Genomic DNA, 230686 nt, shown 5'->3' on the forward strand with positions numbered 1-230686 from the left:
GCTTTTCGCCACACGATGTGGACTATCTCCTCGAGCGCAGCACAGCCGGGGAGAGCGCGGACCGATGGGCCAGGATCGTCAGACACCCTCCAACTGGCCGATATTCCGTTCACTCGCCGCGTTCCGGCCAGCCGACCTGCCGGGTGACCTGATCGCCGGCCTGACGCTGGCCGCGATCGCGATTCCCGAGCAGATGGCGACCTCGCGGCTTGGCGGCTTCTCGCCGCAAATCGGCTTCTTCGCCTTCATCGCAGGCTCGCTCGGCTTTGCGATGTTCGGCGCCAACCGCTTCTTGTCCTGCGGCGCCGATTCCACCATCACGCCGATCTTCGCCGGCGGTCTGGCCCTGATGGCAACCGCAGGCTCGCCCGACTATCAGGCCTTCGCGATGGCACTGGCGCTGCTGGTCGGCGTGCTCATGATCGCCGGCAGCCTGTTCAAGCTCGGCTGGATCGCCAACCTGCTGTCGACGCCGGTGACGGTCGGCTTCCTCGCCGGCATCTCCGTCCACATCCTGGTCTCGCAACTGCCCGGCGTGCTCGGCCTGCACACACCAGACGGACCGACGCTCTACAAGCTCGGCGTTCTCGCCGACGAACTCGGCCAGACCAATCCGTACACGCTGGTGATCGGCCTCGGCGTGCTGGCACTGGTCGCGGGATCCGAAGCGATCAGCGCGCGCATTCCGGGCGCGCTGATCGGTCTCGTCGCGGCCACCGTCGCCGTGATCGCCGGCCATCTCGAAAGCAAGGGCGTCAGCGTGGTCGGCACCGTGCCCGGAACGCTGCCGACACCGTCGTTTCCCGACGTGGCTCCGGAGCGCTGGGTGAAATTGCTGTCACTGGCGCTGCTGATCGCTGTTGTCGTCATGGTGCAGACGGCCGCGACCACCCGCTCATTCCTCTCCGACCCGGACAAGCCGGCCGATGTCGACCGCGACTTCCTCGGCGCCGGCGTCGGCAGCCTGCTGTCCGGGCTGTTCGGCGCCTTTCCGGTCAATGCCAGCCCGCCCCGCACCGGCATCGTGTCGGAGACCGGCGGACGCACCCAGCTTGCCGGGCTGCTCGCCGCGGCGATCGTGCTGACACTGCTGGCGTTCGGCGCGACGCTGCTGCAACACGTGCCGGATGCCGCGCTCGGCGGCGTGTTGCTGTTCGTCGCATTGCGCATCATCCGCGTCAGGCAGATCGTCACCATCTTCCGGCAGTCGTTCTACGAATTCCTGCTGGTGGTGGCGACGTCAGCCGCGATCATCGTGCTGCCGATCGAGCAAGGCGTCGCCGTCGGCATCGCGCTGTCGCTGCTGCACGGCATCTGGACCACGACGCGCGGCCGGCTGGTCGAGTTCGTTCACGTCCCCGGCACCACCATCTGGTGGCCGGCGGGCCGGCAAGTCGGCAGCGAGCGCCGGCCCGGAATTATCGTCGTCGGCCAGCAGGCGCCGCTGTCGTTCCTCAACGCCGCGAACTTCCACAGCGACGTGATCAAGATGATCGGAGCCTCGACCCCGAAGCCGCGGCTGCTGGTGATCGAGGCCAGCGGCATCGTCGAGATCGACTTCACTGCCGCCCAGGCGTTGCACGATTTATTCGGCGAATGCCACGACGACGGCGTGACGGTGGCGATCGCGCGGCTCGAATCGACCCGCGCCCAGGACGCATTCGAGCGCTTCAACCTCTACGACGTCCTGCCGAGAGACCATGTCTTCCACAGCGTCGACGAGGCCCTGCGCACGCTCGGCGGACAGAGCTGAGCGCGATGAGGTCACGGTGAACCGGCAGCCACACAGAGTCTGCACTCCCTCTCCCGCTTGCGGGGGAGGGTTGGGGTGGAGGTGCCTCCACTCGAGACTCTTTGTGAGAAGAGAGCCCCCACCCGGATCGCATCTATCGATGCGATCCGACCTCCCCCGCAAGCGGGAGAGGTGCAGCAGTCGAACTGATAGATCGACCTGAGCTGACGTCATCCGGGCCATTGCCGGCGCAGGCCCTGTGGCCGGATGGAACCGAAAATCTTAGGCGGCAGGAACGATCTTTCCGGGGTTGAAGATGTTCTGCGGATCGAGTGCGCGCTTCAGCGCGCGCATCGCGTCGAGCGCTTCGGGGCCGAGCTCGGCCTTGAGGTATTTCTGCTTGCCCTGCCCGATGCCGTGCTCGCCGGTGCAGGTACCGCCCATCGATTGGGCGCGCTCGACCAGGCGATGCATGAACTCCTCGCCGCGCGCCATCTCGTCCTTGTCGTTGACGTCGCAGATCAGCGAGCAGTGGAAATTGCCGTCGCCGACGTGACCGACGATCGGCGACAACAGATTGAGCCGCTTCAGATCGTCTTCGGTCTCGGTGACGCAGTCGGCGAGCCGCGAGATCGGTACGCAGACGTCGGTTGCGACCACGCCGATGCCATCGCCGGTTCGCAGCGCCTTCACCGACCAATAGGCGTCGTGCCGGGCCTGCCACAGCCGGGTGCGGTCCTCCGGCTTGGTGGTCCAGGAGAAGTCGCCGCCGCCGCATTCGGCGGCGATGTCGCGGAAATTCTTCGATTGCTCGGCGACCTCGACCTCGCTGCCGTGGAATTCCAACAGCAGCAGCGGCGTCTCGGGCAACGACAGCTTCGAATAGCTGTTGCAGGCCTTCACCTGCTCGGCGTTGAGCAGCTCGATCCGCGCGACCGGGATGCCGGTCTGGATCGCGAGGATGGTCGCCTGGCAGGCACCGCGCACCGTTTCGAACGAGCAGGCGGCCGCCGCAATCGTCTCGGGAATGCCGCGCAAGCGGATGGTGAGTTCGGAGATGATGCCGAGCGTGCCTTCCGCGCCGACGAACAGATGCGTCAGGTCGTAGCCGGCCGACGACTTCTTCGCCCGCGTGCCGGTGGTGATGATCTCGCCGTCGCCGCGCACCACCTTCAGCGCCAGCACGTTCTCGCGCATCGTGCCGTAGCGCACCGCATTGGTGCCCGAGGCGCGGGTCGAGGTCATGCCGCCGAGCGAGGCGTCGGCGCCGGGATCGATCGGGAAGAACAGGCCCTGGTCGCGCAGATGCTCGTTCAGCGCCTTCCGCGTAACGCCCGGCTGGATCACGCAATCGAGGTCCTCGGCATGGACCTCCAGCACCTTGTTCATGTCGCGCAGATCGATGCAGATGCCACCGGCCGGCGCGTTGACCTGGCCTTCGAGCGAGGTTCCGGTGCCGAACGCGATCACCGGCACGCGGTGCTGCGCGCAGATCCGCACCACGTCCTGGATGTCGGAAGTTTCCTGCGCCATCACCACACCATCCGGCGGCTGGGTCGGCAGCCACGTGGTGGTATGCGCGTGCTGCTCGCGCACCGCCTGCGACGTCACGAGCCGGTTGCCGAACCGCGCCGCCAGCGCGTCGATCGCGCTCTTGAGAGCCTGCGGCTCAGGTCGCATCACATTGCTCGAAATCGTTGTCGCCACGTCAAAATTCCTCCCGGCTTTGGCCGACCGTGGCAAAGCTTGTATAAGGGGTCAAGAGAGCATGATCCGAAAAATTGGCCGCCGATCGCGCGCCGAAACCATGCTCGCAAAACGATGCTCGAATGGGTCGAACAGACGAGGATGGATAATGACTTCAGTGACGGCCGCCAAGGGGATCTTGAAGAGGACCTCGCTTCCGCCCGCCCCGTTCCTGTCCTCGGTGATGCAGATCGAGCCGCAATGGATCGATTACAACGGCCATCTCAACATGGCCTATTACAATGTGATGTTCGACCGCGCGATCGACGAAATGTGGCTGCAGATCGGAATCGGCCCGGCCTACATGAAGGAGCGGCACTGCTCGACCTTCACCGCCGAATGCCATGTGCGTTATTTGCGGGAAATCCATCTCGGCGATCCCGTGCAGGTTTCGGTCTACCTGCTCGGCGCCGACGAGAAGCGGCTGCACACATTCGAGGAGCTGCGCCACGCCAGCGAAGGCTGGATCTCCGCGACGTCGGAGAACCTCACGCTGCACATCGACATGCAGGCGCGCAAGGTGGCGCCGTTTCCGCCCGATATCCGCGCCCGCGCGCAATCGATCGTCGACAGCTATGCGGGCGTGCCGCGTCCCGAAGGCATCGGCCGCAACGTGGCGATGCCTTCGCAGACTTAAGCGTCGAGCCGCGCTAGACCTTTGTGCGGCCGCGCACCAGACCGACCACAGCCGAGATCAGGAACAGGACGACGGCGATGAAGAAGATCGTCTTGGCGATATCGATGGATACGCCGGCGATACCGCCAAAGCCCAGAATACCTGCGATCAGGGCGATGACCAGGAAGGTGACGACCCAACTCAGCATGACCAAAACCTCTGCTTCATTTCGTTTGGCCGCGCAGGTTTGCGCCGGCACATAACCTGAAGAAACAATCCGGCGGCGATGGGCCGGTTCCTGCCACCGAAATCGCGAAATTTTCGCCGATTTCTGGAACCAAACGGACGAAAAACTGTCAGCGGAGTCGTTCCGGCGCCATCAGATAAAACCTGTCAAAACGGCCGATGAAGCCCTATATGGGGCTTAATCCCTGCTAAGAAGGCTCCCTTTCACCGTCCCGCGGTGCCATCGTGGGCCGAGACGATTCGCCTATGACCGAGCCGAGCAAACAGCCCCATCACGGCGTTCCCGAGCACCAGCCCGCGGCTGGCGGCATCGCCGCGCGTGCGCGGGCGGCCGCAGGCGGTCCGCAATATCTTTCCGGCCTCAATCCGGAGCAGCGCGAGGCGGTCGAGACGCTCGACGGCCCGGTGCTGGTGCTCGCCGGCGCCGGCACCGGCAAGACGCGGGTGCTGACCACGCGCATCGCGCATATCCTGAGCCAGGGCCGCGCGCGGCCCTACGAGATCCTGTCGGTGACCTTCACCAACAAGGCGGCGCGCGAGATGAAGGTACGGCTCGGCCAGATGCTGGGCCAGGCGGTCGAGGGCATGCCGTGGCTCGGCACCTTCCACTCGATCGGCGGCCGCATCCTGCGCGCCCATGCCGAGCTGGTGCAGCTCAAATCAAATTTCACGGTGCTCGACGTCGACGACCAGGTGCGACTGTTGAAGCAACTCTTGCAGGCCGAGAACATCGACGACAAGCGCTGGCCGGCGCGGATGCTGGCCGGCCTGATCGACAGTTGGAAGAATCGCGGGCTCACGCCGTCCCAGGTGCCGGCGGCCGAAGCCGCCTCATTCGGCAACGGCAAGGGCGGCAAGATCTACGCCACCTATCAGGAGCGGCTGAAGATCCTCAACGCCGCCGATTTCGGCGACCTGCTGCTGGAGAACATCCGGCTGTTCCGCGAGAACCCGGATGTGCTGCGGCAGTATCAGAACCGCTTCAAATTCATCCTGGTCGACGAATATCAAGACACCAATGTCGCGCAGTATCTGTGGCTGCGACTGCTGTCGCAGGCGCCGACGCGGCCGGGTCGCGCTCTCTCCGACGTCATTCCGGGGCGCCTCGACCCTCCCGTCATTCCGGGGCATGCCGAAGGCATGAACCCGGAATCTCGAGGTGAGGAGGACTCGGCTCCAGATTCCGGGTCTGCACTTTCAGCGCATCCCGCAATAACGGAGAATGCGGCAACGGCGCCACCCAAGAACATCTGCTGCGTCGGCGACGACGACCAGTCGATCTACGGCTGGCGCGGCGCCGAGGTCGACAACATCCTGCGCTTCGAGCACGATTTTCCCGGCGCCAAGGTGATCCGGCTGGAGCGCAACTACCGCTCCACCGGTCACATCCTCGCCGCGGCCTCGCATCTGATCGCGCACAATGAGGGCCGGCTCGGCAAGACGCTGCGCACCGAGGACGTCGACGGCGAGAAGGTCACCGTTACCGGCTCCTGGGATTCGGAAGAAGAAGCGCGCGCGATCGGCGAGGAGATCGAGGAGCTGCAGCGCGCGGGCGAGAACCTCAACGACGTCGCCATCCTGGTGCGCGCCTCGTTCCAGATGCGCGAGTTCGAAGACCGCTTCGTCACGCTCGGCCTGCCCTATCGCGTGATCGGCGGCCCGCGCTTCTACGAGCGCGCCGAGATCCGCGATGCGCTGGCCTATTTGCGCACCATCAATTCGCCGGCCGACGATCTCGCTTTCGAGCGCATCGTCAACGTGCCGAAGCGCGGGCTCGGCGATGCCACCGTGCAGATGCTGCACGATCACGCCCGCAAGCGCCGCATTCCGCTGTTCGAGGCGGCGCGCGCCGTAGTCGAGACCGACGAGCTGAAGCCGAAGGCGCGCGGATCGTTGCGCGATCTCGTCGCGCAATTCGACCGCTGGCGCGCCCAGTCCGAGGTGACGACGCATACCGAGCTCGCCGAGATCGTGCTCGACGAGAGCGGCTATACCGAGATGTGGCAGAAGGACCGCTCGGCGGATGCCGCGGGCCGGCTGGAGAACCTGAAGGAACTGGTCCGCTCGATGGAGGAGTTCGAGAACCTGCAAGGCTTTCTCGAGCACATCTCGCTGGTGATGGACCGCGACGGCGATGCCGGCGATGAGGCGGTGTCGCTGATGACGCTCCATTCCGCCAAGGGTCTCGAATTCGACAACGTGTTCCTGCCGGGCTGGGAGGAAGGCCTGTTCCCGAGCCAGCGCACACTCGACGAGCAGGGCCGCGCCGGGCTCGAGGAAGAGCGCCGCCTCGCTCATGTCGGACTGACCCGCGCCCGCCGCCGCGCGAAAATCTATTTCGCCACCAACCGCCGCATCCACGGCACCTGGTCGACCACGATCCCCTCGCGCTTCCTCGACGAGTTGCCGGCGCACAATGTCGAGATCACCGAATCCAAGGGCGGCTCCGGCTGGGGCGGCACCGGCGGCTATGGCGCCTCGCGCTTCGACAATCTCGAATCATTCGGCTCGAGCTACGCGACCCCGGGCTGGCAGCGCGCCCAGGCGAATCGCAACCGCGGCGGCGGAGGATTCGAGGAGCGGCAGTCGGCATTCTCAGGCTCCCGCAGCGATGCTTCGTCCGGCGGCTTCGGCCGCAACAAGCGCGGCCCGATGGTGATCGAAGGCGAGCTGGTGGCGAAATCGACCGGCACGGTGTCGGAATTCTCGCTGGACGACCGCGTGTTTCACCAGAAGTTCGGCTACGGCCATGTGGTGAAGATCGACGGCAACAAGCTGACCATCGCCTTCGAGAAGGCCGGCGAGAAGAAGGTGGTCGACAGCTTTGTGGAGCGGGTGTGACCCGACGGCCTCCTTTCTTTCGTAGCCCTTGACCATCGCTGAATTCACGGGTTGAGATGGCCCCATGGTCCGGGCCGGGTTTTTCTTTTTTGTCATCGCGCTGACGGCGCCGTCGCTGGCGGCAGCAGAAACGCTGAGCTTTGGCGATGCGGCAGCGCAGCTCGCCAAGGCCTGCGGCGCGGACATCACCGCCAATTGCCGCGGCGTCAACCTCGATTCCAACCGCCTCAAGGAATGCCTGTCACGCAATCGGGACGCGATCTCGGCCGATTGCAAGGCAACCTATTTCTCGACCTTCGACGCCATCCAGAAGCGGATTGCTGCGCGCATCACCGTCGCCGGCGCCTGCCGGCACGAGATCGTCAAGGTGTGCGGCGGCTCGACCAAAGAGACCAGCAAGTCGGTGCCTTGCCTCGTCGCGGCCAAGAATCTTACCCGGAATTGCGCGCAAGCCATCAACGACGCGGGGTATCAGTGATGCGCGCGTTGATGCGAGACCTGCGTGACATCGCGATGCTCGGTGCGCTGGTGCTGCTGACGATGCCGTCCGCGCCTGCGGCTGCGCAAACGGCAGCGGCTACACGCGACGACATCGTCGCCAAGCTCGACCATGTCGATCACGCCGCCGATATCGACGTGCCCGCGCTGCGCCAGCAGGTGCTCGAGCGGTCGCGCTCGCGGTCGAAGAACGAGCCGCCGCCGCAAAAGCGGCCGCCGATCGCGCCCGAGCTGACCGGCCTGCCGGCCTTCAATGCCGACATCCAGTTCGACGTCGATACGCCGATCGTGCTGCCGGGGTCGTACCAGACCGTCGGGCGCATCGCCGATGCGCTGGTGCGCGCCTCGCTGCAGCCCTACACCTTCCTGATCGTCGGCCACATCGAATCGACCGGCCGGCGCGAGAGCAACGCGATCCTCAGCCAGCGCCGGGCCGACGCGATCCGCGACATCCTCGTCAACACCTTCAAGATCTCGGCCAAGCGCCTGCAATCGGTCGGGCTCGGCGAGGAGCAACTGCTCGATCCCACGCATCCGAACGCGCCGGTCAACAACCAGATCCAGATCGTGACCCTCTCCAAGGTCGCCGAGCAAGCCGAGCCGCCGCCCGCGCATCCGGCGCCGGCCGCTGCCGCCAAGAAGCCGGCGAAGAGACGCTAGGAAAGGTCAGAAGGGTTTCCCTCACTTAACGCGAGGCGGCTTGAACCCAAAACGCTCGGACACTTGGTTCAGGGAAGACGTCGTCATGTTGACCAGCAGCCGCGACATCATCTGACGGTTGGAGCGGGAGGGATGGAGCCTCGTTCGCGTTGTCGGCTTGCACCACGTCTTCAAGAACCCGGCCTCCAGGCAAATACTGGTCGTCCCGCACCCAAAGAAGGGAAAAGGCCTGGTGCGTGCCATTAGTAAAGGGGCGGGCTGGAAACCCATGGTCGCGTTGATCGAATTGCCTGCCCCGGGCCCACGCCGCAGAATAAATTTTCTGCCCGATCGGGTGATTGCAGAACGGATTGGGCGTTCCTATCTGCCGATAACCCTCATCCCGCCCCGTTCCCCGGGCGCCGCTTTGCGCGCCCCTCCCTCACGCCATCGCCTGTCCATGCCGCCGATCATCTCCGTCTCCAACCTTTCGAAAACCTACGGCTCCGGCTTCAAGGCGTTGAGCAACATCAATCTCGACATCGCCAAGGGCGAGATCTTCGCGCTGCTCGGGCCGAACGGCGCCGGCAAGACCACGCTGATCAGCATCATCTGCGGCATCGCGAACCCGAGCCAGGGCAAGATCTCGGTCGGCGGCCACGACATCATCAGCGACTATCGCGCGGCGCGGTCGATGATCGGGCTGGTTCCGCAGGAGCTGCACACCGACGCCTTCGAGACGGTGTGGGCCACGGTCAGCTTCAGCCGCGGCCTGTTCGGCAAGCCGAAGAACCCCGCCCATATCGAAAAGGTGCTGAAGGACCTGTCGCTGTGGGACAAGAAGGACAGCAAGATCGTCACGCTGTCCGGCGGCATGAAGCGCCGCGTGATGATCGCCAAGGCGCTGTCGCACGAGCCGCAGGTCCTGTTCCTCGACGAGCCGACGGCCGGCGTCGACGTCGAACTGCGCAAGGGCATGTGGGAGGTGGTGCGCGCGTTGCAGGCCTCCGGCGTCACCATCATCCTGACCACGCACTACATCGAGGAAGCCGAGGAGATGGCCGACCGCGTCGGCGTCATCAACAAGGGCGAGATCATCCTGATCGAGAACAAGACGACGCTGATGGAGAAGCTCGGCAAGAAGCATCTCACGCTGCAACTACAGAACAAGCTCGATATGATTCCGCCTGACCTCGCCGCCTACAATCTCGAACTGTCCGGCGACGGCCGCGCCGTGACCTACGACTACGACACCAAGGCCGATCGCAGCGGCATCACCAGCCTGCTCAACGATCTCCGCAATGCGGGAATCCGAATCTCGGACCTCGATACCAAGCAGAGCTCCCTGGAAGATATCTTCGTCAGCCTCGTGAGGGCGCCATGAATTTCCGCGCCATCCGGGCCATCTATCTGTTCGAAATGGCGCGCACCTGGCGCACGCTGCTGCAAAGCATCGTCTCTCCCGTGGTGTCGACCTCGCTCTATTTCGTGGTGTTCGGCGCCGCGATCGGCTCGCGCATCACCCAGGTCGAGGGCGTGAGCTACGGCACTTTCATCGTGCCCGGGCTCGTGATGCTGTCGGTCTTGACGCAGAGCATCTCCAACGCCTCGTTCGGCATCTACTTCCCAAAATTCGTCGGCACCATCTACGAGATCCTGTCGGCGCCGATCTCCTATTTCGAGATCGTGATCGGCTATGTCGGCGCCGCCGCCACCAAATCGATCATCCTCGGCCTGATCATCCTGGCCACCGCCGGCCTGTTCGTGCCGCTGCACATCGCTCATCCGGTCTGGATGCTGACCTTCCTGGTGCTGACAGCCGTCACCTTCAGCCTGTTCGGCTTCATCATCGGCATCTGGGCCGACGGCTTCGAGAAGCTGCAGATGATCCCGATGCTGGTGGTGACGCCGCTGACCTTCCTCGGCGGCAGCTTCTATTCGGTGAACATGCTGCCGGCGGGTTGGCGCACCGTCACGCTGTTCAATCCCGTAGTCTACCTGATCTCGGGCTTCCGCTGGAGCTTCTCCGAGATCGCCGATGTCAGCGTGCCGCTGAGCCTCGGCATGACCGTAGGCTTCCTGGTCGTCTGCATGGCGATCGTGGCGTGGATCTTCAGGACCGGCTACCGGCTCAAGAACTGACGCCGTTCACGTAACCCCGATGGAGCGAAGCGCAATCGGGGAGCTTCGTGACTTGAGTGGCGAGAACGGCCCCGGATTTCGCTTGCGCTCCATCCGGACTGCGCTCCTCGTCACGCCGCGGAATGGCGGCGACCGCCTCAATAGCAATAGAAGTGGCCGTGGCGATAATAGCCGCGGCAGCGATGGCCGCGCCGCCAGCCGCGATCGGGAATGCCGAACACGCCCTTGACCGCACCCACAGCGCCGCCGACGCCGGCGCCGACCGCTCCGCCGACCACGCCGCCCACCGGCCCGGCCACCCGGTTACCTTCATAGGCGCCCTGCTGGGCTCCGCGGACGATGCCCTGAGCATGGCCGGCATGGGGGATTGCCAGCAGCGACAGGGCGAGGGCTGCGGCCGCAAACAGGAGCCGCGCGAATGGGCCGGCTGGGACGGCGGCCGCGCTCTTAACCTTGCTGTTGTTCATCTCGATTCCTTAAAACACGACGCGAATGCGTCGCTTGGCGGGATTGTGAAATGCGCTTGCGGCCAAATGGTTGCGCATTGACGGCCAATTAGAGCCGATGTCGCGGCTTGCTCGCGAAAAAGTCAGGACGCCGTGACCGACAAATCGCTCCATCGGCCTTGCTTGCGCCGCGGCCCCGATTAACGATGCCATGCGGGCCACTGGAACCAAAAGCGGATTCCGTGCATATTGGTTGCCGGGGACGGACAGCCACGGCGCTGCGATCAGGCCTGGAGGCCAAAGATAAGATGCGTTCCTTCCTCGTTGCATTCGCGACAGCAATGCTTTTCACCGCCGGCGCCGCGCAGGCCAAGGTCGATATCACCATCGACAAGGACAATCAGCAGATGACCGTCGCGGTCGACGGCGTCACGCGGTATCACTGGCCGGTCTCCACCGGCATTCCCTCCCGTGAAACGCCGAACGGCACCTTCCGCGCCTTCCGCATGGAGGAGGACCACTTTTCCAAGGAATTCGACGACGCGCCGATGCCGCACTCGATCTTCTTCACCAAGATCGGGCATGCGATCCACGGCACCGACTCGGTCAGCCGCCTCGGCACACCGGCGTCGCACGGCTGCGTGCGGCTGTCGCGCACCAACGCCTCCACGCTCTACGCGCTGGTCGAGAAGGAAGGCGTGCTCAACACCACGGTGACCTTGACCGGCTCGGCCCAGGTCGCTCTGGCGCGCAACCCGCGTGGGCGCAACGGCACCGCGGTCGCCCGCCGCGCACCGCAGGACCAGGACTATGATCAGCAATACGGCGCCGCGGGCGAGCCGGTCGTCCTGACGCCGCAGCCGCGCGAATATCCGGCGGCGCGGGCCGACGATGGCTATATCTATCCTGCCGACGGCAGCTCGACCGACCGCCGCTATCCGGCGCCGCCGTCAAGCCGCCGCGTCTACAACGCGCAGGGCTATGGTCAGTATTATGGCAACCAGGGCTACGCACCGGCACCGCAGGGTTATTACCAGCCGCGGCCGTCCTATCAGCAGCAGCGCGGGTTCTTCACCTATCAGGACTGACTTGACCGAGCGCGCGTTCGTCTGAACGCGCACTCGCTGCGTTCTCAATGTTGCAGTCGGTGTCGACCAAACCCCTTTTTCCGTTGCCCGTTCGCCGAACATGATCACCGCTCTTGCATCCGGATTTCACCTGCTTGTGACCCGCGCAGGACGTCGTCGCGTGCCCGCGCGGTGGCCCGTCGTATGCTCGTCATCTCGCTGTAAAGGTTGCCCTTGATATTCCGCGGCCACAGCGCCCGCTCGGCCCCCGGATGCCCTTCGCACGAAGTGCCCGATCATGCCCGAATCAGAGCGCGTCAGGTTCCGCGATCTCAGGGGTTGAAATGAAACGGGGCATCATTGTCTTTTGCCTGTGCGTCGTGGTGATCGCCGCCTACTCCACGACCCACGCGTGGGCGATCCGCCACACGATGATGACATTCCACGACATTCTGCGCGATGACCGCACTGTCTCCGTCGAGATCGCAGTCCGTCGCGACCGTGAGATGCAGTCCCTGGCCGAGATGATCGATCTGCCGGTCGCGATCCTGAGCCATGGCAACACCGTCAAGAACACCGAATACTCGTTCCTCACGAATGTTTTCGCCGCCCGCGGCTACCTCGTGGTCAGTGTCCAGCACGACCTCGATACGGACGCACCGATGGTGACCAAGGTCGGCGAGGAATATGTCGGCCGCCGCATGCAATATAATCGCGGCATCTCCAACATCATGTATGCGATCGACGAGATCAGGAAGCTCTACCCGCACGCGGACTATCGCCACCTGACGCTGATCGGCCACTCCAATGGCGGCGACATCTCGATGTTCTTCGCCAAGCAACATCCCGACATGGTCCGGAAAGTGGTCACGCTGGACAATCTGCGCGTGCCCTTTGTCACCAATGGCAAGATCAAGATCCTGTCGTTCCGCTCGAAGGATCCGCACTTCAAGTCGGACCCGGGCGTCGTTCCTGACGACGCGACGTGCAAGAGACTCGGGATCAAGGTGGTCAGAACCGAGTTCCAGCACAACGACCTCAGCGATCGAGGCCCCGACAGCGTCAAATCCTCGATCCAGGCGTCGGTGGAGCAATTCCTCGACGAGGACGACGGCGCGCCGACAATGCCGCTGCTCGCCGCGTCGACGCCCGCCTCGGCGAACGCAACGCCGACGGAGAGGAAATAGCTGTCGAGGTGGCCGTGAAGCCGTCGCGCTCCACGCCCGGCGGCGCCTAGGCGTGCGCGCTGCGATAAGCTACGGCGACGAGCCAGATTGCGGAAAGCAGGAAGTAGAACGCGCCGAAGCCTGCATAAGGAGCAATGTCCAGAATGGTTGGCGCAACGGTGCCAATGGATCGGCTGACCATATAGCCGCCGGCGAGGGCCGACTGCGCACCGCTCAGGATCATCGCCCATTGCGCGCCATAGTGACGCCAACGCCTGACGCCGGTGGATAATTGCAGCACACCCGACAGGATGGCCCAAACTCCGAATACGGCCAGGACGGCATATGTGCTGTGGCTGATCACCGCGATCACGGCGAGCGCCGTCACCGTGCTGACCACGACATTCAATGCCTGCGATGGGTTGGCTTTCAGACCGCCGTTGACCCCGGCGTCAGCCAGATTGGCAATGGCGTCCCATGCCGGGTAGACCACGAGCAGAAGCCCGACAAGGCCGGATTGCTGGCTGAACAGAACGGCAGCGGCAACCCAGGCGATCGAGAAGATGGCGCGCGCAAGATAGTAGGATCGTAGCCAGGCCGATTGGGACCAAGATTGACTTTGCATTGGGGGTGCTCCTTGCCCTTTGTCTACCTATCAGTAGGTAGGCAAGCTGTTCCGAGTCAACCGATTGTTCGGTCACGACTTCGTTTGAACCGGGAGCGCTGCAATGACTTGACAACTTACCTACTGGAAGGTAGGCGCGCCGACATGAGCTCGATGACTTTCACCTCAGAAAAAATTCTCGATGTCGCCCAGTCTCTGATCGTCGCGGGAGGCTACAACGCGTTCAGCTATGCCGATATTTCGGATGCGATCGGGATCAGGAAGGCGAGCATCCACCATCACTTTCCGACCAAGGCCAAGCTGGTCTCGGCGCTGGTGGATCGCTACAGGCAGCAGGCCGAGCTGGGCCTGAAGTCTCTCCAGGAGCAGTTCTCAAGCCCCGCCGATCAACTGCAGTCCTACATCAACTTCTGGCAGACGTGCATTCGCGATTCCTCGCTGCCGTTCTGCGTCTGCGCGATGCTTGCCGGCGAGATGCCGATGCTGCCGGAAGAAGTCTCATCACGCGTCCGGGCCCATTTCCATGGTCTTGCAAGATGGCTTACCGCAGTGCTGCGGGCTGGCGCAGAGCAGCACCTATTCCAGTTGGACAAGCGCCCGGAAGACGAAGCTCAAATGCTGATGGCATCGGTTCATGGAGCAATGCTCTCTGCGCGGGCCTTCAACGATCCCGGCGTGTTCGTCGCGATCGTCAACTCCCAGATGGCAAAGCTGCTGACACCGGATCGCTAAAGCGTCGGCGGCATAAAATCAGGCTACTGCTCGCCGTCGCGCAAGCGGCGATAGACCGCGCCCAGCACGTTCGAATAGTCGTCGGTCCAGATCCGCTGGTTTTCGTTGGCAGGGGTCGCGGTCCAGACGCTTGACGTGGCGAGCCTGCCGACGTCGGCCTCATCGCGCGCCGAGACCACCACCGAGGTCGCGAAGATATACTCGTTGTCGCGCCCCGAATCCTCGCTGTAGACCCAACTCGTCATGTCATTGGCATCGGCGATGCCGACCACGACGCTGGCCAGCTCGAGATGCCGGTTGGAGACATGCATCACCACCGCGCCGTGCGGCGCGAGCTTCGCCTTGTAGATCGCCATCGCCTGCTTGGTCGCAAGATGGATCGGGATCGCATCCGACGAATAGGCGTCGACGATGATGAGATCGTAGAGAGCGTCGGGCTCCCTCGTGAAGGTCAGCCGCGCATCGCCGATCACCGGTTTCAGGTCCGGCTCGCAGCTCTGGATATAGGTGAAATACTTGGGGTCGCGGGCGGTGTCGACCATGCTCTGGTCGATCTCGAAGAACTTCCAGTCTTCCCCGGGCACCGATGCACAGGTCAACGTGCCTGAGCCCAGCCCGATCACCGCCACCTTCAGCGGCGCACCTTTGCGCTCGCGCATCGCCGTGATCGCCTGCCCGATCCCGCCATCCCTGTGATAGTAGCTGATCGGCTCCGGCCGCCCTGTAACCGGCGTGCCGTTGTCGTTCTTGAATTTCTGGGCGCCGTGGATCGTCGTGCCGTGCATCAGCACGTGATATTGTCCGTCCGGCGTCACCACGATCTTGTGCACCCCGAAGAAGCTGCGCACCGTGTCGACGCGGCCATCGTCGGACGGATAGGCACGCAACAACACCAGCGCGACCGCCACAGTGGCAAAGACCTTCCATCGGTCGGCATTCAGCGCGAAGACCAGCAGCGCGGAAAACACCCCGAGTCCGCCGATCATCCAGACCCGCCGGCCATCCAGCCAATTGAACACCTCGCCGGACCAATAGGACGGCGCAATCAGCGCGACTGCTACGACCGCGAGGAATGGCCAGTACCAGGCGCTCCAGCGCGGCAGCCGCTCGGCGCCGGAGGGACGGCACAGCGCCGCCAGCGCCAGCAGGATCGGATATTCGGCGACCCATGAGAAGGTGAACGGCGCGATCAACCCCGCAAACAGGCCGCCAATCATGCCGCCGAACGACAGCGCCACGTAGAAGCCGGTGAGATATTTCGCCGCAGGGCGCGTGCGCGCAAGCTCGCCATGACAGGCCATCGCGATGACGAAGAAGCAGAGCTGATGGCCGCCGAGCGTCAGCAGCAGATTCTGCTCGCCGCCAAACGCCAGCAGGACGACCACGCCTGCGATCGCCAGCGGCTGGGCCAGCAGCATCCATTTGTGCGGCAGCAACGGGCGCGACTGAAACACCAGCACCCAGGTCAGAAGATACAGCGACAGCGGCAGCACCCAGAGCAAGGGCGCGGCGGCGACGTCGGTCGAGATATGCGCGGTGACCGCGATCAGCAGGCCCGACGGCACGGCGGCCAGGAAGATCCAGCGCGCGCGCAGCAGCCAGGACGGCGCCGGTGCCGCGGCATCGCCAACCTGCACGTCGCGTATCGCGGCCTTGGCCGGCGCGAACAGCAGCAGCGCGCCGCAGCCCGCGATCAGCACGATTAGGAGGCCGTAGCCGCCGGTCCAGATGAGGTTCTGGGCGCGCAAGGTGAACATCGGCTCCAGCAGCACGGGATACGACAGCAGCGCCAGGAAGCTCCCAATGTTCGAGGATGCGTAAAGGAAATACGGATCGGGACCGTTGGGATGGCCGGTGCGCACGAACCAGGCCTGCAGCAGCGGATTGTTGGCGGCGAGCGCAAAGAATGGCAGGCCGATCGAGACCGCGAAGAGGCCGAGCAGCCAGAACGCATAGCCCGAATTCGGTGGTTCTCCCCAGCCGCTGCGGATCGCGAGCGGCAGCGTCAGCAACGCGACCACCAGCAGCGCCAGATGCACCACCACGGGAAGGACGCGGTTGCTGAGCTTCATCAGCAGATGCGCATAGGCATAGCCGCCGAGCAGCAGCGACTGGAAGAACACCATCGCCACCGACCACACCGCCGGCGAGCCGCCGAGCCGCGGCAGCACCATCTTCGTGAACAGCGGCTGCACCGAGAACAGCAGCAGGGCGCTGACGAAGATCGCGGCGGTGTAGACAACCAGCACCAGCCGGTTTCGCGAGGCTGACGGCTCAGACGTCATGAAAGCTCCGGCATGAACCCGGCGGGCGCCGGAGGCGAACGGTCCGGCGAGGCCGCACCGGACAGCTTGACCTGAGCATATGGCAGCATCACGGGCAAGAAACGCCGATAACGCGGACTTGACGAAGTGTCGCAACGGCGCGACAGCACGCGTTCGGCTTGTGCCTGATCACTCCTTCTTGAAGCGGACATGAACGAAACGGACGTCGTCATCATCGGTGCGGGGCACAACGGCCTCACCTGCGCAGCCTATCTCGCGATGGCAGGCTTGCGGGTCAAGGTCGTCGAGCGCCGCAAGGTGGTCGGCGGTGCCGCAGTCACCGAGGAATTCGCACCGGGCTTTCGCAATTCGGTCGCCTCCTACACGGTGAGCCTGCTCAATCCGAAAATCATCGCTGACCTGAAACTGGCGGATCACGGCTTGAGGATCGTCGAGCGCCGCGCTCAGAATTTCCTGCCCGCACCCGACGGCAGCTATCTGTTGACCGGCGAAGGCCGCACCAGGGAGTCGGTTGCAAGGTTGAGCGAGCGCGACGCCGTCGAGATCGACGCGTTCTCGCGGGAACTCGAAGCGATCGCCGACGTGTTGCGCCACTTCGTGCTGCGCGCACCGCCGAACGTCGTCGAGGGATTTGGTGTTGGCGCGATGCGCGAGGCCTTCAATGCGCTTCGTTCCGCCAACGACCTGCGGCAGCTCTCACTCGAACAGCAGCGCAACCTGCTCGACCTGTTCACGCGCTCGGCCGGCGAGATGCTCGACGAACGCTTCGAGAGCGACCTGGTCAAGGCGCTGTTCGGCTTCGACGCCATCGTCGGCAACTACGCGAGCCCCTACGCGGCGGGCTCGGCCTATGTGATGCTGCACCATGCCTTCGGTGAAGTAAACGGCAAGAAGGGCGTCTGGGGCCACGCGATCGGCGGCATGGGCGCGATCACGCAAGCGATGGCGCGTGCGGCACGCGGCCACGGCGCCGAGATCGAGACCGACGCCAGCGTGCGCGAAGTGATCGTCGAGAAGGACCGCGCCTGCGGCGTCGTTCTCGACAATGGCGCAACCATCCGCGCCAAATATGTCGCCTCGAACGTCAATCCGAAGCTGCTCTATACACACCTTGTGCCGGCAAGCGCGCTGACGCATGAATTCGCGACCCGCATCTCGCGATGGCGGAACGGCTCCGGCACATTCAGAATGAACGTCGCGCTCGATGCCCTGCCCTCGTTCACGGCGCTGCCCGGCTTCGGCGATCACCTGACCGCAGGCATCATCATCGCCCCCAGCCTCGGCTACATGGATCGCGCCTGGCGCGATGCCTGCGACTTCGGCTGGAGCCGCGCGCCCGTGGTCGAGCTCTTGATCCCCTCGACCCTCGACGACACGCTGAGCCCGCCGGGCCGGCATGTCGCGAGCCTGTTCTGCCAGCATGTCGCGCCGCAATTGCCTGACGGCAAATCCTGGGACGACCATCGCGAGAAGGTCGCCGATCTCATGATCGCAACGGTCGATCAATACGCCCCCGGCTTCGCGGGCAGCGTGGTGGGGCGCCAGATCCTGTCGCCGCTCGACCTGGAGCGCCAGTTCGGCCTGCTTGGCGGCGACATCTTCCACGGCGCTTTGACGCTGAACCAGTTGTTCTCGGCGCGGCCGATGCTCGGCCATGCCGACTACCGCGGGCCGCTCAGGGGGCTCTACCATTGCGGCTCGGGCGCCCATCCCGGCGGGGGTGTTACCGGTGCCCCCGGGCACAACGCGGCACGGGCCATCTTGGCGGACCATCGGAGGCTGTTTTCGTGAACGCGACAGCGCTCCCGGCTACACCGCCGAGATGTGGAGACAACGGTGGATGACCAGTGGAGAACCGGTGGATCAGCTCTGTACTGCGCTGGGTGCCCTGCGGGGACAACTCGTCAACACCGCTGTGGACAGGCTGTGCAGCGCCAGGCCCGCAAGCCCGGCGTAACGTCGTGTATACCCTGTTGATAGATTCGAGTTCGATCTGTGGAGATCCGGTGGACGTTCGGAGCTGGGTGCGACGGAATCCCGCCCGCCCGGTCGCAAAAAAGCACCGGGCGACATTGTCACCCGGTGCGCTGAGAACGCCGTCGCGTCGCCAAATTATTTCAAGGATGTGCTGATCGTGCTGAAGGTCCCGCTCAGCGCCGTGCCGACGCCGTTCACAGCAGCAATGATGGCGATCGCGATGCCGGTCGCGATCAGGCCGTATTCGATGGCCGTGGCGCCGGATTCATTCTGCAAGAATTTAACGATAATTGCGTTCATGGTAGCCCTGCCCTTTGGTCTATCCGGAACAAGGGACTTGTTCCTGTCTACCTACTACTACGGCAAAACCTAAAGTTGATTGAACGCGCAACGCGTAGAATCTCGCGGCAATCGAATCAAAGTTGAAATCTCAGCACGAACCGCGCTACCGGCATTCGATGACCCCCTCCACGCACCGCGCCAGTGTCACCCTCCCCGACGAAGCGACCGCAAAGCGCGTCGTGGACACGCTCTCCGAGGTATTCTTCGAGGATCAGGCTGCTTTCGCGGCATTCGAGCGGCCTGACGGCCGCTGGGATGTCACGGTCCACTTCGCCGACCCGCCGGACGAGGCGCTGTTGCGCGAGTTGGTCGGGCACGCCGTGCGACAGGATGTCGCGGAGGCCATGACGTTCGACACCGTGGAGGCAAAAGACTGGGTGAGGGCGAGCCTTGAGGATCTCGTCCCGGTCCCGGCCGGCCGCTTCGTCGTCCACGGCCAGCACGACCGGACAAGGGTACCACCAAACAAGCTCGGCATCGAGATCGAGGCCGCGCTTGCCTTCGGCACCGGTCACCACGGCACCACGCGCGGCTGCCTGCTACTGCTCGACCACGTGCTGAAAGCCGGTCAGCCGCGCCGCGTGCTCGATCTCGGCACCGGAACCGGCGTGCTGGCGATCGCCGCCGCCAAGGCTCGGCATGGCCGGGTGCTGGCGAGCGATATCGATGCGCCATCGGTGCGGGTGGCCGAGGAGAACGCCCGGCTCAACGGAGCGGGACACCTGGTGGACGTGATCCAGGCCACCGGCTTCGCGGCACCGCGGTTCGCCGAGGACGGGCCGTTCGATCTCGTGCTCGCCAACATCCTCGCCAATCCGCTGCGGCAACTGGCCGGCCCAATGGCGCGGCACCTCGCTTCGTCGGCGCAGGTCATTCTCTCCGGCCTGTTGACTCACCAGGCGCCGGCCGTCATCGCCGCTTACCGCGCACGCGGGCTGGTGCCGCTGCGACATCTCAAGATCGAGGGCTGGAGCAGCCTGCTGCTGCGCGCCGTGCAATGACCATGTCCGGCAGGCAGTGCGGCGATTGCACGCTCTGCTGCAAGGTGATGGCGATCGAGGAACTGGCCAAGCCCGTCAACACATGGTGCGCGCATTGCAAGCCAGGGCATGGATGTCTGATCTATCTGAACCGGCCGGCGGAGTGCCGGTCGTTCGCCTGCGTCTGGCTGGTCAATGAGCTGCTGGGCGACCACTGGAAGCCGAACCAATCCAAGCTCGTCCTGACGACATCGGACGACGGCCTCGAAGTCCGCTGCGATCCCGGCTTCCCGGACGCCTGGCGCAAGGAGCCGTACCATAGCGAGCTACGGGAATGGGCCATCTCCGGCGAAGCGCTCGACATGACCGTGGTCGTGGTCGTCGGTCAGCGGATGACGCTGGTGACACCGGAGCACGAGTTCGATCTCGGCATCGTCGGCCCGGATGAACGGATCGTGCGGGAACTCGAAGGCACCAAGGTCGTCAACGCGACGGTAGCGAAGGCGTCAGACCTCGAACAGTAGCGGCTGATTATTCGGAGGGCTCGCGATCGGGGCGAGCGAGCGTCACCGTCTGGTCCTGCGGCGGCGTGCGCCTGATGCGCGCCTCGACGAGGCGGTCCAAAATCTGGACGATGACGCCACGTTGCTTCTGCTCCACGGGTGCAACCGGGCCGTTGTGAGCCGGCGGTGTGATCTTCTCAAACGTGAACGCAGGCATGGTGCATCTCCTCGCCGTCGAGTTGAGACACTCCTGGACACTCCCGGAATTTTTTGACGAACGACTTGCCCGGGAAGCCGTTCCGTCTTTTCTAATGGCTATGCCACGATTCAAGCATAAGTTATGCCAAATTGTGGACATGCTGGGCGCATTGCGGAGCGACCCAGCCGAACTTAGAGCATGATCAGCCGAGGTGGAAAGCGTTTTTTCCGAAGGACCATGCTTCATCCAATGAGAGTGCGAGGGCGATGTTCGAAGCTCATTTCCAGACGTTCGAAGAACCCGAAGGCGGCGTGGCGCTGACCGCCCGGCTGAGCGCGTTTCGCGAGGAGCTGGCGCGGCGCAAGCTGACCGGCTTCGTGATTCCCCGCGCCGACCAGCAGCAGAATGAATATGTCGCCCCATCCGAGGAGCGGCTGGCCTGGCTGACGGGCTTCACCGGATCGGCCGGGCTTGCGATCGCGCTGGCCAAGCAGGCAGCGTTGTTCGTCGATGGCCGCTACACCCTGCAGGCCGGCAAGCAGGTCGACCGCAAGGCCTGGGACATCGAGCCGCTGGTCGATCCGCCTCCGGAGCACTGGGTCACGCGGCATCTGTCCGCCGGCGATCGTCTCGGATTCGACCCGTGGCTGCATACATCGGCGGCAACCGAACGGCTCGCGGCCGCCTGCGCCAAGGCCGGCGCGGAACTCGTCGCGGTCGACAGCAATCCCGTTGATTCGATCTGGCACGAGCGGCCGGCGCCGCCGCTCGGCCCTGTCAGCATCCACGGCCCGCAATTCTCGGGCGAGATCGAGGCCGAGAAGCTCAAGCGCATCCGGCTCGAGATCACCAAGCTCGGCGTCGATGCGCTGGTGCTCTCCGACAGCCATGCGGTGGCCTGGACCTTCAACATCCGTGGCGCCGACGTCTCGCATACGCCGCTGCCGCTGTCCTACGCCGTGGTGCCGAAGGAAGGCCGGCCGCTGGTGTTCATCGATCAGCGCAAGCTGTCGAACTCGACGCGCGACCATCTCGAGCAATCCGCCGGCGTCGAGGAGCCGGCCGCGCTGACGCCGAAGCTCACCGAGCTCGCCAAGCGCGGCGCCTCGATCGCGCTCGACAGCGCGACCGCGGCGGACGCCTTGAGCCGCTTGATCGCAAGCGCCGGCGGCAAGCCGGTGCGCGGCAGCGATCCGGTCAGCATGTTGAAAGCGGTCAAGAACATGACCGAGATCGAGGGCACCCGCACCGCGCACCAGCGCGACGCGGTGGCGCTGACGCGCTTCCTTGCCTGGATCGATCGCGAGGCTCCCTCGGGCGGGCTTACCGAGATCGACGCCGTCGAGGCGCTCGAGACGTTCCGCCGCCAGACCGCGGCGTTGAAGGACGTCTCCTTCCCGACCATCGCCGGCACCGGGCCGAACGGCGCCATCGTGCACTACCGGGTCACGCGCAAGAGCAACCGCCGGATCGAGCCCGGCGACCTGCTGCTGATCGATTCTGGCGCGCAATATGAGGACGGCACCACCGACGTCACTCGCACCATCGCGATCGGCCAGCCGACCGACGAGATGCGCGACCGTTTCACCCGCGTGCTGCGGGGCCACATCGCGATCGCCCGCGCGATCTTCCCCGACGGCACCACCGGTGCGCAGCTCGACACGCTGGCGCGGCAATATCTGTGGCAGGCCGGCGTCGATTTCGAGCACGGCACCGGCCACGGCGTCGGCAGCTATCTCAGCGTGCACGAAGGGCCGGCGCGAATCTCCAAGCTCGGCACCACGCCGCTGAAGCGCGGCATGATCCTGTCCAACGAGCCCGGCTACTACAAGACCGATGCCTATGGCATCCGGATCGAGAACCTCGAGCTCGTGATCGGCACCGACATCACGGGCGCGGAGAAGCCGGTCAACGCGTTCGAGACGCTGACGCTGGCGCCGATCGACCGCCGCCTGATCGAGGTCGGCATGCTGAGCGAAGGCGAATTGGCGTGGCTGAACGACTACCACGCCCGCGTCGTCAGCGTGGTGCGCCCGCATCTCGACGACAACACAACGAAACTGTGGCTGGATGAGGCGACGGCAGCGCTCAAGTAACAGCGCGAGCATCTCTCCCCACACTCAGTGTCATCCCCCGCGAAAGCGGGGGAGCCAGTACGCCGCAGCCCATCGGATTAGAACTGATGTCTTTGGAATACTGGGCCCCCCGCTTTCGCGGAGGACGACAACGATGCCTGTTGCGCGAGGCGAAACACCTTCGACTGGCGCCTCCCGGAATCGGCATGGGCGTATGCCGAAACACACGTATTCCGCGCGCACGAGAACGCTACAGTCGATTCACAATGCTGGATCGGACCTGAATGCACGGCGTGATGGGCAAGCCGCCCGACGCGGCCACGGACAACAACATCGCGACATCGAAGGTTATGCTGCTGATGCTCGTCGTCATGACGGGCGTGGCGCCGATCTCGCTCTACATGCTGGTTCCGGCACTGCCGGTGCTGGCGACCACCTTTGGCCGCGATATCTCCGTCGCGCAGATGACGGTGTCGCTCTACATGGTCGGCATCGCCCTCTCGCAGCTCATCATGGGACCGCTGTCCGACAAGTTCGGCCGGCGGCCGGTGCTGCTCGCCGGCCTCGGCCTGATGGTGGCGGCAGGTATCGGCTCGGTGTTCGCGGAAACCCTGCCGCAACTGATCGCCGCGCGCTTCTTGCAGGCGCTCGGCGGCGCCAGCGGCATGGTGATCAGCCGCGCCATCATCCGCGACCTCTATCCACGCGAGCGCGTCGGCGCGATGATCAGCCTGGTGGTCGCGGCGCTGATGATCGCGCAGATGGTGAGCCCGCTGACCGGCGGCCTGCTGGAGACCGCGTTCGGCTGGCGCGCGATCCTCTATCTGATCACGGCTGCGTCGCTTGCGATCACGATCTTCATTGCGCTGGCCTTGCCGGAGACCCGGCGCGATCGCGCCGAGAGCTCTAGCTTCCGCGGCGATCTCGGCAAGCTGATGCAGAGCCGCGCCTTCGTCGGCTACATGCTGTGCCAGGTGCTGGCCTCGCAGATCATCTTCGCCTTCGCGGGTGGCGGTCCCTACATCGTGGTGATGCAGATGGGCCGCACCAGCGCCGAATATGGCGCGTGGTTTGCGACCACAGGATTCGCCTATCTGGTCGGCAACCTCCTGTGCGTGCGCTTTGCACCGCGACATTCGCTGGAGAAGCTGATCTGGTTCGGCCTCGCGTTGCAGGTCGGCGGCAGCCTCTTGAACCTGGTCTGGAGTTTCACCGGCGTGAACCAGGCCCCGCTCTGGCTGTTCGGCACCCAGATGATCGTGATGGTCGCCAACGCCTTCGTGATGGCCAATTCCGCCGCCGGCGCGATCAGCATCCGCCCCGAAGCCGCCGGCACCGCCTCGGGCGCGATGGGCTTCCTGCAACAGGGAATCGGCGCCCTGATCTCGCAATTCGGCGCCTATCTCGGTGGCCACACCACCACCACGCTGCCGCTGACAGCGGCGATCTCAGCGATCTCGCTCGCCTGCGCGTGCACGATGATCTTCGTCGTGCCGCGGCGGAATATGGTGGTCAGCGAGGCGCTGATCGAGCAGGCGGAAGAGGAAGAAAGCGGGATGATGTGAGTCACTTGCTCGTGCCGCACCCACACTTCGTCATCCCCGCGCAGGCGGGGATCCAGTACGCCGCGGCTTTTCCGTATCTCGCTGACGTCCCTGGGATACTGGGTCACCCGCCTTCGCGGGTGACGACTATGGAGAATGCGGCGCCGGCCGCCCCTCACTCTCCGATCAGCTTCAGCCACTCGTCTTCGGTGAGCACCTTGACGCCGTGCTTCTGTGCTTCCGCTAGCTTCGAGCCGGCACCGGGGCCAGCGACGAGATAGTCGGTCTTCTTCGACACCGAGCCGGCGGCCTTGGCCCCCAACCGTTCGGCCGTCGCCTTGGCCTCGTCGCGCGTCATCTTCTCGAGCGAGCCGGTGAACACCACCGTCTTGCCGGCGATCGCCGAGTTGCTCTTTGGCCTCTCGGCATCGACGATCTCGTCCAATTCACCGGTCAGCCGTTCGACGATGCCGCGATTGTGGCTCTCGCCGAAATAGTCGGTGATGCTCTTGATCACAGTGTCGCCGATCTGGTCGAGCGCATCCATGTCGGCGATCGCCTCCTCGTCGCCCTTGGCGATCTTGAGGCAGGCCTCATGGAAGGCGTCCCACGAGCCGTAGCCGCGAGCTAGCGCCAGCGCGGTGGTCTCGCCGACATGACGCATGCCGAGCGCGTAAATGAAGCGCTCGAGCGAGATCCTGCGGCGGTTGTCGATCGCGGCAAACAAATTGCGCACTGACGTTTCGCCGTAGCCCTCGATCTGCTCCAGCTTCAGCTTGGCGTTGCGCTTGGGCAGCGTGAAGATATCGGCGGGCTCCTTTACCCAGCCCGCGTCGAAGAAATACTGGAGCTGCTTCTCGCCGAGGCCGTCGATGTCGAAGGCGCGGCGGGACACGAACAGCTTGAGGTGCTCGATCTTCTGGTAGGGACAGGCGAACTCGCCGGTGCAGCGGGCGCGTGAGCCCTCCTCGCCGGCCGCTGTCTCCTCGCGCACCACGTCGGTGTGCAACGGACACGGGCACGTCTTCGGGAAGTGGAATTCCCTGGCGTTCTTCGGCCGCTTGTCGAGCACGACGTCGACGACCTGCGGGATCACGTCGCCGGCACGCTGCACCACGACGGTGTCGCCGATCCTGATGTCGCGGCCCTCGCGCAATACCTCGCCCTTGTTGCCGATGCCCTTGATGTAGTCCTCGTTGTGCAGCGTGACGTTCTGCACGATCACGCCGCCGACGCCGACCGGCTCGAGCTTGCCGACCGGTGTGAACGAGCCGGTTCGGCCGACCTGAATCTCGATGTCACGCAGCACCGTCATGGCGCGCTCGGCAGGAAATTTATGCGCAATCGCCCAGCGCGGCGTGCGCGAGACGAAACCGAGCCGCTCCTGCCAGTCGATGCGATCGACCTTGTAGACGACACCGTCGATATCGTAATCGAGCTCGGCGCGCTGCTCCTCGATCGTACGATGGAACGCGATCAGTTGCTCGACCGAGTGGCACAACTTGGCGAGCGGATTGGTCTTGAAGCCGCATCGCTCGAACCAGTGGATCATGCCGGTCTGCGTGGTCTCGGGCATCGCGCTCATCTGGCCCCAGGCATAGGCGAAGAAGCCGAGCGGGCGCGAGGCGGTGATGCCAGGATCCTTCTGCCGCAGCGAGCCCGCCGCCGAATTGCGCGGGTTGGCGAAGATGGTGTCGCCGGCAGCCTTCTGCCGCTCGTTCAGCGCCAGGAACGCATGCTTGGTCATATAGACCTCGCCGCGCACCTCGCAGATGTCGGGCACGTTACGGCCCTTGAGCTTCTGCGGCACGTCCTCGAGGGTGCGGATATTAGCGGTGACGTCCTCGCCCTCCGCGCCGTTGCCGCGCGTCGCGGCGGTGACGAGTTCACCGCCCTCGTAGCGCAGCGACATCGAAAGCCCGTCGATCTTCGGCTCGGCCGAGAAATCGATCTTGTCGTCCGGCAGCTTCAGGAACCGTGCGATGCGCCCGACGAAGTCGAGCACATCCTGCTCGGCAAACGCATTGTCGAGCGACAGCATCGGCAATGAATGGCGGACTTTCCTGAAACGCCCGGATGGCGCCGCGCCGACCTTCTGTGACGGCGATTCCGCGGTGACGAATTCGGGAAAGCGCTTTTCGATCGCGTTGTAGCGCTGCCGCAGCGCGTCGTACTCGGCATCGGTGATGCTCGGCGCATCCTCCTGGTAGTAGCGCTTGTCGTGGCCCTCGAGCTCGAGCGCGAGGCGCGTCAGCTCGACCTTGGCCTGGGCCTTGGTGAGCTTGTCGATGTCGGGGAGTGTTTTCTCTTTTGCTGCTTTGGCCATGCAACGGTCGCGCTATCGTTGTCTGCCACACCGGGCGGTCCGTCAGGACGACCCCGGAATGGGACAGTGTGACATTAACTCGCCGCCCTGAGCAGCCGTTCCGCAGCCGCCCTCGCCTCCGCCGTGATCTCGGCGCCGGCCAGCATGCGCGCGATCTCCTCGCGGCGATGGTCGGCGGCGAGCGCGTTGACGCGGGTGGCGACGCGCTTGCCCCTGTCGAGCGCGTCCTTGGAGATCAGGAGGTGCTGGCTGGCGCGGGCCGCGACCTGCGGCGCGTGCGTCACCGCCATCACCTGCACCTTGCCGGCGAGACGGGACAGCCGCGAGCCGATCGCGTCTGCCACCGCGCCGCCCACACCGGTATCGATTTCGTCGAACACCAGTGTCGGCGCCGAACCGCGGTCCGCGAGCACGACCTTGAGCGCGAGCAGGAAGCGCGACAGCTCGCCGCCGGAGGCGACCTTCATCATCGGGCCCGGTTTGGTGCCCGGATTGGTCTGGACCCAGAACTCGACACGGTCGATGCCCTGCGGGCCCGGCGCGGCGGCGTTGGTCTCGACCTGGGTCATGAATTTCGCGCGCTCCAGCTTGAGCGGCGCGAGCTCGGCATTGACGGCCTTGTTGAGCTTCTCGGCCGCCTTGGTGCGCGAGGCCGACAGTTTTGCTGCAGCCACAGCGTAGCGCTTGTCGGCTTCGCCGGCGGCCGCCTCCAGCTTCTTGAGCTGGTCGGCACCGGCATCGATCAGCGCAACGTCGTTGGCGTATTGAGTGGCCAGCGCGGCCAGCAAATCGACCGGCGTCGAGTATTTGCGCGACGCCGCGCGCAGCGCGAACAACCGCTCCTCGATGCGCTCGAGCTCAGCCGGGTCGAAATCCGTTGCGGCCAGCGCGGCGCTCAGATGCTGGTCAGCCTCTTCCAGCGCGTTGATCGCAACGTCGATCGCCTTTACCGCGGGCTCGATCAGGTCGGGCGCATTGGCGGCGCGCCGCTCCAGCCGCCGGACTGCCGCCGACAGGGCCGGCACCGGCGAATGCGAGCCGCCGATCGCCTCCTGCGCCTCACGCAAATCGGTCGCGATCTTCTCGCCTTGCATCATGGTGGTGCGGCGGCTGGCGAGCTCGGTCTCCTCGCCCTCCTTCGGCGCCAACGTCTTCAGCTCCTGTGAAGCATGACGCAGATAGTCGGCCTCGCGCGCGGCGCGCTCCATGCCGGCGCGATGATCCTCAAGCGCTGCAGTGGCGGTGCGCCGGGCATCCCACAGCGCTTCCAGCGCGGTGACCTCCTTCTCGAGCCCGGCGAAGGCGTCGAGCAACTGCCGATGGGTCGAGGCGTCGACCAGAGCGCGCTCGTCGTGCTGGCCATGGATCTCGACCAGGACAGCACCGACCGCCTTCAGGGTCTGCACGCTGATCGCCTGGTCATTGATGAAGGCGCGGGTGCGGCCGTCAGCGAGCTGCACACGCCGCAGGATCATCTCGCCGGTGTCGTCGAGGCCGTTCTCGGCCAGGATCCTGGCCGCCGGATGCCCCTTCGGGACATCAAACATGGCGGTGACCTGCCCTTGCTCCGCGCCGTGACGCACGAGCGTGGCATCGCCACGGCCGCCAAGCGCCAGCGCAAACGCATCGAGCAGGATGGATTTACCCGCGCCGGTTTCGCCGGTCAGCACCGCGAGGCCACGGGAGAATTCGATATCGAGCCGTTCGATCAGGACGATGTCACGGATCGACAGACGCGCCAGCATGCGAGGACAATTCCTAGCCGAGACCTATCTTCTTGAAGGTCCGGCTGATCCAGGACCCCTGATTCTCGCTCGGCTCGAGACCGCCGGACTTTACTAGATTGTAGGCGTCCTTGTACCAGCGGCTGTCCGGAAAATTGTGGCCGAGCACGGCGGCGGCGGTCTGTGCCTCGCCGGCGATGCCGATCGCCATATAGGCCTCGGTGAGTCGGTACAGCGCCTCTTCGACATGGCGGGTGGTCTGGTACTGTGTCACCACCGTCTTGAAGCGGTTGATCGCGGCGGTGAAGTCGCGCTTCTCCATGTAGTAGCGGCCGACCGCCATTTCCTTGCCGGCGAGCTGGTCGCGCGCAGCCTGAAGCTTGGTCTTCGCCGAGGTCGCGTATTCCGAGGTCGGGTACTTGCGCACCACCTCTTCGAGCGCCGCGATCGCCTTCTCGGTGCGGCCCTGGTCGCGGGAGATGTCCGGAATCTGATCATAATGCGACGCTGCGATCAGGTACTGCGCGTATGCCGCGTCCGGGCTGCCGGGATGCAGCGTAACATAGCGGGTCGCAGACCCGATACAGCTATCGTAGTCGCCGGCCTGGTAGTAGGAATAGGCCGACATCAAGAGCGACTTGCGCGCCCACTCCGAGTAGGGATGCTGCCGGTCGACTTCCTCGAACTTCTTCGAGGCGGCCTTCAGATCCTTCTTCTCGTTCATCATGTACAAGCCCTCGTTGTAGAGCTTGTCCGCGGGCTCATCGACGAAAGTGTCGTCCTTGGCCATGAACTTGTCCCACAGCGCGCCGGTGCCGCAGCCGCTGAGCGGCAATGACAGCACGACCAGGCCCGCCGCGAACCGCAGCGCGCGGGCGGCCCGCTTCAGGCCGGAGACGTCAGAGGAGTTGGGTTCGAGCCTCATACGCATTGCCGACATGAAATATAAAACCTGACGCCTTTGATTGCGGTTAACGGCGAAGCCAACTTGATCCATGGACCGCGATCATGGACGCAATACACACCCCGTACCATTGGCGCCGTGTCGTGCTGCCGCTGGCGTGTTTAGCCAAAAACTGGCCCTCGACCAACCGAATACGCAGCCATTCCGCCCGGATTAAGGCGACCAGGCTCGCCTACGACCCGCTGTGGAGACTACGGAAATTGCGAATGAACGATGCGGCCGCGGCAATCAGGACACGTCCGGACCGTAAGCCGGGGCGATCAAGCTGCCCACCGTGCCTGCACCGGCCTCGACGTGGCTGCGGGAGGGCCGCCGAGCAGTCTCCGCCTCGACCACCCGCCAGGCGCTGCGGTCGGCGAGAAGCGCCTTGAGCACCGCGTGGTTGAGCTTGTGACCACCACGCTTCGAACGATAGATGCCGAGCAGCGGCAAGCCGGCCAGCGCGAGATCGCCGATCACGTCAAGAACCTTGTGACGGACGCACTCGTCACCGTAACGCAGTCCCTCGGGGTTCAGCAGACGGGTTTCGTCGAACACCACCGTATTCTCGAAGGACGCGCCGAGCGCGAAACCTGCGCTCCAGAGCCGGGCCGTGTCGCCGACGCAGCCGAAGGTGCGGGCGCGCGAGATGTCGCGGCGGAAGCTTTCCGGCGAGAGATCGAACGAGAAGCTCTGGCGGCCGATCACCGGGTTGGTGAAATCGATCTCGACCTCGGCCCGGAACCCGCCAGCGAACGGACGCAGCTCGCCAACTGATTCGCCGATCTTGATCTGCACCGGCTTCAAAACCTGGATGAAGCGGCGGACGGCGGGCTGTGTGACGACGCCGGCCTGCTCGATCGCCGCAACGAAAGCCGCAGCACTGCCATCCATGATCGGTACTTCGGGACCGTCGACCTCGACGGTGGCGTTGTCGACGCCCATGCCGCGCAGCGCGGCAAGCACATGTTCGGCGGTGGAAACCAGCGGCCCTTCGCGGTCGCCCAGCACCGTCGCAAACTCGGTCGCGATCACGGCGTCGGCGTCGGCCTGAATTTCGCGGTCGGAACCTTCAAGTCCGGTGCGGATGAAAATGAAACCCGCATCAACCGGCGCAGGCCCCAAAGTGAGATTGACAGGTTGTCCGGAATGAACGCCGACGCCAGTCACGGTGGCTTGCGACCGAAGCGTCGTTTGGCGGCTGAATTTCATTCGATAATGCCCACTACCCGACTTCACTCAATTCAAGTGGCCAACTTTCCCCAAGGCCGACTCGCTTGAGCTCCCCAAGTCACGGCAGACCATAGTCACAGCCCCAAACCGCGCCAACTCACGCTTCTTTACCGATTGTTACCCCATCTCCGCCGCATTCACGCCCAAGGTTAACCAAATTGCGGCAGCGCACAGAGCCCTTCGGGACGGCGCATCTGATCACCGAAAGGATAATTAATCATTTAATTTCAGTTGTTTGGTGATCTAGCCGTGAGCGGGTGTCGGTCTTAAGACGAAGGCCCCGGCGGTTCCCGCCGGGGCCTTTCTGGTCGCCGATGTTGTAACAAACTTCAGTTTGCCTGCCGGCGCAGGAAGGCCGGGATATCAAGATGGTCGTCGCCCTGTGGCGCCGGGGCAACAGGTGCCGGCCGCCCATGAGCGTCCAACCCCTGCGGCGCGGGCCGCTTCGCATATTCCGATACCGGCGATTCGTTTGAGGCGATCTGCTGCGCGACACTGCGGGCCGGCCGGCGCTCGGGCAGCGGCGGCATCGATGGCATCGCCGGACCGGAGGAACGCGCCGCGATCGGCGGCTCGGTCTCTTCGTCGCGACGGCCGAGGCCGACATTGGCGAGGCGCTGCAGCAGCGACAGTCGGGTCTTCTGCGGATGTTCCTCCTCGCCGTCGCCGCGGGCCTGGCGGATTTCCGCCTGCGCCGGCATCGGAAGGTCCTCGAACTTCGGCATCCGCGGGGCGCGGACCGGGGAGCGCTCGGCCGCCTGCGGGATGAAGGTCTCGGGCGGCATCGGCTCGTGCTGCTCGGCCTTGGTGACGTCGTGATCCGGGAACAGCGACGGCTTCTGCGCGATCGGGCGCACGGTGACGTCACCATAGGACGCCGGCTGCATCGGCGCCTGAGCGGCCGGCGAATTGTCCGGAGCAACCGCGGCGGCGATTGCCGCCAGCGCGGCGCGCTCGACATTGCCGCCCGGGCGCTGCTGGGGCGCAGGCTGCGGCGCGGCGATCGGAGCAACCGTCACGCCGGACGGCGGATCCAGCTTCTGCGCACGCTCGGCGAGGCGCTGATTGTCGGCGCGCAGGCGCGCGGTCAGATCGGCCAGCCGGCTTTCCGGCGAACCGTTGGACTGCTGCGCGGCCGGCGCCTGGGCGCGGGCGATCGCGGCCTGCTCGATGCCGGTCGCGACCACGGAAACGCGGATGATGCCGTCGAGCGACTCGTCGAAGGTGGCGCCGACGATGATGTTGGCGTCGGGATCGACCTCCTCGCGGATGCGGGTGGCAGCCTCGTCGACTTCGAACAGGGTCAGATCCTTGCCGCCGGTGATCGAGATCAGGAGGCCGCGGGCGCCCTTCATCGAGCTGTCATCAATCAGCGGGTTGGCGATGGCGGCTTCGGCGGCGGTCAGCGCGCGCTTCTCGCCGGTGGCCTCGCCGGTGCCCATCATTGCCTTGCCCATCTCGCGCATGACGGCGCGGACGTCGGCGAAGTCGAGGTTGATTAAACCTTCCTTGACCATGAGGTCGGTGATGCAGGCAACGCCCGAATAGAGCACCTGGTCGGCCATCGCGAAGGCGTCGGCGAAGGTGGTCTTCTCGTTGGCGACCCGGAACAGGTTCTGGTTCGGGATGATCAGGAGGGTGTCGACCACCTTGTGCAGCTCGGCAATGCCGTGCTCGGCGGTGCGCATGCGACGCTGGCCCTCGAAGTGGAACGGCTTGGTCACCACGCCGACGGTGAGGATGCCCATCTCGCGCGCGGCCTTGGCGATCACCGGTGCGGCGCCGGTGCCGGTGCCGCCGCCCATGCCGGCGGTGACGAACACCATGTTGGCGCCGGTGAGATGATCGCGCAGCTCGTCGATGACCTCCTGCGCGGCGGCAGCGCCGACATCGGGCTGCGAGCCGGCGCCGAGGCCCTGGGTGACCTGGGTGCCCATCTGGATGATGCGCTGCGCCTTCGACATAGTCAGCGCTTGCGCGTCGGTGTTGGCGACGACGAAGTCGACGCCCTGCAACCCGGCGGTGATCATGTTGTTGACGGCGTTACCGCCCGCGCCACCGACGCCGAAGACAGTGATCCGCGGTTTCAGCTCGCTGATGTCAGGGGGGGTCAGATTGAGTGCCATGGTTGCCTCTCTCAATTACGCGCGCGTGGGTTCGCCCCGGCCGGCGGCCGCGGGAGTTGGTGAAAATGCCTTAAGCCGAGATGCGGTCATCAGAAGCCCTCGCGAAGCCATCGTCCGACCTTTCCGAAGTAGCCGTAGCCGTCAGTCCCTGTCTTGAGCTGCCGCGTGCGCCGCGGTTCGACATGTTCAAGATGAGCGTATTGCGGATAGACCAGCAGGCCCGAGGGCACCGAGAACGAGGCACCCTTCGCCTCGCTGGGCAGCCGGCCGAAGCCGAGCGGGCGACCGATGCGGACCTGGCGGTTGAGAATGCGGGTGGCGAGTTCGACGGTGCCTGTCAGTTGAGATGCGCCGCCGCTCAGGACGATGCCCGCCCGCGGCTCGGCTGCAAAGGGAGAATCCGCGAGCCGGTCACGGACCATCTCAAAAATCTCCTCGGCGCGATGCCGGACTATGTTCGCGATCGTGGCGCGGGAGACAATTTGCGGAGTCTCCCGATCATCGCCTGCGGTCGGCACGGACATCAGCTCGCGCGAATCCGAGCCGCCCGTCAGCACCGTGCCGTATAAAGTCTTGATTCGCTCGGCATCCGCAATGCACGCTCCGATGCCGCGTGCAAGATCCATCGTGATGTGTTGCCCACCGAGCGCAAATCCAGATGCGTGCACGAAGCGTCCGCCGGAATAGGTCGCGATCGTCGTCGATCCCGCGCCCATCTCGACGACGGCGGCGCCGAGGTCGAACTCGTCGTCGGTCAAAACCGACAGGCCCGCGACATAGGGGCTCGCCGCCATGGCTTCGACATTGAGATGACACCGTTCGACCACGAGCATCAAGTTCTTAGCGACCGTTGCGTCCGAGGTGACGACATTCATGTCGACGCCGAACTGTCGCGCCACCATGCCGCGCGGATCGCGGATGCCTTTGACGCCGTCGAGCGCGTAGCCGACCGGCAGCGCATGCAGCACGGTGCGGCCCGCGGCGGTGGCGTGACGCATGCCGGCCGAGGTGACGCGGCTGATATCGTCCGAGGTGACCGAGCCGCCGCGGATATCGGCAGCCGCCTCAACCAGTTGGCCATGCAGTCGGCCGCCGGACACCGACAGCAGAACCGACTCGACCCGGACCTTGGCCATGCGTTCGGCGAGCGCCACGGCATGGCGCACCGCCTTCTCGCATTCGGCCAGATCGACCACCGCGCCGGCCTTGACGCCGCGCGACTGGATCTGGCTGTAGCCGATCAATTCCACCGCGTGGCTGCGGCCACGCAGCGCCTCGCTCGGCGGCGAAGGCTTCAGCCGCGCGATCATGCAGGCGATCTTGCTGGAGCCGACGTCGAGCGAAGCCACCAGCGCGGTGCGCTTCTGCATCGGACGGGTCTTCGGGGTCAGGTTGCGATCGAGGCCGGTCATGCGGAGTCACCGGCCTTCTTCTTGGACTTCTTGTCCTTGAACAGCTCTTCACGCGCCTTGGCGGCATCGTCGGACAATTGCACGACCAGGCGATCCGGCAGGCGCATGTCGACGGCGACGATGTCGCGCGAGAACAGCTTCTCGTCCTTGTCGAGCTTGGAGAGCGCGGCGAGCGCATTGCCGACGTCGTTCTCGGGCAGGCGGATATCGAGGCCATCCTTGAGCCGCAGATTCCACCGCCGCTCGCCGACATAGATCGCAGCCTTGGTCACCGAGCGGACCTGCGGATAACGGTCGAGCAGCGCGAGGAAGTCGTGGGCGTGGCTGTCGGCGCCCTTGCCCACCACCAGCGGCAGCTTGAGGAAGCGGCGCGTCACATAGGGCTCGAGCACCGCGCCATCAGAGGCAATGACGGCGAGCCTGCCGTTCTCCTGCCACAAGGCGAAGGCCGAGCGCTCGACGATGTCGATCTGCAGCCGGCCCGGATAGAGCTTCAGGATCGTGGCGTCGGCGATCCAGGGATTGGCCTTCAACCTGTCGCGGACGGTTTCGGCGTCGAGGAACAGCAGCGAGGAGTGGCCGTTGATGCCGCCGATCGCAAGGACCTCGTCCTGGGTAAGCTGCTTGCGGCCGTTGATGCCGACCGTGGTGATGCGGAAGCCGGCGGCATTGGCGAGCGCGTTGCGGGTGTCGTCCATGATTGCGACGAACTCGTCGACATGGCCGCCTTTGACGATGCCGAATCCGGCGCTGCCGAACAGGATCGCGAGCGTGGCGACCAGGCCGACACGGCGCGGCAGGTAGCGCTCGATGGTCTGGATGAAACGGTTCGGCGGCTCGCGATCGATCACCGGCTGCCGCGCCGGACGCTTGCGCTTGCGGCGGGCGAGATAGGCCCCGGCATGCTCGCGCAGCAGCACCGCCGCTCCAATAGCGGCTGCCCTCAGGTCAGCTTGAGGCCCCAGCGATCGCACCGATCGAGCGAGGCGTCCTGCACCATCCATTGCACGAGCTCGTCACATGTTGTGCCCGCAAACCGTGCGGGTCCCGGCACAGGTGACGTCTCGGCGGTACCGGCGGGATAGAGTGACCCCCTGTTCCCTGGTTGCGTTCCTGGAAGCGGTATTCCGCGACAGCTCACGCCCCGGCAGCCAAGCGCTACATGCGCCGCCAGCGTTAACCTTCGGGCTTCCTGGTAAACAAACGGTAAATACCGACAGCCTGATGCGTGTTTTGACCAACGCTGTGAGTACTTTGCCGCGAATTCGTTAGCATTTTAGCAACAGGCCGGGTTCCATGCCGGCTCTCCGGCCCGGGTTCCCCCTCGCCCGCCTACTTCCGCGCGTGGCGCCGGGCGAGCTCGATCTGGTCGTGCAGGAAGTCGGCAAAGCCGATGCCGTGCGCCTTCAGTGCCTTCGGGTACAGCGAGGCCGCGGTGAGGCCGGGCAGCGTGTTGGTCTCGAGATAGACGGGCCCATTGGCCGACACGATGAAATCGCTGCGCGAATAGCCGGAGCAGGACAGCGCGCGATGCGCCTTCAGCGCGTGATCCATGATCGCGGCGCTGACCTCGGGAGCGAAGCGCCCGGGGCAAATCTCCTGCGTCGACTTCAGCAGATATTTCGCTGTGTAGTCGAATCCACCCTCCGCCGGCACAATCTCGATCGGCGGCAGCGCGAACACCGCACCATCGAACTGCTCGAGCACGCCGCACGTCGCCTCGACGCCCGACACGAACGGCTCGATCAGATAGTCCTCAGCCTTCGCGGCACTGCGCACCGCGACAAGGTCCTGCTTCGCGTTGACGAAGATCAGCCCGTAGCTCGATCCGTCCTTCGCGGGCTTTGCGATCAGCCTGCCGTAGTCGGCGAAAGCCTGATCGATCTGTTCCAGCGCAACACCCTGCGGCGCGTTCAATCCGGCGATCGCCGCGAAGCGCTTGGCCGACGGCTTGTCGAAGGCAAGATGCGACGAGGCCGAACCGGAGCCGGTGAAGGCGATGCCGCGCATCTCGCACATCGCCTGCAACTCGCCATTCTCGGCGCGGCCGCCATGCAGGCCGAGCACCAGCACGCGCGCTTCCGCCGCAGCCTTGTCGAGCGCCTCTGCGAGGCTGATGCCGCGATCCTCCGGCTTGAAGTCGACCTCGAACGGCCGCGTGTGATTGAGCAGCTTCTCGGAGGTGACGATATGCACGGTGTCATCGACATCCCAGAACCACAGATCGGCGTCGGGCAGCGCGCGATGCAAAGCCTGCGCGCTCGCCACCGAGACCAGGCGTTCCTTGTTGGTGCCGCCGAAGAGAATGGTCGCTTGCATCAGCTCTTCCCGATTCCGATCCGCTTGATTTCCCAATGCAGCTCGATCCCGCTGCTCGCCTTCACGCGCTCACGCACCGTCTCGCCCAGGGTCTCGATGTCGTGCCCGGTGGCGTTGCCGGTGTTGATCAGGAAATTGCAGTGCATCTCCGACACCTGCGCGCCGCCAACCCTGAGGCCGCGGCAGCCGGCGGCATCGATCAGCTTCCAGGCACTGTTGCCGGGTGGATTCTTGAAGGTCGAGCCGCCGGTCTTTTCCCGGATCGGCTGCGCGGTCTCGCGATGGGTCTGCACCTCATTCATGCGTGCGCGGATCGCATCTAGATCCGCGATCGTCCCGCGGAACCGCGCCGCGGTGAAGATCACGGACGGATCGACGCCGCTGTTGCGATAGACGAACTTCATGTCGGCGTTGCTGAACGTATGCTTCGTGCCATCACGGCCGATGCCGGTCGCCTCCACCAGCACGTCCTTGGTCTCGCCGCCATTGGCACCGGCATTCATCCGCAGCGCGCCGCCGATGGTGCCGGGAATGCCAAAGAAGAATTCCATGCCGCCGATACCTGCAGCAGCCGCGGTCTCCGCGACGCGCTTGTCGAGCGCCGCAGCGCCAGCGGTGACGATGTCGCCCGATGCGCTGGTCTCGGCAAAAGCGCGCGGCGCAAGGCGGATCACTACGCCCGGCATGCCGCCGTCGCGCACGATCAAATTGGAGCCGACGCCGATGACATAGACCGGCAACTCCTCCGGCAGGTTCTTCAGGAAGTAAGCGAGGTCATCCTCGTCCGCCGGCGTGAACAGCATCTGCGCCGGCCCACCGACGCGAAACCAGGTCAACTCGGCGAGCGACTGGTTGGCGAGCAGCCGCCCGCGCAGAAGCGGCATCGCGGCTTTCAGATCGGGCGTGATGTCGGGGTGGATCATGCTGCGCCAAGCAACTCGCGAAGTGGATTGAGATGGCATCGCGCTGCGTTGTCCGTCAGCGCCCGGGGCTTACCCCTCTCCCCGACCCTCCCCCGCAAGGGGGGAGGGAGCCTGACGAAATTGCTCACCTCACGTGGCATCACGACTGGGGTCTGAATTTTTGAGAGAGTCAGGAAGGCACCGGCGGCCGGGTTCCCTCCCCCCTTGCGGGGGAGGGTTAGGGAGAGGGGTGAGCCACACGGGCGATGCTGATCGTGGGCGACGAACATACTCACCCCAGCGCTTTCAGTTGGTCGGGCAGCGCGTAGGCCCATTGCGTGATGTTGCCGGCGCCGAGGCAGACGACGAGGTCGCCCGGCTTGGCAAGACCGTGGACGATCTTCGCAAGTTCGCCGGCGTCAGGCAGCGCCATCACGTTGCGATGGCCGTGGGCACGCAGGCCGGCGGCGAAATGGTCGCGGTCGATGCCCGGGATCGGCGCCTCGCCGGCCGGATAGACGTCGGCGACCACGACCGTATCGGCATCGTTGAAGCAGGTGCAGAACTCCTCGAATAGCGACTGCAGGCGGGTGAAGCGATGCGGCTGCACCACCGCGATGATCTTGCCCTGATAGGACTCGCGCGCAGCCTTGAGCACGGCCGCGATCTCGACGGGATGATGACCGTAATCGTCGATGACGGTGATGCCATTCCACTCGCCGGTCTTGGTGAAGCGGCGCTTGACGCCGCCGAAGCCGGCCATGGCCTTGCGGATGACGTCGTCGGACACGCCGAGCTGATGCGCAACCGCGATCGCCGCCGTGGCATTCGAGGCATTGTGGCGACCCGGCATCGGCAACACGATGTCGGTAATCTCGTGGATTGTGCCGGTTTTGCGATCCTGGATCACGACCTTGAATTTCGATCCGCCCGCGATCGGCGTCAGGTCCATCAGCCGGGCATCGGCCTGCGGGTTGTGGCCATAGGTGATGATGCGACGATCCTCGATCTTGCCGACCAGGCTCTGCACCACGGGATGATCGATACACATCACGGCGAAGCCGTAGAACGGCACGTTCTCGACGAAATTGCGGAACGCGTCCTGGATCGCCTCGAAGGTCTTGAAGTGATCGAGATGCTCGGGGTCGATATTGGTGACGATCACCACGTCGGACGGCAGCTTGAGGAAGGTGCCGTCGCTCTCGTCGGCCTCGACCACCATCCAATCCCCTGCCCCGAGTCGCGCGTTGGAGCCATAGGCGTTGATGATGCCGCCATTGATCACGGTCGGATCGAGCCCGCCGGCGTCGAGCAACGTCGCCACCATCGTGGTGGTCGTCGTCTTGCCATGGGTGCCGGCGATGGCGACGCAGCTCTTCAGCCGCATCAGCTCCGCCAGCATCTCGGCGCGGCGCACCACGGGAATGCGCTGCGCGCGCGCCGCTATCAGCTCCGGATTGTCGCGCTTGATCGCGGTCGAGACAACAACGACGTCGGCGCCGTCGACATTGTCGGCCTTGTGGCCGACCGAGACCTTCGCGCCTTTCTTGCGCAGGCGATCGAGGTTGTAATTGTCCGCGGCGTCCGAGCCCTGCACGGTGTAGCCGAGATTGAGCAACACCTCGGCGATGCCGCTCATGCCGATGCCGCCGATCCCGACGAAGTGAATGGGTCCGATCTCACGCGGCAGTCTCATGGCAGGTCTCGCGGTTGCTCCATCAGGCCCGGGCTTGCCCAGGCTCTGATTCCCTTATGAAAGACGCGGATGGCCGGGACAAGCGTTGAGGCGCCGAAAAATCATCGCGGAACGCCTAAATCCCGGCCACTTTCATCACCAGATCGGCGAGCCGTTCCGCCGCGTCGAGCCGGCCGGCGCCGCGCGCGGCTTGCGCCATCGCGGTCAATTTCGCGGGCTCAGCGGCGAAGGCCGTGATGTCGGCCGCGAGCCGCTCGGGCGTGAACTCGGGCTGTGCGATCCGGATCGCGCCGCCGGCCTGCGCCAGCACGCCGGCATTGGCGAACTGGTCCTGATCGATCGCGCCCGGCAGCGGCACCAGGATCGACGGTCGGCCGATCGCAGCGAGCTCGGCGACGGTGCCGGCGCCGGCGCGCGAGATCACCAATTGGCTCGAAGCCAGCCGCGCCGGCAGATCGGAGAAGAACGGCGCCAGTTCGGCATTGATCTTGAGCCGGTCGTAGACCGCGCGCACCCGCGTCATGTCCTCTTCGCGCACCTGCTGGGTCACGACGAGCCGGCTCCATAGCGCGGAGTCGAGCGTCTCGATGGCTGACGGCACGATATCGCTCATCACCCGCGCGCCCTGGCTGCCGCCGACGACGAGCAGGCGCAGCGGCGCGTTCGGCTCGGGCGAGGCATACTTCACCGCCGCGGCAGCAAGGATCGCGGGACGCATCGGCGTGCCGACGGTGGTCGCCTTGCTGGCGAGCGCGGGATCGCGATCGAGCACGCCGGGCAGCGAGGTCGCGATCGCGTTGACGCGACTGGACAGGAAGCGGTTGGCGCGGCCGAGCACCGCATTGGCGTCATGGATGATGCCGGGCACGCCGAGCAGGCGCGCGGCCATCAGCGGCGGCAAGGTGGGATAGCCGCCGAAGCCGACGACCGCGGCGGGTTTCAGCCGTCGCACCACATTGGTCGCGACCAGCGTGCCATAGGCGAGCGTGAGCGCGGTCCGCGCCAGCGAGATCGGATTGCGGCCGCGCACCGTGGCGCTCGGCACCAAGTCGATGCTGTCGCGGGCGAACAGGCCGCCATAGCGCAGCGCGCGGCCGTCGGTCGCCAGGCGAACGCGCAGGCCGCGCCGCATCAGTTCCACGGCGAGCGCTTCGGCCGGGAACAGATGGCCGCCGGTGCCGCCGGCCGCCAGCAGAATCAAGGGCGCATTGTCCATGGCTTCCAGATAGCCGAGGCTATCCTCGCAGTCACCTAAGCGTAGGCGCGCATCGCGCTGGCGCCTTCCATCGATTCGATCTCGGTGCGCGGCCGTTGCCGCGTCAGCGCCAGCATCATGCCGACGCCGTAGGCCAGCGACACGAACGAGGAACCGCCATAGGAAATGAACGGCAGTGTCATGCCCTTGGCCGGGATCAATTGCAGATTGACCGCCATGTTGATCGCCGCCTGCACGCCGAACATGATGGCGAGGCCCGACGCCGCAAAGCGCGAGAACATGTCCTCGGTCGCATAGGCGCGCGTCAGCGTGCGGATCACCACGAAGCCGAACAGCGCAACCAGCATCAGGCAAAGGATGATGCCGAACTCCTCGGCGGCGACCGCGAACACGAAGTCGGTGTGGCTGTCCGGCAGGCTGCGCTTGGCGATGCCCTCGCCCGGCCCGAGACCGAACCAGCCGCCATTCCAGAACGCTTCCATCGCGGTATCGACCTGGAAGGTGTCGCCGGAAGCAGGGTTCATGAAGCGCTTGATGCGGCCCGCGACGTGCGGCACCAGGAGATAGGCGCCGAACAGGCCCGCGCCGGCCGCGCCGGCCAGCCCGAAGACCCAGATCATCCGCATGCCCGCGATGAAGAACAGCGCGCCCCACACCATCAGGATCAGCATGGTCTGGCCGAAGTCGGGCTCCATCACCAATAGCGCGACCAGCATCAACAGCAGCACCAGCGCCATCGAGGTCGCCGGCATCTCCGGCCGCTTGGTCGATTCCGCAAACAGCCAGGCGGCAACGATCACGAAGGCGGGCTTGGCGCATTCGGAGGCCTGGATGTTGACGCCGAGCAGCGTGATCCAGCGCCGCGAGCCCTTGACCTCGGGCCCGACCAGAAGCGTCACCACGATCAACGCGATCGAGACCGCGAACACGATCAGCGCGGTGCGCCGGATCTGCCGCGGCGTCATGAATGACACCCCGATCAGCACGATCAGCGACGGCACCAGGAACATCACGTGGCGATTGAAGAAATGGAAGGGATCGAGCCCGATCCGCGTCGCCACAGGCGGGCTCGCCGCGAGCGACAGGATCACGCCGGCCAGCATCAACGCGGCGACCGCCGCAAGCAGCAGCTTGTCGACGGTCCACCACCAGTCCGAGAACGGGGTGCGTTGGTCACGGGCGAGCATCGGTGTCCCCAGATGGCGGAGGTAACGTCCATTCGTGGCGCAGCTTGGTTTCCAAGGGGTTAACGGGATGGATCACTTTTGAGGGATGGTGACGCGGACCGGATTGCGCCGAGTTGACGAACGTCCCTGTTGTGCGCGGCTCTCCCCATTTGTTGTCCCGGCCTGGTGCGCGATTGCGCACCAGGCCGGGACAACGCTGGGGATGGCTCTCGCGCGATGTCTCCGGCCGTCATAGCGAGGAGCCAACGGGTCGAGCGAACGCGCGCCCAATGACAGGCTCCGCGACGCAACCCGTCTCTCCGCCGTCATCCCCCGCGCATGCGGGGGATCCAGTACGCTGCGGCCTCTCGGATTAATCACTGCTGCCTCTGGAATACTGGATCGCCCGCCTTCGCGGGCGATGACAGTCATTGAGATATGGCTTTGCGTTCTCGCGACATGATCTGTCCGAGGTTTGCTTCTTCGTTCCGCTCTCTCCTTGAAGAGAGGGCGCAGGGAAAGCCGGGTGCCGATCGCACCCATGGGCCCGGTGCAATAAAAGTAGCACCGGGGGTAGGACCACAGGTGTAACCGGAGCAAGCCCGGCTTTCCCTGCGCGATGGGTTACGGCTTATACGTGCTCGCCCCGGCGAGACTGGGCTTGGTTGTCACCGCCGTTGCAAGACGCAATTGCATCTTGCAACAGGACACCTGCCACTAGGGCGTCAGGCCTGCACGACTTCGCCGTCCGCCTCATGCGCACTCGTCAGTTGCGCAAGCGGCGTCCACCGCATCTCGACCCAGCACTCGTGACGATCGCGAAGCGCCCCTCAGGCGGGTGAGACGGGTGATTCATACACTGAGTTGTCATTCCGATAAACCGAAATATTTTTGCTGCGGGGGCTTGACGGGTCTTGCTGAGTTGCCCGTCGTGTCGAATTGTCGCAGCGCGCGGCCGCGGAGATGAGTGACGATCTGGGTCGCACGGGCTTGCCGATCCGCCATGCGGGAAGCTTCGGCTTTGATTTCGCCGCGACGGAGTGGTTCCACAACTCCGCGACGGATCGATATAGCGTCCGTGTCGCCGTCCCCGATCTGCCCACCGCGCTCTGGGACGATGTCGCTCGAGCGATCGCCCGATGGTGGTGCACGCACGAGCGAACCGTAGCAGCATGACCGTGCGCGCTCGTCGGGCGATAATCCGCCCCACGGTGACCGGTCACACCACTGGCTTCACGCCCGGCAGTGCCTGGACGAGGTCGCGGAACGCGGCGCCGCGGATCTCGAAATTGCGGTACTGGTCGAACGAGGCACAGGCCGGCGACAACAGCACCACGGCCTCCGTGAGCCTCGAGGCCTCCGCATCGCGCGCGGCGCTGGCGACCGCGACATCGAGCGTGCCGGACATCTCGTGCGGCACGCGCTCGCCCAGCGTGCCGGAAAACTCCGACGCGGCCTCGCCGATCAGATAGGCCTTGCGGATGCGTGGGAAATAGCCCGACAGGCTGGTGATGCCGCCAGCCTTCGGCTTGCCGCCGGCGATCCAGAAGATGTCGGCAAAGGACGACAGCGCATGCGCGGCCGCGTCCGCGTTGGTGCCCTTGGAATCGTTGACGAACAGCACGTGGCCGCGGCGGCCGACCTGCTCCATGCGGTGCGCCAGGCCGGGAAAGCTGCGCAGCCCGTTCTGCAGCACGTCGGCGGAGATGCCCATCGCGAGCGCGCAGGCCGCGGCGCACGCCGCATTCTGCGCATTGTGCAGGCCGCGCAGCGAGCCGATGCCGCCGAGCCGCGCCACCTCGCTGCGCGCCGCACTCGACGCACGCACGATGGTCTCGTGCTCGACATAGATGCCGTCGGGCAGCGGATTGCGCACGGAGATGCGCACCACGCGCCTGCCTGCGCGATCGAGCCGGTCGGCGATGTCGCGGCACCAGCCGTCATCGACGCCGACGATCGACGTGCCGCCGGGCTGCACGCCGGCCACCAGCCGTTCCTTCACCGCTGCGTAGTGCGCCAGCGTGCCGTGGCGGTCGATGTGATCCTCACTGACATTGAGCAAGATTCCGACCGAGGGATCGAGCGAGGGCGTAAGATCGATCTGGTACGACGACATCTCGATCACATGGACGCGGCCCATCCGCGGCGGCTCCAGCGACAGGATCGCGGTGCCGATGTTGCCGCCCATCTGAGTGTCGTAGCCGGCAACTTTGGTCAAATGCGCGATCAGCGCTGTGGTGGTCGACTTGCCGTTGGTGCCGGTGATGGCGACGAACGGCGCATTCGGTGCATGACGCCGCCGCTCGCGGCAGAACAATTCGATGTCGCCGATCACCTCGACGCCGACCTCGCGCGCCTTCAGCACGCTCCAGTGCGGCGCCGGATGGGTGAGCGGCGCGCCGGGCGTGAGGATCAGCGCGGCGAAATTCGCCCAGGATGTCGCGCGCAAATCGGCGGTGACGAACCCGGCCTGCGCCGCCTTCGCGACATTATCGGCATTGTCGTCGGCCGCGATCACCTCGGCGCCGCCGGCCTTCAGCGCGTGGCAACTCGCAAGCCCGGAGCCGCCTAGGCCGAACACCGCGACCGTCTTGCCGGCGAAGGAGGTGACGGGGATCATGATTCACCTTGTCGTTCCGGGGCGATGCGCCAGCATCGAACCACAATGCGCACTTGCGCATTGTGGAATCTCGAGGTTCCGGATTGCCGCTGCGCGGCCTCCGAAACGCCGGTTGTGGGGACACGCGATCATCACCGCAGCTTGAGCGTGGAGAGGCCGGCGAGCGCCAGCATTACCGAGATGATCCAGAAGCGGATCACGATCTGCGGCTCGGTCCAGCCTTTCTGCTCGAAATGATGGTGCAGCGGCGCCATCCGGAACACGCGCTTGCCGGTCAGCTTGAAGGACGCGACCTGCACGATCACGGAGACCGCCTCCAGCACGAACAGACCGCCAATCACTGCGAGCACGATCTCGTGCTTCACCGCGACCGCGGTGGCCCCGAGCATGCCGCCGAGCGCCAGCGAGCCGGTATCGCCCATGAAGATCGAGGCCGGCGGCGCGTTGAACCAGAGGAAGCCGAGGCCGGCCCCCAGCACTGCACCGCACAGCACTGCGAGCTCGCCGGTGCCGGCGACATAATTGATCTGCAGATAATCCGAGAACACGGCGTTGCCGGTCAGATAGGAGATCATGCCGAAGCTCGCCGCCGCGATCATGACCGGCACGATGGCGAGGCCATCGAGGCCGTCGGTGAGGTTCACCGCGTTGCCGGCGCCGACCATCACGAAGGCGCCGAAGATCACAAAGAACCAGCCGAAATTGATCACGAGATCCTTGAAGAAGGGAATCACCAGCGAGGTCGAGGACACGTCGCGCCCGAGCCGAACCAGCGCATAGCAGGCGGCAAGCCCGATCACCGCCTCGATCAGCAGCCGCAGCCTGCCGGCAAAGCCGCTGTGTGACTGCTTTGTGACCTTCAGATAGTCATCATAGAAGCCGACGAAGCCGAAGCCGAGCGTCACCGCCAGCACGATCCAGACATAGGGGTTGAGCGGATTGGCCCACAGCACCGTCGACACCACGAGCCCGGACAGGATCATCAGCCCGCCCATGGTGGGCGTGCCCTTCTTGGAGATCAGATGCGACTGCGGGCCGTCGGTGCGGATCGGCTGCCCCTTGCCCTGCCGCAGCCTCAGATGGTCGATAATCCAGGGCCCGAACAGGAACACGAACAATGCTCCGGTCACGATCGCGCCTCCGGTGCGGAACGTGATGTAGCGGAACACGTTCAGGGCGCTGCGAAACGGCGCGAAGCCCGGAACGGTATTGGACAGATCGATCAACCAGTAGAACATTCAGACGTCCTATAAAGCCTCTTCGTGCGCGGCTTTGTCGGGAAAGCGCTTCTCCAGCGCGCTGACGATGACTTTCATCTTCGACCCCAGCGATCCCTTCACCATGATCGCGTCACCGGCGCGGACCGCGGCAACCGCCTGCGTTTCGAGCGCCGCCGAGCTCTCGGCATAACCTCCCCGCTTGCCGGTGGAAAGGGCATCCCACAAATTCCGCATCAACGGACCACAACAATATACGAGGTCGATCCGGTTGGCCGTGACCGCCTCGATCAGGCCGCGGTGCAGCTCGGCCGCCGTCGGCCCGAGTTCGAGCATGTCGCCGAGAACCGCGATGCGCCGCCCGTGCGGCCCGATCTGGGCTTGGCCGAGCACGTTGAGCGCGGCCGCCATCGAGGCCGGGTTGGCGTTGTAGCTCTCGTCGATCAGCGTCGCCTGGCCATGGCCGACCTCCAGCGCACGGCGGACGCCGCGTCCCGAAGGCGCCTCGAGCTGCGCCAGCGACAGCGCCGCGCGGGCGATGTCCGCGCCGAGCAGCGACGCGCCGGCGAGCACCGCAAGCGAATTCATGACCATGTGCCGGCCGGGCATGCCGATCTTGTAGGTGATGTCATGATCGAGAATGTCGGCATGCACCGCCGAGCAGGTCGCATGCAGCGAGACATCGATCAGCCGGGCGTCGGATCGCTTGTCGGTCCCGAACGACACGATGCGCGAAAGGCCGGCCTTCTTGGCCAGCCGCTGCAGCCGCGCGAATTGCGAATTGTCGCGGTTGAGCACGACCGCGCCGCCGGGTTCGACGCCGAGGAAGATCTCGGCCTTGGCATCGGCGATCGCCTCGATCCCGGCGAAGAATTCCAGATGCACCGGTTCCACCGTGGTGATGACGGCGACGTGCGGACGCACCATCTTGACCAGCGGCGTGATCTCGCCAGCATGGTTCATGCCGATCTCGAACACCGCGAAGCGCACGCCCGCCGGGCAGCGCGCCAGCGACAGCGGCACGCCCCAGTGATTGTTGAACGAGGCGGTGGAAGCATGGGTCTCGCCCTGCGCCGACAGCACCCGACGCAGCGCCTCCTTGGTCGAGGTCTTTCCAACCGAGCCCGTGACCGCGATGATCTCTGCGTTGAGCCGGGCGCGCGAGGCATGCGCGAGCTCGACGAGACCGGCGAGGACGTCGTCGACCACCAGCAGCGGCGCGCCGACGGGAAACTTGTCGCGCTGCGCGGCCTCGACCACGGCAAGGCCTGCGCCGGCCTTCAGCGCTGCCTCGACGAAGCTGTGGCCGTCATGCACGTCGCCCTTGATCGCGAAATAGGCTTCGCCCGGGGTTATCGTGCGGCTGTCGATCGACAGCCCGGTGACGCCTTCCGGCAACGCGCCTTGCGTCGCGGCGCGCATCGCCCCGACCATCGCATCCGACGTCCACAACAATGTGCTCATGCGTTCCTCGTTGCGAGTGCGGCGGCAACCGCCTCATGATCGCTGAACGGTAACGTTCTGTCGCCGATGATCTGCCCGATCTCGTGGCCCTTGCCTGCGATCAACAGCGCATCCCCCGGTTCCAGATTCGCGATCCCGGCGCGGATCGCCTCGGCGCGGTCGCCGATCTCGCGCGCGCCCTTCGCGGTCGCGAGGATCGCAGCGCGGATCGCTTCCGGCCGCTCGCCGCGGGGGTTATCGTCAGTGACGATGACATGATCGGCGTTCCGGGCCGCGATCTCGCCCATGATCGGCCGCTTGCCGGCGTCGCGATCGCCACCGGCGCCGAAGATCACGACGAGCTTGCGCTTCGCATAGGGCCTAAGCGCCTGTAGCGCCTTGGCGAGCGCATCGGGCTTATGGGCGTAGTCGACGAAGATCGGCGCGCCATTGCGCTCGCCGACGAGTTCCAGCCTGCCTTTCGCGCCCTCGAGATATTCGAGGTGGCCGAACACATCGTCCGCGGCACCTCCGGTGCCGATCACAAGGCCCGCCGCAACCAGCGCGTTCTCGATCTGGAACTCGCCGACCAACGGCAGGCGGATCGTATGCCCCCGGCCGCGATGCTCGATGACGAGCTTCTGCGCAAAGCCATCGATCGCTGAATCGACCACACGAATGCCCTCGCCCGCATCGGCCTTGCGCCCGATCGCGATGATGCGAAGCCTGCGGGCGCGCGCCGCATCGATCACCTGCGCCGAGCAATCGTGATCCGCCGAGATCACCGCCGCACCGCCGTCGCTGACAAGGTTGCGGAACAGGCGCAGCTTGGCGTTGAGGTAATGCGCGACGTCGGGATGATAGTCCATGTGGTCGCGCGAAAGATTGGTGAAGCCGCCGGCGGCGATGCCCACACCGTCGAGGCGATATTGATCGAGGCCGTGCGAGGAGGCCTCGAATGCCAGATGAGTCACGCCATCGGACGCGATCTCGTCGAGCTGGCGGTGCAGCGCGATCGGATCGGGCGTGGTCAGCGAGCCGTACACAGTGCGCTTGTCCGACACCAGCCCGATGGTGCCGATGCTCGCCGAGACATGGCCGAGCCGCTGCCAGATCTGGCGCGTGAAGGCCGCAACCGAGGTTTTGCCGCTGGTGCCGGTCACCGCCGCGATCGTCGCGGGCTGTCGCGGATAGAATTTGGCCGCGGCCAGCGCCAGCGCGCGGCGAGCATTTGGTGTGACCACGAACGGCACGGGCAGCGCGGCTTGCGGCGGATGGTCGCCCGCGACCGCGACCGCGCCGGCTGCGATCGCCGCGTCAATGAATCGTGCACCGTCGGTCTTGACGCCGGCCAGCGCGAAGAACAGATCGCCCGGCTTCACGGCCCGGCTGTCGACCGCAAGTCCGCCAACCACGACAGCATCGGCACGCGGGTCGATGGTGGCGTCAGCGCTGAAGAGGTCGCGAAGTCTCATGGTGTTCCAGTTGGCTGGCGCAACGGGCGCCGCTGTTTGAGCATGATCCGACTGGAGAAACCGCGATGCATTCCTTCCGGATCATGCTGTCTGGTACGCCTTACTGGGTTGTTCTGGATGCCGCAAGAATAAGGCGGTCGGACGGCGGCAGGTCGAACCGCGGTTCTATGCCCAAAATCGGCGCAATTCGGGCGATCACGTTGCCGCCGGTGGGCACCGCGTTCCAGCCCGAGGTGATGAACCCGTAGGTTTCCTTCAGCGGTTGCGGCTCGTCGAGCATGATCAGGAGCTGATATTTCGGATTGTCGGCGGGCATGATCGCGGTGAAGGCGTTCAGCACGCGCTTCTTGGCATAGCGGCCGTTGATGACCTTTTCGGCCGTGCCGGTCTTGCCGCCGATATAGTAGCCCTTGACGTCGGCCTTCTTCGCGGTGCCGACCTCGGCGTTCAGCCGCATCAGATAGCGCATCTTGTCCGAGGTCTCGGGCTTGATGACACGCTTGGCGAGCGCCATCGCCTCCTGCTCGCTCCTCTTCAGGAAGGTCGGCGGGATCAGATAGCCGCCGTTGACCAGCGCGTCGATGCCCATCACCGCCTGCAGCGGCGCCACCGCGATGCCGTGACCGAACGAGATGGTGATGGTGTTGAGATCGCCCCAGTGCTTCGGCACGATCGGGGACGCGCTTTCCGGCAATTCGGTGCGCAGGCGCTCGAGCTGCCCCATCTTGCGCAGGAACGCCTTGTGCGCATCGACGCCCATCGCCATCGCAATGCGGCCCGCGCCGATATTGGACGAATAGTAGAACACCTCCTTCATGTTGATCATGCGCCCGAGGTTATGATCGTCATGAATGGTGAACTTGCCGTAGTGCAGCGGGGCGCGCGCGTCCCACATCGAGTTGAGATCGAACTTTCCGGAATCCAGCGCCATCGCCAGCGTGAACGCCTTGAAGGTCGAGCCCATCTCGTAGACACCGGTGGTGAGGCGGTTGATGCGATCGGGATCGTGCGCCTCCTTCGGGTTGTTCGGATCGAAGTCGGGCAGCGACACCATCGCCACGATCTCGCCGGTGCGCACGTTCGACACCAGGCCCGAGGCGGCCTTGGCCTTGAACTTCTCCTTGGCCTTGATCAGCTCGTCGCGCAGCGCGTGCTCGACACGCAGGTCGATCGACAGCTCCACGGGCTTCTGCAACCGGTCGGTGGCGAAGCCTGCGCGATGCAGATCGGCCAGACCGTTGTTGTCCAGCCACTTCTCCATGCCGGCGATGCCCTGGTTGTCAATGTTGACGAGGCCGATCAGGTGGGCGACCTCGTTGCCGGTCGGATAGACCCGCTTGTTCTCGCGCAGGAAGCCGATGCCGGGGATGCCGACACGATGAATGTCCTGCTGTTGCTTCGGCGTGATCTCGCGCTTCAGCCACACGAAGCCCTTGCGTGACGACAGGCGCTCGCGCACCTCGGCGGTGTCGAGGTCGGGCAAGGTCGCGGTCAGAAGCTCGATCGCCTCGTCCTTGTCGATGATGCGGCGCGGCTCCCCGAACAGGCTCGGAGTCTTGACGTCGGTTGCGAGGATCGCACCGTTGCGGTCGATGATGTCGGGCCGCGCGGTCGCGATCGCATCCTGCGAGGCGCCGCGCCGCGCGCCATGGCTGTCGGCCTCGATCGCGAACAGCACCAGGCGGCCGGCGAGCACGCAATAGACCGCGGCGAAGGCAAGGATCGCGAAGCCGACGCGGGCGCGTGCCTTGGCGGTGCGGTCGACATTGCGCCCGTACAGCAAGTTACGGATCAGCCGCTGGCGCCAAGGCTCAGCGGGCCTCTCGGCCGGTTTGTTGGCGGACGCCGGATCGGTGATGGCTGATCCAGTCATTGCTGATCTCCTGGAGCCTGCTCGGGCCCGGCCGCCGGCGCCGCCGGGTCCACCGGCTGGTCGGCCGCGGGCTGGTCAGCGGCGGGTCCCGAGATCGATCCCGTCGTGCTGTCGGGTTCGGCCGCCGCCTCGATCGTGTCGATCATGGCGCCGATCGGGTCGCGCCCGCCCGGCCGGGTGAAGTTCGGCGGCCGCTCAGGAAGATTCTTCAGGGAATCGTACTGGTTGGCGTTGATCGGCTTCAGCGGCAGATGCCGCTCGACAAGGCCCTGCAGCCGCAGCGGCGCATCGAGCTTGGCCCATTCGGCGCGCAGCACCGCGATTGCGTCGCGCTGCTTGCGGATCTCGGCGTTGAGCTGCAGCACCCGCTCGACGCGGGCGGTCGATTCCATCTTGATGCGGTAGACGTAGGACGCCGCGAAGATCAGCATGCCGATGACGAGGAAGTGGAGGATGCGCATGGTCAGCCTCCGCGCATCACATCGGCGAGCCGCGGCCAGGACGGCAAGTCGTCGGCCCGGTGCGCCGGCGCCGCGGTTCGCTCGGCCGCGCGCAGCTTCGCGGACCGTGCGCGCGGATTGGCCGCAACCTCGGCGTCATCGGGCCCGACCGGACGCTTGGTCAGGATCTTGAAGCTCGGCGGTGATTGCGCGACTTCGGGCATATGCCGCGATCCGGCGCTGACCTTGCCGCGATCGGCCAGGAAATTCTTTACGATGCGGTCTTCCAGCGAATGGAAGGAGACCACGACCAGTCGGCCGCCGGGCTTCAGCACGCACTCGGCCGCCGCGAGTGCCTGATGCAGCTCGTCGAGCTCTTCATTGACGAAGATGCGCAGCGCCTGGAATGTTCGGGTCGCGGGGTGGATCTCGTTCGGCTTGGCGCGGACGACCTTGGCGACGATGGCGGCGAGCGCCTCGGTCGTCACGATCGGCGCCTCCTTGCGCGCGGCGACGATGGCGCGCGCGACACCACGGGAATGACGCTCCTCGCCGAAGATGTAGATGATGTCGGCGAGCTCGCGCTCGGAGGCCTTCGCCACCACGTCGGCGGCGGTCGGGCCGCTGTGGCCCATCCGCATGTCGAGCGGGCCGCTGCCGCGAAACGAGAAACCGCGCTCGGCCTGATCGAGTTGCATCGAGGAGACGCCGACATCCATCACGACGCCGTCGACCGCATCCAGTCCCTGCGCGGCGCAGACCTCGGCAAGATGGGAGAAGCGATCCTCGACCAGCGTCAGCCGGCCGCCGGAGCGATCGACCAGATCGAAGCCGCCCAGGATCGCGGTGCGGTCGCGGTCGATGCCGATCACCCGCGTGTCGGCAACATCGAGAATCGCGCGGCTGTAGCCGCCGGCGCCGAAGGTGGCATCGACATAGATGCCGCCAGCGCGCGGCGCGAGATAATCGACCGCCTCGCGGCCGAGCACGGAAATGTGACGGGAGGCATGGGCGCTCATGCGCGGCCCCCAGGCGGGGCTGCGGCGATGATTGGGAATATGGATGCGCGCCGACTCATTGCGCCTCGAATCCTCGCGCCTTGGCAGGCCATTCCGATCAAAGAGCCGGTGCAAGATGCGCGCATCGGTTCCCATTGTCGGCCGCAAATCCTGATGTCCGACCGGAACTCGCTGGGCTTCCATGGGATTTCGCGCAAAAGCGGACCTTGGCCGTCCCCAAAGACCGGTTCGGCTCTTCACCTCTCAGTAACGGCATTTAGCGTTAAGAAACGGTTGATGATGCGTTAGCGGACAAGCCAGCCTTTTATCCGCTTTCGACGGATGCCCTCGACAAACATCCCTGGCAAAATCCCTCCATGGAACCGGCTGGACGATTGCGCCGGCCCGCAGGGTAAAGGAATAGTAAACGCCTGTTGCTTTATACATATGTCAAATGTCGTTCTCCTGCCGGGTTTGAGTGATTCGATGGCTTCTGGTTCGTCCACGTCTGCAAACGCTGATTCGAAGCGTCAACGGGCCCTTCCCGTTCCGAAGGCTGTTGCCGATCTGACGACGTTCACGCCCGATTCCTCGATCGCGTCCGACGTGATTCCGTCGATGAACTTTGGCGAGCGCGCCAACAACCGTCAGCCCGACATGATCGTGTTGCACTACACCGGCATGCCCGACGTCGAGGGCGCGATCACGCAGCTCTGCACGCCCGGCACCGAGGTCTCGGCGCACTACATCGTGCTCGAGGACGGCCGCATCGTGCAATGCGTGCCGGAGAGCAAGCGCGCCTGGCACGCCGGCGTGTCGTTCTGGGCCGGCGAGGACGACATCAATTCCTGTTCGATCGGTGTCGAGATCGTCAACCGCGGCCATGATTGGGGCTATCCGGACTTTCCGTTGCGCCAGATCGCGGCGGTGATCGCGCTGTGCCGCGGCATCATGCTGCGCCGCAAGGTGCCGTCGCATCGCGTGCTCGGCCACTCTGATGTCGCGCCGGCACGCAAGAAGGATCCCGGCGAGAAATTCCCGTGGCACTCGCTGGCCAATTCCGGCGTCGGCCACTGGGTTCAGCCGGCGCCGATCGTGCGCGGCGACGCGCTGATGCTGGGTGCGATCAGCGACGACGTCGCCAAGATGCAGGCGGCGTTCGCGCGCTATGGCTACAACATCCCGACCCACGGCAAATATGACGGCGCGACCATGGAAGCGGTCACCGCCTTCCAGCGCCACTTCCGCCCCGAACGCATCGACGGCACTGCCGATCGGTCGACCATGGCGACGCTGCATGCGCTGCTCGCGAGCCTGCCGGAGGACGCAACGGCGGCGACAGACGCGAGATAGCCAATCCACGTCGCCCAATCATTTTCAGGCTGGATGAGCGTCCGCGAACGGGAACTTTTCAGCACCGCGCCGATTTTTTGTTGGGGCGGTATGAGTGGAGACTCGTTCATGATCAAAGCACTTATCGCAGGCGCTGTCGCCATCGGCCTCGTCGGCGCTCCAGCAGCCGCAGGCGCCATGACAACACAGCACAAGACCCAGAAAACCCATCACATGAAGAAGATGACACCGGGCACCACGACCGGCATGTCGAGTGGAACATCGACACAAAGGTCGGGTGGAACGGCGAACCAAAAAATGAACAGTGGTGAAAAGAATAAGCAGCAAGGCTACTGAGCCCACCGAACGTCGCACGGCACTCGTTGATTGTTGATGCATGGAGATGAGGTGACGTCACCTCATCTCCGCGATGCGCCGTGCATAAAGCCGACGCAGCGGTTCCAGTTGTGTCGCGGCAGTTGCCACGAGATAGGCCGCGCGCGCATCCTCGTTTCGGCCGAGGCGGCGCAAGAGGTCGGCGCGCACCGCGGGAAGCAACTCGTACCCTTTCAGGCCGCCGCGCGCCTCAAGCGCATCGATCAGGTCAAGCGCACGCGCCGGACCGTCGACCATCGACACCGCGGCGGCGTGGTTGAGTTCGATCACCGGCGACGGACTGATCCGCAACAGCACCTGATAGAGGCCTGCGATCTGCGGCCAGTCGGTGTCCTTGTAGTTGGGCGCCCGTGCATGCAGTGCGGCGATGGCGGCCTGTACCGCATAGGACTTCGGCCGGCCCGGCAGCCGCAGCGCCTGCTCGACCAGCATCAAGCCTTCGGCGATTTGCTTGAAGTCCCACAGCGCGCGATCCTGATCCTCGAGCAGCACGATATCGCCGCCCGCGGTCTGGCGGCTGGCGCGGCGCGCATCGTGCAGCAGCACGAGCGCGAGCAATCCCTTGATCTCGCCACGGGCCGGCATCAGCGCGTCGAGCAACCGCGCCAGCCGGATCGCCTCCCGCGCGAGGTCCGGCCGCATCAGGTCCTCGCCTGCGGTAGCGGCATAGCCTTCGGTGAAGACGAGATAGATCACCGCGAGCACGCCGTTGAGCCGCGGCTCGAGCGCCTCGCGCTCTGGCACCTCGTAAGGAATGCCGGCGAGCCTGATCTTCTGCTTGGCGCGCAACAATCGCTGCGCCATCGCGTCTTCACTGACAAGGAACGCACGCGCGACCTGCGCCGTGGTCAACCCGCACACCGTGCGCAGCGTCAGCGCGACCTGGACCTCCTCGGCGAAGGCCGGATGGCAGCAGGTGAAGATCAGTCGCAGCATGTCGTCGTCGAGCGTGGCATCGGTCGGCTCGGCCGACGGCTCCGCATCGGTCTGCAGTTGATGCGTCAGTTCCTGCTGCTTGCCGCGAAACGTGGCCGCGCGGCGCACGCGGTCGATCGCCTTGTTGCGGCCGACGTTGACGAGCCAGGCGCGCGGATTGGACGGCAGCTCGTCGATCGGCCAACGCTCGAGCGCCACCGCGAAGGCATCCTGCAGGGAGTCCTCGGCAAGATCGAAATCGCCGACGAGGCGGATCAGCGTGGCCAGCGCCCGCCCCGCCTCGTCGCGAAAGATTTTTTCGATCTGACCTGGAGTCATTTGATCCAACATCGTCATTCCGGGGCGCATCAAAGATGCCAACTCGGAATGACAGTGCGCCATCAATTATCGTAGATCATCACCGGCCTGACCTCGATCGAGCCGGTCTTGGCGCCGGGAATCCGCGCGGCAAGGCCGAGCGCGGTGTCGAGATCCTTGGCGTCGACCAGATAGTAGCCGGCGAGTTGCTCGCGGGTTTCCGCGAACGGACCATCGGTGGTCAGGATCTTGCCGTCGCGAACCCGCACCGTGGTCGCGGTGGTCGTGGGCTGCAGGCCGTCGCCAGCCTTGAAATGACCGCTCTGGATGATGGACTGGGTGTAGGCGGCGTACTCCGCCGAGACTTTCTTGCGCTCGTCCGGGTTCGTGTGTTCCAAGTCCGCTTCGTTCCGATAGATCAACAGCAGGTACTGCATCTGAAATCTCCTCTTGTTCGGCTGGATCGCCGACATCCAGTCGAACGGGCGACGCGCGGGACGACATCGTAGCGGAGAAATTTTTAGTGCGGCGCGGAAACGTAACTGGCCGCAGCACCGGCGGGCAATTCAGACCGGCTTCATGGGTTGGCTTTGGCTTGCTCGGCCTGCGCCAGCCGCCGTCTCAGCTCCTTGAGCTCCTCGAAACGTTTGGTCACGTCGCGCATGACGGCTGCCGCGCCGGCGACCTGCTGCCCGGCGTCATGCAGCATCACGATGGTGAACTCGACCGAGATCCGCCGGCCATCCTTGGTCAGAGCCGGCACCGAAAGCAGGTCGCCGTGCCCGTAACGGCTGGTTCCCGTCTCCATGACGTGGCGATAGCCGGCCCAATGGCGGGCGCGCAGGCTTTCGGGAATAATAAGATCGAGCGATTGACCGACCGCCTCTGCGGCCGAGAAGCCGAAGATTCTGACCGCGCCCGGATTCCAGAAGGTGATGCGGCCTTCGCGATCGATCGCAACGACCGCGTCGGACGCACCGCCGAGCACAGCTTCCCCCACGGCAGTCGCAATATTCATCACTCATCTCCCGATTCCGATCTGATCTGGACCCGGAAACGGGAGCTGACAAGCGCGAATGACACGATGCAGCCGCATCCGGTCAGGTTCCCGTGTTATCGCCTGTCCGCAGCGCTGAAATCGCAGAAGCGACTGGATTAACCGTCGCAACCGCTTGACGCGGCGCATCAAAACCCCCATGCCATGGAGCGTCAGTCGGCCGGACGGCCGCTCCCGCAAGTGCCGAAAGGCCGCGGGAGAGGAAAGTCCGGGCTCCATCGACATGCGGTGCCGGATAACGTCCGGCGGGGGCGACCCCAGGGAAAGTGCCACAGAGAACGAACCGCTCCCTCCTCGGAGGAAGTAAGGGTGAAAAGGTGCGGTAAGAGCGCACCGCGTTGCCGGCAACGGCGACGGCATGGCAAACCCCACCGGGAGCAAGACCGAATAGGGACAGCAACGCGGTCAGTTCGCGACATCGCGATAACACCGCAGGGCGATGTCAGGCCCGCTGTTCGGGTAGGTTGCTCGAGGCATGGTGCAAACCTTGTCCCAGAGGAATGGCCGTCACGTACCATTCGCAAGACTGGTGCCCTACAGAACCCGGCTTACAGGCCGGCTGATACTCTGCAAATGAGGGGCTCGGCGCAATACGCCGGGCCCCTCGCCATTTTCAGCGGTGGTTAGATTTGTGCGCCTGCCCGGTGCAGGGTTTGCCGCTTATCATCAGCCACTCCAGACATCCCGCATACCTAGAGCATTTTCGGTTCTGATTGAATCAGAACCGAAACTCTTGTTTTGACGCGTTTTCTTCACGCGAACCGGTATCCACTTCGCTCGAAAACGCTCCAGCCGCTGATGCTTGCCGTTCGTAGGGAAACTTGGCGGCTCCGTGCTAACCTTCCGATGTCATGGGACCCCATTTCGGGAGGATCACCGATGGACCTGCGCAAGATCATCGAGGCTGCGCGCGAAATCAGCGACCAGACCGGCGTCGTCACGTCCGATCAGCTCAACAACCTGTGCCCAAAACAGCTCTCGCTTGAAGAGGTTCAGGCTCTTCTCAAGGCGCTGAGAGAAGAAGGGATTCAACTCGCGGACAAGGAAGACTGACGAACAGGCTCCGGACCTGACGAGGATCGCCTCCAGCGCGCCACGGCTTCAGAACGACCCGAATGCCGTTCCCATTGCGATCACCCCGGCAAGGGCGATCACGGAACTCACGATGCCGACCATGACAATGTCGACATAACTGTCGCGGTGCGTGAGGCCGCAGATCGCGAGCAGGCTGACGACCGCACCGTTGTGAGGCAGAATGTCGAGCGTCCCCGAGCCGATCACCGCGACGCGATGCAGAAGGCCGGGATCGATACCCGCCTGCGCGGCAAGCTCCATGTAGGTTCCGCCCAACGCATCGAGCGCGATGGTCAAACCGCCGGAGGCCGACCCTGTCAGCGCCGCCAGCAGATTCGTCGCGACGGCAAGCGACACCAGCGGGCCACCTTCGATCTGCAGCACCCAGTCCCGAACCATTTCGAAGGCAGGAAGCGAGGCGATCACAGCGCCAAACCCGACCAGGCTCGCGACACTGAGGGCCGGCAGCGCCGATGCGTTGGCGCCGGCATCCATGGTCTGCCGCAACGCCGGCAGTCGCGTCCAATTGCAGAGGATGACCGCCACGATCGCCGCCGCCAACGCGACGATGACCGACCAGACACCGGCAACGGCAGTGAGCGACGTGCCTCCCCAGCGCTGCTCCGCCAGGAATGAGACATCAAGCCGGGGCAGCACGACGAGCGACATCACCAGGTTGACGGCGACGACCACGACCAAAGGAAGCATGGCGTTGAGGGTGGGGACCTTGGCATCGCTGTGGTGTCCGTGGCGCAACTCCGCCGGGTCGAATTCGCGCGCCGTCGTCGCCCGCTCGCGCACCAGCTCGTCGTCGGCGGCATCCTCGAGTGCAGATGACGGCTCCTTCCCGTAGCCCTCCCCTGCGCGACGCGCCAAGTTCTCCGCGCGCAGCAGCCACCACAGCCCCACGCCCAGCATGATGATCGACGCGATAACGCCGAGGCCTGGCGCAGCGAACGGTGTCGTGCCGAAGAAGGGCATCGGGATCGCATTCTGGATCGACGGCGTGCCCGGCAGCGCCGACATCGTGAATGTCGAGGTGCCGAGAATGACGGCCGCCGGCACAAGGCGGCGCGGGATGTCAGCCGCGCGAAACAGCGACTGGGCCATCGGGACGATGACGAAGAACGCCACGAACAGACTGACACCGCCATAGGTGACCAGGGCGCCCGCCAGCACAACCGCGAGCATGACCCGGCGCTCGCCCACGCTGCCGGTGATGAAGCTTGCGACCGCCGCAACGGCGCCGCTGTCGTCCATCAGCTTGCCGAACAACGCGCCGAGCAGGAAAATCGGAAAGAACTGCGCGAGAAACCCCGCCGCGCTGCCCATAAAGGTCTGGGTCCAGTTGGCGAGCAGCGGCTCGCCGCCGAACGCCGCGGCCACCAACGCGCAGAGCGGAGCCAGCAGCAGGACGCTCCAGCCGCGGAAGGCTAGACAGACCAGCAGCCCGAGCCCGACGAGGATGCCGAGAAGACCCATGGTCTCAGCACTCCGCCAGCAGGATATCCAGATCGGCCGTCGAGCGCTCGCCGAGATCGCCGCCGTGCCGGTCGAGGAACTCACCGGCCGCGCGCCGTCCTTCCTGGTGCAGCTTGGTCACGAAGGCCCATTCCGCATTGAGCTTGGACGACGAGCCGAACGTCGCAAGCATGTCGCTCTTGACGCGGTGTGTCCGCATCTGCGCCCAGCGCGCGCCCTCCCCGGTGCCGGGATCAGCGACCTGCCGCAGCAGCGCGATCATGCGCAGCTCCTTGGCCAGCGGCGAGTTGAACGAGATCTCGTTCAGACGGTTGAGAATGTCCGCAGCCGTGCGCGGCTCTTCCGACCGCTCGGTCGGGTTGATCTGCACCACCACGGTGTCGTGCGCGTCGGTCTCACGAACCAACGGCGTGATCGTCGGGTTGCCCGCGTAACCGCCATCCCAATAGGGTTCGCCCTCGATCTCGATCGCGCGGAACATGGTCGGCAGACAGGCCGACGCGAGCAGCACGTCCGCGGTGATCTCCGCGTTACGAAAGATTCGTCCACGGCCGGTCCGGACACGGGTGGCGGTCACGAACAGCTTGATCGGCGCGCGAGCGAGCCGTTCGAAATCGATGCTCTCGGCCAGAATCGTGCGCAGCGGATTGAAGCCGAGCGGATTGAGGTCGTAAGGCGAGAGCACCCGCGACATCAAATCGGTGAAGAGATAGGCCGGAGAGCTGTCGAGCGACCATCGCCCCAGGAAGCGATCGAGCGGCGAGCGTTGCAGAGGGCTGAATGCGGCGGCGCGCGAGACGTTTCGCCAGTATTTCTCAAGCGCCTCGCGAGCGCCGGTCGCACCGCCGGCGGTCCAGCCGTCCACCAGCACCACGGCATTCATCGCCCCGGCCGATGTTCCGGAGATTCCCGCAATCTGAAACCACGGCTCCTCAAGCAGCCGGTCGAGCACGCCCCATGTGAATGCGCCGTGCGATCCTCCGCCCTGCAGCGCCAGGTCTACGAGCACGGGGCTTCGGTTCATACGACCACATTCACCGGCTGACCACGCGAGATGCCGATTATGTCGCAGTTCGGTTGAACATGCGAGGCCAAGTTGTGGTCATTCGGGGTTTCGCTCAGAGGGCACACCCGTCGGCATCGGTCTTTGCCGACAGGTCAACGTTTCCGAAAATGCGACATGTGACGTGTGATGCGCGCCGACCGGCTCCTACGCCGGCCGCGCCGCGATCTCCATCAACAGCGTCATCAGTGCCTCGGGCGCCGTGACGTTCGGCGAGTGGCTGGCGTCGATCTCGAAATAGCGCCATCCGGCTTCGCCCTTCGTGCGCTTCGCAAACTGGCCGAACGTGTCGGCCGGCGTGGCGCGGGTGGCGTAGATGTAGCTGCGCGGCAGTGCCGGCTCGCCGTGCTGCAACTTGAGCCTTTGCTCGAAGCATTTGAGCGGCATGTCGATGCGGCGCGCGGTCAGCCATTCGACGTCGGCGGGCGAGGTATCCGGCGGCGTCGGCATCGGCGGGATGCGCCAGCCGTCGCCGTTGCGCGCCGCCTCCCGCATCTTCTCGATCGCGACCTCGTTGAGGTCGAACAGCGATTGTCCGTCGCGCGGCACGAAGGCATCGAGATAGATCAGTTGCGCAACGCGCTCACGCGCGCGATCGGCGACGCCGGTCGCGACCATACCGCCATAGGAGTGGCCGAGCAGCACGATGTCGCGGAGGTCCTCATATTTGATGACCGCAAGCACGTCCTGGATGTGGGCTTCGAGGTCGATCGACGGATTGGCGAGATGCGCCCGCTCGCCGAGGCCGGTGTAGCTCGGCGTGATGAGCCGATGCCCGGCGGCCTGCATCAAGGGATGCATCTTCTTCCATGCCCACCCCGCCGACCAGGCGCCGTGACAGACCAGAAAGGTTTTGGATGAACTCGTTATCATGGGCCCCGCTTCCAGTTTCGATTATCGTTGAAGAGCTGCGATTTCGAATAGTAGCTGCTGCTTCCCTCGTGTAAACGTCGCCGCAAAGCACGGCCGTCATTCCGGGGTGCATCGAAGATGCGACCCTCAGATGCGCGGTGGCGCACCGGGAGATTCAGGGTTCGATGCTTCGCATCGCCCCGGAATGACGATAGAAAGGCAATGATGACCGCGGCGAGCTACGCGATCCTGTTCTCCGGCGCGCTGGCCGGGGGTTTCGTATCCGGCCTCGCCGGCTTCGGCACCGCGCTGATGGCGCTCGGCATCTGGCTCTACGTTCTGCCGCCGACGCTGGCGGTGCCGCTGGTGCTGATCTGCTCGGTGATCGCACAGGTCTCGACGCTGCCCTCGATCTGGAAGACGATCGATTTCCGCCTGATCTGGCCTTTCATCATCGGCGGACTCGCCGGCGTGCCAATCGGCATCCTGCTGATCGCGCATGCCGACCCGATCGTGTTCAAGCGAACCATCGGCGTGTTCCTCGTGGTGTTTCCGGTGGTGCTTTATTTTCAGAAGACGCCGATGGCGATCCGCTTCGGCGGCAAATGGGCCGACACGGCGATCGGCTTTGCCGGCGGCATCCTCGGCGGTCTCGCCGGCCTGTCGGGCCCGCTTCCGATCCTGTGGGCGAGCCTTCGCGGCTGGGGCAAGGCGGAGCGGCGCGGCGTCTTCCAGACGTTCAATTTCACGATCCTTGCGACCGCGCTGTGCGTGCAGATCGCAAGCGGCCTGGTCAGGGGCGAGATCGTCTGGCTGGTGCTGTGCGCCTTTCCCGGCACGCTGCTCGGCGCCTGGCTCGGCGCGCGCGTCTATCACGCGATGACCGATCGCAACTTTTCCGACATCGTGCTGGGCCTGCTCGTGCTCTCCGGCATCGGATTGCTGTGGAGCGGATTTGCGGCGCGATAGCGCGCGTGGCAGTTGAGGGTGCGCGGCTGGCGGGACTTTCACCCACGAGCCGCGCCACTCCTCACTCCGCTGCGTCGATCCGGCCGAACTCCGTGACCTGGCGCTCGAACAGGCCGCGATAGATGCCGCCCGGTCGCGCAGTCAGCGTCTTGTGCGTGCCCTGCTCGACGATCTCGCCGCGATCGAACACCAGGATCCGGTCCATGCTGCGCACCGTCGACAGCCGGTGCGCGATCACGATCGAGGTCCGGCCCTTCATCAGCCGCTCCATTGCCTCCTGGATCAGCGCCTCCGATTCCGAATCGAGGCTCGAGGTCGCCTCGTCCAGGATCAGCACCGGTGCATCCGCCAGGAAGGCACGCGCCAGCGCCACGCGCTGCCGCTCGCCGCCCGACAGCTTGACGCCGCGCTCGCCCACCAGCGTGCCGTAGCCTTTCGGCAGCCGCATGATGAAGTCGTGCGCATTGGCCAGCCGCGCCGCCTGCTCGATCGCCGCCATGCCGGCGCCGGGCCGGCCATAGGCGATGTTCTCCGCCAGCGTACGGTGGAACAGGATCGGCTCCTGCTGCACGATCGCGATTTGGCTGCGCAGCGACTGCTGCGTCGCTTGCGCGATGTCCTGACCGTCGATCAGGATCCGGCCGCCGGAGACATCGTAGAGCCGCTGCACCAGCTTGACGAAGGTGGTCTTGCCGGAGCCCGAGCGTCCGACCAGGCCGACGCGTTCGCCGGCGCGGATGTCGACCGACAGCCCGTCATAGAGCGGCCGGCGATGCCCGCCATAAAGGAACGTGACGTCGTCGAACACGATGCGGCCACCCTGGATGTCGATCGCTCGCGCATCGGCCGCGTCGACAATGCCGAGCGGCTCGCCATGGATCTGCACCAGCTCCTCCATGTCGTTCACCGAACGCTGCAGGTTGTTGATGTGCATGCCGACATCCCGCAAGTAGGCGTGGATGATGTAGTAGCTGGTCAGCACATAGGTGACGTCGCCCGGTGTGGCGTGGCCCGCCGCCCACAACAGGATCGCTCCGCCGATCACCGATGCGCGGAAGCACAACAGCACCACGAGCTGCGCCGTTGACGTATGGTTGTAGCGAAACCAGGTCCGCCGCACCCGTCTGCGCCAGCGGCTGATGACGCCGGCGAGACGCAGATTCTCGCGCGTCTCGGCGCCGAACGATTTCACCACCGCGTTGCAGGTCAAGGCATCCGCCAGCGTGCCGCCGACCTTGGTGTCCCACGCGTTGGAGACGCGCGCGGCGGGCGCGACATAGCTGACCTGGAACGCCATCGTCATCGCGACATAAATCACAGAGCCGACCGCGATCACCGCGCCGAGCTGTGGCCAGTGCATGCCGAGCAGGATCATCGAGCCGACCAGCACCACCAGCGACGGCAACAGCGCCATCAGGATGGTGTCGTTCAACAGATCGAGCGCCCACATGCCGCGCGTGATCTTGCGCACGGTGGAGCCGGCGAACGAGTTGGCATGCCAATCGGTCGAGAAGCGCTGCACGCGCATGAAGGCCTGTTGCCCGACGTCGGACATCGTCTTCAGCGTGAACGGCACGATCCCCTGGATGCCCACGAGCCGCAGCATCACCGACAGCGCGCCGAGAGCGACGATCGCACCGAACGCGATCATCGCAGCATGGCGCGCGGCCGGATCGGAGGCGCCCGCGGTCAGCGCATCGACCAGATGGCCGGAATAGACCGGCATGAACAGGTCGGCCGCGGTCGCGCCGAGGAATCCCGCCGTGACGACGGAGGCGCGCCATGGCTGTTCCAGCCAGTGGCGGAAGACGAACGGAAGCACGATCCGGATCGCGGCCGGTCGTTTGGTCTTTTCATTGATCATGGCACATTCCGGCCACGCTTTTGCCGCGCCGGCCGGCTCCATCTGGCGCGACGCGCGCACGGAATCGAAACGCGAGCGTCGCTGATAACAATCGGTAACGTATTGGGATGTTTAGGCGATCGGGGATCAGGCCGATCAGAGCTGGGAGCTAACGCGCAAGCGCATCCAGCATCGTCGAACGCGGGCGCGCGATCTGCGAAATAAACGACTTCATGCGCATCTCCCCGGTTCGAGTAAGGAAGAGCTGCTTATAAATGCATCACGCATGATTTGCAAGATGACAAGAGCGTGAGTGCGTCAATGTGTCGGCGATGCGCTCGCTTCGCCCGCAGACGCCGCGCGTCAATGCGCGTCGGTGCCGCCCGCGGCCATCGACGGCGGCTTGTTCACGAGCAGCACCAGCAGGCTGAGGCCGACATAGAACAGCGACAGCATGAAGAAGGCGTCGCCATAGCCCATCACCGCGGCCTGGCGATGCACGATCTGCGAGAGCTGCTTCATCGCCATCAGCGCCGCATCGCCCGCGCCTTGCATCCGCTGGCTCAGCATGTTCAGCGTCTCGACCGCGGTGGCGTTGCCCCAAGTCACGCGGTCGTGCAGCCGCGAGATGTGCAAATCGGTGCGGTCGTTGAGCACCTCGTTGATGATGGCGAGCCCGACCGCGCCGCCGAGATTGCGCATCAGGTTGAACAGGCCGGAGGCGTTCTTGACGCGGTCCGGCGGCAGCGTGGCGAGCGCGATGTTGTTGGTCGGCACCATCGCGCACATCATGCCGATGCCGCGCAGGATCTGCGGCAGCAACAGCTCGTAGAAATCGTAGTCGCGCGTGATCCAGGTCATCTGCCAGGAGCCGAGCGCGAAGGTGACAAGGCCGAAGGCGATGATGTAGCGCAGGTCGACCTTCTGCATCAGCCGCCCGACCACCGGCGCCATGAAGAACATCGTCACGCCGGAGACGAACATGGTCTCGCCGATCATCAGCGCGCTGTAGCCGCGGATCTCGGCGAGATAGCGCGGATAGACGTAAGTGAGGCCATAGAGCCCGATGCCGATGCAGAACTGCAGCACGCAGCCGACCGCGAAGTTGCGGTTGGCAAAGGCGTAGAGGTCGACGATCGGCTCCTCGGCGGTCAAGACCCGCCAGAAGAAGGCGATTGCCGAGACGAAGCAGACCGCGGCGCAGACCGCCACCGAGGTGTCCTGCAGCCACTCATATTGCGGACCTTCCTCCAGCACATATTCGAGCGAGCCGAGGAAGCCGCCCATGAAGATCAGGCCCCACCAGTCGAAGCGGTCGAGCAGCGCGAAGTTCGGCTGGTCGAAATCGATCAGCGCCAGCACGCCGATGGTGATGACGATGCCTGGCACGATGTTGATGAAGAACAGCCAGTGCCACGACATCAGGTCGGTGATGTAGCCGCCGACCGTCGGCCCGACCGTCGGTGCCAGCGTCGCGACAAGGCCGATGATCGGCGCCACGATGTAGAACTTGGTGCGCGGGAAGATCGTGTAAGCGGAGGCGAATACGGTCGGGATCATGCCGGCGCCGAGGAAGCCCTGCAGCGCGCGCCACAGGATCATCTGCTCGATCGAGGAGGCGAAGCCGCACAGCAGACTCGCGACGGTGAAGCCGAACGCCGAGATCGCGAACAACAGCCGCGTGCCGAGCGCGCGCGACAGGAAGCCGGATAGCGGGATCGCGATCACCTCCGCGATCAGATAGGCGGTCTGCACCCACGACACTTCGGTCGAAGACGCCGACAGACCGGCCTGGATCTCGGTCAGCGAGGCCGAAACGACCTGGATGTCCAGGATCGACATGAACATCCCGAACACCATGATGATGAACGCAAACAGCCGCTTCGGCTGGATGCGATCGGCCGCCGGCGCTGCGGCCGTCATCGATGGAGAAGCAGTGGTCGCGTTGGCCATTGGTCAGCTCACGCCCCAGCAAGCCACGAACGCAGTCCACCTCTCCCGCTTGCGGGGGAGGTCGTATCGCATCGCAGATGCGATACGGGCGGGGGCTCTCTCCGCACTATGACTGTTCCGACTCGCGGCGACACCCCCACCCCAGCCCTCCCCCGCAAGCGGGAGAGGGAGTGCGGCTGCTCGGGGCGAAAGCGAATCTGACGTCATTGCAGTGGAGCCTCACTGCGGATGGATCATCGTCGGCGAGTCGAGGTCGGCATCAGCAGCGCCGTCATGGGTGTCGACGGTGGTGTAGACCGACATGCCGGCCCGCAGCAGGCCCTGCCGGGCGACGCTGTTCGGCACGCGGATGCGGACCGGCAGGCGCTGCACGATCTTGGTGAAATTGCCGGTAGCGTTGTCGGGCGGCAGCAACGTGAACACTGAGCCTGCCGCCGGCGAGATGCTGTCGACGATGCCGGTGAACTTGCGGAAGCCGTAGGCGTCCACCTTGATCGTGACCCGCTGGCCGGGACGGATGCGCTTGAGCTGTGTCTCTTTATAATTGGCGTCGATGAAGACGCCGTCGAGCGGCACCACATTGCCGAGCCGCTGGCCGACCGTGATGTAGTCGCCGGTATTGACGAGGCGATTGGAGAAGGTGCCGTCGACCGGCGCCCGCACTGACGTGAAGTCGAGATCGCGCTCGGCCTTGGCGAGCTGGGTCTGCAATTCAGCGAGTTGGGCGCGCGCTTCCGCCTGCTGCGCCTTGGTCACCTCGACGTTATCCTTGGCCGCATCATAGGCCGCCTGCGCCGATCGCACCGCAGCCGCACCCTGGTCGCGGCCGGCTTCGGAGACTTCGAAGGTGGCGCGCGAAGCAAAGCCCTTGTTGCTCAGCGCCTGCTGACGATCGAAATCGAGGTCGGCACGTTTCAACCCGGCTTGCGCCGACACGAGCTGCGCCTCGGCCTGCTCGACCGCGCTCACCGCGGACGCGACCTGGCGGCCGATGCGCTCAATCGTCGCCTGCTGGGTCGCAATCTTTGTCCGCGCGGCATCGACCGCGATCCGGTAGTCGCCATCGTCGATCCGGAAGATCACATCGCCGGCCCGCACCCGCGCATTGTCGCCGGGCAGGATCGCGGCGATATGGCCGGCAACGCGCGCGCCGAGCATGGTGTTGTTGGCGCGGACATAGGCGTCGTCGGTCGAGACGTAGAAGCGTCCAACCATCAAATGGTAGGTCGCGTAGCCCGCAGCCGCGAGCGCGAGCGCGCCGACCACGCCGAACATCACGAATTTGCGCTTGCCGGGCTTCGCCGGTGCGCTGGCTGCGGGCGGCGCGGCCGGCTGCTCCGGAGCAGATGCGGGCGGCGCCTCGGCCGGGCGGCGCCTGGCTTCATCTGCCACGTGCGACCGAGACTGCTCGCCGGGATTGGCGGCGACCTCGCGCGTATCCGGCGCCTCGTTCCCCTCCGGCTCGGCGCGAACGATGCGCGCGGCCTGATCTCTCGCTGCGGCCATAATTGGCCTCCCCACAAAAAAATCCCGATGCCCGCGGCGCCCGCAATTCAGCCCCGCACCGGTCATCGCGCGTCAAAAGGTACCATTGACCGAACGGTTCGGTCAATCTATCTTCCGAGAGGTGAAATTATAATGCTTCGAATCCTGCCCTGCGTTTTTGGGTTGAGTTCTCTCCGAAGAAGCCAAACCAATGGTTGCATCGTCCCCAAAGTCCCTCCATGTCGTCAGCGAGGAGGACTCATCGAAGCGCCGCCAGATCCTGGACGGCGCCCGCAAGGTCTTCATGGATCTCGGGTTTGACGGCGCCAGCATGGGTGAGATCGCCCGCGCCGCCGGAGTCTCCAAGGGCACGCTCTACGTCTATTTTCCCGACAAGGCCGGGCTGTTTGCGGCGATCGTCGAGGAGGAGAAACTCGAGCAGGGCAAGACCGTCTTCAATTTCGATCCCGCACGCAGCGTCGACGTCACCCTCCCCGAATTCGGCCGCGCCTATGTCGGGGTGCTGTGCCGGCCCGGCGGCGGCTCGGCGATCCGCACGGTGATGGCGATCGCCGAGCGGATGCCTGAGCTCGGCAGCCGGTTCTACACCCATGTGATCGCCCACACGGTCGACCGCTTCGCCGCCTATCTCGAGGCCCGCGCCGCGCTCGGCGAGCTTGCGATCGACAATTATCAACTCGCGGCCTGGCAGTTCATGCAGATGTGCCAGGCGACGCTGTTCCAGGCGTTCATCTTCCAGGCCAAGCCCTCCCCCTCGCCCGAGCAGATCGCGACCGTGGTCGACAGCGCCACGCGCGTGTTCTTTGCCGCGTATCGGCGGAAGCCGGGGTAACGGATCGCTCTCCAGGAAGCCGGGTCGCACAAGTCCCTCCGACAACAGTGAAGCCGTTGCGCGGGAATGCTGGAGTTGGTCGCATTGTGCCTCACTGTCGCAGTTGCACCACAAGCATCGTCGCCTAACTCCGCCGTCATACCCCGCGCATGCGGGTATCCAGTACGCTGCGCCCTCTCGTATCAATCACGACTGCCCCTGGAATACTGGATCGCCCGCCTTCGCGGGCGATGACAGTGCTGAAAGATATGACCGCGCGCTCTCGCGACGTGAAGCGAGCCTTGTATCTTCTTGCTTCAAGACGCATCCGGATCGGAATGACGCGGCGAGCCTGGCGCGCTACGCTGGGTCGACCGACACTAGGTGATCATTCGCGATGAACGACCTCACCATCAGACAGATGCGGCCCGACGAGATTGCGCTCGCGGTGGACTGGGCCGCGGCCGAGGGTTGGAATCCCGGCCTTTCCGATGCCGCGTGCTTTGCCGCCGAAGACCCGGAGGGATTTTTCATCGGCGAGCTCGACGGGCGCCCAGCCGCGGTGATCTCCTGCGTCAATTACGGCGCGCAGTTTGCTTTTCTCGGCTTCTACATCGTGCGTCCCGACTTGCGCGGCAGGGGTTACGGCCTGAAGATTTGGAACGCGGCGATCGCGCACGCGCGTCGGCGCGTGATCGGGCTCGATGGCGTGGTGGCGCAGCAGGCGAATTACCGGAAGTCCGGCTTTGAACTCGCTTACGCCAATGTGCGCTACGGCGGTGTGGTGACCGCACCGCATGCGCCGAACGACATCATCGCGCTGACCGATGTGCCGGCCGCGACGATCGAGGCCGACGATGCCACGGTGTTTCCGGCGCCGCGCCCGGCCTTCCTGCACGCCTGGATCAACACGCCCGGGCATGTCGGGCGCGCGCTGCTGCGCGACGGCAAACTCACCGGCTGGGGCGTGATCCGTCCGTGCCGGACTGGTCACAAGATCGGTCCGCTCGTCGCCGATGACCGCGCGAGCGCCGAAGCCGTCCTGTCGGCATTGCTGGCGAGCGATAGCCGCGGCGACATCTTCCTCGACGTTCCCGCCGTCAACCGCGACGCCGTCGCATTGGCGCAAGGCCTCGGGCTTTCACCCGTGTTCGAGACCGCGCGGATGTACACCGGCGCGATCCCGACATTGCAGATGCATCGCGCGTTCGGCGTCACGACGTTCGAGCTCGGCTAGCGCACAAGTCCAAACGCCGCGAAACTGCCGGCCTACTCCGCCGCCGCGTTGACCGCGGGCGGCGCAACGTTGTCCTGTCCGATCTCCTCGGGCAGCCCGGCGAAGCGGCGCAGCGCCTGGGCCATCTTCACGCGGCCGCTGACGCCGGTGATGATGACGTCGACCATCGTGAACGAGGAGTGGAATTGGCCGTGCGCCTTGAGCTGCTCGACCGGCACGCCGGCCTTTGCCATCGCTTCGGCATAGGCGATGCCCTCGTCGCGCAACGGATCGAACTCGCAGGTCACGACGAAAGCCGGCGGCAGGCCTTCGAGCTTGCCGCGCAGCGGCGCGACGCGCGGATCGGTGCGATCGGCCGGAGAGCAGTACAAATCCCAGAACCAGTACATCAACCCGCGGGTCAGGAAGTAGCCGGTCGCATTCTCGACATAGGACGGGCGGTCGAAGGTGGAGTCGGTGACCGGGCAGATCAGCAGTTGGCCCGCAATCTCCGGCCCGCCGCGATCGCGCGCGAGCTGGCAGGTGACGGCCGCGATGTTGCCGCCGGCGCTCCAGCCGGCAACCAGCACCGGGCCGGCCCTGCCGCCGAGCTCGGCCGTGTGCGCGGCAATCCAGCGCGTCGCGGCATAGCCGTCCTCCGCCGCCGCCGGGAAGCGATGCTCGGGCGCGTGGCGATAGCCGACGCTGACGACGACCATGCCGGTGCGCCGGCACAAGTCGCGGCAGAACGGATCGTCCGATTGCTCGTCGCCGAGCACCCAGCCGCCGCCGTGGAAATAGACCACGATCGAATGCGGCCCCGGCGTCGCCGGACGGTACAGCTTGTACGGCAGCGGCCCCTCGGCGCCCTGCAACATGCCGGTGCCGACCTCGCCGACCGGCCGTCCGGCGGGACGACCCTTGTTGAACTCATTGAGGAAGAAGCGCGCACCCGCCGCACCCATCGTCTCGATCGGCGGCAGGTTCATCTCGCCGAGCAGGTTCAGCACCAGCCGGACATCGGGCTGCAGCCGCACCACCTCGCCGTCATTGCATTGCGCAGCAACGCCTGGGCCGGTGAGCTTGAAACCGAGCATGCCGCGGCTGACGACCTCGTTGCAGATGCTGCGGTAGGGGCCGACGCCGCCGGTATAGGGCATCACGCCCAGCGGCTTGCCGGGCACGTTGGCGCCCGTGTACCAAGTGTTGGCAAGCCGATGCAGCGTCAGCATCGCGCAGTCGGCCATGTGGCGCTGCCAGCCTGATTGCGCCGCCTCGGTCGCCTCCATCGTGGTGAAGCCGGCATCGCGCAGTTGCGCCAGTCGATCGACCACCCAGTCGACATGCTGCTCGATCGACACCGCCATGTTCGACAGCACCGACGGGCTGCCGGGGCCGGTGATCATGAAGAGATTGGGGAAGCCCGCGACCGTCAGTCCGAGATAGGTCTGCGGCCCGTGCGCCCAGACCGCGGACAGCGACTTGCCGCCGCGCCCCGAGATCGGATGCACCGCCATGATCGCGCCGGTCATCGCGTCGAAGCCGGTGGCGAACACGATGACGTCGACATCGAAGCTGCGCTTGTCGGTGGTGATGCCGTCGGCCGTGATCGCCTTGATCGGCTCCTGCCGCAAATTCACCAGCGTCACGTTCGGGCGGTTGTAGGTCGCGTAGTAGTTGGTATCGAGGCAGGGACGCTTGGCGCCGAACGGATGGTCGTGCGGGGTCAGCGCCGCGGCCGTCTCCGGATCCTTGACGACATTGCGGATCTTCTCGCGGATCAGATCGGCGACCAGCGTATTGCCGTCGACATCGACGCCCTGGTCGGCCCAGAGCTGCGTGAGGATGTGGACGAGGTCGCCCGCCGCCCACGCCTTCTCGAAGCGCTCGCGGCGTTCGGCGTCGCTCAATTGCCAGCTCACCACGGTCTGCTGCGGATAGGGCACGCCGGCCATCGACAGGCGCGCCTGCTCGCGATAGGCGGCGCGATCAGTCTCGAAATAGCTCTTGCGATCCTCGGGCGATGGACCATTGCCCGCGGGCAGCGCAAAGTTCGGCGTGCGCTGAAACACCGTGAGCTCCGCCGCCTGCTCTGCGATCAGCGGGATCGACTGGATGCCCGACGATCCCGTACCGATGACGGCGACGCGCTTGCCCTTGAGATCGACGCCCTGATGCGGCCAGCGGCCGGTGAAATAGATCTCGCCCTTGAAATCCTTGACGCCGTCGATCTCCGGAGGCTTCGGCGACGACAGGCAGCCGGTCGCCATGATGTAGTAGCGGCACGAGACTGGCGCGCCGTTGTCGGTCGCAAGCTGCCAGCGCTCGCTCGCGTCATCCCATGTCGCCTGCGTGACCTTGATGCCGAAGCGGATGTCGCGGCGGAGATCGTAGCGGTCGGCAACGAAGCCGAGATAGCGCAGGATTTCCGGCTGCGTCGCGTATTTCTCCGACCAGGTCCACGCGGTGTCGAGATCGGGATCGAAGGTGTAGCTGTAGTCGATGGTCTGGATGTCGCAACGCGCGCCAGGATAGCGGTTCCAGTACCAGGTGCCGCCGACGTCGCCGCCCTCTTCCAGTGCAACCACCGAGAAGCCCGCCTTGCGCAGCCGATGCAACAGATAAAGACCGGCGAAGCCGGCACCGACGACCGCGACGTCCACTTGCTGCGACGTTGCGCTGCTGCTCGATTGCGAAGCACGTGCCGCGACTGCTGCATCTGGCATGCCATTCCTCCCGTGCGTTATGTTTGCCGGAAGGCTAGACCCCCGCTTTCAGTTTGTCATCACGACAAATGCAATCGCAGGTCACCACAGTTGTGGCGCGTCCGGTTTGGAACGCGCCCCGCAGCGTGTAGACGCAAGTGGTGAGCAGGCAGGCTGCAGCAAGGCTACGAGGACGACGGCGCAAATGCGCGACCTTGACGAAGGCACACGGAAAGAGTCGGGCCGTCGCCCTTCGAGACGGCCGCGTTGCGGCCTCCTCAGGGTGACGGTGACAGAGTCGAGCACGTTTCTTTTATTTGATTGCGTTTGAAGCACTGCTGTCAGTTCCGTCACACAGAGGAGCGCGCAGCGCGTCTCGAAGGGCGACGGCCCGCCTGCAACCGCGATGCATCCTTCGAGACACGCGCAAGGGAGCGCGCTCCTCCACCGACAACGACGAGCCATTGCGCGGGGATGACGGGTGTGCCAGTTGTACCCTACACCGACCGCATCAATCCGCCGTCGACGCGGATGTTCTGACCGGTGATGTAGCCCGCGCCTTCGGAGACAAGGAAGGAAATCGTCGCCGCAATCTCTTCCGCTCTGCCGTAGCGCTTCATCGGCACGCTCTGGCGGCGCTCGTCGGTTGCCGGCAGGCTGTCGATCCAGCCCGGCAGCACGTTGTTCATGCGCACATTGTCGGCGGCATAACTGTCCGTGAACAGCTTGGTGAAGGCGGCGAGCCCGGCGCGAAACACCGCCGAGGTCGGAAACATCGCACTCGGCTCGAATGCCCAGGCAGTGGAGATGTTGACGATCGCGCCCGACTTCTGCGCCTGCATGACCGGCGCGACGAGCCGCGTCGGACGGATCACGTTCATCAGATAGACGTCGAGGCCGGTGTGCCATTGCTCGTCGGTCAATTCCAGCACCGGCGCGCGCGGACCGTGGCCGGCGCTGTTGACCAGCGCGTCGATGCGGCCCCAGCGCGACATCACGCCGTCGACGGCGCGCTTCAGATCGTCGTTCGAGCGGTTCGAGCCGGTGAATCCGAGCCCGCCAAGCTCGTTCGCCAGCGCCTCGCCCTTGCCCGACGACGACAGGATCGCGACGCGGAAGCCATCGGCCGCCAGCCGCCGCGCGGCCGCCGCTCCCATGCCGCTGCCGCCCGCGGTGACGAGCGCGACTTTCCCTGCTGCCATGATGGATCTCCGTGATGATAAGCTGACGCAGCCCTTATCACATCAACGTGGCGCGCCATCGGCATTGCCGCGATCAGGCCTGTGGCGCCGTCTTGAGCAGCTTTGCAAGCGCCTCGACCAGTTGATCCGGTGAGAACGGCTTCTGCAGCAGGATGCTGTCTGGGACGCCCCTCGTCGGCCACTCGTCGCCTGAGCCGCCCGTGATGTAGATCACTGGAAAGGAGGGATCGATCTCGCGCGCGCCGCGCGCCACGCGCCAGCCGTCGAGCCGGCCGAGCAGCCGGATGTCGGTGACGAGCGCGCTGTATTTGGTGCGGAAGGCTTTGAGGAGCGTCAGCGCCTCCTCGCCGGAGCCCGCGATCGCCGGCTCGTAGCCGCCATCCCTCAGCGCATCCTCGACCAGCGACTGCAGATCGCGATCGTCTTCAATGACCAGAATAATCGGCGCGTCTTGCAAAGGTGTCCCCCAGAATCAGCCGGGCGTGCCCGACTCGGCGAGGATATGCAGTAGAAAGATGGCTACCGTTTGCACGGCAACGGGCAAAAACATGAGCGCCTGATGCGCTACTCGTCGACGAGGTCGTCTTCTTCGTTGCTCCCGGACCTGCTCCGGAAGGCTGCGGGCTTTCTGCCCGCGATCGATCCTGTGACATAAGGATCGCGCGCTGCATAGGGGCTACGGCCGCCGGCGCGTGCAGCAACCTCTTCGCCCGACCGGGCAGCCGGCTCGCAGATGACGCGACGGCTGGCGCGACGCATCAGGTCCACATGGATGTGGTCATAGTGATACACATTGGAGCCCGGCGCCAGCACGGTGGTGAACTGCTGGCAGGCGGCGGCCTGCACGTCGCGCAGGAAGCCCTGCTCCTCCGGCAGCCCCCTCCAGCCGTCCTTGACCGTGATGCGGCGGCCGTCGGCGAGCGTGAAGGCGGCAATATCGAGAGCGTTGCCAAAGGCATGCTCGGAAATATGGGCATGCGGATTGCCGTTCATGCCGCGGCAAGAATAGGCAGAAATCTGCTTGATCTCGACCACGCGCGCGCCAAACCAGCGCTGCGCCGCGGGCTGCACGGACTCGTTGAGCCAGCGCTCGAGCACCGAGACAATCGGGCATGCAAGCGTCGCCGCAGGCTTCACCGTGACCGGTCCAACCGCCGCGACCGGATTGCCACGCGAGGGACCGAGCCGAGGCAACGCTCCTGCGCCGGGCTGCTGGCCATACGGCGCCGGCGAGTAAGGTGCGGCCGCGCTGTCGCGCTGCGGATTGGCCGGCAGGCCCGGATAATAAGGCTTGTCGGCTCTCGCTTCGGGCGTCCCATCGGGCGGCAGATTGATCTCGTCCTGTTGCGGCGCGACGCCGGGCGCAGTCAGCGAGATCGGACCGTTCGGCTGAGCACCATAGTTCGGCTGGCCCACGGCCCGGTCGGAATAAGGGGCCTGCGCGCGCGGCGGGCTCGGCGGCGGCTGATTGATCGGCCAGCGCGGCTGGTTGCCGATCGGCGCCGGCGGCCGCAGATCGTCGTCGGCAAATCCGTAGGCGGAGCTGCCCTCCCCGAGCGCGGCGACCTTGAGCGGAAACTCGGCGCCGCAGACGCCCGGACCGGAGATCGGATCGATGCGGACGAGATCGGGACTTTCCTTGACCGCGCCGGACTTCAGACATGCGGCCTCCGCCTCGGCCCGCCACGGCTCGCGCTCGGCAGTCTGAAACAGACCGCGCCCACAACCAGCCAGCGAAACGAGGACAAGGGAGCCGACGAGATACAAACGAACTCCACGCGTCATGCGCGCAGGTTCGACGAATTTATTTAAAGACTCTTCAACGCGTTGATTTCATGTGTTCTTAACCATGCATTGGAACCCGCCGGCACTCGTTCGGCCGCGCAACAGAACTCCCCTTCCTTCCCGAAGATCAGCACCTTGCCGGGATGGACAGGAGAGCTGACTTTCATGGCAAGGAACCGATCGCCGGCTTTGGCGTTAGTGCGGGCCGTTGTGAACCGAGGGGAGCGTCCCGATGGACTCCGCGAGTCCTCTGCTGAGCACGCTGAGCATGATCGCCGCCTACGTCGCGCTGGCGTTCGTCTGCGCCATCGTCCTTGGCGTGTTCTGAACCCCCGGCCCGAGATTTCCCGACCCTGGATGTTTTCGCCTGGTGGCCGTCGCTGCCGGCGCTTCGCGTCAGCGATCCAGCCCGAACGGTTTCATCCGGATCAACCGTGACGCTATAGTCGCCCTGCGATCGATTTGATCGAATTCGCGAAAGGGCGGCTGCAATGGCGTTGACGGCTCTTGATCTAGGCCTTCGCGGTGCGGTGGTCGGGCTGTTCCTGGTGGTCTGCGCGGTGCTCTTGCTCCGCTACACGACGGTGCATCGCGCCGCGAGCCTCGGTGCCGCCATGGGCGTGGCCGGTGCGGCCTACGCGATCTCGACCGCGCCATTCTTTCCGACCTGGTCATTCGGCTGGAGTTCGCCCTTCGTCGCACTCGGCATGAGCTCTCCCGTCATCCTCTGGCTGTGGGCGCGGATGATTTTCGACGAGCGTTTTGCGTTGCGCGCCTGGCATGCGGCGATCTGGGTGCTGATGGCCGGGCTCGGCGTCGTGACCTATAACGGCTGGACCCTGTGGCCCGCCGTTGCAGCAAATTGCGGACGCCTGCTGGCGGCAGCATCGATCGCCTTCGCGCTGCTGGCGCTCGCCCAGACCGCGAGGGGTTGGCCGAAGGCCTTCACGACGGTGCGCGGCCGGCTGCTGGTCGCGCTGCTGATCGGCATCAGCACTCAGATATCGCTCAGCGCCGGCGCGGGGCTTGCCGGAATTCCGACCCGGTCGATCAGCCTGGCCGTCGCGTGCGGCCTTGGCGCGTCCGCGCTGCTATCGATCTGGATGATGCTGTTCGATCCTCCTGACGCGGAGCCGGCCGTTGCCGGCGCGGCTGTTGCGGGTGGCGAATCTCGCCGGACACCCGAGCCGCTCGTGCGCGCCGGCCCGTCCGCATTGGAGCGCGCCTCGCTCAACCGCCTCGAACACCTGATGACGGTGGAGCGGAGTTACCGGCAGGAGGGCCTGACCATCGGCCTGTTGGCAGCAAGGCTCGGGATGCCGGAATACCGGCTGCGAACCCTCATCAATGACGGGCTAGGCCACCGCAACTTCAACGCCTTCCTCAATCGCTACCGCCTCAACGAAGCCAAGGCGGCGCTGGCCGATCCCGGCCAGGCGGACGTACCGGTGCTGACGATCGCGCTGGATGCCGGCTTCCAGTCGCTCGCGCCGTTCAACCGCGCCTTCAAGGCCGACACCGGACTGACTCCGACCGAATTCCGCCGACGCGCGATTGCCGGGCAGAACGCTGCCGGCGAAGCGGAAATCGCTGTTCGAACTGAGTAATCGCTCCTCGATTTCAGAAATCGATAGGCCAGCGGCCGCCGGGTTTGGGCAATGTATCCCGGCCGCGCCGCCCGAGACGTCAAATGGCTATCGACCCGATCCACCAATTCAAGATCGAACCGCTCTTCACGATCGGTCACATCGGCAATCACGTCATCGCCTTTACCAACTCGTCGCTCTACATGTTCCTGACGGTGGCGCTGATCGCGGCCCTGATGATCGGGGGCGTGGCAGGGCAACGGCTGGTCCCCGGGCGATTGCAGTCGGTCGCCGAACTCTCCTACGAGTTCGTCGCTCGCATGATCCGCGACAATGCGGGCGCGGAGGGCATGACGTTTTTCCCGTTGGTCTTTTCGCTGTTCTTGTTCATCTGCGTTTCGAACCTCGTCGGCATCGTCCCCTATACGTTCACGATTTCAAGCCACGTCATCGTCACGGCAGCACTCGCGCTTTTGGTTTGGTCCACGGTGTTGATCTATGGCCTGTACAGGAACGGCCTGAAATTCTTCATGATATTCGTGCCGTCGGGTATTCCGGTCTATATCTTGCCGGTGGTCGTATTGATTGAAGTCCTTTCGTTCTTCTTTGTGAAGCCGGTCTCACACAGTCTCCGCCTGTTCGCCAACATGATCGCCGGTCACATCGCGTTGAAGGTGTTCGCCGGCTTTGTCGCGATGCTCGGCGTCTCGCTCGGCGCCCTCGGGTGGATCGGCGGTGTGCTCCCGTTAGCGCTCACTGTCGCGCTCACCGCCCTCGAACTGCTCGTCGCATTCCTGCAAGCCTATGTCTTCGCGATGCTCGCCTGCATCTATCTCAGAGATGCTATCCATCCGGGCCATTGACGGATTGAAATCGTTCGATCGTAAGCACAGGTCCAAAAACAATGAAGCATTTTCTCACTGCGGCCAAGCTGCTGCTGCTCGATCTCGCGTCGACCGTGGTCTTTCTCATCATCTTTCTGCTGACGCACAACACCGCGCTTTCGGTCGGCCTCGGCATCGCGTTCGGCGTCATGCAGATCGGGATCCAGCTCGTGCGTCGCAAGCCGATCGACACCATGGAGTGGTTGAGCCTGTTCCTGGTGGTCGCCGCCGGCACCGCGACGCTGCTCAGCGGTGATCCGCGCTTCGTGCTGTTCAAGCCGAGCGTGATCTACGCCATCGTCGGCATCGTGATGCTCAAGCCCGGCTGGCTGAACCGCTATCTGCCTGAGATCGCAAAAACCGTCGTGCCCGACGTGGCCGCGAAGGTTGGCCTCGCCTGGGCCGGCCTGATGTTCGTCTCCGCTGCCGTGAACGCGTTCGTCGCGCTCATCTGCAGCGTGGCGACATGGGCGATGGTGATGCCGATCTACGGCATCGTCAGCAAGGTCGTGGTTTTCCTTGGCGGATATGCCGCCCTGCGCATCATCACCAGGCGTCGCATCCGCGCCCTGCCGGCCGCCGAGCGTGACGCCCTGCTCGGCCTCGACGGGACGGCCGCGACAGCATCGCCCTGACGGCGCGCGATCCGTGCGAACGAATCGCGGATGCGGCGCCTGATCGCCGCCACGACAACAAGGCGCCGCCGTTCATTCGGCATTCAGCCGGACGCGGCTCAATTGCCGGTCCGTCCAAGTGCTTCCCGGGAATCGATGGTGATGCGGCGCAGAGTCTGTTTCGCGCTCCTGCTGGGCGCTGGCCTGATGCTGGGCTGGCATGGGCGCGCCGTCGCCGCACCGGAGCTGGTGCAACTCGCGCAAGCGCAACCCGCACCGGCGCCCGCCCCTGCCGCCACTCCTGGTGCAGCTCCGGCAACGCCCGCACCAGCAACGCCAACGCCTGCCGCCACACCACAGGCCGCGGCGCCCGAGCCGATCGGCAACGTCGCAACTATGACCGGCACCGCCACCGTCAAGCGCAACAACACCACGACGCCGCTGCAGATCCGCGACGACATCTTCGCCAATGACGAGGTCGCGACATCGGCGACCTCGTCGCTTGGCATCACCTTCACCGACGGCACCACCTTCAATCTGCGCGCCAACGCCAAGATCACGATCGACAACTACGTCTACGAGGACGGCGGCCAGCAGAACAACGCGCTGTTCAACGTTGCCAAGGGAACGGCGGCGTTCGTCGCGGCGGCGGTCGCCAGGACCGGCAACATGAGGATCTCGACGCCGACGGCGACGCTCGGCATTCGCGGCACAACGGGCCTCGTGGAGGTGCCGGAAGGCGCCAATGCGACCGGCAACAATGTCGGCATCAAGCTCTATCCCGACGCCGACGGGCATGTCGGACGGATCGAGGTCAGCGACCGCAGCGGCGCCTCGCTCGGCGTGCTGACGCGCGGCGCGAGCGGATTTGCCATCCGGCCGGGCACCGGCGGCGCGCGCTTCGCAGCAGTGCCGTTGACGATCTCGCCGCAGCAGATGGCGCGCGACCAGGGCTTCGTGCGCCAGGTCCACACCGCGCAGACCCTCGGCCGCCAGGTTGTCACCGAGCAGCGCGACTTCCGCCGCGCCAATCCAGACTTCCGTCGCACCAATCCGACCGCGCCCTATCCGAACCGTGGCCAGCCGGTGCAGCCGTCCCCGCAGCGACAGAACGGATTGCCGGGCCAGAACCGCAATGCGCCGCAGCAGCCGGGTCAGCAGAATCGTCAGCCCGGTCAGCCGAACCGCCCCGGCCAGCCGCAGCAACCGGGAGCGCCCGGCCGGCAGGGCTCGCAGCAGCCGGGCACGCAACAGCAGCAGGGCGCCGCGCAGCACAGCCTGCCCGGCCAACCCGGCGGCGCGGCACTGCCACGCGCGCCGGGCGTGCAGACCCCGGCCGGACAGCAACCCGCGGGACAGCAGCCGAGCCGCGAGGGCGGCGTGCGCCAGCCCGGCGGACAGCAGGCGCCCGGAGGTCAGGGCGGTCCGCAACCGGGTCGCACACAGCAGCCGCCGGGCGGCGTGCGCGAGCCGAGGCAGCCGGGCATTCCACGGCAAGGCGCGGTGCAGCCTGTCCCACCGATGCAGGGCCAGCCCCGACAACCGGGCACGCAGCAGGCCGCACCGGGCGCCCGCCTGCCCGGCATGCAACGGCCGATACAGCCCCGTCCCGGCTTCCAGCAACGGCGACCGCCGGCGCCGAGGGCCACCAAGCCGCCGCCGAGACCGAGGCGACAGAACTAAGCGGCGCGGTGCAGCCAGTCACGCACGCGCTGGATCAGGTTCTTGCGCAGGGCGGTCGCAGGCTCGCCAGCGGACGGCGCGATCTCGATTGCCTCGCGAGCATCCGGCGTCGCGTCTGGTGTCGCCACGGCCGGCGCATCGGGTTCGCTTCGCATCGCAGCCTGTAACGCAATCGGCCCGACATTTTCCAGGAACGCACGCTCATAGCCGCGCGACAAACGCGCGAGCGCCTGCTCGAGCGGTAGCCAGTCCACCTCCCTGACATCGCTCATCAGCGCGCGCACCGGCTTGCCGCAGGCCTCCATGCGCCAGTAATGCACGACCTTGGAGCGGCCTCCCGACTCATAGACCAGCGTGCCGAGGAATTCGTGCACCTCGACGGCGTGGCCGGTTTCCTCCAGCACCTCGCGCTCGGCAGCAACGCGCGGCGTCTCGCCGTCATCGAGCTTGCCCTTCGGCAACACCCATTCATTGCGCTTGCGCAGGCGCACGACGGCAAAGCGCGGCGGCGCCTCCCGCCGCAACACAATGCCCCCCGCCGCCAGAACAGGCGCCCGCGCCATCTCGTGCCTAAGGTGTTTGCGATTTACGATCGTCGTACGACGATCGCATCCATCATAGAGACGCGCGATGGAAAAAGCGAGATCACGTCACAGGCTTCCGCAGCAGCGGCTCGCCGCATTTGATCCGTGTTCCTTCCGCAACGTTGTCGCAGAACTCGAAATTGTCCGGCGCAAGCACGATGATGGTCGAGCCGTGCTCGAACCAGCCGAGCTCGTCGCCCTTCTTCACATGCGCGTCGCAGGGGAAATCGACCGGGCCCTTCGTCTGCGCATTCAGCGTGAGGTCGAGGAAGTGCAGGCGCAGGCTTGCCACCAGAATGGCGGCGACCGGAACCAGCGTCAGCGCCTCGCCGGTCGAGAGCCGCGCGCGCAGCACCGCGCGCTCGTTCTTGCAGAACAACCGCTCGATCCGCTTCAGCGCGATCGGATTGACGTTCCAGACGTCGCCATGGATGAACGTGACCTTGTCGACGGTGAGGTCATAGGGCGCATGGAAGCGGTGATACATGCTCGACGTCAGCCGCAACGTGACGAAGCGGCCGTTCTCGTGCTGCTCGACCAGCGCGGGATCGCCGAGCAGATCGAGCAGCGAATAAGGCGCGCCCTTGACCTGGAACAGCTCGGTGTCCTCGATCCGCCCATGCGCGCCGATGATGGCATCGGAAGGGCTCGCGATGATGGCGGGATCGGCGGCGACCGGACGCAGGCCCGGCTTGAGCTCGCGGGTGAAGCAGTCGTGCAGGCTCCTGAACTCGGTCTTTTTCGCCTCCGACAGGTCGAGGTCGGAGAACAGCTTCCAGCAGGCGATCGAGGCGTCGCGCACCAGCGGGTTCTCGATCTTGGAGAACCAGCCCATGAAGCGGGTCAGCGCGGCCCGCGGAATCCGGTTTGTGAGCAGGAAATTGAGGTCCTCCTGCTGGGTGAATGCCGAGATCAACCCCTTCACTGTCATGAATCTGTTAGGTGCTGACGCTAGCGCTTCTCGCATGGAAACATCCCTTCCGATTCTCTCGCTGTCCGCCGCCGCGCTTGCCGGCGCCGCCGCAGCGTTCCCCAAAATTCAAGCCCGCATCGCGCTGTCGCGCGCCAAGCACCGCTCGCTGACCGGACATTCCAAGATGTCCAAGCTGGTCGCGCGCATGGTCCCCAAATACGAATTCGACATCGACGGGTTCTTCCGCTCTGACGGCGCGCCGTCCGAGGTGGCGACGCAGCGCCAGGACGGCTTCTTCCGCCTCGCCGGCCTCTACCAGGACCGCTACCCCAAGGGCCGCGCGCTCACCGCCGAGGTGTCGGACCGCATCTCCGACCTGCAATTCACCGAAGCCTACCGCGTGCCGTTCCAGTACAGCCGCCTGGTGCGCGAGCACCTGAGCACCTCGGCGTTCATGCAGCAGTCGTCCGGCGTCACCGTCACCGACCTCGACGGCAATGTGCTCTACGACCTGACCGGCTCCTACGGCGTCAACATCTTCGGCAACGATTTCTACAAGGAATGCATCGCGGAAGGCGAGAAGCGTGCCCACGTGCTGGGACCAGTGCTCGGCCCCTACCACCCTGTTATTGCCGACAACGTCAAGCGCTTGTGCGAGATCTCCGGGCTCGACGAGGTCTCGTTCCACATGTCCGGCACCGAAGCCGTGATGCAGGCGGTGCGGCTCGCGCGCTATCACACCCGGCGGACGCACCTCGTTCGCTTCGCCGGCAGCTATCACGGCTGGTGGGGCGACGTGCAGCCCGGCGTCGGCAACCCGGTGTCCCCGCACGAGACCTTCACGCTCGCCGAGATGTCGGAGAAGACGCTGCACGTGCTGCGAACCCGCAAGGACATCGCCTGCGTGCTGGTCAATCCGCTGCAGGCGCTGCATCCGAATTCCAACGCGCCCGGCGATTCCGCGCTGGTCGACTCCTCGCGCTCCTCCCGGTACGACCGCGCCGCCTACACCGCGTGGCTGAAGCAGCTCCGCGAGGTCTGCACCGAGCGTGGCATCGTGTTGATCTTCGACGAGGTGTTCGTCGGCTTCCGTCTCGCCGCCGGCGGCGCCCAGGAGTATTTCGGCGTCAGGGCCGACATGGTGACTTACGGCAAGAGCCTTGCCGGCGGACTTCCGATCGGCGTGGTCTGCGGCCGCAAGGACCTGATGCGGCGCTTTCGCGACGACCGTCCGGCCGACATCTGCTTTGCCCGCGGCACCTTCAACTCGCATCCCTATGTGATGACGGCGATGGACGAGTTCCTGAGCCGGCTCGCCAGCCCGAACTTCCGCTCGATCTATAACGGGCTCGAGGAGACCTGGAACGGCCGGGCCGAGGCGCTGAACGATCGGCTCAAAGCGCAAGGCTTGCCGGCTCGCGTCGGCAACATCTCGTCGATCTGGACGGTCTATTACACCGAGCCGTCTCGCTATAACTGGATGCTGCAATACTATCTGCGCGCCGAGGGGCTGGCGCTGAGCTGGGTCGGCACCGGCCGGCTGATCTTCACGTTGAACTATAGCGATGCCGACTTCGCCGAGGTCGCCGACCGCTTCGTCGCCGCCGCCGAGAAGATGCAGCGCGACGGCTGGTGGTGGCACAAGGCCGGCCTCACCAACAAGACCATCAAGCGGCAGATCCTGAAGGAGATGGCTGCCGCGAGGTTCGGGCGCTGAGGCCTTAGCGATTCTGACAGATCTCCAGCCTTCCTTCGCCTCTCCCGCTGGCGGGGCAGGCCGGATCGCATCGCCAGATGCGATCCGGGAGGGGGCTCTCTCCGCACGAAGATTTCGACTCGCGGCGACACCCCCGCCCCAGCCCTTCCCCGCAAGCGGGAGAGGCACCGCAGTGCGGTCGTGGCTAGCAATTCGGCTTGATCGCTTCACAAGAGCCCTAAGACGTAGATGCCCGGGACGGAACCCGGGCATGACGCAGATCGGGGAGATTCTTGCACCAACGATCAGGCGTGCTTCTCTTCGAGCTCGCCGACCAGATGCAGACCCGGATCGATCAGCTCGCCCTTCATCAGGAACAGCGGCGCCTTGTGATAGAGCTTCAGATCGTTGAAGGGGTCGGTAATGATCTTGGTCATCCAGACAAGGCCGGTCTCGACGTCGCGGATGAAGAACAGGTGGATGGTGCGGAACAAGAGGCCGCCGATGCCGACCACCAGCCAGATCTTGGCGACCTGACGCGCGAAGTCGGTCATCGTCACCCACGGCTTGAACAGGCCGAACAGCGTCGGATCGACGTACAGCACCATCGGCGAAGCCGCCCAGATCGCCATCAGGACCACCTTGCGCTGCAAATTGTAGCCGACCTTGATGTCTTCCTTGTGCTCGTGGGTCGCCTGGTTGACGTGGTCGTAACCCTTCGGCTCGAAGAAGAAATGACCGGCCTGGCGCGAGGTCATCGACACCAGCCAGCCGACCAGCGCCGACACGACCGGATCGAAGAACAGCATTACATAGGCGAACAGGAAGCTCAGCGCGCTGACGAAGTGCAGGCTCTGGTTAATCCGGCTGTGATGATAGTAGCGGTGGTCATCCCAGCGCTGGGTACGCAGCTCTTGCAGGAAATTCTTGATCATTGGTTCCCCCAACATCTTTCGGGACATGGCTTACTGAGATTCGATGTAGCGCGTGTGACATCATCATAATGACATATGACAATGCGGAGCGACGCCTTGACGCAACGGCTGTGGCCTCGTCGGGAGGCGCCGCCGCGAGCTGGACGCCTCGACAGATCAGAAAGCCTTAGGCGGCCTTGGCCACCTCGGCCTTGCGGAAGCGGACCAGCGAGAAGTGACCGAGCGGCGGGATCAGACGGCGCTCGGCGAGCTCGATGCCGCGGGCGCCAGACAGCCACTTGGTGTAGCGCGACCAGGCGAACTCGGCGGTGCGGAAGCCGAGCGGACGCACCACCGGCTGCAGCGTCTGCTCGATGAAGCGGCGCATGCCGGCATCGGCGCTGACACGGGTCAGGATGATCAATTCGCCGCCCGGGCGCACCACGCGCGCGAACTCGTCGAGTGCGGCTTCCGGATTCGGCACCGCCGACAGCACGTATTGCGCCATCACCACGTCAAACGAGTTGTCCGGGAATTCGAGCTTCTCGGCGTCCATCACGGCCAGCCCCTCGACATTCTTCAGGCCATATTCGGCGACGCGCTTTCTGGCCTTGTCCAGCATCGCTTCCGAGATGTCGGTGCCGAAGATGCGCACATTCTGACCATAGAGCGGCAGCGAGATGCCGGTGCCGACGCCGACCTCGAGCACGCGGCCACCGATCTTGTTGGTGGCCTGGATCGCGGCCTGCCGGCCCTTGCTGAACACGCCGCCGAACACGAGGTCGTAGATCGGCGCCCAGCGGTCATAGGCCTGCTCGACCGTCTCGCGGTCGAAGTCCAGGGTGCGGTTGGCGTCCAGCTTGATGATATCAGCCATGGATAGTCTCTCGTCTCTCGTTCGATTGAGCTGTTAGTTCGGAACCGCGGTCCGGCCGGCGACGCGGCGGGCGGGCCGCGGCGCGCGGCTCGGCTGCAACGTCGCCAGATTGCCGATGAACTGACGCGCACTGTTGTCCCAGGAGCGCTCCAGCGCGAAGTTGCGACAGGTCTCGCGCGACATGGTCAACGCCCGCAGGCAGGCAGCGCGCAAATCGTTATCGATCGCTCCGATCGGATGATCGGCGATGACATCCTTCGGGCCGGTGACCGGGAACGCCGCCACCGGCGTGCCACAGGCCAGCGCCTCGAGCTGCACGACGCCGAACGTGTCGGTGAGGCTCGGAAACACGAACACATCGGCAGCGGCGAGATGCGAGGTCAGGTCCTGGCCCTTCTTCTCGCCGAGGAAAACCGCATTCGGATATTTCTGTTCCAGCGCCGCCTTCTGCGGCCCATCGCCCACCACGACCTTGGTGCCGGGCAGGTCGAGCGACAGGAAGGCGTCGAGATTCTTCTCCACCGCGACGCGGCCCATGGTCATGAAGATCGGCCGCGGCAGCTCGAGCCTGGCCGGCTGGTCCGGATTGAACAGCTTGGTGTCGACGCCGCGGGTCCAGAAGCCGAGCTTGCGGAAGCCGCGCTCGGTGAGTTCCTGCCGCAACGAGTCGGTTGCGACCATTGTCATCGAGGCCGCGGCGTGGAAGTGGCGCAACACCGCGTAACCGACGCTGTCGGGGATTCCGGTTCGCACCGACACATATTCCGGGAAGCGCGTGGTGTATGATGTCGTGAAGGCAAGCTTGTTGCGCCGGCAATAGCCGCGCACGGCCCAGCCGATCGGCCCTTCGGTCGCGATGTGGATCGCCTCGGGCGCGGCCTCCTCGATCCGGCGCGCGATCTCGCGCCGGTTTGGCAGCGCCACGCGCAGACCGGGATAGGTCGGGACGCCGATCGACCGAAACCCGTCGGGGGTCAGGAAGGTGATCTCGGCGCCGAGCCCGGCGGCGCTGCGCGCCAGCGAGGTCAGCGTCCGGACGACGCCGTTGACTTGCGGATGCCAGGCATCGGTCGCCACGAGTATGCGCATAGCAGGAGATCCAGATCGTTAACTTGATTCTGCTCGCACGACGTTCTGACATTGATGTTTCAAACGTATGACGTCATCGAAATGTAAGGTTCTTTTTCAACCGCATAGCGCCGGTTTCGTGTAACGTGACAGTAAGATGTCAGAGCAGAGTGGAAGTCTCGGTGCGGCGCGCCGCAGGGTCAGGCGAAGAAACTCGTCGCTGCTGATCCTCGCGGCCGGCATCTTCGTATTCGCGCTTGCGGCCGGCGCGCTCTATTACGGTTTGCGTCCGGTAACGTTGCGGATCGCGGTCGGGCCGCCCGGCAGCGACGACGTCAAACTGATCCAGGCCTTCGCGCAGACCTTCGCACAAGACGGCAGCGCGGTGCGGCTGAAGCTGGTCGCGACCCAGGGCGGTTCCGACAGCATCGCCCAGTTCGGCGCGAACAAGGTCGACCTCGCGGTCGCGCGCGGCGACCTCAACCTGCCGACGGCCGCGGAGTCGGTTGCGATCCTGCGCAAGAACGTCGTGGTGCTGTGGGCACCGTCAGGCACGAAGGGCGGCAAGCGGTCGGCGAAGATCAAGAGCATCGATGAACTCGCAGGCCACAAGGTCGGCGTGATCGGCAGCACGCAGGCCAACGTCACACTGCTGCGCGTGATCCTGACCGAATCCGGAGTCAACCCGGACAAGGTCGCGATCAGCCAGTATCCGATCCCCCGGATTTCCGAGCTCGCGCACGACGCTTCGCTCGACGCCTACATGGCCGTGGGCCCGCTCGACAGCAAGGTGACGGCCGATGCCATCGGTGCAACCGCAACCGCGCGCGGCGAACCGATTTTCCTGCCGATCGACGTCTCGGAGGCAATCGCACAGAAGCATCCGCTCTACGAGTCCGAGGAGATCGCAGGCAGCATCTTCTCGTCATCACCGGCGCGGCCCGCGGACAAGGTCGAGACGGTTGCGGTCAATCACCTGATCGTCGCGCAGCATGCGTTACATGAGGCCACCGTCGGCGCGCTGGTGCGCCAGCTCTTCACGCTGCGCTTCCAGGTCGCCCGCGACGCGCCGGCCGCGGCCAAGATCGAGAAGCCCGACACCGACAAGGATGCCGCGCTGCCGGCGCATCTCGGCGCCGCCGCCTACATCGACGGCACCGAGCGTACCTTCCTCGAGAAGTATTCGGACTACATCTGGGGCGCGATTTTGCTGCTGTCCGGCATCGGGTCGGCCGGCGCCTGGCTGCGCCACTACGTCAGGCGCGATGAGCGCGAGGAATACATCATTCATCGCGACAACCTGCTCGAGCTGATCGCGAAGGTCCGCGGCGCCGAGACCGCGGAAGAACTCGCGACGATGCAGGCCACTGCCGATGCCCTGCTGCGCGAAGCGCTCGACTGTTACGACGACGGTGCGATCGAGGAAGGCGACCTGTCGGTGATCGGGCTGACGCTCGAACAATTCCACCACGCCGTCGCCGACCGCCGCGCCGCGATCGGCGGCGACAAGCCGGGCGTGCCGCGGCTGCGGGCGTAGTCAGATCGCATCGAGAAGCTTGCGCCGCCGTCAGGATGCCGCAGATCGCTTGGCCGCGATGCCGCTCGCGGCAATGCCAAGCGGCGCCATGCCCTGGAGCGGCTCGACCGCATCGTCCGGCTCGAGCCGCTTGCGCGCGACGAAGGAGAAGCGGCTGCGCAGCTTCAGGATCGGCTTCTCGATCCAGTGCCATGAGAACGCCGCGAACATCGTGATCAGCAGCAGCGCGACGGCGAACTGAATGATCAATGGCGCGTGCGGCAGCCACACCTTCACCACCTGCTGCATCGGAAATCCATACAGATAGATCCCGTAGGAATAATCGCCCTTGGAGAACAGCGGCAGGCGCGGCAGTTTCGACACGCCAAGAAACGCTGTGATGTAGACCAGCGCCGGACAAACCAGGGCATTGAGCACGGGCTGGGTCATCCAGTCTGCCGACCCGAGCAGCGCAACCACCGCGCAGAGCGCGCAGCAGGCGGCCAGAATGCGGCCGTCATGGGGAATACGGTTGCGATAGAGATAGATCGCGATGCCAAGAATGAAGGCGACCGGCAGTTTCGCGCCACGTCCGAGGAAGGGCGCCGTGCTGAAGATCTTGTCGTGCAGCGAGCCGGCGACGCCGGCAGGCAGCTCCGAGGGCTGCGCCGTATGCCCGGTGACCTGGAGCGCAAGGCCGATCCCCACCAGCACGACAGCACCGAGGACGATGGCCGACGGCTTGCGCAACAGTCCGAACACGATGAACACCGTCATCAGCGCGTAGCAGCCATATTCGAACGGCACGGTCCAGAGCGAGCTGTTGACCTCCGGCGCGGGATTGCCGGCGAACACGCCCGGCAGGACGTAGTTCACGAGGCCGACGATGTTGGTGAAGTATTTGTAGGTGCCGGCGCTGCCAAAATAGTCCGACAGCGGCAGCGCGGTGAAGATCGGTCCGAGGATCAACGCCGACAGCACGATCTCGACCGCGAGCGCGGGAACGATCCGCATTCCGCGGTTGACCAGAAACTCCTTCAGGCTGAGCCGCAGGCCGCTCGCTGCGATCAGAAATCCGCTCAACGCGAAGAACATCACGAGAATGGCGTATTGCGGAAACCAGACGATCCACATCTGCTCGGGCGCGCTGCCGCCCGTGGCGACATAGGGCGTATGGGCCGCGACCACCGAGATCGCCAGCGTGATACGCAGGAAATCGAATCCGGGACCGAAGCCTTTTTGCTGATCCAGCATGCTGCCGATCGAGAGGCCCTGCATCATTTCGTCTCCGTCCTCAAACCACGCGTTGGGACAGCAAGGGCCGTGCCAAGGACATTTGTCCTGAGCTGGTACACCTCCCGGTAACCTTGGTTTAGCCGCGCGACGAAACACGCGCGAAACATTGCCTAACGCGACGAAACCATTTTGGCGATTTCGTGCAAACGTCCTGAAACGCCTCACCTGTACTGATTTGCACCAACGACGCGCCGCAATGGCGCGCAAGGCGCAAACAACAGGGGTCGACAATGTTCAATTCGATGAAGCTGAACTCGCGTCTCGCTGCCGCCGCGCTTGGTGCGCTGGCGATTGGCACCGTTGCCTTCTCCGCTCCCGCAGCAGCCGCTCCGCTGCCGCTCTTCCCGTTCATCCTGCTGCCGCCGACCCAGGCCGTGCCGCCGCCGGTGCAGTCGGAACCGCAGGTGCAGGATGAAGGCCGGACCGCCGAGCTGCCGCCACGGTTGCGCCGCCAGATCGTCGACTATCCGACCCGGGAAGCGGCCGGCACCATCATCATCGATACCCCGCACACCTACCTTTACTATGTGCTCGGCGGCGGCCGCGCGATCCGCTATGGCATCGGCGTCGGCCGCGACGGCTTCACCTGGTCGGGCACCCAGACCATCACCAAGAAGGCGGAGTGGCCGGACTGGACCCCGCCGCCGGAAATGATCGCCCGCCAACCTTACCTGCCGCGCCACATGGCCGGCGGCCCCGGCAACCCGCTCGGCGCCCGCGCGATGTATCTCGGCGGCACCGTCTACCGGATCCATGGAACCAACGCGCCGGAGACCATCGGCACCCACGTCTCCTCCGGCTGTCTGCGCCTCACCAACGCTGATGTCATCGACCTCTATTCGCGGGTCAGCGTCGGCACCAAGGTGATCGTGCTGCCGATGACCGACCGCCGCGCCGATCTCGGAACAGCCGTGCGCTGAACCGGATAGCATGGACATCGTAACGGCCCCGGCGTCGCGCCGGGGCCGTTGTCATGTTGGGGGCCGTTAACCGCTTCGCCGCCGCCAGTTAACCTGTTCGCCGCATTGATGGCAGGCGACGCGTTCCGCCCCCGAGAGAGCTTGATCCGGCCACACTGGCGCCCTGCTCGGCAGGCCTGTACAACCGGCGTCACTTTCATTTCATCCGGGGGGATGATGCGTCTGCCGATGCATCCAAGGACAATATTGCTCGGGATCGCGGTGCTGGCGGTCTCGTTCGTGGTCAGCCTCAAGGCGATGGACTGGCTCGCGCCCCGAGCCACGGTGCCGAAGCCGCCGCTTGCGCAATTGCCACCGCTGCCACCGGCGTCACGCTCGTCGACGGTCGCGGCCAAGGTTACCGTCGCGCTGTCGGCGATCCGCGACGCCGCCGAGCGCGGCGCCCCGAAGACGTTTGCCGGCAAGGTCAACAATCCCGCCACCCAAATCCTGGAGAACGCCGATATCGGCTGGACCGCCTCGCGCGGACCGATCGCGGTCACCGGCGCCCAGGACGTGCTGACGCTGGCGACCCCGATCGATGGAGCGCTCAAGGTCACCGGCTCCTTGTCGGCCAAGGCAAGCGGCGCGGTCGGCAACGCGCTCGGCAGCCTGCTCGGCGCCAATGTCGCCAAGCAGATCGGCGCGGTGAACATCAAGCAGATCAACGCCAACGCCGACATCAAGGGCAACGTCACCCTCACCTCGCGCCCGAAGCTCGGCGCATCCTGGCGGATCGAGCCCAACCTGCAGGCGCAGGTCAATCTCGACGACTCCAGCCTGTCGGCGGCGGGTGTCCGCGTCAGCGTGCCGGCCCAGGTCAAGCCGGTGATCGACAAGACTGTCGCCGATCAGATCGCCGCGGTGGAAGCGAAGCTGCACAACGATCCGACCTTCGAGAACAATGCCCGCGCCCAGTGGGCCAAGGCCTGCCGCTCGATCCCGCTGCAGGGCACCGGCGGGACCTCGTCGATGCCACCGATGTGGCTCGAGCTGCGGCCGACCAGCGTGATCGCGGCCCAGCCGAAGGTCGATGCGTCGTCGATCAGCATCACTATGGGGATCCGGGCCGAGACCCGCATCACGGAAACCCAGACCACCCCGAATTGTCCCTTCCCCGAAAAGCTCTCCATCGTGCCACCGATGTCGAGCCAGGTCTCGATCGACCTGCCGGTCGATCTGTCGTTCACCACGCTGACCCAGCTTGTCGAGGAGCAGCTCAAGAACAAGACCTTTCCGGAGGACGGCTCCGGCCCGGTCGACGTCACCGTCAAGCATGCGAGCGTCGCTGCCTCCGGCGATCGCCTGCTGATCTCGCTGTTGGTGCACGCCAAGGAAAAGACGAGCTACTTCGGCCTCGGCGCCGAGGCCAACGTGTATATCTGGGGCCGGCCCCGTCTCGACGAACAGGCACAGACGTTGCGGCTGACGGATGTCGAGCTGGCGGTTGAATCCGAGGCGGCCTTCGGCCTGCTCGGCGCGGCCGCGCGCGCGGTGGTCCCGCATCTGCAACAGGCGCTCGCCGATCGGATGGTCGTCGACCTCAAGCCGTTCGCGAGCAACGCGCAACGGAAGATCGCCGCCGCCGTCGCCGACCTGCAGAAGAACGAGGAAGGTATTCGCGTCGACGCCGACATCACCAGCATCCGCCTGGCCGGCATCGATTTCGATTCGAAGACGCTCCGGGTGGTGGTCGAAACCGAAGGCACCATCAACGCCGCCGTGAGCGCGCTGCCGGCGCTGTAGGCCGCGGACGCGAACCACCATCCGATACCGGCATGCTCAAAAATCAAAAGTCGTCTTTGCGGCAGCTTGCCGCACCGGATAGAAGGGCCCCGCGAAACCAGTCTCACCAAGAAGTCAGGGAGAAAAACACGATGAAATCGCTCATGGCCGCAGCGGCGGCCAGCCTCGCACTTGCTGCCTCCGTCACCGCAGCCAACGCCCAGATCTCCGACGACGTCGTCAAGATCGGCGTGCTGACCGATATGTCGAGCCTCTACGCGGACGCTACCGGCAAGGGCTCGGTCGCCGCAGTCGAGATGGCGGTGGCCGATTACGGCGGCAAGGTGAAGGGCAAGCCGGTCGAGGTGATCGCGGCCGACCACCAGAACAAGCCGGACGTCGGCGTCAATATCGCGCGCAACTGGTACGACAACGACAAGGTCGATGCGATCCTCGACGTGCCGACCTCCTCGGTCGCGCTGCCGATCTCGGCGCTGACGCGCGATAAGAACAGGATCAACATCAACTCCGGCGGCGGCTCCTCCGACATCACCGGCCCGGCCTGCTCGCCCAACACGGTGCACTGGACCTACGACACCTACGCGCTGTCGAACGTCGCCGGCAAGGCGATGGTCAAGCGCGGCGAAGATACCTGGTTCTTCGTCACCGCCGACTACGCGTTCGGCCAGGCGCTGGAGCGTGACGCCGCCAACGTCGTCAAGGAGAGCGGCGGCAAGGTTCTCGGTGACGTGCGCCATCCGCTGAACTCGTCGGACTTCTCGTCCTTCCTGCTGCAGGCGCAGGCCTCCAAGGCCAAGGTCGTGGCGCTGGCGAATGCCGGCGGCGACACCACCAACGCGCTGAAGCAGGCCTCCGAGTTCGGCCTGACCCAGGGCGGGCAGAAGATGATCGCGCTGCTGCAGGAAATCACCGACACGCATTCGCTCGGCATCAAGGCGACCCAGGGCCTGATCGTCACCGACGCCTTCTATTGGGACATGAACGACGAGACCCGCGCCTTCTCGAAGCGCTTCTACGACAAGGTCGGTCACATGCCGACCATGATCCAGGCCGGGCTTTATTCGGCCACCATGCATTACCTGAAGGCGATCGAGGCCATCGGCACTGACGAGGCGCCGAAGGTGATGGCGCAGATGCGCGCCACGCCGATCAACGACTTCTTCGCCAAGAACGGCAAGATCCGGATCGACGGCCGCATGGTGCACGATATGTACCTGTTCGAGGTCAAGAAGCCCGAGGAATCCAAGGGCGAATGGGATCTCTATAAGCTGATCGCCACGGTGCCCGGCGACGAGGCGTTCCGCCCGCTCGACAAGGGCGGCTGCCCGCTGGTGAAGTAGCAACGAGCTTCGGACGTTCGTTGCTATTCGGCTTGAGCGCGGTTGGGCCTTGAGACCGAGCTCCGAGGATGTGGATCTCGATCCACGTCCTCTCCACTCTGAGGTCGGTTTGAAAGGCAACAAAGCGCGGCGAGGACTAACGCGTGATGAGATTAGGCTGACCTAGAGCGGCGGCGGTGCTTCACCTCTCCCTTGGGAGAGGTGGACAGAAGCCGCAGCGAGTCGATTCAACCTGAACTCATCTCGCTTTAGCGGCCGCGATGATGCGAGCCACGACGCGGCAGATGGATGATGCCGATACCGCTCTCCCGTGCCTGAAGCGCCTGCAGAACTTCCGGCGGCTCCAGGACCAGTTTCGCCGCGGGCGTCGGAGCGCCGTCGTTGAGCACGTCGCGATACGGATACTGTGCCTGAAATGCAGCCGGTTCGGAAATCGCTGGTTGAGCCGACACCGCCGTTGCCGTGACGGCTGCCAGCATCGTGGCCAGCGCGACGGTCTTGAACATCGTCCGGCCGACGCGGGACATTCTCGAGGTCATGGTCGCGCGCTCCCTGCGCTTCGCATCACACGCAATCGATCCGTTCGCGCGCCAGATGCATGCGCGGCAAGATCGGGCTCGGGAATCCTGATTAAATCTGCCGTGATATATTCGGGCGCACGGGCTCAATTGTTCGTGCGGCGTGCACAACCCGGCTGTCGAGCGAACAGCAAAACGCGCCCGGCGGCGCCGGGCGCGTCTTGCAATTCAGATGACGCGATCGCGCGTTACTCGGTCGAGTACTTGAACTCAGGCATCGCCTTCAGCTCGTCCTTGGACGCGTTGAAGACCGCGTGATCCGGATACCAGGGGTTCGGCTTCGACGTGGACGACGGCGCCGCGCCCGTCGTGGTGTTCGTCGACATCTTGTTGGTGCTGCCGGTGTTCGACGCACTGCCGCCGGCATTGGCGATCGGCTCGGTGACGAATTTCACCTTGTCGAGCGGCACCGCGACCAGATGCTCGCCGACGCCAAGGAAACCGCCGACGCCGATCACCACCGCCTTGATGGCACCACCCTTGTCCATCAACAGGTCGTTGATCGAGCCGACGCTTTCGTTGCTGTCGTTATAGACGCGGAGACCAACGACTTTGGACGCGCGCCAATCGCCCTGATACGAGGTCGACGATGTGCTCGCCGCAGGAGCCATGCCTGCCTTGTCGCTCTTCTCCGTCGGTGTTTGCGCGAAAGCAAGGCTCGCAAGCAACACGGTCCCGGCTACGCCGGCGACGATTGATCTGACTAGCATTGATGGGTTCTCCTCAATTCGCAGAATCGATCCGAGAAAAACCCGTCACATCAGCGAGCGTTCCTATTCAACCTGCGGTCAAAAGCCGCCCCAATAGGGAGGAACGCCGTAGAAGCGGTGCAACTCGGCTTCCTGCGAGCGGTCGCCCCAGTCGAAATCCTTGTCGGCACGGAACGACGGCGCGCGCTTCAGCTCCTCATCGTCGATATCGAGCTCGTAGGCCTCGAACTTCGGGTTGTAGTGCAGCCGGCCCCACGGCAACGGAATAAGATTGGTTCCGATGCCCAGAAAGCCGCCGAAGCTCAAGATCGCGTACGACACCTTGCCCGAGATCTTGTCGATCATCAGCCGCTCGATGTGACCGATCATGTCACCATTGGGTCGCCGTACCGCGGTCCCCTCGACGCGATCGCTTGCAATCAGTTGATGCGGCCTTGCCTTGGCCTCGACAGTCATCTCACCCTCCCCTGTGTAAAAATAATCAACGCGCCGTCGGAAATCGGGTTCCCGGAAGATATGGCAACCTTGCATCCCTTTTGTGCACTGCGTCGCGTGTGGGGCCATCCGCACCACAGGAGTTGATAGGCTTCTTCCCGTAACCGGACCCGATTTGCGAACTATGTTTTGGGCTGCCGCGACCGAAGCCGCTCCGTAAAACCTACCGCCGGAATTTCAATGCACTGCGCTTTGATGAAGGAACGATAACTTTCCAGCGCATCGCCGACCTGTTAACTGTGATTACCGGGCAAGATTTCAGAAACACACTGAAACAAAAATTCCTGCGCCGCCTTCCCCGAATCACGGACAAAAGAACGGTATGACTCAGGCTACGCCCAACATCCTTGTCGTCGAGGACGACCGCGAAACGCGGGCCCTCATCGCCAAATATCTCCGCACCAATTCCTGCAATGTGACGACCGCGTCCGACGGCCGCGAGATGGCCCGGGCGATGGCCGACCATCGGGTCGATCTGTTGATCCTCGACGTCATGCTGCCAGGCGAGGACGGCCTCAGCCTGTGCCGCAAGGTGCGCGCGGAATCGCAGATGCCGATCATCATGCTCACCGCGCGCGGCGAGGATGTCGATCGCATCCTTGGCCTCGAGATGGGCGCCGACGATTACCTGCCGAAGCCGTTCAATCCGCGCGAGCTGCTGGCACGGATCAACGCCGTGCTGCGCCGGCAGGCGGCGGCGCGCAATGCCAGCGCGATCGAGGGCGCGACCACGCTGTCGTTCCTTGGCTGGCGCATCGACATCCGTCTGCGCGAGCTGCGCAATCCCGACGGCGCCCGCGTCGCCATGACCAGCGCCGAGTTCGACCTGTTGCGGACGTTCTGCGAGCGGCCCGGCCGCGTGCTGTCACGTGACAGCCTGCTCGACCTGACGCAAGGCCGCAGCGCCGGCTCCTTCGAGCGCTCGATCGACGTGCTGGTGAGCCGCATCCGCCGCAAGATCGAACCCGACCCACAGGAAGCCACCATGATCAAGACGGTGCGCTCCGGCGGCTACATGTTCACTCCGAGGGTGGAGGCGGTCGCCGCCACCAGCAACTGACCATGAAACTGCTGCGTGTGCTGAGTCTGCGGGGAATCGGCGCGCAGATCGCGGCGCTGGTGGTCGTGTCGATCGTTGCGCTGCATCTCATCATCACCGCAAGCTTCCTGATCCATCGCCCGGACCAGCCGGAGCCGGCCGATCGCTGGCACACTCAACTCGCGGCCTCCGCGCAACTGCTGGGGCACGCCCCGCCGTCGGAGCGGCCACGGCTGAAGGAGGACATCGCGCGCGCCTTCCCGCAGCTTGGGATCAGCGACCTGCCCGCCGACACGGTCCCGTTGAGCGAGCCCGCGCCGGAGCTGCACGCGCTGCGCCGGCTCGGACCCAGCTATCGCGTCTTCACGCCGCCGCGCGAGGCCGGCGCGGCGCGTGACGGCGAGATCCGCCGGATCGGCATCCGTCTGCCCGACGGCAGCATGATCGCAGCGAACCTGGTGCCGGATCAGCACCTGCGGCCGTTCTGGGGCGGCCCGTGGATGATGACAGTGCTGTTCGCGGTCATCAGCGTCACCCTGCTCGGCCTGTGGGCAGCGTGGGCGCTCACGGCACCGCTGTCGTCCTTCGTCAAGGCGGCCGAGACGTTCAGTCTGAGCGGCGCCGCCGAACCGCTTCCCGAGCGCGGGCCCGAGGAGATCCGCTCGCTCGCCAAGGCGCTCAACCGGATGCGCGAGCGCATCACCGCCCTGATCGACGACCGCACCAAGATGCTGGCCGCGATCAGTCACGATCTCAGAACGCCGATCACGCGGATGCGGCTGCGCGCGGAATTCATCGAAGACGAGACCCATCGCCGTCGCATGCTGCGCGACCTCGACCAGATGCGCTCGATGCTGGAATCGGTGCTGTCGTTCCTGCGCAACGATCGCAAGCTGGAGGAGATGACGCTGGTCGACATCGCCAGCACGCTGCATCTCGTCACCGACCAGTTCGCCGATATGGGCCACAAGGTCACCTACGAGGGCCCGCAGCACGCAATGGCGATCGCACGGCCCGCCGACCTGCATCGCAGCATCACCAATCTGGTGGAGAACGCCGTGCGCTTCGGCGGCGAGGTTGCCGTCCGCCTTGCCGCCAACCCCGACGGCCTCACCATCGACATCGAGGACGATGGTCCCGGCATTTCGGATGCGCACAAAGCGAGCGTGCTGGAGCCGTTCGTGCGCGGTGACCATGCGCGCAACATGGACGAGGCCGAAGGCTTTGGCCTCGGCCTGTCGATCGCCAACGCCATCGTGCTCGCACATGGCGGCACGCTGTCGCTGCACGACCGAAAGCCGCACGGGCTTGTGGTCCGCATCCAGTTGCCTGTGCGGCAGCAGCCACCGCAGCCGGAGCCACGGAAGTCCGCGGCCTGATCAGGCTTATCCGCTTCAGGCTGCGAGCGGTGTGGTCAGTTGCTCAGGCTCGTAGATTGCGATCGCCTCGAAGCGGTAATTGCAGACGCGGCAATTCCACAGATAGGACGTGCGGCCTTCGCCGTGCTCGACCCAGTCCGGACGCGAGATCGGCTTGCCGCATTGTGCGCAGGGATTTTCGCGAGGCAAAGAGTCCTGACGGGCCATGGCGCATCTCCCTTTGTGATCGTTCTACTGCTTTTTGCGTGGACAATCGTGCTGACTTGGATCGCGGCACGCTGTCGGCAGGAATTCTAGACCCTTGTTGAATCATTTGCACGACAATCCGCCATGGGGCGTGCGGCAAAGCAGGTCCTGACAATTCGAAGCATCCCTCTCCCTGATTCCGGATCCGGCGCCCCCGGGAGAACACGGACAGCCACGACTTTCGCGGCTGCGAAGGTTTTGCCACATTCCTGCCCGCTCGCCGTACCAATCAGGACGCAGAAGACCGACGCACATTGAGGGCCCCCGGGCGATCCGACATGACAAAGCTGCAAATCCTTGCCTCGTTCGCCATAGTTGCGCTGCTGGGGTCCTGCGCGAGCGCGAATGCGCAATCGCGCGCGCAATATGAGGCGATGGTCGCCGCCGAGGCCCAGGCGAATCTGGTGCCGGAAGAGCTGGTGCATCGCGTCATCGTCCGCGAGAGCAAATACCATCCGCAGTTGATCGGGCGTGGCGGCACCATCGGGCTGATGCAGATCAAGCTCGGGACCGCTCGCGGCCTCGGCTACACCGGTACCGCCGCAGGCCTGCGCGACCCCGCGACCAACCTCAAATACGGCATCAAGTACCTCGCCGGCGCCTACCGTGCCGCCAATGGCGATCACGATCGAGCCGTGCGTTATTTCGCGGGCGGCTATTACTATGCCGCAAAGCGCCAGCGCATCGAGCATCTGAGAGAGGCGAAGTTTGCTGGCGAGAGTGCGCCGCCAAAGGCCCTCGCCCAGCAGGATCAGTTGGTCACCGAAGCCGCCGACGCGGGCGAGGAACAGGCTTCAAAATAAGGCCGATCGCGGTCGCGCGGTGTCGCGCACCAGGCCATTCGGCCGAGCCTTGAGCCTGCCGCTCTCCATACCAGCGCCGTCCTCATTCGCCACCGGACGCATCGCGCGCAGGATGCCCGCGGCACCACGGCGCGGTGTGGTTCCTGGCATAATGCGTTGACACACCCAGCCATCCGCCTACATTAGAGCCGTTCCGAGGGGTGCTCCGAGGAGGAGCTGAGATACCGCAAGCTTGGACTTGGCCAGTTGGCAGTCCGGGACCGCGGTGACCCTTTGAACCTGATCCGGGTCATGCCGGCGAAGGGACAGGGATGTACCAGACGTCAAGACCGCGGGGGGAGTCCCCCGTTTCCATTATCGGCGCAGGCATAGCAGGTGCCTGGCATGCGCTGTTGTTCGCAGAGGCCGGACACGCCGTCACCCTGCACGAGCGCAGTGACACTGCGATGACGGACTCCACGAGCCACTTCGCCGGCGGCATGCTGGCGCCGTGGTGCGAGGCCGAGGCCGCCGAGCCGGTGATCTCGCGGCTCGGTCTCCGCTCGCTCGGCCTATGGCGCGAGCATTTTCCACAAACCCCGTTCAACGGCTCGCTGGTGGTGGCACATCCGCGCGACCGCGCCGACTTCGAGCGCTTCGCCCGGCTCACCACCGGCCATCGCCGGCTGGATGCGCAACAGGTCGGCGCGCTCGAGCCGTCGCTCGAGGGCCGTTTCCGCGACGCCCTGTTCTATCCCGACGAGGGCCACGTCGAGCCGCGCCGCGTGCTGCCGCAGCTCCATGCCGCGATCGCCAGGGCCGGCGGCACCATCAAGTTTCGCAGTGACGCCAGTGATCTCGACGGCCTCGTGATCGATTGCCGCGGCCTTGCCGCGCGCGACCGCGAGCCGACCCTGCGCGGCGTCAAGGGCGAGATGATCATCATCGAGACCGCGGAGGTCGAGCTGGCGCGCCCGGTGCGGCTGATCCATCCCCGCTGGCCGCTCTACGTGATCCCGCGCGGCGACGGCCGCTTCATGCTGGGTGCGACCTCGATCGAGGCCGAGCACGGCGGCGTCAGCGTGCGCTCGGCGCTCGAGCTGTTGGGCGCGGCCTATGCGGTGCATCCGGCCTTCGCCGAGGCGCGCATCGTCGAATTCGGCGCGGGGCTACGCCCGGCCTTTCCGGACAATCTGCCGAAAATCAGGATCGAGCAGGAACGCATCACGGTGAACGGACTCTACCGTCACGGCTTCCTGCTGGCGCCCGCGCTGGCCGAGCTGACGCTCGCTTATGTCGCGCGCGGCGAAATCGACAACGAGGTGATGCAATGCGCGTGATCGTCAACGGCGAGCAGCGGGAGATCAACGCGGCGAGCGTCGGCGCGCTGCTGACCGAGCTCGACTATGAGGGCACCCATTTCGCGATCGCGCTGAACTACGACGTGGTGCCGAAGAGCCGCTGGGCCGAGACCGCGCTGAAAGCCGGCGACGAGATCGAGATCATCACGCCGCGGCAGGGAGGGTGATGTGAGATCTTGTACGAACTCCATCCACGTGTCGTCCCGGCGAAAGCCGGGACCCATAACCTCAGACCTTCGTGGGTGCGAAGGTCGTCACCCCGTGTGCCTCACTGAAGGGCCGCGGCGTATGGGTCCCGGCTTTCGCCGGGATGACGAGTTGAGTGTGTGGCTGAGAGCAGAGAGACACTGACACAATGGTCACCTTCTACGGCAAATCCTTCACCTCCCGCCTGTTGATCGGCACGGCGCTCTACCCCTCGCCTGTGATCATGCAGAATGCGATCCGGGCCTCCGGCGCCAACATCGTCACGGTGTCACTGCGGCGCGAGGCAGCCGGCGGCAAGACCGGCGATGCGTTCTGGTCGCTGATCCGCGAGCTCGGCGTCACCGTGCTGCCGAACACCGCGGGCTGCCGCAGCGTGCGCGAAGCGGTGACGACCGCGAAGCTCGCGCGCGAATTGTTCGATACCCCCTGGATCAAGCTTGAAGTGATCGCCGATAACGACACGCTGCAGCCCGACGTCGTCGGCCTGGTCGAGGCCGCCGGCATCCTCATCAAGGACGGTTTTGAGGTCTTCCCCTACTGCACCGAGGATCTTTCGGTCGCCTCGCGCCTGGTCGATGCCGGCTGCAAGGTGGTGATGCCGTGGGCCGCGCCGATCGGCAGCGCCAAGGGCATCATCAACCGCGACGCCTTGAGGCTGCTGCGCGACCGCCTGCCCGACATCACGCTGGTGGTCGACGCCGGTCTCGGCGCGCCATCGCACGCGGCCGAGGCGCTCGAGCTCGGCTTTGATGCCGTGCTGCTCAACACCGCCGTCGCCAAGGCCGCCGATCCGGTCGGCATGGCCAACGCCTTCCGCCTCGGCGTCGAGGCCGGCCGCACCGCCTACGAGGCCGGGCTGATGGAAGCCCGCGACTTCGCCTCCCCCTCCACCCCTGTCGTTGGGACTCCGTTCTGGCATGCCGTATCCTGATAAATTCTATCCCGTCGTCGACAACATCAAGTGGGTCGAGCGGCTCACAAAGCTCGGCGTCGGCACCATCCAGCTCCGCGCCAAGGAGCTCGACGACGGCCAGGCGCTGCAGATCGTCAGCGACGCGCTGGCGGTGACCAAGGGCACGGGCACAAAGCTCGTCGTCAACGACTACTGGCGCGCGGCGATCGTCGCCGGTGCCGAGCATCTGCATCTCGGCCAGGAAGACCTTGCCGACGCCGATCTCGCCGAGATCCGTAAAGCAAAGCTCACGCTCGGCATCTCCACCCATGACGACGACGAACTTGCCACCGCGCTTGCCGCCAAGCCCGACTACGTCGCGCTCGGCCCGATCTTCTTCACCACGCTGAAGTCGATGCGCTTCGAGCCGCAGGGCATTCCGAAGATCACTGAGTGGAAGAAACGGATCGGCACCATCCCCCTTGTCGCAATCGGCGGCATCAAGTTCGAGCACGCGGCCGAGATCTTCGCCGCCGGCGCCGACTCGATCGCCGTCGTCTCCGATGTCACCCAGAACGCCGACCCCGACGCGCGGGTTCGGCAGTGGCTCGGCCTCAGCGCGGAGGCCGCGTGATGCGCACGTTCACCCCGCACACTCTGCCGTCATCGCTCGGCTCGACCGGGCGATCCAGTACGCCGCGGCGTTTCCGTGTCAAACGGCAGCCTCTGGAATACTGGATCCCCGCTTTCGCGGGGATGACAGCGATACTCATCTCTCGCGCAGCGATGCCAACGAATTAAAACGGAGGATCCCTCATGAACATCCGCTCCAATCCCGACACCACGCTTCCCGCCGTCACGACCGGTCCGCTGCCCGCCTCGCGCAAGATCTTCGCGACGCCGGAGGCCGCGCCCGATCTGCGCGTGCCGCTGCGGGAGATCATCCTCTCGGAAGCGGCCGGTGAACCGAACCTGCCGGTCTATGACACTTCGGGCCCCTACACCGATCCCGCGGTCACGATCGACGTGAACGCCGGTCTGCCGCGCAATCGTCTCGCCTGGGTCAAGGAACGCGGCGGCGTCGAGGAATATGAGGGCCGCGAAATCAGGCCGGAGGACAACGGCAATGTCGGCGCCGCGCATGCCGCGAAGGCCTTCACCGCGCATCACAAGCCGTTGCGCGGGCTCGACGGCCACAAGATCACCCAGCTCGAATTCGCCCGCGCCGGCATCATCACCAAGGAGATGATCTACGTCGCCGAGCGCGAGAATCTCGGCCGCAAGCAACAGCTCGAGCGCGCCGAAGCCGCCCTTGCCGACGGCGAAAGCTTCGGCGCGTCGGTACCGGCCTTCATCACGCCGGAGTTCGTCCGCTCCGAGATCGCGCGCGGCCGCGCCATTATCCCGAGCAACATCAACCATGCCGAGCTCGAGCCGATGATCATCGGCCGCAACTTCCTGACCAAGATCAACGCCAATATCGGCAACTCGGCGGTGACCTCGTCGGTCGAGGAAGAGGTCGACAAGATGGTGTGGGCGATCCGCTGGGGCGCCGACACCGTGATGGACCTCTCGACCGGGCGCAACATCCACACCACCCGCGAATGGATCCTGCGCAACTCGCCGGTGCCGATCGGCACCGTGCCGATCTACCAGGCGCTAGAGAAGTGCAACGGCGATCCCGTGCAGCTCACCTGGGAGCTCTACAAGGACACGCTGATCGAGCAGTGCGAGCAGGGTGTCGACTACTTCACGATCCACGCCGGCGTGCGCCTGCCCTACATCCACCTCACCGCCAACCGCGTCACCGGCATCGTGTCGCGCGGCGGCTCGATCATGGCGAAGTGGTGCCTGGCGCATCACAAGGAGAGCTTCCTCTACACCCATTTCGACGAGATCTGCGACATCATGCGCAAGTATGACGTCTCGTTCTCGCTCGGCGACGGCCTGCGCCCCGGCTCGATCGCCGACGCCAACGATCGCGCGCAGTTCGCCGAGCTGGAGACCTTGGGCGAGCTCACCAAGATCGCCTGGGACAAGGGCTGTCAGGTCATGATCGAGGGCCCCGGCCACGTGCCGATGCACAAGATCAAGATCAACATGGACAAGCAGCTCAAGGAGTGCGGCGAGGCGCCGTTCTACACCTTGGGGCCCCTGACCACCGACATCGCGCCGGGCTATGACCACATCACCTCAGGGATTGGCGCCGCGATGATCGGCTGGTTCGGCTGCGCCATGCTCTGCTACGTCACGCCGAAGGAGCATCTCGGCCTGCCCGACCGCAACGACGTCAAGACCGGCGTCATCACCTACAAGATCGCAGCCCACGCCGCCGATCTCGCCAAGGGCCACCCCGCGGCGCAGCTCCGCGACGATGCATTGAGCCGCGCCCGCTTCGACTTCCGCTGGGAGGACCAGTTCAACCTCGGCCTCGATCCGGAAACCGCGCGCAACTTCCACGACGAGACCCTGCCGAAGGAAGCTCACAAGGTCGCGCATTTCTGCTCGATGTGCGGCCCGAAGTTCTGCTCGATGAAGATCACCCAGGACGTCCGCGACTACGCCGCGACGCTCAACGACAAGGAACAGGGCATGGCGCAGATGAGCGCCAAGTTCAAGGAAATGGGAAGCGACGTGTATCTGGATGCGGAGAAGGTGAGGGAGAGCAATCGGGTGTTGTGAGGGCTCGCCCTCCCCACGCGTCATGCCCGGGCTTGACCCGGGCATCCATCAGAGACGAAGAGGCCGGGCGAAAGCCCGGCTTTCTTTGTGAAGAGGAACGACATCCCTGATCGCCCATCCAGTCTCACATCGACGAAAAGAATTAATAGGCTGCTCTGATCAACCGCCGCGCAAATCAAACTACCTCTTTCGCCCACTGTAGTATTTCAACGGCCATTCTGTAGGTGGGAACACCTCGTGAAAATCCGCATCGAAATTCTCAATCAAGCGATTAAGAAGACCTATCAACCGATGAGCATTGGCTTGGCTCTCTCGAATCAGTATGCCCGCCCTCGCGTCTTGATCACCACTTTCGCGAACGTATCGATCATCCGCGACACCTCCGTTGTGCTCGTAGATGTGCCGCCTGTGCATCATCAGCTTCGCAAACGACAGCTCGTCAGCCATCCCGCGCAATAGATCAATGTCAAACATGGACTTAAGCGAAGCGATTGATGATGATTGCAGATCGTGAAAGACAAGCCTCTCGAGTTCAATTTTACGATTCCGCTTCATCGGGACTCTCTTCGCAAGTTGAACGGAGAAATCTCGACAACAGGCGTCAAACTCAGACACCGCGGACCTCACGGTATCGGCGGGACCGATCTGGTGACTATTCAACCTTTCTCGCAACGCTGAAAAGGACGCTTTCAGGAACTGTCCGTTGTTGCGCCAAGCGCAGGAAGCACAATATCCGTAGCGGCCTCTGATATCGTTAAACTCACCGCAGTGATCGCATCTATATCGGGTCTGCTGTGTTTCGCTCACATAGTAGTATTCTGGTTTTGGTTGCCCCTCATCCATAGCGGCGATGGCGTCCATGTTGATCACGAACTCTCGCTGGGTGCCCGGAGCCATTTCGGCCTCAATGCCATTTAGCAAGGTGTCGATATAGTGCCTAACGTAGCTCAGTTGAGCTGGAGTAAGGAAGCGGAAGGCGTTTGTTTGAAGACCACAGTAGGGGCAGGTGAGTGGGTACACCGCCGGATGGTGGCCGTTACGAAAATATCCTCCGCACCGCGGGCATTGATGCCCCCAACACTGACGTGAGTCTGATCCGAGAAACACGACGAGCCAGCCAGCTTGCGGTTGGGGCTTAAACTCCTGTCCGATTCCTCCCATCTGAAGATCTGAAACGGGAATTCCGTGCGGTGCTAGCGCGTAGATCCCAATCCAGGCGGCAGGAGTTGGGCGATCGTGTGTAATACTCTGACTCAAACTTCGGGCGCCATCTGCCTCACACTTGATATGAAATGTGACTCGCCCACCTGAATGAGCGATTTCCTGAAAATCGTCGTACTCTGTCATAACCTCTTCTCTTGATCGGCTTTGCCGGTCCAGGTTGGTCAATAGCAAGCGTGGCCCGGACGAGCGAAGCGACATCCGAGGCCGCATCCGTCTCGCACATCGCCGTGCTCATGCGGGCCACGCTGACGCGCCAGTCGCCGCGGTTTGCACGTTCGCGGCCGTCCCTGCACCAAACTCAATCTCCGCATACCCCTTAGCCGCCACGCCGTTGATGATCCCGAGAAACTTCGGCGTGCCACCGTTGTAGACGAAATACCGCACCGTCCCCTCTTCGTGGCCGGGCACGTTGGAATTGTAGCCGGTGAACCAGCCCTTGGCTTTGCGCATCAGCATGATCTCGTACATCTTGACGACATGCGCGGTCCAGCGCTGCTGCGCTTCGAGCGTAGCATCGGCGCGCGTGTAGCCACGGCCCCACATGTATTGCAGCAGGTTGGTGCACCAGTTGACGCCGTTCTCGATGCCGCGCGGGAAGTTCGTGGACGCAGAGGCGCTTTGCGGCCCCGTGGGCATCAACAGGTTCGGGAAGCCGTGCACGAGCATGCCGAGGAAGGTGGACGGCGCGTGCTTCCACTTGTCCGCCAGCTTCGCGCCGCCGATGCCGGTGATGTCGATCAGGTCATAGGCGCCGGTGATGGCGTCGAAGCCGGTGGCGTAGACGATGATGTCGAACTCATAGTCGCGCGCGGTGGTGCGCAGGCCAGTCTCAGTGACGCGCAATAGCGGCGTCTCGCTGAGATCAACGAGATGCACGTTGTCGCGGTTGTAGACCTCGAAATAGTTCGTCTCCAGCGGCAGGCGCTGCACGCCGAAGCCGTGATCTTTCGGGATCAGCTTTTCGGCGATCTTGGGATCCCGGACGCGCTGGCGGATGCGGCCGGCGATATATTCGGACAGTTCGGCATTGGCGGCTTCGTCCATGAAGATCTCGCGGAAGTTCGCCAGCCAGATGCCGAAACCGGGCTCGTCGTAGAGCTTGTCCCACAGCGCAAGGCGCTCCTCGCGGCTCACCTCGTAGAAGCCGCGCTTGTCCGGTCCGTGCAGGAAGCTGCCCGGCGTCAACGCGCAGGCGGCGAAGATCTCGTCATAGCGGGCGCGGATATCGGCCATTTCTGCTTCCGAGATCGCGCTGTTGTTGAGCGGCGCGCTCCAGTTCGGCCGGCGCTGGAACACCGTGAGTTCGCCGACCTTGTCCGCGATCTCGCCGATCAACTGAATGCCGGTGGCGCCGGTGCCGATCACGGCCACTCTCTTGCCAGCGAGATCGACCGGCTCGTGCGGCCAGTAATAGGTATGGAACGAGCGGCCCTTGAAGTCGTCGATGCCGTCCACCCGCGGCATGGTCGGCGCGGACAATAGCCCGATCGCGAGCACCACGAAGCGACAGGTCAGTTCGCGGCCGTCACTGATCCTGAGCTGCCAGAGGTCGCGCGCCTCGTCGAAAACCATCGTCTCGACCTTGCAGTCGAACTGCATGTGCCGGCGCAGGTCAAACTTGTCGACGACGTAGTTGAGGTAGCGCAGATTTTCGGGCTGACCGGAAAAGCGCTCCTTCCAATGCCACTCGTCGAGCAGCTCGCGCGAGAACGAGAAGCCGTAGGTATAGCTCTCGGAATCGAAGCGGCAGCCGGGATAGCGGTTCCAGTACCAGGTGCCGCCGAGATCGGGCGCGGCTTCGAGCACGGTGGCGTCGATGCCGAGATCGACCAGCCGCTTGATCTGATAGATGCCGGCGACGCCGGCGCCGACGACGATCACCTCGTAATGAGTCTTGTCGTGATGTGTCTTGGCCGCTCCCGTCATTTTCAGCTCCCGCAATTCTTCTTGATCTATTTCGATCGATTACAGACCCTTTTGCCTGATCAGGCAATCGCCATGCGGGCGGGCGCAACTTGCGTTGAGACGCTACGTCAGGGATTTATATCCGCCCCGCATAGCGCTACGCTCATGCGGGCTACGATCGCGTACACTTTGTCAGGAGCATCATGACCGACACTCTCACCGGCATCTGGGACGGCAGCTATGTTCAGCCGGGCGCCGGCGTGGTCACGTTTCTGGCGACGCTGATCGAGACCGGCGGCGCGCTTGGCGGCAGCGTGACCGAACCCTGCATGACGCCGGCTTGCCCGATCAGCACCCACAATGCTTCGATTGCGGGCCATCGCTCCGGCAGCGCGGTCTCGTTCGTCAAGCGCTATGAACCATCCGGCTACGGCTACGACACCGTGCACTACGACGGCGCGGTCAATGCCGAGGCGACCGAGATCGACGGGCGCTGGAAGATAGCAGGCACCTCGTTCTCGGGAACGTTCCTGATGGTGCGGGCGACCAGGCCGGCAGAGTCGGTCACATCAGACGAACGGATCAAGGAGCCGGCGCTTTAGCGCGCAGCAACACAGATTCGGAATCGACCATGGCCAAACGAAGTGCCGGTCTGCTGATGTTTCGTCGCGCGCGCGGTGGCCCCGAAGTCCTGCTCGTGCATCACGGCGGCCCGTTCTGGGCGAAGAAAGACGATGGTGCCTGGTCGATCCCGAAGGGCCTCTACGAAGACGGCGAGGATCCGCTTGTTGCCGCGAAGCGGGAGTTCGAGGAGGAAACAGGACAGCGGCCGACCGGCTCGTTCATCGAGCTCGGGGTCTTCAAGCAACCAGGCGGCAAGTACGTCAGCGCGTGGGCGGTCGAAGGCGAGTTCGACCTGGCCATGTTCAAGAGCAACACCTTCGCGATGGAATGGCCGCCAAGGTCGGGGCGCCTTGCGGAATTCCCGGAGGCGGACCGCGCCGGCTGGTTTCCGGTCAAGGACGCATTCCGCAAGGTGACGAAGGGCCAGCTCGCCATTCTGAGGGGCCTGCTCGACAGGCTCGGACTGTCCGAAGACGATTTAGCGTGATGTCCGACCACGTCTCCCATCGCCTGCCCGACCAGCTCCGCGCCGACCTGCGCCTCGTCTTCGTCGGCACCGCGGCCAGCGCGCGCTCGGCCGCGGTCGGGCATTACTACGCCCATCCCGGCAACCGCTTCTGGCGGGCGCTGCATGAGGCCGCCATCACGCCACGGCGCTATCGGCCGGACGAGTTCGCGGCATTGCTCGCGCTCGGGATCGGCTTCACCGATCTCTGCAAGACCGGCGCGGGGATGGATCACGAGATCGCCAAACAGTCGTTCGACGTCATCGGCTTCAGGGCGAAGATCGAAACATTCCGTCCGAAAACCATCGCCTTCACCAGCAAGACAGCGGCGAGCCTGTTTTATCAGCGGCCGACCAGCGCGATCGCGCTCGGCCGGCAGCCGCCAACGCGCGGATTTCCCGACGTGTTCGTGCTGCCGTCTCCATCAGGCGCGGCGTCCGGATATTGGACGTTGCAGCCGTGGCGCGAGTTGGCCGAGTGGATCAAGGCGCCACTGGCCTAGCCCGGATGGGTTCTACTGCGTAGCAAACCTTGTACCCCTCATGGTGAGGAGCGCGGAACGCGCGTCTCTGGACGATGCTGCGCATCGCCAGGCGAACCATGAGGCCCATCCGTGGCCTACATCCTTCGAGACGCCCGCTTCGCGGTCTCCTCAGGATGAGGACACACAACATCTATGACGCAGTGAGACTAACCCACCCGACGTGCGAGTTGCTACTCCTTCAACGTGATCGCAAGCCCGCTGAGGTCGACATTGGCCATCAGTCCGACCTGCTTGCCGCCCAATTCCAGGACCGCGCCGTTCTGGTTGGTCAGCACGATGCCGCGCACGCCGGCGCCGAGCGCAACGCCCATGCCCGCCGCGGCATAGACGCCGGCGATATCCTGAGCCCGGCGGATATTGCGGACCCGTCCCTGCAACGTCGTCTGCGAACCGCCGAAGACCAGGCCATAGTCCAGCCCGCCGGCCGTGAGTCCGTAGGTCTTGCCGTGGAAGGTCATGACGCCCTTGCCGACTGAGCCGCCGAAGATCCAGCCGCCCTTGAAGATGACTAGCGTCACGGCCGCCTCGTCAGCCCGGGCGGCGGACGATCCGGTGAGCAGCGCCAGCGCGAACAGCACGGCGCGGGCGGCGGATGACAATCTCATGGGGAATTCTCCGAGCGATGTGGGGGAGGCAGATCGAATCTGCGCCAATGTAGCCGACTGATGGCACCGTTGAAATGCCCGCAGGGCATGCCGGATAGCGCTTGTCCCAGCTATTGCCGGGCCTGTCATCCGATTGGACGAGCACATTGGTGCGGTGACTGACCGGTTCGGACCGCGCTCTCACGAGAACGATCGCAGCACCGGCTGATATGCCTTCAAGCTGACGTCATAGCCGCTCTCCCACGGGAAGTGTCCATTGATATCCGGCCAGACCATCTGCAGGATCGGAAACGGCCGCCGCGTGGCGCCGTAGAACCAGAGCGCCGTTCCGAAATAGGGCCGATAAGCGCTGCCCGGCACGCGGGCGAAGCATAGCCGGCGGTCGACCAGCAGATCGTCGCACACATCGCCGTCAGTATAGATGCGGCCAGCCGCCGCTCGGCCACGAACTTCGTTGATGACGTTGGCCGCGTCCCGCCGGTCGAGCCCGAAGATCGCAAGCTCAGCCTGGGCGAAGTTGAGATAAAGGCCGACCGAGAACGCATATTCCGGCTGGTTTCCGTCGGAGAGGACCTGCATGATGTGACATCCATGGGTGCGAACGTCGCGGAGGATCTTCTCGTCCGCCTCGCTCTCGGCGAGCGGCCATTGGAATTGGTCCTGCATCAGCGTCCCCTTGAATGACCCACAAGGCGGGCCGAGCGTAGTTAGCTCCATGCCATTCCGCAATTGATGGAGCATCGAACCTGCTCCCGCCGGCCGCTCGTTCAATTTGGCTTTGTCATCCGCAGGCAGGGCGCGGTATCCTCGCCGGCGCGCGATAGCTGTCCGACCGCTTCGCAAAGGTCTCACCGAGGACCCGCCACCATGCACAACTTCACACCCGTATCCGGCTTCCTCGGCGGCGCGCTGATCGGGCTCGCCGCGGCGCTGCTGATGCTGCTGACCGGGCGGATCGCCGGTGTCACCGGCATCGTCGGCGGCGCGCTGCAGGGCAGCTCCGACGACCGCGGCTGGCGTATCGCGTTCGTCGCGGGCCTGATCGCGGCGCCTTTGATTGCAGCATTGTTCGGCGCGCCGCTGCCGCGGCCCACCATGAATGCGAGCCTGGCGGTGATCGCGATCGCGGGCCTGCTGGTCGGATTCGGCACGCGGATAGGCAATGGCTGCACCTCCGGCCACGGCGTCTGCGGTTTCGCGCGGCTGTCGGTGCGCTCGATCGCGGCGACTTGCATCTTCATGCTGACAGCGATCGTAACCGTGGCGATCGTCAGGCACGGACTCGGAGGCTAGCGATGCAGATTGTCGCCAGTTTGGTCTGCGGGCTGATCTTCGGTGCAGGTCTCCTGATCTCGGGCATGACCGATCCGCAGAAGGTGCTCGGCTTTCTCGACATCTTCGGCGCCTGGGATGCGACGCTCGCCTTCGTGATGGCGGGCGCGGTTGCGGTCACGGCGGCCGGCTTTGCGATCGCGCGGCGCCGGAGTGCGCCCACCCTCTCCGCCCGCTTCCTCTGGCCCGACCGCAATGACATCGACGCGCCGCTGGTTGGAGGTGCCGTGCTGTTCGGCATCGGCTGGGGTCTTGTCGGCATCTGCCCCGGGCCGGCACTAGTCAACCTCGCCGGCCTCTCGCTGCCGATCGTGGTGTTCGTCGTGGCGATGATTTTGGGCATGATCGGCCACGCGTTCTGGGGCCGGCGCGCCACAGCGCCTCATGCCCTGCAAAACCCAGTCCTTCCCTCACGCGCAGACGGGTGACACCATGACAGCGATCAAACACTTTCCTCCCCCACCAGGCATCAAGGCGCCGCCGCTCTCGTTCGGCGCCCGCGTTGGCGATTTGCTGTTCATCTCAGGTATTCCCGGCTTCGATGCCAATGGAGATTTGCCCGATGGCTTCGAAGCGCAGTTCGCCAACGTCGTCACCAATTTCAAACGCGTGCTGGATGATGCCGGCGCCACGATGCGCGATCTGGTCAAGGTCAACGTGCTGCTGACGCGCACCTCCGACGTCGCGACGATGAACGCGCTCTATGCCGGCGCCTTCGGTCCCCCGCCTTACCCTGCGCGCACCACCTGTGTGGTGGTCGCATTGCCCAACCCGAAGATGCTGATCGAGATCGAGGGCGTGGCGTCGGTGACAGGGTGAGGGCACAATCACTGAGTTGCCCGACGTGGCAAGCTCCTCGCAATGGGTGCGATCGGCATCCGGCCCTCTGCTCTCAGAGCGGCGAAACGAGAAGCAAGACACGGGCAAATCATGTCGCGAGAATGCAAAGCTGTATCCACAACCACTTCTGTCATCGCCCGGCTTGACCGGGCGACCCAGTACGCCGCGGCCTCTCGGCTCATGCACCGGCGTCTCTGGAATACTGGATCACCCGCTTTCGCGGGTGATGACACCGAGTGGGCTGTTCGTTCCGATGAATCGAGAAAGCCATGCGCGCCTTCACTCGCGCCTCAGAACAACGACCCCTGCCCGTCGTCCTCGCGCGCGGGGGCCTTGCGCGGCGCTGTTTTCTTTGGTGGCGGGGCGTCCTCGGCGGCGATTTCGTCCGCGGTCATCGGCAGCGTCAGTTGCGCGTCATCGTTGGCAAAGCCGTTCACGCGCGTCGTCACCCGGTGCCAGTCGAACTCGCCGATCTCGGGGGCTTTCAGCATCGGCATCACGGCATCGACGTCGTTGGCGCGGCAATCGAGCCAGCGCTCGAACGCGTCGGGCGCAATCGTGACGGGCACGCGGTGATGCAGGCTCGCCAGGTCGCGGCTGGCCGGCGCGGTGACGATCGCGACGGTGTCCTGCTCCTCGCCGTTCGGGCCCATCCAGGTCTCGGTCAGCGCAGCGAACGCGATCGGATGGCCGTCGCGGCGATGAATGAAGAACGGCCGCTTGCGGCCGCCGGCATCCTGCCATTCGTAATAGCCGTCGGCCGGGATCAGCGCGCGGCGTCGCAGCAGCGCGTTCTTGAACGCCGGCTTGTCGCGCACCGTCTCGGAGCGGGCGTTGATCAGAAGCGAGAAGGTGCGCGGGTCCTTGACCCAGGACGGGATCAGGCCCCAGCGCATCAATTGAAAATGCCGGCCGCCATTGTCCAGGATCACCACCGGGATCGGCTGGGTCGGCGCAACATTATACCGCGGCGGAAAATTCGGCTGCTCGATATAGCCGAAGATCTGCCGCAATGCCGCCGGCGGCGAGGTGATCACGAAGCGTCCGCACATATCCCGTCCAGAGTGGTATTCATTTATCGCCCTTTAACCCGGACCGCCGAAGACTGCGAGCGATGACCTCAACGGCCGCCATAGCGAGGCCCGCCCCGCGACCGACGCACCCCGACGAGGCGCGCGCCGCGCAGTTGCGCGCCGCCAACATCAATCCCCGCACCGGGCTTGCGACCGACTACCTCAATCACTTCAACGAAGCCATCATGCTGCTGGAGATGATTCCGGACATGCCGGAATGCGCCAGCGATTTCCTGGAATGGCGGCCGCTGTCCTATGCCGAGCATTTCACCGCGTCCGGCTTCAAGGCGCGCGATCTCGCGATCGAGGCCTATCAGATGGCAGATAGCGAGATCCGCACCGAATTCGACCACCTCACCGCCAGCATGACGCGGATCCTGCTCGAGGTCGGCACCGCGATGCGGCAGTTGCAACAGGACAAGAGCCGGATCGCGCTCGCCGAGCAGGCGATCGTCTGGGTCAAGCCGCTGGTGATGCTGACCGCCGGCGTCATCAACGGCGCCGCCGAGGCCGATGTCGACAGCATCATGGCGAGCGGCTGATTTATCGGGCATGATGACATTTCTATTTGAGCATGATCTCCGCGCAAACGCTCCGCGTTTGTCGCGGGGAAATCCGGCTGCCACTTTTCCGGATCATGCTCCAGAAACCGGTTGCCGATTGCTTTGACCTCTCCAGAACCCCCGATCCGTCCTCAGCTCGCCGTCTCCGCCGCCATCTTCCGCGACGGCAAGGTGCTGCTGGTGCGCCGTGCCCGCTCTCCCGGCAAGGGCTTCTATTCCCTGCCTGGCGGCCGGGTCGAATTCGGGGAGTCCCTGCACACCGCCCTGCACCGCGAGGTCGACGAGGAAACCGGCCTGCGCGTCGAGATCGTGGGGCTGGCCGGCTGGCGCGAGGTGCTGCCGACCGGCCCCGGCGCCGGGCACTATCTGATCATGACCTTCGCAGCGCGCTGGGCCGGCCAGGAACCGGTGCTCAACGACGAGCATGATGATTTCAAATGGCTGCGGCCGGAGGAGATCGGCGACCTCAAGGTCACCGGCGGGCTCCATGAGGTGATCGCGGCGGCCAAGGGGCTGGTTTGAGGCCGGATTTGGGGCCTTCAGCGCCTTGCCTCGGGCGCATTGCGGGGGCATACCACGGGCCATTCCGGAACTCTTGATGCGCAAAGCTTGTCTCGCCGTTTTGATCCTGCTGTCGGCATGCCTGGTAACGCCAGCCCGGGCGGAGGACGCGGCTGCGCCGTTCGACGGCGACCTGCAGCGGCTGGCGGAGATTCTCGGTACCCTGCACTATCTGCGCGGCATCTGCGGTGCCAACGACGGCGGCAAGTGGCGCAACGAGATGCAGGCGCTAATCGACGCGGAGACCCCCTCGGGCGACCGCCGCGCCCGTATGATCGCGGGCTTCAACCGCGGCTATAACGGCTTCCAGCAGACCTACCGCACCTGCACGCCCGCCGCGGCGGTGGCGATCCGCCGCTATATCGAGGAGGGGTCGAAGATCTCGCGCGACCTGACGGCCCGCTATGCCAACTGATGGCGCGATCTTCTTCGATCTCGACGGCACGCTGACCGACCCGAAGCCGGGCATCACCGGCTCGATCCAGTATGCGTTGCGTAAGCTGGGCCGCCCGGTTCCCTCGCAGGATGAGCTGACTTGGTGCATCGGGCCGCCGTTGCGAGCCAGCTTCGCGACGCTGCTCGGCGGCGAGGAACGCGCCGACCAGGCGGTTGCGCTGTACCGCGAGCGGTTCGGCGATGTCGGGCTGTTCGAGAACGCCGTCTATCCCGATATCGCGCAGGTGCTGGCCAGGCTCCGGCAGGGACCGCGCCGGATGTTCGTGGCGACCAGCAAGCCGCATGTGTTCGCGACGCGAATCATCGCGCACTTCGGGCTGTCGGGCTATTTCGACCACGTGTTCGGGTCCGAGTTCGACGGCACCCGCGTCAACAAGGTCGATCTGCTCGCCTATGCGCTGGAGCAGACCGGGGCGGATCCGGCGCAGGCTGTGATGATCGGCGACCGCAGCCACGATGTGATCGGGGCGAAAAGAAACGGCATCCGCGCGGTCGGCGTCACCTACGGCTACGGCACGGCTGAGGAGCTGATCGAGGCCGGCGCCAGCCACCTTTGCGCCTCGCCGCGCGCGGTGCTGGATCATACCCACAGCTCATTTGGCTGAAGCGCGGCCGATAGCCGGAATTCCCCCTCAAATGCCGAAACCGGCGTTAACCTTTCTTAAAGATATCGGCTAGGCGGTACCCGCATGCGTGCTACACCTCGCCTGTGTCGCCGTGGTTCGCTTCCGGACCGCGCACCAATTTTGATGAGTTTCATGCGCCATCCAGCGTCCTTCTCCCTTCACCACGATCAGCGGCCCGATCACGAGCAGAAGCAGGCCGCGCTGGGCTACCTGAACGAGGCCTGGGCGGAAGCGCGTCATGACGGCGTCGACGGCGACTGCCTGGCGCAGGCGAGCCTGTTCGCGGCGCTGGCCGAGCTCGTCTCCACCTATGGCGAGGACGCGGTGGCCAAGTACGCCGAAGGGCTCGCCGCGCGGGTGCGCAACGGCGAGTTCTCGCTCACGCTCGCCCGGCAGTAAACCAACTACGGCTTCAGCGTCTCGAGGAACCGCACCGGCTCGCCGGTCGACGGTGCCGTCAGTTCGCCCTGCCACATCACGCGCTTGCCGCGCACGAAGGTGCCGACCGGCCAGCCCTGCACCCGCACGCCGTCATAGGGCGTCCAGCCCGCGCGCGAGGCGACCCATTTGTCGGTGATGGTCTCGCTGCGCTTGAGGTCGACGACCGTGAAGTCGGCGTCATAGCCCGCCGCGATGCGGCCCTTACAAGCAATGTTGAACAGCCGTGCGGGACCGGCGCTGGTGAGATCGACGAACCGCGCCAGCGACAGCCGGCCGGCGTTGACGTGGTCGAGCATGATCGGCACCAGCGTCTGCACGCCGGTCATGCCCGAGGGCGAAGCGGGATAGGTCTTCGCCTTCTCCTCCAGCGTGTGCGGTGCGTGGTCCGAGCCGAGCACGTCGATGATGCCCTGCTCGATGCCGGACCAGATGCCGGCGCGATGATCGGCCGAGCGCACCGGCGGGTTCATCTGGGCGCGGGTGCCGAGCCGTTCGTAGCAGTCCGGCGCGGCCATCGTAAGGTGGTGCGGCGTCGCCTCGCAGGACGCGACGTCCTTGTGGTCGCGCAGATACTCGATCTCCTGCTTGGTCGAGATGTGCAGCACGTGGATGCGCTTGCCGGCCTCGCGCGCGAGCTTGACCAGCCGCTCGGTCGCCATCAGCGCCGCGGTCTCATCGCGCCACAGCGGATGCGAGCGCGGGTCGCCCTCGACGCGCAGCGGCTTGCGCTCGTTGAGGCGGTATTCGTCCTCGGCGTGGAACGAGGCGCGGCGCCGGATCACGTGGAAGATCCGCCGCAGGCTCTCGTCGTCCTCGACCAGCAGCGCGCCGGTGGAGGAGCCGATGAACACCTTGACGCCGGCGCAGCCCGGCGCGCGCTCGAGCTCCGGCAGATCCTGCACGTTCTCGCGGGTGCCGCCGATGAAGAACGCGAAATCGCAATGCATGCGGTGGCGGCCGCGCCTGACCTTGTCGGTGAAGTTAGCCTCGGTCACCGTCAGCGGGTCGGTGTTCGGCATCTCGAACACGGCGGTGACGCCGCCCATCACGGCGCTGCGCGATCCCGTCTCCAGGTCTTCCTTGTGGGTCTGGCCGGGCTCGCGGAAATGCACCTGGGTGTCGATCACGCCGGGCAGGATGTGCAGGCCTTTGCAGTCAATGACCTCGCCGGCGGAGGCCTGGCCGAGCGAGCCGATCGCGGCGATGCGGCCGTCGGCGATGCCGATATCGCGCACGCCCTCGCCATCCTGATTGACCACGGTGCCGGATTTTAGAATGGTATCAAAACGCTGATTCATCGGTCCTCGACGCCCGCTTTCCACTGTCCCGCGGGCCTTGTTCGGTGCACTTTAGCGCCTTAGCTTGGCAGGAGATATGCGCGAGCCGCGCGTTTCCTAAGGAACTTGGAAAAAGAGCCAATTTTGCGAATGAAAGCAGCGTTTCTTCCAGATCGGGGCGTGGTCAAGGTCTCCGGCGAGGACGCCCGCAACTTCCTCAACGGCCTCATCACCGCAGACATTGCCGACCTATGCCCGGGGCAGGCCCGGTTCGGTGCGCTGCTGACGCCTCAGGGCAAGATCATCGTCGATTTCCTGATCACGGAGGCACCCACCGGACACAGCGGCGGCTTCCTGATCGACGCGCCGCGTGCGCTCGCCAAGGCCCTCGCCGACAAGCTCGGCTTCTACAAGCTGCGCGCCAAGGTCGTGGTCGAGAACCTCACCGACAGCCTCGGAGTGCTGGCAGCGTGGGATGGTACGCCAACGGTAACGCCTGATCTGGCCTTTGCCGATCCGCGCAACGCGCAGCTCGGCTGGCGCATCCTGATTCCTGAAGAGCTGAAGCAGAAGCTCGCAGATTTGATCGGCGCCGAGCTGGTCGACGGCAGCGCCTACGAGGCGCATCGCATCGCGACCGGCGTGCCGCGCGGCGGGGTCGACTTCACGTATGGCGATGCGTTCCCACATGAGACCAACATGGATCACCTGCACGGCGTCGACTTCGACAAGGGCTGCTATGTCGGCCAGGAAGTGGTCTCGCGCATGCAGCACCGCGGCACGGCGCGTACCCGCACTGTTAAGATCATCCTCGACGGCCCATCGCCCGAGGCGGGCGCAACGATCCTGGCCGGCGACAAGCAGGTCGGCACCATGGGCTCGGCCGCGGGCGAGAGAGGCCTCGCGCTGGTCCGCATCGACCGTGTCGCCGACGCACTCGATGCCGGCCAGCCGCTGACTGCGGGCGGCTTGTCACTTCGCCTCGCCGAGCCTGATGTCGTCCGCATTCCGCCCAAGCAGACCGTCGCATGAGCCGCACCGCACAACTGCATCCGGACGGCAAGACGCGCTGCCCCTGGCCGGGCGAGGACGCCTTCTATGTCGCTTATCACGACAATGAATGGGGCGTGCCGGAGTATGACGACCGCGCCCTTTACGAAAAGCTGATCCTCGACGGCTTCCAGGCCGGCCTCTCCTGGATCACGATCCTGCGCAAGCGCGATAATTTCCGCAAAGCCTTCGACGACTTTCGGCCGGAGAAGATCGCCCGCTACAACGACAAGAAGGTGCACGCGCTGATGAACGACGCGGGCATCGTCCGCAACCGTGCCAAGATCGAGGGCACGATTGCGAGCGCGAAGTCGTATCTGGAGATCATGGAGAAGGGGCCGGGCTTCTCGAAATTCCTGTGGGACTTCGTCGACGGCAAACCGAAGGTCAACGAGTTCAAGACCACCGCGAGCGTGCCGGCCTCGACGCCGGTCTCGATCAAGATCTCCAAGGAGCTCGGCGCACGCGGCTTCAAGTTCGTCGGACCGACGATCGTCTACGCCTTCATGCAGGCAACCGGCATGGTCAACGATCATCTCGTCACCTGCTTCTGCCACCAGACCTGTGGCGGCAAGCACCGCGCACCGCGGCTCAAGACGAAATGACCGCACGCAAATCGACGGAAACCGCGCGCGCCTGGCAGCGGATGCTGTCCGGGCGCCGGCTGGACCTGCTCGACCCCTCGCCGCTCGACATCGAGATCGTGGATATCGCGCACGGGCTCGCGCGCGTCGCGCGCTGGAATGGACAGACCAGCGGCGCGCATATTTTCTCGGTGGCCCAGCATACGCTGTTGGTCGAGGCGGTGATGCGCCAGCAGGCCCCGCGCGTCGATGCCAGCCTCCGCCTAGCGGCGCTGCTGCATGACGCGCCGGAATACGTCATCGGCGATATGATCTCGCCGTTCAAGGCCGTGCTCGGCGGCGACTACAAGGTGGTGGAGAAGCGGCTGCTGTCCGCGATCCATATCCGCTTCGGCCTCCCTGCCGTGCTCGCGGACGAGGTCACCCAGCAGATCAAGGCCGCCGATCGCGGCGCGGCCTATCTGGAAGCGACCCATCTTGCGGGCTTCTCGCAAGGCGAAGCCAAGCGGCTGTTCGGCCGCGACCCCGGACTGCCCGAGGCGACAGAGCGCGACTATCTGACGCCGTGGACGGCAGCCAGGGCCGAAAAGCAGTTCCTCGAGCGCTTCAAGGCGTTGCATGCCTGACCCGGCTGGAGCGACTTTCATCGCCTCCCACACGAGCCTATAATTTGCCGGCGAAGAGTTCCAAGGACCATCATGCTTCACGTCTGCTCACTTGCCGCGCTTCCCGACACGGTCAGGACCACGGGTGCCAGCCATGTGCTCACCGTGATGGCCAATGTCGACCAGGTGCAGCGGCCGCCTTCCGTGCTTCCCGCCAATCATCTGAAAGTGTCGATGGACGACATCACCGAAGCGGTGGACGGCTTCGTCGCACCCAATGAGACGCACATCGAAAAAGTGCTGAGCTTCGTGCGCGGCTGGGATCGCCGCGCACCGATGGTGGTCCACTGCTATGCCGGCATCAGCCGTTCGACCGCAAGCGCATTCGCCGCCGTCTGCGCACTCAATCCGCAGCGCGACGAAATGACCATCGCCCGGCTGATCCGCGAAGCCTCTCCGATCGCGTCCCCCAACCGGCTGATCGTCAGCCTTGCCGACAAGGCGCTGGGACGCGAGGGCCGGATGCTGCGCGCGCTCGATGCGATGGGCCCGGGCAGCATGAGCGTCGAGGGCCGCCCGTTCCGCATCGATGTGGAATAACACGAACCCTCCTCGCCCGATCGCTTGAACTTCCGGCCACTCAGGTTGCACATAATAGGTTGCGACGGGCCGCTGGCTGGCCAAAAGTCCGGCGCGCTTTGCCGGAGGCCCAATGTTCGACTCACCGTTCGACTTCCTGACGCTGGTCATCGCCATCGTCGCGGTCATCTTCGCGCGCAAGGCGCTGAATCAGATTACCGTGTTGCGCGACCGCCTGGACGCGGTCGAAGCCGCGACGGCAGCCGGCGCCCGCCCGCTCACGCCGGCGCCGCCTGAGCAAGCCGAACAGACGCGGCCTGCTGCGCCATCAACTGCACCAATGCCGCCGCCGTTGCCGGAGGCGGCATCGGTTGAGCCCGATGTACAGGATCAGCCGACCGCAAGCGCGCCCGGCGCTGCGCCGACGCCCCTGCCACAGCCGCCGCCCGGCCTGGAGGAGAGATTGGGCACGCGCTGGGTGGTGTGGATCGGCGGCCTGACGCTCGCGCTCGGCGGCTTCTTCATGGTGCGCTACTCGATCGAGGCCGGCCTGCTCGGCCCCGGCGTGCGCACGATGCTCGGCGGACTGTTTGCGCTGGCGCTGCTTGCGGCCGGCGAATGGACGCGACGCAAGGAGAGCATCTCGAGCATCGCGGCGCTGCCGATCGCCAACATTCCGGCGATCCTCACTGCCGCCGGCACCGCGGTGGCGTTCGCCACCGTCTACGCTGCATACGCTCTCTATGACTTCCTCGCACCGGCGAGCGCGTTCATTCTGCTCGGCCTGGTCGCGCTCGGCACGCTCGCCGCCGCGCTGCTGCACGGACCTGCGCTCGCCGGGCTCGGCATCGTCGGCGCCTTCGTTACGCCGATCCTGGTCTCGTCCGACAAGCCCGACTTCTGGTCGCTTTATATCTATCTCGCGATCGTGACCGCGGCGGCATTCGGGCTCGCGCGTATCCGGCTGTGGCGCTGGCTTGCGGTCACGACGATCGTTTTCGCGCTGCTGTGGACCTTCCCCTGCTTGCAATGCGGAGCTGAGATGATCGCGCCGCACGCTTTCCACGTCATCGCGGGCTTCGTGCTGGCCGCGCTGCTCGTGGTCTGCGGCTTCATGTTCGGCCCGGCCAGCGATGGCGAAGCGATCGAGCCGATCTCATCCGCTTCGCTCGCGGCCTACCTGTTCGGCGCCATGATGATCGTGCTGAACAGCGCGCATGCCGACGCCGCCATGATCAGCTTTGCGCTGCTCGTGGCCGGCAGCCTTGTCGTCGGCTGGCGCGCGCCCGCCGCAGCGGGCGCGATCGGCGCCGCGTCAGCATTCGCCTTCATCGTGTTCGGCGAATGGGCGGTCCGCAGCAACGTCGACATGCTGGTGCTGCCGGGCGGAGCGATCCCCGGCATCGGCCCGTCGGCGACCGATGGTTCGGTCTCGCTGCATCTGGTCACTGCGGCGGTCTTCGCGGCCGCGTTCGGCATCGCCGGCTTCCTCGCCCAGATGCGGTTTGCCACGACGAAGATCACGGTGACCTGGGCGGCGACGGCTGTGTTCACGCCGGTCGCGCTGTTGATCGCGCTCTATGCCCGCATCGCGCATCTGGATCGCTCGATCCCGTTCGCCATCCTCGCGGTGCTGCTGGCTGCAATCTACGCTGCCGCAACGGAGGCGCTGACGCGGCGCGGCGAACGGCCGGAGCTCGCTCCCTCGATCGCGCTGTTCGCCACCGGCGCGCTTGCGTCGCTGGCCCTCGCGCTCACCTTCGCACTCGACCGCGGCTGGCTCACCATCGCCCTCGCATTGCTCTCGATGGGTACCGCATGGCTCTCGGTGCGGCGGCCCATCCGGTTCCTGCGCTGGCTCGCGGCGATCCTCGCCGCTGTCGTGGTGCTGCGCATCGGCTATGAACCACGGATCGCCGGTGATGCGGTCGGTACCACGCCGATCTTCAACTGGCTGTTATGGGGCTACGGCATTCCGGCACTGTCGTTCTGGGCGGGCGGCCACTTCCTCCGCCGCAACGGCGACGACGTCCCGCTGCGGATGGTCGAATCCGCCGCCATCCTGTTCACCGTGCTGCTCGCCTTCATGGAGATCCGTCACGCCGTCAACGGCGGCGACATCTATCGCGATACCGCGGGACTGAGCGAGGTGGCGTTACAGGTCAGCGTGGCGCTTGCAATGGCGATCGGGCTGGAGCGTCTGCGGCTCCGCAGCGGCAGCGTCGTGCACAATGTCGGCGCCATCCTGCTGACTGCGTTCGCCGCGTTCGGCACCGTGTTCGGACTGCTGGGGCTGGAGAACCCGATGCTGTGGTCCGAGAATGTCGGCGGCAGCTTCATCAACCTGCTGCTGCTCGGTTATGCGCTGCCCGCCGTGCTGGCGCTGCTGTTGTCCTACGCCGTGGCCGGGCATCGTCCCGCGAGCTACGGCAACACCATCGCCGCCGGCGCGTTGATCCTCGCGCTCGCCTACGTGACCTTTGAAATCCGCCGGCTCTATCACGGACCGTTGCTGACCTACGGCGAGACCACCGACGCGGAGCAATACACTTATTCGATCGCCTGGCTGATGTTCGGCGTCGCGTTGCTCGGTATCGGCATTCTCGTGAACTCGCAGCGCGCGCGGCTGGCGTCCGCTGTCGTGATCGGACTGACCGTCCTGAAGGCGTTTCTGGTCGACATGTCGACGCTGACCGGCGTCTACCGCGCGCTGTCGTTCATGTGTTTGGGCATCGTGCTGGTCGCGATCGGCTGGCTCTACCAGCGCATCCTGTTCCGCAGGCAGGCTCCGCCGCCTATTCCACTGGCAGAGGGATAGGCGGAGCGATGCAGCGCGGCGAACGTCAGTCGACGGATTCCGCAACGAGGCGGATCCTGAACACGGGCTTGCGGCCTTCGTCGAGCAACTCCATGTGCCACTCGCTGTTCTGCTTGAGATTGCGCGAGATACTGCCAAGGAAGTTGCTGCAGACTTTCGTCATCTCGGCCCAGGCCATGTCCCGATTCTCGAACTCTGTCGCCTGATCGGAGGCGCCGGCATATTCGCCGTGGCTGATCCTGAAAAAATACTGCGCCATAAACTCTACTCAAATGCGTGGGCCAACGTCCGGGCTTTCGGCGGACGTTGGACATTGAGTAGCTACCAACGCATGACGGCCGCCATCCGTATGACTACGGCTTGGCGGCCGACCTTGGTCCCGGCGCGAAGATCAACTTGTGGGATTACTCGGTCGAGCGACGCAGCTCGGGCGGGCTCTCGCTCTTCGCCGGCTCTGCCTTGGGCTCGGATTTGACCGGCTCGAGCTTGTTGCTCTGAACCCGCGGCGTTTCCACGCGTGCCGTCACCTCGGTTTGCGACGCGTCGGCTGAACGCGTCTGCTCCACCCGACGATGCGAACGCGGCCGCGCCACCGCGCGCGCCATCAGCATCTGATGGCCACCCTGATGGTGAAAGTCGCAATAGGCAAAGCCCAATCCGGAGACCGAGCCGCGGAACGAGCGATCGTCCTGCTTGTCGAGATTGAAGCAAGGCTCGAACGGCAGCCCCTTCAACGAGGCGCAAACGCTCTGGCCACGGATCTGCAGCGTGTTACCCGGCAGTCGCACGTGCCGGATCGGCCCGGAGCCGGAGAACTGGATCGAACCCGCCGCACCCATGTCGTCGAGAATGCGGCCGGCGCCGCGGGTGCCATCGAAACAGGTGAAGGCGAACACCTTGCCGGCGACGAATTTGCGGGCCTCGTCGGCGTTCATCATACCTGCGAACGCCGGCATGACCATCGCTCCGGCCGTGACGGCCCCCAACATCAAACGCGCAAGCATGCAGCTACTCCAACTTACGAGCGCGGGCTCCCGCTCCTTATATTCGCACGATCCTCGCACAGGTGCCGTCGACATCTGCGCGAGGCCCCCAGATCATGCTGTAGGTCTCTTTACCCGCTGCTTACCATACCAACAGTGGCAACATTGGAGCAGCTTGGTTGGTAAAGTCTGAACGCGCTCAGACTATTTTTACCACGATGCGGCCGCGGACCTGGCCGCCGAGAATTTTCGGACCGTAGGCAGCGACCTCGTCCAAGGCGATTTCGTGAGTAATATCAGCCAGTTTTGCCTTATCCAGATCGCTCGCAAGGCGGCGCCAGGCGGTCCTTCGCAACTCGATCGGGCACATCACGGAATCGATGCCGAGAAGGCACACTCCCCGCAAAATGAACGGCGCGACCGAGGTCGGCAGGTCCATCCCGGCCGCCAGACCGCAAGCCGCAATGGCGCCGCCGTAGCGGGTCATGGAGAGCAGATTCGCCAGCGTGGTCGATCCGACGCTGTCCACACCGCCGGCCCAGCGCTCCTTCGCCAGCGGCTTCGCCGGACCCGAGAGTTCGGCGCGATCGATCACCTCGGACGCGCCGAGGCCCTTCAGATAGCCGGCCTCGGACATCCGTCCGGTCGACGCGACAACGTGGTAGCCGAGCTTCGAGAGCACGGCGGTCGCGACCGAGCCGACGCCGCCGGCGGCGCCGGTCACCGCAACCGGGCCACTCTTTGGCGTGAGGCCGTGCCTCTCCAGCGCCAACACCGACAGCATCGCGGTATAGCCCGCGGTGCCGATCGCCATCGCATCCCGCGCCGAGATGCCGTCCGGCAGACGCACCAGCCAGTCGCCCTTGACGCGGGCCTTCTCCGCGTACGCGCCGAGATGGGTCTCGCCCATGCCCCAGCCGTTGCAGACGACCTTGTCGCCCGCCTTCCAGTCCGGATGGCTGGATTGCTCGACGGTGCCCGCGAAATCGATGCCTGCGATCATCGGGAACCGGCGCACCACTGGCGCCTTGCCGGTCAGCGCGAGGCCGTCCTTGTAGTTCAACGTCGACCACTCGACCCGCACCGTGACGTCGCCGTCCATCAGCTCGGCTTCGTCGAATTGCGTGAGCGCGGCGGTGGTACCTTTATCCGCCTTGTCGATCCTGATTGCCTTGAACGTTGCCACGATGTGCACTCCCGAAATCCCTTAGGTTCGGGGCATGTTTAACCCATCAGGCAGGCTGCGCAACCGGGCGCGCGACCGGGGCTTCGACGATCGGCAGGTTGATCAGCGCCGACAGCACGCCGAACAGGATCGAAAGCCACCAGACCGGCGTGTAGGAACCGTACTGCTCGAACACCACGCCGCCGAGCCAGACGCCGAGGAAGCCGCCGACCTGATGGCTGACAAAGGCGAAGCCGTAGAGCGTGGAGAACCAGCGCGTGCCGAACATCAACGCCACCAGCGCCGAGGTCGGCGGCACGGTGGACAGCCAGGTGACGCCCGAGATCGCGCCGAACGCGATCGCCGAGAATGTCGTGATCGGGAATGAGATGAAGGCGACGGTCGCAAGTGCGCGGGTGAAATAGATCGCCGACAGCACATAGCGCTTCGGGACGTAGTTCTGCAGCCAGCCGACACCGAGCGAGCCGATGATGTTGAACAAACCGATCGCTGCAACCACCCAGCCGCCGGTCGATGCCGGAATGCCGCGATCCGCAAGATACGCCGGCAGATGAATGGTCACGAACGCGAGCTGGAAGCCGCAGGTGAAGAAGCCCAGCACCAGCAGCACGTAGGAGCGATGGCCGAAGGCTTCGGCGAGCGCGGTCTTGAACGATTGCTGGTCAGCGGCCGGGACATTGCCGCTTTCGGCGGGCGGCGTCGCCAGCGCCAGCGACAGCGGCAGGATCAACAGCATCAGTGCGCCGAACACGACAAGCGCGGTCTGCCAGCCGAAATTGTCGATCAAGGCGACGCCGAACGGCGCGAACAGGAATTGGCCAAACGAGCCGGCGGCGGTGCCGGCGCCGAGCGCGATGCCGCGCCGCTCGGGCGGCAGCAGCTTGCTGAAGGCGGCCAGCACCAGGTTGAACGACGAGCCCGACAGGCCGAACCCGATCAGCACGCCGGCGCTGAAATCGAGCGACAGCGGCGTCGTCGAGTAGCGCATCAACAATAGGCCGGCGGCATAGAGCAAGGCGCCGATGATCATCACGCGCAGCAGGCCGAAGCGATCGGCGATCGCGCCGGCGACCGGCTGGCCCAACCCCCACAGCAGGTTCTGAAACGCGATGGCGAGGCCGAAGATGTCACGGCCCCAGCCGAATTCACGGCTCATCGGCTGTACGAAGAAACCGAGGCTGGAGCGCGGGCCGAAGCTGAGCAGCGCGATCGCGCAGCCGCAGACGATGATCACCAGCGGCGTGCGCCACGTGCTGGACGCCGGACGAAGGTCTCCGGTGGTTACAGCCATCTGGTCTCTCCCCCGAACTGCCCGTGCACCGCGCCGGCCGTGCGAAACGTTACAGGGAGTTAATGCACCTGCATGGAAACCCCAAGGGGCCCCCGGAGAAAAATTTTCGCCTGCAGGCCAGCTCTGCAGAATCGGAAAGCATGACGACCGTCATTCCGAAGCGCCAACGTCGCGAACCCCGGATGCGCGAGCGCATCCGAGGTCTGGCCCTTCGAGCCATCCCGGAACGACGTTGTGAAGATATCCGCTACCGTTTCGCGCTGGCCTGCTCGGCCGAGCTCTGCGCGGCTTCGGCGAGCTCGGCCGAGATTTCGGCGGTTTCCGCCGCATTGCCCCACTTCGGCGCATCGCTGCCATCGCCCCAGGCGCGCGGGCGATAGAAGGTGTGAACACCGAATTTGTATGTCTTCTTCATCTCGCTGACCCAGGACGGCCGCACCCAATAGGCATGGTAGTGCGTCGACCGGTTGACCTCGGGCAGCCACAGCTTGCCGTCGAGCATCGCCTTGGCGATCTTCTTCGCGCGATCCCACATGTCGGGCTCGCGGACGACGTCGGGAATGTTGTCGCAGGCGAAGGTGAACTGGCAGGCGAAGTGCCGGTTCTTGTTCTGGTAGACCACGCCGCACACGGTCTCCGGATATTTGCCGGAGAAGACCCGGTTCATCACCACTTGAGCGACCGCGATCTGGCCGCGCACGGCTTCGCCGCGGGCTTCGAAATAGACCGCTTCCGCAAGGCACTTCTCAGACTTGGCGCGCGACTTCGCGTCGAACAGGCCGAGCCGCTCGGCCGGCGTCTTGGCGCGCTGGTTGTCGGCGTTGACCTCGCCCTTCGGGGCGATGCTTTCGCCCATCTCGGCGGCCTTGACCGGACCGTCGGCATCGACCGGCAGTGATGCCATCACCTTCATATCCGGATCCGGCGCGGCGGGCGTTACGATGACAGGCTCCTCACCCGGCAGCCAGCGCTCGATGCTCTCCGGCGAGCCGAGCGACGAGCCGAAGAACAGGCTCGCGGTCTGGAACGAGAAAGGATCGCTTGGCGGCGTCGCGGCGGTGGCGGATGGCTGCGCGGCGGGTGCGGGCTTCAGGTCGTCGAGCGGATCGGCCTCGAGCGACAACGACACATCGTATTGCGGCGGCGGCGATGTCGAATATTGCGGCAATGGCGGCGCACGCAGCGCCTCCTGCAATTCGGGATCAAGCGGCGCGTTCTCGGCGGGCACCTGGTCCGCCGTCTTCATGCCCCTGACCGACCCATTCGAGGTTGCGGGGTCCTCGTGCGACGGGGCCGCGTTGGACGGTGCGGCCGGATCGGGCTTGGTGATGACGAGGCGATCGCCCTTCAGCGTGCGATCGACCTTGGGAAAATCGGCGGCCTGGTAGCGCGGCGGGGGAGCCGCGATCGGATTGCGCGTCACCGCGCGGCCGATGTCGATGCCCTGATTGTCGAGCCGTGCGAGCAGAAGCGTTGGCGCTTGCGGCAGGGACGTTCCGATCGGACGGCCGAAGCTGTAGGTGGCGACCTGGATCGAGCCGAGGCCGGACGCGAACACGCGCTTCTGCCAGCGCTCCGCGACGCCCGGCTGGCGGGCGAGCAGCGAGGCGATATCCTGATATCCGGTCTCGGTCGGCATCAGGGCGAAGATGCTGAGACCGAGGCCGAAGAGCGCAAGCCGAGCGCTCTTCGGCTGGTTACGCAACACAAACATCGTACGCTCACGCAACGCTGACAGAGTGTGATCGAAGCGGCGAATGCGCGCAATTCGATCCTTTTTGTAGCTAACCTGTTTAGGTTGCCGCCGAGTTAATCGGCGTTGCTCGCGCGCTACACTCAAGTCATCGCAGGCTGTTTGCAGGTCACTTCGCGCGGCTTGGTAAATGCGCAGCGCATGAAAGTCGTAAACAGCAGGTCAACGAAGATGGTGAACAAAGTGTTGAAGACGCAGCGACGGCCAACACAACCGCCATTGCGAGCTGGGACGGGCGTGAAGTCGTCGACCCGCTTTGAGCGAAGGTGGGTGAGTGCACTGGACCGAACTTGATCTGGCACTCACCCACTTCTTCCTAGAGAGCGGAACGAAATGCACGGCTCGGACAAATCATGTTGCGAGAATGCGGATGCACATTCTCTCTCAGTCGTCATGGCCCGCCACCGGGTCGCGCGAACGCGCGCCCGATGACAGGCTCCGGCGGGCCATCCAGTACGCCGCGGCCTCTCGGTTCAAGCATCGCCCTCTCTGGAATACTGGATCACCCGCATGCGCGGGTGATGACACCGCGCTGTTCGACACGTGAACTTGGACCTGCCCCCGTCATTGCGGGTTCGGACCGGCGTGAAGCCGCCGACCTGGAACTCACGCACTTTCTTCCTAGAAGTCAACGGCTCGCAATGACGACATTTGCTGAAGCACCCGACAAACAAAATGGCCGGGACTGGTCCCGGCCATTGCACTCTCTGAACTGCGTGATCGCTTACGCCTGGCTCGCGATCGGCTTGCCGAGTGCGGCCTGCGCCGCGGCGAGGCGTGCGATCGGCACGCGATAGGGCGAGCACGAGACGTAGTCGAGGCCGACCTCGTGGCAGAACGCCACCGAGGCGGGATCGCCGCCGTGCTCGCCGCAGATGCCGACCTTCAGGCTCGGCCGCGTCTTGCGGCCGCGGGTGACGCCGATCCTGACGAGTTCACCGACGCCGTCGCGATCGACCGAGATGAACGGATCGATCTCGAGAATGCCCTTGGCGACATAGGTGCCGAGGAAGCTCGCCGCGTCGTCGCGGCTGATGCCGTAGGTGGTCTGCGTCAGGTCGTTGGTGCCGAACGAGAAGAATTCAGCGGTCTCCGCCACCTGGCCGGCCATCAGGCAGGCGCGCGGCAGCTCGATCATAGTGCCGACCTGATAGCTCAGCTTGACGCCGGTCTCCTTCATCACCGCATTGGCGGTCGCATCGATGCGCGCCTTGACGAGATCGAACTCGGCCTTGGTCGCGATCAGCGGCACCATCACCTCGAGGCCGACGGCCTTGCCGGTGCGCTTGCCGGCCTCGACCGCCGCCTCGAAGATCGCGCGCGCCTGCATCTCGGCGATCTCCGGATAGGCGATCGCAAGACGGCAGCCGCGGAAGCCGAGCATCGGGTTGAACTCCGACAGTTCGCGAGCGCGGTCGGCGAGCTTGCGCGGATCGGTGTTCATGGCGCGCGCCACTTCCTCGATCTCGGCCTGCGTATGCGGCAGGAACTCGTGCAGCGGCGGATCGAGCAAGCGGATCGTGACGGGCAGGCCCTTCATGATCTCGAACAGCTCGACGAAGTCGGCGCGCTGCATCGGCAGCAGCTTCGACAGCGCCGCGCGGCGCGACTGCTCGTCCTCGGAGAGGATCATCTCGCGCACGGTGCGGATGCGGGTCTCCTCGAAGAACATGTGCTCGGTGCGGCAGAGGCCGATGCCTTCGGCGCCGAACTTCACCGCGGTGCGCGCGTCATCGGGCGTATCGCCGTTGACGCGGACGCCGAGCTTGCGGACCTGGTCGGCCCAACCCATCAGCGTGCCGAACTCGCCGGACAGCTCCGGCTCGATCATCGGCATGCGCCCGGCCAGCACCTGGCCAAGCGAACCGTCGATGGTGATGACGTCGCCGGTCTTGAAGGTGCGCTGACCCACGCTCATGGTGCCGCGGCCATAGTCGATGCGGATGGTGCCGCAGCCGGAGACGCAGGGCTTGCCCATGCCGCGCGCGACCACCGCCGCGTGCGAGGTCATGCCGCCGCGCGTGGTCAGGATGCCTTCGGCGGCGTGCATGCCGTGAATGTCTTCCGGGCTGGTCTCGATCCGGACCAGGATGACCTTGCGCCCGTCGGCCTGCAACTTGGCGGCTTCGTCGGACGAGAACACGATCTCGCCCGAGGCGGCGCCGGGCGATGCCGGCAGGCCGGTCGCGATCACGTCGCGCTTGGCAGCGGGATCGATAGTCGGGTGCAAAAGCTGGTCGAGCGAGGCCGGATCGATCCGCGTCACCGCGTCCTTCTTGGAGATCAGTCCTTCATTGGCGAGCTCGACGGCGATGCGAAGCGCCGCCTTCGCGGTGCGCTTGCCGCCGCGAGTCTGCAGCATCCACAGCTTGCCTTGCTCGACCGTGAACTCCATGTCCTGCATGTCGCGGTAGTGCTTCTCGAGCAGCGTGTAGATCCGCGTCAGCTCCTTGAACGCGTCGGGCATCGCGACTTCCATCGACGGCTTGTCGGAGCCGGATTCCTGGCGCGCTTCCTCGGTGATGTCCTGCGGCGTGCGGATGCCTGCGACGACGTCCTCGCCCTGCGCGTTGATCAGGAATTCGCCGTAGAGCTTGCTCTCGCCGGTCGAGGGGTTGCGCGTGAATGCGACGCCGGTTGCCGACGTCTCGCCCATGTTGCCGAACACCATCGCCTGCACGTTGACGGCGGTGCCCCATGACTCCGGAATGTCATGCAGCTTGCGGTAAGTCACCGCGCGCGCATTCATCCAGGATGAAAACACCGCGCCGATCGCGCCCCACAACTGATCGTGCGGATCCTGCGGGAAGTCGTGGCCGGTTTCCTTGGCCACCGCTTCCTTGTACTTGCCGACCAGTTCGACCCAGTCGTCGCCGGAAAGATCGGTGTCGAGCGAATAGCCCTGGCTGTCCTTGAAGGTGTCGAGGATGTCCTCGAAGTGATGATGCTCGAAGCCGAGCACCACGTCCGAGTACATCGTGATGAAGCGACGATAGCTGTCATAGGCGAAGCGACGGTCGCCGGAGAGCTCGGCGAGCGCTTCGACGGTCTGGTCGTTGAGGCCGAGGTTGAGCACGGTGTCCATCATGCCCGGCATCGAGGCGCGCGCGCCGGAGCGGACCGAGACGAGCAGCGGGTTCTTCGGGTCGCCGAACGACTTGCCGGTCAGCTTGCCAACATAGTCGAGCGCCTTCTCGACCTGCGCCTTCAACTCCTTCGGATAGGTCTTGTCGTGCTCGTAGAAATAGGTGCAGACCGAGGTCGGGATCGTGAAGCCGGGCGGCACCGGCAGGCCGAGATTGGCCATTTCCGCGAGATTGGCGCCCTTGCCGCCGAGCAGATCGCGCAAGGTCGCCTGGCCCTCGGCCTTGCCGTCACCGAACGTATAGACCCACTTGCCCGCCTTGATTGCAGCAGGCGACGTCTTCGCGGAGGCCGCCTTGCTGGCGGGCTTTGCCGCCGGCTTGGCGACAGCTTTCGGCGCCGCCTTGGCGGCGCTCTTCTTCAGAACCTTGCGTGCCTGCGGCGCGGCCTTGCGGGCCGGCACGGAGGGCTTTGATTTCGCTGCTATTTTCTTGGACTTCGCGACGGCTTTGGCCATGTCAGACAACAATCCGAAAAGAGGGGTCGAAGATGCGCGCTTACACCATTTTGAGGGGTCCCGCGCAAGCCGCGAAACCCCGCTTTCCCGCTACATGTGGAGCCAGCGCAGCAGGCCCATTCCAACCAATCCGATGAAGATAAGGTAGATGGCGACGATGAAGTTCAGGAGCCGCGGCATGATCAGGATCAAGATGCCCGCGACCAAAGCCACGATGGCAGGCACATGCGCAGCGGTGATGACCATTGAAGTTTCTCCGGCTGGTTTTTGGAAGTTCGAATCGAGGATGGCAGTTTATCGGCTGGCGATGTGCCGACATCAAGACGCCCGAGGCGCCAATGGGTTCCCGTAACCCACGAAATTTACTCCAAAATACCGCGTATATGACGGTGATTTCTCCGGAACATCGCCACACCCGATGCATTGGCTCCAATGTGCGTCGGCGAAGGCCGGCGTGATGCAGCGTGAAAAATTGGAGAGAGCCATGCGAAACAGAATCCTTACCGTTGCGGCCGTTGCTGCTGCGATCACGGTGCCGCCTGTTGCCGCACAGGCCCAGACTGTCGGTGTCACCCGCGGTGGTCCTCCTGTCGCAGTCGAGAGTGACGGAGGGATCGCGGTCGAGCAACGTCCCGCGTTCCGCGAATACATCGTGCGCGAGCGCGTGCCGGATTACACCATCCCAGATCGCGTCGCGGTTGGTACCGTGTTGCCGGAAGCCGGCGTGACCTATTACGACGTACCGCAGCGGTTCGGCGCAACGCCCTATCGCTACACCGTCGTGAACGGCGAGACCGTGCTGGTCGAGCCGCGCTCGCGTCGCATCGTTCAGGTGATCGACTAATGGCATGATCCGGATCTGGAGGGCCGCGTCAGCAGAGAGTGGCGCACGGCCTTCCGATCGGGACCATGTTCGAGGATAGCCTGAACGATCAGTCCGGGCGCCGCGCAAGCGGATGTGCGCGAAGATCGACCGGACCCGAAGGCCCCGTCTGGCCTCCCCTCCAGACGGGGTCTTTCTGTTCCGTTGCGCGATGCCGCTTTACGACTTGAGGAGCGAGAGCAGCGTCGAAGTCGACTTGTAGTTCTTGATCGCGGCGTCCTGGAAGTCCGGCGTCCAGTTGGTCGCCTGCCGTTCCTCAGCGCTCATCGAGGAATACTGCTTGAGGATGCCGAGACTGAACTGGCGCGGATCGCCGGCGGACATGCTCTGCTTCAGCGCGTCGAGCACCGCCAGACGGGTCCGCGTGTTGAGTTCCTGCTTGGCCGCGTAGATTTCCTCTACGGAAAACTTCTGGTCCTGGTTCAGCGAGATCGCCGAGAGCGAGCGGTTGTCGAGCGCGGACAGATCGGCGAGTTGTCCCGTCTTGCGCCTGGGATCGTAGACCAGTTCCTTGCCATTGCTTGCCGCCTCGCTCTTCTGGCGGTCGAGAAACGCGCGGACGTCGCCCGCGACGCTGCTGAAATCGCGGCTGTTGCCTTTCGCAGGAGGCGTGTTGCCCGCGAGCGCCGCCGCGATCGGGTCCCCCGTGATTCCCGACGGCGCTGTGGTCGGATCCTGCTGCGTCGCCTGGTAGCCTTTGAGAACCGCCGCGCGCTGGCTGGCCCAAATTGCCGTCGCCTTCTCTTCCGGACTTGCACCATCGAGATAATCGAGCGCCGCCTTGTAGGCGACACTGTAGTCGCCGGTCAGGCGGGCGGTTGCAAGCGAAGGCGCCAGCGCCGCGTCGAAGCGCTGCTTCAACTCGCCGGCCGCGACCGCCTGCTCGTCCGGCGTGAACTTGCCGCCATTGTTGGTCGAGATCGCAAACAGCGAGCGGCGGTCCAGTGAGGAGAGGTCGATGCTTGTCTTGCCGTCGACGATCGGGCCTTTCACGCCGGCGACGGTGTAGAGCCGGTCGAGCGTGATGCGCGCGTCGCTCGTGACCGTCGCGAAGTCGGGCAGCGGCGCCTTGGCAAGCTGGGCGCGGGCGGCATCCGACAGTGTCAGCGTGGTCGCCGGGCTGGACGTCGAGAGATCGCCGGCGGTGCCGTCGCCTGACAGCGTCGCGGCAAGCGACGGCACAGCCGCCGCCCGCGCGTAGGCCGAGCCGTATTGAGCGTAGGGATTGAGCGCGGTGCCGATCGAGGTCACGGTTGATATCCCTGCATTGGCGCGCGGGAGCGATGTCTTAAGAAATCGTTGATCCGATGAGACCTTGGCAGGGCATGGTTAACAGATTGCAAATTATTTCTGAATATTTCCGTCCCGCTCGGGGCCGACCTCGTATTTGTCGACCACCCAGGCATGGCGGCGCTGTACGTAGACCGATTGCGAGGGAGCTGGAAAATCAGGATCCGCGAATGCGCCGACCGCGACGGCGACGAGATCGGGCGCGCGACCGGGCTCCCAGTAGACCGACGAGCCGCAGGTCGGGCAGAAGTGAAAGACCACCGGGAAACCACTGTCGCCCGTGCGCGTGTACTCCCGCGTCTCGCCTTGCAGCTCCACATCGGCGCGGCCGAAGAAGGCAGCGACGCCGTAAGGGCTGCCGGTCCGCTTTTGACATTCGAGACAATGGCACTGCGAGATTCTCACGGGCTCGCGGCGACAGGTCACGCGGAGCCGTCCGCAGGCGCATGTCGCGAGCCTCGTCATGATGGCCCTCCCTTGCTGGCTACCAGCCGGTGAATCCGCTTACCCGAGGACACGCTGACCAGTTCCTCATCGAGCAACAATGGCGCCGGTCCGAGCTCGGCCCGCACCTCGGCCGCATCGAACGCCGCATAGAGCCGCCCGTGCACATCGCGCAGGTCAGCACCGTCAGTCACGCGCCAACTGAGATAGAAGATGCCGCCGGGCTTCACGATCTCGAGCATGCGGCGAACCGACGGCGCGATCAGCGCGCGATCGAGATGCATGATCACGGTCTCGCACAGCACGTTGTCGAAGCTGCCCGACTCGATGCCGCGCAGCTCGGGCAGTTCGGCACGGGCAAAGCGCAATTGCGGATAGCGCGCGCGTGCCTCAGCGAGCAGGCCCTCGGAGGCGTCATAGCCTTCGGCCGGGAAGCCGTTGGCATTCAGCCACGCCACCTCGCGGCCGCTGCCGCAGCCGATATCGGCGGTCGAGCCGCCCCTGGTAAAGAAGCGCGCGACGATCTCTTGCAGGTCGACCGGCGCCGGCTGCTGGTGCCAGTCCTGCGCGAACGCCACCGCCTCCTTGTCGTAAGCGGCAAGCGTTGCGCGGTCCATGATCAGCCCTCGATCCTGGAGAAGTCGGCCACCGCACGTGTCGCGGCGCGGATCTCGTTGAGCAGCTTCAGGCGGTTTTCGCGAACTTTCGGGTCATCGTCGTTGACCTTGACCTTGTCGAAGAACGCGTCGACCGCCGGACGCAGCTTTGCCATCGCGCTCATCGCGGCGGCGAAATCCTCTCTTGCGACTGCGGCGGAGGCTTCGCTCTTGGCCTGATCGATCGCCTTCGCCAGCGCCTTCTCCTCATCGAGCCTGTACAGCGCCGCATCCGGCGCACCGTCGAAGCTGCGCTTGTCCCGCTTCTCCTCGATCGCAAGGATGTTGCTGGCACGTTTTGTCCCCGCGAGCAGGTTCATGCCGTCGTCGCTGTCGAGGAATTTTCCGAGCGCCTCGACGCGGCGAACCACGAGCAGCAGATCGTCCTGGCCGCCGAGCGAAAACACGGCATCGACGAGATCGTGACGCGCGCCCTGCTCGCGAAGCTGCACCTTCAGGCGGTCGGCGAAGAAGGCGCCAAGGTCCGCGGCGAGACGGTCCATTCCAAGCTTTGCAAAAGGTTCATCTTGCAGTTGCTGCCGAGCCATGGAAACAGCGGACTTAGTCCGCGCAGGCTCGTGAGGGGCGTCTTCGAACAAAAATGGAACCACGACGAGTTCAAGAGACTTCAGCCTGCGTTCAAATTCAGCATAGGCAGAAGCCCGTGCGTCGTGCACTTCCCGATCGTCATCGCCACCCAGATCAGGATTTCCTATTTGTTCCATCCCAATTTCTTCGAGATGGCTCGCGACAAACCCATCGCTATTGAGCAAGACCAAATATCGAGCGTCGTTCCACTCAGACTTGCCGTCCTCAATTTGTGGATTCCAACGTCGCGCAAGCCACAGATATCCAGAATCAGGCCGGAAACTGAAGTACAACAGCAACGTGAGGGCAGACGAGAAGAGAGTGCCTAGCGGAAGGCGCGAGCCGTTAGTCAATATCAGCCTGATCACGCCTAGCGCCGCGCGACGCAGCGCGTACGGGTCCTTCGATCCCGTCGGCTTCTCATCGATCGCCCAGAAGCCCACCAGCGTGTCGAGCTTGTCCGCCAACGCCACCGCGACGCTCACCGGGTCGGTCGGCACACGATCGGTCGGTCCCTGCGGCTTCCAGTGCTCTTCGCTTGCAGTGGCGACCGAGGCATCCTCGCCCTGCGCCAGTGCGTAATACTTGCCCATCAGGCCCTGCAGCTCGGGGAATTCGCCGACGACTTCCGTCAGCAAGTCCGCCTTCGCAAGGTGCGCGGCGCGCTTGGTCTTCTCGACATCGGCGCCGACCAGCGGCGCGATCTCGGCGGCGAGCCGCTCGATCCGCTTGATCCGTGCGGCCTGCGTGCCGAGTTTCTCGTGGAACACGATCTGGTCGAACTTCGGCAGCCGGCTCTCGAGCTTGGTCTTCAGGTCGGTCTCGTAGAAGAACTTGGCATCCGAGAGCCGCGCGCGGATCACGCGCTCGTTGCCGCCGATGATGGTCTTGCCGTCGTCGCTCGCCTCGATGTTGGCGGTCAGGATGAACTTGTTGGCGAGCTTACCCGTCTTAGGGTCGCGCACCACGAAGCATTTCTGGTTGTTGCGGATGGTGGCGCGGATCACCTCGTCAGGGATCGACAGGAACTCCTTGTCGAACGAGCCCATCAGCACGATCGGCCATTCGACGAGGCCGGAGACCTCGTCGAGCAGCACCTGGTCCTCGACCAGCTCATAGCCCTGCGCGAAGGCCAATTGCTTCGCATCGGTCAGAATGGCGTCCTTGCGCCGCTCCGGATCGACCACGACCTTGGCGTCGAGCAGCTTCGCCTCATAGTCCTCGAAACGGCGCACCGAGATCGGACCGGGCGCCATGAAGCGATGGCCATAGGTGGTCTGCCCGGCCTCGATGCCGTCGACGACGAACTTGACGACGTCGGGCTCCTCGGTCTCGAGCCCAAAGGTCGCGGTGATCGCATGGAGCGGACGCACCCAGGTGAGCGAACCTGATTTGGCCGAGCGCGCGCCCCAGCGCATCGATTTCGGCCAGGGGAAGGTGCGGATGATCACCGGCAAAATTTCGGCGATGACATCGATCGCGGCACGGCCCGGCTTTTCGATCAGCGCGATGTAGAAGTCGCCCTTCTTGTCGCTCTGGATTTTTGCCTCGCTGATCGAGGCTAGGCCGGTGGCCTTCAGGAAGCCCTGGATCGCGGGCTCGGGACCGCCGACGCGCGGACCGCGGCGCTCTTCCTTCAGGTCGGGCTGGCGTGTGGGGATGCCATGCACGGTCAGCGCCAGCCGACGTGGGGTGGCAAACGCCTTGGCGCCCTCGTAGACGAGGCCTTCGGCGACAAGCTTGTCGGTCACCATGCGGCGCAGATCGTCCGCCGCCTTGGCCTGCATGCGCGCGGGGATTTCTTCGGAAAACAGTTCGAGGAGAAGATCGGGCATCAGACCGCCCTGCCCGCTTCGGTGTGAACCCACGCCTCGCCGCAGGCCTTCGCCAGCTCGCGCACGCGCATGATGTAGCTCTGCCGCTCGGTCACCGAGATGACGCCGCGGGCGTCGAGCAGGTTGAACACATGGCTCGCCTTGATGCACTGGTCATAGGCCGGCAAGGCCATCAGATGTTCCTTTTGGTTGCTGCTCGGGTTCTTGGAGTTTTCTTGCCAGCCGGCGGCGAGATATTTCTTGCAGGCGTCCTCCGCCATCCTGAACTGCTCGAACAGCATCGCGGTGTCGGCGTATTCGAAATTGTGCCGCGAATATTCCTGCTCGGCCTGCAGGAAGACGTCGCCATAGGTGACCTTCTCCGCGCCCTCGCGGCCGTTGAAGTTCAAGTCATAGACGCGGTCGACGCCCTGCACATACATCGCCAGACGCTCGAGCCCGTAAGTGAGCTCGCCGGCCACCGGTGCGCATTCGACGCCAGCGACCTGCTGGAAATAGGTGAACTGCGACACTTCCATGCCGTCGCACCAGCATTCCCAGCCGAGGCCCCAGGCGCCCAGCGTCGGGCTCTCCCAGTCGTCCTCGACAAAGCGGATGTCGTGAACAGCGGAATCGATGCCGATTGCGGCGAGCGACTTCAGGTACAGGTCCTGGAGGTTCGGTGGCGACGGCTTCATGATCACCTGGAACTGGTAATAGTGCTGCATCCGGTTAGGATTTTCGCCGTAACGGCCGTCCTTGGGCCGCCGCGAGGGCTGCACATAGGCCGCATTCCAGGGCTTCGGTCCCAGCGCGCGCAGGGTGGTGGCGGGATGGAAGGTGCCGGCACCCATTTCCATGTCATAGGGCTGCAGAATGACGCAGCCCTGCTCGGCCCAGAAGCGCTGGAGAGCAAGGATGAAGCCCTGGAACGAACGTTCCGGGCGCATGTGATCAGGCAGGGCGTCCATCGTCAGTACAGATCTCGCGAGGGGGTGAAGCGCGCGGGACCGTATCGGCGACGGCCAATGGAATCAAGGCGATGGGAGTTGTTTCGGCCACCTCTTACCTCGCCCCGCTCGCGGGGAGAGGTCGAATTCGCGCAGCGCGAATTTCGGGTGAGGGGGATTCTCCGCGCGTTCCGGTCTATCGAATTTGCGGAAACAGCCCCTCACCCAACCCTCAAAGAGCGACCTACGCTCGTCTCGCCCCCGCAAGGGCGGGGCGAGGGAGATTCATACTTCAGCCCGGGCGATAGGCCCCGGTCACGGGGTCGCGGCGCAGGGTTTTGATTTCGCTCGCACGCGCGGCTTCGGCCACGCGGGCCAGCCGCGCCTCTTCCAGTTCCTGGTTGATCCGCACGGCCGTCCTGTAGGCCCATCGGACCACGGCCAGGCCACCCAGGACGCCTGCAAATGCGATCAGCGGCGGCATCGGTCGATCCTTGTCGTTCACGTCGGTCAGGCCCCCAATGACCGGTATTCTCCCCTAACGCGGCCTGCGCCGCAATCGCACTTTTAGGGCTAAATGGCGCGCTCAATTCCACGTGTTCAGAACCCAAATCTGGCCCAAATCGCCCTGGTTTCCAATGCCGAGATCACTTCGTCCGGCAGGCCGCCGAATCCGTCCAGCGCCGCCAGCGACCCTGCCCCCGGCGCCCGGCGACCGAGCAGGCCGGACAGCAGGCCGCTCGAGGGCGCGATCACCGGGGTCAGCACCTTGTCGCCATAGCGGGCACGCAGCGTCGCGCGCAGATCGCCGATGCCGTCGGCGAGCCCAAGGCCAAGCGCGGTCTCGCCCGCCCAGTATTCGCCGCTGAACAGCACATCGTCGGCGCCCTTCAGGCGGCCGCCGCGGCTCTGCCGGACCAGCGCGATGAAGATCGCGTGAATCTCGCGCTGGATCGCCTTGAGGCGCGCCACATCGTCGGGGTTCTCGGGCAGGAACGGATCCAGCATCGCCTTGTGGCTGCCCGCGGTATAAAGCCGCCGCTCCACCCCGATCTTCTTGATCAATCCATCGAGACCGAAACTGCCGCCGACCACGCCGATCGACCCCAGGATCGAGGACGGGTCGCAATAGATCTCGTCGCCGGCGCAGGCGATCATGTAGCCGCCGGAGGCCGCCACGTCCTCGACGAACACCAGCACCGGCAGCTTCTTCTCCGCGGCCAATTGGCGGATGCGCAGATAGATCTGCCGCGACTGCACCGGCGAGCCGCCCGGCGAGTTGATCACCAGCGCCACCGCCTTGGCATTCCGCATGCCGAAGGCGCGCTCCAGCAGCTTGGCGACGCCGGCAAGGGTCAGGCCCGGCCGCAGCGGCGTCACCGCGCCGATCACGCCGGATAACCGCACCACCGGCACGACGGCGACGCCGCGCCTGAACCGCACCGGAAGCATGTCCTGCATCCGCTCGACGAGTCCCGGCTTCGCTGCGCGATCACTTGTTTGTTCACTCATGCCGTTACCTCAGATTAACCACTTCTTATCACGCCACTGTCATTGGAAAGCGCGGAACGCGTTTTGCATTGTGTCCGTTGGGGCTGCAATCCGCGGCGGAGAGAGCGACATGAAGATCTATCTGCTGATTTTGCTGATCGGTACACTTCTCACCGCAATCCATTTCACGTCCAGGGCCGAACGGCAGTCGGAAACGGCTCCGCACTAAGGCCGGGCGGAACTGTCCGCTACGGCCGGGCCATCGGCAATGCTTCCTTGCCAGTCAAAATGTCCTGCACCCATTTATTGGGCACGCCTGATTGATCATTGAGCAGCAGCGCGGCGTGGAGACGTGTCGGCGCCCGCCCGCCCTTGGTGGCCCGAACCAGGATGCGGATCGCCGGTGACGCCGCGTCGGCGTGAACGGGCAGGATCTCGACGCTGCCGAAGCCGCGACCGAGCGCAGCCAAAACCTCGGCGATTCCATCGGCCCGCCAGATCATCGCAAGCCGCCCGTTCGACTTGAGAATCCGCCGCGCGACATGAACCCAGCTCTCCAGCGTCGTCGCGGTCGCGACATGGGCGCGCTCCCGCACGCTATCCGGCGAGGCGCGATGCCTGGCGGGATCGTTGAAGGGCGGATTCATCAGCACGACATCGGCGCTGCCAGGACCGAGACCGGCCGCGGCGAACGCCGACGCTTCGGCCTCGACATCGAGCACGACCACGTCGGCCATGATCGCGTTGGCGCCGGCATTATTCTGCGCAAGCTCAGCCAGGGCCGGATCGATTTCAACGAGCGCGAGATCGATCCCGTTGACCCGGCGTGCCACGGCCAGCCCCGCCGCGCCGATCCCGGAACCGAGATCGACGACGCGATCGCCCGGCCGCGCCGGCGTAGCCGCGGCGAGCAGGATCGCGTCATGGCCGGCTCGGTGACCGCGGCGCGGCTGCCGCAACCGCAATTGCCCGCCGAGGAATCCATCCTCGGTGACGTCAGCGGCCGGATTACTCATCGGCGCGCAATTCGTGGCCGAGGCCGGCCTCGGTCAAGAGCTGCCGCGCCTCGTGGTTGTCGTCCTCATGCACCAGGATCCGCCGCGGCAACACGCCGAGCGAGCCTTCGATGATGCTCATGTTCTGGTCGAGCACCAGATGATGGATGTTAGCGCTGTCGAGCAGAGCGCCGACCGCCGAGACCAGCACCATGTCATTGGTTCGAACCAATTCCCGCAAATCACGCTCTCCTCTGGCTCGGCTGTGCTGACGCGGCAACACTGTCAACAACTTCGTGGCCTTGCCGCTTCACCGCGCAGTTTCTATTGTTATAGCTGAGGATAGTGCGAATTCGGCAAAATTGGAGACCAGCGTGGCGGTTATCGTACCCTTTGAAAGCCCGTCCAATGCTTCGATCGACGGGCTGGTGGGACTAGTCGCCGCCGACATGGAGCGTGTCAACGCGACGATCATTTCGCGGACCGGCTCCGAGGTCACCATGATCCCCGAGGTCGCCAATCATCTGATCTCCTCCGGCGGGAAACGGCTGCGGCCGATGCTGACGCTGGCGATGGCCCAGCTCGCCGACTATTCCGGTGACGGCCACATCAAGCTCGCCGCCGCGGTCGAATTCATGCACACCGCGACGCTGCTGCATGACGACGTGGTCGACGAGAGCGAGCTGCGCCGCGGCAAGCTCTCGGCCCGCATGCTGTGGGGCAACGAGGCGAGCGTGCTGGTCGGCGACTTCCTGCTCGGCCAGGCCTTCCGGATGATGGTCGAGGTCGGCTCGCTGCGCGCGCTCGACATTCTCTCGGCCGCTGCTGCCACCATCGCCGAGGGCGAGGTGATGCAGCTTGCCGCCGCCAAGAACACCGCGACCACCGAGGACGAATATCTCGCCGTCATCAGAGGCAAGACCGCCGAGCTGTTCGCCGCGGCTTGCGAGGTCGGCCCGGTGATCGCCAACCGGCCGAAGGCCGAGCAGACCGCCTGCCGCTCGGTCGGCATGAATCTCGGCATCGCCTTCCAGCTCGTCGACGACGTGCTCGACTACGGCGGCAAGTCCGCCAAGCTCGGCAAGAATGTCGGCGACGATTTCCGCGAGGGCAAGATCACGCTGCCGGTGGTGCTCGCTTTCCGCCGCGGCAACGACAGTGAGCGCAAATTCTGGATCCGCGCGCTCGAGCGTGGCGAGATCGGTGCGAACGATCTCGATCACGCGATCGGCCTGATGACCAAGCATCGCGCCCTCGAGGACACGATCAGCCGCGCCCAGCACTACGGCGCGATGTCCGTCGACGCACTGGCGCTATTCCCGTCCTCGCCGATGAAGACGGCGCTGGAAGAGGTGGTCGCGTTCTGCCTCGCGCGCTCGCATTGAGCTGGCCACACCACGGTGTCGTCCCTGCGAAAGCAGGGACCCATACTCCGCGGCTTGGGTTGTGAGCGGAATTCGTCGTTTCAGCTTCGCGCAACAATAGACATTGGTGGTTATGGATCCCTGCTCCTGTGCGCAATTGCGCACCAGGCAGGGACGACACCGGGTTTGTTGCACCGCTTGTGGCCACGCACCCACGTTCTCGCGGCGCAATGCACCTAGCCCTGCACGGCGGCGCCCTACTCCCTCACAGGCACCCAGATCTCCAATCCGCCATTGCCGGTGCCCGGATCGAAATTTTCGTCATAGCGCTCGAAGTTCGGCGCGTCGGCGACCGTCATGCCGGATTGCGGCAGCCAGCGATTCCAGATCGTGTTGACGGTGCGGCGGATGGTCGAGATGTGATCTTTGTGGGTGAACACGACATATTTCTGCTCGGGGATGCGCACGTGTGCGAACTCGCGCGGCAGGTCGGAGAAATCGGCCACTTCAACGCCGGCGATGTAGTCGAAGTTGCCGGCATCGTCGCCGTTGCAGCAGACGCCATAGGCCACCTTGCCGACCTGGCGGGGTATGTCGCCGCACCGCAGATGATAGTCCTGCCACTGGCTCGGGATGCCGGCCGTGCTGCCGTTGGCGTGGTTGTAGCGCTCGCCGATGCCGGCGACGAGGAACGCCTTGCCGGTCGCGATACGCGGTGGATCGATATGATCGAGGGCAGTCGAGATCATGGTGATCGGCTCCTGCAGCTTGAGCGTCGTCAGGCACGTGGTCGCGCGCACCGTTTCGGGCGTGACGCCGAAATGGTCGCGGAACGCGCGGGTGAATGCTTCGTGGGAGCCGTAATCCGCATCCAGCGCGAGGCTTAAGATATCGGGCGCGCCGGCGGCGAGGTCGCGCGCGGCCTCGCTGAGGCGCCGGGCCCGCACATAGCGCATCACCGAGAACCCGGTCGCCTCCGCGAACGCCCGCACCAGATGGAAGCGCGACACGCCGGCGACGCCGGCGATCTCGTCGAGCGTCAGCGGCGCCCCGAGATGGCTTTCGATATACCAGAGCGCCTTCTGGGCTGGGTTCATTGGACGACGGCTCTCCTTAAAGCGCGGGCATCATGCCCGGATGCCGAGCGCGGTGTTTGACAGTCCTTGCTGCGCGCCGACTGAAATCGCGGTTCCGTTCCACGGAAATTTAGCCGAAAGGCGTCGCTGGTCACATAGTCCCAATCGTGCATACTCACGGCTGCATCGATCCGACGGCTCACCAAGCTGCCCGATAATCAAGACTGCATGAGCCGCGGCCAGCATGTCAGGGAGGACAATGATGCACTACCGACGCTTGAGCTATGCCCGGTCCGCCGCGGTTGCGGGATGTCTCGTACTCGCCGCGAGCGCGGCCAACGCACAGAAAAAATACGATCCGGGCGCGACCGATACCGAGATCAAGGTCGGCAATATCATGCCTTATTCCGGCCCGGCCTCGGCCTACGCCACGATCGGCAAGACCGAGGCGGCCTATTTCAAGAAGCTCAACAGCGAAGGCGGCATCAACGGCCGCAAGATCAACTTCATCTCCTACGACGACGGCTACAGCCCGCCGAAAATGGTCGAGCAGGCCCGCAAGCTGGTGGAGAGCGACGAGGCGCTGCTGATCTTCAATCCGCTGGGCACGCCGGGCAACACGGCGATCCAGAAATACATGAACGCCAAGAAGGTGCCGCAGCTTTTCGTCTCGACCGGCGCCGCCAAGTGGAACGACCCGAAGAACTTTCCGTGGACGATGGGCTGGCAGCCGAGCTACCAGGTGGAAGCGCGCATCTACGCCAAGTACATCCTGCAGAACTATCCCGGCAAGACGATCGGCGTGCTCTACCAGAACGACGATTTCGGCAAGGACTACCTGATCGGCCTGCACGACGGTCTCGGCGATCAGGCGAAGAAGCTGATCGTGGTCGAATCCGCCTACGAGACGACGTCGCCGACGGTGGATTCCCAGGTGGTGCAGATCAAGGGCGCCAATCCCGACATCTTCGTCAACATCGCGACGCCGAAATTCGCGGCACAGGCGATCAAGAAGGTCGCCGAGCTGGACTGGCATCCGGTGCAATTCCTGACCAATGTCTCTGGCTCGATCGGCGGCGTGATGAAGCCGGCCGGCTATGAGGCGAGCCAGGGCGTGCTGTCCACCGCATACCTCAAGGACCCCAAGGACGCCGAGTGGAAGAACGATCCGGCCATGAACGAGTGGCGCGCCTTCATGACCAAGTGGTATCCCGAGGGCGACCTCGACGATGCCGCGACCGTGTTCGGCTATGGCGTCGCCAAGGGCCTCGAGCAGGTGCTGCGGCAATGCGGCGACAACCTCACGCGCGAGAACGTGATGAAGCAGGCCGCTAGCCTGAACTTCGAAATTGGCATCTATTTGCCGGGCACGAAGATCAAGACCGGGCCTGACGACTTTGCTCCGATCGAGCAGCTTCAGATGATGCGCTTCAAGGGCGAGAGCTGGGAACGGTTCGGCCCGGTCATGAGCGGCGGCAAGGAGTCGTAAGCGGACGCGCATTCCTGAACGGCGCATCCCTGTATTCCGGGATGCGCCGTTTGCGCTTATGATCCTGCCCGGCAGGTGACCGCAAAGGCAGCAACAATGAAAATCACCGACGTCCGCGCCCACCACATCCGCATCCCATATGACGCCGGCCCCGCGAGCTTCCGCCAGGGCGCATCTGCGATCTCGGCGCTCGACATGGTGATCGTTGAAGTCTCGACCGATGCCGGCCTGACCGGCTGGGGCGATGCCTTCGCCTATGTTTGCCCGAAGACGAGCAGCATGGCGGTGACCGAGATGATCGCGCCACAGGCGCGCGGCCTCGAAGTTCCCGACGCCGCGGGCATTCCCGCGGTTATGGAACAGATCCAGCGCAACCTGCATCTGTTCGGCCGCTACGGCATCACGATGTTCGCGATCTCGGCGCTCGACATCGCGCTGTGGGATCTCGCCGGCAAGGTGCAGGGCGCGCCACTGCATCAACTGATCGGCGGCGCCAAGCGCCAGACGATCCCGGCCTATGCCAGCCTGATGCGCATCGGCAACGCCACACATATCGCTTCCGAGTGCAAGAAGGCGATCAAATCAGGCTATTCCGCGATCAAGCTGCACGAGACGACGATCCCGGCCGTGACGGCCGCGCGGGAGGCGATCGGGCCCGCCGTGCCGCTGATGGTCGACATGAACTGCCCGCTGGATGGACCGGCGGCGATTCAATTCGCCCGTGACTGCAAGCAGGCGGCGCCGATGTTCCTCGAGGAGCCGGTCTGGCCGCCGGAGGATTTCGCGACGCTCGCCGAGGTGCGCAAGGAAGGCCGGCTCGACATCGCAGCCGGCGAGAACGCCTGCACGGTGCATCAATTCCGCCAGATGATGACCGCCGGCGCGGTCAGTCACGCGCAGCCCTCGGTGACCAAGGTTGGTGGCGTCACCGAATTCCTGAAAGTCGCGGTGCTCGCCGACGAGTTCGGCGTCAAGGTGATCCCGCATTCGCCGTATTTCGGACCCGGCTTCCTCGCGACGTTGCATCTGATGGCGATCCGCGACGAAGGCATGATCGAGATGTTCTTCATGAAGCGCCCGGCCTGTCTGTGGGGCGACCGCATCGACGTCGATGCCAGCGGCCATGTCGCCGTGCCGCAAGACCCCGGGCTCGGCTACGAGCCGGATCGCGCCGTGATGGAGAAGTATCGGGTGGCTTAAGCCTGATGAGATAGATTTGAGCAGTCTCCGCGAAAGGACTGCGCTGCCTCTCCGCAAGCGTGGGGCAATCGCATTTGGGAGAAAACCGCCCTGCGGCCATCCTTCGAGACGCCCGCCTTTGGCGGGCTCCTCAGGATGAGGTCTCGTTCTGCGGCACACTAGTAGACCCTCATGGTGAGGAGCGCCGCTTGCGGCGCGTCGCGAACCACGAGGCCGAGGACGTGCACAGCCGCCCAGGGCGGCATATGCGATAGCCCTGCCCGCAAGCGGAAGAGGGAAAGCGAATTCGCGGATAGCCCCTGCCTATTTCGTGTCCTTCGCAGGCGTTGCATCCTTCGCTGGCGGTGCGTCGGTTTTCTTCTTCGAATCGTCAGTCATCTTGACCTGGGCGGCCTGCAAGTCGGCGACGAGTTTCTGCAGACTCGCGACCGAGCTCTTCAAGGTTTCGATCTGGCGATTGGCGGCATCGAGCCTCTGCTGATGATCGGCCGTGAGCTTGTTGATCGTCTTCTGCAGGAAATCGACGTTGCTCTGCAGGCAGCTCGTGCGCCGTTCCATGGCTTTTTCCACGGTGCAGATTTCGATGCCGGGTACGTCCTGCGCGCGCGCTGATCCGACGACGGCGAACACAAGCGGCACGACAAGAGCAACAGCAGTACGAGCGATCATCATCATCCCCAATCCAGCGCACCGTTCACAGCTTTGTGCTTGTAACGTTGAAAGCGAGGCAGACATACCACACTGATACCGCATTCAAGCTGTGTGCTTCGCCTATTACGGGAACTTCTCGTGGGGACGGGGACTTCGGAACTTGTTTGGTTCGACCCTATTTGGCTCGACCTTGGGCAGTGGAGACAAATCACATGGCAACGCGCGAGAAACGGCTGGCTCAATTCGATGGCAACGGCGCACCTTCGCCAGACCAATGCGTGGAAGTGCTTTGCGAAGATCATAGCGGGACATATCAATTGCCGTTCGCCTGCCGTTTCGTCGATGGCCAGTGGCGCAATGACACAACCGGCGGCGCGTTGGAGGCCAACGTCATCGCCTGGCGCAAGCCCCGCGAGAAACAACCGGGCGCGGCCTAGGCGGATCGCGGTTTTCCGCTCCAAAACATCAAGCATGATCGTCCCGTGGCAAAACGCCGCCGACGGGAAGGATCTTGCTCCAGTGGGCGCAGGGCCGCCCTGCGGCCAGAAAAGCGCGTCGCGTGCTGTTCCAAAACGCGACGCGATCACAGGTGGCGTTAAGATTCGGAACGTGGACGGAACGAACCGCGTCCGAATCACTGATCGAGCGCCGTACTCGGTTGTTCACGGCTAGATCTGGTCATCAAGCCGATGCCGCGCACCACATCCAGAAGCATTGTGATCAGCCGCAACCAACGCCCGATGACGAAAGTTAATTCCTCCGCTGACGACATGACGATCACGTCCAGGGCGTGATCGGCGGGACCGTCTCGGTCGCCGGCGCCACATCCACGGTCTTGAAATCGGCGGGGCTGACGATTTCGAGGTATTCCATGTCCTTCGAGTAATCGAACAGATAGTGGGTGATGCCGGGACGCTGATGCACGACGTCGCCCGCCTCCACCAGCGTCTCCTTGTCCTCGTACATGAATCGCGCCCAGCCCTTGGTCATGATGACGATCTGAAAATCGCACAGATGCTTGTGCCAGCCGGTGCCCTGCTCCGGCGGCATGTCGGGATTGGCCTTGACCAGATGGCAGATCACCTGCCCGCCGGTGGCGTCGGCAATGCCGAGGTCGCGATACAGGAAGAAGTCGCGCAGACCACCCCCCTTGAACTCGGTGTCACCGGGTTTGACGTGGGAGAATTTGCTGACGACGGCGTGCTGGTTCATGGAAGCCTCCACGGTTCGCGAGATCGCGACGGCTCGGCGTCCAGATATTCGGCAGCGTCGCATCGTCGCGGTCACAGCTCGACGACAGCCATGCGAAATCCTTGCCAGCGGTGCGCGCCTGCGGCGAAAGGGCTCACCGCGCCGTCACCGCCACGGCGGAAGCATTTGCTGGCGACTAGGAATTTGCGTTGCGTGAGTTCCGCGCCGCGGCCCGCCCGGTGGGTAGCTCGGTGAGCGCAGCGATCACAGGCGGCATATCGATTGAGCAAATCCTGCCCGCCGCTTCAGCCGCCGATGCACGCAACGCCCGCGGCGCACTGCCTAATATTCGACCTCGAGCTCCTCGACGTCGGCCGGCTCGGCCTTGGCCGCCTCGATCCATTCGGCCATCTCGGGCATCGTCATGATGGTGCCGGCATAGGCCGCAAGTTCGCTGTCGAGCTTCACGTCATAGGTCATGAAGCGGGTGACGACGGGCGCGTACATGGCGTCCGCCACGGTGCGGCGCGCGCCGAACAGGAACGGCCCGCCGGATTGGCCTAGGCAATCGTGCCAGATGGTGCAGATCCGATCGATGTCGGCCTGCGCACGCGACCAGATCTTGAAGCCGGGAAAGTGCCCCTTGAGGTTGACCGGCAGCGACGATCTCAGCGTCGCGAACCCGGAATGGATTTCGCCCGAGATCGAGCGGCAATGCGCGCGCTGGATCCGATCCTCCGGCAATAGCCCGGCATGCGGCATGATCTCGTTGAGATACTCGGCGATTGCCAGCGTGTCCCAGACGGTCGCACCCTCGTGGCGCAGGCAGGGCACCAGGATCGAGGACGACAGCAACAGCAGTTCGGCCCGGGTCGTGGGGTCGTCGGGCGCGGTGACGATCTCCTCGAAGTCCAGCCCCGCGAATTTCGCCAGCAGCCAGCCGCGCAGCGACCAGGACGAATATTTCTTGCTGCTGATGGTGAGTGTCGCCTTCGCCATATCAGCCCCTCACGCCTGAACACGTCTCCACCCCGCGTCACCCCGACGCCTGGGCGGATGCAGTTTCTCCAGCAGGCCACAAGCAAGCCACGCGCCAATTTGCCGGGCAGGCTGCCCCGCCCTGGCGTCGATATTGCATGGCCCGTCAGGCCAAGGACGGACCGCGTATGATGTCGATGATGTACCAAGCCTATCAGAACCACATGGACCTCACGGCGCCATGGCGGACCGGGGCCGCGGCGGCGTTGAAATATCTCAACCTGGTACCGGGTGGCGCGTCCGACGGGACATTCGGCCGGCTCGCCGCCGCGCTCGAGCTGATCTCGCGCGCGAGCCTGACCTACACGCGGCCGCCTTACGGCATCGGCCGCGTGACCGTCGGCAACAGAGATCTGGAGGTGACCGAGGAGGTCGCCTACGCGACGCCGTTCGGCTCGCTGCTGCATTTCAGGAAGGTGGACGGGCCGGAGCAGCCGCGGCTGCTGCTGGTGGCGCCGATGTCCGGCCATTTCGCCACCTTGCTCCGTGGTACCGTGAAGACGCTGCTGCAGGATCACGACGTCTACATCACCGACTGGCACAATCCGCGCGACATCCCGCGCGAAGAAGGCCGCTTCGGGCTCGAGGACTACACCGATCACCTGATCGATTTCCTTGGCCGGCTCGGCCCACGCGCGCATATGGTCGCGATCTGCCAGCCTTCGGTATCGGCGCTGGCGGCGGCCGCGATCATGTCGGAGGACAACCATCCGGCGCGGCCGGCGTCGCTAACGCTGATGGCCGGACCGATCGACACCCGGATCCAGCCGACCAAGGTCAACCAGTTCGCCAAGAGCAAGCCGATCAAGTGGTTCGAGGACAATCTGATCAACTACGTGCCGGTGCAGTGCAAGGGGGCGTTGCGTCAGGTCTATCCCGGCTTCGTGCAGCTCACCGCCTTCGTGTCGATGAATCTGGAACGCCACATCAAGCAGCACATCGACCTCGCGCGCCATCTCGCCAGAGGCGAGACCGAGAAGGCCGCGGCGATCAAGACGTTCTATGACGAATATTTCGCCGTGATGGACCTGCCGGCGGAGTTCTACATCGAGACGGTGCGCAACGTGTTCCAGGAGCACCTGCTGCCGCAGAGCAAGCTGATGCATCGCGGCCGTCAGGTGAACCCGGCCGCAATCCGGCGCATGGGCTTGATGACGGTGGAGGGTGAGAGGGACGACATCTGCTCGATCGGCCAGACGCTCGCCGCCCAGGACCTCTGCAGCGGCGTGCGCACCTATCGCAAGGTGCACCACATGCAGGCCGGCGTCGGCCATTACGGCGTGTTCTCCGGCAAGCGCTGGACCAACGAAATCTATCCGCTGCTGCGCGATTTCGTGCATGTGAATTCGTGAGGATCGGTCACGCTCTTTCCCTGTCATTGCGAGGTGCCAACGGGTCGCGCGAACGCGCGCCCGATGACAGGCTCCGCGACGAAGCAATCCTTCGTTCCGCATATGTCGGACGATCGATTGCTTCGCTGCGCCCGCAATGACGGTAGATGGCTAGTCACGCCTCCTCCTGAACGATAATCTCCCCGCCACGACGACACCCACGCCCGAAGAATCGTCCAGGGAGAAACTCCATGCGATCAGCCACCGCCTTCCGCGCTCTCACGTTCGCCTTCGTCACCGCCCTTGTCCTGACCTCACGAGCCTCCGCCGCCGAAATCCACGTCATGATCTCGGGCGGGCTGACCGCGGCCTACAAGGCGCTGGTGCCGGAGTTCGAGCGCAAGACCGGCAACAAGGTGGTCACCGCCTACGGGCCGTCGATGGGCACGACGGTGAACGCAATTCCGGTGCGGCTGCAGCGCGGCGAGCCGGCGGATGTGCTGATCATGGTCGGCTATGCGCTCGGCGATCTCATCAAGCAGGGCAAGGCGGTGGCCGACAGCCGCGTCGACCTCGTGAAGTCGCCGATCGGGATCGCGGTGAAATCGGGCGCACCGAAGCCGGACATCAGCTCGGCCGCATCAGTCAAGCAGGCGCTGCTGGCGGCGAAATCGGTCGCCTATTCCGACAGCGCCAGCGGTGTCTATGTCTCGACCGAGATGTTCCAGAAGCTCGACATCGCCGACCAGATGAAGGGCAAGGCGAAGATGATCCCGGCAACGCCGGTCGGCGAGATCGTCGCCAAGGGCGAGGCCGACATCGGGCTTCAGCAGGTCGCCGAGCTGAGACCGGTCGCCGGCATCGACATCGTCGGTCCGCTGCCGGAGCCGTTGCAGAAGATCACCGTGTTCTCCGCCGGGATTGTCACGGGGGCGAAGGAGCCCGACGCCGGCAAGGCGCTGATCAGCTTCCTCGCCTCGCCGGACGCGCGCGACGCACTGGTGAAGAGCGGGCTCGACCCGATCCCGGCCGGCGCGACGCATTGATCGCGTTGACCTATTCCATCCCCGTCATCCTGAGGCGCTCGCGCAGCGAGCCTCGAAGGATGAATCGGCCACAGCCGGGCCGTGCATCCTTCGAGACGCGCGTACCGCGCCCCTCAGGATGACGGGGATGGGTCGCTCACCGAACATGATGCGCGCCATAGGCGAGCAGTCCGATCACGACCAGCGCGAGCAGCAGCGTCGTCGACTTCCAGAACAGCACCGGGTTGCGCTCGATCAGCGGTGTCGACGACGTCGCGAGATATTTTGCATTGGGATTGCGCAGGTCGAACAAGAACTCCGACAAGCTGTCGTAGCGCTTCAGCGGATTGGGATGCACGGCGCGCTCCAGCGTGCGGTCAACCCAGGTCGGGATGCCGCGGCCACCATGCGCCGCCGGCGCATAGACCAGCCTGCTGAAATCGGACCGGCGGCGGGCGCGCGCGATCTGCGCGCCATAGGGCAGCCGCCCTGTCAGCATCTGATAGGTGATGACGCCGAGCGAGAACAGATCGGACCGCGTCGAACCGCCCTCGCCCAGAAAGTACTCCGGTGCGGTGTATTGCTGGGTGCCGAGGATCGCCTCCGTGCCCGCGGGCGCCGCCTCGGCGACGCCTGAGATCCGCGTCGACCCGAAATCGATGATCTTCACCGTCCCGGTCTTGTCGATCATGATGTTGTCGGGCCTGACGTCCTGGTGCAGCATCTCCTTGCGGTGGAAGGCGCGCAGCCCCTTGGCGATCTGTTCGGCGATATCGCGCACCGTCTCCAGCGCCGGATCGGGATGGTCGATCATCCACTGCCGCAATGTCTGGCCGTCGACATATTCGGTCGCGACATAGAGGAAATTGCGCCTGCGCTGTGGCAGCCAGGGTTTCAGCACATGCGGGCTGTCGATCCGCTTGGCGACCCACTCCTCCATCATGAAGCGCTTGAGATAGGCCGGATCATCGCGCAAGTCGATCGACGGGATCTTGATCGCAACCGTGGTGCCAGAGTCCTCGTCGAGGGCGAGATAGATGTGGCTGCGGTGTGATGCGTGCAGCTCGCGCACGATACGGTAGCCGTCGAAGCGCATCCGCGCCTCGAGCAGCGGCGGCAGCGGCAGCTCGGTCGGCTGGATGATCACCTCGCTTGCGTCACCGTCGGGCAGCTCGTCGATCCGCACGATCTGCGCGGTGAGATTGTCCGGGCTGCCGCGCTCGAACGCCTGCTCCACGATCGACCGCGCGGCCTGGTCGAGATCGGCGGCGCCGTCCTGGATGATCTTCGCGAGCTGGCGCGACGGCACATGCTCGTAGATCCCGTCCGTAACCAGCAGGAAGATATCGCCCGGCTCGAGCCGCAGGTTCTGGTAATCGATCTCGAGCTGCGGATTCACGCCGAGCGCGCGGCCGAGATAGCTCTGCTGGGAGGAGATCACGACGCGATGGTCGTTGGTCAACTGCTCGAGGCTGCCGCCGGACACGCGGTAGATCCTGCTGTCACCGACGTGGAAGAGATGCGCCGACGTCGACCTGATGACCAAGGCGCTCAGCGTGCAGACGTAGCCTTTGTCCTTGTCGTAGGGATTGTCGCTGCGCCGGGTCTGCGCGTGCAGCCAGGAATTGGTCGCCTCCAGCACGCGCTGCGCCGAGGTCTTCACCGACCAGGATTCCGAGGTGCAGTAGTAGTCGGTCAGGAAGCCCTTGACCGCGGACTCGGCGGCGATGCGGCTGACACTGCTGGAGGAGATGCCGTCGGCGAGCACCACCGCGATGCCCTTCAGACCCAGCAGCGGCTCCTCCGGGATCAAGACGCCATGGAAATCCTGATTGGTGTCCTTGCGGCCCTTATCAGAGAATTGCCCGACCGATATTTTCAGCCCGCGTGGCATCGCCTGGTTCAAGCCCGATGGGTCCCTCCACCTCAGGAGCAGGACTATCGCATATGCCGCGTTGGGCGGCTGCGCACATACTCGGCCTCGTGGTTCGAGACGCGCCGCAAGCGGCGCTCCTCACCATGAGGGTCTACTATTGTGCCGCAAAACGAGACCTCATCCTGAGGAGCCCGCCAAAGGCGGGCGTCTCGAAGGATGGCCGCAGGCGCTCTTCTCCCAAATGCGATTGCCCCAGCCTCAGGAGAGACCCATACGCCTGCGGAGATCAAGCGGCGAGACGCTCGCGCTTCGGCGCCGTCTTCACATGCGTCGTGTAGAGCGTCAGCCCGGTGAAGGCGATGCCGCCGGCGAGGTTACCGAGCACGGTCGGGATCTCGTTCCAGATCAGATAGTCCATGATCGAGAACTTCGCATGGAGCATCAGGCCGGACGGAAACAGGAACATGTTCACCACGGAATGTTCGAACACCATGTAGAAGAACACCAGGATCGGCATCCACATCGCGATCACCTTGCCGGGGACCGTGGTGGAGATCATGGCGCCGACCACGCCGGTGGAGACCATCCAGTTGCACAGCATGCCGCGGATGAACAGCGTCGCCATGCCGGCCGCGCCGTGCGCGGCGTAGCCGAGCGTGCGGCCTTCGCCGATATTGCCGATCACCGTGCCGACCTTGTCGGGCTCCTGCGTGAAGCCGAACGTGGTCACGAAGGCCATCATGAATGCCACTGTCAGCGCGCCGCCGAAATTGCCGATGAAGACGAGGCCCCAGTTGCGCAACACGCCGCCGAGCGTGACGCCGGGACGCTTATCAAGCAGCGCGAGCGGCGATAGCACGAACACGCCGGTCAGGAGATCGAAGCCCAGGAGATAGAGCATGACGAAACCGACCGGGAACAACAACGCGCCGATGATCGGCTGGCCGGTGTTCACGTTGATGGTCACCGCGAACCAGGCCGCCAGCGCGAGGATTGCGCCAGCCATGTAGGCGCGGATCACGGTGTCGCGCGTCGACATGAAGACCTTGGATTCGCCGGCGTCGACCATCTTGGTGACGAATTCGGAAGGTGCGAGATAGGCCATTTCGTCAAGTCCCCTTAAACAATCTGGTCGCGCCGATGCGACGCGGGCTGGTTGAAAATGCTCGTCCGTCCGCGGACGCTGGTCGGGATCGGAACGGCGAAGCGGCTGCTGCAACGCCGGCTGAACGTCCGATGCACGATCAAGGCAGGGATTGGCGGGCGATCGCAGAACTCAAGTCGCAACGATTGCTCGAGGCGCGCAGGCATGGCGCCTTGATCCCTTGGCCTCGGCCGGCACTGGCCTGGGCGCTCCGGAGGACGGCAGTCGTCGTTGACCGCAGCAATCAAAAGCAATGGGTATGCCAATCGCCAGCGCTGTCGCCGAAGCGAAAAACCGTTTGGATACAATAGCTTTGTGATCATCCCGGAAGACCGGGCGGCGGCTTGCTGCCTATTTATGCAGCCTGCACAGATGTCGCCCACGGCAATGCGCGTGCCGAGGGCGGAGCTTGGCGGCCTGCTCGGCCCTCCGACAGGCGCGGATGTGCGCTACTTCGCCCCGGTGCGGATCGGCGTGTCCTTCAGGCCGTTGTCGTCATAGGCCTTGCGCAGCGTGCCGTTGGCGGTCGCGTCCGTCATGAATTTGCTGACGAAGGCTGCGGCGAGCGGATGGTTGAGCGGCACCGCGACCGCAGTCACGGTCTGCTTGAAGGTCTCGTCCAGCACGCGCGTGCCGGGAATCTTCTTCGCCATCGCATTGAGCTGGTCGCGCGACAGCGCAAACGCGTCAATCCCGCCGCTCTTCAGGAGATTGAAGATCTCGTCATAGGTCTGATACCCCGTGACCTTGGCGTGCTTGAGATGCGCGATCGCGCCGCGCATGGTCGTGGTGTTGTTGACGGCGGCTACCTTGACGCCGTCCCGATCGAGCTCGGCGAACGTCTTCACCGTCGAGCCCGGCCTTACGATGTAGGTGGCGTCGGCGACCTCGTAGATCGGACCGAATGTCATCTTGGTCTCGCGCTCGGGATCCTTCGGCAGGAAGGTGACGTCCCAGGTCTTCTTCGCGGCCGCGTCGGTGATCTGCCCCGAATTCTGATGCACGACATATTCGACCGGCACGCCGAGCTCTGCGGCCATCGCCTTGCCGAGATCGACCGGGACGCCGGCATAGCCGCCGCTCGCGGTGCGGGGGCACCAGAACGCGCCGCCGGCCGGGCTGATAGCAATCGCGACCCGGAGCTTTCCGCTCGGCGCGATCTCATCCTTCAGGCTATCGGCATTGGCTGACACGGCCATCGTCGTCACTCCCAGAACGAGGCCAGCCAGACTCGACAGGTGACGAGACATCGGACTTCCCTCCACGCCGGATCAGCGCCCGGCTGGGCCGGCAACAAACCGCATGTGACGGGAGAGCGCAACCGCCAGTTTGCGCAACGCAGCCTTCGGTGCAGGAGCGATTTAGCGGACCCTGATGGTGATTTTCTCGGAGACGACGGGCGGATTGAAGGGATAGTGCTTGGCGTCGCCGAGTACCAGTTGCAGCGTATGCTTGCCCGGCGGCAGCTCGAGCCGGGTCTCGGTCTGGCCCGCACCGAAATGCAGATGTGACTTGTCCGACGGGATCGGCTCGTTGGGGTTCAGCGGCTCATTGACGTCGACAAGGAGGTGATGATGGCCGCTGTTCGGATAGTCGTCGCCAGCATGGGTGACGCCCATGTTGCGCAAGCCGAAGCGGCACCAGAACGCGCCTTTGACGGTCGCCCCGTTGTGCGGCCAGACGAAATACAGCACCGCGTCCTTGGGCGCCGGCTTGCCTTGCGCGCAAGCGGGGCTTGCGAATAGCGCGACCACTGCTGCAAACAGAAAAGTGTAGACGACCTTCATCGACAGCCCTCCAAGCCAGCTCTCATCCCGCGGAGACCTCGAAGCATGCAGGCCCCAGACGCGGCCTCATGGTTGCCTGGCGATTCGCGGCATCGTCCAGAGATGCGTGTTCCGCGCTCCTCACCATGAGGGGTAGATTAGGGTGATAGCGCGACCCGGAATCCATGGGTCGGATAACGAACATTGGTGTCGTAATTGTCGCGATTGGCCGGCCGCATATAGCGCGCATCGTTCTTCCACGACCCGGAGCGGATCACATGGGTGAAGCAGTCGCGGTCATGCCACGCCGCACCGTCGGCTGGCGCGCCCTGGTAATTGCGGTGCCAGCAGTCTTCGACCCATTGATCGACCCCGCCGCCCATGTCGTAAAGGCCGAACGGATTGGGCCTGAAGCTGCCGACTTTGACCGGCTGTTCGGCCGCACCGTCGCCGCCGCAATCCTTGCAGCTCGCGACGCCCGGTTGCACCTGGTCGCCCCACCAGTATCTGGTCTGCGTGCCGCCGCGGGCGGCGTATTCCCATTCGGCCTCGCTCGGAAGCCGGTACGGCTTCTTGGTGGTGTCCGCGAGCCACGTCACGTATTGCTTCGCGTCGCTCCAGCTCACATTGGTCACCGGCGCGTCGTCGTTGCCGGTTGCCGTAAAGCCGCAGCCCTTGGCGGCCGCGCAGGCATTCCATTCGCGCACGGTGATCGGATATTTGCCCATGGCAAACGGCTTGACCGTCACCCTGTGGATCGGCCGCTCCGAAGCGTCATCATTGCTGCCCATCGCAAAGCTGCCGCCGGTCAGCGAGACCATTTCGGGCTCGGGCAGGGCCGCGGCTTGCGCCGATGGAGCGGGGCTGGCCGAGGGCGCGGGTTGTGGCTGGGCCGGCGATTGCTGCGCGGTCGGCGCCGGCACCGGGCTCGGCACTTGATTGGGCGCAGCCGGCCCGGCCGCAGGCGATGGCTCGGCCGGCTTCGGCGCGGGAGATGACGACGGCGCCAGCGCCACCTCGCGCGGATTGCTGCGCGGTTGCATCAGCAAGTACCAGAGCGCGCCGCCGGCGATGATCGCGATCGAAAGCCCGAGCAGGACGAGCAGGACGTTTTCGCGACGCCGACGCGTCCGGCTATACGCCGCGGCATCCGGCAGCACGCGATAGACCCTGACCGGATCGGTGATGTTCTTGACCCTGCGGTCGCCAAGCGACTCGTAGCCACAAACCAGCTTGTGCTTGATCTGCTCGTAGATGCCGCCGGAGATGAAGACCTCGCCCGGGTCGGCGATCCCCTCCAGACGCGCGGCGACATTGACGCCGTCACCATAGATGTCGTCGGGCTCGATGATGATGTCGCCGAGATTGACCCCGATCCGGTATTCGATCCAGAACTCCCTCGGCACCGCCGCATTGCGGCCGACCAGGTTCTGCTGAATGACGATGCTGGAGCGGACCGCCTCGACGGGACTGTCGAACATTGCGATGAAGCCGTCACCGGTGGTCTTCACCAGTCGCCCGTGGTGCTCGGCGATGGTCGGTTCGATCAGATCGCGCAGGATTCGCTTGACGCGGGTATGGGTGCCCTCTTCGTCGAGCTGCATCAGCCGGCTGTAGCCGGCGATGTCGCCCGCCACGATCGCCGCAAGCCGTCGCGGCACCGGGCCATCGGACGGCGGCTTGCCCGGCTTGCCTGATTTAAAATCGCGGATTTCACCCATGATTCCGGTTGCTCCACAAACCCCAAAAGGCAGTGTTTAAGGCGCAACCGGCGCCTCAGTCCCCGAAACCCGCGCGAAGCCTATCACACCGTCGTGCCGGAACAACCGCAGAACCGCACCCGGCTTGCGACGGATGCGCGCTCCCCGAACGAGGCGGAACCGGCGTGGCAAGGCGTTCCCGCCGTCAATTCGGCTGTGCGGCCGGCGTCCTGATCTCGCGCGGCAGAATGATCGCGGCGGCGACCGCGAGCAGGCACAGCGCCGCAAAGGCGCGCAGCATCGTGGTGAAGCCGCCCTGGTCATAGAGCCAGGCGACGAGACCGACCGAGGCGCCTGCGGCGGTGAAGCCGACGAAATAGCGCACCGCATAGGCGCGCGAGCGCCATTCCTCGGTGGTGTATTTGCCGACCATGGCGTCGTTGACCGTCACCTGGCCGAAGGCGCCCATCACGATGCCGATCGAGACCAGGATCAGCGGCAGGTTCGACAGGCTCGCTGCAAGATAGAGGAACGGTGCCAGCACGAAGGACAGCGGCAGCGCCACCGCCTTCAGCGAATGCTTATCGAGCAGCTTGCCGATGGTGTACTGCGTCATCGCGCCGAATACGTAGACGCAGGCGGCGATCAGGCCGAGCAGCGCCGGGCTCCTGGTCAGGCCGGCGAGCCGCTCGGCGAACAGTTTTGGCAGCGCCACGGTGACCGCGTTGAACGTGGTCGAGATCGCGATCACGACGATCAGCAGCGCCAGCACCACACGCCACATGTCCTCCTTGGCGACGCGGACCTGGGCGGCGGCCTGCTTGGAGCCCTTGCGGTCCTCGTGCACCACGGTCATCGCGAAGGCGACGCCGATCAAGACGGTGATCGTGCCCGGCAGGATAAAGGCCCAGCGCCAGCCGAGATACTGGCCAATCACGCCGGTGACCAGCGCCGAGGAGGCGACGCCGAGATTGCCCCAGACACCGTTGATCCCCATCTGCGCGCCAAGCTTCTCGGCATAGGACACGATCATGGCGGTGCCGACCGGGTGGTAGATCGAGGCGAAGACGCCGATCGCGAGCAGCGCGGCGCCGAGCTGTAGCGGCGTCTGCACAAAGCCGACCGAGATCATCGAAAGTCCGATCCCGACGAAGAAGATCACCATCATGTGGCGGCGGCTCCAGCGGTCGCCGAGCCATCCCGTGATCAGGGAGCCGGCGCCGAAAGCGATGAAGCCCGGCGTCGCGTAGGGCAAAAGCTCCGAATAGGCCATGCCGAGCGCCGGGCCCATGATGATGACCGCGGCGGCGAAAATCAGCATCGAATAGTGGTCGATGAAGTGGGCGGCGTTGACGAAGGTAATCACCCGGCTGGGGCTGTTCATGGGCCAGTCCTGACTCGAATCTTCAACTGATCGAAAATAGGTTATAGGAGCTTGTCCTGACGGAATGTCGCCAATGACTATCGCCGAACCGCCAATCCGAGCGCTTCATGACGACCGGCGCGCCGCCGACGACGGCGTGCACCTAGTGGCGCGCAATTACCGGAAAGGCGTCCGGCTCGACCCGCACATGCACCGCGAGGCGCAACTGGTCTATGCCGCGAAAGGCACCATGCAGGTGACCACGCCGAAGGGCCGCTGGCTGGTGCCGCCGGACCGCGCGGTCTGGGTGCCCGCGCTGTTCGCGCATGCGATCGACGTGCTCGCCGACATCGAGATGCGTACGCTTTATTTCGACCAGGCATGGCTGGCACGCGAGAAGCGCAGCGACAGCCTCGCCAACGAATTCGTGGTGCGGGTATCGCCGCTGCTGCACCAGGCGATCCTCGCGCTGTTCGACAGTGCCGGCAGCCGCGAGCGCACCGAGCTGCTGGTCAGGCTGCTGATGCTGGAGCTGCACCGGGCCGAGGATCCCGCGACCTTCATTCCGCTGCCGCAGGAGCCGCGTTGCCGGCGCGCTGCCGACGTCGTGCTGGTGGATCCAACGCGCGACTACGAGATCGAGACGCTGGCGCGCACGGTCGGCACCTCGGCGCGGACGCTGTCGCGGCTGTTCTCCGCGGAGACGCAACTGTCGTTCAAGAGCTGGTGCCAGCGCGCCCGCATCGCGGCCGCGATCGAACGTCTCTCGACCGATGCCAATGTTTCGATCAAGCAGATCGCATCCGACCTTGGCTATGCCAGCGTGCCGGCATTTTCCCATGCCTTCCGCCAGGTGACTGGCACAACGCCGACCAAGTTCGCGGAGAAAACGTGAACGCGATCCGTCATCGAGCGCGGACACGATCAATAATACCATTGTTGTGCCGCGACATATTTCCGTACGATCGATACGCTTGATTCCAGTGCTACCGGCCTTAAATCCCGTGTAAGGTTCGGCTAAACTGGATACGACTCGCCAATGGCCAACGCCTTTTTCTCCGATCTGCTCTCGACAATCTCCGAACGCGGCCGCACCCTGCTCCGCCGCGCCGTCCCGACCAACGACAAGCAGGATCCTTCCGAGCTGCTGGACTTGTGCGAGGCATTGCTATCGGGGCGCGGTGAGGCCTCCGGCACTGCAATGGCGCGCGAGGTGCTCGATCGCTACCACCACCTCGATGGTGACGGCCGGCTGTCCTTCTTCCACACGCTGGCCCGCGATTTCGGACCCGATCAGGCCAGACTGCTGCAGGCCATCGAGAGCTGGCGCGCGCAAGCCAATGGCGACGACGCCAGCGACCTGCATTTCGCCTCCGAGCCGCGCCGGCAGGAATTGATTCGCCGGCTCAACCGCGCGCCCGGCGGCACCGGCGAACTGGTGTCGATGCGATCCGATCTGCTTTCACTGATGAAGGGCAACAAGGACCTCGCCGCGCTCGACCGCGACGTGGTGCATCTGCTCTCATCCTGGTTCAACAGGGGATTTCTCGTGCTGCGCAGGATAGACTGGTCGTCGCCGGCCAATATTCTGGAAAAGATCATTCGCTACGAGGCCGTGCATGAAATCCGCGACTGGGACGATTTGCGCCGACGCATCGATCCGGTCGACCGCCGCTGCTACGCCTTCTTCCACCCCGCCCTCGCCGACGAGCCGCTGATCTTCGTCGAGGTGGCGCTCACAGAATCCATCCCGGGCGCGATCGCACCGCTGCTCGCCGAGGAGCGCGAGCCGGTGCCGGTCGAGCGTGCCCGCACCGCCGTGTTCTATTCGATCTCGAACACCCAGCGCGGCCTTGGCGGCATCTCCTTCGGCAGCTTCCTGATCAAGCAGGTGGTCGAGGAGCTGCGCCGCGAATTGCCGAAGCTCGACAATTTCGTGACGCTGTCGCCGGTGCCGGGCTTCATGCAGTGGGTGAAGCAGGCAACCGACGTGCCGCTCAACGACGACGATCGCTCGTTGCTGGAGGGCCTCAGCAAGCCCGATTGGTTCGAGAATGCCGAGCTCGCGACGCAACTGCGCGCGGTGCTGGAGCCGCTCGCTGCCTATTATTTCCTGAAGGCGCGCACGCCCAAGGGCCGGCTGATCGACTCGGTCGCACGCTTCCATCTCGGCAACGGCGCGCGGCTGGAGCGGATCAACTGGCTCGGCGATCTCTCGCCGAAGGGTATGCGCGAATCCGCCGGCATCATGGTCAACTACCTCTACCGGCTCGACGACATCGAGAAGAACCACGAGGCTTATGCCAACACCGGCGAGGTGATCGCCTCCAGCGCGGTGAAGAAGCTGCTCAAAGGCGAAGGCCGGCGGCGGCTGGACATGCGGCTGGGGTAGCGCACTTGCCGTCATTCCGGGATGGTCCGAAGGACCAGACCCGGAATGACGTGCCCAACGGGCTATTCTGCCAGCGCCTTCATCTCCTTGTAGAGATCGGACTTGCCCTCGAACCCGATGCCGGGAAGATCGGGCATCGTGATGTGGCCGTTCTCCACCCGCACGCCGTCGGGGAAGCCGCCGTAGGGTTGGAACAGGTCGGGATAGCTCTCATTGCCGCCGAGCCCGAGGCCGGCCGCGATGTTGAGCGACATCTGGTGGCCGCCATGCGGGATGCAGCGGCTCGGCGACCAGCCGTGGGTCTTCAGCACCGCGAGCGTGCGCTGATATTCGCAGAGCCCATAGGACAGTGCGCAGTCGAATTGCAGCCAGTCGCGATCCGGCCGCATACCGCCGTAGCGGATCAGATTTTTCGCATCCTGGTGGCTGAACAGGTTCTCGCCGGTTGCCATCGGACCCGGATAGAACTCGGCCAGCGCGGCCTGCAAGGCGTAATCGAGCGGATCGCCGGCCTCCTCGTACCAGAACAGCGGATAGTCCCGCAGCATCCTGGCGTAGGCGATCGCGGTCTCCAGATCGAAGCGGCCGTTGGCGTCGACCGCGAGCTGGGCGTCCTTGCCGATCTCCTTCAGCACTGCCTCGATCCGCGCGCGGTCCTCGGCCAGCGGCGCGCCGCCGATCTTCATCTTCACGACGTTGTAGCCGCGGTCGAGATAGCCGCGCATCTCCGTGCGCAGGCCGCCGAGGTCCTTGCCCGGATAGTAATAGCCGCCGGCGGCGTAGACGAAGACGCGCGGATTGGCGGTCAGGCCGTGGCGCTCCGCGAGCAGGCGAAACAGCGGCTTGCCGGCGATCTTCGCCACCGCATCCCAGACCGCCATGTCGATGGTGCCGACTGCGACCGAGCGCTCGCCATGGCCACCCGGCTTCTCGTTCGACATCAGGGTCGACCACACCTTGTCGGGATCGAGATTGTCGCCGCTGGCATCGAGCAGCGACTTCGGATCGGCTTCCTTGAGCCGCGGCGCGAAGCGTTCGCGGATCAGGCCGCCCTGCCCATAGCGGCCGTTGGAATTGAAGCCGTAACCGATCACTCGCTTGCCGTCGCGCACCACGTCGGTGACGACAGCGACCAGGCTCGAGGTCATCTTGGTGAAATCGATATAGGCGTTGCGGATCGGCGACGAGATCGGCTTGGTGACCTCGCGGACGTCGATAATACGGACGGACATGGTGTTGCTCTTTGAGTTAGGCTAACCGCCTCTCCTCATCGTCATTGCGAGGAGCGAAGCGACGAAGCAATCCATACTTCAGCTTGCGGCGCGATGGATTGCTTCGCTTTGCTCGCAATAACGGCGAAGGTAGGCCTCAGGACTTTGCCTTATCCCGGAAATACGGTTCGACCGGACCGTGCACCTTGATGGTCAACGGATTGCCGTAGCGGTCCTTGGCATTGCCGGCGGTGACGCGCACCCAGCCCTCGCTGACGCAATATTCCTCGACATTGGTCTTCTCGACGCCCTTGAAGCGGATGCCGACGTCGCGCGCCAGGATCTCCGCGTTGTAATACGGGCTGTTCGGATCGACCGAGAGGCGGTCGGGCAATTGGTCGTTGGTGGTGTCGTTGTTCTCGCTCATAGCAGCGCCTCGATATCCTTCCTCAATCCTTCGGGCCGGGCGGTCGGCGCATGGCGCGCCACCACCTTGCCGGCGCGATCGACCAGGAACTTGGTGAAATTCCATTTGATCGATGCGCCGAGCAGGCCCGACTTCTCACGCTTCAGATACTCATACAGCGGGTGTGCGTTGGCGCCGTTGACGTCGATCTTGGCAAACATCGGGAACGTCACGGCGTAATTGGTCTCGCAGAACTCCGCGATCTGTTTGGCGTCGCCCGGCTCCTGCGCGCCGAACTGGTTGCAGGGAAAGCCGAGCACCGCGAAACCACGCGACGACAGGTCGGCGTGCAGCTCCTGCAGGCCCTTGTATTGCGGCGTGAAGCCGCAGGCGCTCGCGGTGTTGACGATCAGCAGCACCCGCCCTTCGAACCGCTGCAACTGCACGTCCTCGCCGGCCAGCGAGCGGGCGGTGAAATCATAGACGCTCGGCATCCTGTCTCTCGTCGTGACCTATGTCGCCGGATCGATCGCCGCCGACGGCGTGCCGCCGGCCTCGATCGCTTCGCCCGCCGCAAGGCAGAGGTCTTCGCGGTAGCGGCCGGCCACCAGTTGCACGCCGACCGGAATCCGCCCGACCAATCCGGTGGAGACCGTTAGCCCGGGAAGCCCCATGAAGGGAATGGCAATCTGCGGCAATTGTGCGTGCCACACCCGCGCAAATGACGCCTCGTCCTTGCAGTCGAGTTGGTCGGGGAACGGCAATTCGCCGGATACCGGCATCAGCAGCACCGGATATTGCTCGAAGAACGCGAACCACTCGCGCGTCAGGGTGGCGCGGCGGGTCAGCGCCTGCGACAGGTCGAACGGATGCACCTTGGCGCGGTTGCCGCGCAGGCAGGCGAGCGCGCCGGGATCGCCCTCGCGCTCGGCAGTCGCGAGCTGGGCCTCGTAGCCGTCGCCGAGCCAGAGCCTGGTCTGGATCTCGGCGGCTTCGCGCAAGGGCGGCGTATTGGCGATTTCCTCGACGATCCAGCCCGCTTGCTGCAGCCGCTTGCCGGCATCGGCCACCGCGGCGACCACCTCGGGCACGGGGGTGAGGCCGTCTGGGTTGAGGCACATCGCGACGCGCTTCTCCCGTGGCGATCCCTCGAGCGGCACCGGCGCATACCAGGGATCGCGATAGTCCGGAGCCGACATCGCCGCCAGTGCGATGCGCAGATCGTTGACGGTGCGCGCCAGCGGACCGGATACCGCACTGATCTGCGGACCGATCGGACGCTCCGGCAGCGCCGGATTGAACGCCGGGATGCGGCCCATGCTCGGCCGCAGGCCATGCACGCCGCAGGCATAGGCGGGATAGCGGATCGAGCCGGCGATGTCGGTGCCATGGGCGATGTGTCCGATGCCGGCTGCGACCGCCGCACCGGCGCCGCCCGAGGAGCCACCCGGCGTGATGGCTGGATCGCGCGGGTTCTTGGTGTCGCCGTGAATGAGGTTGGTGGTGAACCAGCGATAGGAAAAGGCCGGACAGTTGGTGCGGCCGAGCAGCACCGCGCCGGCCTTGCGCAGATTGGCAACAACGGGATTGTCGGCCCTGGCGATGCTGTCGCGCTGCAGCTTCAAGCCGTTGGTGGTGGCATAGCCTTCCTGGTCGACATTGACCTTGATGGTAACGGGCACGCCGGCGAGCGGCCCCATCTCCTCGCCGCGCGCGATCGCCGCATCGATCGAAGCGGCCTGCGCCAGCACATCGTCGGGCCGGTGATCGACCACCGCGTTGATCTTCGGGTTGACCGCATCGAGCCGGGCAAGCCCCGCCTGCGCCGCCTCCTTTGCCGAAACCTTCCTGGACTTGATGAGGCTGGCCAGTTCGGTGGCCGACAGACGCCAAAGATCCTGCATGTGCTGCTCCGTGTGACGGCAAGCGTTTTACAGCATGATCCGGAAAAAGTGTGCAGCGGTTTTTCCGAAAAGATCATGCTCAAAAAGAGCGCTAAAGCGCGACGCCGTGCTTTAGCGCCGCATGAAGGACATGGCCAGCGCTGTGCTGCCCGATATCTCAGCGAACGCGGGCGATGTAGTAGGCAAGGTCGGCGATCTGTTCCTTGGTTACCGTCTGCATCACGTCGGCCATGGTGGCGTCGTAGCCGTGGCGGCTGTTGTCCTTGTATTCGGCGAGCGTCTTGGCGAGATAGTCCTCGCGTTGGTTGGCGATGCGCGGCACGTTCTCCTTCCCCGAATAATCCGTGTTGTGGCAGGTGTTGCAGCGGTTCTGCTGCGCCAGCGCCTGGCCGCGCGCGATTCTAGCGGGATCGCCGGCATCCGCGGGGGGAGCTGGCTTCGGCAGGGTGGCGATGAAGTCGGAGAAGGCCCTGAGATCGTCGTCGGTGAGCGGCTTCGCCATCTCGTTCATCGGCTCGAAGGTGCGCAGCTTCTCGCGAAACATGAAGAGCTGGATCAGCGCATATGGTGCCTGCTGGCCGCCGAGCGAGGGCGTGTTCTCGGTTTCCGATGTGCCATGCTCGCCATGGCAGGCAAAACACGGCGCGGCGCGCTCCTGGATGGTTTCGGCACCGACAGGAAATACGAAGGACGCAAGCGCCAGAACTGCAAGTACCGTGTAACGCATCGCTTCAACTCCAAAACCGTCATTGCGAGCCACCCGGTCGGCGCGAGGCGCCGCCGGATGACAGGCTCCGCGAGGCAATCCATACCGCTGCTTGCGGAGACATGGATTGCTTCGTCGCTTCGCTCCTAGGAAGAAGGCGGGTGAGTTCCAGGTCGGCGACTTCAATGACAGGGGCAGTTCCAAGTTCACGTGTCAAACAGCGCGGTGTCATCACCCGCGCATGCGGGTGATCCAGTATTCCAGAGAGGCCGATGCTTGAACCGAGAGGCCGCGGCGTACTGGATGGCCCGCCTGCGCGGGCCATGACAACTGAGAGAATGTGCATCCGCATTCTCGCAATGACGGAAACTTGGTTGCGTCGACTTACTTGTCCGCGACCTTCGGCTTGCCGTAGGAGACGCGATAGATCGCGCCGTTCCAGTCGTCGGAGACGAGCAGCGAGCCGTCCTTCAGCAGCATCACGTCGACGGGGCGGCCGACATACTTGTTATCCTGGAGGAAGCCGGTCAGGAACGGCTCGACCGACTTCACGGTGCCGTCCTTGTTCAGCTTGACGACGACGACGTCGCCGCCCTGCTTCTGCGTCTTGTTCCAGGAGCCGTGGCGCGCGACGAAAATCGCGTTCTTGTAGGCCTTCGGGAACATGCTGCCGGTGTAGAAGCGCATGCCGAGCGAGGCGGTGTGCGGACCCATCAGGCCGACCGGCGGCGTGTAGTCCTTGCAGGACTTACCCCAGCCGAGCTCCTGGTCGATGATGTTGCCCTGATAGCAGTACGGCGCGCCGAAATCCTCGCCGGCCTTGGTGACGCGGTTGAGCTCGTCTTCCGGCACCGTCTCCGACAGCCAGTCGCGGCCGTTGTCGGTGAAGTACATCTGCTTGGTCTCGGGATTCCAGTCGAAGCCGACCGTGTTACGCACGCCGAGCGCGTAGACCTCGGCGCCGGTGCCGTCGAGATTCATGCGGCGGATCTGGCCGTGGTCGGCGTCATGCAGCACGTTGTTGCCGGGCTGGCCGACCGGGACATAGAGCTTGTTGTCGGGACCGATGGCGATGAACTTCCAGCCGTGCGCCTCGTCCTTCGGCAGCTTGTCGTAGATCACGGTGGGCTTCGGCGGATTGTCCAGGACGTCCTCGACGTTGTCGATCTTGGAGACCTGCGAGAGTTCGGCGATGTAGAGCGTGCCGTTCTTGAAGGCGACGCCGTTCGGGCGATAGAGGCCGGAGGCGAGCACCTTGACCGAGCGTTTGCCGTCCTTGTTGATGATCGCATAGACCTTGTCGACGAGGCGGCTGCCGACAAATACGGTGCCCTTGTCGCCGAGCGCCATCGAGCGCGCATTGGCCATGCCGGCGGCATAGACCTCGACATTGAAGCCCGCCGGAGCCTTGAGCTTGGCGAGCGGCAGCTTGTCGGGCGAGGCGGGGAGCGGCGGCGGGGCGACGGGAGCGAGCTTGGCGGCCGCCTCACCGTCCGGACGGCCGATCAACGGCGAGCCCGGCGGCAGCGCCTGGGCGGGTGTGGCGCCAGACGCAGGCGGCGCGGCGGGCTGCTGCGCCGCGGCACCGAGCGTCAATGCAGCGAAGACGGCGCCAGCCAGCAGCAGGCTGCGCGGCGCGAATGAGCAACGTATCATGGTGGTCTCCCCTGGGCGGAAGCCGTCTTGCTTGACTGGCACCGGTGACATCGACCGGCGTCGGCGGCCTTCCCGAACGCCTAATCTCCCAATTGTCCGGAGCAATGCAATCGAAAAACATGCCGGACGCAGACGCGCAGGATTCGATGCTGCGCCGCGCGACCTTTCGACGCGTCAATGCCTCGTCATCGAGCGGTCCGGGCGGTCGAGGATCGCCTCCGTGAACGGAAACTCGAGCACGATCTCGCCCTCGTCGTCGGTCACCTCGATCACCGCGCTCAGCAATGCGCCGTCGGCGCCCTCGGTTTTGAGCAGTTCGCGAATCATGGCCCGCGCCATTTCCCAGGCGCGATCGGGATCGCGCAAAACCTCGCCCTCGGGATCGGAAATCAGCTCGTCGCCGATACGGGTGTTGAAGAAATAGCGTGGCATCGGCTGAACTCGGCTCAGTTGGGCACCCCTCGTCGCCGCGGGCGCGAAAATCGTCCACCAGGACCTTGGGAGGAGGCTTGCGAGCCCAACCCCCATCCCAACATCACTATTCACCCAACTCCGAACAACAGGAAAAAGGTCTGATGCCACGGGCTTTTGAGGGGACGATGCGCACAACTCCGTGAGTAATCGCGGAGATTTGCCGCAGCGCAGCATGACGAGACGCAAAGCAACCTTGCGAAAAATTTAAGTGGCGAAGTTTTTCTGTCGCAGTACGTTAATTGCAGGGCGGAAGTCGTCCGGTTGCAATGGGAGAGCCAAATGGCCTGGAAAGCACCGAAGATCGTCGAAGTGTCAGTCGGCATGGAAATCAACATGTATATGTGCGCCACCCGCAAGTAAGCGGCAGCGTCCAGTATACGTTTAGCGATTAACGCAGGTGGATGTCCGGGCGTAACGCGCTCCCGAGTAAAGGGGTGTGTTTCAAATCCGGGCTCCACCTCGTAATGTTTCTGGGTGAGAGTCCAATTCCTCCAGGAGACGGGTCATGCTTCGCGTCGTCGTCCTGGGTGCCGCAGCGGGTGGCGGCGTTCCGCAGTGGAACTGCGGATGTCCCGTGTGCAGGGCCGCGCGGAGTAATCATCCGGAATTGCAGAGCACGCAGGCCTCGATCGCATTCAGCGGCGACGGCGCGCACTGGTTTCTGGTCAACGCTTCGCCCGACCTCCGTCAGCAACTGATCGCGACACCGCAGTTGCATCCGAAGCAAGGCGTGCTGCGCCACAGCCCGATCACGGGCGTGATCCTCACCAATGGTGAGATCGATGCCGTCGCCGGATTGCTGTCGATGCGCGAGGGATCGCCGTTCACGATCTACGCGCATGAGCGGGTACTGGCGATCTTGCGCTCCAACAGTGTCTTCAACGTGTTGAGCGAGAAGAACGTCGGGCGCCGGGGAATTGCGGTCGACGCCGCCTTCGAGCCTGCCCTGCCGGATGGATCGCCCTCCGGCATCGAGGTGGTGCCGTTCGAGGTTCCCGGCAAGGGCGCCTGGTACCTCGAAGGCAAGACACATCCGGCCGGCCGCGATGGTGCGGGCGATACGTTGGGTCTGCGTATTGCGGACAAGCGGAGTGGCAAATATTTCTACTTCGTCGCCGCTTGCGCGCGGGTGACCGACGACCTCAGGGAACGGCTCAAGGGCGCGCCGCTGGTGTTCTTCGACGGCACGGTGTGGCGCGATGACGAGCTGATCGCGGCGGGGCTCGGCAACAAGACCGGCCAAAGCATGGGACATATCGCGATGTCGGGCGAGCATGGCGCGATCAGCAGCCTCGACGGCCTCGACATCGGACGAAAAGTGTTTTTGCATATCAACAACTCCAACCCGGCACTGCTTGGGACCTCGGCCGAACGCAAGGCGGTCGAACAGGCCGGGTGGCAGATTCCTGCCGACGGAACGGAGATCGTGCTGTGAATGTCGTGCTGACCTCAGGAATGACCGCGCTTTCGATCGGCAAGGGCATCTCGCTCGACAGCGCCGAGGCGATGGAGGCGACGCTGCGCCAGATCGGCGCGACGCGCTATCACAGCCTGCATCCGTTCCACCGGTTGCTGCATGGCGGCAAGCTCAACAAGGGTCAGGTGCAGGCCTGGGCGCTCAACCGCTACTACTACCAGAGCACGATTCCGCTGAAGGACGCGATGGTGATCTCGCGCTTCCGCGACCGTGCGACACGGATCGAGTGGCGCCACCGCATCGAGGATCACGACGGCGACCTCGGCAATGAAGGCGGCATCGAGCGCTGGCTCAAGCTGACCGAGGGCCTCGGCCTCGATACGGCTTACGTGGAATCGACCGAAGGCATTCTGCCGGCGACGCGCTTCGCGGTGGAGGCCTATGTGCATTTCTGCCGTGACCGCACCCCGCTGGAGGCGATCGCCTCCTCGCTCACCGAATTGTTCGCGCCGAACCTGCATGAGGAGCGCATCTCGGGGATGCTGAAGCACTACAGCTTCGTCAATCCCGACATCATGAGCTATTTCAGCCGCCGTCTGGCGCAGGCGCCGCGCGACGCGAATTTCGCGCTCGACTACGTCAAGCAGCATGCGAAGACGCCGGCCGAGCGCGAGGCGGTCTGCAACGCGCTGATCTTCAAGACCAACGTGCTGTGGGTGCAGCTCGACGCGCTCTATCACGCCTATGTCGACGGCCACATTCCGCCGGGCGCCTTCGTGCCGAAGACCAGCTAGGGACAAGCCATGGCGAGCCGCAACATCAGCGTCAGCGAGACCAGCCGGCCGAAGCTGCCGCGCCATGCCAAGCTGAAATTCGACGAGACGCGGCAGGTCTGGGTGATCCTCGCGCCGGAGCGTGTGCTGGCGCCGGACGAGATCGCGGTCGAAGTGCTGCAGCTCTGCGACGGCGTGCGCAGCGTGTCCGAGATGGTCGACCAGCTTGCGGTGAAATATGCCGCGCCGCGCGAGGCGATCTCGGGCGACGTGGTCGCGATGCTGCAGGATCTCGCTGACAAGGGCTTTCTCACCGAAGCGCGCGAGAAGACGCCATGAGTGACACGCTCGCCGACAACAAGACGACAGCGGCGGCCCCGAGCGACGGGCTCGCGGTGCTGGAGAGCCGCCGCTCGGCGGCCGAGACCTACGGCATTCCGCTTGCGGTGCTCGCCGAGGTCACGCATCGCTGCCCGCTGCAATGCCCGTACTGCTCGAACCCGGTCGAGCTCGACCGCGGCAGCACCGAGCTCACCACGGACGAGTGGAAGAAGGTGCTGGGCGAGCTTGCCGAGCTCGGCGTGCTGCAGATCCATTTCTCCGGCGGCGAGCCGACCGCGCGCAAGGACATTGTCGAGCTGGTGCAGCACGCGACCGATGTCGGACTTTATTCCAACCTGATCACCTCGGCCGTGCTGCTGACGAAAGACAAGCTCGCGGCGCTGGCCGATGCCGGCCTCTGTCATGTGCAGATCAGCTTCCAGGGCAACGAGCCCGGCGTCGCCGACCGCGTCGCCGGGCTGAAGGACGCGCACCGGAAGAAGCTCGAAGTGGCGAAATGGACGCGCGAGCTCGAATTGCCGCTGACCGTGAATGCGGTGATGCACCGGCAAAACCTGCATCAGCTCCGCGACATCATCCAGATGGCGGTCGATCTCGACGCCGACCGGCTCGAGGTCGCCAACGTGCAGTATTACGGTTGGGCGCTGAAGAACCGCGCCGCGTTGATGCCGACGATCGAGCAGATCGAGGAGACCAGCCGCATCGTCGAGGAAGCGCAGGCGCGGCTGAAGGGCACGCTCGCGATCGACTACGTGGTGCCGGACTATTACGCGTTACGGCCGAAGAAGTGCATGGGCGGCTGGGGCCGCCAGTTCTTCAATATCTCGCCGGCCGGCAAGGTGCTGCCGTGCCATGCCGCAGAAAGCATCACCGGGCTGCAATTCGAATCCGTGCGCTCGAACCATTCGATCGCGTGGATCTGGCAGAACTCGGAAGCGTTCAACCGCTATCGCGGCACCGGGTGGATGCCCGAGCCGTGCAAATCCTGCGAGTTCCGCGAGGTCGATTACGGCGGCTGCCGCTGCCAGGCCTTCGCGCTGACCGGCGATGCCGGCAACACCGATCCGGCCTGCGCGCTGTCGCCGCGGCACGAGGAGATCTTCAAGCAGGCCGAGCGTGAGGCGGCGGCGCATCAGGATCGCTTCCTCTATCGCAACTTCGCCGGCGGCACGCTGGAGACGGACGATCCCCAGGAAAAATCTCATGGCGCCTGACGCCGATGCCGGCAAAGCCGCCAGGCGATCCGATCCCTTTGCACCGCTGACGTCGGAATTGATCGATGTCGGCGACGGCCACGCGATCCATGTCGAAAGCGTCGGCCGCGAGGGCGGCGTTCCCGCCGTCTATCTGCATGGCGGTCCCGGCAGCGGCTGCCAGCCGGACCATCGCCGCCTGTTTGATCCCGAGCGCTTCCACGCCGTGCTGTTCGACCAGCGCGGCTGCGGCCGCAGCCGGCCGAAGGGCAGCCGCGAGCACAACACGACGCCGCATCTGATCGCGGACATGGAAAAGATCCGTGAGCGGTTCGGTTTCAAACGCTGGCTGGTGGTCGGCGGCTCCTGGGGCGCGACGCTGGCCCTGGCCTATGCGCAGGCCCATCCCGACCGCGTCAGCGGCCTCATGCTGCGCGCGACCTTTCTCGGCACGCGCGCGGAACTGGACGGCGCCTTCCTGCACACCCTGCCGCGGTTCTATCCCGCGCTCCATGGGGATTTCCTCGAGATGCTGCCGGAGCACGAACGCGCCGCGCCGCTCATCTCCTATTATCACCGCATCCTCGATCCGGACGCCGCCGTGCATGCCCCGGCCGCGCGCGCCTGGCACGACACCGAGCGCACGCTATCGGAGCACACGCCGAAACAGACGCGGCTCGATCCCGCCTCCCTGAACGGATCAGGCGCCCTGCCCTCGACGCCGTTCATGGAAGCGCATTATTTCGCCAACGACTGCTTCATGCGGCCGAACCAGCTCATGGACGGGGCCGGCAAGCTCGCCGGCATTCCCGGCATCCTGGTGCAGGGCCGCTACGACCTGCTGTGCCCGCCCGCGACCTCGCACGCGCTCGCCGCGCGCTGGCCAGGCAGCGAGGTCCGCATCATCGACGGCGCCGGCCACATCCTCTACGACCCCGGCATCCGCAACGCCGTGATGAAGGCGATCGCGGACCTGGCGTCCAGAGCAGCGCTAGGTTGACCGGCGGAACCGAGCTCCCTCTCCCCGTTCTTACGGGGAGAGGGTTGGGGTGAGGGGCTGCCTACACGAAGGCGGTAACAATCGGACTCGCGGAGACTCCCCCTCACCCGGAACGCATCTTACGATGCGTTCCGGCCTCTCCCCGCAAGCGGGGCGAGGCGAGGCGGAGTTCGCCGCCCGATAGTCGCGGTTCTGGAACAGGTTGCCCGCGACATCTCGATCTGCTCGCCGGCCATCCGGCCGCCATTGCACAATTTCTGAATAATAGAAAAATACCGCTGAGTTGCCCGACATGTCAAGTTGCCGTGTCAAACAGTGGCAACCGACGACTACTTTGCATGGGGTTGTTTTCGATATTTTGGCGCTGCCCCCTTCAAACCACACTGAGATCCTTCGGTTTGTTGAAGCCGACCGGAATCCGACAGATCCGAGGTGCTCATGGATGCTGACCTGCCCGGCCCTTCCGCTTACATGATCAGTGTTGACACTGTCCCGGCGGACAGCGCGCCGGCGCCGGCCGTGCCGCAGCCGCGGGCCTCGCAGGCGCCGGCGGCGCCATGCGTGGTGGCGGCGGCGGGGCTGCGCGCTGCACCTGCATCGCCGGCCGCGGGGGCGGTGGAGCAGCAGCACGCGGAGGCGGCGGAGGGGCCACGCGCGCCGGCGGAGGAGCAGCAACCCGCGGGGGCGGAGCGACCGCGCGCTGCGGCGGCGGGACGGCTGCCGTGCGCGACGGCGGCGGTGGGGCTGTACGCGCGGCTGGCGGCGGCGCCGCGCGAACCTGCGGCGGTGCGGCACGGGTCACCGGTGCAGGTGTCACTGCGGCACGCGCGGGCCCACTACGTTGCGAAGGCGGCGACGTGACCGGCGCGGCCCGGTTCACCGGGTTGGGTGCGGCTGCAACCGAAGGCCGCGCTGCATTCGCCGGCGGGGTCTGTGTGCGCGCCCCAGGCGCTGTCGTGGTGCCCGGCCTGGTCGCCGTCGGTGACTGCGCGCCGGGCTGAACCGCACCGACTTGCGGCCGCGCGCCCGGCGCAGGCTGCGAACCGGTGGAGGGAGTGAGCGCATTCGGCCGAGCGCCACGTTGTACCGGACTGGCAGGCGCCGTCGCCGTCTGCGGCAACGGCGGACCGTTCCTGGCACCGGGCAGCGTGTGAACGCCGGGCGCGGCAGGGTTGGTGGGCGCGGTTGCGGCGTTCGTGCTCGGCGCTGCGCCCGGCTGGGTCGGCAGCATTCCGGGCCGCGCACCGGGGGCGGGCTGAGCGCCTTGCGCGCCGCCCGGCTGCACCAGATTGGCGCGCTGCAGGGCCGCCGGCGGCAGCGTCGGCGCTCGCGAGATCGGCCCGCCGGGGACCGTCGGCCTCACCCCGGCCGCAGCGAGCTGCGCCGGCGTGGGACTGGGATTGTTGATCACGGTGTTAATGATCGTCGTGTTGTGGATGTTGTTGAACACGATGTTGTTTGGCGGCGGCACCACATAGGGCGGCGGCGCCACATAGGCCGGCATCGCCACGAAGAACGGCGTCGGCAGCACGAACAGGCCGATCGGCGGCGGTGGCGGCGCCAGCACCACGAAATCCGGCGGTGGCGGCGGCAGGAAGAACACCGGCGGCGGCGGTGGCGGCACAAAGTCAAACACCGGATCGCTGTAGTAGAGCACCGGACGGTCGACATAGACCACTTCATCCGGCGGCGGCGGCGGCACGTCGTAGTCGATCTCGGCGAACTGCGGCGGCGGCTCGAGCGCCGCCGAGAGATAGGCAAGGCGCCGCCGCGCGTCGGCCGCATGCGGCCCGCGCGGATAGCGACTGAGGTAGGACCAATAGGCATCCGGTGTATCGGCAGTGTAAGTGCGCCGCCAGGTGATCGCCTCGCGCCGCGCCGCCACGATCGCCCGCACGCGCTTGGCCAGCGGATCGTTCGGATAGGCCTGCAGGTAATCCTCGTAGCCCTGCATCGTGTCGCGCTCCAGCGCCGCGGCATAGGCATCCTGCGCAGAGTAGTCGCGGATCGGCTTGGTGCGCACCCCGGCATCGGCCTGGGCGGGCGGCGCGTCAGGCTTACGATCGAAGAACACGAAGGACGCGTCGATCTTCTGGGCATCCCAGGGGATCTGCGCACCCTTGGTCATCTCGTTGACGCGCAAGCGGACCCGGTCGAACACGTCGGGCAGGCTGAGACCGCCGGTACGAATCATCTCGGCAAGTGCCTGGGCATAGGGCCCGTAGGGCGGTGCGCCGTCGGGAGCGACGGTGCCGGGCGCCGAGTTGAAGGCGATCAGCATCTTCGGATCCGGATCGACCAGCGCCAGGCCGCCGGCCAGCGGCTGCCCTCCCTTGGCGAAGGGATTGCTGCGCGCCGCATCGAGCACGATCACGGTCGCCTTGATCTGTAGCGCCGAGAGCTGATGGGTGTAGTCGGACAGGCGGATCGCCTCGACCGGCACGTCAGTGTCGCGGGCGATCTTGGCATCGACCGGCACGAAGTAGTTCTCGCCGATCAGTTGCAGGCCATAACCGGCGAGATAGACGAAGGCGACGGCGTTCGGGCCGGCCTCCTGCACCTTCTGGACGAAATCGCGGAATGACTTGCGCAGCGTCTCGCCGTCGAGGTCGCGGGCGCCGATCACGTCGAAGCCGGCCGCTTGCAGAGTCTGTGCGATCAATCCGGCGTCATTGGCGGCGGTCTGCAGCGGAGCCGCCTCGTAGGAGCCATTTCCGATGACGAGCGCGAGCCGCTTTTCCTGGTCCTGCGCCAGCGCGGGCAGCGACGCCAGCGACACAAGACCGACGATCAATGCCCACAGAATTCGCGCCATAGCGGTCGTCCTTTTCTTCTTTCAAGAACTTGGCGGGCCAAATGGAACTGCAATCTCCGTGAACCCGCGCTGAACAGCATTACAGCAATTGTGGCAATCCTTGGTCTGGATCGGTTTTCACAGCAGGAACCGGCTTCCGTTGCGTCGGCCGTTCGGCAATATTCGACAATCAAAACAGGCACACAGGAGCACAAGATGCCGATCGCCGGACAGGGCATGCTGCTGACATCGATGGATGTCGACAGCTTACACGAAGCTGAATTCAATCGCTGGTACGATCGTGAACACATCGAGGAGCGAGTCGCGATCGAGGGTTTCATCGAAGCCCGCCGCTATGTCGCCCATGACGGCAGGCCGAAGTATCTGAGCCTCTACTCGACCGCGACGTTCGACGTGCTCGACAGCCCCGCCTATCGCACGGCCCTTGCCAACCAGACCGAATGGTCGAAGGCCAATATCGCGCGCTTCAAGAACATGATCCGTGGGGTCGCCCGCATCACCATCAGCCGCGGAACCGGCCGCGGCGCGGCGCTCGGCATCATCCGCCTGCGTCCGCCCGCCGATGGCGCGGACAAGCTTCGCGCGGTGCTCGAAGAGCAGTTCGATCCATCGGCGCTGGACGGGATCATCTCGATGCACCTCTTGGAGAACGATCCGGTGCTGTCCCGGCCGCTGACGCCCGATGCAGCGAAGGCCGATCCCGGCGCCGGCGACTGGTTCGCGCTGATCGATGCAACCGATGTGGATGCAGTGCCGGCTGCCGCGGCGCGCATCATCAATAACATTGCGCTCAAGCCGCTGGTGGTGACGAGCGGCGTCTATCGGCTGTTGTGGGATCTCGCCAAGGGCGACCTTCCGCGCGGCTAAGCGCCCAATGCGGCGGCGCATCATGTTGCACCGCCGCATAATGGCATCGAGATTAACGCTGGACGCAAGTCAGCCGCGCGAAAGCTGATGATCGCGCAAATTTGGCTTTGCCTTCTCTGGAACGGCTCTAATAAGATAAGTCTATGATCCAATTCAAAAACCAGAACAACGTCGCGTGAGCGCTCGTCGTCAACAATAAGGCCGCGCAAGGTCTGGCATTTTTCGCGCGGGTCAAAGGTAGGAATGAAACCGACTGATATCTCGGCGCCGGATTACTTTCACAAAGTAGTCGATTGCCAATGGGCCTGCCCCGCACACACTCCCGTTCCTGAGTACATCCGGTTGATTGCTGAGGGGCGTTACAGCGACGCCTACATGATCAATTGGAAGTCGAACGTGTTTCCCGGAATTCTGGGACGCACCTGCGACCGCCCCTGCGAGCCGGCCTGCCGCCGCGGCCGCGTCGAGGAGAATCCGGTCGCGATCTGCCGCCTGAAGCGCGTCGCGGCCGACTTCAAGGACGACATCAAGCACCGCCTGCCAAAACCGGGACCGAAGAACGGCCGCCGCATCGCGCTGGTCGGCGGCGGACCGGCGTCGCTCGCGGTGGCCCGCGACCTCGCCCCGCTCGGCTATCACTGCACCGTGTTCGACGGCGATCCCAAGGCCGGCGGCATGATGCGCAGCCAGATTCCGAAATTCCGGCTGCCCGACAGCGTGATCGACGAGGAGACCGACTACATCCTGGGCCTCGGCGTCGAGTTCAAAGGCGGCCAGCGCATCGATAGCCTCAAGCAATTGCTGGCCGAGAACTATGACGCGATCTTCGTCGGGAGCGGCGCGCCGCGCGGCCGCGAGCTCGACATCCCCGGCCGCAAAGAAGCAGCCGCCAACATCCATATCGGCATCGAATGGCTGGCGTCGGTCTCGTTCGGCCATATCGACAAGATCGGCCGCCGCGTCATCGTGCTCGGCGGCGGCAACACCGCGATGGACTGCTGCCGCACTGCGCGCCGCCTCGGCGGCGAGAGCGTCAAGGTGATCGTCCGCTCCGGCTTCGAGGAGATGAAGGCCTCGCCGTGGGAGAAGGAAGACGCCATGCATGAGGACATCCCGATCCTCAACTTCATGGTGCCGGTCGCCTTCGTTCACCACAACGGCAAGCTCACCGGCGTCACCTTCCAGAAGGTGAAGGCGGAATATGACGCCAACGGCCGGCGCAATCTGGTGCCGTCAGGCGAGCCGGACGAGACCGTGCCTTGCGACGACGTGCTGGTTGCGGTCGGCCAGGAGAACGCATTTCCCTGGATCGAAGCCGATTGCGGCATCGAGTTCGACAAGTGGCACATGCCGAAGGTCGATCCCAAGACATTCGTCTCGACCAATCCGAAGGTGTTCTTCGGCGGCGACGCGGCGTTCGGGCCGAAGAACATCATCTGGGCGGTGGCGCACGGCCACGATGCCGCGCTCTCGATCCACCGGATGCTGTCCGGCGAGGACATCAACGAACGCCCGCTGCCCGAGGTGGAGGTCTCTTCACAGAAGATGGGCATCCACGAGTGGAGCTACGACAACGACATCTCCGCCGACAAGCGCTTCAAGGTGCCGCATCGCGACAAGGTGATCGCACTGAAGGACATCCGCGCCGAGGTCGAGCTCGGCTACGACCTCAAGCTCGCACTGGGTGAGGCGCAGCGCTGCCTGAACTGCGACGTGCAGACGGTGTTCTCGGCGCCGCTGTGCATCGAATGCGACGCCTGCGCCGACATCTGTCCGATGGATTGCATCACCTTTACCCCGAATGGTGACGAGGATGATTTGCGGCAGCGGCTGAAGGCGCCCTCGCCGCATCACGACCAGGCGCTCTACGTCTCGGGCGACCTGAAGACCGGCCGCGTCATGGTGAAAGACGAAGATGTCTGCCTGCATTGCGGGCTGTGCGCCGAGCGCTGCCCGACCGGCGCCTGGGATATGCAGAAGTACCTCATCGATATGGTTCACGCAGGATCAACATGTCAGTCCAAAGCCCGATCAGCAGCGTAAACGACTTCGTCGTCCGCTTCGCCAACGTCAACGGTTCGGGCTCGGCTTCCGCCAACGAGCTGTTCGCGCGTTCGATCCTGCGCCACGGCGTTCCGGTCTCACCGCGCAATATCTTCCCCTCCAACATCCAGGGCCTGCCAACCTGGTACGAGGTGCGGGTCACCGAAGCTGGCCATCTCGGCGCCCGTGGCGGGGTCGACTTGATGGTGGCGATGAACCCCCAGACCTGGGACAAGGACGTCGCCTCGATCGAGCCCGGCGGCTATCTGTTCTACGATTCGACCAAGCCGATGCCCTCGTCCAAGTTCCGCGAGGACATCACAGTGATCGGCGTGCCGCTGACCGCGATCACCAACTCGACCTACACAGATCCGCGGCAGCGCCAGCTATTCAAGAACATCATTTATCTGGGCGCGCTCTGTGCTCTGCTCGATCTCGATCCCAAGCTGGTCGAGCAATTGATCGGCGAGCAGTACAAGGGCAAGGAGAAGCTGTTGTCCTCCAACGTCCACGCGCTGCATCTCGGCCGCGACTGGGCGCTGCAGAACCTGAAATGCCCGATCGGGCTCCGGGTGAGCAAGACCGACAAGGTCGGCGACCGCATCTTCCTCGAGGGCAACAGCGCGGCTGCGCTCGGCGCCGTCTATGGTGGTGCCACCGTCTGCGCCTGGTATCCGATCACGCCGTCGTCCTCAGTCGCGGAAGCCTTCACCAGCCACTGCAAGAAATATCGTCACGATCCCGAGACCGGAAAGGCGAAATACGCGATCGTGCAGGGCGAGGACGAGCTCGCCTCGATCGGCATCGTGATCGGCGCCTCCTGGAACGGCGCACGAGCCTTCACCGCAACGTCGGGCCCCGGCATCTCGCTGATGACCGAGTTCATCGGCCTGTCCTATTTCGCCGAGATCCCGGCCGTGATCATGAACATCCAGCGTGCCGGCCCCTCAACGGGCATGCCGACGCGCACGCAGCAATGCGACGTGATCGCCTGCGCCTATGCATCACACGGCGATACCAAGCATGTGCTGCTGTTCCCGGAAGATCCGGCGGAGGCCTTCGAGTTCGCCGCGGCGGCGTTCGATCTCGCCGAGCGGCTGCAGACCACGATCTTTCTGATGCTCGATCTCGACATCGGCATGAACCACCGGCTGTGCCGCCCGCTGAAGTGGGACGACGCCCGCCAGTACGACCGCGGCAAGGTGATGACCGCGGAGATGCTGGAGGAAGGCCGCGACTTCGGCCGCTACCTCGACGTCGACGGCGACGGCATCCCCTATCGCACCTATCCCGGCACGCATCCGACCAAGGGCTCCTACTTCACCCGCGGCACCTCCCGCGACCGCTACGCGCGCTATTCGGAGGAAGGCGCCGTCTATGCCGACAACATGCAGCGCCTGGTGCGCAAGTTCGAGACCGCGCAGGACATGGTGCCGCGGCCGCTGCAAGCCAATGCCGCGAAGCCGACCAAGTATGGCGTGATCTATTTCGGCTCGACCTCGCCCGCGATGGACGAAGCGATCGGCCTCCTGGAGGCGCGCGGTCATCAGCTCGACCGGCTGCGCATCCGCGCCTTCCCGTTCCACTCCAGCGTCGCGAGCTTCATCGCCGACCACGACTTCGTCTATGTGGTCGAGCAGAACCGCGACGCCCAGCTCCGCCAGCTCATCGTCAACGAGAACGGCATCGATCCGGTCCGGCTGGTGCCGATCCTGCACTATGACGGCACGCCGATCACCGCGCGCTTCATTGCCAACGCGATCGGCGACCACCAGGATCATCTCAAGGTGACCCCTCTCCGCAAGGCCGTGTCATGACCTACATTGCAAAACCCAAGTTCCATCATCCCGGCCTGAAGAAGAACGAACTCGGCTATACCCATCGCGACTACGAGGGGAAGATCTCGACGCTGTGCGCCGGCTGCGGGCACGACTCGATCACCGCCTCGATCATCGAGGCGTGCTACGAGCTCTCGATCGAGCCGCACCGGGTGGCGAAGATCTCCGGCATCGGCTGCTCGTCGAAGACGCCGGACTACTTCCTCGGCAATTCGCACGGCTTCAACTCGGTGCACGGCCGCATGCCGTCGGTGTTGACCGGCGCCAACCTCGCCAACCGCGACCTGATCTATCTCGGCGTCTCCGGCGACGGCGATTCCGCCTCGATCGGCTTCGGCCAGTTCGCGCATTCGATCCGTCGCGGCGTCAACATGACCTACATCGTCGAGAACAACGGCGTGTATGGCCTGACCAAGGGCCAGTTCTCGGCCACCGCCGACCGCGGCTCGAAGTCGAAGAAAGGTATCACCAACACCGACAACGCGATCGACTTGGTCGCAATCGCGCTGCAACTCGGCGCGACCTTCGTGGCGCGCAGCTTCTCCGGCGACAAGACCCAATTGGTGCCGCTGATCGCGGCCGCGATCCGCCACAAGGGCGCGTCCTTCATCGACGTGATCAGCCCCTGCATCGCCTTCAACAACCACGCCGGCTCGACCAAGAGCTTCGACTATGTGCGCGAGCACAATGATGCGGTCAACCGCCTCGACGTGCTGGTTGGCCGCGATCCGATCAGCGTCGACTATGCGCCGGGCACCGTGCAGGTGGTCGAGCAGCATGACGGCTCCAGGCTTGCGCTGCGCAAGCTCGATGCCGACTACGATCCGCACGATCGGCTGGGCGCGATGACCTTCCTGCAGAAGCACGCGGCCAAGGGCCAGATCGTCACCGGGCTGCTCTACGTCGACCCGGACGCCGAGGATCTGCACGCCCATCTCGACACCGTCGAGACGCCGCTCAACTCGCTGGACGAGAAGGCGCTGTGCCCCGGCTCGGCGGTGCTGGACAAGATCAACGCCAGTTTGCGGTAAGTACAGCAAATTCGGTGTCGTCCTGCGAAAAGCAGAACCCATGACCACCGATGCAGATTGTCGAGCTACGCTGGAACGACGAGTCCCGCTTATAACGAAGGCCGCGGCGTATGGGTCCCTGCTTTCGCAGGGACCACAGTTGGTGACGGTTACTTGTCGCTCAGGACATCGCCGAACAGCGCCCACGACTTGCCGTCGAAGCGCGCCATCTGGATCTGACGGATCGGCGTCACGTTGTCAGGCTCGGTCTGGATCTTGATGCCCGGCAGCAGCATCGGCATGTCCAGCGCCTTCAGGTTGGTTGCCTGCTTGATGATGTTGTCGCGGCTGTAATCACCGTTGCAGTTCTTCAGCACGGCGGTCATGACCTGTGCGACGGTGTAGCCCTGCACGTTGAAGAGATCGCCCGGGCTCGCATTGGGCTGATACTTCTTCATCCAGGCCGAAAACTCCTTCTGCCCGGGATCGTCGGCCCAGCGCGGATCGGTCGGGTCTTTCAAATAGAGCCCGGTCACCACGCCGACGACATTCTCGAGCCCTGCCGGTTCGAGCACCGCCGAGACCGAGTTGGACACCGACGGCAGGATGGTCAACGGCTTCCAGCCCATGCCCGCGGCCTTGCGCAGCGCCTGCGCAGCGAATTTCGGCGTCGCTTCCGCGAAGAACACATCGGCACCCGACTCGCGCATCGTCACCATCTGTGAATCGATCGTCGGGTCTGATGTCAGATAGGTCGTCTCCGCGACGATCTGCCCGACATGCTCGCCAAGGCCTTCCTTGAAACCCTTCAGATAGTCCTTGCCGGCATCCTCGTTCGGCGTGATCACGGCGATCTTCGCGTCCGGCTTGGTCTTCAGAATGTATTTCGCGTACAGCTTGCCTTCGAGCTCGTAGGTCGGATTGAAGCCCACCGTCCAGGGAGAATGCTTCGGATCGTTCCAGCGCGTTGCGCCCGACGAGACAAAGAGCTGGGGCACGTGCTTGATGTTCAGATATTTCTGGACGGCGATATTAGGCGCGGTGCCGACCGCGCTGAACAGCGCGAGCACCTCATCCTGCTCGACCAGCTTGCGTGTCTGCTCGACCGTCTTCGACGGCGAATAGGCATCGTCGAGACTTTCGAACTCGATCTTGCGGCCGTTGATGCCGCCCTGATCGTTGAGCATCTGGAAATACGCCGCCTCCGCGCGCGCGATGGTGCCATAGGCGGATGCCGGACCGCTGTAAGGCGCGGTGTTTCCAATTTTGATTGATGTCTCGGCTGCAATGGACGGCGCGATCAGCGAGGCCGTGAGCGCGGCAATGGCGAGAGAGCCCGCCGGGCGTTTGCGAGTCGACAAGAGCGATATCCTTTTTTGGTTTTCTTGACGCGGCGCACATTATCAATCGCGTTCGCGCAGGCAATCGCCAAGACACCTTCGCATGCCGCCATGCGCTCGAAGCGGCGCGCATCATGTGTGTGAATGTTGTCGCAATGTTTCGCGATGCAGGCCTTCGACGGTCACGAAGGTTTATCGAGCGAGACATTCATTCCGTACGACGGTCGACGCAACGGCGCTTGCGCCGGCTACGCCGCAACCGCCGCCGCCCGCGGGCTGATCACATATTCCTTGAGCACCTTGTCGGTGCCATCGACCTCGGTCAGCGCGACGTCGTAGCTCCAGAGATCGGCGAGGTGCTGTAGCACGCGCCGCGTGTCAGTCTCGTTCAGTTGGGCGCCCTTGACTGTGGTGTGGCGCAGCAGTAGCCGGCGATCGCCGGCGAGATCGACATCGACCACCTCGATATTGGCATCGACGAAACCGACGTCGTATTGCCGGGCCAGTTCACGACGAACCCGGCGATAGCCGCGCTCGTCGTGGATCGCATCGACCCTGATCCCCGCGCTCTCGGCCGGATCGTCATGCAGGTGGAACATGCGGAAGCGGCGGATCAGCGCTGGGCTGAGGAATTGCCCGATGAAGCTTTCGTCGCGGTAATTGCTCCAGATCTCGCGCAGCACGCCCTCGACATCGCCCTTGCCCGCAATATCGGGGAACCATTCGCGGTCCTCCTCCTCCGGGCTGGTCACGATGCGCTCGATATCCTGCATCATCGCGAAGCCGAGCGCATAAGGATTGAAGCCGGAATAGCGGCGGTCGTCGAATTCGGGCTGAAATACCACATTGGTGTGCGACTGCAGGAACTCAAGGAAATTGCCGTCGGTGATCCGGCCCTGCCGGTGCAGTCGGTTCAAGATACGGTAGTGGACGTAAGTGGCGGTGCCCTCGTTCATCACCTTGGTCTGGCTCTGCGGATAGAAGTACTGCGCGATGTGGCGCACGATGCGGATGATCTCGCGTTGCCAGGGCTGCAACCGCGGCGCCGACTTCTCGAGGAAGTAGAGAATGTTCTCTTGGGGCAGCCCGAGCAGCGCACGCCTGCGCTCGGCCGTGAGCGCAGCCTTGGTCTTGGTCTTGGTGTGCGGCACCGTCCGCCACAGATCGTTGAAGATGCTCTCCTCATGCTGCCGGCGCTCGCCGGCGCGCTTTTCCTCGGTGCGAAGGTCGAGTGCCTTCTTGCCGGGATAGCGATCGACGCCGTGCGACATCAGCGCATGCGCGGCATCGAGCGTCCGCTCCACCGCCTCGCTGCCGTGACGGTCCTCGCAAGCCGAGATGTAGCCCTTGGCAAACTCGAGATAGTCGAGAATGCCGTCGGCGTCGGTCCACTGCTTGAACAGGTAATTGTTCTTGAAGAAATGATTGTGCCCGAACGCCGCGTGCGCAATCACCAGCGTCTGCATCGTCGCGGTGTTCTCCTCCATCAGGTAAGAGATGCAAGGCGACGAGTTGATCACGATCTCATAGGCAAGACCCATCAGGCCCTTGCGGTAGGATGCCTCCTGGAAGGCAAACTGCTTGCCGAACGACCAGTGCTTGTAGAACAGCGGCATGCCGACGGATGAATAGGCGTCGAGCATCTGCTCGGCGGTGATGACCTCGATCTGGTTCGGATAGACGTCGAGGCCGAGCTCGGTGCGCGCGATCTCCTCGCAAGCGTCGTGAACCCGCTGCAAGGTATGAAAATCCCAGTCGGCGCCTTCGAACAACGGCTCGCCGGAAGATGCCATCACGCAACCCTTTCCTGCTTGCCGCGGCGCTTGAACAGGTCCTGGAACACGGGGAAGATTTCACCGCGCTCGCTCACCTTGCGCATAGACAGCGGCGCGCCATCGTTGCGCAGGCGCTCGTAGAGCGTCCAGAGCGAGGAGTCCGGCATGTCGAAGGTGTAGTTGGCGGCCTCGCCGACCTCGAGATAGGCGAAAAACTGGCACACCGGCAGGATCCTGTCGGTCAGAAGCTGACCGGTCAGCGCGCTGTCGGACGTCATGTTGTCGCCGTCGGAGGCCTGGGCCGCGTAGATATTCCAGTCCGCGGGGCGGAACCGGGTGCGGACGATCTCGTCCATCGCGACCAGGGCGCTCGACACCAGCGTGCCGCCGGAGGCCGGCCCGTGGAAGAAGGTCTCCTCGTCGACCTCCTCGGCACGGTCGGTGTGACGGATGAACACGATCTCGACATGGCGATAGCGCCGCTTCAGGAAGACGTAGAGCAGCATGTAGAACCGCTTTGCCAGGTCCTTCATGTGCTCGGACATCGAGCCGGAGACGTCCATCAGGCAGAACATCACGGCTTGCGCCACCGGCTTCGGCACTGTCTCGAATCGGCGGTAGCGGATGTCGATCGGATCGATGAACGGGATTCGCTTGGCCTTCGCCTTCAAGGCGTCGAGCAGCGCCTGCAGTTCGCGCCGGCGCGCAGCGTCTTCGCATTCGGCGAGTTCAGCCTCGAGGGCCTCGATGTCCTCCTTGCGCGGCCGGCGCAGCGCCACGCGACGGGCCAGCGCCCGGCTCACAGTGCGGCTGATCGAGATGTTCGCCGGCGAGCCGGAAGTGGCATAGCCGGCGCGCTGGATGCCCTCGCTCTCGGTCTCCGCAAGCTTGCGCTTGGCAAGGTCCGGCAATTCGAGGTCATCGAGGAACAGGTCGACGAACTCGTCGCGGCTGAGCACGAAGCGGAAGGCGTCCTCGCTGTCGCCCTCGCCGGCTCCCGAGCCCTTGGCCCCGCTCTGGTTCGGACGCGGCAACCAGTCGCCTTCGACGAACTTCTTGTTCCCGGGCAGCACCATGTCGCGCGTGCCGCCCTCGCGCCGGAATCGCGGCTCGTCCATGCCGTCCAGCGGGATCGTCACCTCGCCGCCTTCCAGGACATCCTTGATGTCCCGGTTCTGCGACGACTTCTTAACGGCTCCCTGAACCAGCGCCTTGGCGCGCCGCAGGAAGCGCTGGCGGTTCTCCAGGCTCTTGCTGCCCGGATTGAGCCGCCGATCGACGATATGCATGACCACGTTGCATCTTCCCTCGGATCATGACGCGATCAGGAAAGATCACATCACAATCTCATCTGATTGAGCAAGGAAAACCGATATGCACTGTCCGGATCATGCCTAACCGGCCTGCTTCACCCTCATGTACCACTCGACGAGTCGACGGACCTGGCGCTCGGTATAACCGCGCTCCACCATCCGCGCGACGAACTCGCCGTGCTTCTTCTCGGTCTCGCCGTCCTTCTTGGAACCGAACGAAATCACCGGAAGCAGGTCCTCGACCTGCGAGAATATCCGCTTCTCGATCACGTCACGGACCTTCTCGTAGGAGGTCCAACTCGGGTTCTTGCCGCCATTGTGAGCCCGCGACCGCAGCGAGAACTTGACGACCTCGTTGCGGAAGTCCTTCGGGTTGGCGATGCCGGCAGGCTTTTCGATCTTGGTCAGCTCCTGGTTCAACAGCTCGCGGTTCATGAGCTGACCGGTGTCGGGATCCTTGAAGTCCTGATCCTCGATCCAGGCGTCGGCATAGTCGACGTAGCGGTCGAACAGATTCTGGCCGTAGTCGGCGTAGGATTCCAGATAGGCCTTCTGGATCTCGTTGCCGATGAACTCGGCGTAACGCGGCGCGAGATCGGCCTTGATGAATTCGAGGTAGCGCTTCTCGACCTCATCGGGCAGTTGCTCGCGGCGGATCGCCTGTTCCAGCACATACATCAGATGCACCGCGTCGGCGCCGACCTCGGTGGTGTCGTGGTTGAACGTCGAGGCCAGCACCTTGAAGGCAAAGCGGGTCGAAACGCCGTCCATGCCCTCGTCGACGCCGGCGGCGTCGCGGTACTCCTGCACGCTGCGGGCCTTCGGATCGGACTCCTTCAGGCTTTCACCGTCATAGACCCGCATCTTGGCAAACAGCGTCGAGTTCTCGTGCCTGCGCAGGCGCGACATCACCGAGAAGCGGGCCATCGTTTCGAGCGTCGCCGGCGCACAGGGCGCGGCGGCGAGCTCGGAGCTCTGGATCAGCTTCTCGTAGATCTTCTGCTCCTCGTTCACCCGCAGCACATACGGCACCTTGATGACGCAGATGCGGTCGATGAAGGCCTCGTTATTCTTGTTGGTCTTGAAGCTCTGCCACTCCGCCTCGTTGGAGTGCGCGAGAATGATGCCGGTGAAGGGGATCGCGCCGATATTCTCGGTGCCGATGTAGTTGCCCTCCTGCGTCGCCGTCAGCAGCGGATGCAGCATCTTGATCGGCGCCTTGAACATTTCGACGAATTCGAGCACGCCCTGGTTGGCGCGGTTGAGACCGCCGGAATAGCTGTAGGCGTCCGGGTCGTTCTGCGCGTAGGTCTCGAGCTTGCGGATGTCGACCTTGCCGACCAGCGAGGAGATGTCCTGGTTGTTCTCGTCGCCGGGCTCGGTCTTCGCCACCGCGATCTGGCGCAACCGAGAGGGCTGGATGCGCGCAACGCGGAACTGCGAGATATCGCCGCCGAAGGCTTCGAGCCGCTTGTAGGCCCACGGCGACATCAGTCCGCTCAGCCGGCGGCGCGGGATGCCGTACTTCTCCTCGATCATCGGCCCGAGCTGCTCCGGATCGAACAGGCCGAGCGGGCTCTCGAACACCGGCGAGAGTTCGTCGCCGGCCTTCAGCACGTAGATCGGATGAATCTCCATCAACGACTTGATGCGCTCGGCAAGCGACGACTTGCCGCCGCCGACCGGCCCGAGCAGGTAGAGGATCTGCTTGCGCTCTTCGAGCCCCTGCGCCGCATGGCGGAAGAAGCCGACGAGACGCTCGATCGTGTCTTCCATCCCGTAGAAGCCGGCGAAGGCCGGATACGAACGGATCGTGCGGTTCAAAAAGATACGGCCAAGGCGTGGGTCCTTGGCCGTGTCGATCATCTGGGGCTCACCGATCGCCGCCAATAATCGCTCGGCCGCATTTGCATATCGCATCGGATCGCTTCGACACGACTCCAAATACTCGGCCATCGACATGTCGGTCTGGCTTCGTGCTTCAAACGACCTGGCAAAGGCGTTGAACAGAGAATCGTTGTACATGATCCCTCTCTCCACGATATGTATCGCCGCACGACTGACACGAGTCGTAACCAGAGCGCTCAAGGATCGAATCAGCGTCGGCACGCTGAGTCCATTGGACACTCGACCGACTCGGTTCGGCAATGCACGGCGTGTGCAGCCTCTGCCTTATCAACAGGCAGAAAGCCCAATAGTTCAACAATATTCCCCTGTTTTTGGCCGTTGTCGCACTGTCGCAACATCCGTGGTTTAACGGGCCCGGCCTCCAAAGGCGGACATCTGAACGGGCGACTTCCCGCCCGTCGATGAACGTTGGGCTCCCTAAAAAGGTGTGCCTGTCCAGCCATGGCGTCAAGATGCACGCCTCACAGGCCGCATAAACTAAAGATTAGGCGCCGTTGAACGTGCCATCTTGTCGCCGCGACTAAGGCAGCGAGCCCGCGCAGTTCCGCGCGGCACCATCGCCGCGCATCAATGGTGATGCCGCGACGGCGCAACATATTCCCGAGACCGGCCATGAAGCAGACATTCTCTGTCGTTGCTCTCGCAATTGCGGCATACGCCGGCGCGACGTTAACCGTTCAGGCGCAGGAAGCCGTCGCCAGGGCGAAGGCTGCCGCCTTCGACAACAAGATGTTCGCAGGCTCTCCCGGCGCGAAAGGCTATGCCTGCTTTGTGCGGCAGTACGACGCGAACCATCTGACGCAACATCCGCAGCAGAAGGTCAGCGCGATGAAGCTGCTGGTCACGGCGGAGGAGAGGGCGGAGGACAAGACCCTTAGCTACTCCTTCCGCCTCGGCATCGGGTATCGCCATCGCACCGGCAATTTCGATTCCAGCGGCTACTGCAATCACGCTGTCGCGACCGATGCCGCTGGCGAAGTGCGCCTCGACTGCAGCGTCGACTGTGAAGGCGGCGGTATCAACGTGGCGCTGTCGAAGGACGACAAGTCTGCGATCATCCGCCTCCAGAAGATCCAGGTCTGGAATCGCGATAAGCCGGACGCCGAGGCTGGCGACGCGCTGGTCGCCGGGGCGGACGACAAGGTCTTCCGCCTCGACCGCGCGGACGCGGGGCAATGCGCCGAACTTGTGACCGATCGAAAGGAACTCGCTGCGCTCCGCCACAAGTGATAGGCTTCGCCCGGTCGATAACATCCGCGGGAGGGACGCCATGCATCGACGCGGCATCTTGTGGGGCGCCGTCTCGGCGATCGGCGCTGTCTTCGCAGCGTCGCGGGCGAGCGCGACCACCGAGGCACCGCCGAAAAAGCTGAAGGTGGTCTATCACCTCGACGACCTTGACAAGGTCAACTTCGTGATCGGCAACATCCAAAACCACGTCGACGGTGTGGGCGGTCCCGGCAATGTGACGATCGCCCTGGTGGTGCACGGCCCGGCCTTGAAGGCGTTTCACTCGGCCGCGGCCAATCCCGACCTGTCGCGCCATGTCGGCCAGTTTGCGAAGGACGGGATCGAGCTCGCCGCCTGCGGCAATACCATGAAATCCCAGCACATCAGCCTGACCGACCTGCTCCCCGGCTTCGTCAGCGCCGACAAGGGCGGCGTGGTTCGGCTCGCCGAGCTGCAGTCGCAGGGCTACATGTACCTGAGGCCGTGAGCCGGCGGCGCCCGCGACACGTCATAAAAATGTGCTGAGATCGGGCTCTCCTGCTGAGATCGGGCTCTCCTGGGGTCGGCATCCGGAGGGATCGAACTGATGTGAATGGCGTTGTCCCTTGTGAATGCTGATATTCCGCCCGGGCCCCCACCTCATGTTGACAATCCGCGTCCGCCCCCGAAAGCTGTCCGGGAACCCAAAAACCGACCCTCGATCGAACGAGAACAGGCCCCTATGAATCCCGTCAAAGCACTCGAAAACCACCGCCAGGCAGTCTGGCTGGACTTCCTGGCCCGCGGCTTCGTCGCCAAGGGCGACCTGAAGCGGCTGATCGAGACCGACGGCGTTAAAGGCGTGACGTCCAACCCCTCGATTTTCGAGAAGGCAATCGGCAGCTCGGACGAATATGACGGTGCGATCGGCCGGGCCCTCCAGAGGGGCGACTGCTCGGTCGCCGACCTGTTCGAGCATCTCGCAGTCGCGGATATCCAGCATGCCGCCGACGTGCTGCGCCCGGTCTACGACCACACCGGTGGCGGCGACGGCTTCGTCAGCCTGGAAGTGTCGCCCTATCTGGCAATGGACACCAAGGGCACGATCGCCGAAGCCGAGCGGCTCTGGAAGGACGTCCACCGCAAGAACCTGATGGTCAAGGTGCCTGCGACGCCGGAAGGCCTGCCCGCGATCGAGCAACTGATCGGCGAAGGCATCAGCATCAACATCACGCTGCTGTTCTCGCAGAAGGTCTACCGCCAGGTGGCGGAGGCCTATCTCAAGGGGCTGGAGAAATACATCGCCAAGGGTGGCGACCCCTCTCACATCGCAAGCGTCGCGAGCTTCTTCGTCAGCCGCATCGATACCGCGGTGGACAAGCAGCTCGACGAAAAGATCGCCAGAGCGAACGACCCCTCCGAAAAGGAGCGGCTCGCCGCCTTGAAGGGCAAGGTCGCGATCGCCAACGCCAAGCTCGCCTATCAGGACTACAAGCGCCTGTTCGCAGGCGCCCGGTGGGACAAGCTCAAGGCCAAGGGCGCCAAGCCGCAGCGGCTGCTGTGGGCCTCGACCGGCACCAAGAACAAGGATTACAGCGACGTCCTGTATGTCGAGGAACTGATCGGGCCCGACACCATCAACACCATGCCGCCGGCGACGCTCGAAGCCTTCCGAGACCACGGCAAGCTGCGCGACAGCCTCGAGGAGGATATCGACGGCGCCCGGCGCGTGCTGGAAGAGCTGGAGAAATCCGGCATCTCGCTCGACGCGATCACCGCCGAATTGGTGAAGGACGGCGTCAAGCTGTTCGCCGACGCGGCCGACAAGCTCTACGGCGCGGTCGCCTTCAAGCGGGCGACGTCGCTGGGCGACGGCATCGACCATCAAAAGCTGGCGCTCGGCCCGACCATCGCGAAGGCGGTCGAGAAGAGCACTGAGGAATGGCGCGCCGGCGGCAAGGTCCGCAGGCTCTGGCAGAAGGACAAGTCAGTCTGGACCGGCGAAGACGAGGACAAATGGCTGGGGTGGCTGACCAGCGCCGCCTCGGCCAACATTCCCGATTACGAGGATTTCGCCGGGCGCGTGCGGGGACAACAGTTCACGGACGCCGTCGTGCTCGGCATGGGCGGATCGAGCCTCGGTCCGGAGGTGCTGGCCGAAACCTTCCCGCACAAATCCGGTTTCCCGAAGCTGCACGTGCTCGATTCCACCGATCCGGCGCAGGTGCGCGCGATGGAAGAGCGGGTCGACATCGCGAGGACGCTGTTCATCGTCTCTTCCAAGTCCGGCGGCACCACAGAGCCGAACGTGATGAAGGACTATTTTTTCGATCGCGTCGCCAAGGCGATCGGCAGGGACAAGGCCGGCCACCGCTTCATCGCCGTGACCGACCCCGGCTCCTCGCTGCAGAAGGTCGCCATCAAGCAGGGCTTTGCCCGCATCTTCTACGGCGATCCGGCGATCGGCGGCCGCTATTCGGTGCTCTCGCCATTCGGACTGGTGCCGGCGGCGGCCGCCGGCATCGACGTGCGCAGCCTGGTCCACCACGCGCTCGCCATGGTGCGGTCCTGCGGCGCAGACGTGCCGCCCCATGAGAACCCAGGCGTGCAACTCGGCCTTGCCATGGGCCTTGCCGGCCTCGAGGGCCGCGACAAGGTGACGATCTTCGCCTCGCCAAAAGTCGCCGATTTCGGCGCCTGGGCCGAGCAACTGATCGCAGAATCGACCGGCAAGGACGGCAAGGGCCTGATCCCGATCGACGGAGAGACGATCGGCGATCCCGGCGTCTACGGCAACGACCGCTTCTTCATCGACCTTCGCACCGAGGGCGAGGACGATGCCGCGCATGAAGAAAAACTCGCCGCACTCGCAGCCGCCGGCCATCCGGTCGTGCGGATCGTGATGAAATCGATCGACCATATCGGCCAGGAGTTCTTCCGGTTCGAGATCGCGACCGCGGTGGCGGGCTCGATCCTCGGCATCAACCCGTTCAACCAGCCCGACGTCGAGGCCGCCAAGATCAAGACGCGTGAGCTCACGGCGGCATTCGAGAAGGCCGGCGCGCTGCCCAAGGAGCAGCCGGTGGTGTCGTCGGCGGAAGCCGATCTCTACACCGACGCGCAAAATGCCGAGGAGCTGCGCAAGGCCGGCGCCGACGGCGACCTCAATTCGTGGATCAGAGCGCATCTTTCGCGCTCCTCGCGCGGCGACTATGTCGCCATGCTCGCCTATATCGAGCGCGACCACGACACCATCGACGGCATGCAAACGATGCGGCTGAAGGTGCGTGACGCCAAGCACCTTGCGACCTGCGCCGAGTTCGGCCCGCGCTTCCTGCATTCGACCGGGCAGGCCTACAAGGGCGGGCCCGACAGCGGCGTGTTCCTGCAGGTCACCGCCGACGACGCCAAGGACCTGCCGGTTCCCGGCCAGAAGGCCAGCTTCAGCGTGATCAAGGCGGCACAGGCGCGTGGCGATTTCGACGTGCTCACGGAGCGCGGGCGGCGCGCACTGCGCGTGCACCTCAAGGGCGATCTTGCCTCCGGGCTTGCGGCGCTCGATGCCGCGATCTCGGCAGCGCTGAAATGACGGAGATCTGAGATGCAACTCGGCATGATCGGCTTGGGGCGGATGGGCGGCAATATCGTCCGCCGCCTGATGAAGCACGGCCACACGGCCGTGGTCTACGACAAGGACGCCAAAGCGGTGGCGTCGCTTGCCGCCGACCATGCCGTACCCTCCTCGTCGCTGGAGGACTTCGTGCGCAAGCTGCAGGCTCCGCGCACCGCTTGGGTGATGCTGCCGGCGGGCAAGATCACCGAGGCCACCATCGACGCGCTCTCGAAGCTGATGCAGCCGGGCGACGTCATCATCGACGGCGGCAACACGTTCTGGCAGGACGACGTTCGCCGCGGCAAGGCGCTGAAAGAGCGCGGGCTGCATTATGTCGATGTCGGCACCAGCGGCGGCATCTGGGGCATCGAGCGCGGTTACTGCATGATGATCGGCGGCGACAAAGCCGTAGTCGACCGGCTCGACCCGATCTTCAAGGCGCTGGCGCCCGGCCTTGGCGACATCCCTCGCACGCCCGGCCGCGAAGGCCGCGATCCCCGCGTCGAGCAGGGCTATATCCATGCCGGTCCCGTCGGCGCCGGACATTTCGTCAAGATGATCCACAACGGCATCGAATATGGCCTGATGCAGGCCTATGCCGAAGGTTTCGACATCCTCAAGAATGCCAACATCGAGGCGCTGCCGCCGGATCATCGCTTCGACCTCAACATCGCCGACATCGCCGAAGTGTGGCGGCGCGGCAGCGTGATCCCGTCATGGCTGCTCGATCTCACGGCGACCGCGCTCGCGGAGAACCATACGCTCGACAACTACTCGGGGTTCGTCGAGGATTCCGGTGAAGGACGCTGGACCGTCAATGCCGCGGTTGACGAAGCCGTGCCGGCCGAGGTGCTGACCGCCGCGCTCTACACACGCTTCCGCTCGCGCAAGGATCACACCTTCGCGGAGAAGGTCCTTTCGGCGATGCGTGCAGGCTTCGGCGGCCACAAGGAGCCACCCAAGAAGGGATAGTGAATGGCTGAAGGTCACGTGCAGAAGAAACCCGATCCCTGCTCCTTCATCATCTTCGGCGCCACCGGCGACCTGACGCACCGGCTTGTCATCCCCGCCCTCTACAATCTCGCCGCCGGCAACCTGCTGCCCGACAAGTTCTGCGTCGTTGGCATTGCTCGCAAGGGCATGTCGAGCGATCAGATGACCGACAGCTTGATGCAGGGGCTGCGCAAGTTCGCGACCCGCCCCGTGGACGATGCGACTGCCAAGCGGCTGTTCGAATGCGTCACCGCGATCGAAGCTGACCCGAAGGACCCATCGTCCTTCGATGAGATGAAGGAACAGCTCGAAAAGCTCGAAAGAGCGCGCGGCACCGGCGGCAACCGGCTGTTCTATCTCGCGACCCCGCCCAACGCGTTCCTGCCGATCAGCCAGCAGCTTGGGCGTACCGGCATGCTGGAAGAGAACGGCGCCTGGCGGCGATTGGTGGTGGAGAAGCCGTTCGGCACCGACCTCGCATCGGCCAAGGCGCTGAACGCCGCGCTGCTGAAGCTGATGGACGAGCATCAGATCTATCGGATCGATCACTATCTCGGCAAGGAAACCGTCCAGAACATCCTGGTGTTGCGTTTTGCCAACGGCATGTTCGAGCCGATCTGGAACCGCACTCACATCGACCACGTCCAGATCACGGTCGACGAGAAGATCGGCGTCGGCCATCGCGGCAGCTTCTACGACGCCACCGGCGCGCTGCGCGATATGGTGCCGAACCACCTGTTTCAGTTGCTGTCATTGGTGACGATGGAGCCGCCCGCGCGGTTCGACGCGCATGCGGTGCGGTCAGAAAAGGCCGAGGTGCTCGGCGCGATCCAGATCCAGAGCGAGCACGACGCGCTGTACAATTCGGTGCGCGGCCAGTATCGCGGCGGCAAGGTCGGCGACACCGAGATCGAGGATTATCTCAAGACACCCGACGTCCGCCCCGACAGCACCACCGAAACCTACGCCGCGCTCAAGCTGACCATCGACAACTGGCGCTGGGCCGGCGTGCCGTTCTATCTGCGCACCGGCAAGGCGCTCGGCATCAAGCGCACCGAGATCGCGATCAAGTTCAAGCAGGCGCCGTTCTCGATGTTCCGCACCACGCCGGTCGACCGCCTGTCGCAGAACTATCTGGTGATCTCGACCGAGCCGACCGAGGGCATCGAGCTGCAGTTCAACACCAAGGTGCCCGGCCCGGTCATCGATATCGACGGCGTCGAGATGAAGTTCCGCTACAAGGACTACTTCAAGGCGGAGCCATCGACAGGCTACGAGACGCTGATCTACGACTGCATGATCGGCGACAACATCCTGTTCCAGCGCGCGGACAGCGTCGAGGCCGGCTGGCAGGCGGTGCAGCCCTTCCTTGATGCCTGGAAGAACGCCGGCGGACGAGGCCTGCAGCCCTACAAGGCCGGCTGCGAGGGGCCGGAGGCCGCCAACGCGCTCTTGACGCGCGACGGTCGCAGTTGGCGGAAGCTCGGCTGACCATGGCAGCGGGCACCGAGCGCAGGATCATCCCCGTCGCCGACCCGGCCGCGCTGGCGAAGGCCGCGGCCGCGCGCGTGATCGCAAGGATCGCAGAGAACAGCGGCCGGATCGCGATCTGCCTCACTGGCGGCTCCAGCCCCAAGGCGCTCTACGAGCTCCTGGCGACGCCGGAGTATCGCAGCAGAATCCCGTGGGATCGCGTCGAGTGGTTCATCGGCGACGAACGCTTGGTGCCACGCAAGGACCCGCTGCACAACATGAGCATGGCGCGTCAGGCCTTCCTCGACCGCTGCGCGCCGGCGGCCAATGTCCATCCGATCGCGACCGATACCGCCGACCTCCTGGGCCCGGACAAGAGCGCGGCGCTCTACGAGAACGAGCTGATGGCGTTCTACGGCGCCGAGCAGCTCGATCCGGCGCGGCCACTGTTCGACCTCGTGCTGATGGGCGTCGGCCCCGATGGGCACACCGCTTCGCTGTTTCCCGGCTATCCCGCGGTCGCGGAAACTGCGCGCTGGGTGGTTGGGGTGCCCAAGGCCAATGTCGAGCCCTTCGTGCCGCGCGTCTCGCTGACCCTGCCTGCACTCGCCTCCTGCCGCGAGATGCTGTTCGAGATCGCAGGCCAGGGCAAGCGCGCGATCTTGACGCGACTGCTCGCGGGCGAGAACCTCCCGGCGAATCGCGCGCGATCGCAGCACGAGACCATCTGGCTCGTCGATCAAGCCGCGCTGCCGGAGGACTTTCGTGGGTGACAAGGACAGCCCCTGTGCACTGGTGGTGATGGGTGTTTCCGGCTCGGGCAAAAGCACCATCGCCGATCGCCTCGCAATCAGGATCGGCTGGCGCTACGAGGATGGCGACACCTTCCACCCGCCCGCCAATGTCGCCAAGATGAGCGCCGGCCAGCCGCTGACCGACGAGGACCGCTGGCCATGGCTGCAAGCGATCGCCGACGAGATCGACCGGACCTGCCGAGTGCGCGAACGCGCCGTGATCGCCTGCTCCGCGCTGAAGCGCACCTACCGCGACATCCTGGTGCACGGACGCGACGACGTCCGCATCATCTTCCTCGAGGGCACGAAGGACCTGATCGCCGCGCGCCTTGCCGCGCGCAAGGGCCATTTCATGCCGCCTGGTCTGCTCACCAGCCAGTTCAGAACGCTGGAGCCGCCGACCGCGGATGAGCGCCCGATCGTGGTCGCGATCAACCGCACGGTCGATGCCATCGTCGGCGACATTGTCAGCCAACTCAACCTGGATCGCCCATGACCCGTATCGACCTTGTCGTGTCCGACGTCGACGGCACGCTCCTGACCAACGACAAGATCCTGACCGATGCCGCCAAGGCCGCCGTGCACAGGCTGCACGATGCCGGGATCGGCTTTACCATTGTCTCCAGCCGGCCGACGATCGGCATGGATTTCCTGATCGCGCCGCTCGCCATCACGCTGCCGATCGGCGCCTTCAACGGCTCCTCGATCGTCGATGCAACGCTCAATCCGGTCGAGCAGCACCTGATTCCGCCCGCGATCGTACAGCGCAGCATCGACCTGCTGCACGCGCGCGGCGTCGACATCTGGCTGTTCACCAACGACCGCTGGCTGACCCGCAACCCCCAGGGCGAATACGTCGCGCACGAGCAGCACACGATCAAACACGATCCGACCATCGTCACGGATTTTGCGCCCTATCTCGGTCAGGCCTGCAAGATCGTCGGCGCGAGCCCGGACGCCGCTTTGCTGAAGCGGTGCGAGGCCGAGATGCAGCAGGCGGTCGGCGACCAAGCGAATGCGATCCGCTCTCAGACCTACTATCTCGACATCACGCCGCCCGGCCACGACAAGGGCACCTTCGTCGAGACCATCGCCAAACGCGTCGGCGTGCCGCTCGCGCATGTCGCGACGATCGGCGACATGCAAAACGATCTCGCGATGTTCGCAAAGAGCGGCGTCTCCTTCGCGATGGGTAACGCCAGCGACGACGTGAAGGCGCGCGCCACACACGTCACCGACAGCAATGAGCACGACGGCTTCGCGCGCGCGGTGGATGTCGTGCTCGGGTTCGGCCGGTAGGTCGCACCCATTGCGACCGTTTATTGCGACCGTTGCATCGCCGGCTTCTCCGCCTCCGCCTTGGCGGAACTCAGATTGTGCGCGGTGTTGATCAGCGCGATATGGGTCAGCGCTTGCGGGAAGTTGCCGGTCAGCCGGCCGGCGCCTGAATCGAACTCCTCCGCGAGCAGGCCGAGATCGTTGGCGACCGCCACCACGCGGTCGAACATGGTCTGGGCTTTGTCGAGATCGCCCGCCAACACATGGGCGTCGGCGAGCCACAGGCTGCAAGCAAGGAACGCCCCCTCGATCGGCTGCTTTTCCTCGGAGACCTCGCGCGGATCATGGCGCAGCACGAAGCCGTCGCGCATCATGTATCTTTCGATCGCCTCGATGGTCCCGCGGACACGCGGATCGGTCGGCGGCAGGAAGCCGACCGCCGGCAGCAACAGGATGCTGGCATCGAGGAGTTGCGAGCCATAGCTTTGGACAAAGCTGTTGAGCTTGCGGTCGAAACCTTTCTGGCAGACGTCCCGGTGGATCGCCTCGCGCAACACCCGCCACTTGACGAGCGGCGCCTTGAAGCCGAACCGCTCCGCGCCCTTGATGGCTCGATCGAAGGCGACCCAGGCCATGACCTTGGAGAGCACATAGTGCCTGGGCTCGTCGCGGCGTTCCCAGATGCCGTGATCCGGTTTGTCCCATATGTCGGCGAGATGATTGACGACGGTGCATTCCAGCGACCAGGTCTCCTCGCCGAGGTTGAGCTTGGCCATACGGGATTGGTGGAAAGCATCGATCAATTCGCCGTAGACATCGAGCTGCAGTTGCGCATGGGCTGCATTTCCGATGCGCACCGGCTGCGCCCCCTCATAGCCGGGTAGCCATCCGGCCTCCCATTCCAGAAGGCGGCGCTGGCCCATGATGCCGTACATGATCTGCATATCGGCAGGCGTTCCGGCCACCGCCCGCTGCAGCCAACTGTGCCAGGCCGCCGCTTCCTCGGTATAGCCCGAGTTGATCAGCGCCAGCAGTGTGAAGGTGGCATCGCGCAGCCAGCAGTATCGATAGTCCCAGTTGCGCGCCCCGCCGAGCTTTTCCGGCAACGAGGTGGTCGGCGCAGCGACGATACCGCCGGTCGGCCTGAACGTCAGCGCCTTCAGCGTGATCAGCGAGCGCATCACGAGGTCGTGGTTGACACCGTCATAGCTGCATCGGCTGCACCATTCGGTCCAGTAGTCCTCGGCATCCTTCAGCGCCGCTTCCGGATCGATCGGCTCCGGGACTGGAAAATGCGATGGGCCGTAGGTCAGCACGAAGGAGATCGTCTCCCCCTCACCAATCTCGAAATCGGCCACCGTGGTCAGGTCCTCGCCGCGGGTTTCGACCTGAGTGCGCAGCACGATCATGTCCTGCCCGCAGATCGCGAGCAGCCCCGGCCCATCCGGATTCCTCCTCACCCAGGGCACATCGATCCCGAGTCCGAAGCGGATCACCAGATCCATCCGCATCTTGACCCGGCCGCGGACCCCGCGGACGAGGCGGACCACGTCGGAAGCCTTGCCGCGCGGCGGCATGAAATCGATCAACGTGACCTCGCCGCGCTCCGTCTCGAACCGCGTCTCCAGGATCAGCGTATTGTCCCGGTAGCAGCGTGACGTTCCGGTGATCTCGTCCGCGGGCGAAATCCGCCACCGGCCCTGCTTCGGCGTGCCGAGCAGTGCCGCAAAACAGGCATCGGAATCGAAGTTCGGCCAGCACAGCCAGTCGATCGACCCGTCGCGGCCGACCAGCGCTGCGGTCTCGCAATCGCCGATCAGTCCGTAGTCTTCGATCCGGGAGGCCAAGTGCCGCGCTCCGCGTTAGCTTGCTCGCGACCGCTCGCGGGTCGCACGCTTGAGCGCTTCGAGGTCGATCGCCGATGATAGTTGCTCGATCGGGACCGGAAGCCGCCGGCGCCAGTTTGGATGCTCGTAGACGGTGCCAGGAATATTCGGCTGCTCGATCAGGCCGAGCAGATCCTCCATCGAAACCGCCAACATCCGCGATCGGGTCCGCGCCAGGAAGCTCACCACCGAATAGAAATCGTTGTTGTGGATGTCATGCCGGCGCAGCACATCGTCGAGCTGGCCGAGTGCGTGCCAGCGTCCCTGGTCGGTTTCCCCCGGATCGATCCCGAGCGCGCGCTTGGTCTTGAGATCGCTGAAGGAGCGCCAGCCGGCATAGGTCGAGAGGTCGTGGGTATTGAAGGTGACGAGCGCATCGGCAAGGTAATAGTCGGCGTTGCGGAAGGCACCACGCTCGTCGGTTTCGAACATCATCACGAGGTAGGACCAGATGCCCCAGCCGTTCATCTGCTCACGAAAACCTTCCGGCACGGTGCCGAGATCCTCGCCGATCACGACGCAGCGATTGGCGACGCTCTCCTGCGCGGTCGCCGCCAGCATCGCCTCGAACGGCATCAGCGCATAGGCGCCGTTGGCGGGGCCGAAGCCGCGCGGCACGAGATAGAGCCGCTTCAGCCCGAACGCATGGTCAAGCCTGACGGCGCCGGCATGCCGCATCGCGGCACGCAGCATCTGTGTGAACGGCTCGAAGGCGCGCAGTTCGAGGCCCGCGGCATTGAAGCCGGCGAGGCCCCAATCCTGACCGGCGGTGTTGAGCGGGTCTGGCGGCGCGCCGACGCCGAGGTGGCGTGAGATCGCGGTCTGTTCATTCCATGCGTCGAAACCGTCCGACTGCACGCCGACGGCGACGTCGAGATAGAGCCCGACGTGCATGCCGAGCTTGTGCGCCAGTGCCTGGCAGGCGCCGAGCTGGCGATCGGCGATCCACTGCACGAATTCGACGAATTCGACCTCGGCGGCGGTGTCATGTGCCCTGCGCAACTTCGCACACGCCGTGTCGTTGGGTTGCCGCCACTCATCCGGCCATTCCCACCACGGCGTGTTGAGTTTGTGCCTGATGACCTCGAAGCAGGCGAAGTGCGACAACAGAGTGCCTTGCTCGCGGCGATAGCTCTCAAAATCTTGCCAGCGGCCCGGGTCCGGATTGGCCTTGAAGGCGGCAAAGGCCGCCTGCAGCGCGCGCCACTTCAGCGCGGCGACCGCAACATAGTCGACCATGTCGCCGGCGCGGAGCTGCGCCAGCGCTGCTTGCGTCTCCGCATCGATCTTGAACTCGGGGATGGCTTCGACATCGATGTAAAGCGCATTGAGAAACAGCCGGCTGTTCGGCGAGTAAGGGCTGCAATCGCCGGGCCGATCGTCGAACAAGGCGTGCAGCGGATTGAGCCCGATGCCGTGGGCCCCGACCTGACGGGCGAATTCGAGCAGATGATGCACGTCGGTGAAGTCGCCGATGCCCCAGTTGCGCGCGGAGCGCACGCCATAGAGCTGCACCGCGATCACCCAACAGCGCTCGAAGTCGCTGCCAAAGGCGCCCGCCGGCGCAACCAGCAGCGGTACCTCTTCGCTCGCGCCGGACGCATCCGACAGGTACAGGCGATGCACACCTTCGGGCAGATTGGTCGGCCAAGCCACGTTGCGGTCGTGCGTCTCGCCTTGCGCGAGCACGCCGGAACCGTTCGTGACCTTCCACTGCACCGGAAGCCGGACGACCTCCGGCAACGCGGTTCGCGGTTCGCGGCCGGCGCGAATGACCACCGGGTCGGCGATCAGCGGGCGCGGCGTGTGCGGCGGCAACGCATCGAGGATCGCCGAGAGCGCCTCAGGGGTCGTCACACGGCGGTGACCACTGCCGTCGATATATTCAGTCTGGATTCCCAGGGTTCTGGCTTTGGCGTAAAGGTCCATTCGGTACGCTGCTCGCTCGCAACGAAATTTGGCTCGTTGCTAAATTGTCCAGAAAGAGGAAAGGGATAGACGATGCTCAACGCTCTACCCCGCCTTGCGTTCCCGCCGGGAACCAATGTCCGGCGAGCGGCTTTCTATATGGGTCTGGCGCGCCTCCTTCCCGCCGCCGGGACGTCATTTGCATGTTCGATGGCGGCATCACCGTGACCAAAACTGCCCGACCTGTCGAGAGTGCCAGCGGCACTTTTCATATCACCGATGTCTATCCGTCGGTCGATTGCGGCCGTTTTCCGGTCAAGCGGATCGTAGGCGAACCCGTTGAAGTGTGGGCTGACATCTACCGTGACGGACATCACGTGATTGCCGCCGCACTGGTGTGGCGGCGCGACGGCGATGACGAATGGCAGCACGCACCGATGAGGCTGCACAGCGATGACCGCTGGGGTGGCCGCTTCGTTCTCGACCGGCCCGGCCGTTACACCTTCGCGATCGAGGCGTGGACCGACGAATTCGCTGGCTGGCGGCAGCGCTTCGAGCAAAACCAGAACAGCGCCCGTGACCTCGTGGTGGACGCGATCGAAGGCGCGGGCCTGCTGACTCAGGCGCAAGCGCGGGACCCGGCAGCGGCGGCCGTGATCATCAGGCAGTGCGAGATCTATCTGCAGACCGGCGAAGCTGGCGCGCTGCTCGCGCCGGAATTGGAGGCGGCGATGGCCGGCAGCCAGTTTCGTCCCGACCTGACCAGGTCACCGCTATATCCCCTGGTCGCCGACCGCCTGCGGGCGCGGTATGGTGCCTGGTATCAGATGTTTCCGCGCAGCCAAGGCAAGGTACCCGGCGCCCATGCGAGCTTCCACGATTGCATCGCCCGGTTGCCCGACATCGCTGCGATGGGCTTCGACGTCATCCTGCTCACGCCGATCCATCCTATTGGACACGGACGCCGCAAGGGCCGCAACAATGCGGCAACCGCGCGGCCCGGCGATCCCGGCAGCCCTTATGCGGTCGGCTCTGCGGACGGCGGCCACGATGCGGTACATCCCGAGCTCGGCACGATGGAGGACTTCCGCGCCTTTGTCGCTGCTTGCCGAACGCAAGGCATGGAGGTCGCACTCGACTTCGCCGTGCAATGCTCGCCCGATCATCCCTGGCTGAAGCGGCATCCGCAATGGTTCAAGCGGCGCCCGGACGGATCGATACGCCCTGCCGGCGATCGAGCGCAGCGCGACGATGCCGTCGATTTCGACTTCGCGAGCGAGGATGCCGCTGCGCTGTGGCAGGCGCTACGTGACGTCGTGCTGTTCTGGGTCAACCAAGGCGTCAGGATTTTCCGAATCGACAATCCGCATGGCCAGCCTTTGGCCTTCTGGGAATGGCTGATCCGCGAAGTGCAGCGTCATGATCCCGAGGTCGTCTTCCTGGCGGGCGCCTTTGTGCGGCCGAAGCTGATGAAGGGCCTCGCGAAACTCGGCTTCACCCAGTCCTGTACGTACTTCACTTGGCGCACGCTGCGCTGGGAGCTCGAGCAGCATGTCGGCGAATTGATCTCCTATCCCGAGCGCGACTTCTTTCGGCCGAATTTCTTCGTCAACACGCCTGACGTCCTGCCCTTCCACCTGCAAAGCGGCGAATCCTGGATGTTCAAATCGCGTCTCGCGCTCGCCGCGACGCTGTCGAGCAATTACGGCATCTACAGCGGCTTCGAGCTGCTGGAGCATGCCCCGGTCCCCGGCCGGGAAGAATATCTCAATGCCGAGACCTACGAGGTCAGGGTTCGCGACTGGGAACAGCCCGGGAACATCAGGCCGTATGTCGCCGCCCTCAACCGGATCAGGCGCGGCAATTCAGCGCTGCAACAGACGAGCAATCTGCGCTTTATCGGCGTTGAGGACGGCAATGTGATCGGCTTTGTCAAGGAGGCCCTCGATCAGACCAATGTGATCGCAGCCGTGATCGCATTGTCAGCCGATGTTCACGACATCTGGCTTCCACTCGGGGACACCAAGGTCGGCCCGGGCAATGCGCGTCGTCCCGTCACCGCCGTGGAAGACCTCGTCACCGGCGAGCGTCATGCACTCGAATGGGGAGGTGTCCGCCTGCGGATTGATCCCGAGCGCGATCCCGCGCGGCTGTTGCGCTGCGTGGCCTGAAGGAGCCGTCATGAACGTATTCTCCACCGTCGACACCAAGGTGAAGATCGCAACCGAGACCGCGGACGAGCTCTGGTACAAGGATGCCATCATCTATCAGCTTCACGTCAAGGCGTTTGCTGACAGCAACAACGACGGCATCGGGGACTTCGCGGGCCTGACGGAAAAACTGCCCTATCTACAGGAACTCGGCGTCACCGCGCTGTGGCTGCTGCCGTTCTATCCCTCCCCCGGCCGCGACGACGGCTACGACATCGCGGACTACGGCGACATCAACCCCGATTTCGGGACGATGAAGGATTTCAAGCGCTTTATCCAGGAGGCGAAGAAGCGCGGCCTGCGCGTCATCACCGAGCTCGTCGTCAATCACACCTCCGACCAGCATGCCTGGTTCAAGCGCGCACGCCGCAGCGCGCCGAACTCGAGCGCGCGGAGCTGGTATGTCTGGAGCGATACCGACCAGAAATATCCGGGCACCCGGATCATCTTCACGGATACCGAGAAGTCCAACTGGACCTGGGATCCGGAGGCCGGTCAGTTCTACTGGCACCGCTTCTTCTCGCACCAGCCGGACCTGAATTTCGACAATCCGCGCGTGGTGCGCGCCATCGTGCAGGTGATGAAGCGCTGGCTCGACACCGGCGTCGACGGGTTCCGGCTCGACGCCATCCCCTATCTTTGCGAGCGCGACGGCACCAACAACGAGAACCTGCCGGAGACGCATGCCATCATCAAGCAGCTACGCCAGGAGCTCGACGCCTACGCCAAGGGCAAGATCCTGCTGGCCGAGGCCAATCAATGGCCGGAGGACGTCCAGGAGTATTTCGGTCACGGCGACGAATGCCACATGGCCTACCACTTCCCGCTGATGCCGCGCATCTACATGGCCATCGCGCAGGAAGACCGCTTTCCGATCACCGACATCCTGCGGCAGACGCCGGACATCCCCGCCGTCTGCCAATGGGCGCTGTTCCTGCGCAATCACGACGAGCTGACGCTGGAAATGGTGACGGACGTCGAGCGCGACTATCTGTGGTCGACCTATGCCAACGATCCGCGCGCGCGGATCAATGTCGGCATCCGCCGGCGGCTCGCGCCGCTGATGGACAATGACCGGCGCAAGATCGAGCTGATGAACTCGCTCCTGCTCTCCTTCCCCGGAACGCCGATCATCTACTACGGCGACGAGATCGGCATGGGCGACAACATCTATCTCGGCGACCGCAACGGCGTGCGGACACCGATGCAGTGGTCGCCGGACCGCAACGGCGGTTTCTCGCGCGCCGATCCGGCGCGGCTCTACGCGCCGATGATCATGGATCCGGTCTACGGCTATGAGTCGGTCAACGTCGAGGCGCAATCGCGCAGCCTGTCGTCACTGCTCTCTGCGACCAAGCGACTGATCGCGGTGCGCAAGTCGACGCTGGCGTTCGGGCGCGGCACCATGACCTTCATCCGCCCGGAGAACCGCTCGGTGCTCGCTTATGTGCGCCAGTACCAGGGTGAGGCCATCCTGTGCGTCGCCAACCTGTCGCGCTCGGCGCAGGCCACAGAGCTCGACCTCTCCGCCTTCAAGGACCGTATTCCGCTCGAGATGCTCGGACGGACCCGCTTCCCGGCAATCGGCGAGCTGCCTTACATGATCACGCTCGCGCCCTACGGCTTCTACTGGTTCCAATTGCAGGAACGCGACAAGTCCGAGCCGGTGCCCCCGCGGGCGGTGCCGGAGTTTGAGACCCTGGTGGTGCCGCTCAACTCCACCTGGACATCGCTGGCGCGCACCCGCGGCGTGTTCGAGCACGACGTGCTGCCCGGTCATCTCGCCCGCACGCGCTGGTACCCCGAACACTCCGCAAGGGCGATCCAGCCGACGCTGGTGTCCGCGATCCCGTTTTGCGACATCGGCGACAATCGTCCCTGGCTGATCTTCTTCGAAACCACGGAGCGCGGCACGACCAGCCGTTACGTGCTGCCAATGCAGATCGAATGGGTGCGCTTCGACCGCGAGCGCTACAACCCCCGCGCGTTTGCCGCCATACGCCAGGGCGCCCGCGAGGGCACGCTGCTCGATGTCGCCACCGACCAGATTTTCACCGGACTGTTCCTGCGCAATCTGCGGGAGAACCTGACAGTCGATGAAGGCGAGCAGGGGTTGAAGCTCGAATTCCGGCCGACCAGCCGCTTCTCCGACAGGCCGGTCCGGCAGCCGGAGCGCATTCGCGTCTTCGAGAACGATCAGCCGCACTCGACCGCGCTGGTGGACAACGAATATGTCACCAAGATCTACCGGAAGCTCGAGGTCGGCATCAATCCGGAGATTGAGATGGGCCGCTTCCTCACCGAGGTGGTCAGTTTCCCGAACACGCCCGCTTTGCTCGGCACGGCCGAATTGGTCGAGGGCGACAAGCGCAGCGCGATCGCGGTCTTGCACGCCATGGTTGTCAATCAGGGCGACCTCTGGACAGTCGCGGCCGCGCATTTGGATCGCCTGGTCGAAAAGTATCGGTTGCTCCCAGCGAGCGAACACCCCGCGGAGAACAGCGATCAGGCGACCTTTCTGCACCACGTGTCGCAGAGCGGCAAGCGCCTCGCCGAGCTGCATCTTGCGCTGGCCAGCAACAGGGACCTGCCGGACTTCGCACCAGAGCCAACCAAGCCCGAGGACCTGCAACGCTGGAATGATGAGATCATGGCGCGCGCCGAGCGCGTGTTCGACACCTTGAAGCAGCGGCGCGACACCTTGAGAGATGCCGACCGGTTGCTGGCCGACCAGTTGCAGGCACAGCACGACATGCTGCCTGACCGGCTCAAGGCCCTGCTGCCGCGCGAGACCGAAGGGTTCAACATCCGCCATCATGGCGACCTGCATCTTGGCCAGTTGCTGATCGTCAAGGACGACGTATTCGTCATCGATTTCGACGGCGGGCCGGGTCGCACGATCGCGGAGCGCCGCCGCAAGGCGCCGGCCGCACGCGACGTCGCCAGCGTGGTCCGCTCGATCGACTATGCGATGACGGCCGCGCTGGAACGCGCGCTCAAAGTCGCGCCCGACGAGAGCGGCCGATTGAGCGTCGCCCTGGGCGAATGGCGCGACCGGGCAACGAACGTGTTCCTGGAAGGCTACCGCGAGGTCATGGCTGGCCAGCGCCTGTGGCCTGCCGACGCCGCCGCAGCCGATCGCCTGCTCAACTTTTTCCTGCTTGAGAAAGCCCTCTACGAGATCGAATATGAGCTCGCCAACAGGCCGGATTGGCTGCGGATTCCGCTGGCCGGCCTGTTGAGGATCCTGGCGCAACAGCCGCATGAGGTTGCATGAGCAAACTGCCTGCTGAGGCCTACGCCATCATCGAGGGCCGCCACTCGGATCCCTTCCATTATCTCGGCCTCCACACGGAGGGAGATCGCAACGTCGTGCGCGCCTTCCTGCCGGACGCCAGCAATGTCGAGGCGATCGGTGAACATGGCGAGACGGCGCCGCTTGCGCGGATTCATGACGCTGGGCTATTCGCCGGCCCCCTGCCCAACGGCTCCACGCGCTATCAGCTTCGTGCGCGCTTCGGCGACAACGTCGTTGAGTTCGAGGATGCCTACAGGTTTCCGCCGATCCTGAGCGACTTCGACCTCTATCTGCTCGGCGAAGGCACGCATCTGCGCATCTACGATACGCTCGGCGCGCATCCGATGACGCTGGACGGCATCGATGGCGTCGGCTTCGTGGTGCTGGCGCCGAACGCGCGGCGCGTCAGCGTGGTCGGTGACTTCAATTTCTGGGATGGCCGACGGCACCCAATGCGGGTCCGCGGTGTCGGCTATTGGGAGCTGTTCATCCCGCGGGCGCGCATCGGCGACCACTACAAGTTCGAGATCATCGGACAGAACGGCCAGCATCTGCCGTTGAAGTCTGATCCACTCGCGTTCGCGGCCGAGGTCCGCCCGAAGACCGCGTCGATCGTGATCGACGAACGCACTATCCCGCATCCGCGCCCGGCCCCCGATGCCGTCAACGCGTTGCGGTCGCCGGTCTCGATCTACGAGGTCCATCTCGGCTCCTGGCGACGCAAGGGTCACAACGAGTGGCTGACCTATCGCGACATGGCCGAACAGCTTCCCGGCTATGCGCGGGATATGGGCTTCACGCATGTCGAGTTCCTGCCCGTCACCGAACATCCGTTCGATGGCTCCTGGGGTTACCAGCCGACCGGCCTGTTCGCGCCGACCAGCCGCTTCGGTTCGCCGGACGACTTCGCGGCGCTGGTGGATGCCTGCCATCGCGAGGGGCTGGGCGTGCTGCTCGACTGGGTCCCCGGACATTTTCCTGACGACCCCCACGGGCTCGGCCGTTTCGACGGCACTGCGCTCTATGAGCACGCCAACCCGCTGCAGGGCCGCCATCTCGACTGGGGCACGCTGATCTACAATTACGGGCGCACCGAGATCACCAATTTCCTAGTGTCGAATGCGCTGTTCTGGCTGGACCGTTACGGCGTCGACGGGCTGCGCGTCGACGCGGTCGCCTCCATGCTTTATCTCGACTACAGCCGGCCCGCCGGCGGCTGGATCCCGAACAAGTATGGCGGTCGCGAGAACATCGAGGCCATCGATTTCCTGCGTCGCTTCAACACCGAGGTGTTCGCGCATTTCCCGCAGGCGACCACCGCGGCGGAAGAGTCAACCGCATGGCCGCAAGTATCGCGGCCGGTCGAATATGGCGGGCTCGGCTTCGGCTACAAATGGAACATGGGCTGGATGCACGACACGCTGAAATATATCGGCAAGGATCCCATCCACCGCAAATACCATCACGGCGACATCCTGTTCGGTCTGCACTACGCCTTCTCGGAAAACTTCATCCTGCCGCTGTCGCATGACGAGGTCGTGCACGGCAAGCGTTCGATCCTCGGGCGCATGCCCGGCGACGACTGGCAGCGTTTCGCCAATCTGCGCGTCTACTACAGCTTCATGTTCGGGCATCCCGGCAAGAAGCTGTTGTTCATGGGCTGCGAGTTCGGCCATGAGCGCGAGTGGGATCACGACCATTCGCTGGACTGGCACCTGCTGGGACACCCGCGGCATGTCGGCGTCCAGAATCTGGTCCGCGACCTCAACCGCCTGTATAGGGCGGTGCCGGCGCTGCACGAGCTCGACTGCGATCAGGCCGGCTTCGAATGGGTGATCACCGACGACGCCAACAACAACGTATTCGCCTGGCTCCGCAAGGGCAGCCATGATCGATCGCGCTGTCTTGTCGTCGCGAATTTCTCGCCTAACGTCTATCGCAACTACCGCGTCCGCGTGCCGTTCGCGGGCAAATGGCGCGAGGTGCTCAATTCGGACTCGGCGCATTATGGCGGCAGCAATGTCGGCAATGTCGGCGAGGTCCGCGCCTTGGAAGGCGCCACGCCCGAGCTGAGCCTGACCATTCCGCCGCTGGCTGCGATCTTTCTCGTACCGGAAAGCTGATCCATGCGACTGACCGAGGGGACGTCCTCGCGGCTTGGTGCAAGCTGGGACGGCAGGGGCACCAATTTTGCTCTGTTCTCCGCCAATGCGGAGAAGGTGGAGCTGTGCCTGTTCGACGGTCAGGGCCGCCGCGAGCTCGAGCGGATCGAGCTGCCGGAGCGCACCGAGGACGTCTGGCACGGCTATCTCAACGACGTCTCGCCCGGCCAACTCTACGGCTATCGCGTCTACGGGACCTACGCGCCGGAGCGCGGTCACCGCTTCAATGCCAACAAGCTGCTGCTCGATCCCTACGCCAAGCGGCTCGCCGGGCGACTGGTGTGGAGCGACGCCCATTTCGCCTACCGCACCGGCAGCGCGCGCGAGGACCTTTCCTTCGACCGGCGCGACAACGCCCGCGGCATGCCGAAGGCTGTGGTGGTCGACGAGACTTTCAACTGGGGCCGCCGAGAGATTCGACCGCAGATTGCCTGGGAAGACACCGTTATCTATGAGGCTCATGTCAAAGGCCTGACGCAGCGGCGCGAGGACGTGCCGCCGGGCCTGCGTGGCACCTATGGCGGCCTGTCGTCGCCCGCGATGATCGAACATCTCAAGCGGCTCGGCGTCACCACGATCGAGCTGTTGCCGATCCACGGCTTGATCGACGATCGCATCCTGGTCGAGAAGAAGCTGGCGAACTATTGGGGCTACAACACCATCGCCTTCTTCGCGCCGGAGGCGCGCTACGCGCAGGACAATGCGCTCGATTCCTTCCGCACGACGGTGGCGCGGCTGCACGACGCTGGCATCGAGGTGCTGCTCGACGTCGTCTACAATCACACCGCCGAAGGCAACCATATGGGCCCGACGCTGTGCTTCCGCGGTATCGACAACGCCTCCTACTACTGGCTGAACCGCGAGGACCCGCGCTACTACGACGACTTCACCGGTTGCGGCAGCTCGGTCAACCTCACCCACCCGCGCGTGCTGCAGATGGTGATGGACTCGCTGCGCTACTGGGTCGAGGTCTGCCATGTCGACGGCTTCCGCTTCGACCTCGCCACCACGCTGGCGCGCGGGCCGAACGGTTTCGATCGCGGACACTCGTTCCTGACCGCGGTGCGCCAGGACCCGGTGCTGGCGACCGTGAAGCTCGTCGCCGAGCCCTGGGATCTCGGCCTCGGCGGCTACCAGGTCGGCGCGTTTCCGTCACAATGGTCGGAATGGAACGATCGCTATCGCAGCGCAATGCGACGCTACTGGAGCGGCGAAGGCAGCCTGATCGGCGATATCTCGAGCCGCATGACCGCGTCCTCCGATCTGTTTCATCACGACAACCGTGCGACCCGCGCCAGCGTCAACCACATCACCGTGCATGACGGTTTCACGCTGGCCGACCTGTTCAGTTACAACGAGAAGCACAACGAGGCCAACGGCGAGGACAATCGCGACGGCTCCAACGACAATCACAGCAACAACTGCGGCCATGAAGGCCCGACCGACGATCTCGCCATCATCGCGCTGCGCCGTCAGCTCCGGAAGAATCAGCTCGCCTGTCTGCTGCTCGCGCAGGGCACGCCGCTGATCCTGGCCGGCGACGAGGTCGCCAACACGCAGAACGGCAACAACAACGCCTATTGCCAGGACAACGAGACCGGGTGGGTCGGCTGGGAGAACCTCGGCACCGAGGACGACTTGATCGATTTTATCGGCCACCTCGCCGCACTACGGCGCCGCTTCGGGCAGATCCGCTGCCAGCGCTGGCTCGCCGGCCGCCGCACCGACGGCTCGTACGGCGTGCTGTGGCTGACGCCCGCATCGGAAGACATGAAGGAATCCGACTGGAAATTCCCCGAAGGTCGCTTCCTCTCCTATGTGCTCGGGCCGATGGAACCAGGACAGGCGCCGATCTTTATCGTGCTGAACGCCGCCCCCGAGGAGATCCTCTTCAAAATGCCGGTCATGAAGGACATCAGGGCCTGGGAGCAGGTGCTGAACACGACCGAGACGGTGCAGATGCCCGCGCAGTTCGCCGGCGGCATCGACACCAAGGCGCCGCCTCGTTCTGTGCTTGCATTTGCAGGTGTCGCATGAATGCGCAGCATTTCGGTCCGGAGCTGACATCCGACGGCGTTCGCTTTCGGCTATGGGCGCCGTCCGCAAAGCGCGTCGATCTCCTGCTCGACAAATCCCATGCGCTCACACGTGACGCAGGCGGCTGGTACGTTGCCGAGATCCCCGGCGCAAGCGCTGGCACGCGCTACAAATTCCGTATCGATGACGAGGTCGACGTCCCCGATCCGGCCTCCGCTTTCCAGCCGGATGACGTGTTCGGCCCGAGCGAAGTGATCGATCACGCGGCTTTCAAATGGCGCGCGACGGAATGGCGCGGACGGCCCTGGCACGAAGCCGTCATCCTGGAGGCCCATGTCGGCACTTTCACGCGCGAAGGCAGCTATCGCGCCATGATCGACAAGCTCGATCATCTGGTTGCAACCGGCATCACCGTGCTGGAATTGATGCCGCTGGCCGATTTCGCAGGCCGCCGCAACTGGGGCTATGACGGCGTGCTGTGGTACGCCCCCGACAGCGCCTATGGTCGCCCCGACGACCTGAAGACGCTGATCGACGAGGCGCATCTGCGTGGCCTGATGGTGATGCTCGACGTGGTCTACAACCATTTCGGGCCCGAGGGGAATTACCTTGGCCGTTATGCCCCCTCCTTCTTCAGCGACGCACACACGCCATGGGGCAGCGCAATTGATTATCGCGTTCCCGAAGTGCGCGCCTTCGCTGTCGGCAACGTGCTGAATTGGCTGCGCGACTATCGCTTCGACGGGCTGCGGCTCGATGCCGTCAACACGATCGTGGAAGCCGGCGAGGTCTCGGTTCTGCATGATCTCAGTGCGGCGGCAGGACGACTCGCCGCCGAGACGGGGCGGCATATCAACCTCGTGCTCGAGAACGGCGACAACATTGCCAGCCTGCTGGACGCCGCGGAAGAACCGCCACGCGGCAAGTACCGCGGGCAGTGGAACGACGATTATCACCATGCCTGGCATGTGATCCTGACCGGCGAAACGCAGGGCTATTACGGCGACTATCAGCGCGCGCCGAAGCAGGATCTGGCGCGAGCACTGGCCTCCGGTTACGTCTATCAGGGCGAGGTCTCGGTTTTCTGGGGTGGCAAGGCTCGCGGCGAGCCGAGCGGCGCGCTGCCGCCGACCTGCTTCATCAACTTTCTGCAGAACCACGACCAGATCGGCAACCGGCCGCTGGGTGATCGTCTCGTAAGTATCGCAAGACCCGAGGCGGTCGCGGCCGCACTCGCGGTCACGTTGATCGCACCGACGACGCCGATGCTGTTCATGGGCGAGGAATGGGGCGCGACGTCGCCATTCCCGTTCTTCTGCGATTTCAAGGGCGATCTCGCCAATGCGGTCCGCAATGGCCGACGCAAGGAATTCGCCTGGGCTTACGCCAAATATGGCGACGACATTCCAGACCCGCTGGCCGATGACACCGTGCGATCGGCCACGCTGGACTGGACGGACCTTGACCACGACGCGGGCCGCGCGCGACTGACGCTGGTCCGCGACCTGCTCGCCGTGCGCCGCCGCGAGATCACGCCGCGGCTCGCGGCGGCCCGCTTCGGCGATGCCCGCATCACCGACGACCTCATGACCGCGCATTGGATGATGGGTGACGGCAGATTGCAGCTTGAGGTCAACCTGTCCGACCAAGAGATATCAAGCACGGCTCAGCCGACCGGGCGTCTGATCTGGGGTGATGGGCCGTCGGACCGCATAGCACCGTGGGCGGTGCGCTGGCATATCGGATAGCGCATGCCCCCGGCGATCCCGATCGCGACATATCGCCTGCAACTCACCGCCGATTTCGACTTCGATGCCGCAGCGCGCATCGTGCCCTATCTGAAGGCGCTCGGCGTCAGCCACCTCTACGCGTCACCCTTCATGAAGGCGCGCAAGGGGTCGGCGCACGGCTATGACGTCGTCGACCACACCAAGTTCAATCCGGAGCTCGGCGGCGAAGAAGGCTTTGCCCGGCTCAGCGAAGCCTTGAAGCAGAACGATCTCGGTCTGATCCTCGACTTCGTGCCGAACCATGTCGGCGTGCATTTCGCCGACAATCCATGGTGGCTCGACGTGCTCGAATGGGGGCCGGCGTCGCCGCACGCGGTCTCGTTCGACATCGACTGGGACCAACTGCCCTATCGCGCGCGCGGCGGCGTGCTGCTGCCGATCCTCGGCTCGTCCTACGGGCAGGCGCTGGAGCGCGGCGAGATCGAGCTGCGCTATGACGAGCGCGAGGGCAGCTTCTCGGCGTGGTATTTCGAGCACCGGCTGCCGATCGCGCCCGATCGTTACGGCGATGTGTTGCGGACCATTGTCAGAGAAGTTGCTGCAGAGGACAGCGCGGCTGGACGGGTCATACTGGCGCTCGCCGCGCGCTACAGGGGACTGCGTCATCCCAACCGCGCGGAGGCTCCGGCCTTCAAGGCCGAGTTGCGCGCGATCGACGGCGGCGCCGAGATCATTGCGCGCGGCCTTGCCGCCTATCGCGCCGGTGATGGACCCAGCCAGACGCTGGCCCTGCATCGGCTGCTGGAACGCCAGCACTACCGGCTCGGTCACTGGCGGCTTGCCTCCAGTGACATCAACTACCGCCGCTTCTTCGACGTCAACACGCTGGCGGGCCTCAGAGTCGAGGATGCCGGCACCTTCGAGGCGATCCACGGCCTGGTGAAGCGGCTGATTGCGGAGAACCGGCTGCAGGGTCTGCGGCTCGACCATATCGACGGCCTGCGCGATCCCGCGCAATATTTCCAGCGGCTGCGCCGCCTGATCCGCGCCGCGCAAGGCGCCAGGACAAGGCCGTTCTACACGGTGGTCGAAAAGATCCTCGGCGAGCAGGAGGCGCTGCCGAAATTCAGCAGCGTCCACGGCACCACGGGTTACGAATGGATGAACGCGATCAGCCATGTCCTGGTCGATGGCGGCGGACTTGATCCGCTCAGCGAAATCTGGCGCCAGATCAGCAACCAGTCGCCGAACCTGTCGCCGGTGCTGCGCGAGGCCAAGCAGCGCGTTCTGGAGACGCTGCTGACCAGTGAATTCACGGTGCTGGCCCGGCTACTGGCCCGCATCGCCAGTGGTCATTATTCGACCCGCGACTTTTCGGCCGACAGCCTGCGACAGGCGCTCGAGCTCTACGTGCTGCACTTCCCGGTCTACCGCACCTATCTCACTGGCGCTGGCACCACGGCCTATGATCGCGCGTTGATCAGCGCCACCATCGAGCGCGCCCGCGCCGACTGGTTCGCCGCCGATGGAGGCATCTTCGATTTCCTGCGCGATGCGCTGACCATGGATCTGCTCAAGCCCGGCCGCCCGCCGCACGGTGCGCCGCGGGTGCGGCGCTTCGCGCTGAAGGTGCAGCAGTTCACAGGGCCGATGATGGCGAAATCGCTGGAAGATACGACCTTCTATCGCTACCACCGCCTGCTCGCGTTCAACGAGGTCGGTGGCGATCCGGCCGCAAGCGCGCTCTCCACCGAACGCTTCCACCACTTGATGAAGACCCGAGCCCAGGAGTTGCCGCACGGGATGACCGCGACCGCCACCCACGACACCAAGCGCGGCGAGGACGCACGCGCGCGGATCATGGCGCTCGCGGAGATTCCGGGCGAATGGACCAGCACGGTCGCGCGCTGGAAGGTGTTGAACGCGCCGCATCTCGTGCTCGACGGCGAGATGCGCGCACCGTCCGCGACGTTCGAATATATGCTGTATCAGGCCCTGCTCGGCGCCTGGGATCCGGACGATGCATCTCTTCCCGCGCGCATCCAGGCCTACGCGCTGAAGGCGGCGCGCGAGGGCAAGCAGGAGACAAGCTGGCTCAATCCGCACGAGCCCTACGAGGCGGGCGTCGAGACCTTCATCGACCGGATCCTGGATCGCAAGCTTTCGCCGGAATTCCTTGAAGCCCTCGATACGCTGGCGCAGCGCACCGCGCTGATCGGCGCGCTGAACTCGCTCAGCCAGATCACGCTGAAGGCGACGATGCCGGGCGTGCCGGATTTCTATCAGGGTACAGAGGCGTGGGACCTTTCGCTGGTCGATCCTGACAACCGCCGTCCGGTCGACTTTACCGAACGCGCGAAGACGCTCGCGATGGTGGAACGGCCGGATTGGGACGCGCTGACGCAGAGCTGGCGCGACGGCCGCCTCAAGCTGGCATGGACGCGTCACCTGCTGCGGCTGCGTAACGAGGTGCCTGACGTCTTCACGAGTGGTGACTATGAACCGCTCGCAGTGAGCGGTCCGCATCGCGATCACGTCATCGCATTCGCGCGGCGCCACGGTCGTGACGCGGTCGTCGTCGCGGTCGGCCGGTGGTTCGCCCCGTTCACGCAGGGCGGACGGGCATGGCCGAGCCCGGAGTCTTTCGATGGCGCGATCGATAGTGCCGGATTTGCGACCGAACTCGGCAAGGGCGAGCTTCAGCTCTCCGCGTTGTTCAATCACCTGCCAGTCGCGGTGCTGAAAGTGAAGGTCGCAGCGCGAGCGAAGCGGACGTCGAAGCGAGCGCGCGCCGGGAGCCATTCCTAAACGCGTGACGGCCGGGGGTCAGTTTCGCTTGGTCAGCAACATCTGCCCGCGCTTCTGAATGGCGACCTGCGCGATCTCTGCGAAGCGCTGCAATAGCCACGGCAACGTCACTTCCAGCCGTACGCACGCATCCTCGACATCGAGGTGCCCGGCAGCAACCTGACCGAACGCGCGCACCCGGAAAGTCATCCGGTTGTCGTCCCAGTGCTCCTCGTCGACGCTCAGCACCGGTATGCTCGCGGCCGTACGCGACAGACCCGTCTTCAGGCGGCGTATGGCCTCGTCACGACCGAGATTGTGCGGAATTGAAACGATCAGCGGCGCCGACATCGTTAAAGCCCTCCTCCACCGTTTCCGTCGATGTAATTCCGTTCCTCGCAAATGGAAGGTTCGGGCATCATATCACGTCGCGGGTGGCAGGAACCTTCGCGATTCCGATTTGTTTGCTCACGGGCCACGCCGAGGCAAATGAGCCCGCGAAGCTGAGGAGGAATCCGAATGTCACTTGGAACGATCATTCTCATTATTCTGATTATCGCCCTGCTCGGCGGCTTCAGCGGCATCGGCGGCGGACCATTCTACGGCACCGGCTACTACGGCGGCGGCGGCCTCGGACTCGTGATCGTGATTCTGCTGATCCTGCTGTTGCTCGGTCGACTGTAGCGATCGATTTCGTGCTGCATCGGTACCCACCAGCGTCATCACCCGCGCAGGCGGGTGATCCAGTATTCCAGAGACGTCAGTGCAGGACCGAACCGCCGCGGCCTACTGGATGCCTCGCCCCCGCGGGGCATGGCGGCCGAGGGTGCCGTGCCTTGCGAGCGCGGTCTACCGCGCCGCCAGCTTCTTCATCGCCGTCTTGATCGACGCCGCTGCATCCTCACAGCCGTCCCAGGCCTTGGTCTTCGCGAGCAGTGCCGGCACTGTTCGTATCGTATACTTCTTCGGGTCGAGATCGCCGCGCACCTGCGTCCAGGTCAACGGCATCGAGACCGTGGCGCCCTGGCGTGCTCGCGGCGACAGCACCGCGACCGCGGTCGACAGGCGATCATTGCGGAGATAATCGAGGAAGATCTTGCCCGTGCGCTTGGCCTTCGACATGTTGAGCAGATAGCGATCGGAATCATCCCGCGCCATCCACTGGCAGATGCCTTGCGCGAACGCCTTGGCCTCCTTCCACGTCACCTTGTCTTTCGCGCCGTGAAGCAACGGCGCCACGACGTGAAGGCCCTTGCCGCCGGTGGTCTTGCAGAAGCTTTCCAGGCCCACCGCGGAGAGACGCTTGCGCATCTCCTTGGCGGCGTCGATCACCTCGGTGAATGCAACATCGGGCGCCGGATCGAGATCGAACACCAGCCGTCCCGGCGTGTCATAGGCATCGGGCGCACAGTTCCAGGGATGCAGCTCGACGCCGCCGAGCTGCGCGACCGCAGCCAGCCCCTCGACCTGGTCGATCTGCAGATAAGGTTTGCGGTCGCCGGAGACCTTGGCGAGATTCAGCAGCTTCGAGGTGCCTGCCATCGCATGCCGCTGAAAGAACGTCTCGCTCTTGATGCCGTCAGGCGCCCGCACGATCGAGCATGGCCGGCCCTTGAGATAGCCGATCATCCATTCGCCGACAGCCTCGAAATATCTGGCGAGATCGAGCTTGGTGACCGCCTCGTCGTCGCCGGCGTCGGGCCACAGCGCCTTGTCCGGATGGGAGATGACGACGCCCATCACCTCGGCGGATGACTTCCCTGCGCCCTTGGCCATCGGCTTCACCACTTTCGTCACGGCGGGCCTCTCCGCCTCCACCTCGCGCGCCGGCTTGTCTTGGCGCAGGCCCTTGAACGCGGCCTGGCGGATATTGCCGCCCTCGGTCCAGCCGGCAAACTCGATCTCGGCGACCAACTCCGGCTTCAGCCAATGCACGTCGCGCGTCTTCTTCGGTGCATCCTTGCCGCCGAACGGGCTCTTGTCGGCGGCCGCGGCTTCCAGCGCCGGCATGATGCGGCGAACGGTCGCCTGACCGAAGCCGGTGCCGACGATGCCGACAAAGACCAGATGATTGCCGCGATAGACACCCGCCATGAGCGAGCGGAATTTGCCGTTTGTGGTCTTCCAGCCGCCGAGCACCACCTCGTGCCCGGCACGAACCTTGGCTTTGGTCCAGTCGTCTGACCGGCCGGACCGATAGGACGCCGCGAGCTTCTTGGAGACGATGCCCTCCAATCCAAGCTTTCGCGCCGAGCCGAGCACAGTTTCGCCATCCTCCTCGAAGTGCTCGACGTAACGGATCAGCTTTTCCTTGCCCTTGCGCGCCTCGAGCAGTTGCTTCAACCGCGCCTTGCGCTCGCCGAGCGGCAGCGGACGGAGGTCCTCCTTGCCGGCAAACAGCAGATCGAATGCGTAGAAGATCAGCTTGTCCGTCTTGCCGTCCGACAGCGCGGCCTGCAGCGTCGAGAAATCCGGCGTACCGTCCCGGTCGAGCGCGACGATCTCGCCGTCGATCAGGGCGTCGGGCAGCTTGCCGGCTTCTTTCGCAATCGCACCGAACTTGTCGGTCCAGTCCAGCCCCTTGCGGGTCTTCAGGACGGCCTCGCCGTCTTCGACCCGGAGCTGCACCCGGTAGCCATCGAACTTGATCTCATGGCACCAGCCGGCGCCGCTGGGCGGCGTTTCGATCGCCGCGCAGAGTTGCGGCACAACGAAAGCGGGCATCGCCGAGACCTGCTTCGGCTTCGCTCCAAGCCGGGCTTTCGGCGGCGGTGCCTTGGTTCGAGCTCGCGCCTCGGCAGCCTCGCCGCGGTTGGAGTGCCAGATCGCGTCGGCCTTGGCTCTGCCGTTGCCCTTGGCCAGCATGAACGGCTTTGGCGCCCGCCCCTCGCCGGCCGCGATCTGCGCCATCGACCGGCCTGAAGCGACCGAGCGATCCTCATCGAGGATCTCTTCTCCGTTGCCGTCGACGGCGTATTCGTCGCGATGCTTGATCAACAGCCAGTTGGTGCGCTTGCCGCCGAAGCGGTCGCCCTTCATCCGCACCAGCACCCAGCTCCCATGCAGCTTCTCGCCGTCGAGCGTGAACTTCAGGTCGCCCTTCTTGAAGCCGCGCTCGGGATCATCAGACTCCCAATAGCCGCGGTCCCAGAGCTGCACCGTGCCGCCGCCATACTGGCCTTCCGGGATCGTGCCTTCGAAATCGCCGTAGTCGAGTGGATGATCCTCCACCTCCACCGCCAGCCGCTTGTCGTGCGGATCGATCGAGGGCCCGCGCGTCACCGCCCAGGACTTGAAGACGCCGTCGAACTCGAGGCGGAAATCATAGTGCAGCCGGGTCGCATCGTGCTTCTGGATGACGAAGCGCCGCCGCTTCGCCGGTGCGACTTGGACGTCGCCCGACGGCTCACCGGTTTTCTCGAAGTCGCGCTTCTTGCGATAGGTGGACAGATTTCTCAGCGGCACGTGTGAGCCTCGGCGCAAACGACGGCCGCCGCCTCTCCGCGGCCATCAGGAACCAAAACCCACGGTATCCGTTCAAGTTCCAAACTCAAGCTGTTTGGAGACGACCATGGCCGCTCCCCGCGCCTACTGGAAAGGCACGCTCAAGCTCTCGCTGGTGTCATGCCCCGTGGCGCTCTATCCGGCCTCGACCGCGGTGGAGAAGACCCGCTTCCACATGATCAACAAGGAGACCGGCAACCGGCTGAGGCAACAGATGGTCGACGCCGAGACAGGCGACGTCGTCGAAAGCGACCAGAAAGGCCGCGGCTACGAGATCAGCAAGGGTAAATATGTCGAGATCGACAAGGACGAGCTCGAGGCCGTCCAGATCGAGAGCAACCACACCATCGATATCGACAGCTTCGTGCCCGAGGGCGAGATCGACAAGCGCTATCTCGATCACCCCTATTACATCCGGCCCGACGGCAAGGCCGGCATCGACGCCTTCGCCGTGATCCGTGACGCCATGAAGGACCAGGATCGCGTCGCGCTGGCCCGCATCGTCCTGACCAACCGCGAGCACGTGATCGCGATCGAGCCGCTCGACAAGGGCCTGCTCGGCACCACGCTGCGTTACCCCTACGAGGTCCGCGATGCCGACGACTATTTCGACGACATCAAGAGCCCGAAGGTGACAAAGGACATGATCGAGCTCGCCGGCCACATCCTCGACAGCAAGGCCGCCCATTTCGATCCATCGAAGTTCAAGGACGAGTATGAGACCGCGCTGAAGGCGCTGGTCCGCCGCAAGGCCTCCGGCAAGTCGATCAAGACCGCCGAGCGCGAGGAAAGGCCGAGCAACGTCGTCAACCTGATGGATGCGTTGAAGCAGAGCCTGAAGGACCGGGGCAGCGCACGGCGCTCGGGCTCGACGGCGCGTCGGCCGACCTCGCATCGCCGCGCGGCCAAGAGGGCGCACCGCTCGAGTGCACGACGGCGCAAGGCGGGGTGATGCCAATCCCGTCATTGCGAGCCAACGGGCCGCGCGAATGCGCGCAACGACGGCTTGGAGACATCGGCAATTCGCCTACCGCTTCTTCGCTGCCTTGCGCTTCTTGGCCGTCTTCCGCTTCTTCGCCGTTCTCCGCTTCTTGGTGGCCTTCTTCGGCACCTTCCTGCCCTTGGCCCGCGCCTCCGACAGTCCGATGGCGATCGCTTGCTTGCGGCTCTTCACCTTCTTCTTGGAGCGTCCGCTACGCAGCGTTCCGGCCTTGCGCTTCTTCATCGCTCCCCGAACGTCGCTCGACGTCTTCCTCGAATATTTTCGTGCCATGGTTGTCTCTCCCGGTGAGAGAAAACAATCCTGACCTGTCGCGAAAGTTCCGTTGCGCAATGCCAGGACCTCGGACGCATCAGCGATCGGACAAGCGAGCCTCGGCCACCGGACGCCGGCTTGAAGCGAGCATGATAGTGAGGGACTAATCCGCCGCGCGCAGCCGATAACCGATGCCGGTCTCGGTCAGAACGAATTGCGGACGCTCGGGATCGGCCTCGATCTTCTGGCGCAACTGGCGCACATAGACGCGCAGGTACTGCGCGTCGGTGAGCTCGTCCCACAATTCCTTCAGCAGGAAGCGATGCGTCAGCACCTTGCCGGCGTGCTGCACCAGCACGCGCAGGAGATCGTACTCCTTCGGCGACAGCTTGATCTCCTTCTCGCCAACCTTGACGATGCGGCGAACCAGGTCGACCGACAGATCGCCGGAGCGAAACACCGGCCGCTCGCCCTGCACCTGCAACTGGTGCCGCAGCGCTGCGCGCATCCGCGCCAGCAATTCGTCCATGCCGAACGGCTTGGTCAGATAGTCGTCGGCGCCGAGGTCGAGCGCCTGTACCTTGCCGGCTTCGTCGCCGCGGCTCGACAGCACCACGATCGGGACGCTCTCGTTGCGGCCGCGGATCATGCGCAAGAGGTCGTGGCCCTGGATGTCGGGCAATCCCAGATCGAGGATGATCAGCGCCGGCCCCTCGGCCAGCATGTCGAGGGCCCGCTTGCCGTTGGAGGCCTCCAGAATATCGTAGCCCTGCGTGCTCAACCCCATCCGCAACAGCTTGCGGATCGGCGGCTCGTCGTCGATGACCAGGACCTTGATGGGCGTCGCGTTCATGCAGCAGTGTCCAGCGCGTTGGCGTCGGCCGTAACAGGCAGCCGGATGGTGATGACGGCTCCGCTCCGATCGGAGCGGTTGGCCGCCGTGATCGTGCCGCGCATCGCCTCGACGAAGCCGCGCGAAATCGCCAAGCCCAGGCCGGTGCCGGGGCGGACATGGTCGCCCTTCTCGGCGCGATAGAACTTGTCGAAGACACTGTCCAGGTCCGCGGCCGGAATGCCGTTGCCCTCGTCCATGATCTGCACTGTGATCTGATCGCGGTCGCGGCTGCCGCGGATCGAGATCGTGGTGTCTGACGGCGCGTATTTGGCCGCATTGTCGAGCAGGTTGAACAGCACCTGCTCGAACAGCACGGCGTCGAGCTCCAACATCGGCAGGTCCGCCGCGAGCTCCAGCGAGACCTTGTGATGCATCAGGATCTTGGTGGCGCGGCGTAGCGCGCTGCCGATGATCTCGCCGACATCATGCAGCGAGGTGTTCGGCACGATCGCGCCCGATTCGAGCTTGGTCATGTCGAGCAAGTTGGCGATGAAGCGGTTCAGCCGCTCGGATTCGTCGATCACTGTCGCCAGCAGGTCTTGCTTCTGCGCGTCGGTCAGGTTGCCGCCGAGATCGCGCAACGTCGAGGCCGCGCCGAGCACGGAGGCGAGCGGTGTCTTGAGGTCGTGCGAGATCGAGGTGAGCAGCGCGCCGCGCAGGCGATCGGACTCGATCGTGCGCTTGACCCGGTCCATGTCCTCGACCAGCAGCACGCGCTCGATGGCGAGAGCGCCCTGGTCGATCAGCGCATCGAGCAGCCGCCGCTGGTCCGGTGTCAGCAGCGGACCGGTGCGGTCGTCGTCGATGCCGATCACGCCGATTGGACCGCGCCCGGTCCGCATCGGCAGGAACAGCCGCTTGGCGCCCGGCAGCGTGTCCGAGCCGCGCCCCGCCGGACGATCATTGCCCCACGCCCAGTTGGCGGCGGCGAGATCGGCCTGGTCGAGCTGGTCCTCCGGCGGATAGCCGGCCTTGACCGCGAGCACGCCGTCGTCCGGCAACAGCAGCACCACCCGCACCCTCAGCATCAGCGCGGTCTGGTAGGCCGTCGCCCATAGCACATCGTCCAGCGTTGCGGTGCCAGCGAGCTTGCGGCTGAATGCATAGAGCGATTCGGTGGTACGGACCCGGCCGATCGCGGTATCGGCCTGCGTACGCACCCGCGCCGCGACGTTGGAAACCAGGAGCGCCACCAGCATGAAGAAGAAGAACGCCGCGATATTGGTGGGATCGGTGATGGTGAGCGTATAGACCGGCGGCAGGAAGAAGAAGTTGTAGCACAGCGAGGCTGCGACGCTCGCCAGCAGCGAGGGCCATAGCCCGTAGCGCACGGCAGCACCGACCACGGCGGTGATGAACACCAGGTCGACGTTCTCGACGCCGAATATCGGCCGGATCAACTCGGCCGTACCGAGGCCGAGCCCGACCAGCAGCAGCGCCATCAGATAGGGCCGCGGATTGAACGGCTCCTGCCGCTGCGCGGTCTGCACCGACGCCTTGCCGACCGGCTGCTCGTCACCGGCAATCACGTTGACGCTGATATTTCCGGCGCGGCGGACGAGGTCGTGCACCACCGAGCCGTGCGTCAATTCGAACCAGCGGGAGCGCGTCGATTTGCCGATGATGATCTGCGTGACGTTGTTGGCTTGCGCGAAATTGATGATGTCATCGGCAATGCGGCGGCCGACGCCCGGAATGGTCAGTGCCTCGCCGCCGAGCGCTTCCGCAAGCCGCATCGTGTCGGCGAGTCGGTCGCGCTGCTCGTCGGTCAATTGCAGGCTGCGGCGGGTTTCGATGCTGACCGCGGTCCAGGGCGCATGCAGGCGGTCGGACACGCGCTTGGTGTAGCGGACGAGGCCGGCCGCGCGCGGGTCTTCGCTCAGGCATACCAGAATGCGCTCGCCAACCGCCCAGGGGCCGGCGATCGCATTGGCCTGCATGTGATTGAGCAACTGTTCGTCGACCCGCTCGGCGGTGCGCCGCAGCGCCAGCTCGCGCAGCGCGGTCAAGTTGCCGGGCGAGAAATAATGCTCCAGCGCGCGCTCGGCCTGCTTGGGCACATAGACCTTGCCCTCCTTCAGCCGCTGGATCAGGTCGTCGGGGGTGAGATCGATCAGCTCGATGGCATCGGCGCGATCGAACACCGAATCCGGCACGGTCTCGCGCACCCGGACATGGGTGATCTGCGCGACCACATCGTTGAGGCTCTCGAGGTGCTGGATGTTGACGGCGGTGTAGACGTCGATGCCGTGCGAAAGCAGCTCCTCGACGTCAAGATAGCGCTTGGGATGCCGGCTGCCGGCTGCATTGGTGTGGGCGAGCTCGTCGACCAGCGCGAGCTGTGGACGCCGCGCGATCACGGCGTCGAGGTCCATCTCCTCGAGCACCTGATCGCGGTACGTCAGCCGCTTGCGCGGCACCACTTCGAGGCCCTCGAGCAGCGCATCGGTCTCGATCCGTCCGTGGGTCTCGACGACGCCGACAACGGCGTCGACGCCCGCCTTGAGGCGCGCCTGGGCGCTTTGCAGCATCTCGTAGGTCTTGCCGACGCCGGGGGCTGCGCCAACGAAGATCTTCAGCCGGCCCGAACGATCGGTCTCGCGGCGCGCTGCTTCCAGCAGCGCATCCGGCGAGGGTCGTTTTTCAAGGTCGCGGCGCTGATTGGCCATGCTGCAGTATAATCATCCCTTCCGATGCGGCCTACTCCCCTATTTTGCTTCGGCCGCATCCAGCGCAAGGTTGAGCGCGAGAACGTTGACGCGCGGCTCGCCGATGACGCCGGCGAAGCGCCCTTGCGTGTTTTGCGTCACCAGCCGGCGCACCTGGTCCTCGGACATGCTCCGCGCCCTGGCGACCCGCGGCACCTGGAACAGCGCGGCGTCGGGCGAAATGTCCGGATCGAGCCCGCTGCCCGAAGCGGTGACGAGATCGACCGGCACCGGGGCGCTCGGGTTCTCCGCCTTCAGCTTCTCGACATCCTGCTTGATCCGGTCGTTCAGTGTCTTGCTGGTCGGACCGAGGTTGGAGCCGCCGGAATTGGCCGCATTATACGGCGCGGGTACGGTCTTGGAGGCATCGTTCGGATCGGACGCCACCGTCGCCGAGAGGCGGCCGTGGAAGTACCTCGCCTCTGTGAACTCCTGTCCGATCAGGGCGGAGCCGATCACCTTGCCGTCTTTCTCGATCAGGCTGCCTTGTGCCTGTCTTGGAAAGATGACGGCGGCTATGCCGGTGATGGCCAGCGGATAGGCAAGGCCCGTGATCGCAACCAGCAGGATCAGCACAAGGATGGCGGGACGGATTTCTCTCAACATGGTCAATCTCCAAAAATCTGCTCCGTCATTGCGAGCCACCCGGTCAGCGCGAAGCGCTACCGGATGACGGGCTCCGCGAAGCAATCCATGGTTCAGCATGACGGATGGATGGATTGCTTCGTCGCTTCGCTCCTCGCAATGACGGCTGTACGGTTACGCCAGGCCCAAGGCGGTGACCGCGAGGTCGATCGCCTTGATGCCGATGAAAGGAATGACGATGCCACCCAGGCCGTAGATCAGCAGATTGCGGCCGAGCAGCGCGCCAGCGCCGACGGCTCGATACTTGACGCCCTTCAACGCCAGCGGGATCAACGCGATGATGATCAGCGCATTGAAGATGATCGCCGACAGGATCGCGCTCTGCGGGCTCGCCAGGTGCATGATATTCAGCACCGAGAGCTGCGGATAGAACGCGAGGAACATCGCCGGAATGATCGCGAAATACTTCGCGACGTCGTTGGCGATCGAGAAGGTGGTCAGCGCGCCGCGGGTCATCAAGAGCTGCTTGCCGATCTCGACCACCTCGATCAGCTTGGTCGGGTTGGAGTCGAGGTCGACCATGTTGCCGGCCTCGCGCGCGGCCTGCGTGCCGGTGTTCATGGCGACGCCGACATCGGCCTGCGCCAGCGCGGGCGCATCGTTGGTGCCGTCGCCGCACATCGCGACCAGCTTGCCCTTCGACTGCTCGTCGCGGATCAGCTTGAGCTTATCCTCGGGGGTTGCCTGCGCCAGGAAGTCGTCGACGCCGGCCTCGGCCGCGATCGCGGCGGCGGTCATCGGGTTATCGCCGGTGATCATCACGGTGCGGATGCCCATGCGGCGCAGTTCGGCAAAGCGCTCGCGGATGCCGCCCTTGACGATATCCTTGAGATGCACGACGCCGAGCAGCCTGCCGTCCTTGGCCACGGCGAGTGGCGTGCCGCCGGCCTTGGCGATCTCGTCGGCAACGGCGTGGATCTCGCGCGCCTCGGCGCTCAGCGTCGCCTGGACCGAGCGGACCGTGTTGCCCGAGGCGACGGTGCGGGCTTCACCGCCCTCGACATAGCCGAGGATCGCATCCACCGCGCCCTTGCGAACCGACGACGACCCGGCATCGATGCCGCTCATGCGGGTCTGCGCGGTGAACGGCACGAAGGTCGCAGCGAGCTCGTGCATGTCGCGGCCGCGGATGCCGTATTTCTCCTTGGCCAGCACCACGATCGAACGACCCTCCGGCGTTTCGTCGGCGAGCGAGGCGAGCTGCGCGGCATCAGCCAGCTCCTGCTCGGTCACGCCACGGATCGGGCGGAAGGCGGTCGCCTGGCGATTGCCGAGCGTGATGGTGCCAGTCTTGTCGAGCAGCAGCGTATCGACGTCGCCGGCGGCCTCCACCGCGCGGCCGGACATCGCGAGCACGTTGAAGCGCACCAACCGGTCCATGCCGGCGATGCCGATCGCCGACAACAGCGCGCCGATCGTGGTCGGAATCAGCGTCACGAACAACGCGACCAGGATCACGACCGAGATCGAGCCGCCGGCATAGGAGGCATAGCTCGGGATCGTCACAGTGGCGAACACGAAAATGATCGTCAGGCCGGCGAGCAGGATGTTCAGCGCGATCTCGTTCGGCGTTTTCTGCCGCTCGGCGCCTTCCACCAGCTTGATCATCCGGTCGATGAAGGTCGAGCCCTGGGCGGCGGTGATGCGAACGCGGATCCAGTCCGACAGCACTTGCGTGCCGCCGGTGACCGCCGACCGGTCGCCGCCGGATTCACGGATCACCGGCGCGGATTCACCTGTTATGGCCGCCTCGTTCACCGAGGCGACACCCTCGATCACCTCGCCATCGGAGGGGATGGTGTCGCCGGCCTCGACCAGCACCAGATCGCCCACCTTCAGCGCGGTGCCGGGAACCAGGCGAAAAGTCCGGTCCGTTCCGGTGAGCAGCTTCGCCTGGCTCTCGCTGCGGGTCTTCTTCAGCGATTCTGCCTGCGCCTTGCCACGGCCCTCGGCGACGGCCTCGGCGAAGTTGGCGAACAGCACCGTGAACCAGAGCCAGAGGATGATCTGGAAGGTGAAGCCGAGGTCGGCGTTGCCGGCAACGAGGTCACGGACAAAGATCACCGTGGTCAGCGCAGCCACGACCTCGACGACGAACATCACCGGATTCTTCATCATCAGCCGGGGATCGAGCTTGCCGAAAGCAGACCGGACCGCCGGCACCAGGATCTTCGGGTCGAGCATGGTCGACGCCGTCACCTGCTTCTGTAGTTTCATGGTTTCCATGGACGTCACTCCGGATCAGAACAGGGTGTTGGCGGTCATGGCGAGATGCTCGACGATTGGTCCGAGCGCCAGCGCCGGGAAGAAGGTCAGGCCGCCGATGATCAGGATGACGCCGACGACGAGGCCGACGAACAGGCCGCCCGTGGTCGGGAACGTGCCTGCGGAGGGCGGAATCGACTTCTTCTCGACAAGCGAGCCGGCGATCGCCATCGCCGGCACGATCATGAAGAAGCGGCCGACGAACATCGCCGAAGCCAGCGTCAGGTTGTAGAAGAACGTGTTGCCGGTGAGACCCGCAAAGGCCGAGCCGTTGTTGCCGGTCGCCGAGGTGTAGGCGTAGAGCACCTCGGTGAAGCCGTGCGGACCGGCGTTGGCCATCGAGGCCACCGCCGACGGCAGCACCACGGCGACCGCGGTCCAGCCGAGATACATCAGCGGCAGCACCAGGATCGCAAGCATCGCCATCTTGACCTCGCGTGCCTCGATCTTCTTGCCGACATATTCCGGGGTGCGCCCGACCATCAGGCCGGCGACGAAGATCGCCAGCACGACGAACAGCAGCATCCCATAGAGGCCGGCCCCGACCCCGCCGATGATGACTTCGCCGAGCTGCATGTTGATCAGCGGGATCATGCCGCCGAGCGCGGTGAAGCTGTCATGCATGGCGTTGACGGCGCCGCAGGACGCCGCGGTGGTGACGACGGCGAACAGCGAGGACGCGACGATGCCGAAGCGGACCTCCTTGCCCTCCATGTTGCCGCCGGCAAGGCCGAGCGCCTGCAGCGCGGTGGTGCCGTTGGCTTCCGCCCAATAGGTGACGCTGATGCCGGCGACGAACAGGATGCCCATCACAGCAAGGATCGCCCAGCCCTGCCGCTCGTTGCCGATCATGCGACCGAACACGTTGGTCATCGCGGCGCCGATCGCAAAGATCGAGACCATCTGCACCAGGTTCGACAGCGCGGTCGGGTTCTCGAACGGATGCGCGGCATTGGCGTTAAAGAAGCCGCCGCCATTGGTGCCGAGCATCTTGATCGCGACCTGCGAAGCGACGGGGCCGAGCGCGATGGTCTGCTTGCCGCCTTCCAGCGTGGTAACGTCGACATATGGCTGAAGCGTCTGCGGGATGCCCTGCCAGACTAGGAACAGCGCATAGACGATGCAGATCGGCAGCAGCACGTAGAGCGTGCATCTGACGACATCGACCCAGAAATTGCCGACGGTGCGCATCGACGAGCGCGAAAAGCCGCGGATCAGGGCCATTGCGAGCGCGATGCCGGTCGCGGCGGACAGGAAGTTCTGGTGGGTGAGGCCCAGCATCTGGACAAGATAAGACAACGTGCTTTCGCCGCCGTAGTTCTGCCAGTTGGTGTTGGTGATGAAGGAGATCGCGGTGTTGAAGGAGAGGTCCTCGGCGACCGCGCTCTGCCCGGTCGGGTTGAACGGCAAGAGCGCCTGCAGCCGCATCAGCCCGTAGATGATGAAGAAGCCACCGACATGGAACAGCAGCATGGCGACGGTGTAGGTCAGCCAATGCTGCTCGCGGCGCTCGTCGACGCCGCCGATCCAATAGATGCCGCGCTCGACCGGGCGCAGCACGGGGGAGAGCAAGGTGCGCTCGCCGTTGAACACGCGGGTGATGTACCAGCCGAGCGGTTTGACCAGCGCGACGACGATCGCGCAGAACAGAATGATCTGAATCCAGCCAATGACGGTCATTGCGTCAAACCTTTCGAATGGGTGCGAAGCGCGGCAGCGACGCGAACATGCTCAGCAGCGTCCCGGTCAATACCGCGTCGGCGGCGAGAATCTTGCAAAGCGCGAGCATCGCGGGACGCTTAGAAGCGTTCGGGCCGCAGCAATGCGTAGGTGAGGTAGAACAAGAGGCCGAGCGAGACGAGGCCGGCGAGCGAGTAATCGAAGATCATCGCCGCCTCCGTTACAGCCGTTCGCACGCGTAGGCGTAGCCAATCCCAGCCGCGAACAGGCCGAGCGCGAGCGCCGCCATGACAAGGTCCATCATGAGAAACTCCTGTGCACCGTCCGCGCGCGTAAGCGGACGTACGCCGGACGATCGTGACGTGCCATCCGGGGCATAGGTTTTCGAGATGGTGCGAGCAGCGACGTTATAGGAATCCTATAAAGGCCCGACGGCGTTCCGCCGGGACAACGCTCGGGACATGTCCGCCGGTCGCCTTCCGCGTTTATGGAATCCCTATATTTCCGCCCCTGCCCTCATCTCGTATTCAAATGAAGGTCCAGTCATCTTTGGGTTGCGGCCGATGTGTTGGGGCCGCGTGTCGGACGAGATGACGTCATGTCACTGCTTGCAGAAAATTCCTCCGCCGAACTCGGCAGCCGGCTGCGCGACGCCGATGCGACCAACGCCGAGCTGATGGCCGACATCGTCAACCAGACCTCCCGGCGCTTCCCCTCGGCCGAGGGCGGCAAGGCCGCCCGTGTCGAGCGCCTGATCGAGGCGGGCGCCTGGATCGACGCGGCGCTGGCGCTGATCGATCTGAAGCTGCCGCAATGGCAGCTTCGCCGCCTGGTCTATGACGAAGGCCAATGGCATTGCGCGCTGTCGCGCATGCGTGAACTGCCGGACTGGCTCGACGGGGCGATCGAGACCCGTCATGCGAACCTCGCACTCGCGATCCTCAGCGCCTTCGTCGAGGCCCAGCGGATCGGCGCGCCGTCAAGCCGGACCAGCGTGCCAACGGTCCAGCGCATCGCCGGCTCGCTCTACGAGCCGCTCTGCCTCGACAATTTCGGCTAACGGGCGCAGCCAACCTGAATTTGCCATCGCAACGCACAATGAGGTGGGCGAAAGGCGCCCCGAACGCCGCCCCATATTGAGGTTGCGGAACGGAACCCCATATCCTCGACAAGGGAGTGCTTGCCGTGCAGACCGTAAGGGCGGCCCTCGTTGCAGCGACCGTGCTCGTCGCTCTGGTTCTCTCGATCCGCCCCGGTGCGGCGGACGAGGACAGCCGCCTTGCCCTGACCATTTCGATCGACGGGGCGATCGGGCCGGCATCCGCCAGCTACGTCAAGGACGCCCTCGCCAAGGCCGACGAGCGGCATGCCGCGGTCGTCATTCTGCGCCTCAACACGCCGGGTGGTCTCAGCAGCAGCATGCGCGAGATCATCACCGACGTGCTCTCCTCGCCTGTTCCTGTCATCGGCTACGTCGCTCCGTCGGGAGCCCACGCGGCCAGCGCGGGAACCTACATCCTCTACGCGACCCATATTGCGGCGATGGCGCCCGGCACCAATATCGGCGCCGCGACACCGGTGCAGCTCGGCAGTCCGATACCGGGCCTGCCAGGCGGCACTCCGGACAAGGGCGACAAGGACAAGAAGGATGGCGACCAGCCGTCCGTGAAGGACGCCATGACGATGAAGACGACGAACGATGCCGTCGCTTTCATCCGTAGCCTCGCCGAACTGCGCGACCGCAACGCCGATTGGGCCGAGAAGGCGGTCCGTGACGCCGCCACCCTCTCCGCCAACGGCGCCATGCAGGCCAAGGTCATCGATCTCATCGCGCGAGATGAGGCTGATCTGCTGAAACAGGTCGACGGCCGGGCCGTGGAGGTCGCTGGCAAGACACAGCACCTGGCGACGAAGGATGCCGTGATCGAGGCCATCGATCCCGGCTGGCTTGCGAAGTCACTGGCGATCATTACCGATCCCAACGTTGCCTTCGTTCTCCTGATGGTCGGGATTTACGGGCTGATCTTCGAATTCATGTCGCCCGGCGCGGTGGCACCGGGCGTTGTCGGAACGATCTGCCTGCTGCTCGGCCTCTACGCCCTCAACATGTTGCCGATCAACTATGCCGGCTTCGCCCTGATGTTGGTCGGAATCGCGCTGCTCGCCTTCGAGGCCTTCAATCCGACCGTCGTGATCGGCCTCGGAGGCGTGATCGCCTTTGTGCTGGGCGCGGCCATGCTGTTCAGGATCGAGGCGCCTGGATACCGGTTGTCATGGTCGGTCATTGCCATTGTCGCGGCGATGATGGTCGGCCTGATCGTGGTCGTGCTCGGCGCACTCCGCCGGGCTCGCAAGGGTCCTGTCCGGCTCGGCGCGCAAGCCATGCGCGGGCTGCCGGCCGAAGTGCTCGACTGGTCGGAGACCACGGGGCACGTCTTCACCAATGGTGAACGCTGGCAGGCGCGCGGCACGGAGACGTTCAAGTCCGGAGAGATGGTCGAAGTCGCCAACATCGTTGGCTTGACGCTGGTGGTTCGGCGTGCCGGTGCCACCGGCCAAGGAGGTCCTGCATGATGCTCGATTATCTCACCTACGCGGCGCTCGCGCTGCTGATCATCATATTTCTGTCGCAGGCCGTTCGTGTCCTGCGCGAATACGAGCGCGGCGTCGTCTTCACGCTCGGGCGCTTCACGGGCGTGAAGGGGCCGGGGCTCATCATCCTGATTCCGGTCGTGCAGCAACTCGTGAAGGTCGATCTCCGGGTGATGGTGCAGGTCGTGCCGCCGCAGGACGTGATCTCGCGCGACAACGTCTCGGTCAAGGTCAACGCCGTGCTCTACTTCCGCATCGTCGACGCGGAGCGCGCGATCATCAAGGTCGGCGACTACATGGCGGCGACCAGCCAGCTCGCGCAGACCACGCTGCGCTCGGTGCTCGGCAAGCACGACCTCGACGAGATGCTCGCGGAGCGCGACAAGCTGAACGCCGATATCCAGGAGATCCTCGACAAGCAGACCGACGTCTGGGGCATCAAGGTCACCTCGATCGAGATCAAGGATGTCGACATCAACGAAACCATGGTGCGGGCGATCGCCAAGCAGGCCGAGGCAGAACGGTTGCGGCGCGCCAAGGTGATCAACGCGATGGGCGAGCAACAGGCCGCCGAGAAGCTGGTCGAGGCCGGCCGGATCCTCGCCCAGGAGCCGCAGGCGATGCAGCTACGCTATTTCGCAGCGCTGCACGACATCGCCGGCGAGCGTTCATCGACCGTGGTGTTCCCGCTGCCGATGAACCTGCTCGATCACCTGACCCGCCGAAGCGAGGCGACCTGACCCTGCTGCTGCCTGGCGCGCCAGGCAGCGGCACAGGGCAGCAGCAGGAACAGTGGGCCTTCTCCCATCAATTTACCCGCCGTGTGGCCGGTTTACGGTCGGCGACAACATCGGTAACCTCGCATCCCAGTGCGACATCGAGAGGTGCCCATGCGATCCAAAGATCCCATCAACTGGATGCTGTCGGATGCGATCGAGACACTCGCCCGCGCCGAGCGCCTGCACCAGCGTTTCCTGACCATCCACCCACTCACGGAAAGCCGCGAGCCGAGCTGGGAACCGCCGACCGACGTGATCGAGACCGATGATGAAATCCTGATACTGGTGGCGCTGCCGGGGGTCGACCCCGACGAGGTCGAGGCCGCGCTCGACGGCGGAACGCTCGTGATCAGCGGACGCCGCACTCTGCCTTCGGAACTGCGCAACGCGCGCATCCTGCGCCTCGAATTGCCGCAAGGCCGGTTCGAGCGCCGCATTCAACTGCCGACCGGTCGCTACACCATCAGCCGCTTCGCCGCGCATGGTTGCGTCGGTCTACGGCTTGGAAAATCGAGCTGAGGAGTTCGGCATGGCTGCTACCGACACATCAAGCTCGACGCCGGTTTCGTCGTCCGAACGCACGACGCCGATCCCGGGCGATGCCCTGATCATCGTCCCGGCGCGCAACACCGTGCTGTATCCGAACGTCATTGTCCCAATCACGATCGGGCGGGCGAAATCGATTGCGGCGGCCCAGCAGGCCGTCCGCGAACAGCGGCAGATCGGCATCCTGCTGCAGCGCGACGCCGAGGTGGACGACCCCGGCCCCGACGATCTGTACCGGATCGGCACCGTCGCCAATATCGTGCGCTACATCACCGGCCCCGACGAGACGCATCATCTGGTCTGCCAGGGCGTGCAGCGCATGCGCGTGCTGGACTATCTTCCAGGAACGCCGTTCCTGGCCGCGCGCGTGCTCCAGATTCCGGAGCCCACGACGACGTCGCCGGAGATCGAGGCGCGTTTTCTCAATCTGCAGCGCCAGGCGCTCGAGGCCGCACAACTGTTGCCGCAGGTGCCGCCGGAATTAATCGCGGCGCTGCAGGGCACGAACTCGCCGGCGACTCTGGCCGATCTTGCGACCTCCTACATGGACATCAAGCCGCAGGAGAAGCAGGACATCCTCGAGACCATCGACCTCGCGGCCCGAATGGACAAGGTGTCACGCCACCTCGCCGAGCGCATTGAGGTGCTGCGGCTCAGCCAGGAGATCGGGCAGAAGACCAAGGCCGCCTTCGACGAACGGCAACGCGAGGCGATCTTGCGCGAGCAGATGGCGACCATCCAGCGCCAGCTCGGCGAAGGCGACGGCAAGGCCGCCGAAGTGGCGGAGCTGACCAAGGCGATCGCCGCGGCCAAGATGCCGCCGGAGGCCGAAAGCCAGGCGCAGAAGGAGCTGCGCCGCTACGAACGGATGCCGGAGGCCGCGGCCGAATCCGGCATGGTCCGCAGCTACCTCGACTGGCTGATCGACCTGCCCTGGAGCCTTCCGGACGAGAAGCCGATCGATATTGCCGAAGCGCGGCGCATCCTCGACGCTGACCACTATGGTCTGGAGAAGATCAAGAGCCGCATCATCGAATATCTGGCCGTGCGCAAGCTGGCGCCCAGCGGCAAGGCCCCGATCCTCTGCTTCGTCGGACCACCCGGCGTCGGCAAGACCTCGCTCGGACAATCGATCGCACGCGCGATGGCGCGGCCGTTCGTCCGCGTCAGCCTCGGCGGCCTGCATGACGAGGCCGAGATCCGCGGCCACCGCCGCACCTATATCGGTGCCCTGCCCGGCAACATCATCCAGGCGATCAAGAAGGCCGGCGCGCGCAACTGCGTGATGATGCTCGACGAGATCGACAAGATGGGCCGCGGTATCCAGGGCGATCCATCGGCCGCGATGCTCGAAGTGCTCGACCCCGAGCAGAACTCGACGTTCCGCGACAATTATCTCGGCGTGCCGTTCGACCTCTCGCGTGTCGTGTTCATCGCGACCGCCAACATGCTCGACGGCGTCCCGGGCCCGCTGCTCGACCGCATGGAGATCATCAGCCTTGCGGGATACACCGAGGACGAGAAGCTCGAGATCGCGAAACGCTATCTGGTCCGCCGCCAGCTCGAAGCCAATGGGCTGAAGGCCGAGCAGGCCGAGATCGAGCCCGATGCGCTCAGGCTGGTCATCCGCAGCTACACCCGCGAGGCC

200 protein-coding genes, 1 other RNA gene, 2 pseudogenes and 1 riboswitch (1 of these 204 cut by a window edge) are annotated in these 230686 nt (G+C 64.8%); of the genes and pseudogenes, 96 read left to right on the forward strand and 107 right to left on the reverse strand.

Annotated elements, in window-relative coordinates; genetic code table 11:
* Positions 1-64 precede the first annotated feature (64 nt).
* A complete protein-coding gene (locus P6U25_RS27800) occupies positions 65-1753 on the forward strand; it encodes a SulP family inorganic anion transporter (RefSeq protein ID WP_407147946.1) in 1689 nt (562 codons plus the stop codon).
* 261 nt (positions 1754-2014) lie between these two features.
* Here P6U25_RS27800 and P6U25_RS27805 read toward each other — a convergent pair whose 3' ends face one another.
* On the reverse strand, positions 2015-3439 hold the full coding sequence (locus tag P6U25_RS27805) for an FAD-binding oxidoreductase (protein ID WP_407147947.1): 1425 nt from the start codon (positions 3437-3439) through the stop codon (positions 2015-2017).
* A 148-nt stretch (positions 3440-3587) separates the two neighbouring features.
* On the opposite strand from P6U25_RS27805, the gene P6U25_RS27810 reads away from it, so the two are divergent.
* On the forward strand, positions 3588-4115 hold the full coding sequence (locus tag P6U25_RS27810; RefSeq protein WP_407147948.1) for a thioesterase family protein: 528 nt from the start codon (positions 3588-3590) through the stop codon (positions 4113-4115).
* Between the two features lie 13 nt (positions 4116-4128).
* Here the strand turns inward: P6U25_RS27810 and P6U25_RS27815 are convergent, their stop codons facing one another.
* Positions 4129-4302, reverse strand: coding sequence for a DUF1328 domain-containing protein (locus P6U25_RS27815; protein ID WP_407147949.1), 174 nt, complete (start codon positions 4300-4302; stop codon positions 4129-4131).
* Between the two features lie 284 nt (positions 4303-4586).
* Here P6U25_RS27815 and P6U25_RS27820 point away from each other — a divergent pair, with 284 nt between their 5' ends.
* From P6U25_RS27820 to P6U25_RS27840, 5 genes are all read left to right on the forward strand, one after another.
* A complete protein-coding gene (locus P6U25_RS27820) occupies positions 4587-7181 on the forward strand; it encodes an ATP-dependent helicase (RefSeq protein ID WP_407147950.1) in 2595 nt (864 codons plus the stop codon).
* A 64-nt stretch (positions 7182-7245) separates the two neighbouring features.
* A complete protein-coding gene (locus P6U25_RS27825) occupies positions 7246-7659 on the forward strand; it encodes a hypothetical protein (protein WP_407147951.1) in 414 nt (137 codons plus the stop codon).
* An 11-nt stretch (positions 7660-7670) separates the two neighbouring features.
* Positions 7671-8339 carry an OmpA family protein gene (locus tag P6U25_RS27830; protein ID WP_407147952.1) on the forward strand — a complete coding sequence of 223 codons (669 nt, stop codon included), beginning with the start codon at positions 7671-7673 and terminating at the stop codon, positions 8337-8339.
* Positions 8340-8778: 439 nt separating this feature from the next.
* Entirely contained in the window at positions 8779-9702 is a 924-nt protein-coding gene (locus tag P6U25_RS27835) for an ABC transporter ATP-binding protein (RefSeq protein WP_407152627.1), read from the forward strand.
* A complete protein-coding gene (locus P6U25_RS27840) occupies positions 9699-10460 on the forward strand; it encodes an ABC transporter permease (RefSeq protein WP_407147953.1) in 762 nt (253 codons plus the stop codon). Before P6U25_RS27835 ends, P6U25_RS27840 begins: the two co-directional genes overlap by 4 nt.
* 137 nt (positions 10461-10597) lie before the next feature.
* Here the strand turns inward: P6U25_RS27840 and P6U25_RS27845 are convergent, their stop codons facing one another.
* On the reverse strand, positions 10598-10927 hold the full coding sequence (locus tag P6U25_RS27845; protein WP_407147954.1) for a hypothetical protein: 330 nt from the start codon (positions 10925-10927) through the stop codon (positions 10598-10600).
* A 287-nt stretch (positions 10928-11214) separates the two neighbouring features.
* On the opposite strand from P6U25_RS27845, the gene P6U25_RS27850 reads away from it, so the two are divergent.
* Positions 11215-11994: a L,D-transpeptidase gene (locus P6U25_RS27850; RefSeq protein WP_407147955.1), complete on the forward strand. Its 780-nt coding sequence runs from the start codon at positions 11215-11217 to the stop codon at positions 11992-11994.
* 323 nt (positions 11995-12317) lie between these two features.
* Positions 12318-13160 carry an alpha/beta hydrolase gene (locus P6U25_RS27855; RefSeq protein WP_407147956.1) on the forward strand — a complete coding sequence of 281 codons (843 nt, stop codon included), beginning with the start codon at positions 12318-12320 and terminating at the stop codon, positions 13158-13160.
* Positions 13161-13206: 46 nt separating this feature from the next.
* Here P6U25_RS27855 and P6U25_RS27860 read toward each other — a convergent pair whose 3' ends face one another.
* Positions 13207-13764 carry a DUF308 domain-containing protein gene (locus tag P6U25_RS27860; protein ID WP_407147957.1) on the reverse strand — a complete coding sequence of 186 codons (558 nt, stop codon included), beginning with the start codon at positions 13762-13764 and terminating at the stop codon, positions 13207-13209.
* Between the two features lie 144 nt (positions 13765-13908).
* On the opposite strand from P6U25_RS27860, the gene P6U25_RS27865 reads away from it, so the two are divergent.
* Positions 13909-14496, forward strand: coding sequence for a TetR/AcrR family transcriptional regulator (locus P6U25_RS27865; protein WP_407152628.1), 588 nt, complete (start codon positions 13909-13911; stop codon positions 14494-14496).
* A 23-nt stretch (positions 14497-14519) separates the two neighbouring features.
* On the opposite strand, the gene P6U25_RS27870 is transcribed toward P6U25_RS27865, so the two are convergent.
* Positions 14520-16781 (reverse strand): spermidine synthase, encoded by a 2262-nt coding sequence (locus P6U25_RS27870; protein WP_407147958.1) that lies wholly within the window; start codon positions 16779-16781, stop codon positions 14520-14522.
* A gap of 189 nt (positions 16782-16970) precedes the next feature.
* Between P6U25_RS27870 and P6U25_RS27875 the strand changes: the two genes are divergently transcribed.
* On the forward strand, positions 16971-18572 hold the full coding sequence (locus P6U25_RS27875; protein WP_407147959.1) for a phytoene desaturase family protein: 1602 nt from the start codon (positions 16971-16973) through the stop codon (positions 18570-18572).
* Positions 18573-18893: 321 nt separating this feature from the next.
* Here P6U25_RS27875 and P6U25_RS27880 read toward each other — a convergent pair whose 3' ends face one another.
* Entirely contained in the window at positions 18894-19058 is a 165-nt protein-coding gene (locus P6U25_RS27880; RefSeq protein ID WP_407147960.1) for a Flp family type IVb pilin, read from the reverse strand.
* Between the two features lie 158 nt (positions 19059-19216).
* Here P6U25_RS27880 and P6U25_RS27885 point away from each other — a divergent pair, with 158 nt between their 5' ends.
* A complete protein-coding gene (locus tag P6U25_RS27885) occupies positions 19217-20101 on the forward strand; it encodes a 50S ribosomal protein L11 methyltransferase (protein WP_407152629.1) in 885 nt (294 codons plus the stop codon).
* Complete coding sequence (locus tag P6U25_RS27890) at positions 20098-20604, forward strand: hypothetical protein (RefSeq protein WP_407147961.1); 507 nt, start codon at positions 20098-20100, stop codon at positions 20602-20604. The genes P6U25_RS27885 and P6U25_RS27890 overlap by 4 nt, the downstream gene beginning before the upstream one ends.
* A 7-nt stretch (positions 20605-20611) precedes the next feature.
* Here P6U25_RS27890 and P6U25_RS27895 read toward each other — a convergent pair whose 3' ends face one another.
* Positions 20612-20800 carry a hypothetical protein gene (locus P6U25_RS27895; protein WP_407147962.1) on the reverse strand — a complete coding sequence of 63 codons (189 nt, stop codon included), beginning with the start codon at positions 20798-20800 and terminating at the stop codon, positions 20612-20614.
* A gap of 248 nt (positions 20801-21048) precedes the next feature.
* Between P6U25_RS27895 and P6U25_RS27900 the strand changes: the two genes are divergently transcribed.
* Together P6U25_RS27900 and P6U25_RS27905 are read left to right on the forward strand one after the other, a co-directional pair.
* Complete coding sequence (locus tag P6U25_RS27900; protein WP_407147963.1) at positions 21049-22878, forward strand: aminopeptidase P family protein; 1830 nt, start codon at positions 21049-21051, stop codon at positions 22876-22878.
* Between the two features lie 263 nt (positions 22879-23141).
* Positions 23142-24422, forward strand: a complete 1281-nt coding sequence (locus tag P6U25_RS27905; RefSeq protein ID WP_407147964.1) for a multidrug effflux MFS transporter — start codon at positions 23142-23144, stop codon at positions 24420-24422.
* A gap of 154 nt (positions 24423-24576) precedes the next feature.
* Here the strand turns inward: P6U25_RS27905 and ligA are convergent, their stop codons facing one another.
* From ligA to ftsW, 13 genes and pseudogenes are all read right to left on the reverse strand, one after another.
* Positions 24577-26727 carry an NAD-dependent DNA ligase LigA gene (gene ligA, locus P6U25_RS27910; RefSeq protein ID WP_407147965.1) on the reverse strand — a complete coding sequence of 717 codons (2151 nt, stop codon included), beginning with the start codon at positions 26725-26727 and terminating at the stop codon, positions 24577-24579.
* Positions 26728-26801: 74 nt separating this feature from the next.
* On the reverse strand, positions 26802-28472 hold the full coding sequence (gene recN / locus P6U25_RS27915) for a DNA repair protein RecN (RefSeq protein WP_407147966.1): 1671 nt from the start codon (positions 28470-28472) through the stop codon (positions 26802-26804).
* A gap of 13 nt (positions 28473-28485) precedes the next feature.
* Positions 28486-29391 (reverse strand): outer membrane protein assembly factor BamD, encoded by a 906-nt coding sequence (locus tag P6U25_RS27920; protein ID WP_407147967.1) that lies wholly within the window; start codon positions 29389-29391, stop codon positions 28486-28488.
* A gap of 252 nt (positions 29392-29643) precedes the next feature.
* The gene (gene lpxC, locus P6U25_RS27925) at positions 29644-30606 is read right to left on the reverse strand and encodes a UDP-3-O-acyl-N-acetylglucosamine deacetylase (protein ID WP_407147968.1); all 963 of its coding nucleotides are present in this window, start codon (positions 30604-30606) and stop codon (positions 29644-29646) included.
* A gap of 350 nt (positions 30607-30956) precedes the next feature.
* Positions 30957-32753, reverse strand: coding sequence for a cell division protein FtsZ (ftsZ, locus tag P6U25_RS27930; RefSeq protein WP_407147969.1), 1797 nt, complete (start codon positions 32751-32753; stop codon positions 30957-30959).
* Between the two features lie 89 nt (positions 32754-32842).
* Complete coding sequence (gene ftsA / locus P6U25_RS27935; protein WP_407147970.1) at positions 32843-34165, reverse strand: cell division protein FtsA; 1323 nt, start codon at positions 34163-34165, stop codon at positions 32843-32845.
* Complete coding sequence (locus tag P6U25_RS27940; RefSeq protein WP_407147971.1) at positions 34162-35169, reverse strand: cell division protein FtsQ/DivIB; 1008 nt, start codon at positions 35167-35169, stop codon at positions 34162-34164. The genes ftsA and P6U25_RS27940 overlap by 4 nt, the downstream gene beginning before the upstream one ends.
* Positions 35109-35432 (reverse strand): annotated as a pseudogene (locus P6U25_RS27945) (D-alanine--D-alanine ligase); the annotation flags it as partial. The gene P6U25_RS27940 and the pseudogene P6U25_RS27945, both read right to left, overlap by 61 nt.
* A 65-nt stretch (positions 35433-35497) precedes the next feature.
* Entirely contained in the window at positions 35498-36484 is a 987-nt protein-coding gene (locus P6U25_RS27950) for a D-alanine--D-alanine ligase (protein WP_407147972.1), read from the reverse strand.
* The gene (gene murB, locus P6U25_RS27955) at positions 36484-37407 is read right to left on the reverse strand and encodes a UDP-N-acetylmuramate dehydrogenase (RefSeq protein WP_407147973.1); all 924 of its coding nucleotides are present in this window, start codon (positions 37405-37407) and stop codon (positions 36484-36486) included. Before murB ends, P6U25_RS27950 begins: the two co-directional genes overlap by 1 nt.
* 271 nt (positions 37408-37678) lie before the next feature.
* Positions 37679-39082: a UDP-N-acetylmuramate--L-alanine ligase gene (gene murC, locus P6U25_RS27960; protein ID WP_407147974.1), complete on the reverse strand. Its 1404-nt coding sequence runs from the start codon at positions 39080-39082 to the stop codon at positions 37679-37681.
* Positions 39083-39197: 115 nt separating this feature from the next.
* Positions 39198-40298, reverse strand: coding sequence for an undecaprenyldiphospho-muramoylpentapeptide beta-N-acetylglucosaminyltransferase (gene murG / locus P6U25_RS27965; protein ID WP_407147975.1), 1101 nt, complete (start codon positions 40296-40298; stop codon positions 39198-39200).
* A gap of 35 nt (positions 40299-40333) precedes the next feature.
* Complete coding sequence (gene ftsW / locus P6U25_RS27970; protein ID WP_407147976.1) at positions 40334-41485, reverse strand: putative lipid II flippase FtsW; 1152 nt, start codon at positions 41483-41485, stop codon at positions 40334-40336.
* Between the two features lie 921 nt (positions 41486-42406).
* Between ftsW and P6U25_RS27975 the strand changes: the two are divergent.
* Positions 42407-42640, forward strand: a pseudogene (locus tag P6U25_RS27975) (hypothetical protein); the annotation flags it as partial.
* Between the two features lie 43 nt (positions 42641-42683).
* Here the strand turns inward: P6U25_RS27975 and murD are convergent.
* The 7 genes from murD to rsmH form a co-directional block, all read right to left on the reverse strand.
* On the reverse strand, positions 42684-44084 hold the full coding sequence (gene murD / locus P6U25_RS27980) for a UDP-N-acetylmuramoyl-L-alanine--D-glutamate ligase (protein ID WP_407147977.1): 1401 nt from the start codon (positions 44082-44084) through the stop codon (positions 42684-42686).
* A gap of 131 nt (positions 44085-44215) precedes the next feature.
* On the reverse strand, positions 44216-45322 hold the full coding sequence (gene mraY / locus P6U25_RS27985) for a phospho-N-acetylmuramoyl-pentapeptide-transferase (protein ID WP_407147978.1): 1107 nt from the start codon (positions 45320-45322) through the stop codon (positions 44216-44218).
* 9 nt (positions 45323-45331) lie between these two features.
* Complete coding sequence (locus tag P6U25_RS27990; protein ID WP_407147979.1) at positions 45332-46765, reverse strand: UDP-N-acetylmuramoylalanyl-D-glutamyl-2,6-diaminopimelate--D-alanyl-D-alanine ligase; 1434 nt, start codon at positions 46763-46765, stop codon at positions 45332-45334.
* A complete protein-coding gene (locus tag P6U25_RS27995) occupies positions 46762-48219 on the reverse strand; it encodes a UDP-N-acetylmuramoyl-L-alanyl-D-glutamate--2,6-diaminopimelate ligase (protein WP_407147980.1) in 1458 nt (485 codons plus the stop codon). The genes P6U25_RS27990 and P6U25_RS27995 overlap by 4 nt, the downstream gene beginning before the upstream one ends.
* Before the next feature lie 100 nt (positions 48220-48319).
* A complete protein-coding gene (locus P6U25_RS28000; RefSeq protein WP_407147981.1) occupies positions 48320-50092 on the reverse strand; it encodes a peptidoglycan D,D-transpeptidase FtsI family protein in 1773 nt (590 codons plus the stop codon).
* Complete coding sequence (locus tag P6U25_RS28005) at positions 50089-50553, reverse strand: hypothetical protein (RefSeq protein ID WP_407147982.1); 465 nt, start codon at positions 50551-50553, stop codon at positions 50089-50091. Before P6U25_RS28005 ends, P6U25_RS28000 begins: the two co-directional genes overlap by 4 nt.
* Before the next feature lie 2 nt (positions 50554-50555).
* A complete protein-coding gene (gene rsmH, locus P6U25_RS28010) occupies positions 50556-51551 on the reverse strand; it encodes a 16S rRNA (cytosine(1402)-N(4))-methyltransferase RsmH (RefSeq protein WP_407147984.1) in 996 nt (331 codons plus the stop codon).
* A gap of 465 nt (positions 51552-52016) precedes the next feature.
* Here rsmH and P6U25_RS28015 point away from each other — a divergent pair, with 465 nt between their 5' ends.
* Together P6U25_RS28015 and P6U25_RS28020 are read left to right on the forward strand one after the other, a co-directional pair.
* On the forward strand, positions 52017-52883 hold the full coding sequence (locus P6U25_RS28015) for an N-acetylmuramoyl-L-alanine amidase (RefSeq protein ID WP_407147986.1): 867 nt from the start codon (positions 52017-52019) through the stop codon (positions 52881-52883).
* A 108-nt stretch (positions 52884-52991) separates the two neighbouring features.
* Entirely contained in the window at positions 52992-53219 is a 228-nt protein-coding gene (locus tag P6U25_RS28020) for a hypothetical protein (RefSeq protein ID WP_407147987.1), read from the forward strand.
* Positions 53220-53276: 57 nt separating this feature from the next.
* On the opposite strand, the gene P6U25_RS28025 is transcribed toward P6U25_RS28020, so the two are convergent.
* From P6U25_RS28025 to P6U25_RS28035, 3 genes are all read right to left on the reverse strand, one after another.
* Positions 53277-54512, reverse strand: coding sequence for an RNA polymerase sigma factor (locus P6U25_RS28025; RefSeq protein WP_407147988.1), 1236 nt, complete (start codon positions 54510-54512; stop codon positions 53277-53279).
* Positions 54513-54574: 62 nt separating this feature from the next.
* The gene (locus P6U25_RS28030) at positions 54575-54928 is read right to left on the reverse strand and encodes a YciI family protein (RefSeq protein ID WP_407147989.1); all 354 of its coding nucleotides are present in this window, start codon (positions 54926-54928) and stop codon (positions 54575-54577) included.
* A 140-nt stretch (positions 54929-55068) separates the two neighbouring features.
* Positions 55069-55509 carry a PAS domain S-box protein gene (locus P6U25_RS28035; protein WP_407147990.1) on the reverse strand — a complete coding sequence of 147 codons (441 nt, stop codon included), beginning with the start codon at positions 55507-55509 and terminating at the stop codon, positions 55069-55071.
* Positions 55510-55700: 191 nt separating this feature from the next.
* On the opposite strand from P6U25_RS28035, the gene rnpB reads away from it, so the two are divergent.
* Together rnpB and P6U25_RS28045 are read left to right on the forward strand one after the other, a co-directional pair.
* Positions 55701-56115: RNase P RNA component class A (gene rnpB, locus P6U25_RS28040), an RNA gene on the forward strand.
* Between the two features lie 312 nt (positions 56116-56427).
* Positions 56428-56601, forward strand: coding sequence for a hypothetical protein (locus P6U25_RS28045; protein WP_407147991.1), 174 nt, complete (start codon positions 56428-56430; stop codon positions 56599-56601).
* 48 nt (positions 56602-56649) lie between these two features.
* Here the strand turns inward: P6U25_RS28045 and P6U25_RS28050 are convergent, their stop codons facing one another.
* From P6U25_RS28050 to P6U25_RS28060, 3 genes are all read right to left on the reverse strand, one after another.
* Complete coding sequence (locus P6U25_RS28050) at positions 56650-58104, reverse strand: GntP family permease (RefSeq protein WP_407147992.1); 1455 nt, start codon at positions 58102-58104, stop codon at positions 56650-56652.
* Between the two features lie 4 nt (positions 58105-58108).
* Entirely contained in the window at positions 58109-59128 is a 1020-nt protein-coding gene (locus P6U25_RS28055; RefSeq protein ID WP_407147993.1) for a patatin-like phospholipase family protein, read from the reverse strand.
* Between the two features lie 186 nt (positions 59129-59314).
* The gene (locus P6U25_RS28060; protein ID WP_407147994.1) at positions 59315-60040 is read right to left on the reverse strand and encodes an alpha/beta fold hydrolase; all 726 of its coding nucleotides are present in this window, start codon (positions 60038-60040) and stop codon (positions 59315-59317) included.
* Positions 60041-60244: 204 nt separating this feature from the next.
* On the opposite strand from P6U25_RS28060, the gene P6U25_RS28065 reads away from it, so the two are divergent.
* The gene (locus P6U25_RS28065; protein ID WP_407147995.1) at positions 60245-60988 is read left to right on the forward strand and encodes a sulfite exporter TauE/SafE family protein; all 744 of its coding nucleotides are present in this window, start codon (positions 60245-60247) and stop codon (positions 60986-60988) included.
* Positions 60989-61049: 61 nt separating this feature from the next.
* Here P6U25_RS28065 and P6U25_RS28070 read toward each other — a convergent pair whose 3' ends face one another.
* The 3 genes from P6U25_RS28070 to P6U25_RS28080 all read right to left on the reverse strand — a co-directional run bounded on the left by P6U25_RS28070 (position 61050) and on the right by P6U25_RS28080 (position 66290).
* A complete protein-coding gene (locus P6U25_RS28070) occupies positions 61050-62852 on the reverse strand; it encodes an ABC transporter ATP-binding protein (protein ID WP_407147996.1) in 1803 nt (600 codons plus the stop codon).
* A 342-nt stretch (positions 62853-63194) separates the two neighbouring features.
* The gene (locus P6U25_RS28075) at positions 63195-64784 is read right to left on the reverse strand and encodes a DHA2 family efflux MFS transporter permease subunit (protein ID WP_407147997.1); all 1590 of its coding nucleotides are present in this window, start codon (positions 64782-64784) and stop codon (positions 63195-63197) included.
* Positions 64785-65003: 219 nt separating this feature from the next.
* Positions 65004-66290, reverse strand: coding sequence for an HlyD family secretion protein (locus P6U25_RS28080; RefSeq protein WP_407147998.1), 1287 nt, complete (start codon positions 66288-66290; stop codon positions 65004-65006).
* Between the two features lie 190 nt (positions 66291-66480).
* Between P6U25_RS28080 and P6U25_RS28085 the strand changes: the two genes are divergently transcribed.
* Positions 66481-67122 (forward strand): TetR/AcrR family transcriptional regulator, encoded by a 642-nt coding sequence (locus tag P6U25_RS28085; RefSeq protein ID WP_407148000.1) that lies wholly within the window; start codon positions 66481-66483, stop codon positions 67120-67122.
* Positions 67123-67498: 376 nt separating this feature from the next.
* Entirely contained in the window at positions 67499-68338 is an 840-nt protein-coding gene (locus P6U25_RS28090) for a GNAT family N-acetyltransferase (RefSeq protein ID WP_407148001.1), read from the forward strand.
* A 32-nt stretch (positions 68339-68370) separates the two neighbouring features.
* Here the strand turns inward: P6U25_RS28090 and P6U25_RS28095 are convergent, their stop codons facing one another.
* From P6U25_RS28095 to P6U25_RS28110, 4 genes are all read right to left on the reverse strand, one after another.
* Positions 68371-71043 (reverse strand): flavin-containing monooxygenase, encoded by a 2673-nt coding sequence (locus tag P6U25_RS28095; RefSeq protein WP_407148002.1) that lies wholly within the window; start codon positions 71041-71043, stop codon positions 68371-68373.
* 476 nt (positions 71044-71519) lie between these two features.
* The gene (locus P6U25_RS28100; RefSeq protein ID WP_407148004.1) at positions 71520-72224 is read right to left on the reverse strand and encodes an SDR family oxidoreductase; all 705 of its coding nucleotides are present in this window, start codon (positions 72222-72224) and stop codon (positions 71520-71522) included.
* A gap of 73 nt (positions 72225-72297) precedes the next feature.
* Positions 72298-72681 (reverse strand): response regulator, encoded by a 384-nt coding sequence (locus P6U25_RS28105; RefSeq protein WP_407148005.1) that lies wholly within the window; start codon positions 72679-72681, stop codon positions 72298-72300.
* A gap of 107 nt (positions 72682-72788) precedes the next feature.
* Positions 72789-74009 carry an extensin family protein gene (locus P6U25_RS28110; protein WP_407148006.1) on the reverse strand — a complete coding sequence of 407 codons (1221 nt, stop codon included), beginning with the start codon at positions 74007-74009 and terminating at the stop codon, positions 72789-72791.
* Positions 74010-74500: 491 nt separating this feature from the next.
* Here P6U25_RS28110 and P6U25_RS28115 point away from each other — a divergent pair, with 491 nt between their 5' ends.
* From P6U25_RS28115 to P6U25_RS28130, 4 genes are all read left to right on the forward strand, one after another.
* Positions 74501-75616, forward strand: coding sequence for a helix-turn-helix domain-containing protein (locus P6U25_RS28115; RefSeq protein WP_407148008.1), 1116 nt, complete (start codon positions 74501-74503; stop codon positions 75614-75616).
* 83 nt (positions 75617-75699) lie between these two features.
* A complete protein-coding gene (locus tag P6U25_RS28120; RefSeq protein WP_407148009.1) occupies positions 75700-76458 on the forward strand; it encodes a F0F1 ATP synthase subunit A in 759 nt (252 codons plus the stop codon).
* A gap of 41 nt (positions 76459-76499) precedes the next feature.
* The gene (locus P6U25_RS28125; RefSeq protein ID WP_407148010.1) at positions 76500-77114 is read left to right on the forward strand and encodes an inner membrane-spanning protein YciB; all 615 of its coding nucleotides are present in this window, start codon (positions 76500-76502) and stop codon (positions 77112-77114) included.
* A 141-nt stretch (positions 77115-77255) separates the two neighbouring features.
* Positions 77256-78776 carry a FecR domain-containing protein gene (locus P6U25_RS28130; protein WP_407148011.1) on the forward strand — a complete coding sequence of 507 codons (1521 nt, stop codon included), beginning with the start codon at positions 77256-77258 and terminating at the stop codon, positions 78774-78776.
* Here the strand turns inward: P6U25_RS28130 and P6U25_RS28135 are convergent.
* On the reverse strand, positions 78773-79339 hold the full coding sequence (locus P6U25_RS28135) for an NUDIX hydrolase (protein WP_407148012.1): 567 nt from the start codon (positions 79337-79339) through the stop codon (positions 78773-78775). The genes P6U25_RS28130 and P6U25_RS28135 overlap by 4 nt on opposite strands.
* A gap of 82 nt (positions 79340-79421) precedes the next feature.
* Positions 79422-80291: an archaetidylserine decarboxylase gene (gene asd, locus P6U25_RS28140; protein ID WP_407148013.1), complete on the reverse strand. Its 870-nt coding sequence runs from the start codon at positions 80289-80291 to the stop codon at positions 79422-79424.
* Between the two features lie 34 nt (positions 80292-80325).
* On the opposite strand from asd, the gene P6U25_RS28145 reads away from it, so the two are divergent.
* A complete protein-coding gene (locus P6U25_RS28145) occupies positions 80326-81990 on the forward strand; it encodes an aminotransferase class III-fold pyridoxal phosphate-dependent enzyme (RefSeq protein WP_407148015.1) in 1665 nt (554 codons plus the stop codon).
* Between the two features lie 284 nt (positions 81991-82274).
* Here P6U25_RS28145 and P6U25_RS28150 read toward each other — a convergent pair whose 3' ends face one another.
* The 3 genes from P6U25_RS28150 to P6U25_RS28160 form a co-directional block, all read right to left on the reverse strand.
* A complete protein-coding gene (locus tag P6U25_RS28150; protein WP_407148016.1) occupies positions 82275-82904 on the reverse strand; it encodes a hypothetical protein in 630 nt (209 codons plus the stop codon).
* A gap of 166 nt (positions 82905-83070) precedes the next feature.
* Positions 83071-83760 carry a methyltransferase domain-containing protein gene (locus tag P6U25_RS28155; RefSeq protein WP_407148018.1) on the reverse strand — a complete coding sequence of 230 codons (690 nt, stop codon included), beginning with the start codon at positions 83758-83760 and terminating at the stop codon, positions 83071-83073.
* Positions 83761-83793: 33 nt separating this feature from the next.
* Positions 83794-84849, reverse strand: coding sequence for a glycosyltransferase family 4 protein (locus P6U25_RS28160; protein WP_407148019.1), 1056 nt, complete (start codon positions 84847-84849; stop codon positions 83794-83796).
* Positions 84850-84985: 136 nt separating this feature from the next.
* Between P6U25_RS28160 and P6U25_RS28165 the strand changes: the two genes are divergently transcribed.
* Complete coding sequence (locus tag P6U25_RS28165; RefSeq protein ID WP_407148020.1) at positions 84986-86365, forward strand: TAXI family TRAP transporter solute-binding subunit; 1380 nt, start codon at positions 84986-84988, stop codon at positions 86363-86365.
* 30 nt (positions 86366-86395) lie between these two features.
* On the opposite strand, the gene P6U25_RS28170 is transcribed toward P6U25_RS28165, so the two are convergent.
* Positions 86396-87625 (reverse strand): acyltransferase family protein, encoded by a 1230-nt coding sequence (locus tag P6U25_RS28170; RefSeq protein ID WP_407148021.1) that lies wholly within the window; start codon positions 87623-87625, stop codon positions 86396-86398.
* Positions 87626-87870: 245 nt separating this feature from the next.
* Between P6U25_RS28170 and P6U25_RS28175 the strand changes: the two genes are divergently transcribed.
* From P6U25_RS28175 to P6U25_RS28185, 3 genes are all read left to right on the forward strand, one after another.
* Positions 87871-88560, forward strand: a complete 690-nt coding sequence (locus P6U25_RS28175) for a L,D-transpeptidase (RefSeq protein ID WP_407148022.1) — start codon at positions 87871-87873, stop codon at positions 88558-88560.
* Positions 88561-88776: 216 nt separating this feature from the next.
* The gene (locus P6U25_RS28180; RefSeq protein ID WP_407148024.1) at positions 88777-90345 is read left to right on the forward strand and encodes a DUF4403 family protein; all 1569 of its coding nucleotides are present in this window, start codon (positions 88777-88779) and stop codon (positions 90343-90345) included.
* 131 nt (positions 90346-90476) lie between these two features.
* Entirely contained in the window at positions 90477-91685 is a 1209-nt protein-coding gene (locus P6U25_RS28185) for an ABC transporter substrate-binding protein (RefSeq protein WP_407148025.1), read from the forward strand.
* 248 nt (positions 91686-91933) lie between these two features.
* Here P6U25_RS28185 and P6U25_RS28190 read toward each other — a convergent pair whose 3' ends face one another.
* The 3 genes from P6U25_RS28190 to P6U25_RS28200 all read right to left on the reverse strand — a co-directional run bounded on the left by P6U25_RS28190 (position 91934) and on the right by P6U25_RS28200 (position 93429).
* Positions 91934-92191: a hypothetical protein gene (locus P6U25_RS28190; protein WP_407148026.1), complete on the reverse strand. Its 258-nt coding sequence runs from the start codon at positions 92189-92191 to the stop codon at positions 91934-91936.
* 260 nt (positions 92192-92451) lie between these two features.
* A complete protein-coding gene (locus P6U25_RS28195) occupies positions 92452-92973 on the reverse strand; it encodes a PRC-barrel domain-containing protein (protein ID WP_407148027.1) in 522 nt (173 codons plus the stop codon).
* Positions 92974-93051: 78 nt separating this feature from the next.
* A complete protein-coding gene (locus tag P6U25_RS28200; protein ID WP_407148028.1) occupies positions 93052-93429 on the reverse strand; it encodes a PRC-barrel domain-containing protein in 378 nt (125 codons plus the stop codon).
* A gap of 361 nt (positions 93430-93790) precedes the next feature.
* Between P6U25_RS28200 and P6U25_RS28205 the strand changes: the two genes are divergently transcribed.
* Both P6U25_RS28205 and P6U25_RS28210 read left to right on the forward strand, forming a co-directional pair.
* Positions 93791-94528 (forward strand): response regulator, encoded by a 738-nt coding sequence (locus P6U25_RS28205; RefSeq protein WP_407148029.1) that lies wholly within the window; start codon positions 93791-93793, stop codon positions 94526-94528.
* 2 nt (positions 94529-94530) lie between these two features.
* Positions 94531-95886, forward strand: coding sequence for an ATP-binding protein (locus P6U25_RS28210; protein ID WP_407148030.1), 1356 nt, complete (start codon positions 94531-94533; stop codon positions 95884-95886).
* A 15-nt stretch (positions 95887-95901) separates the two neighbouring features.
* Here P6U25_RS28210 and P6U25_RS28215 read toward each other — a convergent pair whose 3' ends face one another.
* Positions 95902-96093: a hypothetical protein gene (locus P6U25_RS28215; protein ID WP_407148032.1), complete on the reverse strand. Its 192-nt coding sequence runs from the start codon at positions 96091-96093 to the stop codon at positions 95902-95904.
* Positions 96094-96410: 317 nt separating this feature from the next.
* Here P6U25_RS28215 and P6U25_RS28220 point away from each other — a divergent pair, with 317 nt between their 5' ends.
* The 6 genes from P6U25_RS28220 to thiC all read left to right on the forward strand — a co-directional run bounded on the left by P6U25_RS28220 (position 96411) and on the right by thiC (position 102056).
* Positions 96411-96935: a transglycosylase SLT domain-containing protein gene (locus tag P6U25_RS28220; RefSeq protein ID WP_407148033.1), complete on the forward strand. Its 525-nt coding sequence runs from the start codon at positions 96411-96413 to the stop codon at positions 96933-96935.
* 186 nt (positions 96936-97121) lie between these two features.
* Positions 97122-97259: riboswitch (TPP riboswitch) on the forward strand.
* Positions 97247-98254 (forward strand): FAD-dependent oxidoreductase, encoded by a 1008-nt coding sequence (locus P6U25_RS28225; RefSeq protein ID WP_407148034.1) that lies wholly within the window; start codon positions 97247-97249, stop codon positions 98252-98254. It overlaps the preceding riboswitch by 13 nt.
* A complete protein-coding gene (gene thiS / locus P6U25_RS28230) occupies positions 98245-98442 on the forward strand; it encodes a sulfur carrier protein ThiS (protein ID WP_280976265.1) in 198 nt (65 codons plus the stop codon). Before P6U25_RS28225 ends, thiS begins: the two co-directional genes overlap by 10 nt.
* Before the next feature lie 188 nt (positions 98443-98630).
* The gene (locus P6U25_RS28235) at positions 98631-99413 is read left to right on the forward strand and encodes a thiazole synthase (protein ID WP_407148035.1); all 783 of its coding nucleotides are present in this window, start codon (positions 98631-98633) and stop codon (positions 99411-99413) included.
* Positions 99400-100008, forward strand: coding sequence for a thiamine phosphate synthase (locus P6U25_RS28240; RefSeq protein ID WP_407148036.1), 609 nt, complete (start codon positions 99400-99402; stop codon positions 100006-100008). Before P6U25_RS28235 ends, P6U25_RS28240 begins: the two co-directional genes overlap by 14 nt.
* A gap of 182 nt (positions 100009-100190) precedes the next feature.
* Positions 100191-102056, forward strand: coding sequence for a phosphomethylpyrimidine synthase ThiC (thiC, locus tag P6U25_RS28245; RefSeq protein WP_407148037.1), 1866 nt, complete (start codon positions 100191-100193; stop codon positions 102054-102056).
* A gap of 180 nt (positions 102057-102236) precedes the next feature.
* Here thiC and P6U25_RS28250 read toward each other — a convergent pair whose 3' ends face one another.
* Both P6U25_RS28250 and P6U25_RS28255 read right to left on the reverse strand, forming a co-directional pair.
* Entirely contained in the window at positions 102237-103403 is a 1167-nt protein-coding gene (locus P6U25_RS28250; RefSeq protein ID WP_407148038.1) for a hypothetical protein, read from the reverse strand.
* 108 nt (positions 103404-103511) lie between these two features.
* The gene (locus P6U25_RS28255) at positions 103512-105206 is read right to left on the reverse strand and encodes a flavin-containing monooxygenase (protein ID WP_407148039.1); all 1695 of its coding nucleotides are present in this window, start codon (positions 105204-105206) and stop codon (positions 103512-103514) included.
* A gap of 182 nt (positions 105207-105388) precedes the next feature.
* On the opposite strand from P6U25_RS28255, the gene P6U25_RS28260 reads away from it, so the two are divergent.
* Genes P6U25_RS28260 through P6U25_RS28270 form a run of 3 tightly spaced genes read left to right on the forward strand, consistent with a single transcriptional unit; the run spans position 105389 to position 106817 of the window.
* A complete protein-coding gene (locus P6U25_RS28260) occupies positions 105389-105787 on the forward strand; it encodes a hypothetical protein (RefSeq protein WP_407148040.1) in 399 nt (132 codons plus the stop codon).
* Between the two features lie 29 nt (positions 105788-105816).
* Positions 105817-106296: an NUDIX domain-containing protein gene (locus tag P6U25_RS28265; RefSeq protein WP_407148042.1), complete on the forward strand. Its 480-nt coding sequence runs from the start codon at positions 105817-105819 to the stop codon at positions 106294-106296.
* Positions 106296-106817, forward strand: coding sequence for a mismatch-specific DNA-glycosylase (locus tag P6U25_RS28270; RefSeq protein ID WP_407148043.1), 522 nt, complete (start codon positions 106296-106298; stop codon positions 106815-106817). The genes P6U25_RS28265 and P6U25_RS28270 overlap by 1 nt, the downstream gene beginning before the upstream one ends.
* Before the next feature lie 212 nt (positions 106818-107029).
* Here the strand turns inward: P6U25_RS28270 and P6U25_RS28275 are convergent, their stop codons facing one another.
* Complete coding sequence (locus P6U25_RS28275) at positions 107030-107464, reverse strand: hypothetical protein (RefSeq protein ID WP_407148044.1); 435 nt, start codon at positions 107462-107464, stop codon at positions 107030-107032.
* A 180-nt stretch (positions 107465-107644) separates the two neighbouring features.
* Positions 107645-108130, reverse strand: coding sequence for a DUF4262 domain-containing protein (locus tag P6U25_RS28280; RefSeq protein ID WP_407148045.1), 486 nt, complete (start codon positions 108128-108130; stop codon positions 107645-107647).
* A 201-nt stretch (positions 108131-108331) separates the two neighbouring features.
* Here P6U25_RS28280 and P6U25_RS28285 point away from each other — a divergent pair, with 201 nt between their 5' ends.
* From P6U25_RS28285 to P6U25_RS28295, 3 genes are read left to right on the forward strand one after another with little or no spacing between them, the layout of a single operon-like run.
* Complete coding sequence (locus tag P6U25_RS28285) at positions 108332-108757, forward strand: YeeE/YedE family protein (RefSeq protein WP_407148046.1); 426 nt, start codon at positions 108332-108334, stop codon at positions 108755-108757.
* Positions 108758-108759: 2 nt separating this feature from the next.
* Entirely contained in the window at positions 108760-109224 is a 465-nt protein-coding gene (locus tag P6U25_RS28290) for a DUF6691 family protein (protein ID WP_407148047.1), read from the forward strand.
* A 4-nt stretch (positions 109225-109228) separates the two neighbouring features.
* Positions 109229-109615 carry a RidA family protein gene (locus P6U25_RS28295; RefSeq protein ID WP_407148048.1) on the forward strand — a complete coding sequence of 129 codons (387 nt, stop codon included), beginning with the start codon at positions 109229-109231 and terminating at the stop codon, positions 109613-109615.
* 311 nt (positions 109616-109926) lie between these two features.
* On the opposite strand, the gene P6U25_RS28300 is transcribed toward P6U25_RS28295, so the two are convergent.
* Positions 109927-110688 (reverse strand): SOS response-associated peptidase, encoded by a 762-nt coding sequence (locus P6U25_RS28300; RefSeq protein WP_407148049.1) that lies wholly within the window; start codon positions 110686-110688, stop codon positions 109927-109929.
* Between the two features lie 62 nt (positions 110689-110750).
* Between P6U25_RS28300 and P6U25_RS28305 the strand changes: the two genes are divergently transcribed.
* From P6U25_RS28305 to P6U25_RS28325, 5 genes are all read left to right on the forward strand, one after another.
* The gene (locus tag P6U25_RS28305) at positions 110751-111251 is read left to right on the forward strand and encodes a hypothetical protein (RefSeq protein WP_407148050.1); all 501 of its coding nucleotides are present in this window, start codon (positions 110751-110753) and stop codon (positions 111249-111251) included.
* Positions 111252-111374: 123 nt separating this feature from the next.
* A complete protein-coding gene (locus P6U25_RS28310; RefSeq protein ID WP_407148051.1) occupies positions 111375-111794 on the forward strand; it encodes an NUDIX hydrolase in 420 nt (139 codons plus the stop codon).
* A 76-nt stretch (positions 111795-111870) separates the two neighbouring features.
* Positions 111871-112248 carry a TIGR02301 family protein gene (locus P6U25_RS28315; RefSeq protein ID WP_407148053.1) on the forward strand — a complete coding sequence of 126 codons (378 nt, stop codon included), beginning with the start codon at positions 111871-111873 and terminating at the stop codon, positions 112246-112248.
* Positions 112238-112894, forward strand: coding sequence for an HAD family hydrolase (locus P6U25_RS28320; RefSeq protein ID WP_407148054.1), 657 nt, complete (start codon positions 112238-112240; stop codon positions 112892-112894). Before P6U25_RS28315 ends, P6U25_RS28320 begins: the two co-directional genes overlap by 11 nt.
* Before the next feature lie 153 nt (positions 112895-113047).
* Positions 113048-113314: a hypothetical protein gene (locus P6U25_RS28325; protein ID WP_407148055.1), complete on the forward strand. Its 267-nt coding sequence runs from the start codon at positions 113048-113050 to the stop codon at positions 113312-113314.
* A 5-nt stretch (positions 113315-113319) separates the two neighbouring features.
* Here the strand turns inward: P6U25_RS28325 and P6U25_RS28330 are convergent, their stop codons facing one another.
* Positions 113320-114654 (reverse strand): dihydroorotase, encoded by a 1335-nt coding sequence (locus P6U25_RS28330; RefSeq protein WP_407148056.1) that lies wholly within the window; start codon positions 114652-114654, stop codon positions 113320-113322.
* Between the two features lie 129 nt (positions 114655-114783).
* Here P6U25_RS28330 and P6U25_RS28335 point away from each other — a divergent pair, with 129 nt between their 5' ends.
* The 5 genes from P6U25_RS28335 (at position 114784) to P6U25_RS28355 (ending at position 120269) form a co-directional block, all read left to right on the forward strand.
* On the forward strand, positions 114784-115665 hold the full coding sequence (locus tag P6U25_RS28335) for a YgfZ/GcvT domain-containing protein (RefSeq protein WP_407148057.1): 882 nt from the start codon (positions 114784-114786) through the stop codon (positions 115663-115665).
* Complete coding sequence (locus P6U25_RS28340) at positions 115662-116288, forward strand: DNA-3-methyladenine glycosylase I (protein WP_407148058.1); 627 nt, start codon at positions 115662-115664, stop codon at positions 116286-116288. Before P6U25_RS28335 ends, P6U25_RS28340 begins: the two co-directional genes overlap by 4 nt.
* Complete coding sequence (locus P6U25_RS28345; protein WP_407148059.1) at positions 116285-116893, forward strand: hydrolase; 609 nt, start codon at positions 116285-116287, stop codon at positions 116891-116893. Before P6U25_RS28340 ends, P6U25_RS28345 begins: the two co-directional genes overlap by 4 nt.
* A 72-nt stretch (positions 116894-116965) precedes the next feature.
* Positions 116966-117472, forward strand: coding sequence for a tyrosine phosphatase family protein (locus P6U25_RS28350; protein WP_407148060.1), 507 nt, complete (start codon positions 116966-116968; stop codon positions 117470-117472).
* A gap of 112 nt (positions 117473-117584) precedes the next feature.
* A complete protein-coding gene (locus tag P6U25_RS28355; protein ID WP_407148061.1) occupies positions 117585-120269 on the forward strand; it encodes a DUF2339 domain-containing protein in 2685 nt (894 codons plus the stop codon).
* Positions 120270-120294: 25 nt separating this feature from the next.
* Here P6U25_RS28355 and P6U25_RS28360 read toward each other — a convergent pair whose 3' ends face one another.
* The 7 genes from P6U25_RS28360 to P6U25_RS28390 form a co-directional block, all read right to left on the reverse strand.
* Positions 120295-120528, reverse strand: a complete 234-nt coding sequence (locus P6U25_RS28360; protein ID WP_407148062.1) for a DUF6894 family protein — start codon at positions 120526-120528, stop codon at positions 120295-120297.
* A gap of 145 nt (positions 120529-120673) precedes the next feature.
* Positions 120674-121273, reverse strand: a complete 600-nt coding sequence (locus tag P6U25_RS28365; protein ID WP_407148063.1) for a hypothetical protein — start codon at positions 121271-121273, stop codon at positions 120674-120676.
* A 178-nt stretch (positions 121274-121451) separates the two neighbouring features.
* Positions 121452-122438, reverse strand: coding sequence for an MDR family oxidoreductase (locus tag P6U25_RS28370; RefSeq protein WP_407148064.1), 987 nt, complete (start codon positions 122436-122438; stop codon positions 121452-121454).
* A gap of 46 nt (positions 122439-122484) precedes the next feature.
* Positions 122485-123729 (reverse strand): MFS transporter, encoded by a 1245-nt coding sequence (locus tag P6U25_RS28375; protein WP_407148065.1) that lies wholly within the window; start codon positions 123727-123729, stop codon positions 122485-122487.
* A 247-nt stretch (positions 123730-123976) separates the two neighbouring features.
* Positions 123977-125443 carry a cell wall hydrolase gene (locus P6U25_RS28380; protein WP_407148066.1) on the reverse strand — a complete coding sequence of 489 codons (1467 nt, stop codon included), beginning with the start codon at positions 125441-125443 and terminating at the stop codon, positions 123977-123979.
* A gap of 763 nt (positions 125444-126206) precedes the next feature.
* A complete protein-coding gene (ppdK, locus tag P6U25_RS28385) occupies positions 126207-129083 on the reverse strand; it encodes a pyruvate, phosphate dikinase (protein WP_407148067.1) in 2877 nt (958 codons plus the stop codon).
* A gap of 90 nt (positions 129084-129173) precedes the next feature.
* Positions 129174-129329 (reverse strand): DUF3096 domain-containing protein, encoded by a 156-nt coding sequence (locus P6U25_RS28390; protein WP_407148068.1) that lies wholly within the window; start codon positions 129327-129329, stop codon positions 129174-129176.
* Positions 129330-129567: 238 nt separating this feature from the next.
* Between P6U25_RS28390 and P6U25_RS28395 the strand changes: the two genes are divergently transcribed.
* Positions 129568-129927: a DUF1236 domain-containing protein gene (locus P6U25_RS28395; protein ID WP_407148069.1), complete on the forward strand. Its 360-nt coding sequence runs from the start codon at positions 129568-129570 to the stop codon at positions 129925-129927.
* A gap of 198 nt (positions 129928-130125) precedes the next feature.
* Here P6U25_RS28395 and P6U25_RS28400 read toward each other — a convergent pair whose 3' ends face one another.
* The 9 genes from P6U25_RS28400 to P6U25_RS28440 form a co-directional block, all read right to left on the reverse strand.
* Positions 130126-131217 carry a hypothetical protein gene (locus tag P6U25_RS28400; RefSeq protein WP_407148071.1) on the reverse strand — a complete coding sequence of 364 codons (1092 nt, stop codon included), beginning with the start codon at positions 131215-131217 and terminating at the stop codon, positions 130126-130128.
* A gap of 93 nt (positions 131218-131310) precedes the next feature.
* Complete coding sequence (locus P6U25_RS28405; protein WP_407148072.1) at positions 131311-131721, reverse strand: GFA family protein; 411 nt, start codon at positions 131719-131721, stop codon at positions 131311-131313.
* Entirely contained in the window at positions 131718-132317 is a 600-nt protein-coding gene (locus tag P6U25_RS28410; protein ID WP_407148073.1) for a class I SAM-dependent methyltransferase, read from the reverse strand. The genes P6U25_RS28405 and P6U25_RS28410 overlap by 4 nt, the downstream gene beginning before the upstream one ends.
* Before the next feature lie 2 nt (positions 132318-132319).
* Positions 132320-134779, reverse strand: coding sequence for a glycine--tRNA ligase subunit beta (glyS, locus tag P6U25_RS28415; RefSeq protein WP_407148074.1), 2460 nt, complete (start codon positions 134777-134779; stop codon positions 132320-132322).
* Entirely contained in the window at positions 134779-135729 is a 951-nt protein-coding gene (locus P6U25_RS28420; protein WP_407148075.1) for a glycine--tRNA ligase subunit alpha, read from the reverse strand. The genes glyS and P6U25_RS28420 overlap by 1 nt, the downstream gene beginning before the upstream one ends.
* A 271-nt stretch (positions 135730-136000) precedes the next feature.
* Positions 136001-136192, reverse strand: a complete 192-nt coding sequence (locus P6U25_RS28425; RefSeq protein ID WP_280976225.1) for a hypothetical protein — start codon at positions 136190-136192, stop codon at positions 136001-136003.
* Between the two features lie 116 nt (positions 136193-136308).
* Positions 136309-137220, reverse strand: coding sequence for a S49 family peptidase (locus P6U25_RS28430; RefSeq protein ID WP_407148076.1), 912 nt, complete (start codon positions 137218-137220; stop codon positions 136309-136311).
* Positions 137221-137447: 227 nt separating this feature from the next.
* Positions 137448-138215, reverse strand: coding sequence for a tRNA1(Val) (adenine(37)-N6)-methyltransferase (locus P6U25_RS28435; protein ID WP_407148077.1), 768 nt, complete (start codon positions 138213-138215; stop codon positions 137448-137450).
* Entirely contained in the window at positions 138208-138435 is a 228-nt protein-coding gene (locus P6U25_RS28440; RefSeq protein WP_407148078.1) for a DUF2007 domain-containing protein, read from the reverse strand. Before P6U25_RS28440 ends, P6U25_RS28435 begins: the two co-directional genes overlap by 8 nt.
* Before the next feature lie 133 nt (positions 138436-138568).
* On the opposite strand from P6U25_RS28440, the gene P6U25_RS28445 reads away from it, so the two are divergent.
* A complete protein-coding gene (locus P6U25_RS28445; RefSeq protein WP_407148079.1) occupies positions 138569-139579 on the forward strand; it encodes a polyprenyl synthetase family protein in 1011 nt (336 codons plus the stop codon).
* Positions 139580-139815: 236 nt separating this feature from the next.
* Here the strand turns inward: P6U25_RS28445 and P6U25_RS28450 are convergent, their stop codons facing one another.
* On the reverse strand, positions 139816-140655 hold the full coding sequence (locus P6U25_RS28450) for a GyrI-like domain-containing protein (protein ID WP_407148080.1): 840 nt from the start codon (positions 140653-140655) through the stop codon (positions 139816-139818).
* 238 nt (positions 140656-140893) lie between these two features.
* Here P6U25_RS28450 and P6U25_RS28455 point away from each other — a divergent pair, with 238 nt between their 5' ends.
* A complete protein-coding gene (locus tag P6U25_RS28455) occupies positions 140894-142123 on the forward strand; it encodes an ABC transporter substrate-binding protein (RefSeq protein ID WP_407148081.1) in 1230 nt (409 codons plus the stop codon).
* Between the two features lie 96 nt (positions 142124-142219).
* Entirely contained in the window at positions 142220-143323 is a 1104-nt protein-coding gene (locus P6U25_RS28460) for a mandelate racemase/muconate lactonizing enzyme family protein (protein ID WP_407148082.1), read from the forward strand.
* 303 nt (positions 143324-143626) lie between these two features.
* On the opposite strand, the gene P6U25_RS28465 is transcribed toward P6U25_RS28460, so the two are convergent.
* Positions 143627-143992 carry a hypothetical protein gene (locus P6U25_RS28465; protein WP_407152630.1) on the reverse strand — a complete coding sequence of 122 codons (366 nt, stop codon included), beginning with the start codon at positions 143990-143992 and terminating at the stop codon, positions 143627-143629.
* A 194-nt stretch (positions 143993-144186) separates the two neighbouring features.
* Here P6U25_RS28465 and P6U25_RS28470 point away from each other — a divergent pair, with 194 nt between their 5' ends.
* Positions 144187-144411: a hypothetical protein gene (locus P6U25_RS28470; RefSeq protein ID WP_407148083.1), complete on the forward strand. Its 225-nt coding sequence runs from the start codon at positions 144187-144189 to the stop codon at positions 144409-144411.
* 197 nt (positions 144412-144608) lie between these two features.
* Here the strand turns inward: P6U25_RS28470 and P6U25_RS28475 are convergent, their stop codons facing one another.
* The 4 genes from P6U25_RS28475 to P6U25_RS28490 all read right to left on the reverse strand — a co-directional run bounded on the left by P6U25_RS28475 (position 144609) and on the right by P6U25_RS28490 (position 146303).
* Complete coding sequence (locus tag P6U25_RS28475) at positions 144609-144746, reverse strand: hypothetical protein (RefSeq protein WP_407148084.1); 138 nt, start codon at positions 144744-144746, stop codon at positions 144609-144611.
* A 5-nt stretch (positions 144747-144751) separates the two neighbouring features.
* Positions 144752-145186, reverse strand: coding sequence for a cupin domain-containing protein (locus P6U25_RS28480; protein ID WP_407148086.1), 435 nt, complete (start codon positions 145184-145186; stop codon positions 144752-144754).
* A 321-nt stretch (positions 145187-145507) separates the two neighbouring features.
* Entirely contained in the window at positions 145508-146164 is a 657-nt protein-coding gene (locus tag P6U25_RS28485; protein ID WP_407148087.1) for a glutathione S-transferase family protein, read from the reverse strand.
* A gap of 37 nt (positions 146165-146201) precedes the next feature.
* A complete protein-coding gene (locus P6U25_RS28490) occupies positions 146202-146303 on the reverse strand; it encodes a hypothetical protein (protein WP_407148088.1) in 102 nt (33 codons plus the stop codon).
* Positions 146304-146331: 28 nt separating this feature from the next.
* Between P6U25_RS28490 and P6U25_RS28495 the strand changes: the two genes are divergently transcribed.
* Both P6U25_RS28495 and P6U25_RS28500 read left to right on the forward strand, forming a co-directional pair.
* Positions 146332-147555, forward strand: coding sequence for a polyhydroxyalkanoate depolymerase (locus tag P6U25_RS28495; RefSeq protein ID WP_407152631.1), 1224 nt, complete (start codon positions 146332-146334; stop codon positions 147553-147555).
* Between the two features lie 230 nt (positions 147556-147785).
* Positions 147786-148580 (forward strand): extracellular solute-binding protein, encoded by a 795-nt coding sequence (locus tag P6U25_RS28500; RefSeq protein WP_407148089.1) that lies wholly within the window; start codon positions 147786-147788, stop codon positions 148578-148580.
* A 136-nt stretch (positions 148581-148716) separates the two neighbouring features.
* On the opposite strand, the gene P6U25_RS28505 is transcribed toward P6U25_RS28500, so the two are convergent.
* From P6U25_RS28505 to P6U25_RS28530, 6 genes are all read right to left on the reverse strand, one after another.
* Positions 148717-150453, reverse strand: a complete 1737-nt coding sequence (locus P6U25_RS28505; RefSeq protein WP_407152632.1) for a protein kinase domain-containing protein — start codon at positions 150451-150453, stop codon at positions 148717-148719.
* A 268-nt stretch (positions 150454-150721) separates the two neighbouring features.
* The gene (locus P6U25_RS28510) at positions 150722-151540 is read right to left on the reverse strand and encodes a formate/nitrite transporter family protein (protein WP_407148090.1); all 819 of its coding nucleotides are present in this window, start codon (positions 151538-151540) and stop codon (positions 150722-150724) included.
* 488 nt (positions 151541-152028) lie between these two features.
* The gene (locus P6U25_RS28515) at positions 152029-152778 is read right to left on the reverse strand and encodes a transporter substrate-binding domain-containing protein (RefSeq protein ID WP_407148091.1); all 750 of its coding nucleotides are present in this window, start codon (positions 152776-152778) and stop codon (positions 152029-152031) included.
* 162 nt (positions 152779-152940) lie between these two features.
* On the reverse strand, positions 152941-153366 hold the full coding sequence (locus tag P6U25_RS28520) for a DUF4399 domain-containing protein (protein WP_407148093.1): 426 nt from the start codon (positions 153364-153366) through the stop codon (positions 152941-152943).
* 137 nt (positions 153367-153503) lie between these two features.
* Positions 153504-155066 carry an SUMF1/EgtB/PvdO family nonheme iron enzyme gene (locus P6U25_RS28525; RefSeq protein WP_407148094.1) on the reverse strand — a complete coding sequence of 521 codons (1563 nt, stop codon included), beginning with the start codon at positions 155064-155066 and terminating at the stop codon, positions 153504-153506.
* Positions 155067-155250: 184 nt separating this feature from the next.
* Positions 155251-156429, reverse strand: a complete 1179-nt coding sequence (locus P6U25_RS28530; RefSeq protein ID WP_407148095.1) for an MFS transporter — start codon at positions 156427-156429, stop codon at positions 155251-155253.
* 73 nt (positions 156430-156502) lie between these two features.
* On the opposite strand from P6U25_RS28530, the gene P6U25_RS28535 reads away from it, so the two are divergent.
* Together P6U25_RS28535 and P6U25_RS28540 are read left to right on the forward strand one after the other, a co-directional pair.
* Positions 156503-157303 carry an AraC family transcriptional regulator gene (locus P6U25_RS28535; RefSeq protein ID WP_407148097.1) on the forward strand — a complete coding sequence of 267 codons (801 nt, stop codon included), beginning with the start codon at positions 156503-156505 and terminating at the stop codon, positions 157301-157303.
* Between the two features lie 144 nt (positions 157304-157447).
* A complete protein-coding gene (locus P6U25_RS28540) occupies positions 157448-158800 on the forward strand; it encodes a malonyl-CoA decarboxylase (RefSeq protein WP_407148099.1) in 1353 nt (450 codons plus the stop codon).
* A gap of 62 nt (positions 158801-158862) precedes the next feature.
* Here the strand turns inward: P6U25_RS28540 and P6U25_RS28545 are convergent, their stop codons facing one another.
* The 7 genes from P6U25_RS28545 to P6U25_RS28575 all read right to left on the reverse strand — a co-directional run bounded on the left by P6U25_RS28545 (position 158863) and on the right by P6U25_RS28575 (position 165115).
* Positions 158863-160032, reverse strand: a complete 1170-nt coding sequence (locus tag P6U25_RS28545; protein ID WP_407148100.1) for a mandelate racemase/muconate lactonizing enzyme family protein — start codon at positions 160030-160032, stop codon at positions 158863-158865.
* Between the two features lie 136 nt (positions 160033-160168).
* Positions 160169-160438 carry a DUF3297 family protein gene (locus P6U25_RS28550; protein WP_407148102.1) on the reverse strand — a complete coding sequence of 90 codons (270 nt, stop codon included), beginning with the start codon at positions 160436-160438 and terminating at the stop codon, positions 160169-160171.
* Entirely contained in the window at positions 160435-160911 is a 477-nt protein-coding gene (locus P6U25_RS28555; RefSeq protein WP_407148103.1) for a glutathione peroxidase, read from the reverse strand. Before P6U25_RS28555 ends, P6U25_RS28550 begins: the two co-directional genes overlap by 4 nt.
* Positions 160912-160929: 18 nt before the next feature.
* Entirely contained in the window at positions 160930-162321 is a 1392-nt protein-coding gene (locus tag P6U25_RS28560; RefSeq protein ID WP_407148104.1) for an amidase family protein, read from the reverse strand.
* A 157-nt stretch (positions 162322-162478) separates the two neighbouring features.
* Positions 162479-163048, reverse strand: a complete 570-nt coding sequence (locus tag P6U25_RS28565) for a c-type cytochrome (RefSeq protein WP_407148105.1) — start codon at positions 163046-163048, stop codon at positions 162479-162481.
* Between the two features lie 363 nt (positions 163049-163411).
* On the reverse strand, positions 163412-164683 hold the full coding sequence (locus P6U25_RS28570) for a PQQ-dependent sugar dehydrogenase (RefSeq protein ID WP_407148106.1): 1272 nt from the start codon (positions 164681-164683) through the stop codon (positions 163412-163414).
* A 174-nt stretch (positions 164684-164857) separates the two neighbouring features.
* Positions 164858-165115 carry a DUF6894 family protein gene (locus P6U25_RS28575; RefSeq protein ID WP_407148107.1) on the reverse strand — a complete coding sequence of 86 codons (258 nt, stop codon included), beginning with the start codon at positions 165113-165115 and terminating at the stop codon, positions 164858-164860.
* A 321-nt stretch (positions 165116-165436) separates the two neighbouring features.
* Here P6U25_RS28575 and pqqA point away from each other — a divergent pair, with 321 nt between their 5' ends.
* The 6 genes from pqqA to pip all read left to right on the forward strand — a co-directional run bounded on the left by pqqA (position 165437) and on the right by pip (position 169882).
* Positions 165437-165517, forward strand: coding sequence for a pyrroloquinoline quinone precursor peptide PqqA (gene pqqA, locus P6U25_RS28580; protein ID WP_035635412.1), 81 nt, complete (start codon positions 165437-165439; stop codon positions 165515-165517).
* A 145-nt stretch (positions 165518-165662) separates the two neighbouring features.
* Complete coding sequence (gene pqqB, locus P6U25_RS28585; RefSeq protein ID WP_407148108.1) at positions 165663-166592, forward strand: pyrroloquinoline quinone biosynthesis protein PqqB; 930 nt, start codon at positions 165663-165665, stop codon at positions 166590-166592.
* A 20-nt stretch (positions 166593-166612) separates the two neighbouring features.
* Entirely contained in the window at positions 166613-167368 is a 756-nt protein-coding gene (pqqC, locus tag P6U25_RS28590) for a pyrroloquinoline-quinone synthase PqqC (protein WP_407152633.1), read from the forward strand.
* Positions 167369-167377: 9 nt separating this feature from the next.
* On the forward strand, positions 167378-167686 hold the full coding sequence (pqqD, locus tag P6U25_RS28595) for a pyrroloquinoline quinone biosynthesis peptide chaperone PqqD (RefSeq protein ID WP_280976197.1): 309 nt from the start codon (positions 167378-167380) through the stop codon (positions 167684-167686).
* On the forward strand, positions 167683-168903 hold the full coding sequence (pqqE, locus tag P6U25_RS28600; protein WP_407148109.1) for a pyrroloquinoline quinone biosynthesis protein PqqE: 1221 nt from the start codon (positions 167683-167685) through the stop codon (positions 168901-168903). Before pqqD ends, pqqE begins: the two co-directional genes overlap by 4 nt.
* Positions 168893-169882: a prolyl aminopeptidase gene (gene pip / locus P6U25_RS28605; protein ID WP_407148110.1), complete on the forward strand. Its 990-nt coding sequence runs from the start codon at positions 168893-168895 to the stop codon at positions 169880-169882. The genes pqqE and pip overlap by 11 nt, the downstream gene beginning before the upstream one ends.
* A 475-nt stretch (positions 169883-170357) precedes the next feature.
* Here the strand turns inward: pip and P6U25_RS28610 are convergent, their stop codons facing one another.
* Complete coding sequence (locus P6U25_RS28610; protein ID WP_407148111.1) at positions 170358-172697, reverse strand: caspase family protein; 2340 nt, start codon at positions 172695-172697, stop codon at positions 170358-170360.
* A 195-nt stretch (positions 172698-172892) separates the two neighbouring features.
* On the opposite strand from P6U25_RS28610, the gene P6U25_RS28615 reads away from it, so the two are divergent.
* From P6U25_RS28615 to P6U25_RS28630, 4 genes are all read left to right on the forward strand, one after another.
* A complete protein-coding gene (locus P6U25_RS28615; protein ID WP_407148112.1) occupies positions 172893-173564 on the forward strand; it encodes a hypothetical protein in 672 nt (223 codons plus the stop codon).
* A gap of 243 nt (positions 173565-173807) precedes the next feature.
* Positions 173808-175607 (forward strand): FAD-dependent oxidoreductase, encoded by a 1800-nt coding sequence (locus tag P6U25_RS28620; RefSeq protein WP_407148113.1) that lies wholly within the window; start codon positions 173808-173810, stop codon positions 175605-175607.
* Positions 175577-177424, forward strand: coding sequence for a 2-oxoacid:acceptor oxidoreductase subunit alpha (locus P6U25_RS28625; RefSeq protein ID WP_407148114.1), 1848 nt, complete (start codon positions 175577-175579; stop codon positions 177422-177424). Before P6U25_RS28620 ends, P6U25_RS28625 begins: the two co-directional genes overlap by 31 nt.
* Positions 177421-178476: a 2-oxoacid:ferredoxin oxidoreductase subunit beta gene (locus tag P6U25_RS28630; RefSeq protein ID WP_407148115.1), complete on the forward strand. Its 1056-nt coding sequence runs from the start codon at positions 177421-177423 to the stop codon at positions 178474-178476. Before P6U25_RS28625 ends, P6U25_RS28630 begins: the two co-directional genes overlap by 4 nt.
* A 149-nt stretch (positions 178477-178625) precedes the next feature.
* On the opposite strand, the gene P6U25_RS28635 is transcribed toward P6U25_RS28630, so the two are convergent.
* The 4 genes from P6U25_RS28635 to P6U25_RS28650 all read right to left on the reverse strand — a co-directional run bounded on the left by P6U25_RS28635 (position 178626) and on the right by P6U25_RS28650 (position 184908).
* Positions 178626-179816: an ABC transporter substrate-binding protein gene (locus P6U25_RS28635; protein WP_407148116.1), complete on the reverse strand. Its 1191-nt coding sequence runs from the start codon at positions 179814-179816 to the stop codon at positions 178626-178628.
* Between the two features lie 227 nt (positions 179817-180043).
* Positions 180044-181588, reverse strand: coding sequence for a SpoVR family protein (locus tag P6U25_RS28640; protein ID WP_407152634.1), 1545 nt, complete (start codon positions 181586-181588; stop codon positions 180044-180046).
* Positions 181588-182859, reverse strand: a complete 1272-nt coding sequence (locus P6U25_RS28645; protein ID WP_407152635.1) for a YeaH/YhbH family protein — start codon at positions 182857-182859, stop codon at positions 181588-181590. Before P6U25_RS28645 ends, P6U25_RS28640 begins: the two co-directional genes overlap by 1 nt.
* Before the next feature lie 105 nt (positions 182860-182964).
* Complete coding sequence (locus P6U25_RS28650) at positions 182965-184908, reverse strand: PrkA family serine protein kinase (RefSeq protein ID WP_407148117.1); 1944 nt, start codon at positions 184906-184908, stop codon at positions 182965-182967.
* 495 nt (positions 184909-185403) lie between these two features.
* Between P6U25_RS28650 and P6U25_RS28655 the strand changes: the two genes are divergently transcribed.
* The 8 genes from P6U25_RS28655 (at position 185404) to P6U25_RS28690 (ending at position 194172) form a co-directional block, all read left to right on the forward strand.
* Positions 185404-186021 carry a hypothetical protein gene (locus P6U25_RS28655; RefSeq protein ID WP_407148118.1) on the forward strand — a complete coding sequence of 206 codons (618 nt, stop codon included), beginning with the start codon at positions 185404-185406 and terminating at the stop codon, positions 186019-186021.
* Positions 186022-186061: 40 nt separating this feature from the next.
* Positions 186062-186508: a DsrE family protein gene (locus tag P6U25_RS28660; protein ID WP_407148119.1), complete on the forward strand. Its 447-nt coding sequence runs from the start codon at positions 186062-186064 to the stop codon at positions 186506-186508.
* A gap of 234 nt (positions 186509-186742) precedes the next feature.
* A complete protein-coding gene (locus P6U25_RS28665) occupies positions 186743-189589 on the forward strand; it encodes a bifunctional transaldolase/phosoglucose isomerase (RefSeq protein WP_407148120.1) in 2847 nt (948 codons plus the stop codon).
* Positions 189590-189601: 12 nt separating this feature from the next.
* A complete protein-coding gene (gene gnd / locus P6U25_RS28670) occupies positions 189602-190585 on the forward strand; it encodes a phosphogluconate dehydrogenase (NAD(+)-dependent, decarboxylating) (RefSeq protein ID WP_407148121.1) in 984 nt (327 codons plus the stop codon).
* A 3-nt stretch (positions 190586-190588) separates the two neighbouring features.
* Entirely contained in the window at positions 190589-192097 is a 1509-nt protein-coding gene (gene zwf / locus P6U25_RS28675) for a glucose-6-phosphate dehydrogenase (RefSeq protein WP_407148122.1), read from the forward strand.
* Between the two features lie 2 nt (positions 192098-192099).
* Positions 192100-192852 carry a 6-phosphogluconolactonase gene (pgl, locus tag P6U25_RS28680; protein ID WP_407148123.1) on the forward strand — a complete coding sequence of 251 codons (753 nt, stop codon included), beginning with the start codon at positions 192100-192102 and terminating at the stop codon, positions 192850-192852.
* Positions 192853-192880: 28 nt separating this feature from the next.
* Positions 192881-193369, forward strand: coding sequence for a gluconokinase (locus P6U25_RS28685; RefSeq protein WP_407152636.1), 489 nt, complete (start codon positions 192881-192883; stop codon positions 193367-193369).
* Entirely contained in the window at positions 193366-194172 is an 807-nt protein-coding gene (locus tag P6U25_RS28690; protein WP_407148124.1) for a Cof-type HAD-IIB family hydrolase, read from the forward strand. The genes P6U25_RS28685 and P6U25_RS28690 overlap by 4 nt, the downstream gene beginning before the upstream one ends.
* A 20-nt stretch (positions 194173-194192) precedes the next feature.
* On the opposite strand, the gene P6U25_RS28695 is transcribed toward P6U25_RS28690, so the two are convergent.
* The gene (locus P6U25_RS28695) at positions 194193-195998 is read right to left on the reverse strand and encodes a glycoside hydrolase family 15 protein (protein WP_407148125.1); all 1806 of its coding nucleotides are present in this window, start codon (positions 195996-195998) and stop codon (positions 194193-194195) included.
* A gap of 15 nt (positions 195999-196013) precedes the next feature.
* Positions 196014-197966, reverse strand: coding sequence for a 4-alpha-glucanotransferase (gene malQ / locus P6U25_RS28700; protein ID WP_407148126.1), 1953 nt, complete (start codon positions 197964-197966; stop codon positions 196014-196016).
* A gap of 203 nt (positions 197967-198169) precedes the next feature.
* Here malQ and P6U25_RS28705 point away from each other — a divergent pair, with 203 nt between their 5' ends.
* The 6 genes from P6U25_RS28705 to treY are packed head-to-tail and all read left to right on the forward strand — an operon-like array spanning position 198170 to position 212190.
* On the forward strand, positions 198170-200116 hold the full coding sequence (locus P6U25_RS28705) for a maltotransferase domain-containing protein (protein ID WP_407148127.1): 1947 nt from the start codon (positions 198170-198172) through the stop codon (positions 200114-200116).
* A gap of 10 nt (positions 200117-200126) precedes the next feature.
* On the forward strand, positions 200127-203432 hold the full coding sequence (gene treS / locus P6U25_RS28710; RefSeq protein WP_407148128.1) for a maltose alpha-D-glucosyltransferase: 3306 nt from the start codon (positions 200127-200129) through the stop codon (positions 203430-203432).
* Entirely contained in the window at positions 203429-205576 is a 2148-nt protein-coding gene (gene glgB / locus P6U25_RS28715; protein ID WP_407148129.1) for a 1,4-alpha-glucan branching protein GlgB, read from the forward strand. Before treS ends, glgB begins: the two co-directional genes overlap by 4 nt.
* Before the next feature lie 3 nt (positions 205577-205579).
* Positions 205580-207652, forward strand: coding sequence for a glycogen debranching protein GlgX (gene glgX / locus P6U25_RS28720; protein WP_407148130.1), 2073 nt, complete (start codon positions 205580-205582; stop codon positions 207650-207652).
* The gene (gene treZ / locus P6U25_RS28725; RefSeq protein WP_407148131.1) at positions 207649-209400 is read left to right on the forward strand and encodes a malto-oligosyltrehalose trehalohydrolase; all 1752 of its coding nucleotides are present in this window, start codon (positions 207649-207651) and stop codon (positions 209398-209400) included. Before glgX ends, treZ begins: the two co-directional genes overlap by 4 nt.
* A 3-nt stretch (positions 209401-209403) precedes the next feature.
* On the forward strand, positions 209404-212190 hold the full coding sequence (gene treY, locus P6U25_RS28730) for a malto-oligosyltrehalose synthase (protein ID WP_407148132.1): 2787 nt from the start codon (positions 209404-209406) through the stop codon (positions 212188-212190).
* A gap of 18 nt (positions 212191-212208) precedes the next feature.
* On the opposite strand, the gene P6U25_RS28735 is transcribed toward treY, so the two are convergent.
* Positions 212209-212520: a polyhydroxyalkanoic acid system family protein gene (locus P6U25_RS28735; RefSeq protein ID WP_407148133.1), complete on the reverse strand. Its 312-nt coding sequence runs from the start codon at positions 212518-212520 to the stop codon at positions 212209-212211.
* Positions 212521-212688: 168 nt separating this feature from the next.
* Between P6U25_RS28735 and P6U25_RS28740 the strand changes: the two genes are divergently transcribed.
* Positions 212689-212853, forward strand: coding sequence for a DUF3309 family protein (locus tag P6U25_RS28740; protein ID WP_074125080.1), 165 nt, complete (start codon positions 212689-212691; stop codon positions 212851-212853).
* Positions 212854-213018: 165 nt separating this feature from the next.
* Here P6U25_RS28740 and ligD read toward each other — a convergent pair whose 3' ends face one another.
* Complete coding sequence (gene ligD, locus P6U25_RS28745; protein ID WP_407148134.1) at positions 213019-215634, reverse strand: DNA ligase D; 2616 nt, start codon at positions 215632-215634, stop codon at positions 213019-213021.
* A 106-nt stretch (positions 215635-215740) separates the two neighbouring features.
* Between ligD and P6U25_RS28750 the strand changes: the two genes are divergently transcribed.
* Positions 215741-216625, forward strand: coding sequence for a Ku protein (locus P6U25_RS28750; RefSeq protein WP_407148135.1), 885 nt, complete (start codon positions 215741-215743; stop codon positions 216623-216625).
* A 75-nt stretch (positions 216626-216700) separates the two neighbouring features.
* Here P6U25_RS28750 and P6U25_RS28755 read toward each other — a convergent pair whose 3' ends face one another.
* The 7 genes from P6U25_RS28755 to P6U25_RS28785 form a co-directional block, all read right to left on the reverse strand.
* Positions 216701-216946, reverse strand: a complete 246-nt coding sequence (locus tag P6U25_RS28755) for a DUF6496 domain-containing protein (protein WP_407148136.1) — start codon at positions 216944-216946, stop codon at positions 216701-216703.
* Between the two features lie 145 nt (positions 216947-217091).
* Positions 217092-217781: a response regulator gene (locus P6U25_RS28760; RefSeq protein WP_407148137.1), complete on the reverse strand. Its 690-nt coding sequence runs from the start codon at positions 217779-217781 to the stop codon at positions 217092-217094.
* Positions 217778-220492 carry a DUF4118 domain-containing protein gene (locus P6U25_RS28765; protein ID WP_407148138.1) on the reverse strand — a complete coding sequence of 905 codons (2715 nt, stop codon included), beginning with the start codon at positions 220490-220492 and terminating at the stop codon, positions 217778-217780. Before P6U25_RS28765 ends, P6U25_RS28760 begins: the two co-directional genes overlap by 4 nt.
* 39 nt (positions 220493-220531) lie before the next feature.
* Positions 220532-221137, reverse strand: coding sequence for a K(+)-transporting ATPase subunit C (locus tag P6U25_RS28770; RefSeq protein WP_407148139.1), 606 nt, complete (start codon positions 221135-221137; stop codon positions 220532-220534).
* 153 nt (positions 221138-221290) lie between these two features.
* Positions 221291-223402 carry a potassium-transporting ATPase subunit KdpB gene (gene kdpB / locus P6U25_RS28775; protein ID WP_407148140.1) on the reverse strand — a complete coding sequence of 704 codons (2112 nt, stop codon included), beginning with the start codon at positions 223400-223402 and terminating at the stop codon, positions 221291-221293.
* A 15-nt stretch (positions 223403-223417) separates the two neighbouring features.
* Positions 223418-225121 (reverse strand): potassium-transporting ATPase subunit KdpA, encoded by a 1704-nt coding sequence (gene kdpA, locus P6U25_RS28780; RefSeq protein WP_407148141.1) that lies wholly within the window; start codon positions 225119-225121, stop codon positions 223418-223420.
* Between the two features lie 119 nt (positions 225122-225240).
* Positions 225241-225330, reverse strand: coding sequence for a K(+)-transporting ATPase subunit F (locus tag P6U25_RS28785; protein WP_016846764.1), 90 nt, complete (start codon positions 225328-225330; stop codon positions 225241-225243).
* Positions 225331-225719: 389 nt separating this feature from the next.
* Here P6U25_RS28785 and P6U25_RS28790 point away from each other — a divergent pair, with 389 nt between their 5' ends.
* The 5 genes from P6U25_RS28790 to lon form a co-directional block, all read left to right on the forward strand.
* Complete coding sequence (locus P6U25_RS28790; protein ID WP_407148142.1) at positions 225720-226181, forward strand: hypothetical protein; 462 nt, start codon at positions 225720-225722, stop codon at positions 226179-226181.
* A gap of 125 nt (positions 226182-226306) precedes the next feature.
* Positions 226307-227695 (forward strand): NfeD family protein, encoded by a 1389-nt coding sequence (locus P6U25_RS28795; protein ID WP_407148143.1) that lies wholly within the window; start codon positions 226307-226309, stop codon positions 227693-227695.
* Positions 227692-228453 (forward strand): slipin family protein, encoded by a 762-nt coding sequence (locus P6U25_RS28800; protein WP_407148144.1) that lies wholly within the window; start codon positions 227692-227694, stop codon positions 228451-228453. Before P6U25_RS28795 ends, P6U25_RS28800 begins: the two co-directional genes overlap by 4 nt.
* A gap of 150 nt (positions 228454-228603) precedes the next feature.
* Entirely contained in the window at positions 228604-229011 is a 408-nt protein-coding gene (locus tag P6U25_RS28805; RefSeq protein ID WP_407148145.1) for an Hsp20 family protein, read from the forward strand.
* A 10-nt stretch (positions 229012-229021) separates the two neighbouring features.
* On the forward strand, positions 229022-230686 hold the 5' portion of the coding sequence (gene lon, locus P6U25_RS28810; protein ID WP_407148146.1) for an endopeptidase La. It continues 729 nt past the right edge of the window; 1665 of the gene's 2394 nt are visible here — the first part of the coding sequence; it begins with the start codon at positions 229022-229024; the stop codon falls past the right edge of the window.

The sequence above is a fragment of the Bradyrhizobium sp. ORS 86 genome (genome assembly GCF_045571475.1).
Classification (GTDB): domain Bacteria; phylum Pseudomonadota; class Alphaproteobacteria; order Rhizobiales; family Xanthobacteraceae; genus Bradyrhizobium.

Excerpts from the sequence above, each read along its gene's own strand:
- P6U25_RS27800 (WP_407147946.1), top strand. The coding sequence starts at position 65 with ATGGGCCAGGATCGTCAGACACCCTCCAACTGGCCGATATTCCGTTCA.
- P6U25_RS27810 (WP_407147948.1), top strand. The coding sequence starts at position 3,588 with ATGACTTCAGTGACGGCCGCCAAGGGGATCTTGAAGAGGACCTCGCTT.
- P6U25_RS27815 (WP_407147949.1), bottom strand. The coding sequence starts at position 4,302 with ATGCTGAGTTGGGTCGTCACCTTCCTGGTCATCGCCCTGATCGCAGGT.
- P6U25_RS27820 (WP_407147950.1), top strand. The coding sequence starts at position 4,587 with ATGACCGAGCCGAGCAAACAGCCCCATCACGGCGTTCCCGAGCACCAG.
- P6U25_RS27825 (WP_407147951.1), top strand. The coding sequence starts at position 7,246 with ATGGTCCGGGCCGGGTTTTTCTTTTTTGTCATCGCGCTGACGGCGCCG.
- P6U25_RS27830 (WP_407147952.1), top strand. The coding sequence starts at position 7,671 with ATGCGAGACCTGCGTGACATCGCGATGCTCGGTGCGCTGGTGCTGCTG.
- P6U25_RS27835 (WP_407152627.1), top strand. The coding sequence starts at position 8,779 with ATGCCGCCGATCATCTCCGTCTCCAACCTTTCGAAAACCTACGGCTCC.
- P6U25_RS27840 (WP_407147953.1), top strand. The coding sequence starts at position 9,699 with ATGAATTTCCGCGCCATCCGGGCCATCTATCTGTTCGAAATGGCGCGC.
- P6U25_RS27845 (WP_407147954.1), bottom strand. The coding sequence starts at position 10,927 with ATGAACAACAGCAAGGTTAAGAGCGCGGCCGCCGTCCCAGCCGGCCCA.
- P6U25_RS27850 (WP_407147955.1), top strand. The coding sequence starts at position 11,215 with ATGCGTTCCTTCCTCGTTGCATTCGCGACAGCAATGCTTTTCACCGCC.
- P6U25_RS27855 (WP_407147956.1), top strand. The coding sequence starts at position 12,318 with ATGAAACGGGGCATCATTGTCTTTTGCCTGTGCGTCGTGGTGATCGCC.
- P6U25_RS27860 (WP_407147957.1), bottom strand. The coding sequence starts at position 13,764 with ATGCAAAGTCAATCTTGGTCCCAATCGGCCTGGCTACGATCCTACTAT.
- P6U25_RS27865 (WP_407152628.1), top strand. The coding sequence starts at position 13,909 with ATGAGCTCGATGACTTTCACCTCAGAAAAAATTCTCGATGTCGCCCAG.
- P6U25_RS27870 (WP_407147958.1), bottom strand. The coding sequence starts at position 16,781 with ATGACGTCTGAGCCGTCAGCCTCGCGAAACCGGCTGGTGCTGGTTGTC.
- P6U25_RS27875 (WP_407147959.1), top strand. The coding sequence starts at position 16,971 with ATGAACGAAACGGACGTCGTCATCATCGGTGCGGGGCACAACGGCCTC.
- P6U25_RS27880 (WP_407147960.1), bottom strand. The coding sequence starts at position 19,058 with ATGAACGCAATTATCGTTAAATTCTTGCAGAATGAATCCGGCGCCACG.
- P6U25_RS27885 (WP_407152629.1), top strand. The coding sequence starts at position 19,217 with ATGACCCCCTCCACGCACCGCGCCAGTGTCACCCTCCCCGACGAAGCG.
- P6U25_RS27890 (WP_407147961.1), top strand. The coding sequence starts at position 20,098 with ATGACCATGTCCGGCAGGCAGTGCGGCGATTGCACGCTCTGCTGCAAG.
- P6U25_RS27895 (WP_407147962.1), bottom strand. The coding sequence starts at position 20,800 with ATGCCTGCGTTCACGTTTGAGAAGATCACACCGCCGGCTCACAACGGC.
- P6U25_RS27900 (WP_407147963.1), top strand. The coding sequence starts at position 21,049 with ATGTTCGAAGCTCATTTCCAGACGTTCGAAGAACCCGAAGGCGGCGTG.
- P6U25_RS27905 (WP_407147964.1), top strand. The coding sequence starts at position 23,142 with ATGCACGGCGTGATGGGCAAGCCGCCCGACGCGGCCACGGACAACAAC.
- ligA (WP_407147965.1), bottom strand. The coding sequence starts at position 26,727 with ATGGCCAAAGCAGCAAAAGAGAAAACACTCCCCGACATCGACAAGCTC.
- recN (WP_407147966.1), bottom strand. The coding sequence starts at position 28,472 with ATGCTGGCGCGTCTGTCGATCCGTGACATCGTCCTGATCGAACGGCTC.
- P6U25_RS27920 (WP_407147967.1), bottom strand. The coding sequence starts at position 29,391 with ATGTCGGCAATGCGTATGAGGCTCGAACCCAACTCCTCTGACGTCTCC.
- lpxC (WP_407147968.1), bottom strand. The coding sequence starts at position 30,606 with ATGAAATTCAGCCGCCAAACGACGCTTCGGTCGCAAGCCACCGTGACT.
- ftsZ (WP_407147969.1), bottom strand. The coding sequence starts at position 32,753 with ATGGCACTCAATCTGACCCCCCCTGACATCAGCGAGCTGAAACCGCGG.
- ftsA (WP_407147970.1), bottom strand. The coding sequence starts at position 34,165 with ATGACCGGCCTCGATCGCAACCTGACCCCGAAGACCCGTCCGATGCAG.
- P6U25_RS27940 (WP_407147971.1), bottom strand. The coding sequence starts at position 35,169 with ATGGATGGTGCAGGACGCCTCGCTCGATCGGTGCGATCGCTGGGGCCT.
- P6U25_RS27950 (WP_407147972.1), bottom strand. The coding sequence starts at position 36,484 with ATGCAAGCGACCATTCTCTTCGGCGGCACCAACAAGGAACGCCTGGTC.
- murB (WP_407147973.1), bottom strand. The coding sequence starts at position 37,407 with ATGATCCACCCCGACATCACGCCCGATCTGAAAGCCGCGATGCCGCTT.
- murC (WP_407147974.1), bottom strand. The coding sequence starts at position 39,082 with ATGAGACTGCCGCGTGAGATCGGACCCATTCACTTCGTCGGGATCGGC.
- murG (WP_407147975.1), bottom strand. The coding sequence starts at position 40,298 with ATGGACAATGCGCCCTTGATTCTGCTGGCGGCCGGCGGCACCGGCGGC.
- ftsW (WP_407147976.1), bottom strand. The coding sequence starts at position 41,485 with ATGCTCGCCCGTGACCAACGCACCCCGTTCTCGGACTGGTGGTGGACC.
- murD (WP_407147977.1), bottom strand. The coding sequence starts at position 44,084 with ATGATCCCCGTCACCTCCTTCGCCGGCAAGACGGTCGCGGTGTTCGGC.
- mraY (WP_407147978.1), bottom strand. The coding sequence starts at position 45,322 with ATGTTCTACTGGTTGATCGATCTGTCCAATACCGTTCCGGGCTTCGCG.
- P6U25_RS27990 (WP_407147979.1), bottom strand. The coding sequence starts at position 46,765 with ATGAGCACATTGTTGTGGACGTCGGATGCGATGGTCGGGGCGATGCGC.
- P6U25_RS27995 (WP_407147980.1), bottom strand. The coding sequence starts at position 48,219 with ATGAGACTTCGCGACCTCTTCAGCGCTGACGCCACCATCGACCCGCGT.
- P6U25_RS28000 (WP_407147981.1), bottom strand. The coding sequence starts at position 50,092 with ATGACTGGATCAGCCATCACCGATCCGGCGTCCGCCAACAAACCGGCC.
- P6U25_RS28005 (WP_407147982.1), bottom strand. The coding sequence starts at position 50,553 with ATGCGCATCCTCCACTTCCTCGTCATCGGCATGCTGATCTTCGCGGCG.
- rsmH (WP_407147984.1), bottom strand. The coding sequence starts at position 51,551 with ATGAGCGCCCATGCCTCCCGTCACATTTCCGTGCTCGGCCGCGAGGCG.
- P6U25_RS28015 (WP_407147986.1), top strand. The coding sequence starts at position 52,017 with ATGGCTTCTGGTTCGTCCACGTCTGCAAACGCTGATTCGAAGCGTCAA.
- P6U25_RS28020 (WP_407147987.1), top strand. The coding sequence starts at position 52,992 with ATGATCAAAGCACTTATCGCAGGCGCTGTCGCCATCGGCCTCGTCGGC.
- P6U25_RS28025 (WP_407147988.1), bottom strand. The coding sequence starts at position 54,512 with ATGACTCCAGGTCAGATCGAAAAAATCTTTCGCGACGAGGCGGGGCGG.
- P6U25_RS28030 (WP_407147989.1), bottom strand. The coding sequence starts at position 54,928 with ATGCAGTACCTGCTGTTGATCTATCGGAACGAAGCGGACTTGGAACAC.
- P6U25_RS28035 (WP_407147990.1), bottom strand. The coding sequence starts at position 55,509 with ATGAATATTGCGACTGCCGTGGGGGAAGCTGTGCTCGGCGGTGCGTCC.
- P6U25_RS28045 (WP_407147991.1), top strand. The coding sequence starts at position 56,428 with ATGGACCTGCGCAAGATCATCGAGGCTGCGCGCGAAATCAGCGACCAG.
- P6U25_RS28050 (WP_407147992.1), bottom strand. The coding sequence starts at position 58,104 with ATGGGTCTTCTCGGCATCCTCGTCGGGCTCGGGCTGCTGGTCTGTCTA.
- P6U25_RS28055 (WP_407147993.1), bottom strand. The coding sequence starts at position 59,128 with ATGAACCGAAGCCCCGTGCTCGTAGACCTGGCGCTGCAGGGCGGAGGA.
- P6U25_RS28060 (WP_407147994.1), bottom strand. The coding sequence starts at position 60,040 with ATGATAACGAGTTCATCCAAAACCTTTCTGGTCTGTCACGGCGCCTGG.
- P6U25_RS28065 (WP_407147995.1), top strand. The coding sequence starts at position 60,245 with ATGACCGCGGCGAGCTACGCGATCCTGTTCTCCGGCGCGCTGGCCGGG.
- P6U25_RS28070 (WP_407147996.1), bottom strand. The coding sequence starts at position 62,852 with ATGATCAATGAAAAGACCAAACGACCGGCCGCGATCCGGATCGTGCTT.
- P6U25_RS28075 (WP_407147997.1), bottom strand. The coding sequence starts at position 64,784 with ATGGCCAACGCGACCACTGCTTCTCCATCGATGACGGCCGCAGCGCCG.
- P6U25_RS28080 (WP_407147998.1), bottom strand. The coding sequence starts at position 66,290 with ATGGCCGCAGCGAGAGATCAGGCCGCGCGCATCGTTCGCGCCGAGCCG.
- P6U25_RS28085 (WP_407148000.1), top strand. The coding sequence starts at position 66,481 with ATGGTTGCATCGTCCCCAAAGTCCCTCCATGTCGTCAGCGAGGAGGAC.
- P6U25_RS28090 (WP_407148001.1), top strand. The coding sequence starts at position 67,499 with ATGAACGACCTCACCATCAGACAGATGCGGCCCGACGAGATTGCGCTC.
- P6U25_RS28095 (WP_407148002.1), bottom strand. The coding sequence starts at position 71,043 with ATGCCAGATGCAGCAGTCGCGGCACGTGCTTCGCAATCGAGCAGCAGC.
- P6U25_RS28100 (WP_407148004.1), bottom strand. The coding sequence starts at position 72,224 with ATGGCAGCAGGGAAAGTCGCGCTCGTCACCGCGGGCGGCAGCGGCATG.
- P6U25_RS28110 (WP_407148006.1), bottom strand. The coding sequence starts at position 74,009 with ATGACGCGTGGAGTTCGTTTGTATCTCGTCGGCTCCCTTGTCCTCGTT.
- P6U25_RS28115 (WP_407148008.1), top strand. The coding sequence starts at position 74,501 with ATGGCGTTGACGGCTCTTGATCTAGGCCTTCGCGGTGCGGTGGTCGGG.
- P6U25_RS28120 (WP_407148009.1), top strand. The coding sequence starts at position 75,700 with ATGGCTATCGACCCGATCCACCAATTCAAGATCGAACCGCTCTTCACG.
- P6U25_RS28125 (WP_407148010.1), top strand. The coding sequence starts at position 76,500 with ATGAAGCATTTTCTCACTGCGGCCAAGCTGCTGCTGCTCGATCTCGCG.
- P6U25_RS28130 (WP_407148011.1), top strand. The coding sequence starts at position 77,256 with ATGCGGCGCAGAGTCTGTTTCGCGCTCCTGCTGGGCGCTGGCCTGATG.
- P6U25_RS28135 (WP_407148012.1), bottom strand. The coding sequence starts at position 79,339 with ATGGCGCGGGCGCCTGTTCTGGCGGCGGGGGGCATTGTGTTGCGGCGG.
- asd (WP_407148013.1), bottom strand. The coding sequence starts at position 80,291 with ATGACAGTGAAGGGGTTGATCTCGGCATTCACCCAGCAGGAGGACCTC.
- P6U25_RS28145 (WP_407148015.1), top strand. The coding sequence starts at position 80,326 with ATGGAAACATCCCTTCCGATTCTCTCGCTGTCCGCCGCCGCGCTTGCC.
- P6U25_RS28150 (WP_407148016.1), bottom strand. The coding sequence starts at position 82,904 with ATGATCAAGAATTTCCTGCAAGAGCTGCGTACCCAGCGCTGGGATGAC.
- P6U25_RS28155 (WP_407148018.1), bottom strand. The coding sequence starts at position 83,760 with ATGGCTGATATCATCAAGCTGGACGCCAACCGCACCCTGGACTTCGAC.
- P6U25_RS28160 (WP_407148019.1), bottom strand. The coding sequence starts at position 84,849 with ATGCGCATACTCGTGGCGACCGATGCCTGGCATCCGCAAGTCAACGGC.
- P6U25_RS28165 (WP_407148020.1), top strand. The coding sequence starts at position 84,986 with ATGTCAGAGCAGAGTGGAAGTCTCGGTGCGGCGCGCCGCAGGGTCAGG.
- P6U25_RS28170 (WP_407148021.1), bottom strand. The coding sequence starts at position 87,625 with ATGATGCAGGGCCTCTCGATCGGCAGCATGCTGGATCAGCAAAAAGGC.
- P6U25_RS28175 (WP_407148022.1), top strand. The coding sequence starts at position 87,871 with ATGTTCAATTCGATGAAGCTGAACTCGCGTCTCGCTGCCGCCGCGCTT.
- P6U25_RS28180 (WP_407148024.1), top strand. The coding sequence starts at position 88,777 with ATGCGTCTGCCGATGCATCCAAGGACAATATTGCTCGGGATCGCGGTG.
- P6U25_RS28185 (WP_407148025.1), top strand. The coding sequence starts at position 90,477 with ATGAAATCGCTCATGGCCGCAGCGGCGGCCAGCCTCGCACTTGCTGCC.
- P6U25_RS28190 (WP_407148026.1), bottom strand. The coding sequence starts at position 92,191 with ATGTTCAAGACCGTCGCGCTGGCCACGATGCTGGCAGCCGTCACGGCA.
- P6U25_RS28195 (WP_407148027.1), bottom strand. The coding sequence starts at position 92,973 with ATGCTAGTCAGATCAATCGTCGCCGGCGTAGCCGGGACCGTGTTGCTT.
- P6U25_RS28200 (WP_407148028.1), bottom strand. The coding sequence starts at position 93,429 with ATGACTGTCGAGGCCAAGGCAAGGCCGCATCAACTGATTGCAAGCGAT.
- P6U25_RS28205 (WP_407148029.1), top strand. The coding sequence starts at position 93,791 with ATGACTCAGGCTACGCCCAACATCCTTGTCGTCGAGGACGACCGCGAA.
- P6U25_RS28210 (WP_407148030.1), top strand. The coding sequence starts at position 94,531 with ATGAAACTGCTGCGTGTGCTGAGTCTGCGGGGAATCGGCGCGCAGATC.
- P6U25_RS28215 (WP_407148032.1), bottom strand. The coding sequence starts at position 96,093 with ATGGCCCGTCAGGACTCTTTGCCTCGCGAAAATCCCTGCGCACAATGC.
- P6U25_RS28220 (WP_407148033.1), top strand. The coding sequence starts at position 96,411 with ATGACAAAGCTGCAAATCCTTGCCTCGTTCGCCATAGTTGCGCTGCTG.
- P6U25_RS28225 (WP_407148034.1), top strand. The coding sequence starts at position 97,247 with ATGTACCAGACGTCAAGACCGCGGGGGGAGTCCCCCGTTTCCATTATC.
- thiS (WP_280976265.1), top strand. The coding sequence starts at position 98,245 with ATGCGCGTGATCGTCAACGGCGAGCAGCGGGAGATCAACGCGGCGAGC.
- P6U25_RS28235 (WP_407148035.1), top strand. The coding sequence starts at position 98,631 with ATGGTCACCTTCTACGGCAAATCCTTCACCTCCCGCCTGTTGATCGGC.
- P6U25_RS28240 (WP_407148036.1), top strand. The coding sequence starts at position 99,400 with ATGCCGTATCCTGATAAATTCTATCCCGTCGTCGACAACATCAAGTGG.
- thiC (WP_407148037.1), top strand. The coding sequence starts at position 100,191 with ATGAACATCCGCTCCAATCCCGACACCACGCTTCCCGCCGTCACGACC.
- P6U25_RS28250 (WP_407148038.1), bottom strand. The coding sequence starts at position 103,403 with ATGACAGAGTACGACGATTTTCAGGAAATCGCTCATTCAGGTGGGCGA.
- P6U25_RS28255 (WP_407148039.1), bottom strand. The coding sequence starts at position 105,206 with ATGACGGGAGCGGCCAAGACACATCACGACAAGACTCATTACGAGGTG.
- P6U25_RS28260 (WP_407148040.1), top strand. The coding sequence starts at position 105,389 with ATGACCGACACTCTCACCGGCATCTGGGACGGCAGCTATGTTCAGCCG.
- P6U25_RS28265 (WP_407148042.1), top strand. The coding sequence starts at position 105,817 with ATGGCCAAACGAAGTGCCGGTCTGCTGATGTTTCGTCGCGCGCGCGGT.
- P6U25_RS28270 (WP_407148043.1), top strand. The coding sequence starts at position 106,296 with ATGTCCGACCACGTCTCCCATCGCCTGCCCGACCAGCTCCGCGCCGAC.
- P6U25_RS28275 (WP_407148044.1), bottom strand. The coding sequence starts at position 107,464 with ATGAGATTGTCATCCGCCGCCCGCGCCGTGCTGTTCGCGCTGGCGCTG.
- P6U25_RS28280 (WP_407148045.1), bottom strand. The coding sequence starts at position 108,130 with ATGCAGGACCAATTCCAATGGCCGCTCGCCGAGAGCGAGGCGGACGAG.
- P6U25_RS28285 (WP_407148046.1), top strand. The coding sequence starts at position 108,332 with ATGCACAACTTCACACCCGTATCCGGCTTCCTCGGCGGCGCGCTGATC.
- P6U25_RS28290 (WP_407148047.1), top strand. The coding sequence starts at position 108,760 with ATGCAGATTGTCGCCAGTTTGGTCTGCGGGCTGATCTTCGGTGCAGGT.
- P6U25_RS28295 (WP_407148048.1), top strand. The coding sequence starts at position 109,229 with ATGACAGCGATCAAACACTTTCCTCCCCCACCAGGCATCAAGGCGCCG.
- P6U25_RS28300 (WP_407148049.1), bottom strand. The coding sequence starts at position 110,688 with ATGTGCGGACGCTTCGTGATCACCTCGCCGCCGGCGGCATTGCGGCAG.
- P6U25_RS28305 (WP_407148050.1), top strand. The coding sequence starts at position 110,751 with ATGACCTCAACGGCCGCCATAGCGAGGCCCGCCCCGCGACCGACGCAC.
- P6U25_RS28315 (WP_407148053.1), top strand. The coding sequence starts at position 111,871 with ATGCGCAAAGCTTGTCTCGCCGTTTTGATCCTGCTGTCGGCATGCCTG.
- P6U25_RS28320 (WP_407148054.1), top strand. The coding sequence starts at position 112,238 with ATGCCAACTGATGGCGCGATCTTCTTCGATCTCGACGGCACGCTGACC.
- P6U25_RS28325 (WP_407148055.1), top strand. The coding sequence starts at position 113,048 with ATGCGCCATCCAGCGTCCTTCTCCCTTCACCACGATCAGCGGCCCGAT.
- P6U25_RS28330 (WP_407148056.1), bottom strand. The coding sequence starts at position 114,654 with ATGAATCAGCGTTTTGATACCATTCTAAAATCCGGCACCGTGGTCAAT.
- P6U25_RS28335 (WP_407148057.1), top strand. The coding sequence starts at position 114,784 with ATGAAAGCAGCGTTTCTTCCAGATCGGGGCGTGGTCAAGGTCTCCGGC.
- P6U25_RS28340 (WP_407148058.1), top strand. The coding sequence starts at position 115,662 with ATGAGCCGCACCGCACAACTGCATCCGGACGGCAAGACGCGCTGCCCC.
- P6U25_RS28345 (WP_407148059.1), top strand. The coding sequence starts at position 116,285 with ATGACCGCACGCAAATCGACGGAAACCGCGCGCGCCTGGCAGCGGATG.
- P6U25_RS28350 (WP_407148060.1), top strand. The coding sequence starts at position 116,966 with ATGCTTCACGTCTGCTCACTTGCCGCGCTTCCCGACACGGTCAGGACC.
- P6U25_RS28355 (WP_407148061.1), top strand. The coding sequence starts at position 117,585 with ATGTTCGACTCACCGTTCGACTTCCTGACGCTGGTCATCGCCATCGTC.
- P6U25_RS28360 (WP_407148062.1), bottom strand. The coding sequence starts at position 120,528 with ATGGCGCAGTATTTTTTCAGGATCAGCCACGGCGAATATGCCGGCGCC.
- P6U25_RS28365 (WP_407148063.1), bottom strand. The coding sequence starts at position 121,273 with ATGCTTGCGCGTTTGATGTTGGGGGCCGTCACGGCCGGAGCGATGGTC.
- P6U25_RS28375 (WP_407148065.1), bottom strand. The coding sequence starts at position 123,729 with ATGGCTGTAACCACCGGAGACCTTCGTCCGGCGTCCAGCACGTGGCGC.
- P6U25_RS28380 (WP_407148066.1), bottom strand. The coding sequence starts at position 125,443 with ATGTTTGTGTTGCGTAACCAGCCGAAGAGCGCTCGGCTTGCGCTCTTC.
- ppdK (WP_407148067.1), bottom strand. The coding sequence starts at position 129,083 with ATGGCCAAAGCCGTCGCGAAGTCCAAGAAAATAGCAGCGAAATCAAAG.
- P6U25_RS28390 (WP_407148068.1), bottom strand. The coding sequence starts at position 129,329 with ATGGTCATCACCGCTGCGCATGTGCCTGCCATCGTGGCTTTGGTCGCG.
- P6U25_RS28395 (WP_407148069.1), top strand. The coding sequence starts at position 129,568 with ATGCGAAACAGAATCCTTACCGTTGCGGCCGTTGCTGCTGCGATCACG.
- P6U25_RS28405 (WP_407148072.1), bottom strand. The coding sequence starts at position 131,721 with ATGACGAGGCTCGCGACATGCGCCTGCGGACGGCTCCGCGTGACCTGT.
- P6U25_RS28410 (WP_407148073.1), bottom strand. The coding sequence starts at position 132,317 with ATGGACCGCGCAACGCTTGCCGCTTACGACAAGGAGGCGGTGGCGTTC.
- glyS (WP_407148074.1), bottom strand. The coding sequence starts at position 134,779 with ATGCCCGATCTTCTCCTCGAACTGTTTTCCGAAGAAATCCCCGCGCGC.
- P6U25_RS28420 (WP_407148075.1), bottom strand. The coding sequence starts at position 135,729 with ATGGACGCCCTGCCTGATCACATGCGCCCGGAACGTTCGTTCCAGGGC.
- P6U25_RS28425 (WP_280976225.1), bottom strand. The coding sequence starts at position 136,192 with ATGCCGCCGCTGATCGCATTTGCAGGCGTCCTGGGTGGCCTGGCCGTG.
- P6U25_RS28430 (WP_407148076.1), bottom strand. The coding sequence starts at position 137,220 with ATGAGTGAACAAACAAGTGATCGCGCAGCGAAGCCGGGACTCGTCGAG.
- P6U25_RS28435 (WP_407148077.1), bottom strand. The coding sequence starts at position 138,215 with ATGAGTAATCCGGCCGCTGACGTCACCGAGGATGGATTCCTCGGCGGG.
- P6U25_RS28450 (WP_407148080.1), bottom strand. The coding sequence starts at position 140,655 with ATGAACCCAGCCCAGAAGGCGCTCTGGTATATCGAAAGCCATCTCGGG.
- P6U25_RS28455 (WP_407148081.1), top strand. The coding sequence starts at position 140,894 with ATGATGCACTACCGACGCTTGAGCTATGCCCGGTCCGCCGCGGTTGCG.
- P6U25_RS28460 (WP_407148082.1), top strand. The coding sequence starts at position 142,220 with ATGAAAATCACCGACGTCCGCGCCCACCACATCCGCATCCCATATGAC.
- P6U25_RS28465 (WP_407152630.1), bottom strand. The coding sequence starts at position 143,992 with ATGATCGCTCGTACTGCTGTTGCTCTTGTCGTGCCGCTTGTGTTCGCC.
- P6U25_RS28470 (WP_407148083.1), top strand. The coding sequence starts at position 144,187 with ATGGCAACGCGCGAGAAACGGCTGGCTCAATTCGATGGCAACGGCGCA.
- P6U25_RS28475 (WP_407148084.1), bottom strand. The coding sequence starts at position 144,746 with ATGTCGTCAGCGGAGGAATTAACTTTCGTCATCGGGCGTTGGTTGCGG.
- P6U25_RS28480 (WP_407148086.1), bottom strand. The coding sequence starts at position 145,186 with ATGAACCAGCACGCCGTCGTCAGCAAATTCTCCCACGTCAAACCCGGT.
- P6U25_RS28485 (WP_407148087.1), bottom strand. The coding sequence starts at position 146,164 with ATGGCGAAGGCGACACTCACCATCAGCAGCAAGAAATATTCGTCCTGG.
- P6U25_RS28490 (WP_407148088.1), bottom strand. The coding sequence starts at position 146,303 with ATGCAATATCGACGCCAGGGCGGGGCAGCCTGCCCGGCAAATTGGCGC.
- P6U25_RS28495 (WP_407152631.1), top strand. The coding sequence starts at position 146,332 with ATGATGTCGATGATGTACCAAGCCTATCAGAACCACATGGACCTCACG.
- P6U25_RS28500 (WP_407148089.1), top strand. The coding sequence starts at position 147,786 with ATGCGATCAGCCACCGCCTTCCGCGCTCTCACGTTCGCCTTCGTCACC.
- P6U25_RS28505 (WP_407152632.1), bottom strand. The coding sequence starts at position 150,453 with ATGCCACGCGGGCTGAAAATATCGGTCGGGCAATTCTCTGATAAGGGC.
- P6U25_RS28510 (WP_407148090.1), bottom strand. The coding sequence starts at position 151,540 with ATGGCCTATCTCGCACCTTCCGAATTCGTCACCAAGATGGTCGACGCC.
- P6U25_RS28515 (WP_407148091.1), bottom strand. The coding sequence starts at position 152,778 with ATGGCCGTGTCAGCCAATGCCGATAGCCTGAAGGATGAGATCGCGCCG.
- P6U25_RS28520 (WP_407148093.1), bottom strand. The coding sequence starts at position 153,366 with ATGAAGGTCGTCTACACTTTTCTGTTTGCAGCAGTGGTCGCGCTATTC.
- P6U25_RS28525 (WP_407148094.1), bottom strand. The coding sequence starts at position 155,066 with ATGGGTGAAATCCGCGATTTTAAATCAGGCAAGCCGGGCAAGCCGCCG.
- P6U25_RS28530 (WP_407148095.1), bottom strand. The coding sequence starts at position 156,429 with ATGAACAGCCCCAGCCGGGTGATTACCTTCGTCAACGCCGCCCACTTC.
- P6U25_RS28535 (WP_407148097.1), top strand. The coding sequence starts at position 156,503 with ATGACTATCGCCGAACCGCCAATCCGAGCGCTTCATGACGACCGGCGC.
- P6U25_RS28540 (WP_407148099.1), top strand. The coding sequence starts at position 157,448 with ATGGCCAACGCCTTTTTCTCCGATCTGCTCTCGACAATCTCCGAACGC.
- P6U25_RS28545 (WP_407148100.1), bottom strand. The coding sequence starts at position 160,032 with ATGTCCGTCCGTATTATCGACGTCCGCGAGGTCACCAAGCCGATCTCG.
- P6U25_RS28550 (WP_407148102.1), bottom strand. The coding sequence starts at position 160,438 with ATGAGCGAGAACAACGACACCACCAACGACCAATTGCCCGACCGCCTC.
- P6U25_RS28555 (WP_407148103.1), bottom strand. The coding sequence starts at position 160,911 with ATGCCGAGCGTCTATGATTTCACCGCCCGCTCGCTGGCCGGCGAGGAC.
- P6U25_RS28560 (WP_407148104.1), bottom strand. The coding sequence starts at position 162,321 with ATGCAGGATCTTTGGCGTCTGTCGGCCACCGAACTGGCCAGCCTCATC.
- P6U25_RS28565 (WP_407148105.1), bottom strand. The coding sequence starts at position 163,048 with ATGCGTTACACGGTACTTGCAGTTCTGGCGCTTGCGTCCTTCGTATTT.
- P6U25_RS28570 (WP_407148106.1), bottom strand. The coding sequence starts at position 164,683 with ATGATACGTTGCTCATTCGCGCCGCGCAGCCTGCTGCTGGCTGGCGCC.
- P6U25_RS28575 (WP_407148107.1), bottom strand. The coding sequence starts at position 165,115 with ATGCCACGCTATTTCTTCAACACCCGTATCGGCGACGAGCTGATTTCC.
- pqqA (WP_035635412.1), top strand. The coding sequence starts at position 165,437 with ATGGCCTGGAAAGCACCGAAGATCGTCGAAGTGTCAGTCGGCATGGAA.
- pqqB (WP_407148108.1), top strand. The coding sequence starts at position 165,663 with ATGCTTCGCGTCGTCGTCCTGGGTGCCGCAGCGGGTGGCGGCGTTCCG.
- pqqC (WP_407152633.1), top strand. The coding sequence starts at position 166,613 with ATGACCGCGCTTTCGATCGGCAAGGGCATCTCGCTCGACAGCGCCGAG.
- pqqD (WP_280976197.1), top strand. The coding sequence starts at position 167,378 with ATGGCGAGCCGCAACATCAGCGTCAGCGAGACCAGCCGGCCGAAGCTG.
- pqqE (WP_407148109.1), top strand. The coding sequence starts at position 167,683 with ATGAGTGACACGCTCGCCGACAACAAGACGACAGCGGCGGCCCCGAGC.
- pip (WP_407148110.1), top strand. The coding sequence starts at position 168,893 with ATGGCGCCTGACGCCGATGCCGGCAAAGCCGCCAGGCGATCCGATCCC.
- P6U25_RS28610 (WP_407148111.1), bottom strand. The coding sequence starts at position 172,697 with ATGGCGCGAATTCTGTGGGCATTGATCGTCGGTCTTGTGTCGCTGGCG.
- P6U25_RS28615 (WP_407148112.1), top strand. The coding sequence starts at position 172,893 with ATGCCGATCGCCGGACAGGGCATGCTGCTGACATCGATGGATGTCGAC.
- P6U25_RS28620 (WP_407148113.1), top strand. The coding sequence starts at position 173,808 with ATGAAACCGACTGATATCTCGGCGCCGGATTACTTTCACAAAGTAGTC.
- P6U25_RS28625 (WP_407148114.1), top strand. The coding sequence starts at position 175,577 with ATGTCAGTCCAAAGCCCGATCAGCAGCGTAAACGACTTCGTCGTCCGC.
- P6U25_RS28630 (WP_407148115.1), top strand. The coding sequence starts at position 177,421 with ATGACCTACATTGCAAAACCCAAGTTCCATCATCCCGGCCTGAAGAAG.
- P6U25_RS28640 (WP_407152634.1), bottom strand. The coding sequence starts at position 181,588 with ATGGCATCTTCCGGCGAGCCGTTGTTCGAAGGCGCCGACTGGGATTTT.
- P6U25_RS28645 (WP_407152635.1), bottom strand. The coding sequence starts at position 182,859 with ATGCATATCGTCGATCGGCGGCTCAATCCGGGCAGCAAGAGCCTGGAG.
- P6U25_RS28650 (WP_407148117.1), bottom strand. The coding sequence starts at position 184,908 with ATGTACAACGATTCTCTGTTCAACGCCTTTGCCAGGTCGTTTGAAGCA.
- P6U25_RS28655 (WP_407148118.1), top strand. The coding sequence starts at position 185,404 with ATGAAGCAGACATTCTCTGTCGTTGCTCTCGCAATTGCGGCATACGCC.
- P6U25_RS28660 (WP_407148119.1), top strand. The coding sequence starts at position 186,062 with ATGCATCGACGCGGCATCTTGTGGGGCGCCGTCTCGGCGATCGGCGCT.
- P6U25_RS28665 (WP_407148120.1), top strand. The coding sequence starts at position 186,743 with ATGAATCCCGTCAAAGCACTCGAAAACCACCGCCAGGCAGTCTGGCTG.
- gnd (WP_407148121.1), top strand. The coding sequence starts at position 189,602 with ATGCAACTCGGCATGATCGGCTTGGGGCGGATGGGCGGCAATATCGTC.
- zwf (WP_407148122.1), top strand. The coding sequence starts at position 190,589 with ATGGCTGAAGGTCACGTGCAGAAGAAACCCGATCCCTGCTCCTTCATC.
- pgl (WP_407148123.1), top strand. The coding sequence starts at position 192,100 with ATGGCAGCGGGCACCGAGCGCAGGATCATCCCCGTCGCCGACCCGGCC.
- P6U25_RS28685 (WP_407152636.1), top strand. The coding sequence starts at position 192,881 with ATGGGTGTTTCCGGCTCGGGCAAAAGCACCATCGCCGATCGCCTCGCA.
- P6U25_RS28690 (WP_407148124.1), top strand. The coding sequence starts at position 193,366 with ATGACCCGTATCGACCTTGTCGTGTCCGACGTCGACGGCACGCTCCTG.
- malQ (WP_407148126.1), bottom strand. The coding sequence starts at position 197,966 with ATGGACCTTTACGCCAAAGCCAGAACCCTGGGAATCCAGACTGAATAT.
- treS (WP_407148128.1), top strand. The coding sequence starts at position 200,127 with ATGAACGTATTCTCCACCGTCGACACCAAGGTGAAGATCGCAACCGAG.
- glgB (WP_407148129.1), top strand. The coding sequence starts at position 203,429 with ATGAGCAAACTGCCTGCTGAGGCCTACGCCATCATCGAGGGCCGCCAC.
- glgX (WP_407148130.1), top strand. The coding sequence starts at position 205,580 with ATGCGACTGACCGAGGGGACGTCCTCGCGGCTTGGTGCAAGCTGGGAC.
- treZ (WP_407148131.1), top strand. The coding sequence starts at position 207,649 with ATGAATGCGCAGCATTTCGGTCCGGAGCTGACATCCGACGGCGTTCGC.
- treY (WP_407148132.1), top strand. The coding sequence starts at position 209,404 with ATGCCCCCGGCGATCCCGATCGCGACATATCGCCTGCAACTCACCGCC.
- P6U25_RS28735 (WP_407148133.1), bottom strand. The coding sequence starts at position 212,520 with ATGTCGGCGCCGCTGATCGTTTCAATTCCGCACAATCTCGGTCGTGAC.
- P6U25_RS28740 (WP_074125080.1), top strand. The coding sequence starts at position 212,689 with ATGTCACTTGGAACGATCATTCTCATTATTCTGATTATCGCCCTGCTC.
- P6U25_RS28750 (WP_407148135.1), top strand. The coding sequence starts at position 215,741 with ATGGCCGCTCCCCGCGCCTACTGGAAAGGCACGCTCAAGCTCTCGCTG.
- P6U25_RS28755 (WP_407148136.1), bottom strand. The coding sequence starts at position 216,946 with ATGGCACGAAAATATTCGAGGAAGACGTCGAGCGACGTTCGGGGAGCG.
- P6U25_RS28760 (WP_407148137.1), bottom strand. The coding sequence starts at position 217,781 with ATGAACGCGACGCCCATCAAGGTCCTGGTCATCGACGACGAGCCGCCG.
- P6U25_RS28765 (WP_407148138.1), bottom strand. The coding sequence starts at position 220,492 with ATGGCCAATCAGCGCCGCGACCTTGAAAAACGACCCTCGCCGGATGCG.
- P6U25_RS28770 (WP_407148139.1), bottom strand. The coding sequence starts at position 221,137 with ATGTTGAGAGAAATCCGTCCCGCCATCCTTGTGCTGATCCTGCTGGTT.
- kdpB (WP_407148140.1), bottom strand. The coding sequence starts at position 223,402 with ATGGAAACCATGAAACTACAGAAGCAGGTGACGGCGTCGACCATGCTC.
- kdpA (WP_407148141.1), bottom strand. The coding sequence starts at position 225,121 with ATGACCGTCATTGGCTGGATTCAGATCATTCTGTTCTGCGCGATCGTC.
- P6U25_RS28785 (WP_016846764.1), bottom strand. The coding sequence starts at position 225,330 with ATGATCTTCGATTACTCGCTCGCCGGCCTCGTCTCGCTCGGCCTCTTG.
- P6U25_RS28790 (WP_407148142.1), top strand. The coding sequence starts at position 225,720 with ATGTCACTGCTTGCAGAAAATTCCTCCGCCGAACTCGGCAGCCGGCTG.
- P6U25_RS28800 (WP_407148144.1), top strand. The coding sequence starts at position 227,692 with ATGATGCTCGATTATCTCACCTACGCGGCGCTCGCGCTGCTGATCATC.
- P6U25_RS28805 (WP_407148145.1), top strand. The coding sequence starts at position 228,604 with ATGCGATCCAAAGATCCCATCAACTGGATGCTGTCGGATGCGATCGAG.